Genomic DNA, 230,686 nt, shown 5'->3' with positions numbered 1-230,686 from the left:
AAGGGAGGGCTTGCTAAATCTATTCGAATCGCGACATTAGATGATGCTGAGAAAGAGATGCAACAAGCTGAAAAACAAGGTATTCGGTTTATCGGTATAGGGGAACCAGATTATCCACCATTCCTCAAAGTAGTAGAAGCATCGCCTCCACTTATTGCTATAAAAGGCGATTGCTCAATTTTTCAAAAACCCTCTGTTGGGATTGTTGGTTCTCGAAATGCCTCTGCAGTTGGCAAAAAATTAACTAGCCAGTTTGCTCATTTTATTGGTAATGCTGGTTTTACAATTGTTTCTGGACTTGCACGTGGAATTGATAGCACTGCTCATCAAGCAAGTTTGCTAACAGGCACAGTTGCAGTCATGGCTGGTGGTATTGATTACATTTATCCTCCTGAAAATAAAAAACTCTATGATGATATTCTTAGTAATGGTGGAGCAATTATTAGTGAGATGCCCATTGGTTGGAAAGCACGTGCTAACGACTTCTCAAGAAGAAATCGTATTATTGCAGCTCTATCGCTTGGTCTTTTAGTGGTAGAAGCAGCCATGCGATCAGGCTCCTTAATTACAGCACGCCAAGCTGTTGATATGGGACGATTGATTTTTGCTATTCCAGGTTCTCCACTTGATCCAAGAGCAATTGGTACTAATAATCTTATCAAAGAAGGTGCTTTGCTGGTTACACATCCCTCTGATATTATAGAAACACTCACACCGTTAACCTCGAAGACGACCGAACCACAACTCAGCTTTTTTGAAGAAACATATTCAATTCAATTTCCACAAGAAAATGCTCATTCACCTAAGAAAATAACTAATGAAACTCCTTTAATTGGAGATGATATAGAACGTGCAGCTGTCCTTTCAGCTCTATCAAGCACTCCAATTGATTTAGATACACTCAGCATTTATTCAGGTGTTTCGTTACAAAAACTCTACCTCTTGCTAATTGAACTCGATCTTGCTGGAAAGCTTATTCGGCACTCTGGTGGTTATGTATCATTGTCGAGTTAGGATCTTCTCCAAGAGCCTCAGCACTATTAATAATACTTTGTCCCTCTTCAGCTACCATATCCAAAAGCAATGCTAAAAGTGGACTATGAGCTTGACGTGCCATCTGGCTCATTTGTTTTGACATATCTGTAATATAGTGGATAATCTTTAAGTGATTTATAAACATAATCTTTTATCCTTGAGCATTCTCCCCACCTCTCAATAGACGTTATCTTAGTATTTTGCCGTATACTTTTTATATTAGCTGTGGAAAATAAGTTATACGATTTCTTTTATAGGGTGTATTTTTAATAATAACAATCAAAAGTTGTATAATGTAGTTTTTTTTATGTGCTCTTGACCAATTGTCATTAGCTATTCATTTGAAAGAAGTTTATAAAGAGAATTTTGTTTCAACATTCGGATAAAATTATGGATATTGTTATCGTTGAATCTCCAGCAAAAGCAAAAACAATCAATAAGTATCTTGGATCTCAATACAAAGTCATAGCATCATTTGGGCATGTACGTGATTTATCTGCAAAAGATGGCTCTGTTCTTCCTGATAAAGATTTTGCTATGAAGTGGGATATTAATACTGCTTCTGCAAAACGTTTGAATGAAATAGCAAAAGCAGTCAAAGATGCTGATAGCCTTATCTTAGCAACCGACCCTGACCGTGAAGGAGAAGCTATTTCATGGCACATCCTTGATGTTCTAAAACAAAAAAAAGTTTTAAATGATCAACTTGTTAAGCGAGTTGTTTTTAATGCAATCACAAAAAAATCCGTTCTTGATGCCATGAAGAATCCACGTGATATTGATATATCACTTGTAGACGCCTACCTTGCACGTCGAGCTCTCGATTACTTGGTTGGATTTACTCTCTCTCCTGTTTTATGGCGCAAATTACCTGGCGCTCGTTCTGCTGGTCGTGTTCAATCAGTTGCCCTACGTATCATTTGCAATCGCGAATCAGAGATAGAGCAATTCGTTAAAGAAGACTACTGGTCAATTACAACGTACTTGAAAACACTCCGAAATGACATTTTTCATGCGCGGTTAACAGAATTTAACCATAAAAAACTTGGTAAGCTTGATATTCAATCCCAAGAACAAGCTGATCAAATCCTCTTTATGTTGGAAAGAGCAAATTATCGCACATTAAGTATTGAAGCTAAGCCTATAAAAAGGAACCCTTCTCCACCATTTACAACATCTACATTACAACAAGCTGCTTCTTCAAAATTAGGTTTTTCAGCTTCTCGCACAATGCAAGTTGCTCAAAAGCTTTATGAAGGTGTTGAAATCAATGGTGAAACAGCAGGACTTATCACTTATATGCGTACTGATGGAGTACAAATGGTTTCAGAAGCTATTGATGCAGCAAGAAAAGCGATTATTGATTCTTTTGGAAAGCACTATGTTCCTGAAAAACCGCGTTTTTATTCAACAAAAGCTAAGAATGCACAAGAAGCACATGAAGCTATTCGTCCTACAGACTTTACACGTCATCCTAATCAAGTGTGCAATGTTCTCGATAGTGATCAAGCAAAGCTCTATGAATTAATATGGAAACGCGCTATTGCCAGCCAAATGTGTTCTGCTGAAATTGAACGTACAACTGTCGAAATTGAAGCATTGCAAGAAGAAAATCATGCCCATTTGCGTGCGACAGGTTCTGTTATTCGTTTTGATGGCTTCATTTCTGCTTATACGGATCCAAAAGAAGAAGAAAATAGTGAGGAGGATGAAACAGGACGTCTTCCGCAGATTAATGTTGGAGAATCACTTACAAAAGAAAAAGTTGAATCGATACAACATACAACAGAACCACCTCCTCGTTATTCCGAATCGGCATTAATTAAAAAGCTTGAAGAATTAGGAATTGGCAGACCTTCAACTTATGCATCTATATTAAGCACACTTTGCGATCGTGGGTATATCATAACTGATAAACGCAAACTTATTCCTGATGTTAAAGGACGTATAGTTACGGCCTTTCTTGAAAATTTTTTTAATCGCTATGTAGAATGTGGTTTTACAGCAGCTCTTGAAGAAAAATTAGACCTTATATCGGATGGAAAACTTTCCTGGAAAGATGTTTTACGCGACTTTTGGGATGAATTTAATGCATCTATTACGAGTATCCAAGAACTGCGTATAATGAATGTTCTTGATGTTTTAAACATAGCGTTAGCCCCTCTTGCTTTCCCTACACGTGAAGATGGAAGCGATTGCCGCTCTTGCCCCCTTTGTACAAACGGCCAATTGTCATTAAAATTAGGGCGTTATGGCGCATTCGTTGGTTGTTCTAATTATCCTGAGTGTAAATATACATGCCAATTGGGTTCAGATACAGAAGAACAAAGTAAAGCCATGCACAATGATGAACCTATTATGCTTGGTATTGATCCTGAAACAGGGAAAGATATTTCTCTTCGTAATGGCCGCTTTGGTCCGTATATTCAACTTGGCGAAGGTAAAGAAATTAAGCGTGCAAGTTTGCCTAAAGGATGGCAAATAGAAAATATTGATTTTGATAAAGCCTTAGCTTTACTATCTCTACCTCGTGAAGTTGGAACTCATCCTGAAACAGGAAAAATAATTACAGCCGCAATTGGACGATATGGTCCTTATCTTGCTCATGATGGACAATACACAAATCTTTTTAGTATAGATGAAGTTTTTGATATTGGCATTAATCGTGCCGTTACAATACTTGCTGCAAAAAAAGACAGTGCAACCAATAAACGTAGAATAACGCCTGCTGCGCTAGCAACATTAGGAGATCACCCAAAAGGTGGAGCAATTACTATACGTGATGGGCGTTACGGTCCATATGTTAACTGGAATAAAATTAATGTTACCTTACCAAAAGATAAAGATCCAGCTACAATCACACTTGCAGAAGCGTTAGAACTTATATCAACTAAAACATCAATTAAAAAAACAGCACAAAAAGCTACTTCAAAAAAGAAGGCAACATCTAAAAAGACTTCACCCCGCAAAAAGAAGGCATAAATTTTGGCTAAAAGTGAGAAAAAAATAAAATATTTTCAATCATCTAATATTAAGCAGCTACCTAGTAAATCAGAAATTCTATCCTTTATCACTAATAATCCTAGCCAATCGAGTAAACAAAAAGTTGCTAAAGCTTTTAACTTGAGCAGTGCTTCTCATATGTGGTTAAAAGATATATTGCGTGACTTAAAAGATAATTATGCAATACCACAAAAACGTAAAAATTTAATCATCAAAAAGGCATTACCATCGATTACTTTGGCCAAAGTTAGTGCTCTTGATAAAGACGGTAATTTTATTGCAGAACCTCTTGAATGGCCCAATGATCCAAAGCCTAATATTCGGGTCTCTTCTTCTCATCACATAAAAGGAGTAAGCATTGGTATTGGGGATCACGTTCTTATAAAAATTTTTCGAAAAACAGTTTTGCAAAATTCCCCCTATACAGGACGAATCATCCGCAAGATTGATAAGAAAAAAAGAAACATGCTTGGTATAGCGAGAAAATTAGAAAATGGCGGATGGCAGCTTGATCCCATAGAACGTAAAAATAATGAACTTATTATTGATATGGCTACGAACATAGATATAAAAGCTGGTGATCTGATCGAAGTTGAAATTAAAGACAGTACTAACTACAGCTTCAAGCAAGCAAAAGTAAGAAATATTTTAGGACACATTGATAATGAAAAAGATCTTTCAATGATTGCCCTTATATCGAAAGAAATTCCTTATATTTTTCCTTCAGATGTCCTTGAGCAAGCCGAAAATGTAGAACCTGATAATACAATTAATCGCGAAGATTGGCGACAATTATCATTTGTTACAATTGATCCTCCAGATGCAAAAGACCATGATGACGCAGTTTATGCAATAAAAGATGAAAGCCCTACCAATAGCGGAGGCTGGATTATCGTTGTCGCAATTGCAGATGTTTCTTGCTACATAAAAACAGGAAGTATTCTAGACCAGGAAGCTTTAAAACGAGGAAACTCTGTTTATTTTCCTGATCGTGTTGTACCAATGCTCCCAGAACGTATTTCTAATGATCGATGTTCATTGCATGAAGGAAAAGATAGACCCGCACTAGCTGTTCGTATGATTTTTGATGCGAATGGAAATAAACGTAAACATAGTTTCCATCGTATTGTAATGCGTACAGCAGCCAAATTATCCTATCAAGAAGTACAATGTGCAATTGAAGGAAATACGAATAAAAAAACAGCTCCCTTGCTTGAAAACATTTTACAACCATTATGGGATGCATATTCCTGCCTTAAAATTGCACGCAATCGTCGACAACCATTAGAATTAGAAATACCAGAAAAAAAGATTATTCTTGATCAAAATGGATATATTAAAGATGTTGTGGTTTTATCTCACCTAGAAGCACATCATTTAATTGAAGAGTTCATGATACAAGCTAATGTTGCAGCTGCTGAAACATTAAAAGAATATCACCAACCTCTCATCTATCGTATTCATGATAAGCCATCTCTTGCAAAACAGGAAATGCTCCAGAACTTTCTTCAAAGTCTCGGAATATCACTTGCTCGAGGAGCTGAACTTACATCAGCACAGCTTAATAATATCCTTATAAAAGTTATGAATACACAACAACAGGAATTAGTAAATCAGATTATTTTACGCTCGCAATCTCAAGCCGAATATAATCTTGAAAATATAGGCCACTTTGGTTTAAATCTACCTAACTATACACATTTTACTTCACCAATTCGCCGTTACGCTGATTTAATTATTCATCGAGCACTTATAAAAGCTCTGCAACTAGGTAATGATGCACTCACAGATGAACAAGAGCAAAATCTTGCAAAAATCGCCAATCAGATTTCTTTATACGAACGTCGTGCAATGATAGCAGAACGAGAAACTGTTGATCGGCTTGTCGCCCATTATTTAGCTAATAAAATCGGAAATTCATTTGCAGCCCGTATTTCAGGAGTTACAAAAGCAGGTCTCTTTATCGCACTTGATAAATTAAACGCAGATGGTTTTGTGCCTCTTTCTACACTTAAAAGTGATTATTACTATTTTGACGAAGTACAGCATGCCCTTATAGGAAAACGTAGCCATAAATGTTATCAACTTGGAGATGCAGTCGAAGTAAAGATTTTAGAAGTACAACCTTTTGCTGGTGCTTTATGTTTTGAAATGTTAACAAAACCTCGCCTGATAACTTTCTCACCTATCTCCTATCACAAAAATAAATCTATAGCGAAAAAACGCAATTATATTTTTGATAAAAGAAGATAACACTCAATAAAGCATTCAAAAATTAAAATTATATTTCGACATACAAAGATTGAAAGCTATAATAAACCCATAACAATATTTAATTTTAAAAACCCAATTGATTGTTGATGACATCAATATAAAGGTGTTTTAAGCTCATTACTACACGAACAGTGATTTAAGAAAAATCTTTATTTCAAAATCTTTTTTAAAATGTAAGAAGCGCTATATAGCTAATATTTTAAAAGTAAGAGATTATTTAAAAACCTCTTGTCATTGTATTATTAGTCATTGTATTATTATTATTTGATGCATACTGTTTTTTTAGCTATGTATAATAGCTTGATATGATTCTTTTTTGATTCAGAAAAGGTCAAAAAGGCTTTTATATCAAATATATTAAAGAATATGCAACATATAGACTTGTCTAACTTTTCTACCTTTTGTCATCTAAAAATCTACACAATTATCGCACAAACTATGTGCTATGCTGTGAATGCTATTTTTTTTAATTGCAATTTTCTTTTTCTATTTTCAACTAAATTTATTACTAATCATATGATCTAAATAATTTATAATTAAACTTCCCTCATGATAAACAAAACCTTCAACTTTCCAAATAGCTCTTTGCGTGCAATTATTGCCTCGATTACTACCATTGGTGCTGTCGGTATAGCATTAGGAATGGGAACACAACTTATTTCGTTGCTAATGACTGAAAAAGGATTTTCAAATAGTATCATCGGTTATAGTGGAGGCATCGGTGGAATTGCCACAATTATTGCCGCTGCTCTAACTGCTCAAATCGCCTTATATTTCGGTGTTGTCGAATCGATATTACTTATGATGGTTATTGGTTCTCTGAGTTTTTTAGGATTCTATTTCTTTGAATCGATATGGATGTGGTTTATTTTGCGATTTACACTGCATTTCGCCATGACAATTATATTTATTCTATCAGAGTTTTGGATTAATAATGCATCTCCACCTCACAGACGCAGTTTAGTAATTTCTATCTATGCCATTACTTTAGGTCTGGGATTTATTTTAGGCCCAATGCTTCTGGAAAAAATAGGAACACAAGACTTTACACCCTTTGGTAGCGGCTGCCTTCTTATTATAATTGCTATCATACCCCTTCTTTCTGCCTGGAAATTAAGCCCCAAATTTCAGAGTAAGGAAAATATAGCATTTTTTTCACATATTTTACGTGTCCCCACCTCAACAATGGCAGCACTTATTTATGGTGCTATACAAATGGGAACGCTAACACTTATAACACCTTTTAGCTTATCAATTGGATATAATAAAAATGAAACCATACATTTTATGGAAATTCTTGCTCTTGGTAATATCCTACTTTTAATACCTATCAGCCTCATAAGTGATTATTTAAAAGATAAACGCTATTCCCTTATGGGTTGCGCTATTTTAGGATTGATTGGAACCCTTATTATACCACAGATAGCAGAGCATAAACTGATTTTGATGATTGATCTTTTTTTTCTTGGTGGTATACCTGCAGGTCTTTATACAATTGGACTTGCACAACTTGGTGAATGCCTTAAAGGACAAGAGCTTGCTGCAGCTAATTCTGCTTTTATTTTTTGCTATGGAATTGGTATATTGATTGGACCAGCTATTATTGGTCAAACAATGGATATTTTAAAACCATTTGGTTTTTCTTTGGCAATTGCCTGTTTTTTTAGCTTATATATTATTTTAGTGCTTATCCAATTAATGAGAAAATTAAACAACTCTTGACTTTTTGTAGAACATCCGTAGTGTCATATGTAAAATGTAATTGCATCAAAAATAAATTTTGATAGCGAAATAGTATTATTTTACTATAATAGGACTCTTATTATGGCTAAGGCAGCAACCATTAAGATTAAGCTTTTGTCAACTGCAGATACGGGCTTTTTCTATGTAACAAAGAAAAATAGCCGCACAATGACAGATAAAATGAGTAAACGTAAATATGATCCAATTGTTAAAAAGCATGTTGAGTTTAAAGAAACAAAAATTAAATAATTAGTCTTTTGTTTAAATTATTTAAATTGAGAATGCTATTATAAATAGAAACACAGAGTGTGTTGTAATGTTTTTATAATTTAAAGCTTTTTTATAAAAGCTCTTTTGTTGTTAGCCCTTAATAAAAAGGGAGAGCAAGTGTAATTGCATTCTTTTAAGATAAGTGTCTAGCTTTTCTAGCTGAAATTTTGACATTTATTTTTTGCAAAGTAACTCATTGCTCACACTGATAATAAAGAGCGATATATTACTAAGTGCATTTTATCAAAATTATATTAAACAATCTTTATTGATACAAACCTAAGTGCTCATAAATAATTATATTACCTTATGATCATTAGTGTAAGTGCTAACTTAAAATATATAGATAAAGCATAACAAATCCTTTTTAAAATGAAAAAGTTAGTACAAATTACCAATGTCTTATCCTAGCTCATACTATAAACGTATTGTTATAATTTCTAGCTCATGACAATAAATAACTCTCCTTCTAATCCGAATAGTTTTAGCAAAAAACTTATTATCTTCAGTATCATTATAATAATTATTGTTCTTATCAATGGAACAATTTATTCGAAATGTATTGCGGCATCTCCCCCCAACATAATTTCTATTTCACAAAAATCTCTAAAAGGTAACGCATTGGTCATTGATGGTGATTCAATCAAGATTTCTAATGTCGTAATTCGACTTGCAGGAATCGATGCTCCTGAGCTTAATCAATTTTGCGGCATACAAAAAAAACGCTATGCATGTGGCTTCCAAGCCAAAAAAGAATTAGAAGAACTGATAGCTCACCAATCTGTTACATGTTATTGGTCTAAAAAAGACAAATATCATCGTATTATTGCTATATGTGGAACCAAAAAAATTAATAATATTAATGCAGCAATGGTACGTAATGGTTGGGCTATCAGTTTTTATAACTACCGTAAAGAAGAACAAAAAGCCAAAAAAGAAAAAAAAGGAATATGGCAGTCAACTTTTCAAAAACCGCAAGAATGGCGTAAAGCTCATCCTCGCATAAAAAAATAAAGTAATTTCTTTACTCCATAAAAATATCTTTCTAATTTCTCATTTATCATGAACAAACAACAATGTAATCATATTATCAAATTAGAAAAAGATATTCATTCTTGTCGTGTTTGTATCAAACATCCGCATTATCTTCCTCCCCTTCCCCATGAACCAAGACCTATTGTCTATTTATCGAATACTGCGTCTATTGCAATTGCAGGCCAAGCACCGGGATTGCGTGTGCATGAAAGTTTTATCCCTTTTAATGATCGTTCTGGCGTAAAATTACGTAATTGGCTGGGCGTAACCAGTGATGAATTTTACAATAGATCCCTATTTGCTATTGTTCCTATGGGATTTTGTTTTCCTGGCTATGACCAGAATAAATCCGATTTGCCACCAAGAAGTGAATGTAGAGAAATATGGCATGAAAAAGTATTTCAAGCTATGCCACAAATAAAACTTGTTCTTGCTATTGGAAGTTATGCACACAAATGGCATATCACAAACCTACAACATAAAACTGTCTCGGAAACCGTCAGTGATTGGAAAAATATCTTATCCATACGTCAACCCCGAGGATATAATGTTATGCCTTTACCCCATCCGTCATGGCGAAATACTTTTTGGTTAAAAAAACACCCATGGTTTAATGATGAGCTTATTGTATATCTCCGCTGTTTAGTACGTCAATTCTTATGAATTTGGTATTATATCAATTTTTTATCAAACTAGCTGACTTTAACAAAGTTTATAGTGCCACGTGAACAATATAAGAGATTATCAATGTCAAATATAATGGATTAATCACGATAGTTTTTACTATAAGATTGAACCACTATGCATAACAGCAGCAATCTTTATCTGATGTGTTGTAGCACTCAATATCCCACTGAAATTGTTAATAAAAACTCTACTTAGTTAAAATGCTATTATTATAACTAATTGAAATAACATCTAATTTTAAATATAAATTCACTAAAAGAAGATTTTAAATTTATAACCTATAAGATAATATCTGGTTGCATTAGAAGCCACTAGTAAAGCCAATATACCTAGAATATACTGTAATGATTAGTAATCACTAAAGATTCCAACTTACACGTTCTAAATTTAGATATTATGAAAATTTGTAATTCATTCGTGATATGCTTTTTTCAACTGAAAAATACCAATAAAAAATGTGAAACCAGCTAATTAAAATGAAAGAGCGATAATATGAGATATCCATCTTTTAAAATTACACGATCAAAATACCTCTTGATGCGAAAAAATGAATGATTTTAGGAAGCTTAAATTTTATAGTTGGATAAAGTTTTTTTAATATTTATGATCATACTTTCACTTTTTAATATTAAATTTTTCTACTCAGACATTCCCATTTGCGCGTGAACTAAGACGGCTGCTTTAACAACACCAGCTGCTATAGCTGCACCTGTTCCTTCACCAAGACACATTTCTAAATCCAAAAGTGGTTTTTTCCCAATTTTTTCTAAAAGTTTACGATGAGCTGCTTCAGAAGAAACATGCCCAACGAGTGTATGATCAAGAGAGCTTGGATTCATTTTATACAGCACTGCTGCTGCTGCTGTTGCTACAAATCCATCTAAAATAACTGGAATTTTTTCCATTCTTGCAGCTAAAATAGCTCCTACCATAGCAGCAATCTCACGCCCTCCTAAGCGGCGCATAATTTCAAAAGGATCATTAAAATAATTCTTGTGTAAAGAGATTGCTGTTTTTACAGCCATGACCTTGCGCTGATAAAATTCTCCGACAGCCCCCATACCAGATCCTACCCATTCCTCAGCTTCTCCACCAAATAAAGCAAGACATAAAGCTGAAGCTATAGTCGTATTGCCAATTCCCATTTCCCCAATACACAAGAGATCTGTTCCTCCGGCAATTGCTTCCATTCCAAATGCCATTGTTGCGGCTGCACTACGCTCATCCATTGCAGCGTCTTTTGTAATATTCATTGTTGGATATTCTAATGCCAAATCATATATTTTCAATCCAAGATCATAAGCTACACAAATCTGATTGATAGCAGCACAACCTGTTGTAAAATTTTGTACCATCTGTTGTGTCATAGATTGCGGAAACGGCGTAATACCCTCATCAGTAACCCCATGATTTCCAGAAAAAACAGCAACTAGAGGCTTCATTATAATTGGTTTTTCTTCGCCCCTCCATCCCGCATACCACACTGCAATATCTTCCAATTTTCCTAGTGCGCCTTTTGTTTTCAATAATTGTGCATGCCGTTTTTTTGCTAGAGTCATTGTAAATTCATCAGCAACAGGTAAATTTATTAACAAAGCACGAAAATCATCAAATGGCCTAGCAATCATGAAAATACCTTTTCGAATCTACAATATATAATTAGAATTTTCTTTTATAGATAAGATATAAATAATTTATTGTTTTTTTTCATGCTACAAATGTAAGATGCACCGCTTAATAAGTATTTAGGATGATAAGAGAGCGAATATTGAAAATCTCTTTAAAGGGAACATATTAAACTGATATCTTGCTGTATATAATTATTTCAGCAAACTTTCATATCTTTTTAAATTTTTAACAGAGCTTAACTCTAATTAATTAAGATATTTATTTTATCTCTTCCTGGAATTACTACAATTTTTTAATAATTACTCATAAATTACAATTTATTATACAATATTAAAATTTTTATCAAATTATCTTAACTGATAGCGGCAAAAGCTTCTTTTAAAATATGTACATTGGCATCCGTCTTTGTTGCATTATGTGATAATATTTGCCGCCATCGTCGCACACCATCACGTCCTTGAAATAAACCAAGCATATGACGTGTAATGTGAGAAAGACGCCCTCCTGAAGCTATATGTTTGGCAGTATACTCACACATAGCATTAATAAGATCATAATCACTAAGATTATTCTGCGGTTCACCATATATTTCAGAATCAATAAGGCACAGCCAAATGGGATTATGATAAACTTGTCGTCCAACCATAGCGGCATCACATGATCTTAAGTGCTCTTTTATTTCACTAATTGATTTTATCCCACCATTTAATCCAATAAAATTTTTTTCATATTTACGCTTTAAATTATAAACCCTTTTATAATTAAGTGGTGGAATATCACGGTTTTCTTTTGGACTTAATCCTTTTAACCACGCTTTACGCGCATGTACCCATAGCGCATCACAGCCTGCATTCCATACACGATCAGCTAAAAAGTCTAAAGCCAATTCTTCATCCTGATCATCTACACCAATACGGCATTTAACAGTCACAGCTATAGTAACAGTTCGTTTCATCGCTTCTACAGCCTGCGCTACAACATCAGGATGCAACATTAAACAAGCACCAAATATACCTGCTTGAACACGATCTGATGGACAACCAACATTTAAGTTAATTTCGTCATAACCAAAGTCTTCGGCAATACGTGCAGCTTCTGCTAATTTTTTTGGGTCTGATCCTCCTAATTGTAATGCAATTGGATGTTCTTCATCACTGAAAGCCAATAATTTTTTACGGATGCCATGAATCACAGTATCAGCTACGAACATTTCAGTATAAAGTAGCGCCTTTTTCGTCAAAAGACGATAAAAAAATCTGCAATGCCGATCTGTCCAACCTAACATTGGCGCCACAGCAAATTTTACCAATGGTGGAGAATGATAAAATGTTATAGGAGTATTATTCATATATTTCTATTATTATCCTATTCAGCAAACAAATAACTGCCTCGTCCTATCTCCTCATATAGATATTTTATTCTCTCTCATTTTTGAGAAAATAAAAATGCATTCTATATTTACAAATCTTTTAATTATCTAAATTCTTTCTAATAATTAACAAAAAAATACAACTGTTTATTTGATTATCTGCCTTTTTTTCTAAAATAATTTTTGAATCTGTATACATTAGTATTTCTATTTTTTCTAATTAATCAGATAATATAGCTTAAATAGTAAAATTAATATTATGACTCAAAATATTTTATGAAATATATAATATTAAAAATACCTCTAATTTATAAGATTTTGTAAGTAAAAATTGAGAATACTATTTTAATATAATTAATCTAACTTTTTTTAAAACATCTATAACTTGATATATCTAATAACGTGATATAATTGTATTTATATAAAGAGCATAACCATACCAATACCACTTGTGCATGTGCTTCCTAGCACAATAGGAAAAACCGTAAAATACAAAAATAAAAACCGTCATTATGCTGATGAAAAGACTGAAATACTTTAAATATCTCTAATAAGGTAATAGAAAATTAGTATGAATGAGAATTCTAACTAATTAGCTACCAAAGTAAACTACTGTTAACACTGGCATAAAGAATTAAAGCTTACAGTGTTATTCAAATTACCGTTAAAGCTGCAAAATTAATTCAATGCAACTTTACCATACACTTTTTGAAAAAGAAAACCAGAAACTCCAAAGCTTGAATAGTTTTCCATGGAAAATCAATTTTCAGCTATCTGAAAAATCTCTTGAGCAATGAATTCACACATTTTATTTTTTTGATATCCTTCTCATTTCAGAACATCTCTAGGTAATCTTATCAAAGATCATAAATTAATAGAAATCAAATACCCAAGCTAGTAATTCATCTATACTTTTTTATAAATAAATAGCAAAACTAAATCTAAATATACTTTTCAAATCCAATCTTTAAATGATACTTAGAGTATGGAAATAGTGTAATTTTTTTTGAGCTTTAAGCTTATACTTCACTTATCAATTATCACTTTAGGTATCAAAATTTATCTCATTTAACGTTATGATAAATAAACTGAACGTATCAATAAAAATATCGAAGTATTTTTAGAAAAAACAGACAAAATATGAAAAAAATTTAATCAAATTCTCTTAACATTATGCAAATGTTTCCTAAGCTTCGCTCCATTTACATAACCTAAAAATAGAACAGGTGCGGGTAATGAAATAATATTTGATAATAAATGATAGATATATAACGACACGTGAGTATGCACGACCTTTTAATGTACCCAAAACAATGCTTCATAATTAGGTTCTGCAAAGGGTATTTCCAGGACCATATAGGTTAGATAGAATGATGAAATGGAAAAAGAAATCCTAGCATTCACTCCAAAGAAAAATATAGAGCAAATAAGAACAAATTAAGTAAAACCGTATCGATCGCAAAGGATAGCCTAAAAATGGCCCTAAAAATAGAAATTAAAAGAAAATCTATATATTTCAATATGTTAAAGATCAAAATGGTGCCCCCAGAGAGACTCGAACTCCCGACCCCCTGATTACAAATCAGGTGCTCTACCAACTGAGCTATAAGGGCATGCTATATTGGAAATAGCATAAACTCACAAAAAGGCAAATAAAAAATGATGAGTGTGGTTTATATGTTATAAAATATATATACCTAAGCCAAATTATTTGGATGTTTTATTGATTAATATATTTGTATTGATAAACAAATTTTATATATAAGCTTACTATTTATAATTCGGAAGAGACTAATTTATCAGAAAGATATTTTTCTAACCAATGTATATCATAATTACCATTAGCAATATCTTGATTGTCAATAAGATCACAAAATAAAGGTAATGTAGTTTTAATACCATCAACCACAAACTCACTTAAAGCACGCCGTAAACGCATCATACATTCCAAACGTGTACGACCATGAACAATCAGTTTTCCGATTAAGCTATCGTAATAGGGAGGAATACGATAACCTGAATAAGCACCTGAATCAACACGAACTCCTAATCCCCCAGGTGTATGAAAATGGGTAATAAGTCCTGGAGATGGTATAAAATTAATGGGGTCTTCAGCATTAATACGGCATTCAATGGCATGACCAGAAAAATGGACATCTTTTTGGGTAACTGAAAGCCCTAAACCAGATGCAATATGAATTTGTTCATGAACCAAATCTATACCTGTAATTGCTTCAGTTACAGGATGCTCAACTTGTAAACGGGTATTCATCTCAATAAAATAGAATTCACCATTTTCGTAAAGAAATTCAATGGTACCCGCTCCACGATATCGGAGCTTCGCACAGGCATTTGCAACAATATTACCAATTTTTTTCCGCTCAGTTTCATTAAGTACAGGTGAATTCGCTTCTTCCCATACTTTTTGGTGGCGCCGTTGAAGTGAACAATCACGTTCTCCTAAGTGTATAGCATTACCAGCTCCATCACCTATGACCTGAATTTCAATATGACGTGGTTTTTCTAGATATTTTTCAATATAAACTGAATCATCATTAAAAGCAGCGTTAGCTTCTGAACGTGCTGTTTTGAGAGCTGTTAAAAGTTTTTGTTCAGAATGAACAACTTTCATACCGCGCCCACCACCGCCTGCAGAAGCTTTAATAATAACTGGATAGCCAATTTCATTAGCAATGCGTAGAGCTTCTTTTTCTTCAACTATAGCCTCATTAGAGCCTGGTACGACCGGGATACCAAGGTTCTTAGCAGTTTTTTTAGCTTCTATTTTATCACCCATAATACGAATATGCGCTGCTGTTGGACCGATAAATGTAATATTATGAGCTTCCAATACATCTGCAAACTTTGCATTTTCAGAGAGAAATCCATAACCTGGATGAACAGCGTCCGCTCCTGTAATTTCACAGGCCGAAATAATTTGATAAATATTTAAATAAGAATCGCGAGACTGTGGAGGACCAATACATACACTTTCATCAGCAAGTCGAACATGCATAGCATCAGCATCAGCAGTTGAATGAATAGCTACGGTTTTAATTCCAAGTTCTTTACACGCTCGCAGAATGCGAAGAGCAATTTCTCCTCGATTAGCAATGAGGATTTTTTGAATCATAGCTATCCCTCCGCTTTATTCAACTATAATAAGTGGTTCGTCAAATTCAACTGGTTGACCATCTTTAACTAAAATAGCAGTAACAGTACCTGCATGCGGCGATGAAATTTGATTCATAGTTTTCATTGCTTCAATAATCAGTAAGGTTTGACCTTTAGAAACATTTTGCCCTACTTTTACAAAAGGTTGTGTACCTGGTGCAGGAGCAAGATATGCTGTACCAACCATTGGAGATAGTACTTCATTTTTTGATTTCTCTTGTTTTGTAGAATCTTCAGTTGTTGCAAATGAAGAAGAAACTACTGTAGAGCCAGAAATAGGTGCATAAACTGTTTGCTCAGAAGAAGATGTGTTTTGGCGCGCTACACAAATTCGAAACCCATCTTTTTCAATTTCAATATTGGTCAAATTTGTATCATTCAAAATTTCAGCAAGGTCGCGGATAATTGCTGTATCAATCCCAGTATATTGGTTAATATCTGTTTTTTTTGTTGCCATTTTATTCCTAACTCCTTGACCGATAAAATTGCTAGTCCTTACTATCCTTATGACTAAATATCTTTTAAATTTTAATGAAACTTCCCCTAATTATTATGTGCACATTGTAATTAAATTAATCTGCGATACAAATCCACATTTATAAATCTGTTAACAAAAAAATCAAAGAATCAATATATTGATGTATTTCTCAACAATCTAATTGAGAAAAGAAAAGTTTATTGTGCATTTTCTATTGCTGCTTGCAAAATATTTTTTTCCACAGCTCCAATAAATATTTTATCTCCAATAATATAAGCGGGAGTACCAGTGATATTCAAGGCAGAAGCAATTTGAATATTCTCTTGAAAGAATTTCTGTAAGTTTGAGTTTTGCATTGCATTACGTAGTTCTTTTTCATTTGCTCCTAAAGAAACTGCTATTTTTATAGCCTTAGCTTCATTTGCACGACCTTGGCTCATTAAAAGTTTTTTATGAAACTGAAAATATTTCTCTGGAAAGAGTTTTCTAAAAACATAAGCAATAATATGTGTTTCTATGGAATCAGGCCCTAAAATTGGTAAATCTTTGATAACTATTCGTAGATCTGAGTATTCTTGTGTTAGGCTTATTAAATCTGAATAGGAACGTTTACAATACCTACAATTGTAATCAAAAAATTCAACAAGCACTATTTTGCCATTTGGATTTCCTAAAACCGCATCATAAGGAGATTGAAAAATTTCCTTTTCTAATAACTTAATAATTTCAGCTTGTTTTTGCACTTCCTGTTGACGATGCTGCTCAAATTTTTCTTGAAGGATAAGTTGCATTTCAATCATAATCTCCGGATTATTAAGTAGATAGTCTCTTATAATCTGTCGAATATAATCATCATTGATGTTTTTTGTGCTTTTCTCACTAAGCTTCGATAAAAAAGCAGGATCTTCCAGAAGTTGTATTTTAAGATTTTCTATAGTCAGATGATTTGATATTTGTTCTTTTGTTTGCGCATATGATAAAAATGAGTACGTAAAAACACTCAATACGATTGTTATTAAAAAAAAATTCATAAATGGTAATTTAAAATATTGCGCTCGATCGATCATTTATCTGTCTTTTTATTTGGCTTAAGTGTTTATAAACTTATATGATCAAGTATCATATTTATGCAACAAACCATTTAAATTATAATATATAATTTAGCAAATTATGAAGATAGCCTGTTTTTTATTATCTAATATATAGAATATTTTCATGCATATTTTTTTATTAAAAGAAATATGCCAATATTTGATATAAAACACTTATCTTAATCACTCAAATATTGACACCATTAACTCCTGTAAAGTCAACTTAATATGAAAGAAAAGACAATGAAAGCCACCACGCATTATGATCTATTTATTATTGGTGGCGGAATAAATGGATGCGGGGTAGCCAGAGATGCAGCTGGTCGTGGGTTTAGTGTTGGATTAGCTGAAATGAATGATCTTGCATCAGGTACATCGAGTGCATCAACAAAGCTTATTCATGGTGGTCTTCGTTATCTTGAACACTATGAATTCAAATTAGTTCGTAAAGCATTGAAAGAACGCGAAATTATTTGGCGTATGGCTCCACACATTGTACATCCTTTACGCTTTATCCTACCTTATCATAAAAAATTACGGTCTTCTTGGATATTACGTTTAGGGCTTTTTATTTATGATTATCTTGGTGGTTGGAATCAAATATTTCAGCGTACCAAAATGATTGATTTTTCAAAAAATTTTTGTACCTCTCTTAAAAAAAAATATCATAAGGGTTTTGAATATTCTGATGCAATAGTAGATGATGCTCGCTTGGTCATTGCTAATGCACGAGATGCAAAAAAATGGGGGGCTGATATAAAAGTACGAACAGAAGTTCTATCCTTAACAATAGAAGAGAACAAATGGCTTATTACTCTTCATGATAAATTAAGTGATAAAAAATATTGCGTTACAGCTTCTTATGTTGCAAATATGGTTGGCCCTTGGATTAATCATGTTTTAGAGAATGTTTTAAATTCTATAGAACTTCCACCTATACGGCTTGTTAAAGGATCCCATATTTTGGTTCCAAAACTTGACACGCATAATCGCGCTTATATTTTACAAAATAGCGATAATCGTGTTATTTTCGCTATTCCATATCAGGAAGAATTCACATTAATCGGAACGACAGATTGTGATTATCAAGGTAATCCTACTGATGTATCTATTAGTGATGAAGAAATCGATTATATTTGTGCAGTAGCGAATGAATATTTCACGCAACCGATATTGCGTGATAACATTATATGGAGCTATTCGGGTGTTCGTCCTCTTTATGATGATGGTACCTCAATAGCTCAAGAAATAACACGTGATTATGTCCTAAAAGAAATAGGAGGAGAAAATACACCCAAAATTCTTAATCTGTATGGTGGAAAAATAACGACTTATCGCGTATTAGCTGAAGATGTAATGAAATTTATTGAAAAAGCGCTTGGTTCTAAGAAAGGACCATGGACAATGAATTCTGTACTCCCTGGAGGTGATTTTCCATATAATAGATTAGATCTGATTGAAAAGAGAATTTCTGTCTTACTTCCAGATTTAGATGCTTTTACTTGCCGTAGGCTTGCTCGTTCCTATGGCTTAGAGACATTTATAATATTTGCGAATGGGAATGTGGATAAAGGAAAATATTTTGGACATGGGCTTTATGAAATAGAAGTGAAATGGTTAATGGAAAAAGAATGGGCAAAAACATGTGAAGATATATTATGGCGCCGTTCAAAACTTGGCCTTTTTTTTACTAAACAAGAAACTGACGCTCTTGCTAACTATATAAAAAGTGAAAAAGAAAATGGATAAAACATATCTCTCTTTAAATTATACAAAATTTGATATCTGAATTTTTATTAGTTTATAAAAAATTATAATAATAATATATATATCAAAAATACTTAATAATAATTAATTATACTTTTTTATATAAATTAAATATTATAAAGCAATGTACAAGAAATATTTAATCTAAGTAAGCCAGTTCATAATTATATGTTAATCACCATTAATGTCTTATATTAGTTAACAAATAAGTCTGAGCGCTTAAGGCTATTTCCACTATTACATCAAATATCTCTAATCAGCAAGAATCTTAAAATGAGCAATCTATTCACTTACAAAGAATAATTCTCAAATCAAATACAAATCATATCAGCGCCATAATCATCCTCAGTTTTTGATCTCTTCCTAATTTAAAATACATATATCTTAAGAGAATAACAGAAATTGCTAAATATTAACATGCATATGAACTATATAATTATCTGAATTTTAAATGTATATAATATCCAAAAAGTAATAAAAAAATATTTATATTCAAAATATTATAAATTATAAATATAAATATATTATTGTAATAATAAAAATATTAAATTTATTTAATAAGTTTTTTAATAATTATTATAATATAATTTAAAGATTAAATAAAAGGGGATTTATTATGTATAAAATTGATTATAATAGCTATCGTACTGTAAAGGGCTTTAATCGTCGAGTTCGTTTTCTAGTAATGCATTACACTGCAGCCAACTTTAAATCATCTGTTACAACTCTTACAGGACCTTCAGTCAGTGCCCATTATCTTGTTCCTGATCCTTCAGAACAGACGTACACGGATGCAGGTTTTAAAGATGTGCGCATTTTTAATCTGGTCGATGAAAATGAGCGTTCATGGCATGCTGGTGTTAGTTCATGGGCTGGACGTAACAATCTAAATGATACAGCTATTGGAATTGAAACAGTCAATCTAGCAACCGATGATAACGGAAAATTTACATTTCCACCTTTTCATCCAAAGCAAATTGATGCAATTAAAGAACTTTCATTTAACATTCTTCAACGTTATCCAGATATTTCACCAACTAATGTTGTTGGCCATAGTGATATTGCTCCTGGAAGAAAAATGGATCCAGGTGCCGCTTTTCCGTGGAAAGAACTTTATGATTCAGGTATAGGAGCATGGTATGATGTAGCACAAAAAAATGATTATCAAAAAGAATTTGCTAAAGATCCTTCATTATTTGTAAAAGCAAAAACAGAAGTCATAGCTAAACTGAAAAAGTATGGATATGATACTTCAACTGCAAATACTGAAAGTGGGTATAAAAATTTGATTATGGCGTTTCAGCTTCATTTTCGTCAAAAAAATTATGATGGAATTTTGGATACTGAAACCGCAGCAATTATTTATGCATTGGTAGAAAAATATTTCCCATCAAAATAATTTAACTTATTTAATTAAAATATGCGAGATTACTATAGAAGATTTTTTTCTTCATAGAATTGCTAGTTTCACTAACTAAAGGCTAAGTAGTTTATATTTTTTTGAGTATTACAGCTATCTATATTGCTTATAGTTTATAATTTAGAATAGATAAAAGGAAAAGTGAAGAGCTTTTGCTAATCCTTTTATCTTTGATAAGCATAAAGAATTTCATTTAACCTTAGAATAAATTTTTTAAAAAGGGGAAAAACGAATATATTTTTAGTTTTTAAATCTATGAAATAGTTAATACATAAACTTTAGTTAGATTTCACGATCAAGTTAAATTAGAATTTTTGCAGTATTAATGATTTCATGTAAGATTTAATAAATTTTTTCTCAAATTTTTATAATTAAAGAATCAAATAAAAATATCTTTAAACATAATAAAGGTAATAATATTTTTTATTAAATTTCTCTTATAGAATTATTTTTTCAACAATATCAACTCCTGCTTCTCATTTTTGTTTAATGAAATCTTTTTTCTTCCCTATCAAATTATTTAATAATAAGCACAAGAAATCCATGTGCCTTTCCTTAGTGGCATTATCTAATTTAATCCATTTATAAAACTATTTATAAAGCACCAAATTATCATACATTTTAGTTTTTATTTTGAACTGCAGTATTATTTTTCAAAGAGATGTGGATTCTCAAAAGCAAGATTCTGCCGTGCCTTTTGTAATTGTTGAATAATATCATCAATTTTAGATGAAGAATAAGACGTTTCCTGATTATTAGTTAATGAATGTTGTTTCTCTTCACCTTCATAAAAATACTGAATTTGTGATTGAATCGTTCGTATTTCTTGGAATAAAAGGCGACTAGTTTCTTTAAAACTATTATTAAGTGAAAAAATTTGATCGGAAATTGATATTAAAATTTGTTTAAAAAAATGCTCGCTTTCTTGACGTTTGCGGTATTCTAAAACAAGAGCATAACTTATTTCATCTAATTGCTGTTTAGTAGAATCAATTTTATGCAATAAATCCGGCGCTCCATTTATATTAGCTTTTTTTATTTTCAAAAGCATAGCATAAATATTTAATAGTCTAACTGCAGAATAAGATAAATAATCAACTAATGTAAGTGTCTTAGTATAGTATTTTTGTTGAACCATTATAAATCTACCTAGTGATTAGTTGTATACATTTATTCCACTATTCATTTTAAATCCTATAGAATCATTCTAAAAAAAGTGCTAAAAAAATCTCTTTTCTAATTTACTGATATTAAATTATTATATTTGATTTTTTATATTTAATAATTAGTTAATGGAGATAAGAGATGTATAGGCGCATAAAGAATAAAATCTGCTGTTCTCTTTAAAATATTGTGACCATCAGCAAGAATGGCCTCACGAGGTGACAATTCCGTACCTTGCATAATTGTTGAAGCTAAAGATCCTTCTCGAGATAGAGCCATTAATGTTGGTGAAGATGCAAATACATTATGCGCACCACCATCAATATTAGATAAATCAAGAATAGCTATTCCGTTCTTCCGTAATATTTCAATATTTGAACCATCTCCTACACGAGGATGTCCACCTGTAAGGCGCCCTGAAATAGCAAGAGCTTTGTCCTTACGAGATACCAAAATAGCTGTTGGTTGAGGTAATATTTTAATATCATTAAGTTGACGCTCAAATACATCAAAGTCAATATCAGGCGCTGCCATTAAAAAACTCGTAATACGATGAATTAGCTTGTATTTTCCTTGTAATGCTAAAGTTCTAAACGCTTCCATCGTAACGAAATTACCCATAGAGTGTGCAATAATTGAAACCTTATCAGCATCTGTTTCACTGATAGTCATCAGAAGCTCTATCAGTCCATCACGTGCAAAATTGGCGCTATCACGATCATAAATATAAAGAGGTATTGCACCAGCCGAAGGCCATGAATAATGTACATTAACAACATTCAAAGAATAATCGTAAGCAAACTGAGCTGTACGGAATGTACCATCTGCAAAATTGTTATTGTAGCCATGAATAAAAAGAAAAATTTCTTTTTTTCCTTTTGTTTTTTTTGCTAACGCAATATTTAATTGCTGTTTAAACTGTTCTTTATTATCATATTTTTGCAAAGCAACTGCTGCAAAATATTTATCATGACTAGGCTTATAAGCATTTGTCTCAACCATACCTTTCACATGTTGTTGAGGAATTCCTATATCAACACGATTGTAATACACTTTATTTGATCGTTCTGCTCCATAAGGTTGAGAATAATTATCCTGCATCATACGACTTGTAGCAACGTAAACTGGAATAACAGCTTTTGGAAGAATTTGTTTTTCAACTTTTCGCTGTGTAGCAACCATAGAAGGTGTTGCATGTATTCCATGCCAAAGTACAGCACGCGACCCACCACACGCAACCAAAAAAATAACACAAATAAAAAGTACTAAATGCTTTAACAGTAATACATTTTTCACTGCAATACTACCTAATCTTATCAGATAAACAAGAACTCATATTTCCTACCTATAATAATAGCACAAGATACAGTTTCTAATAACCTGCAACAAAGCAATTAATTATATAAGACATTAGAAATAAAAATGTACAAAATTTGCATCTTAATGCTCACTATTACAGCTTTTATCTGCACTTTACACATCAATCACAAAAAATATAAATGGTGCGGTCGAGAAGACTCGAACTTCCACGAGTTGCCCCACAGCGACCTCAACGCTGCGCGTCTACCAATTCCGCCACGACCGCACACGGTATAAGCAAAATACATTATCTCCGCATTTAACAAATCATACAATAGGGTACAAGTTTATTTTTATATTCTCATAATTTATTTTATTTCACGCTACTTCACATTTAATAATATAAATCCTTTAATAATATAAATCCTTAAAGTGCACATTTTACAGATTACCATAATTAGCGTATTAATGACATAAAACTATCTTGTGCCATTTGATTACTTTGATAATATCCATGAAAGCCTGTTGTAATAGTCGTAGCATCTTGCTTTCGTATCCCTCTCATACCCATACACATATGCTCAGCCTCAATCATTACAGCAATACCACGAGGCTTTAGATGTGTCTTTAAAGCATCAACTATTTGAGCTGTCATGTTTTCTTGTGTTTGTAAACGACGAGAAAAAACATCTACAACACGTGCAATTTTTGAAAGTCCAACAACTTTTTTATCAGGGAGATAAGCAATATGAGCTCTACCAATAATCGGAAGCATATGATGTTCACAATGTGAATAAAAAGAAATATTCTTCAATATAATTGGCTCATTATATCCTGAAACTTCCTCAAAAACTGTATCCAAAATTTCTTTAACTGATTCGTTATAACCAGCAAAAAGCTCACGATATGCTTTAGCAACACGACTTGGAGTATTTAATAGCCCTTCTCGGTTTGGATCTTCTCCTATCCAGAATAATAATGTATGAATCGCCGCCTCCACTTCTTCCATACTAGGCTTTTTTTGCTCAGAGAGAAATAGATTAGTTGCTCCTCCTTTCATGATATCACACATTAAAAAAACTCCAACTTAATTATGCAGTAAGATATTTATTATTTTTTATATAATCTTTATATACATGAATTAAAAGCTTAAACAGCAATAACTCTCAAAAATCAGATAATAGCTTATGATTGACAATATCTATAGCAATAAAATACTTGAACATGCTGCGCATATAAGCAAAATCGGTCGTCTTAACAATCCAGATGCAACATCAAAAAAGTGTGCACGCTTTTGTGGATCAACTGTTACCGTAGACCTAAAAGTAGAAAATAGCACTATCATAGATTTTGCTCATGAGATATGCGCATGTGTACTTGGGCAAGCTTCATCTTCTATTCTTGCATGTCATATCATTGGTCAAAAAACGCAAGACCTTAAAATACTACATAAAATTATTCAGCATATGCTAACAAAGAATGGCCCTCCCCCTTCAGCTCCATTTGAAGCATTTGCTTGTTTAAAACCTATTAAAGACTATCAAACACGCCATGCATCGATAATGCTTACTTTTGATGCAGTTATAGATTGTATTAAACAAATTGAAGATAAAATGAATGGCTAAACAACAAATAAAAACAAATAAAACATACACAAGAAACTACACAGGACCTTGGCAGAAAACACCTGGACGATTACTTGGTATCGGGCTAATACGTTTCTATCAAATAACTCTGTCTAGCTTTATAGGCATGCATTGTCGTCACAGACCAACTTGTTCAGAATATGCCTACGAAGCAATTGCACGCCATGGTCTATGGGCAGGCGCATGGCTGGGATTTTTTCGTCTTATACGTTGTTGTCCGTTTGGAACAAATGGCTTCGATCCAGTACCAACCTCTATTGAAAATTCCTATAAACCTTGGCACTACTGGAAAATTTCTATCAAACGTAATAAATAGTCTTTCTTTTTTAATGCGTTATGCATAAAAAGGGTTGATAAGAAATTAGCCTATTGGCTTTTATTGATTATTGCTAAATGTTCACGAAACCATCTGCAATCGTTAGCAGAATTGGATTAAAAGGGTTCTTTATGTCTTGCTCTATTTTTCTTTCTTTTCCTGATGGCTCAAAGCGCGATTATCCAAGCGAAACAACAGGTTTAGAATTAGCTGAATCTATTTCTAAGTCACTTGCAAAAAAAGCAGTTGCTTATAGTCTTGATGGAGCTCTTAAAGACCTTTCAGATCCATTAGAACAATCTGGACAAGTAGAAATCATCACTCGCGATGATCCACGTGCACTTGAATTGATACGCCATGATTGCGCACATGTTTTAGCTGAAGCAGTACAAGAGCTTTTTCCTGAAACACAAGTTACAATCGGCCCAGTTATTGAAAACGGTTTTTATTATGATTTTGCACGTAAACAACCTTTTACATTAGATGATCTTACTACCATTGAAAAGAAAATGCATGAAATTATTCAACGCAATAAACCTTTCAGAAAAGAAGTTTGGTCTCGTGAAAAAGCTAAGAAGATTTTTTCTGAAAAAAATGAACTCTATAAAATTGAGCTTATTGATTCTATCCCTGATGATCAAGATTTGAAAGTCTATTATCAAGGCGACTGGTTTGATCTTTGCCGTGGTCCACATATGCAATCTACTGGTCAAATTGGTAATGCATTTAAATTGATGAAAGTTGCAGGTGCTTATTGGCGTGGTGATTCCAATAATCCTATGTTAACAAGAATTTATGGTACAGCATTTACTAATGAAAATGACTTAAAAGCCTATCTTCATATGCTAGAAGAAGCGGAAAAACGGGATCATCGCCGCTTAGGACGAGAAATGGATTTATTTCATTTTCAAGAAGAAAGCCCAGGAATGATTTTTTGGCACCCAAAAGGTTGGAAAATGTTCCAAAATTTGATCAGTTACATGCGTCGTCGCCTTGACAATCATAAATATGCTGAAGTTCAAGCGCCACAAGTTCTTGATAAGTCACTTTGGGAAATATCAGGTCACTGGGAATGGTATAAAGAAAATATGTTCAAAACAATCCCAGCTGCTGATGACTGGAATAATGAACATATTTATGCTCTTAAACCAATGAATTGCCCTGGCCATGTACAGATCTTTAAACACGGTTTAAAATCCTATCGTGATTTGCCCATTAGACTAGCTGAATTTGGCCTTGTTCATCGTTATGAGCCTTCAGGTTCTTTACATGGACTTATGCGGGTACGTAGCTTCACACAAGATGATGCACATATTTTTTGTACTGAAGAACAATTAGCTGATGAATGTCTTAGTATCAATGATTTGATTTTATCAACCTACGCAGATTTTGGTTTTAAAGAAATCAGTCTTAAGCTCTCAACACGCCCAGAAAAACGTGTTGGCTCAGATGAATTATGGGACCATGCTGAAAGTATCATGACATCTGTTCTTAAAACTATTGAGAAAAAATTTTCAGGACGTGTTAAAATAAGCATTCTTCCTGGTGAAGGTGCATTTTATGGACCAAAATTTGAATATACACTGACAGATGCTATTGGCCGCGAGTGGCAATGTGGAACAACACAAGTAGACTTTAATTTACCTGAGCGCTTTGGAGCATTTTATATTGATAAGGATTCAGAAAAACGCCAACCCGTTATGATCCACCGAGCTATTTTTGGATCAATGGAGCGTTTTCTTGGTATATTAATTGAGAACTTTTCTGGCCATATACCATTTTGGCTTGCTCCTCAACAGATTGTTGTGGCAACGATTACATCCGATGCGAATGAGTATGCAAAAAAAATAACAGAAAAACTCAAGGCTATTGGTCTTTTAGCAACTTTAGATGCCCGCAATGAGAAAATTAACTACAAAATACGCGAACACTTTTTACAAAAAATTCCTGTAATTTTGGTATGTGGTAAACGTGAAGCTGAAACAAATAGCGTCAATATGCGCCGCTTAGGAAGTGTAGAGCAAACCTTTTTACCTATAGAAAAAGTGTTTCAACAATTGCTGGATGAAGCAACACCACCAGATTTACGTTCTTAATTAACTCCTGATATCATAAAAATACTATATAACAGATTATTATTATCGGGCTTTGTCAAGAATACGTTTACACTCAATTAAATTAAATAGCACTTCCTGTAGCAATACTTTATCAGTTTTATCTCGATAATTATTTATAGCGCCAATAGGTGCTTCTCCTTCATTCTTCATAAACCCCAAAAGCCCAAATGCTATCTTTTTTGACTTAGTAGGCACAGATTCAGATTCCTGTTCTGCACATTTTTTTTCTATTAAAATATTCATAGCTTCAAGATCACCATTGCCAAGAGCAACAATAAAAGGAGTTCCCTTCTCTTTTAAAATACGTTGTACACCTTTTATAGTATAACCTTGTCCATAAAGTAATTGTTTTATACCATTGAGTAAATCGATATCATTAGGGCGATAATAACGACGTCCGCCTCCACGCTTCAGTGGTTTAATCTGACTAAACCGTGTTTCCCAGAATCTTAATACATGCTGCGGGATCCCCAATAGATCAGCTACTTCACTAATTGTGCGAAAAGCATCGGGGCTTTTATCCATTTTATAAGACCTCACCTAAAATTATATCAATGTTTTACAATTACTGATCAATTTAATATTCTTATTGAGATTGATCACAATATGAAATCTCTTTAGTAAGAGACTCTTTGCTTAAAATATAAGACTCTTTAAAAAAGAACAAACATCTTAATATTGTCTATTTAATATAAAATTACTTTTTCTTCGCACGATGCGTATCTAAAATTCTTTTCTTAAGCACATTTGCAGCCTTGAATGTTACCACACGCCGTGGTGGAATGGATGCTTCGACACCTGTTTTTGGATTGCGTCCAACTCGTTCACTTTTATCACGAACTTGAAAAGTTGCAAAAGAAGATAATTTAACCATTTCACCTTTGACAAGTGAATTGCATATTTCACCCAAGACTAACTCAACTAAATCGGCTGATTCAGTGTGTGACAAGCCCACTTTTCTACAAACCGCGCCAGCCAAATCTGCACGTGTTACTGTCTTACTTGTCATTATTCACCTATTTAAATATTAAAAATTACAAAAAACTTATACGTTTTATTTAAATGTGGTCAAGCCGCTATAGCTTACCAGCGGATGAGAATCGCTCCCCATGTAAAACCTCCACCCATAGCCTCTAGCATAATAAGATCTCCTTTTTTAATTCTCCCATCTTGAATAGCAGTCGCTAAAGCTAACGGTACCGATGCCGCAGATGTATTACCATGCTGATCAATAGTAATAACAATCCGATCTTTCGTAATCCCTAGCTTTCTAGCTGATGCTTCAATAATACGTTTATTAGCTTGATGAGGCACAAACCAATCTAATTGAGAAGGCTTCATCTCAACTGCCGCAAAACAATCATCAACTACATCAGTTATCATACTAACTGCATGTTTAAAAACTTCTCGTCCATCCATGCGTAAATAACCTGTTGTTTGTGTTGTTGAAGGACCACCATCAACATATAGCTTATCTGCATAAGCACCGTCAGAGCGTAATTTGGCCGATAATATACCAGAATCAGCAAAAGTACCTTCAAATTCTTGTGCTTCTAAAATAGCTGCACCTGAACCATCGCCAAATAAAACACATGTCGTACGATCTTTCCAATCTAAAATTCGAGAAAATGTGTCAGATCCAATCACCAAAATCCTCTTTGCTACTCCACAACGTAAATAAGCATCTCCTGTTACCAACGCAAAAATAAAACCAGAACAAACAGCTTGAACATCAAAAGCAAAGCCATGTTTCATTCCTAAAGCATGCTGAATCTCAACAGCAGAAGCCGGAAAAGTACGATTAGGTGTTGAAGTTGCTAGAATAATACAATCAATATCCTTCACTGTCATACCAGAATTTTTTAGAGCTTCTTGTGCAGCTTTTGTTCCTAAAGAAACAGTAGTTTCATTATTATCAGCAATATAACGTTGACGAATTCCTGTGCGTTGAACAATCCACGAATCAGATGTTTCAACCAACTTTGTAATCTCATCATTCGATAAGCTTTTTTTTGGTAAGGCACTTCCTACACTACACATAACTGATCGAATCATGTCGCCTTAACCTTCTCCTTTACACTGCGAATCTCTATCATACTCCCTCCATCATATTCATCTCAGCTTCCCTTTCATCATCTAAAAGTAATGCTTTACTCTCATGAAAAAGTCGTAAATCTGTTGCTATTTCTTTTAAAAGTCCATTACTTACCATTTCATAACCAACACGAATAGCAGAAGCAAAACCGTTAGCATTAGCACCACCATGGCTTTTTATAACAACACCATTGAGGCCTAAAAGAACACCACCATTAACCCTATCTGGATCCATTTTATGTTTCAATTTACGAAAAGCACTTCGTGATAAAAGATATCCAAAATATGAAAGAATAGAACTACGCATAGCAACATTTAAGGTTTCGGCCATCTGTCGAGCGGTTCCTTCTGCAGCTTTTAAAGCAATATTACCGGAAAATCCCTCAGTGACAACAACATCAACAGTTCCTTTTCCAATATCATTTCCTTCAACAAATCCTTTATATTCTAAACCATCTAATTGTACTTTACGTAAGATCATTCCCGCTTTCTTTATTTCATCCAAGCCTTTAACCTCTTCAACTCCCACATTTAACAACCCAACGCTTGGTTTTTCAATATGATATAAAGCACGGAACATTCCAGCACCCATAACCGCTAAATCAACCAATTGACTAGCAGATGCTCCAATTGTCGCGCCAATATCTAAAACAATACTTTCACTACGAAGAGTTGGCCAAATACCAGCAATACCAGGACGTTCAGCTTCTGCCATCATTTTTAAACAAAAGTAAGACATTGTCATGAGTGCACCAGTATTACCAGCAGAAACACAAGCATCAGCTTTGCCATTTTTTACGGCCTCAATCGCATGCCACATTGACGATTTACCACGCCCATTACGAAGTGCTTGGCTTGGTTTTTCATCCATACGTGTATAACCTTCTGTAGGATAAAAGCATGATGCCGCAACCAAATGAGGGTATTTTTTTAAAATCGGTTCAACAACTTGATCTATCCCATAAAACAAAAAATGAATATTTGGTAAATATTTCTGAGCAATTGCAGCTCCCGCAAGAATAATTTCTGGACCATAATCACCACCCATTACATCCACAGAAATTTTAATCACGCTTGCTTATCCTATATCTTTAAATTTACGTCGCAACTGTTTGCTATTAAACAATTATAAAAATTATCGCTACAATTTCTTTTTAGAAAAGACTGTTTTATACAAGTATACAACAGACAATTTATATGTTTACAACCACTTCCGCTCTTTCAAAATAGAGAATGGTGACGAGTTTTGTTTAATTTTTTCTAAATCTTTAACTGTATCTAGACTAGCCCCTTCTTTACGTGGATATTGATTAATTGATAATTCTAAAAATTCTTCCATGACTGCACCAATATCAATTTTATCTCCATAAAATACTTCTGGTATATCTGGTCCTTCCGCATCTAAAAATAATTCACCCGTACCTTCTGATATTTTAGGTTTAACCAAATTTGAATCTTCAGGAACAAAAACAATATTAATATTCTCATGGATAATATCTTCTAGCAACTCTAATGTAATAACGCATGATTGTATTATACGTGCCTGCAATAAACCTTTTACACGTACTCCACGTTTTTTCCATGGTAAAATACAAAATTCTCCCTCAAACAATTTTACATCAACTAAACCATGATTCTTAGCTAAATATGCACATTCCTGTTGATCTGCACAAATATGAACTTTTATTCCTTTTATAGGTAATGAGCGCACTGATACTGGATAAGTGAAAGCTAATTCCATTCGAGAAACACTTGAAACAGTCATTAGAAACTCCAAGATATAAAAAAGAGTATATTATACTGCGTTTTCTATTTGACCAGATTATATTTATGATTTTTTTCTTTTCTAAAGAAACTCTATATGGCATTATAATAGTAAAAGTTATCGTAAGATATGGTGAATAATAATTAAATCAAAAATTTAAGAAAGACTTGAGATCACCTTTTCATCATATATTACTAAGTGTAAAATGGAGATATCATTGTTTCAAATACCTCACATAGTAATCACTAAACGTAAATTACTGATTGGCCTCTCAATAGTAAGCATAATGGGAATCACAGGCTGTAATCCACTTAGTTATTTAAACTCAAGTCAAATATATAACTCTATCAATTCAAGCCAAATATATAAAGAAGGTTATATTCTTGATCAAAGTGCTCTTGATTCTATTTCTGTTGGTTCAAGTCAAGAGCAAGTTCTTTTAGCTTTAGGATCTCCCTCTCTGAAAACGCAATATAATAATGAAGTTTTCTATTATATTTCACAAACTCGATACCGAAAAATGCAGTTTATGAAAACCAAAATTACTGATCGTAAAGTTTTGGCAATTTATTTTAACAAAGATCGTCAAGTTACAAAAATAGCCAATTATGGTTTACAGGATGGGAGAATTTTTGATTTCATCACACAAACAACACCAACCGGTGGTAATGATCAACCGTTTTTGATTCAACTTATCAAAGGCGCTCCAGATCCTGCCGACGATCCGGTTGTTAACCATTAGTTTTTACATATTCAATTAAAATCCCAATATTATTGGGATTTTTTTATAACTTTATTGACACATTTCCTTTGCTATACTGTCAAGAACTGCATTTACAAGCCTTGGTTCATTACTTTCAAAAAAAGCTTTGGCTATATCAACGTATTCATTCATAATAACAGCAACAGGCACATCTTTGCGGTTGATTAACTCCCATAAGCCAGCACGCAAAATTGCCCTTAATGTAGAATCAAGGCGTGAAAGCGCCCATTCTTCAGAAAGTTGTTGATGAAGCATAGGATCAAGCTGCTTTTGGTCTTTTACAACTCCAACAACAATAGAGCGGAACCATTGAAAATCAGCATCAAGATACTGACTGCCATCAATATCTTTTCCTAAACGATAAGCCTTATATTCAGCTATTACTTCCATCACACCAATACCGACTATATCCATTTGATAAAGCGCTTGTACAGCAGCGAGTCTTGCTGCCCCTCGTTTATTAGCTAAAATTAAAGAATCTTTGCTTTTTATATCATCCATATTTAATGATTATCTCCAAATTTTTTCTTTAGAGCAATCATACATAAAGCGGCTTTAGCAGCAAAACCACCTTTATTTTTTTCATCATTTCTCACACGTTCCCATGCTTGCAATTCATTTTCAACGGTCAAAATGCCATTGCCAATAGCAAGTTGTTGATAAACGGTTAAATCCATTAATGCGCGACAAGAATTATCAGCCACAATTTCAAAATGATATGTTTCTCCCCGAATAATACAACCAAGAGCTATATAACCATCGTAGTATATTTCATTATTTTTTTCAGCCAGAGTTATTGCACAAGGAATTTCTAATGCTCCTGGAACCGTTACAATATCATAACTCACTTCAGCTTGTTGCAAAACACTAACCGCACCTGCAAGGAGAGAATCAGAAATTTCATCATAAAAACGCGCTTCAACAATCAGAACATGCAACTTTTTATGTGTATTTTTTGTCATATGGATCCTATCAGAAAAATAAAATAATTTTACGCCTTATTCATTTTAAAATCTGAAAGTCTAGCTACATAACGAGCCAATTGATCAACTTCCAAGTTCACCTGATCCCCAACTTTAGCTTGTCCCCACGTTGTCATCTCAAGCGTATGACGGATAATCAAAACATCAAAAATATTATTTTCAATATAATTAACAGTCAATGATGTTCCATTAAGTGCAATAGAACCTTTTTCTGCAATAAATGGAGCTAATTTCATTGGAGCCTGCAGATGAAAACGAGTCGCATCACCTTCATTTTTTTTCTCAATAATTTCAGCTAAACCATCGATATGGCCAAAAACTAAATGTCCTCCCATTTCGTCACCCAGTCGTAGTGAGCGCTCTAAATTAATAAAAGTTCCTTTTGTCCATTGTGTAAGATTAGTTAAACACAGTGCTTCTTCCCATGCTTCAACAGTAAAACAATGAGCAACTGTGGGCTTTAATGTGCGCTCAACAACTGTCAAACAAATACCTGAACACGCAATTGATGCACCTATCTCTAAACTCTCCAAATCATAATGAGTAGAAATATTTAAACGTATTCCCTGTTTTAAAGGTTGAATATCTTCAACGCAACCAATATCCGTTATGATCCCTGTGAACATAATATCTTACGTCTCCATTTATACAAACGATCATCCCCCAGCATTCTCATTTCAATTTCGTTAAACTCTGAAAGATAAGATTGAAAATGAGGAGCCTTAATTCGATCTTTCCCTAAAATAATCGGTGCATAAAAACATATTAAACAATCTACACAACCAGCATCTAAAAATATTTCTCCTGTCTTTGCTCCTCCCTCAAGTAAAACACTATTGATTTTACGCTGATAAAGCAGTTGTAAAATAGTAAAAGGTGATATCAAATTATTGTTAGTATCCACTGAACATATGGTTACACCATATTGTTCTAAAGCTGTCTTTTTTCTTTTTTTCGAAAGGACTGTACCACAAATAACCCATGTAGGTATATTGGCTGCTGTTTGAACGACTTTCGCATCAAGAGGAATGCGTAAATCCTTATCCAAAATAACACGTATAGGTGAACGCATTTCAAGTCCTGGCAAACGACAATCTAATTGTGGATCATCTGCTAATATAGTGCCAATACCAACCATAATCACGTTATTTTGAGCACGCAAAATATGAGTTTGTGCACGAGAAATTTCTCCACTAATCCCTACACTACTTTGCCCTTTTTTGCCTATGCCATTATCTGCGGAAATAGCCATTTTTAAAGTGACTTCACAGCGCTGCAACTTCTTTACACATAAATAAGCACTTAATGTTTCAAAAGCCTCTTCAGCTAAAACCCCTTCAACAACTTCAATACCTGCTGCACGTAAAAGAGTAATACCACAACCATAAACTCGCTGATCGGGATCAGAAAGAGCAATGACAACTCGAGTAATACCTGCATTAATAAGTGCATTAACACATGGTGAAGTTTTTCCATAGTGTGAACATGGCTCTAAAGTAACATAAGCGGTCGCACCATAGGCCAAAGGACCAGCCATAAGTAAAGCTTGCACTTCAGCATGAGGCCTTCCTTGAAGAGCAGTTACACCATAACCAACAATAGAGGCGCCTGTCTCTTTATTTTGTACAATTAATGCACCAACAGAAGGATTTTCACCCGTAAGACCAACGTGACGTTCTGCTAAACGAATAGCAGCAGCCATAAATCGCTTATCTTGTGCTGCTTTATTCATCAAAACAAGATTCTATATCCGTTGCGCCTTTTGATAGTTCATCTATCACATTATGAAAATCAATCGCATTACGGAAATCACGATATACAGAAGCAAAACGAATATAAGCAATATCATCGATACCTTTTAAAGATTCCATTACAAGATGACCAATTTTTTCTGAAGGAATCTCAGGCTCTCCTAAACTCTCAAGCTGTCTCACGATACCGGAAATCGCCTGTTCAATATGCTCAGGATCAATATCACGTTTACGTATTGCTATATTAACCGACCGCATTAATTTATCACGATCGAACAACTCACTCCGACCACTTTTTTTGAGAACAAAAAGTTCACGCAGCTGGACACGTTCAAAAGTTGTAAAACGACCACCACAAACAGAACACACACGTCGACGACGAATGACTGTTGCCTCTTCCGCAGGACGTGAATCTTTAACCTGCGTATTTTCACATTGGCAATAAGGGCACCGCATATTTTCTACACCTCAACAAGACATCAAATAAGAATAAAGAGGAAATTCACTTGTCATATCATGCACCTTCTTTTTGACAGCTATTTCAACTGAAGTATTCTCTCCATCGCTTCGCGCCAAACTAAGACCATCAAGAACCTCTGTAATAAAATTTCCAATTTGAGTGAATTCACTTTCTGTAAAACCACGTGTTGTTGCAGCAGGTGTACCCAAACGAATTCCTGAAGTTATTGATGGCTTCTTGGGATCAAAGGGAATACTATTTTTGTTGCAAATAATATTAGCACGCCCCAAAGCTTGTTCCGCACCCTTTCCTGTTATATTTTTAGAACGCAAATCGACTAAAAATAAATGATTGTCTGTACCACCAGAAACAATATTAAAACCATTATTTTTTAAGCTTTCTGCTAAAGTTTTAGCATTAACAACTACATTAGCAATATAATCTTTAAAAGTAGGTTGCAAAGCCTCTCCCAATGCAACAGCCTTAGCTGCAATGACATGCATTAAAGGACCACCTTGAAGACCGGGGAAAACTGCCATGTTAATTTTTCGGGCTAAAGCTTCATCATTTGTCAATATCATACCACCACGGGGACCACGTAATGATTTATGCGTTGTTGTAGTGACGACATGAGCATATGGTACAGGTGAAGGGTGAGCATTTCCAGCAACTAAACCTGCAATATGAGCCATATCAACCATCAAATATGCTCCAATTTCATCCGCAATTTCACGAAACCATTTCCAATTCCACGAGCGTGAATAGGCTGTGCCACCTGCTAAAATAAGCTTTGGTTTATGCTCTTTTGCTAAGCGCTCTATTTCTTCCATATCTAGAAGCTGGTCTTCTTGACGCACACCATAAGAAACAACATTAAACCATTTGCCTGACATATTAACAGGCGAACCATGGGTGAGATGGCCACCAGAATTCAAATCCAACCCCATAAATGTATCACCAGGCTGAAGCAAAGCTAAAAATACAGCTTGATTCATTTGGCTACCAGAATTAGGCTGCACATTTACAAAAGCTGCACCAAAAAGCTTTTTTGCTCGCTCAATTGCCAATTCTTCAACCAAATCAACAAAATGACAACCACCATAATAACGCTTTCCTGGATAACCTTCTGCATACTTATTGGTTAAAATAGATCCCTGAGCTTCAAGAACTGCCCTTGAAACAATATTTTCTGAGGCGATTAATTCAATCTCAGAGCATTGACGTCCAAGCTCGCCACTAATTGCATCAAAAACTACAGAATCAGCAACTTGTAAACTATCATTAAAAAAACACTTACGCAGATCATTTGCTTGCTTGGTCATAAAACATGTCCTAAATTAAAGTAATGGAAGGTAACACAGCAAATCTTATAGACAAAATCTTTTAAAAATTTAAGTTCAAAAACTGTAAATACAGTAAGGTTCAGCTTATATTTTTTTAAAAGCAATAAAATTCTATCTTCATAAGAAATAAATAACGCAAAAATTACATGTTAAAACTTATATATGTAATACTATTATACTCTTTTCAAACAAGAAAAATAATAAACTTATAGTTCAAGATATCCAGTCATTTAATTGGATAGGATATTATTAAAGTGGGACCACAGAAAAAATTAAATTCAAGGATAATAGATGGCAACAAAAATTTTTATTGATGGTGAACATGGAACAACCGGACTGCAAATACAAAAACGATTGGCAAAACGTTCTGATCTAGAATTGCTATCTATCCCTCACGAAGATCGCCATAACCTTGATTCTCGAAAAGACTATCTTAATCAAGCTGACATTGTTATTTTATGTCTTCCAGATAAAGCCGCACGGGAAACAATTAAACTCCTTAAAAACAATAAAAAAATTAGAATTATTGACAGCTCAACAGCACACCGCACTGCTGCAGATTGGGTCTATGGCTTTCCTGAAATGACAAAAGGACAAAAAAAACGTATCCAAGAAGCACACTATGTTGCAAATCCTGGATGTTATCCAACCGGTGCAATTAGTTTGATTCGACCATTACGTGAAGCAGGCTTAATAGACTCTAATTACCCAATATCAATTAATGCTATATCTGGCTATACAGGTGGTGGTAGACAATTAATTGCTCAAATGGAAAATCAATCCAGAAAAGATTCTCTGGAAGAAAACTATTTTATTTATGGTCTGAATCTTAATCATAAACATATTCCCGAAATCAAAACTCATGGACAAATTAGCCAAACACCTGTTTTCGTGCCAAGCGTTGGTCGTTTTCCCCAAGGAATGATTGTTAATATCCCCCTACATCGCAATTTATTTACAAAATCAGCTAACTGTTCTGATCTTCGTGAAATTTTTTATATCCATTATAACGAACAAAATATAATATCTATTGCATCACAAGAAGAAACCGAAACACTGACTAAACTAAATCCAGAATCCTTAGCACATAAAGATAGTATGAAACTTTTTGTTTTTGGCAATGATAATGACGGTATTTTCAATCTTTGCTCTATATTAGATAATTTGGGAAAAGGAGCATCCGCATCGGCTGTTCAAAATCTTGATTTAATGCTCTCAGGCTGAAATGTTGTTTAAAAAATTCTTATTTAACAACAAGATATGCCCCCTTTGTAGCTCGCCAATGAACAACTGAAAAGCATAATACTGCTAACGCAACACTTTGATGAATAAGCCCCCAACTAATTGGCACTTCATTTAACAATGTAATGATACCCAAAAATGCCTGAACAACTATGATAATAAATAACAACAATGCACGACGAGCATGCATTGAACGAGGATTTTTTTTGCTTACATACAAAACATGAACAATCGCTATAATAAACAAAAAATACGCAAAAACACGATGTATAAATTGCACTGTTAAAGGATTTTCAAATAAACTGAGCCAAACGGGATTATAGTTCAGTAATCCGTCAGGTATAATCTGGCCATCCATTAATGGCCATGTATTATAAACCTTGCCTGCATGAAGACCTGCAACTAAAGCACCAAAATAAATCTCAACTAAAATGCAAAAAACAAACCAACCTGCGAAACGTTGCACAGCTTGATCTGCCGGTTGTTCTGAATATTCTGTGAGACCTCGAGATAAATAAGTAACAAAAATAATTACAAAGCATGCCGTTATTAGATGAAGTGCTAAACGATATTGACTAACGCTTGTTAAATTACTTGTCCCCAAACCAGAAGCTACCATCCACCAGCCAATCACACCTTGAACAGCAATAAGAACCGGTACGGATACAAGCTGAAGAAAAATATTTTTTTCAATACGCTTAGTTGCCCAAAACCAAATTAAACCCAATAAAGCTACAAGGCCAACCAAACGACCAAGAAAACGGTGTCCCCATTCCCACCAGAAAATCACTTTAAATGCATTTAAAGTCATATCATGATTGAGTATTTTATACTGCGCTATCTGTTGATATTTCAAGAACTCTTCTTGCCATTGTTCTATAGTAATCGGTGGAATTACACCATAAATCGGCTTCCATTCAGTTATTGATAATCCGGATCCCGTCAAACGGGTAGCTCCGCCTATTAAAACAATCGCTAAACAAAGCAGTAAAACAGCATAAAGCCATATCTGTATTTGTTTTCTATTTTGTTTTTGTAGTGGCGTCAAAGCTATCTCATTCAACCTTTTTATTGTCATTTTCGATTATCTCCAGTTCATCTACAACTACAAATTTGCAAAATTTAAATATTAAGCTTTAGTTATTACGACATATTTATTCATCAATGCACAAAAAACCAAAGTCTTGCTATTAAGATATAATTACCGCTGTTTTGGCACATTACAACTCTGCATTGACACGATAAACCTTTTTTGGAAATTTATATACCATCTGCGCTATCCAATTATGTTTATAAAGTGGAACACCACAAACATAATAATCTGTCCATTCTACAATTTCTTCAAGTCCATATTGAGGCTCGATAGTCATCTCTAAAATAATAAAATCATAATCTTTTTTAAATTCTTGTAATATAATAGGAATAGCATTTGAAAATTTTTTTGCACGCTCAGCACTTGTTATTCCACGTGGAAAAATATCAATCCCTGTATCATAATCATGATAAATAACATCATGCAATTGCGCACATCCTGTTAAGACATCGCTCAATCCTGAACGTGGGCCAATCACTTTTTCTATTTGTTTCCCAGAAATATCTACCAACAAGATTGTTTTATGTTCCTTGATAAGATGAAGAGATAATTTTGCTGCTATTCGTGCGGCTTCTGGTCCGATTATTGAAACAACTGTCGAAACACGTGATTTCAGGAAAATTGATAATTCCTCTATTGTACTCAAAGTTTCAGAATTTCTTTTTGTCTTGAATAAGGAGATACTACTATTACATTTAAAACTTTCTTTCTCTGAGTGCTTTTTTTTTGCTCCAGAATATTTTTGCAATAATAGCCCTCCTCCCAAAGCGATTAAGCTTGCAAATATAATAACAAAAATATTTCTGCTATAAAAATCGATAAAAGAAATTGAGGTTACTTCTATTGGAGCTATCACGTGAATCTTTATATTCTGTAATGAAAGAGTATCCTTACTTATTTCTTGGCTTTGTATATCTATCGCTGCGTTTATTTTATTTTCTAACTTATTTAACATCTGATTTAAGGATTGAGACTGATCCTCCACAAAAGTACTAATTTTCTCTCTTAACTGTGTTTCAACACTCTCTGCAATGATCTCATCTAAACGAGTTTGCTCAACAATCTGCGAAATTTTACTTTCTAACTGACTAGAAAGTTCCTCTATTTCTGCAATCATTGCCTTAATTTGAGGGTGTCCCCAACCTAATTGAATAACCATATGAGCTTTTTGTGTATTCAAGAGATCAAGTTTAGCCTCTAGAGCCATAACAGTAGAATTATCTGCTATAAATGATAAGGATAATAAAGATTGTCCTTGTTGACGCATCATTTTAATAGTTGAATTTAAACTTTTTAAACGAATACGTCTCAAAATTGTATCCGTTAACTGTGTGTAAAGGCTATTAAACTCGACCTGTTTGGCTTCATGATAAATGATAGAAGCAATAGATGAACGAAATGTTTGAAAAATATGGAAAAGTGCACTTTTATCATATTTTTCATCTCGCTTCATGATCTTCTCAGAAAAGTTAGAAAACCAAGTTTCTAAGCCTTGTCGAGCATCTTCGATAGTTTTTGCTTCAAAAGAAAGATCAATAAAATCACCTTTGCGTAATAATTGGATATTTTTATAAAAATTTTTCACGTATGAATCATAAGAAATTGCCCTGTCAGAACTTGAATAATTTAGAAGAAGAGGTTGCGAAAAAAGTAATGCGATAATATTATTTTTTTTATCAGTCGATAATGGTACCCCACTAGAATCGGATAACATAAATGTTAATGTTGCTTGATAAGTTTTTGGATAAACAAAATAATATAACAAAATTGACAATACACAGTGTATTGTCACTAACAAAGCAATTAGAGCTTTTCGCGGCATTATGCGTGCTAACAATTTTTTATCGCACTTAAAATTCATTTTTATTTTAACCAAAAAAATACATTACTTTTTTTATTTAAGAGAAAGTAGTAACTATCCCCTTAACTAAAGATTATATTATTGAGAGATAAGAAAATATAAAAATAAATTTTTTTATTTACGATAACTTTAGTACATATTTTATTTTATATAGTTCAATCGTTTTTTTGCTTCAGCAGTAAGTACTGCTTTAATAGTAATAGAGCCATCATCATTGCTTTTTTGTTCTATTTGACTAGAGTTCTTATAGAACCAATCAATAATCCTCATTTCATTAGGCTTTAAAATCACCTCAACACTCTGTATGTCCCCAAAAATTTTCTTTTCAATAAGGGCTAACAATTGATCCAACCCTTTACCAGTAAGGGCTGACATCATTAGTGCAGAATTTAACATTTTTTTTGAGTTTGTCTGTAAAACACCCAATGCGTGGTGATCTAACATATCAATTTTATTCCAAATTTCCACGATATGATCTATGTTATTAATATCAATCCCAAGACTTGAAAGTATTTCAAAAACATCTTGAGCGTGAGCATGATGATCAGGATCGGACACATCTCTTACATGGAGAATTAAATCAGCTTCTATCACCTCTTCAAGGGTTGCTCTAAAAGCTGCAATTAAATGTGTTGGTAAATTAGATATAAAACCCACAGTATCAGATAAAAGAACTGTTTGCCCGTGAGGTAAAACAATTTTACGTAAAGTAGGATCAAGAGTTGCAAACAGCATATTCTTTGCCAGCACATTAGAATTACTTAAACGGTTAAAAAGTGTTGATTTTCCCGCATTTGTATAGCCCACCAAAGCAATGACAGGATGAGGTATCTTTTTCCTTTTAGCTCTATGAAGAGCGCGTGTTTTAACAACGGTTTCTAATTCGCGACGAATACTGATAATTTTTTTCTGCAAAATACGTCTATCTGCTTCAATTTGAGTTTCACCAGGACCACCTAAAAAGCCACTACCACCACGTTGCCTCTCTAAATGTGTCCAACTACGAACAAGCCTACTTTTTTGGTAAGATAAATGCGCCAATTCTACTTGTAGAACCCCTTCCTTTGTTCGTGCCCGATCACCAAAAATTTCAAGAATCAAAGCTGTTCTATCAATAACCTTACAATTCCATAATTTTTCCAAATTACGCTGCTGCACTGGCGTTAAAAAATGATCAACAATTGAAAGCATAATTTGATGCTCATTTATATAATGAGCAAATTCATTTACCTTACCTATTCTAAATAAAGTTGAAGAACATGGTGTAGCAATATTGATAATTTCATAATGAACAACATTCAACTTAATAGCACGCGCTAATCCTAACGCCTCTCTTACTCGAGAATCTACTGAGCGTTCATTGGAAGTCTTTTGCTGCTTGTATCCGTAAGAATAGATCGGTACAAAAATAGCAACACGCATCGGCTCCTCAATCTGTGAAATAAACTTTCCAGATTTCTCATTTTTACCTATCATGATAATTTAAATATTATAAAAAGGATAAAAGATATACAATTTATTTATTATCTTCGTTTTCGACAAGCTGTACAGATTGCCCTGGCATAATTGTAGAAATAGCATGTTTATAGACTAACTGCTCATGCCCATCACGGCGTAGAAGAATACAAAAGCTGTCAAATGATGCGACAATACCTGTCAGTTTAACACCATTCACAAGAAAAATTGTAAGAGAAATTTTTTGCTTACAAATTGTATTTAAAAAAATATCTTGCAGGTGTTGTGATTGTTCTGCCATTATTTTTACACCTTTTGTTGTGAAATGCATAAATATTTATCACAATATTTTTTAATATATATCGACTGAAAGTACTAACTTGTCAATGTATTCGTACTAAAAATTTTTATAAGATATCATTTTATATTAATATGACTTATGAGCATAACAATTAGTAAAGTTCAATACAAAGAAAGTATGATCACTTCTTAGTACTTACTGTACATTAATCAATATTATTTCAAGGTTCACTTTTTATTTTTCGATAAAATATGATGTTTTTTAATTAAAGAATAACAACCATATTTATTTTATAAAGAATAAACGATTAATCTATCTAATTCAGAAATATAGTAATTTTATAAAATAAACTTGTATTCAAACGCATTTTAAACGCAATTTTTAACATCAAGCCTTCTTATACAAGAAACCAAACTAATGTGACTTAGAAATTTATCCTCACCATATTTAAATACAATTTCTATTAAATCGCTCCCATAAAATGCACTACATTCGTAATATTTTCTATCAATTTGAGTTATCTATAGATAATTCCGTGATAGTTACAATTTTATTATGATATTGTTTTTAATATATTTTTTGTTCTTTTTGAGCACAAAGCAAAAGCTGCGTTAACTTTATCTTGATAAGTTTTTAAATTTTTCTTTAAACATATTCCTTTCTAAACAATTAACGGTTAGTATATAGAATTATCTGGATAAGGGCGTATTCCTTTTCCATCTGTAAGAGTATGAGGCGAGTATGGCACGCAGAACCAAATTGCAAACATTTGAAATCGAAGTCGAAGAAGCTCTTGAAAAAGCAATGAACTTTGATTTTGATAACACAGAGATAGAAGAAATAATATCAAGTGACTCTGACAATCTAATTAATGTAGATGATTTGATTCAAAAAATTGCAACTTCAGAAGAAGAAATCCTTTCTGAAAATGAAACTTCAGTTCTCACCTCATCTAATATTCATGATAGTGCTGTTGTTGATGAATCAGTTGCTGAATTACTTTTTGGCCAAAAACCGATTCATGAACTTTCAGGTGGAACTGTACGTGATACACTATTACCCACACACCCTCTCCCTGCTAATGATGATATAACACTACCTTTCAATTTCAAATCACTAAAACAAAATGCTGTTTCTCGAATTTATTGGAGCACAACAGCTCTCAGCGCTCTATGGGTAACAGGAGGTGCTTTTATTGCTCATAAACTAGCTCCTTCTGGATTAAATTCTTTAGCAAATATCATTGCCTTCGTTACATCTCCCCTTGGATTAGCTGTAGCGGCAGGAACTACAATTCCTATCCTTATGTCTTGGGGAGGAGCCCAACTAATAAAACGTTCAAATGAATTGCGTAATATTGCCATTCTTATGACCAATGCTGCACAACGCCTTAGCGAACCACAGAATATCTCTGAAAAACAAGCAATTGCTATAGGTCAAACCATTCGTAAAGAAGTGGCTGCAATGAATGAAGGAATCGAACGCACCCTCGGTCGTGCTGTTGAACTCGAAGCTATCATTCAAAGCGAAGTTCATAATCTTGAACGGGCCTATTCTGAAAATGAATCACGTATTTATACCTTAATTAAAGAATTAAATAATGAACGTACAGCAATCTTAAACCATGCTGATCGCGTACAAACAGTAATCAAAGGAACACAAGAACAACTGAGTGATGAATTTGATTTAGCTACTTCCAAAATTGCCACCAATGTCGAGAAACTTGCGCAAACTCTTACTCAAACATTACAAAAACAAGGGGAAGATCTTGTTAAAAAGCTCTCTTACGCAGGTGACGATGTAACAAACCAGCTCTTTGAAAAATTTAATGAAACAACATTACAAGTTCAGCAGAAAAATACAGAATTTTTTCATGTATTAGGGAAGACCTTTGATACTTTTGCAGAGCGTTTTGATAATAATGAAAAACAATTAGAAAAAACTTTCGATGAAACAGCTGCTAAAGCTGAAATGCACATTGCTAAACTTTCAACACATATCCAAACTGCAACTGATCAAACTTTATCCAAAGTTGATGAGAAATTTAAAACATTAGATGCAGCGATTATTGACCGTAATAATCAATCATTACAAGATTTTGATGAAAAAATTATGCAGCTTGATCAACAAGCATATAAACTCTCTTCTAAATTTGATAATATCACCTCAGAAGCAATTGAAGCGTTTGGAAATCGTCTGCTAAATGTTGACCTATCTCTAAAAAAACACAGCGATACCATTATCGAATCCTTCGTTGCACGCAGTAAAGAATTAGAAAATAATGCTGAAAAGCTTAATAACTTTTTGGAAGCTCATGCCTCTCAAATCAACGTAAATCTTAAAGAAATAACTACTGATATTACTAATGTATTTACAAACGGACATGATCAGATTTCTTCTGCAGTTAATGCAAGCAAAAAAGTTTTGCAAGAAGAAATCAAAAATGTTGATAATGCAATTATTGAGATAATAAATGAACGCTCACAAGACTTCAAAACACAAATCGCCAATCAAAGAGATGTAATGGCAATTATGCTCGATAGCGAGAAAAATAAAATTGCTGATACATTAAAAGATCAAATTGATGTATTAACAAAAAATGTTTCAGACGTTGAAAAGATGCTAAGTCAGAATATTCAAATCGTTGATCAACATGCTAAAGATCATGCTACTAACATAGTTCAATGTACAGAAAAACTACAAGAATCCATCACACAAAGCTGTGAAACAACTAAGAATGCTGTAGAAGAACAAATTAAAAATATTGATATACGTGCCGATGCTCTTCGTGATTCCTTAGCTATTAATAGTTTTTCTCTTAATGAAATTCTTGCAGATCAAGCACGTGTACTCGAGCAACGTATGGAAACAATTCACAATCTCATCGCTAAAAGCGATATACATGTTGATATGGCATTAAAACAACAAGCAGACTTAGTTGAAAATGCAATTATTAATAGTAATAACGCCGTCACAGAAACTGTTCAAAACCATATAAAAAATCTTGAAGGACATACTGATCTCCTTAAGAATACTCTTTCTCAGTCAAATGATGTACTCCTTGATACTCTTCAGACACACGTAGGATTATTCGACGAAAATTTGGAAAACCGTGCACGTCAAGTTTTTGAACGCGCCGCTACATTGGAAGAAACGTTATCCGAAAAACTTGAGAAAGTATGCGAAACTATTGACATACAAACATCCACTTTTGAGGAACGATCCGATAGCCTAAAAAGATCTATGGTCCTTAATAATGAACATAGTCAAACAATCCAAAAAGCGCTAGAAGAAAGCGCAGATAATATACGCATCTCATTAGAAAGTTCTGTTGATACAATTACAGGCAGCGTACAAGAAAAGTTCATCAATATTTCTGAAAAATTAGCATCAGCAATGGCTAATGAAACAGAAAAGTCAGAGGCTTCTCTTGTCGCTGCTGGTAATCAATTTATTTCATCTTTTGCAGATGTTGCTATCAAAGCAACAAATATTATCTCAGAATCTAGCAACCGTATTACATCAAATGTTGAACAAACAGTCCATGAAACTAGTGAGAAAATCGTTTCTACCCTAACTGAACAGACAACTCATACTGCAAATGCCTTCGCAACAGTAACTAATAATGCACAAGCACTGATTAATGAAACAATTCACGCTTCAGCAGAAGCAGTTAATCAATTACTCAATGAACGCTCCAATGTTCTTCATCAATCGATGTTAGATTTTGAAAATAATTTAAGTCATCAATTAGCTAATGTAAACAATCGCTTAGAAGAGGCAAAAGATCAAACATCCGAAAAAATTTCAGGACATATGGCACAATTAACAGAATTAACAGGTTATTTGAATCAAGCTGCATACAATGCAACTGAATCCATTGGTAATTTAACACAGCAAATTGGTGAACAGCTTTCTCTTTCAACACAAGAAGCTGAACAAAGAATTTATGCGCAAAATGAATCCTTAGTGAATACTCTTGCACAAAAAAATTCCGAAACTATTCAAACCATGGCTACTGTACAAGAAGATCTTATCAATAATGTTTCAGCTGTGCTCGAACAATTAAATCAGTCCATTTATAATATTCATGAAAATAGTAATATATTGATATCAACGGTTCAAAGTCTTGATGGTCAGTTAAATGAAACTGCAAATAATTTCTTCCATAATACCAATCAAGTAGCAGAATACTTATCAACATCAAATCAAGAGCTCAATAGTAACGTAGAGACTTTACAAGGACTTTCTCAAAATACATTTGAGCAAATTAGTCATATAACAAATAATTTTGGTGAACATGCTAAAACTCTTTCTGAAGCTATTCGCGTTCTTGAACAATCAGAAAACACACTTAATATAACACTCCAAGAAAAGCAAAACGCACTTTCTGTATTAAGTAACGCTCTTGTTTCAAAATCTGATGAAGTTAATCAACTTATAAAACATTACGAAAATGTTCTTAGCTTAACCTTTGAACGTACTGATGAAAATACACGTAATTCAACACATTTAATGCAACGAACACTTCATGAATTGATTAATGAAGCTTCAACACGTTTTTCAGAAGCTGCAGAAAATATACGCTTTTCAGCCAATGAAATTCGCTCAGAATTTTCAAAAATTAATAACGATATTGATGAAAGTATTCAAAAATTACCAGAAAAAGCCAAAGAAACAACACAGACAATTCGACATGCCTTAAGTGAACAAATTACAGCACTAAAAGACCTGACAAATATTATGCAAAATACTGAAAAAGACCAATCAGCACCAACAATACCCGCGTTGTTAACGTCAAATAGTGTAACTCCTGAAGTCAATAAAAAAATAGTACCACCACAACCTGTTATGCAAACAGGGCAAAATAAAACAAAACAAAACAAATGGGTATCAGACCTTTTAGAAAGAGTCTCACGTGAAGAAATATTACGTTCGGAAAAAAATAACAATTTCTCTTCTTCACCAGAACAAAAAAAGTCTGATTCTATGAATGAATCTCTTAACTCATTAGTAAATGGTATTGTTCAATCCATTAATCATAATGCAGCTGTTGAGTTATGGAATCGTTATAAACGTGGACAAAAAAATATCGAAGTTGAACATCTCTATACACCGAATGGAAAAATAATATTTGAAACAATTAGAAAAAAATATCTAAATAATATAGACTTTAGAGATTCAGTTAGTCAGTATATTTCAGATTTTGAAAAATTATTACGTGATATATCTCGCAATTCTGGAGATATCCGTTTAGCCCGCCAATATCTGACATCAGATACTGGGAAGGTTTATACTATGCTTGCTCATGCAAGTGGACGAATTCAATAAAACAAAAAGAAAGGTGAAAAAGAGAAAATTTTTCACCTTTTTTCTTTTCAATTTTATCTATTTTACGTAATTATATTATATCTTTACTGAAAGCTTAATCTATTTAAACTAATAAACACCATAAAACTTTCCGTCAGAAGGATAAAATAATACTACTAATATTAATGAACTTATTAATTAATACACTCTCACAAATTGGTTTAGCACTCTGGAAAAATAACTTATCCTTACACTTTAATATGAAAAAAATCAGAGTCTGTAGTAGATAAAATTGATTATAAATAACAACGCTTCTGTAAATATATACTAACTCGGATATTATAAAAATGTCTAAAAAACAAAATAGCAATACTCGCTTGCAACAAACTGAACTTGAAAGTGCAGCACTTTTTTATCACCAACATCCAAAACCTGGAAAACTAGAGATACAAGCAACAAAGCCCTTAGATAATCAACGTGATCTAGCACTTGCTTATTCTCCGGGTGTTGCTGCACCATGTCTTGCCATTTATAATGATCCACAACTTGCATCTCAATATACTTCTCGTTCTAACTTAGTAGCTGTTATATCAAATGGAACCGCCGTTCTTGGCTTAGGAAATATTGGCCCACTTGCTTCCAAACCGGTTATGGAAGGAAAAGCTGTTTTATTTAAAAAATTTGCAAATATTGATGTTTTTGATATCGAACTTGATGCACCCGATATCACAAAAATGGTAGAAATTGTATCTGGATTAGAACCAACATTTGGTGGAATCAATCTTGAAGACATTAAAGCTCCAGAATGCTTTGAGATTGAAGAGCAACTTCGTGCTAAAATGAATATTCCGGTTTTTCATGATGATCAACATGGAACTGCTATTATCGCTTGTGCTGCCGTATTAAACGCCTTAAGTCTTGTTAACAAAAAAATTGAAAATGTAAAAATAGTTTCCTCAGGTGCTGGCGCAGCTGCCTTGGCCTGTATTAACCTTTTAGTCTGCCTTGGAGCAAAAGTTGAAAATATTTGGCTCAGCGATTTAGATGGTGTCGTATATAAAGGTCGCAAAACACTTATGGATCGTTGGAAAATTAACTACGCACAAAAAACTGATGCGAGAACCCTAGCCGACATCATTGATAATGCAGATATCTTTTTAGGTCTTTCAACAGCTGGAGTTTTGAAACCTGAATATTTAAAAAAAATGGCTCCAAAACCTTTAATTCTAGCGCTTGCCAACCCAACACCGGAAATTATGCCAGAAGAAGCAAGCGCAGTGCGACCTGATGCAATGATCTGCACAGGACGTTCCGATTATCCTAATCAGGTTAATAATGTTATTTGTTTTCCTTATATTTTCCGTGGTGCATTAGATGTTGGTGCAACTGCAATAAATGAAGAAATGAAAATGGCCGCAGTTCATGCGATTGCTGCCCTCGCTCGTGAAGAAACTTCAGACGTTGCAGCATGCGCATATTCAAAAAAACCACCTAGTTTTGGACCAGAATACCTCATTCCTTCGCCTTTCGATCCGCGTTTAATACTACGCATTGCCCCTGCTGTTGCCAAAGCAGCAATGGAATCAGGTGTAGCAGTACGACCCATTGAAGACATGGAAGCCTATCATGATACCCTTAATCGTTTTGTATTCCGTTCTGGTCTTATAATGAAGCCTGTTTTTGCAGCAGCCAAAACAGCAAAATGTAAACGTGTAATCTATGCTGACGGTGAAGACGAACGTGTTCTTCGTACCGCACAAATTGTTCTTGAAGAACAAACAGCTATTCCTCTTCTTATTGGTCGTCCACATGTAGTAGAGACAAGATTAAAACGCTTTGGTTTAAAAATTCGTCCTGGCATAGATTTCGAAATCACAAATCCAGAAAATGATCCACGTTTTCGTGACTATGTTAATTTATTTCTACATTATACAGGCAGACGTGGTGTTTCACCTGAAGTTGCGAAAACAATCGTAAGAACATCAACTACAGCTATTGCAGCTCTTGCAGTTATGCGTGGTGAAGCTGATGCAATGATTTGTGGTCTAGAAGGACGTTTCGAACGTAATCTTGAATTAATTGAACAAATTATTGGACTTGACCCAAATGTTAATCATTTTTCTGCAGTCAGTCTCCTTATCTCTACACGTGGCACTCTCTTTCTAACGGATACTTACGTTAATGAAAATCCTTCTGCAGAAGAAATAGCAGAAATGACAATCCTAGCAGCACAAGAAATTGAAGCATTTGGTATAAAACCAAAAGTAGCTTTATTATCACATTCAAATTTTGGTTCTAAAAATACAGCAAGCGCACGCAAAATGCGTCGTGCTACCGAAATCCTTGCTGAATTATATCCAAATTTGGAAGCAGATGGTGAAATGCACGGTGATGCTGCACTGTCCAAAATTCTTCGTGACCGTGTTTTTCCTGCTTCACGCCTTACAAGCGAAGCTAATTTGCTAGTCTTTCCAACACTTGATGCAGCTAATATCACGCTTAATATCGCCAAAAATTTAACAAATGCACTGCATGTAGGTCCTATTTTGATTGGAGCTGCACGTCCCGCACACATTCTAACACCTTCAGTAACTTCACGTGGTGTTGTCAACATGACAGCTCTTGCAGTCCTTGCTGCAAATAGAAAAAATCTTACAATAAAACAAATGAAAACAAAAAATCCTCACGTAAATAAAACTTAAAAGTCTCTTATAGGAATACTTTAAAGACCAAGCTAAATTTATTGTAAATTCATTTTCAATATTGAAAAGACAATTGTATTTTGGATTAAGTCTTTTTTTTTAAGTTAAAAAAGGCTAGATAGAATCGTAATTGAAGTTTTTGATAAAGCTACTAACATAATAAGGAATCATACATTGTCTTCTACTTTTGACAAAGTCGCTGATATTATTGCAGAAATTAGTGAAATTGATCGCAGCATGATTACACCCGAAAGCCATACAATTGATGATTTAGGAATTGATAGTCTTGATTTTCTTGATATTGTTTTTGCCATTGATAAAGCCTTTGGAATTAAAATCCCACTAGAACAGTGGACACAAGAAATCAACGAGGGTTCAATTGCAACTGAAGAGTACTTTGTTCTTAAAAACCTTTGCACAAAAATTGATGAACTCATTGCTTTAAAACAAGCTGACTAATTTTTTTGCTATGCAGAATCATGCTGTATTCATTACTGGTATAGGTATTATAAGCTCTTTAGGTGAAGGGATTGTTCATCATTGGAATCAATTAAATAACCCCACAATTAAACCGAATCTTGATTGTATAACTTTTGCACCCTATGTTGTTCACCAATTGACAGAAGTTGATTGGAATCTGCAAATCCCAAAACGAAGTGACCAACGGCAAATGGGAATATGGCAACGCCTTGGTACTTATGCAGCTGGTCTTGCTCTTGATGATGCAGGTATGAAAAATGATCAACAGTTAACATCAACAATGGATATGATCGTAGCAGCGAGTGGAGGAGAACGTGATATTACTGTCGATACACAAATTCTTGCAAAAGCACGTACAATCACTCACTATGAGCCTATGTTAAATTTAACCCTTTCGACTGAACTTCGGCCGACTTTATTTTTAGCGCAACTATCAAATCTTCTAGCTGGAAATATTTCTATTGTTCATAAAATAACTGGATCTTCTCGTACCTTTATGGGTGAAGAAGGAAGTGGACTTTCTGCTATTCAAATTGCTGCTGCACGTATTCGCTCAGGACAAAGCACACACGTACTGGTAGGTAGCTCCTATAATGCACAGAGCTATGATATGCTTTTAGCTCATGAGCTTGGAGGGCTCTTAACACGTGGTGAATGGGCACCAGTTTGGTCCCGTAAAAATTGCCCTGGTGGTGGATTAATTACTGGCTCTGGTGGTGTTTTTCTTGTTCTTGAAAATGGTGAACACGCCCAAAAACGTAATGCACGCGTTTATGCTGAAATTAGTCAAATTATCACGAATCAAACAAATAGAACAAAAAATTCCCTTAAAGACACAATTACTACAATGTTAAAAACAGTAAAAGCTGAATCTTCTTTTACAATTTCAGCTGCCTCAGGTTGTCATGATGTAACAAGAACAGAACAAAGTGCTCTTGACAATGCTAATATATTTTACCGTGGTATTACGACATTATTTGGCTATATGCGAGAAGCACAATTTCCTTTAGCGCTTGCATTAGCGGCTATTGCTGTTAGAAAAAAACGTAGCTTTCCATCCCTAAGTTCTCATGAAAAGTTATTTTCTGAAGAAATACGTGAAGCATTTATCACAACCATTGGTATAAAAAGAGCTGAAGGTATAGTACGCCTCACTGCTGCATAAAAGAAAGTTTCTATGATGAAATATAACGATCATCTCGGACGTCCGCTTGTAGCGATCACTGGAGCAGGAATTGTAACATCATTGGGACAAGGGAAACAGGAAAATTGGAACAAATTAATTAATGGTGTTAGCGGCATCCATAAAATTACACGTTTTCCTGTTGAAGGATTAAATACACATATTGCAGGAACAATTGATTTTCTTGAAGAAAGTACAATCAGCGCTATAGCTCTTTCCGAAAGACTAGCGCATCTTGCTGCAAAAGAAGCTTTAGAACAAGCAAAACTTGATAAAGAAGATTTTAATGGACCATTGTTTTTGGCTGCCCCTCCAGTTGAACTTGAATGGAAAGCGCGCTTCGCTCTTGATAAAGAAGTAATATCTAATGATGAACCCACTTATGCGCATCTTCTTAAAGTTTGTAGCCAAAAACCTCATCATGCGCTTTTTGAAACTACTCAATTTGGGACAATTGCAGAAAAAATTCAAGAAAGATTCGGAACAAAAGGGCTTCCCATTACACTTTCAACTGCCTGTGCATCTGGTGCAACAGCTATCCAGTTAGGTGTTGAAGCAATTCGACGAGGTGAAACAGATCGTTCCCTCACAATTGCCACTGATGGTTCAGTTTCAGCGGAATCCCTTATCCGTTTTTCACTATTATCTGCTCTTTCTACCAAAAATGATCCAGCAGAAAAAGCAGCAAAACCGTTTAGCCGCGATAGAGATGGTTTTGTGATGGCAGAAGGATCAGGTGCTCTTGTCCTTGAGTCTGTTCAAAGTGCTTTAGCTCGTAAAGTGGAAATTCTAGGAATTTTGGCAGGCTGTGGAGAAACAGCCGATGATTTTCATCGTACGCGTTCAAAGCCCGATGCCTCACCTGCAATTGGAGCAGTCCGTAAATCTTTAGCTGATGCAAAAATAACTATCAATGAGATTGATTACATCAACGCGCATGGAACCTCTACACCCGAAAATGAAAAGATGGAATATCTAGCATTATCAACAGTTTTTGGTGATATTTTAAAGAATATTCCAGTCTCTTCTAATAAATCAATGATTGGTCATACATTAACTGCTGCAGGAGCCATAGAAGCTGTTTTTTCACTTCTAACCATCCAAACAGGTATACTTCCCCCTACAATTAATTATGATGATCCTGATCCTACAATTCCTTTAGATGTCGTTCCTAATCATAAGCGTAAAGCTTGCATCAATGCAATTTTATCCAACTCATTTGGTTTTGGAGGTCAAAATACTAGCCTTGTTATTACAGCGTATAAAGGATAATTATTTAAATCGATCTGAAAACTATCAATCTTTATAGACATTCAAAGAGAATAACGATGCGTGCACTGCAACTAATTAATGAGCGCCAACTTAAAATTACTAATATTACTCCACCACCACCACCAAATCCGGGTGAAGTCACAGTACGTATAAAGGCCGTTGCTCTTAACCATATTGATGTATGGGGATGGCGCGGTATGGCCTTCGCGAAAAGAAAAATGCCGCTTGTTATAGGTGCAGAAGCTTCTGGTGAAATTGCTCAATTAGGAGATGGCATTGAAAATTTTCAAATTGGGCAACTCGTTTCAATTTACGGAGCTCATACTTGTGGTCTATGCCAAGCCTGCTGCGAAGGGCGCGATAATCTTTGCGATCATGTAAAAGGTGTATATGGTTTTCATCTTGATGGATTTGCATGTGAATTTGTCAATCTGCCAGCGCATTTATTAGTGCCAGTTCCTTTAGAATGTGATGAAATAAAAGCAGCTGTTGCCCCTATTACCTTTGGAACCGTAGAGCATATGCTGTTTGATAACGCGAAATTACAAGTTGGAGAAACAATTCTAATACATGCGGGTGGTTCTGGTATTGGATCAGCAGCTATTCAGATTGCAAAAAACACGGGATGTACAGTCATTACTACAGTGGGTTCAGACAACAAAATTGAAAAAGCACAATCTCTCGGAGCAGATCACGTTATTAATTACCGTAAAGAACGTTTCGAAGGTATTGTTCGTAAATTAACTCAAAAAAAAGGTGTTGATGTTGTTTTTGAGCATGTAGGCGCCGATACATGGGCAGGTTCTATGCTGAGCATGAAACGTGGGGCACGTTTGGTAACTTGTGGTTCAACTTCTGGTATTTCAACATCTATGAATTTAATGCAATTGTTTCAACAACAACTGAAAATATTTGGTTCATTTGGTTGTCGTATGGAAAATATGACAAACGCCATGCAGAAAATGGCGCAAGGAATTGTATATCCTGTCATTGATACAATTATTAACTTTGATAAAATCGACATAGCTTTAAAACGCATGGAAAGCCGTGATGTTTTTGGAAAAATCATCCTAATGATCAATTAATTATGATAAAGTATTATATTAAAATTTTAATGTATCGTATTAAAATTAATACAAAAAATTATTTTAATTTTCTGTGGGCATACCTATTAACCGGTTTTTTAACCATTCTACGATATCTTCCTGCTAATATTGGTTTTTCTTTTTTTTCCTGGTTAGCAAAAACATTTGGTCCTCTTGTACCTCGTCATAAAATTGTACTTTCTAATCTTAAAGCTGCGTATCCAGAAAAAACAGAACAAGAATTGCGCACAATTGCAATAGAAATGTGGAAAAATATGGGACGGCTTCTAGCCGAATATGTTTTTCTTGATAAAATTTTTGATTTCGATCCTAATGCTGATAAGCCAGGATTGGTTGAAGTTAATGGCATTGAAATATTTCAACGGCTAAAGAACGAAAAAAAACCATATATTTTTTTCACAGCCCATACTGGAAATTTTGAGCTCCTTCCTATATGCGCTCAAAGTTTTGATCTTAATGTCACAGTATTATTTAGGCCCCCCAACAATCCCTATATTGCAAAACAAGTTCTTAAAGCTCGCAGAGCCTCTATGGGACATCTTGTACCATCCAAAGCTGGCGCAGTCTGGATACTGGCAGCTAAATTAGCAAAAGGTGAAAATATCGGTGTTCTCGTCGATCAAAAATTCCGTCGAGGTATTCCTGGAACATTTTTTAATCGACCAGTTAAAACAAATCCTTTAATTATAAAACTCGCTCGGCAATATAATTGTGATATTTATCCGGCACGTTGTATCCGACTCACTGAAGGACGTTATCGTCTAGATTTATATGAACGTGTAGACTTACCTCTTGATGAAAAAAACGAAGTTAATATAGCTGCTGCCACACAAAAATTAAATGATATTGTTGAAGCTTGGGTACGTGAATATCCTGAACAATGGATGTGGTTTCATAGACGTTGGGATCTATAATTATACCAGATAAAGGGACATTAATGCTAGCATCAAAAGATATTAATGACCTTATTTCAATTGTAACAGCATTACGAAATCGTGAGAGTGGTTGCGCTTGGAACATAAAACAAACTTTTGAATCTATTATACCTTATATGCTTGAAGAAACTTACGAAGTTATTGATGCCATTGAACGAGGTAATCGAACAGATCTTTGTGAAGAACTCGGCGATCTTCTTTTACAGGTAGTGTATCAGGCTATAATTGCTACAGAAGAAAAAAGTTTTACTTTTGAAGATGTTGTTTATGCAATTACGGCAAAAATGATTCGCCGTCATCCTCATGTTTTTGGAAATGCAGAGCAAAGAAGCCGTGGTTTTGTAGAAGGAATGTGGGAATATATCAAGAAAATGGAAAAAGCTGAACAGACAAAACAATATGGAGAAATAAGTATACCAGATAATCAACTAACAAGTTATCTTATCCAAATAAAATCAGCTCAACCAGCAGATCAAGAAGCACTCGCATTACAAAACATAGCTGCTAAAGTTGGTTTTGAGTGGTATGAGAGTGATCAAATTTTTGCAAAAATCAAAGAAGAACTCAATGAGCTCAAAGAAGCAATAAAAATCGAAAAAAAATCCGATATAGAAATAGAATTTGGTGATCTTTATTTCACGCTATTGAATCTCGCACGTCACTTGAATATCGATCCACAAAAAGCACTTAAAAAAACTAATATAAAATTTCGAAATCGCTTTGCGAATATTGAAGAAAATCTATCAGCTCAATCTAAAATGCTAACCGATGTATCTTTACAAGAAATAGAAGATCTTTGGAATAAAGCCCAAAATGAATAATAAAAAAATTATTTATAATAGTTTAATAGATATAATTAGAAATATTATATAACCATCTGTTATTTAACTAAATTTATTGTATATTTCATTTATCTTATTTTGTGAAACAGGACGAATCTCTACGGACTCACCGCATCCACAGGCCGAAACTTGATTAGGATTATTAAATATAAAACCTGAGCGCAGTGTTGTTACCTCATAGTCCATCTGCGTTCCTAATAAAAATAATACTGCATTGTGTGCAATAAAAACACGAGCACCATTAACTTCAACAACATCAGCATCATGAATCTCTTCTGTTACAAGAGTTATTGTATATTCCATACCCGCACACCCACCTTTCTTGACACCAACAAGAATACCGTATGCATTTTTTGTTTCCATAATAGCTTTAACGCGATTTATGGCAGCTTCTGTCAAATTTACTACTGAAAAACGGCTCATCGTTTATTCTTCTTTCACTGAACAAAGATTTTAGCTGCGATAATGTCATTTTTTAATATTAAAACAAACGTCGGATTAAACAGATAAAATTATGTATACATCTCTTTAGATTTTTATGACTACTCCTTTTACAATCTCTTTAAAGTAGTTAAAAAGTCCCTTTTATTCTATTTAATCTATAACTGTGTCAATATAATTATAATTGATTTATCCTCAAAGCAGATTCTCAGCATACACAGAAATATGAATGAGAATTCCTTTCTCTTCCATCAATGCCGCAGTTAAAAATCTATCCACTTTTTCTATCATTAGACTATAATAATCCTTAAGCTATGCATACAGCAGCTGCTAAAAATTAGTAAATAAATAAAAAACTTGGTGACCTGATTACTTATACCAAATAAATTATAAACCCTGGATCAAATAAATTATAAACCCTGGATTATAAAATCTTTCTTTCATCATCTTAGTGTTTTTTTCTTGTTACAAAAGAGTACTCTGATAGATTTGATGTTGTTTTTTTCTTGCCTTTAAAGAAACAGTTGTTTAGTCGTGCTAAATAGTTCGGAGCGTAGCGCAGCTTGGTAGCGCACTTGACTGGGGGTCAAGGGGTCGTGGGTTCAAATCCCGCCGCTCCGACCATCCTTTAAAATCAAGAAAAAGGATCTTTTCCTAAAGAAAAAATTTCTCCAATTTTCATATATAATTTCAAAAATCCATTTTACTTTTTCAATTATTTATGACCATTTTTTACATAAAGAGTCTTTAGAGTTTCTTTTCAAGGCATCATAAAAAAACGCGAGAATTTTATCCCGCGTTACTCAAATAACTTTAAACTATAATTGTTCTTTTGCCTTAAGTTTTAAATTTTCTGTACATGTATTTTGATTATTACTATTTTTAGTAGCAGATGGCGATGTTTGCACAACTATTTTTCTTGGTTTTAATTCAGCTGGCATTTCTCTTTTAAGTTGAATATGGAGAAGACCGTCACTCAGTTCAGCTCCAATAACTTTAACATGATCAGCTAAATGAAAACGACGTTCAAAAGCACGTGAAGCGATTCCTCGATAAAGAAATTCACGTCCTGCACCGTCATTTTCTGGGATTTTCTCACCCTTAATGGTTAGCTGATTACAATGTATTTCAATATCGATTTCATTTTGTGAAAAACCAGCAACAGCCATAGAAATTCTATAAGAATCCTCACTTAAACGCTCAATATTATATGGTGGATAAGAAGAAATATCATCCAATTGTGTCCTGGAATCAAACCAATTAAGAAGATGGTCAAAACCTACTGTTGAACGATAAAACGGTGAAAAGTCTACTTGACGCATAAGCTTGCCCTCCTTTAGAGCGACTATAATTGATCCTTCAAGTCTCCAAATGGCAGATATATTTGCAGACCAACAGTCCCATCAAGGCGACTGTAATGTTTATTTGGGAATAAATCTTTTTTATTTCAACTCTTTTGTATTTTAATTTGCAAAAATACAATAAATAACTGTTTTTTAACTCTTCATCAGCATTACAAGTAGCAATTTTTTTATTTTGCATCAACTTGTGCACATATATCAACAAAGGATGCCTAATTGAAAACACCTCTTTATTCTCCAGAGTATAATTCTTCTCTGTCTAATACGTGTAGTAGCTATTTCAAAATAGCTAATGGTTGTCAGATTCGTTTTGCAATAACAAATTCTGCAACAGAAAAAGCTAAAGGAACGGTTGTTATTCTCAAAAACTATGCAGATACTTTAGAAGAATATTTTTTACCAATGAATGAAATCTCTCAACGCGGCTTTTATACCACAATATTTGATTGGTTTGATCAAGAAAAAAAACAATTTAATAAACAGAAATGGTATCGACATAATTATTTTAATATTAATAATTATATCAATAATTTATATGAATTTCTTAAAATAATTATTTATCCTAATTATCCTCCACCTTACTACATGCTTACTTATGGTATGGGGGGAGTAATAGCACTTAACGGGCTAAGCTTTATCAATCATCAATTTAACAGAATGCTTTGCGTTTCTCCTCTTTTTGCTCCGTTAGGCAATAAAACAAATAGTTTTCAACATAAATTAACACAATTTTTTTCTGATATAGGCCTTGGCTTTTTACCTGTCAAAGATGAAAAAAAATTAAAACAGGAAAATACACAATCTAATCTTTCTTCTCATCCAACCACATCCCAATGGTTATCCTCAACACTCAATGCAATCGACGCAATGAAAACAAATATACTTCATGGGAAGTTACAAATTCCAACACTGTTTATCCTTGCTAATCAAAATAATATTGCGAATAATATTGAAGTGCGGCAATTATGTCGATCAACACGTTTAACAGACAGTATTACAATTATAGGAGCTGAGCTTGATACTATTATGCATGAAGAATACTATTGTAAACAATTTTGGGCTGCATTTGACTCTTTTATTTCCAACAGCGACCAGGAATATAAAATTTTTCAATAAATACATAGTTTTCATACTATCAAAGGTGTTACCTTATCATATAAACTTTCAATATAGAATAAGTTTTTAATATTAGCAGCTCTTAAAACTGATAGAATAATGAAATGTATATAATCAATATAATAAGAATCATAAGAAGTGAAAAGAAATAAAGCCTGCAATTAAGTGAGCTGAAAACTTCTAACTATCTGTTTCTTAAACAAAATTATGTATAGAATGAATTTAAAAATTAAAAATAATAATGCGAATTCTGGAGAATAGCTAAGAAATTAACCATTTCGCCATTCATTTTGATTATAAGTATTTTATAGCTTTTTCTATAAATGCTCTCATTGTATAAATCAATATGATAAATTCTGATAAATAAAGCAACTGGACATAATGATGAAACGAATCTTGCTTGCAGAAGATGATAATGATATGCGTCGCTTTCTAGCAAAAGCACTCGAACGTGCAGGCTACGAAGTTACTGATTTCGATAATGGCGTTAGCGCATATGAATGTTTACAAGAAGAGCCATTTTCTCTTCTACTTACCGATATTGTAATGCCAGAAATGGATGGAATTGAATTAGCACGACGCGCAACTGAAATTGATCCTGATTTACGAGTAATGTTCATTACAGGCTTTGCAGCAGTTGCATTAAATTCAAATCATGATGCTCCTCCTGATGCTAAAGTGCTGTCTAAGCCATTTCATTTACGTGAATTGGTTAATGAAATCGAAAAAATACTTATAGCTGCTTGAAAAAGGTGTTTTAAATTATTCGTAATTTTATTATAAAAATTCAATCGAGCATTAACATTTATAGTTTTATATGTAATGCTACCATTATATAATGGGCGTGTAGCTCAGCGGGAGAGCACTACGTTGACATCGTAGGGGTCACAGGTTCAATCCCTGTCACGCCCACCAGGCATGTTTTCTTTTAGCATAAGATATTGATTTTATACATGTTTTTTTAAGGTGCGGGATAAAAAAATAAAGGTTAGGGAATAGGATTTTATATTTTCCTTTATCAGCACTAAAAATCGAAACTTATTTTCAAGATGATTTTTGGTTTGTTTCAAGCGTCAAAAGCACCGAGGTTTTTCCCTTTGTGATTCGATCTTTTGTGCACCTTTCCACCCACAGACGTGAACACCTTGTTTGTTGTGCTTTAAGATTTGCCTTGCCAAATTTGGACTGATAACCGTAATATCGTTTCTCTCCAAATATATTGGAGACCAACCAATACAAGAAGCGTATTCATTTATCGCGCACCCACTCAGAGAGATCAGCACGCACATTGGCATCACTTTTCTTATTAACTTCATTTTCTATTTCCAGCCGTGTTATTGCTCTCTTGACAATGCTCTCTCTTTGTTTTTGCCGTTCAGTCTTTTTTCCCAAACGAAAAGCCCTAAACAAGGCTACAAAAAAAGCGGTTAAAACCGCTATCACCGCCACAAAATATCTTTTGGTGCAAAAGATCATAAACGTTGCTCTCGTAAGCGCTTAACAATAAGCGCTAACCCTACACAGGATGCAAAAACCATAATCATTGCTAAAGCCCATTGTATAGGAGCACTCCCAGCTAATAATTCCCCACATCCCGAAAAACAAGCTATGATAGGAGCAAGAATTTCTGCTTTGAAAAACCCTGTAGACTCTAGCTTTTCAACTGGCTGATAATTAGACGAAACATACGCACTCTTAGCCCATAATCCTGCCTCTGCTGCACGACGGTGTACAAGACCTTTTAAACGCTTGCCTCCCGCTTTAGTCCATTTCTGCAATTCAATGGGCACAGATTCATAATCGCCTTTATTAAGCTTCTTAAGTAAGGTAGAGTTTTGAAAAGCCGTTATCCCTATATTATAACAAAAAGAAACAAGAGCTCCAAACTGCTCATCACTTAAGTCGACATAAACCGCTTTTTCAACTGCTTGCTCATATTGACGCAAATCGGTCAAAAGAATCGTTTCTGCTTTTCTTTCCGTAATAACCATGCCTTCAAAAACTATTGGCTTACCGGCTTTTTTCGTATGTCCATATCCTATGGTCCAAATGCCAGAAGCATCTCTATAAGCCTTTAAGCGTAGCCCTTCCCATTTCTTTAAATAATTGAGACAATTTTTACTGATTTTTCGTGCCATCGTTCAATTCCATTCTATAAATATACCTTGATTAATACGGCGCCATCGCCACCATCGCCATGAGAAGAAGATGTAGCATCTTTTCCGGGAAAATAACCGCCGCCGCCGCCACACCAGCCTATATTGCGATTACCGCCATTACCACCCTTACCACCCCACATGCTATATCCCCCTTCACCATCACCGCTGCCGCCACCACCACCACCGCCACCATAAACGCTGTTACCGCCATTACCACCAAAGCCATTAGCTGCTCTGCCATCCTTACCATCATTACCACGACCACCTGCAACACCACCGCCACCGCCGCCATAAACGCTGTTACCGCCATTACCGCCATTACCACCCAAACCGCCAGGACTACTCCAGTCACCAGAGTCATCATGTCCCCCTTTACCACCATTACCGCCATAACCGCCATCACCGCCGCAGCCATAAATACTGTCGCCACCGGTACCGCCACGACCGCCGCTGCCACCTCCTCTGTCTTTACCACCAGTACAACCATCACCTCCTTTTCCACCACGACCACCATCGGATAAAAAATTGTCTCCACCACAACCGCCATTACCACCAAAGCCTTTACCGCCATAAACGCCTTTACCGCCACTACCGCCATTACCGCCAAGAAAACCATCACCACCATCACCAAGTTCAGCATTTTCACCGTCAAATCCACCTGTTTGATGAGGTTGTAATGAGGCTCCACCAAGAGCTATAATAAATTGACCAACTTTTGTTTCTCTGCCACCATGATCACCATCAGTTCTTCCTCCTCTTCCAATTTTCACTGAACTCTCGCCAAGAAACTTTTTCCTTGTTCTTACGTATGTACAACAACCACCAGCACCACCAATGCCAACCTTAAAACGTTCACTTTTCCCAGCATTCCCGCCACCCCAAGCCCATATTTCAAGTTCTGTCTCATCAGTGATACCTTCCGGCCAAGGAATGTCTCCGCTTTCTGTCATGAGGATTTCGACAGGTTTGCTCATCCCGTTACAACTACAACTCCCACCACCGCTGCTATTGCTGCTATGTGCTTGAATCGAAGCGAGGAGATGAACCGGTGAGATTAGACCACCATCTGTTTTGGTGCCATTAATCCAGTCTTGTTGTTCAAGAGATTGAATGAGATCAACTTTTTCCTGCACCTTATCCGCTGTCTCTTTCGCTTTATCAGCCGTCTCTTTCACAGTACTGATAGAAGCTTGTGCATTTTCGGCTGTACTTTGTGCAGTAGTAGCAACAGTTTGTGCATCCACAGCTTTAGTTTCTGCATCCTTTGCTATACTTAATACACCGTCTGCGGCTTCTTTCGCTTCATTAGCTACTTCCTTTGCAGCTATAGCTGTCTTTTGCGCTGTATCTGCCACCTCTTTCACAGTACTGATGGCAGACTGCGCATTTTCGGCTGTACTTTGCGCAGTAGTAGCAACAGCTTGTGCTTCTGAAGCATGAACTTCTGCTTTCTCCGCTCTATTGAAAGCGCTCTCAGCAGTTTCCTTTGCTTCACCTGCAATACTCGCACATCCTTGAGCCGTAGTTTGTGCATCTACAGCTTTAGTTTCTGCATTCTTCGCTATACTTAATGCGCTCTCCGCATCCTTTTTTGCTTCATGAGCTGTGTAAACCCCACATTCCGCTGTCTCTTTAGCATCATGAATGCCTTCTTTAATCGCCTCAATCTCTGCTATCTGTATGCGCTCTTCAGCCGTTAAGATAAAATGCTTCTCTCCTTCTCGCATATTGTCCATATTAAAAGCATCTTTGGCTACTTTTTTGGGGTCATAGACCGACTTCGACATCCCAAGAGATTTCGATAACGAAAAGTAATGGATGGTATTTTTCAGATCAACAGGAGAAATAGGATAATTGATCCCCTCATCGCCGGCATGCCACTTTTCTATCGTGGGACCAAAAGAACTAAGCCACTGCAACTTTAATCTTTCTTCCTCAGACAAAATCTTTTTTGTAGGGCCCTCACTCATATTTTCCATCGAAAACGCACTGAGCCTTAGATTGTCCGGATCATAAAGGGAAGCTTTCATATCACCAATCTCTAAAGAGGAGGGTGTGACCCAACCAGCCCCAGATAAAAGTGTCTCTTCACCAGGATAACCACTGGCTTCAATATCATAAACTGTGGCTTTATCTTTGTAAGCAAGGGCCCCAATATCTCTCTTGGCAACAGCATCATCAGCCTTTTTGCCTTGAGCAGCGGTTGCAAAATAGTTTACAGAATAAGCTGCTGCACTGCCTACTGAAACAGGCGCAAGAGCCTTAGTGTCTGAAAGACCTTCTTTAACTTCTTCTTTGGTTGCTGGATCAAGCGTAAATGTATGCGTATGATAGGGAAGAGGCATGGCATTCAATTCCTTAAATTCATTTTTGAGGGGTTGTGGAAGGGGAACACTGCAAGCGTAACTCATCGATCATTTTTTGCAGAGTTTCCAGGCGTTCATCGGTTGCTTTTTGCTGCTCCATAAAAGCACTTAAAAGATCATGCTGAACATCATTTTTGATCAGAGCGATGATCTTATTTAACGGTGCATGAACCACTCTATGACTGGCATAAAAAAGAACGCGGATTTGCTCCGCGTCAGTAATATCATCAATAGCAGATGGATTATTAAACATTCAAAAACTTCATGATTTTATGGCATAAACAACCGTTGCATTCACAGGACGGGTTTCTGTCTCACCTGTCGAAGAAAGACTGACCTTATGCGTATGTTCACCAGCAGAATCTGTCGCACTTCTTCTGTAGGTAGTCCTATAAGCTGGATTTCTTGCACCAACATTAGGTCCCCCTTCCATAATGGAATAATAATCAAAGCTGTGTTTATGTCCGCCTGATTTTTCAATAGTGCAAGTGTGGGTATGCGATTTGATGCTATCTTTCTGCATCTCAGCAAATGTTCTTTTGTTATCTAAGCCACGACCATCATCAAAGCCACGCAAAAACATTCCTCTAAAATCAGGGACTTTAAAGGTTTCATCACCGTCTTTCCCCCATTGAACCCCTATCGCTTTGAATAAGTCTGGATAATCTTTACTTTTATAAACAGCACCATTACAGAGAAGCCAACCACTTGGGAGGTCTTGCATAGCAAATGTCGCAATAAAACCAGCAGGAAAGCTTTTTACCTGGGGCGGTGTTTTGGGTGTAGGATTGATTAAATACCAGCCATCAAGATCTTTTTTTGAAGCATCCTCACTATACACAATTTCATAAATACCGCTCGTTTGTAATTCACCCCCTTCTAAGGAAACAACACCAGCATCCGTTGCTTTATAAACAGGCTTTTCTCCTATGTTATTAACCGTGAGTGTTGTCGGACCAATATTGCTATCACAAGCCTTAAAACGCAGAATAAGATCATTTTTATACGTCGTTATTGGAGAAACGGTCGTCAGCATAATGGATGTTGTCTTTTCCTGATCATTCACATTAAAAACCGAATGAAGAGACCCCCCATTATCGGCAAGATATTCACGCACACGCTGCATCATCGCTCGTGCACTGTCGTTAACAGAACTTGGTGGCTGACCTTCTGCCCAATTAATCAGATCATCTGAGTGTGCATTGGCATCAGCTGTAAGCGACCAATCATAAATATCAGACATAAGACGCCCCTCCTCTCTTTAATAATTCTTCTCGTAAGCGCTTGTCTCTTTGCTGGACAGAGAAAGCAGCAGGCTGCCGCCTTGAGGGATCAATTAACGGCGTTAAATCTATAGGAGGACGAGTGCCAAACTGCGCTCCCCCTGTCATGCTTGGGTGCTGCTGTGCGTGCTGCTCTTCCTTACTGTATAGCTCTGCACTCTGTTTCATTAAGTCAGCGAGTTTCATTAAACCGTTTTTAAAAGAAGGTGTGTTCTTCATCAGGGATTGATCACCCTCAATCGCTTTTTGAAACCTCTCAATTCCTTGTGAAGCTCTTTCTTGTTGTGAGTGTGTCATCATATTTGGACCAGCACCCGTTTTGTTATAAAGCTGATAAACATGATTCATAAAATCACTTGCCGTGTTTTTCATCTGTCCACCATTCAATGTTACTGCCTGCTGGCCTAAGAGCTGACTTGCTGGCAATGTGGGATTTTTGATCAACCGCGCAGCCCCTGCTGGACCTTGTTGATGGGCTAAATAAAGCTCTGCCTCGGAAGGAACTCTCCCCAAAGCCGTTTGCAAATAACGCGTATTATCCTTCGTCAATCGCGCCATAGCATCCGTTGCTTCAAAGGGATCAAACTTATTCTTTAAGCGATACTGCTCGGCTGTTGAATCTAAAAATTGATACAACCCTCCTGCACTACTGTTCTTATTTTGTGCAGTGGGGTTACCGTTACTTTCTATCATGGCCACCCGCTGAAGAAAGCTTTCCGGTAAACCATACTTCTGCGCTGCCTGAGAAATGGCATGCTTAACGTTAGGATGAATCATTCATTTGCAATCCTTCTAACAGCAGTACCATTCAAAAGAAGACCAATAAGACTGATGAATTTTGTATAATCTTCCTTCCTTATTAAGCGTTTCTTTTCTGCTTCATGAAACGTCTTAAGAAGTGTAACCGCTTTCTGCCTTGATAATCCAATATTTCCGTTCTCACGCGCTGTTATAAGAGCTGCAATATCTCTCTCTGTATCTTTATGGATCTTTCGCGTTATGCTTGCCCATGGGCCTGTTAAAAGCTTCATTACTGCCTTCAATGGATTGAGATTCTTTGTATTCTTATCGTTTTGCGCTGCTCTTTCTCCTACTTCTCCTATATGTTTTGGCAGTTGTGCAAAAAGCTTTGATCTCTCCATCTCTGGTCTCAACATTTTCATCAGTTGATCTGCTTTATCCTTACCATAAGTATACTGTAGTGTTTCTTGACCGTTTTGCGTACCAAACAAACTCAGTAAACTATTCTCTGGATTATTGGCATTTTTTGATGCGGTCTCTATCTGTTCGCGAACACCTTTTCTAAAGGCATCTCGTTCCAATGAACCCATCCCTGCAAGCTGGCTTTTAATCATATCCAAATCAATATTCTTCTTGAGCGCTTCTTTCCCTTTACTTAAAGCGTCACTGATCTTGTGATCATCATAATAAATTTTCCTCGCTTGAGCATACTCTGGAGATGCGCTATCTAAAACGCTAAGAAGACGTTGCTTAATCTTTATCAAATCTCGAGCATATCCATTTTCCCCTTTGAGCTGAGCAGAGTTAATCTTATCATCCAGTGCTTCTTTTGCCTTGATTAAAAGTTGCATATCCGACTGTTGGTGTCCATTTCTTGCGAGAACCTTTGAATCCAAATCATTAAGCACTCTTACCAGTGCTTTTTCGGAGGCGTCTTGGAATGCAGGAGTTTTTTGCAAAATCCGTAATTCCTCTTGAGCAGTCTTAGCAATTGGCATTGCCTTTGCCTTCTCATACAGTGGATCAGCCTTTGCCTTCGCTCGGCTAATAATCTCCTGTTGTAAATCATTTGTATTGACTTTTGGACCAAGCACCCTTGTTATTCCGTCGTCAATCCGTCGATAAGTTTCATTTTGCCTGGCTCCTAAACGGTTTCTTACAATGGAATAGGCATCATGATCTTTTTGGGCAGCCTCAAAAGCCCGTGCAGCAAGACCATCATGAAGATCAATGATCATTGAGTCAGGACCACGCCGTTTTAATGTCTCTTCAAGGGTACCCATAACATCATCCCCTAAAGAATGACTTACTTCCTTTAGTGCTTTAGGGCTTATTCCATGGGTTACGGGTTTTGTTTTCCCAACCAATTCACCTAAACTACGGAGTGCAACAGAAGGTAATTCTTTGAAAGAAGAAGGTATAGCTTTTGAGATTCCACTGGCAACAACGGGTGTTACCCCCCCTAGCACTCCTCCAACGGCTGTTGTGCGTATCGTATCTTCAAAACCTTCCCCTTCACCACTTCCTGCTATAGCACCATAGATGGCTCCGTTTTTTATTGCACGTCCCCACCTAAATTTTGCAGCCTCTTTGCGTGCTGCTGCTTTCCTTGCGGCAAGAGCTGCTGCTTTTGCGGCTGCTTGTCCTGCACCTTCCGCCAAGGCCGATTGAGCAGCCCTTTCTCCTGCTGCAAGAGCGCTGCTTGTTATTTTTGCTCCTTGATTCCCCACTGCTCTTTCTGCTGCACGCTTTGCAACTCGTTTTGACCCATCTAATAAAGCTTTACCAGTTAGTTGTCCTGCCTTTGCAGCTGATCCAGCTCTCCAAAGAGCAGGGATAGAACGAACAGCTGCACTTGCTCCTGCCGGTATGCGCGCAATAAGTCCTGGACCGAACATGGACGCTACAGCACCCGCTACATTCCCTGCAATATAAGCTATAGGATGATCTCTATTGGCTGCTTTTTGATAGTCACGCCATCTCTTCGCCACTTCATCATATTTTTTGGCTGCTTCCTTATCACCCGCCCAATATTTTACAGGACCTGCTGCTAACGCTCCTGCTACTTCATCATCATAGCCTAAAGTCGCTCCGTGAACAGCTCCCCATCCAAAAGCACCTGCGGCAGTCGGCTTCAACGCATCTTTTTCTGTTGCCTTTTTATTCTCTGGAATAGAACCATTAAGCCTTTCTTTATTCTTCGAAAAAAGCTCTTGAAGTTGTTCGGGGGTATAGTCACTGATATGCCCAATGACTTTTGTATTTTTACGATGAATAAGAGGGGGGAGCTCAGCCATTGTTTTGTTTCTCCTTAATGTGGCCATCACTATCAACAAACATCATCCCTTCCGGCAATGCTTCGAAATATTTGTTGAATTGATTATCGGATCCTTCACTCTTCTCATCATTTTGCTGATCAGGCGTAATCCCATAGGCTTCTTGAATAAGCTCAGCTGTTAGCTCTCCATTGCCAAAAAGAAGCATCTTCGTTGCCTTATTCGACTTCTTATAAGTATCAATAATTGTTTGAAGAGATTTTTTCATTTGCTCTGCTGAAAGATCCATCTCTAATGCTGCAATCGAATTTTGTAGTGCTTGAAATTCAGTATTCGACAAATTCCCAAAACCCGATGCTCCATTCGGAGCCAAAGCTTTCATTTTGCGTAAGGTATCAATCCCAATATTCGCTTTAATAGTATTAATCATATGCTTAAATCGGGCTGACTTTGTTCCTGGAAGTTTTGCCCACCAATGGCCAATTCCCCCAACAGTCCCTGGATTTTCATCAAGGATCTTTATTAAGTCTTCCGACGTTTCGATGAGCTGTCCTGCCTTATATGTCATCTCTGCAAATTGCAGTTGTCTTTTTTGTTCCGCTAATTTTTCATCGCGCTTTTCTTTGATTAATTGGCGTTCCGCAGCACTTCCTGTAATCGGCATAGCCCGAAAACCATTGGGTGCAGTTTCATCTGGAACATACATATAACCAGATTCAGGTTTTGATATCGTATGACCAGAACCGGCTCCAAATCCAAAACTTGAATGCTGTGCTCCCTGTACCGGAATGATTTTCCCCGAGCTTGAAACCTGGAAAGGCACATTCTCGGGAAGTCCATACTCTGCCTTTTCCTCTGCCGTGAGTGTTCTATACCCTTCCTCAGGACTTAAGGTATTTTCAATCATTTTCTGCGCAAGATCAGGATATTGCAAAAAGGCTTTGGCATCTTCAGCGCTATATCCCTTTGAGCGTAAAAAATCTAAAGTCTGCTGACGTTGTGCGCGTTCATGATTCCCCTGTCGCAAAGCAATCCCTGCATTGGAAAAACTTTCTTCTGGTGTTTGTCCTTGTGAAAGACCAGAGAAAAAATCCATTAAATGCTCTGAAAACTCCGATTTCTTAAAGCGATCCCAAAAGTTACTCCCCTTTTCACCTTCATCCTTTGCTGTCCGGCCATCAAAAACATTCTTGTCTTGTAAAGCTCGTTCCTCTGTCAAAGTGCGAAAAAATTCCTCATTATTGAGTGGAGTGTCCTTATTCTGTAAGTCTTCTTGTGTAGGTTTTCTGTTGATCTCAGAAATATAATCCATCACATTTTTATACTGTGCCTGTTCTTCGTTCTCATCGGCTTTATCAATGCTCGAAACAAATGCAGGTTGAGGGCTCAATGAGACACCTTGTTTCGGAAAATTCTGTCTCTCGTCTTCTAGGAACTTATAATTCGAATAATCAGGAAGTGGAGGTGTTTGCTGCTTTAAATCATCCGTTGACATAATCAATGCTGTTGGATTTTTTGTGTTCGATTCCCCGAATACCGTATTAACACCTCGGATCAATGCACTAAGATCGGCTTTTTGCGAATGATCAGATTTTTCAGAATCTGTGATAACCGCAGACGATGAATCTGGAAGCGTAGGCTTTTTGAGAAAATACCGTGGCGGTTGAGGAATGCCCTCATGCATCAAAGGATAAAAAATTTTTGGATCAAAAAATTTTGAGAAAGAAAAAGATTCTTTTTTTTGCTCCATCACAAAAACCTTTCCATGGTAAAGCCAAGCTTGTCATAATCAACATGCAAAAAGCCTGTAGCAGTGTTCAAAAAAACGGCCTCAGGATTTGTTTGGAGAACCTCTTGCGCGATGACACCACGATAGCGCTCGGGATGACCCTTGTAGTTATAATCATAGAGCTTATGACCATTTTTCTGTCCCACTGCGACAATGTTTTCTTTTGCCCGCACATCACTAAGCCCAGCCCAGCCCCCAAGAATGCTTCCAGCGTTTCCAAGAATTTTCCAAGGATTTGGTTTTTGCTGTGTAAGCGATGTTTGTGTTCCATAGCCTCCAGCAGCAGCGCCTCCAGCTGAAAGCAACTTACTTAAATGGTCCCAATCAAGATTATTCTGTTGTTCCCATTTTTGTCGTTCCGCATCTATCTTCTGTTGATTATTGGCATCAATCAAATTTCCTCCCGTCAAAGCATTCATATTGGACTGACCTTTTCCTTGAAAAAAGTTATTCGCCCCAGCCAACTGATTTTGGTTCGCTTGATCGATTAAACCATTGGCATTCATCATATGACTAACATCTTGGTTATATTGCTGCGATAACGCTTGAGTTGCCATGCCCCCTAATTCATTTGCAAGAACACCTGTATGGGCACCCGAACCATAACGACCAGCACCCGCCAAGGAACTGTTAATGGAATTCGTCGCTTTGTTTAACGCGTTTTGAAGCGCATCATTAAAGTAAGGGTTATTCCCTATTTGTTGGCCAGAAGCCATCTCACTTAAGTTTTTACTGGTTGAATTTTGTCCCGTCGCCAATCCATTCAAATAACTATTCTCATAGTTTTGAGCAGTATTGTTAAGCCCATTGATCGCATTCTTTGTTTGATCACTGAGACCTGCAACACGCTCACCGTCATAAACAGCCTTTCCACTGCCTTTATTATAGAAATTCATGGCATCCTGAGCGGCTTGCTCAAAAATCCCTTGTGCCCATTGAGGGGGGGCACTTGTTTGTGTCGTTGTCTGAGTAGGCTTGGTACTTTTCCCCATGTTAAAGCTGCTTTCTATATTCTAAAAGATTAACGACGTAGCCATGCGATTGAAGAGATTTTTTCCATCCACGCCGGCCTATGATAAGAAGCTCTTTCGCTCCCTTTTCCTTATAATAAGCTTCAATCTGAGGAATAACCTGACTTAAGTGTTTTCCGCCTTTTCCGCTCAGCGTGACAATAACGGCCCGCAGGGTTCCTGTGATGAGTTTCTGTAATTCTGTTGTGACATGAGCCATAAAATTTTCATGCGCATCAACGATAATCCAAAGAACTTTATCGCCATTCAAAATATCATTTAAAATAGTCTCTGGAGCGTAATCCTCAGCAAACCTCTTGTTAAAGCTAGCAATGGATTTTAAGACAGGATCCAAATAGGGTGCCATCTGGTCCGCACTCCATTTTTCCGTATTATAAATCTTAAAGTTCATCTTATGCCTGCGGGTTTAAGCGTCACATCAAAACCCGTCATATGAGTCCATTGGGTCCCTTCTGGGATTCTAAGCCGCAAAGCGTGATAACGGGCCCGAGACCGAAGAGTGTACATTCCATTATTATAGGCCGCATAGCGTTCTTTAGCCCAGTTTAATTTATTTCTCTTATCAATGATAAATGCAGAGCCAACACTTAAACGACCTTTTATTGTGTCCGCTTGAACAAAGGCTTCCGTCATTAAATTGATCTGTCTTCCTGTGTCTCCTACCGTTTGTGAAGCAATCACTGCTTCCATCGGGGCACCCGCAAAAAGCCCAAATCTATTGTCTTCAGTAAAAGCTCCCAACACCGGTGCGCCATTTTGCCACATCTTACTATCAAGGGAAGCGGGTAAATCTATAAGGCGCTCTGAAACTTCGTCTAAACCTTCTAAGGTATACCCCGCTGCAAAGAGAGGAAATAAAAGAAGATCCTGCCCCTTAATGACACTCCAGATTTGGAGCAGCCAGTCATAAACATAGATACTGCTTCCTGTAATATCATCATGAAGAGAGAAATAAACCCGTGAATAGATAGGATCAATACACGCTTTCATCTCATCAAGAGCAAAATTACTGTAGAGCGTAAAAACGGTTTTATCCACTTTACCAAAACCAATAGGAACCATTTCTCCTGTACTGTTGATCTGGTAAAAACCATCATCAGAAATAAAAAAAGTATTGTTGCCACGGCTTGCAATAGCCGTACTGCTTTTCGCACCCATTTTATCTTTTATCTTGGCAAAGCTGAAGATAATTTTAGAGCCGGGAACAAATGTTGCATGATAGATAGCCGAGCGCATAAAAATAAGCGGATTGGTCGCTTCCGTTGAGCCTTGAACATATTCCCCATCGGGAAAATCTTGATAGTCGCAATTCTTTTCACCAACAGTCCACCATTCAGCATCATTCAATCCAGACCACTGAACACGGTTGGGCTTATCGGTCAGCTTCATCAAGCAAACAAAATCGCCCCATACACGGACAAGACCTGCGCGTGGAGGATTGCCGCCTAAATCATCAAACTTTTCATCCATTTTCAGCGCAAGCTTTTGAGGAACATCGTTGCTATTAACAGCAATGATATGCTCTCCAAAAGAAGCAAAAGACCATGGCGCGTTTTCATTCGCGTGATATTCAGTCCCTGGCTTGCTGATATCTTTCCAGCCACGCGTACTATTGTTATACTCATACAGCTTTGTCGGTGAACCTATGATAATCCGCACACCATTTAAGGACCGTAGAGCATAAACACCCAAGATAACATCAGGAAAAGGATCCGATGCGGGTGCAACCATTGGAAAGGGAATATAGGACTGAGGAGCAGGCAAAACATTTACGATCTCATTCGAATAGCCACTATTAATAAAGGCAATGTCTGGCCGAAATTCAGCAATAGGGATAAAAGTCATCAAAAATCTGTGTGTTGTATCTGAAATAAGTTTTTACGTCGTGAAGTCTCGATGGTCAGGGCTTCTAATTGTTCCTGAAACATCGCAAAAGCCGCTGCAGCCATTTGTGGTTCTTTGAGTATATTCGTATAGAGTTCATACTTTGCACGCGTTTTGATAAGCTCATACGCTTCCAAAAACCAGATTGAATCCTCTTGCATAGTCTCAATCTCTTTTATTCTCATAGGACTAAGAATAAGCCGTATGGAATAAGAAGCATCCGGGATTGGAGACAAGACAAGCTTTTGTTCAAAATAGGCATAACGTGTCGGAATCCCACGATCCCATTCACTCTCAGAGCTTTCAAGAATGATCGGGTCTATCCGCAAAAGCTTGAACTTATGGGAAGGCTTATCATAGAGATAAACATCAACAATCTGAACAGCCTCTGCAATAAAGGGATTGACCTCCCTTCCATAACGATTTTTGCCCCTTAAAGTCGTAAAAACAATTTCACGGCTTTCATTAAAATAAAACGGAAAACGTTCACAAAACCGAAGTGCTGAAAAGATCGCCTTCTGTACTTGATCTATATATTCATCGGTTTGATCATCTATTTCATCTTGAATGTCCTTTAACATCTGAATGAAATTTTTATTACGCGGAACAAAGGCACCTTTCTCTTCAATCGGACCACTTGTCTGTATCGTTATTGCCATCATCAATGCTTTCAAGAATTTCGGGGGACGAAAGGAGCAAACGTCCCCCTTTGTTTAACGATTAGTGTAAAACTCAACAATGACTTCAGCCTCCCCTTGGGTGCTTTTCTTGTCTCGTGTGACATAAATCGTGTTCTCAAATTCTAACGGAACGTTTCGCACAGTGAGAGGCAAATCAAGCTCTTCAACTCCAGAGGTCGCCAGTGTTGCTGTGCCATAATCACTGTTATTTGGTTGTTTTCCAAACTGTGCCGTTGCACCATTAAAATCGGTCAGCGTATAAACACTGATGCTCTTAATGAAAGCATCTCGAGGCAAAATACCAACTTTCGTTGTAAGTCCACGATCCGTATGTTGAATCCGAGTCCGAAAAAAACTAACTTGTTGTGTATGGATATTCCGACCTTGTAAAGCGATCGGCATTCCATCATCCGTTGTCTCACCAACATCAAAAGATGACCGTGCGAGGGAGTGTTTCTTTTCCATAATTTAATCCTCTTTATGGGCTCAATATTTTTATATTTCTTCAGAAAAAGACGGGAGAACTATCGTACCAAAATCTTGCCCTCCTTGCTTAGAATGAGGCAAAGTGTAACGTGACTTTTTCATCCCAATAATGGTTTTGGCAGCAACGCCAAATTCACGTTCATAGTCAAACAATTTCTCTACAAGATGATAACGCGTTTTTCCTTTACTATGACCATAAGCCATAATCACACTTTGTGCCCCGAGCAAAACAGCGCGACGAACAGAAAGAACAGGCTCTTGCGTTTTTGAATGAACACCATGAGGAACATGTTCAGACTCCCGTAAAATAACACCGTTATACATGCCCAGTGAGCCATCAAAAATGGGGTTTTTAGCGCGGCTTCCACTATAAACCGCTTTGGTAATGTCAAGCCACTGGCCAGCATCTGTATTCGTGCGCAATTGAGTCACCTGTTTTGGGTGAAGATATACCACATAGACACTTTCTCCATTGACACGCACCGGTCTAATTTTAGGATTAGCCAGTTTCGCACGTTCCACAGCATCATCGATAAGAGATAATGTAAACTTATCGTCTATTGTGAGTTCTTCATCAGCCTTTTTCTTCCCTGGGCGAATAACGCGCAATTTACTGGGCTCCAATGGTGCATTAAAACCATAATGCACTGGTTCTATCGTTGTTGTCCGACCCTCAAACTTCATCCACGGAGCTGTATATCCAGCAGCTTGGATAAAGAACATCATACTCAGTCGATCAGCATACCAATCAACAAGTCCAGTCTTTGCTTCTGCACGCAAATTAAACGGAACACGTTGTTGATCAATTGTTCCTTCATATTTAACACGTGCAGCATGAGAAAGCTCATTGAGCCGCACTGTTTCATTCATAAATTGAAGCGCCTCTTCATTTCCTTCCAGCGTTTGCCCTTCGGTAACACCAGCTCCCATAAGCTGAACACGCAGTCCACTCGTGACTGAATCACCCGCTGTTTTATTCAAACCTTCCAAAACTTGGATGACATTATTTTTATCTTTTCCCATAAGAGGAGCTATTGGTGTTGCTTTTGAGCTTTCTGCGTTAAGCAGCTTAGCCCAAATCTGAACAGCTAAGGGACTATTAATGTTTACGTTTGTTGTTGCCATTTCAAAAAATGCCTTTCTTGGTTTTTAAATGAGCCTTGCGGCATAACCAAGCAACCACTTGGTTATCTCTTCTGCACCACTGCGCATCTCTTCACATCCTGTCCATGATGTGTTCAAATTTTTCTTGATTCTTCTCAACCCATGCAGCTAACTCAGCTTCCGACATGGAAGAGAGTGTTCTTATATCAACACCGCCTAAGGGAACCTGCCCACCACGCGCGGCTAAGGTCCGTGCTGCTGTGTTACGCTCTTGGAGAGCTTCAACTTCATTCTTGTTCTGAGGGCCACTATAGCCAAAAGCTTTTGCCTTTTGCACAAGCACCTCGATGGGGTTGACACCTGCTTTTTGGCACTGCTGACAGATTTGACGCAATTCAGCACCAATTTGCTGTTCTCTCAGTGCAGGATCTTTCCATTGCGGATAAAGACCTGTTTGCGCTTTTAATGAATTATCGGCAATCTCATAGAGATAATTTGTGATATTGTCTAAATCTGGATATTTGTCTTGAACCTGGGCCTTGGCTTCTTCAAAATAAGCCCCTAATTGCTGCCTTTCATAGTGCTCTTGATTTATACGCTCCTGCTCCTCTTTCATAAAAGAAAACTCATTCAGCAATTTCTGTTGTTCTTGCACTTTATGGCTAAGCCAGGCGATATGCGCTTTAGGATCATCTTCTAAAGTCGGGACATTCTTATCATACTGTTGAGCAATTTCTTCCTGCATAGCAGCATATTGCTGCGCAATCTCAACAGCAAGCTCACGCGCTTCTTCAGCACTTTGCTCTGCCTTTTGGCGGGCTTGTCTCTCCTGCTCTATCGCTTCATAATCATACGGTTTCTGAGGCTGTTCATCGACCACCTGTTCAGAATTCTCATGCGATTCAATCGTGTCAATCACTTGCTCAGGTTCAACAAGCTCAACAGAATAATCATTGGCTTGTGCATCGTAAATCGCTTGTTCTTCTGGCGTCAATTGTTCTTCCATCTTTTGTTCCTTTAATATATTGTTGCTCTTCTCGTTGCAGCCCGATACTGTTCTGACTGCGCTTGTAATGCTTTACGCTCTAAATCACGCTGTGCTAGCACATTCTTGGCTCTTTGAAGCTCAAGCTGCATCCGCGCTTGCTCCTGCTTCAAGAAAAGCTCAATATTTTTCTGCTGTAAGGCAGCTTGTTTCTGCTGTGCATCAAGGTGATAGAGAGTGCTTTTTGCCTGTGCTTCCTGCTGTAGAGCTGCAATCTTTGCTTGTTGCTCTGGGCTGAACTGTGGCCCCTGGCTTTGTTGCATCATCTGCTGTTGCTGCTGTTGTTCCTGTGCCTGCTGCGCCTTGGCCGTTAAACTCGCCACAAGCGTAGCGGGTAACGGTGAAAGCTTCAGAAGATCGGGGATCATCTCCGGTGTTAAAAAACCACCAAGCAACGGTAACATCTGAGTAATCGCTGCAAAAGTTTTCTCTTTTTCATTCGGACTGGTCGGAGAGTCATCAACAATAATATCATATTCAAGACTTGTCACAGCTTCACGCGTTAACGGAACATACTGAGCGTTCTCAGGACCAGAAATCCGCACTAAACGACCATCAGAAAGATAATTCTGGATCAAATAAAGAATAATTTTTCCTTGCCTGCAGCGGTAAAGCTTGAGATTATCAAATAAACTGGCAAGCAAATTCAAGGTGGATTGTCGGCGGGTATTTTCCAGGACATTCGCTTGATTGACCTCCCTGGTCCCTATAAACTCGGCAGATAATCCTGTGACATGCGTGATAGCCTCGCGCGATTCATTAAATAACTGGAAAAAACCAGCAGGAAACTGCGCACTGGGCTTCGGCTGTAATTTTCCACTGGTCAAAGCTCCATTTTTCAACCATGTGATCGCATCCGTGCGCGACCAACTGTCCAAAGCCTGACGTTCATCGTCAAAAGCATCGCGTTCAGCCATCAAACCGCCTTTGGATTGGCTGTTGAGGATATACATCACCTGACTAAAATATTTATTAGACCATTTTTGCGGATCTTTCGCAGGACGAACAATCCCGTAAAACTGGTTCTTAAGCTTATCCAATGTGCCTGTAATACATTCCCACCCCAGCTGTCCGTCAGGCGCTAAAGGCCGATCCGGCTTTGCTAAAAGGCGACGACCAAGAAAAGCGCGCTTAACAATTTTCTTCTGAAAGCGAGCCCCTTGGAGTTCAGACAGAACAGTCTGAAGCTCTTCAAACTCTTTTTGACTATAATCCCGCATCTGACCCGTTTGGGGATCCGGTGCCTTATAATAAGTCTCATACTCAAACCAACGACATTCAACAAGGGTCACAAACCGCCTGTCTGAAAAGGATGAGCCTTCAATATGAGGATCACCATAGGCATCAAGCGATACAGGGGAATCTTCAGAACCCATGGCTCCCTCTACAGACCAGTCCGCATTCAGATCTTCCAAAGCCATATCGGGAAAAAGATTCTTAGCATCCTCAATGGATTTGCGATCCACATACCACAAGCGCTGCGCATCAACCAAATTGGATCTCACAGCATTCGCATCCCAAACCATTTTTAGCGGATCTAAACGCCTAACTGTGGGCACACCTTCCGGATTTGTTTCATAATCCAAACGTGTATCCGTCCATCCCATGCCACAAATGATCATATCTTGAAAAGCATCGGAATCTGCATATTCAGCTTCCGCTTCATCTCGAAACCATTCCGCTGCTCCCGTTAGCAATTCATTGGGGATTGCAGCACCAACTTGCCGCGGTTGAAACTGTACTTCTCGCTTATTATTCCGCTCCGCTCCAACAATCGCATTCACCAAAGGCGCTATCCGATTAAATGTCATCACAGGACGCCGTTGCGTTCTTAAAACCGCAAGATCTTCCTCTGCCCACTGACGACCATTGTAAAAATCAAAGTCTTCACGCGCTTGTTCCCGCCATTCATTAACAGGCTTAATATCTTCAGCATACCAAGACTTTAAGCGTCGATAGAGTGCATAGTCGTCAAGATATGCTTTCTTTTTATCGTTCTCTAAAAGGCCATCCATGAGGCTGTTTCTCTTTCTATAGCGTAATAACGATTGTGCTGTGTCTTCATTCGTGGCGCTTCATAGGTGATGCACATCAAGCCAAAAGCATCGGCTCCATGGCTCGACCAATCATGCTCGGCTCCTAAACCAATGCCACGTTTGTCATCCCACTTTTCGTGATACCAACTTAAAGCCTTGCGGCCTCCAACCGTTGTCTCTTCATGAAACCAAATAGACGGTAAAAGACGACGCACCGCCTCTATCCGCATTTTAACAGCACCGGCTCCTTGATTAGGAATAACCTGCGTTTCAAAACCTGCATCATTCAAGGCACTCTCAAAACTCACATGATGCACGCGATCCTTGGTGGCACCATCATGCGGCAAAATCATCAGCGCCTTCTCATAGCCATTCTGACGCAACCATCCGATATGCTCCGATAACGGCTGTCCCTGTGCTTCATAATAATCAAGCACTCTGATCTCTTTACCAACAAACTGTGCTATCCAAATCGCCGTGGCATCTGCCTTCGCTCCCGTCCCACCAATATCCCAAAAGGCACGGAGCTGCATTAGAGGATCACGAGCAACACGCCCGATCCGACCCTCTTGCTCGGCTGCCAACATTTCCTTTTGGAAATAAGCTCCCTGAACCGCTTTTAAATAACCACCTTCCCAAATATGTTTATAAGTCTCAGGACGATTCCTAAGATCATCAAGCCGCGCTTCATTCAATATCTGCGGAAACTTCGGATTGTCTGACCAATTGATCTCAACACCCTTAATTGCTTCATTCTCTGAAAAGCGAAACCGCCTTTCAACCGGTGCAGTGTCTCTTAAGGGGTTCCATGTCACCCATAACTCTGCACGCCATCCCTCACCTTCTTCACGTAAAGTCGGTATAAGAGTCTGCCACGCTGTCTCAGTTACCGGTTCTGCCTCATCAACCCAACAGAGCAAAATCCGACCCATCGATTTGATACTGGCTATATTCCGGTCTAGTCCTGAAAACTGGAAAGATATTCGACCATCCTTCGACTTAATCGAGGACTCCCCAACCTGATAATAATCCTTTAAAAAATCATGCGCTTCAACAGCACGCTTAATTTCCTCCAAGGAACTCTCTGCTAGCGAATTCTGAAATTGACGCGCACAAAGGATCGTCCCAGAAATGCCTCCCATACCAAATTGATAGCCTTTCAAAGCAGCCATCAAAGCAAAGGATCTTGTCTTCCCTGATCCTCGTCCGCCCCATGCCGCACGCACCGCTGCTCTTCCTGAAAAAATCGGTATGAGCTTGGGGACAATCTTAATCTGTCTTATGGTCATCAACCAAAGGCGCTATTTCTACACGCCCTATCATTTTAATCGCTCCACCATTCTCTCCGGTAACCTGTAACGGTAAAACCTTACCAAGCAACGCTAAATAAGCCGCTGGGCAGCTGACAGCTTGCTTTTCTAAATAAGAGACCAAACCATCATTTCCTATTTTATTGCCCGCATTCTCAGCAGCCTTAATCACAGCTTCTTTCAAAAGACGCGTTATTTTATTCGGAACACCTTTAACGCGACCACTTCCTGCCTTCGGAGGAATACGCTTCTTAAGTGGCGCTTGAGGAGGCTGAGTGGTATTTTCTGATGTCATTAAATACACCCTCTAAATAACAAAAAACCCCGCATTTGCAGGGCATACAGAAGAAATACAACATAATTTTAGATACAAGTCGACTAAGTACAGTGACATCATTAAATATGATTTCCTATACCATGTCAACAAAAAAAAATCTAAATATTGTGCTTTTTTATTTCCATCACCTAAATCTAGTGTCTTTAACACCAAATAAGACGTCGTTGTATCATCTAAACGAATCTATTACACAGCAACATAAAATTTGTTGTGCTTATAAAACGAAGGGGGGAGACTTCAGTGTTATCTTTCAAAAAAGCAACTTTATTAGTCATAGTAATCAGTGGATTTTTTCTTTCCTCTTGTGAACAAGAATCAGACTTAAATGAGGACCGCATTCCAAATAACCTAGCCGATGCAGTCGATATGTTTGACGTTGGTCCTCAAAATTTATATGATCTTCCAAATGAAGTCCTTAAGAAATTTAATATTAATCGATACAATCTATGTAAAATGTTAAAAAAGCAACATGAACAGTACTATGGTTATGATAAATTCAAACATGTTGATTGTAATAGTTATCAGTGAAGAGTAAAAGCACTGAAAATCATATAACTAAATAACGACTTCCTCTCTTTAGAAACAAATGAAACGTCATTACATCATTTGAACGAATCCATTACACAACTGAAAACTAACAAATGGGGGTGTTCATGTTATTTTTCAAAAAAGAAGTTTTATGCAGCATTAAAGAGATACTTAAACCAATTTTATCTTTACCACTCTTGACTATAATTGGCTTTGTGGTGATAGGTTTTAATCCCTTCGAATTAGACGACAAGCAACTAGACAAATTAGTTTTACCAACAGCTGTAGCATTTATATCGTATGTTATTATACTAGTCACGCGAGCAGAAACAAAAGATGAAGAAGACAAAGAAGACGAAAATATTGACAACACATCTAATATATTTTCGCTCTTGCTCCTCCAAGTTCTAACAGGGATATGGGCGGCTGTGATATCAGTTGTTGTATTTTATCCTGTCACATTAATAGCCATCGTAGGAATATTAATTTTTTTTGCTATAATAGAAAATTTAGATATAATTATACCAATTGTAGCGAGTATAGCATTGATATTAATTAGTCTTATAGCGTTTATAGCATTGATCAAATTTATTTGGACAATGGTCTAACGATCAAAATATTTGCTGAAAGATTTTCCTCAACCTTTATATATATTTTTTCTATGTCCAACAGCCAAGACTAACACGACAAGCTCTTTATCATAAAGATCACAGAGTATCCTGTAATCTCCTACACGATACCTCCATAAACCTGATAATTGGCCTCTTAAGGGCTTACCTATTGCACGTACATCTTCAAGAGAAGCAACATGCTGATCTAAAAAATCAACAATCCTCTGTGCTTCTTTTTTATCGCATTTTTTTAAAAAACTGAGAGCTTTTTTTTCATATCTAATCGTCCAAGCCAAGCTCTTTCCTCACCTCTTCAGAGCTATAAAAAGTAGCCTCTCCTCTTTGAATGCGCTCTCTTACTTGTGAAGCTAAATAGTAATCTTCTGCTTCCTCTATTCCACGTTCAATAATTTCACGCAAATAAAAAGATTTTGTACGTCCTGTCTTAGAAGCTAAATTATTCAAACGTGTTTCAAGATCACTTGGTAAACGAATAGATATTGTCATAACGCAATCCTCATATTTGTATTCACTGTAATACAAATACAACGTATTGTACAGAAAAACATTTTACGTCATGCTACAAAAAACTTCATAAAACATTTAACATTTAGTTTTTCTGACAAAATATTTCTGAAGCGCATTCAGAATAATCCGCAATGAAAATACAAGATATGGTAATTCTTTATCTTCCATCACAAGATATTGTAATGCTGCATAAAGATTAAGCTGTCGATAGAAGCCTTGTGTTTCTCTTATGACCTCTTGTACATTTGAAAATTGCTCTGTTACCAACTGAACCCATTTATCCCTTTCCTTCTCATCAGAAGAGGAAGGCATTTCATCATAAACAGCATTAGGCAATCCTTTTGCACAGAGGTAATTGTTTTTGATTTGTAGATACTTTTGCGCCGCGTCATATTGCTCTTGAGTAAGCTCATCTTTCAAATAAAGCCGCCCTATGTAAGTACTTGAAAGTGGATTCTTTGCTTCTTGTTTTGTCAAACCAAAATGCTTAGCACGCATTTCAATCGCTAATTGATCAGCAGCAACAAATGGCTTTTTAGCCCGAGAAATACGTCCATTAGGTTCTCGGAGCTTTCCCAATATTTTTGGTCTTCCTCTTTGTCTCATGATCAACCTGTTGATTAAAATGGCATATCATCATTGAAAGAAGTCTTTGGCATTTCTGAAGGCTTTTGAAAGCTCTGTTCCCATGGCTTTGCTTGCTCTTGCATGGATTTTTCATGATCATCATCTTTAATACTCTCAAGCAACTTTAACTCGCCTTTGTATTGAGGCAGGACAATCTCTGTTGAGGAATGATCTTGTCCATTTTTATCTTGCCATTTACGTGTCTGAAGCTGTCCTTCAAGATAAACTTTACTTCCTTTCCTGAGATATTGAAGTGCAATTTTTGCTAAATGTGGATTAAAAATCACCACAGAATGCCATTCAGTTTTTTCTATTTTTTGATGGGTCTTTTTATCTGTATAGCTCTGAGAAGTTGCCAACCGAAAATTGACTATTTCTGCTCCAGAATTCATTGTTTTGCTTTCGGGATTAGCACCAAGGCGTCCGATTAATGTCACTTTATTGAGCATGTTTTTCCTGACCTTAAACTTGTATTTTATAGACATAAGATCTTAACATGATTTGCTTATTTTTTCAATTATTTCAATAATATATTATTATAATTTAACATATTAAATTATGTTTTACATGACTAATTAATAAATAATCGATTGACATAAATGCATGGTGTATCGTATCAAGTAACAAAGGGGTAATATATGGCAATCGTTAGTTTTAAGCATAAAGGGTTGAAGTTATTCTTCGAAAGAGGAATTGTTAAAGGAATACAACCTGCACACGCGAAAAAATTAGCAAATATTTTGGTAATTTTAGATACAATATCCGCACCCGAACAAGTAACGATTAAGTCGTATCGTTTACATGAACTTACTGGCGTTTTAAAAGGTTATTGGTCTATGCGTGTAAATGCAAATTGGCGTGTTACTTTTCGTTTTATTGGAACAGATGTTGAACTTGTTGATTATCAAGACTATCACTGATTTTGAGGTATTATGATGATGTACAATCCTCCACACCCTGGTGGCATTTTGAAAGAAGAATTGCTTGATACATTAGGATTAACAATAACAGAAGCAGCAAATCATCTCGGCATTGCACGTTTAACTTTATCCCGTGTCCTAAACGGTCATGCAGCCATCAGTATTAACCTTGCTTTACGATTAGAAAAGGCTGGTTTGAACGATGCCGAATTTTGGCTTAAATTACAACAAAAGCATGATCTCTGGCAAGCACGGCAGAACACTCCACTCCCTAATATTTTATCCTTAGAACAAGCAGGACATCTTTAGAATTTCTAATTCTAAAATAAATTAATAATTCTTTGAACAGCGTTAGCTATAGCGCCTGTTTCTTTAGTAGCATTACAAATTTTCAGAAATATTTCTTTCCAGTTTTTGCCAGAACGCTTAACTTGGTTTATTACAACCTTTTGTAAAATAGGTTTAAGCGACCTCAGCACTGTCAAATTTCTTTTGAAATGCTTTTCTTTTTTTTAGATTTCTTAAATTCTTGATGAAGAGCTTTCTCTATCTCCTGATCCATTTTTTTCAACATTGGTTCATCATCTTGATCGTCCATCACCATCTTTACAGAATGTTTTTTGATGTTTTTGTTCACCTCCTCTATGAGAGGCTCGATATTCAGAATATTCCGTGGCACATTGCCCCCATAGATCCAGGCTTTTACCTGCGCTTTGGTACTGAAATCAGCATTTTCTGGTATGGTGTAATACTGGCCACCATCAAACTTTTCACACTCTCTCGTGCCATCTTCATATTCGTAAAGATTGTAAAAATATTCTGCCGCTCCATCCCCCCACGGCACATGACCAATTGCCGTTGCTACAAATTTCTTCTGCATCGGCTGTTGACGGTTTGTTAAGAACAACTGTTTTAAATTTAAAATCTGCATCTTTTTTCCTATTTTTGCGTCATGCTCTGTTTGATTCAAATTTGACCACACAGCGCTTTTTATGTTGCCAACGTGGAATTCATCAAAAAACTATCAAATCTCTTTCTACGGTACATTTCTATCGATTTAAACACATGTCCAATCACAAAACGATCACCACTTTTCACTATTTTGTTGAAACCTTCTCTCCAAATCCATTCAAAACATTTTCAGCTTCTATCCTTTCAACAAGCCTGAGAGGACTTGCTTTTTCTCTTTCACAGCTCTTCATAACGGCTTTACGAACTAAATTAGCTTTGGATAAAAGCTCGTTTTCTAAAGCATGGCACAACTTTACAAGCTCACGAGTGCTAGGAAAAAACGTATCCGATAAACCATCAATTTCACCGCATAAAATCCGCTTAACCGTTCTCATCAGCGACCAAGATGAAACCGTTTCTAAAGCCATGCCATAAGCAAGCGCTATACCGTCATAATCTGAGCGCTGTGGAATTTTCAAACCACAGGAAAGCATGCGAAGAGCCTTAGAGATATCCTCTTTATCAGCTTTCACCGCAAACAGCTCTTGAAGCCGATCATAAGCCTCTAAAGCAATCGTTTCTTGCTGTTTGGTCAACTGGGTACCATCCACTAAGCTCAAGGGGAAACCCGGCGCTATCATGCTGTGAACTTGATTCAAAGTATCCTCGAGCGCCGATATCAAGGACACTGTCTGCAATCCGTTCCCCAACGCTTTTTTGGCCTTGAGAGCGTTGTTGTTCATAGTTCTTCCTTTCCTCTAATTTTTCGATCACCCGACGAACCCAATTACGCCAAGTTGCTTGCCAATCATGCTTGGTAGCGTCCTTTCCTGTCTTCGCATTCCAATAATCTCGAAATTTTGCTTCCTCGATGTTCACACGCTCTGGAGGTAAACCCTCTTCGATGGCAAACTCGTAATCAGGTTTGAAATCCTCAGGCAGTCGACAGCCTCGATTAGCTTGCGCTCGTTTTGCTTTTTGGGAAATGTTCTCTTGCTCGTGAATGGGAGGTTGGTTCTCTACATCCGTTGCGATTTGCTCTGATTGGCTTTCGCAATCACGAACCTCTGTTGGCTCTTCAACCAAATCGATAGGTTCTAAACTTTCAGAACAAATTTCTTTTTTTGATAATACGATAGTATTAGTTTTTTTATTATAACTGTTATTGTTATTGTTATTGTACCCTCTTGAAGAATCTTCAAGACATCTTGAAGAATCTTGAAGACCTCTTGAAGAATCTTGAGGCTTTCTTGAAGAATCTTCTTGATGTTTATTTTTCCTAGTGCTTGCAGCTTTTGCAGCTCTTTCTGCAAACTTATTTAAAGTTTCATCTGAATTGTTTAATTCTTCTTCAACATCTGAAATCCACAAACGACCATTTTCTAAGCAAATGACATGTCCAGATCTAAATAAATAATCTAACGCCTTTTCAAATCTTTTTACTGAACAACACGTAAAATGAGATAATATTTGTGCATCGTGTACAAGAGGCTCTCTAGTATGCAACATTTGTAATCGCAATCGCATATAAACATTGCCTTCAATCGCAGGTAAATAAGCAAGATCAAGTAGCCACTTGCCTGCAAAAAGCCTCGTCCAAGGTAATTTACTGGACATGTATTTCCCCTTCTTTCCTTAAATATAAAATTGCCAAAGCATCTGCTTCATTATCATCACAAGGCGCATGTCCTTTGGAACACATTGCCTCTATCATCTCTTCTTTCGAAGCATTTCCTTTTCCTGTTGTTGCCTTCTTTATCGTACCAACAGGGATACCTTCATACGGGATCTGATAATACTCACACCATGCTGTTAAGGTTGCTAACAAGCCACCGTAAACATGTGCGGCATCCGTCCCTATATGACGACGGACTTCTTCAAAATACACCGCATCAATTCTCCCTGCTATCAGCTTAATTTCATTAAGCCATTGCTTAAAACGCAAATAACGCATCCCACCCCCTTCAAAACGACGGGGCTGGAAATTCATAACACCACTGATAATGTGACCATCAGCACCACAAATCGCCCAACCGGTCTTTGTTCCTAGGTCAAAACAGAGAATCGTGTTAGTCATTTGAAATTCCATTAAACATTATTTTTATAAAGCCATTCGACGATTATTATTTTTTGAAATGAGGGGGAAAAATGTTAACGATATTTGAATTCTTTTCTACACTTTCTCTCACTATAGCTGCTATTCATGCTGGTATTTCAATTTGGATAGGATACAAAAAAGCAAAAGAACAAGCTCTAGGACCTAAATTACAAATTAGTTGTAAAAGAACGCTAACAAATATACCTTGCCATCTAAATGAAAAAATCACATTCAAAATAAATTTAACCACCTATAATCCTACAAAACAAGAAATTAAGATAAATAATATCTGGCTAGATTCCAAAAGTCCGTTTCAATTTGTCAAAGCCTTCTATCCCAATCCAAATTCCAGAGTTACTAAAGAACCAGGCATCAATATCCCTGTAAAACCTAAACACATCAACTTAATACATCCTGAATTCAAATCGGAACCAGAGTGCATATTTGATCTGTTTAATGTAGAGAGTGAGGAACAACTTACAATTTCACTGACCATTCAAGCTATGCAATCAGAGATAGTAAATCCTATAAATATTATTTTAGAACATACGTCCTCTAACTATCCCTATAAAACACTTAAAATTTTTCATTGCATTGGCTTTTTTCGTTTTTCAGAGAGGCAAAGATTGAATTTTTGGGCTAAGTTCAACGATGAACCTGCTAATATATAATTCCATCATTCACGATAAATAAAAGAGCTATACACTAAAAAATAAGCATTAAGATCTAAGGCTTTTATTAATCTCTATTATTGTACCAGTGAAAAAATACAATAACATTCAAAATAATAACCGATATGGATAGTAATGATATTGCCAAACCGTAATCCATCTTTATTTCCTTTCTTTATATTAAGATTGCTGTATATCTTTTTTGGATTTTGTCATTGGATGATTATCCCCCTCAAGACTATAACGTGCTTATATTATGTGTGGCGCCATATCGCGTGTATGAACGCAATTACACATATAAACTTTTTCATTATCGCGAAAATCTGCATAATCACCTACATCGGCATTGCCATAAATCTTGGCATCACCACGTATCGTAGCATGACCATAGACTAAAGCTTTGTCATAAACTTTCGCTTGATCGAAAATCTCTGCATGATCATAAACCTTAGCCCGACCGTAAACACGCACTAAGTCATAAACTTTAGCATTCCCATATACACCAGCTTTACCGTAAACCTCGGCTTCCCCCATAACTAAGGCTTTCTCATAAACCTCGGCTTGACCGTAAACAAGTGCACCAGCCACCTTCGCATTACCGTAAATCTTGGCTTGGCCGTAGACATAGGCACCACCAGAAATCTCTGCACAATCATAAACCTGCGCATTGCCAAAAACTTTAGCGCTTTCTGTAACACGTGCATCTCCAGAAATCTTGGCATTTCCAAAAACAAAACCAGCTCCAAAAGAATAATAGCCATCACAACTATCTGCACTTACCCAACAATTGCCTTCATGGCTTAAATTACCTTCATGCTCTATAAAACCACCTAAATCCCCTACTTTCACATCACCAAAATCTCTTAATGCACGGATACCAAAAAGCGCTATTGTATTATGCAAAGACTTTTCATCTGGATAAACAATCGTCCTCCCACTCACAAACTCATATTTCTGTTTTACTGACATTATCATGCTCCCCTAAAGCCTTTGCATATCGTTGCACTCACACTCATCTCTGCAACCAGAAATATCATCACAAAATGTCGGTGGATGGGATGAGCTTTCTTGAATTAATGCCTGTAATCGTTCAGGATAAAAAAAATCATCTGGACGTAGATCAATATTATTTTTACGAGCATAGTTTAAAAGCATCACCTGATATTTAGCCGGAATGATTCCGCCTTTACCTTCCCGTTTTTCAAGAGAATAAGCCCATTTTCTAACCACAATAACATTACGATTAATAATGTTTGCAACCTTATGATATCCACCAAGGTATGTAATTATAAGTTTCGCTGTTTCTGTATATGCTTTTATCATAACCAATAAATACGATATAAGGAACATTTAGTCAATACGATAAACGTATTTTTATGTTTTTTAATATTGTAAGGTTTTTAAAAATGATAAATAATTTAAGTATGGTCAAACAAAGAGAGCTAAAAATTTGGATAAAGCAAGAGCTCGATAAAATGGGCCGCGGCAGTCAAGCAAAACTTGCGGCCCATCTCGGAGTACGCAGACCAGCTATATCTAATATTGTCAATCTTGATCCCAATAAGGAAATGAGAGACGTTAAAGCTGATGAGCTTGTTAAAATTATGGACTTTTTTAAAGATTCTTCACCTGTTTCCGGATTTTGTTCTGATGACTTTCTTTATTTATATTCTCAAGCAAATGATTCTGAAAAAAAGATTGTCGAGGATCTTTTAAAATCTTTGCTCGCAGCACGAAATCTATAAAAGCTATTTTTTCACTTTCAGTTAACTTATTTAGCATTACAGTTAGCTGCTTGTTTCTCTCACGGTCCAACATAAATTCCCCACTTAAATTTTAAGATAATAAATAATCATGTGGATTATAGATACATTAAAATACGTTTATCGTAATTTTTTTCTTGACATTTAATTACGATAAACGTATTTTACTTTTATTAACACAAACAACAGCCGAGAGGCATTAGAGGGGGTAAGTTATGAAAAAGCCGATTTTTATTAATCCAAATGAAATTCTTTTAGCAATGTGCAGTAATGAAAATGAAAACACTGCACATTCTGGACCTTTTTATGATGAAACAGAAGTATTGAACTTTTTATCTGACATCGATGATGTGGAAAAAATTATTCGCATCGAGCTCTCAACAAATCGATGGGAAGATATTTCTGAAGAAATTGCTGAAGCATATTTAGATCAAAGCAGCTGGATGCTTGATGAAGAAAGCGATATTCCTTCTTTTGTAGAATACAGCGATGCCTATGAAGCTTTTAAAAAAGATCTCGAAGATCAAAAAATTGATGATGAGATCTATGGCACTTATGAAGAGCAACACCGTCTCAGACTCTCTGATGTGATTTAAAGAGGAATCTTTAACATGACACATTCTCCTTTAAGCCTTATATCGCAAAAATATGGCTTCTCAGAACAAGAGTTTCGTAAAACCATTGTTAAAACCTGTATCAGCCATAACTTCTCTGATGAAGAGTTTGCTGCTTTTATTTCCGTCGCTAATACTTATGGACTCAATCCACTCACAAAAGAGATTTACGCTCTTCCTAAAAGAGGTGGCGGTATTATTCCTGTTGTCTCTATTGACGGATGGATCAAGATTATCAAATCAAATCCTAAATTTGATGGGATGACCTTTCAAGATCAACTTGACAAGGATGGTCAACTGATCGCCATCAAATGTGCTATTCGTTTGAAAGAAATTAAAGATCCTATTGAGGTCACTGAATATCTTAACGAATGCAAACAAAAAACAGAACCATGGCAGAAATATCCTGCACGTATGTTGCGTCATAAAGCGGTCATTCAATGTGCCCGTTATGCTTTCGGATTTTCTGGTATTTATGATGAAGATGAAGCGGAACGGATTAATCAGGGCGCCCCTTCACAAAGGCAGCCTGTCTCCGATGAAATGATCATGGAAATCCAAAGCCTCATGCATGAAACACAAACAGACGAAACGAAAGTTTTGAGCTTTGCAAATGTCAGAAATATAACAGATCTTTCTCTTCAAGAAGGACAGACTGTTTTGCATCTCTTACAGAAAAAAAGAGAAAAACAAACCCCTCAAGAACAACAGCCGGTTGAAATTGTCTATGACTATGATGACACCTACAGTCAAGACAGTGTTCATCACCCAGAGCAACGGGCGGTGTGAAATGAGGCAAAGAACTGCAGAATGGTTTCAAGCACGTTTAGGGAAGGTCACCTCTTCAAATATTTACAACGTCCTTAGTCGAACTACTAAAAACTTGCCCACAAGCAAATATGAAGAATACAAAATCAAACTCATGACAGAACGTTTAGTCGGTGAAATAAGCCAATCTTATACAACAGCAGCGATGCAATGGGGGATTGAGCATGAAGAGAATGCATTGAAAGAATATGCCTTCATTTACGATACAGAGGTCACCCAATGTGGTTTCATTCAACATCCTACAATTCAAATGGCCGGAGCAAGTCCTGATGGGCTCATTGGTGAGAACGGATTAGTTGAAATTAAATGCCCCCAGTCTGTAAACCACCTTCGTTTCTGGATGACAGAAACAATCAAACCAGAATATTTAGCACAAATGCACTTTCAAATGGCTTGTACAGGACGTCAGTGGTGTGATTTTGTGAGCTATGATCCTCGGTTTGCAGGACAATCGGCTCACTTACGTCTTAAGGTTCAGCGTATTCATCGCAATGATGAACAGATAGAAACCATCAATCAAGCGGTTGAAACTTTTTTAGAAGAAATCGAACAGGACATACAACAGATTACAGCTCAAGCTGCTTAAAGTTAGGGGGTGCTCTCTCCTCCCAGCACCCCCACCCTTTCCTAAAAACTTTTAAATACAAGCGTGCTTCATGCCACGGGTAAGCTGCATCTCAATGTAAGGAGAAAAAACATGGCACATCGCCTTCCTACCATAACACAACCAGCTATTGCTCGTGCTTTAAGAGAAGCTAAAAAACAAGGATGCGAATTAATAGAAATCAAACCTACTGGAGAACTCCTCATCTATCTCAAATCCGATATCCCAATTCCAAACTCAGCAATACATCCCGATAAATTCTGGAATCTTTCAAACGATGACCACGATTTTGATATCGTCTTATAAGTCCTCTCCATGCCCAAACAACGTCCTCCTCACCTTGTCAAAGAAATCACACGCCATGGTAAAATCATATGGTATGTACGTATTGGTCATGGACAACGTGTGAGAATCTATGGAACTTATGGAACACAAGAATTTATTGATAACTACAAAAATGCAATTGCTCAATTGCAAGGGCTTATACTTCCTAAATCAAAACCTGGTAAACTTGTTGAAGGATCATTTGCATGGCTTCTTAAACAATATTTAAATAGCGTTAATTGGTACAGTTTAGCCAAAACTACACAAAGGCAAAAAGAACTCATTCTAATGAAAGTTTGTGATTCTGTAGGAAGTATCCCATACAAAGCAATTAACAAAAAACATATCATAGCAGGAGTCGAACGACGTAAAGAAACACCAGCAAGTGCTAGAAATTTTCTGAAAGCACTCAATGGGCTTTTTACGTGGGCAATGGAGCAAAACCTTTTAGACGATAACCCAACTTCAAATATCAAAAGGCCCCCGCTCAAAAATAAAGATGGATTTCCTGTTTGGACAGAAGAGGATATAGAGAAATATTATAAGCAATGGCCTCATGGTACACATGAACGCGTTTGGATTGATGTTCTTCTCTATACAGGCTTGAGACGAGGTGATGCTATTCGCATTGGGTGGAAAGATGTAAAGGAAAGCGTTATACATTTAAAGACGGAGAAAAGTAAATTTCAAACAGATGTCTTTCTCCCTATTTTACCAGAATTAGCTGCAACACTTAAAACCGGTCCTATCGGAGATGAAACATTCATTTGCGGCAAAGGTAATAAGAAATTAACCAAAGAAAGCTTTGGTAATCTATTTAGAGAAGCTTGTAATAAAGCCAATATAAAAAAATCAGCTCATGGCTTAAGAAAATTAGCGGCAACACGTGCTGCCAATTCAGGTGCAACAGTCTCACAACTCAAAGCAATTTTTGGCTGGACAAATGATAACATGGCCTCTCTTTATACAAAAAGTGCTGATCGTAAAAAACTCGCAATAGAAGCTATCAAAAAGCTCCAAAAAAGTTAGGGATAATGCTCAAAAAAATGTAATAAAATCAACAACCACAAAATCCCTTACTTTTACAATAAGTATTTGATTTTAATCAATTTTATACCGCCTGTCACGCCCACCAGATTCTTTTATTAACATATGAAAAAAGATGCAGAAATTAGAGTTTTATACTTTCTTCTAACAAGATATCGTGAAGCGATACCTTTTTTGAATTGTTTTTCCGTTTTTATAAGTTCTTGAACTTTTATAGCTTAATCTTTTTTTAAATAAAAAAACTAAAATCAAAATTAAGATGTAGAATTTTCAAACTTATCTATAATCTGTTATGTTTTTCTATCTTTACTTTTTCAATTGATTTTTTAAACTTTTCTATGTCTTTTTATTAAAAAAGAATTAATTGTTATAAACATAAAAATAACTTTTCAAGACAATAAGTATAAAATTCTTAGAAAAGATTACCCTCTCTTCTTAAAATAGCAACGTTATCTTAAAATCACATTACCCAATAATTTTTTTATATTTGAAAGTAATCCCCTCAACTATAGATCATTATATGTAAATCGCACTGCTTTGGATTTTAAACCTTCTTTTCTTTTTGAGAGATTTTTCTTTTCTTTAAATTATAAAGTTTAAGTGCATAAAAACAAATAACAAGGGAAGAAAGCCAAATAGCACCTATAATCAACACTGATCTCGTATTATCAAAAAACCATAATAAAACAAAAATAAAGATCATAAATAAAGTAGCAAAAATTGATCCTATTGGCCAAAATGGCATTGGAAATTTTAGATCAAGGCGTTCTTCTGAAGACATTTTAAACCGCATAAAAATTTGCGAAAGCAAAATCATCTTCCAAACAAAAACTGTCGCAAATGTCGCCATTGCTGCAATGAGAAAAAAAAGGTGACTATGATAATAATAATTAAGAATAACACCAAAAAGAAATACACTAAATATGAGTAAAATAACAAAAATCGGTACACCATTTTTTGATAAATACTGGAATTTCTTAAATGCATAACCTTCCTGAGACAAACCATGTATCATGCGGACTGCACCATACATTTCACTATTAATTGCAGAAACCACGGCTGTAATAACAACAATATTAAGAATATGGGCTGCTGACGAAATACCGAACCTTTCAAAAATTGTAACAAAAGGACTACTCATAAGGGGAATTTCATTCCAAGGATAAAGTGACATTAAAACTGCTAAAGTCATAACATAAAAAAGCAAAATTCGAATTGGAATAGAATTAATTGCTCTCGAGATTGTTTTATTAGGATCCTGTACTTCCATTGCTGCCATTCCAATAATCTCTACGCCACCAAAAGCAAAAACAACAACACTAAAGCAAGCTAAAAAACCAAACAAACCATTTGGAAATACTCCACCATTTTGCCATAAATTATGAATCCCAATAGTGGAGAATGTATTTGTATTCGAATCAAAAAAAATAATTGCTATGCCTAAAATAATCATAGTGATAATGGCGATAATTTTGATGGAAGAAAGCCAAAATTCTAGCTCACCATATACTTTCACTGCTGTTAGGTTAACACCGGTAATGATAAGTGTAATGCTCAATGTCCATATCCAAGGAGCAACGTCAGGATACCAAAAATTCATATAAGTTGCAAAAGCCGTAATATCAGCTAAACCAACAAGTACTACCTCAAAAACATATGTCCACCCTGTTAAAAAACCAGCTAATGGCGATATATAAGTTGTAGCGTAACGAGCAAAAGAACCAGGCAGCGGATTATGAATAATCATCTCACCTAAAGCACGCATAACTATAAAAATAGCTAAACCAGAAATACAATAAGCAATTAAAACACTTGGACCAGCAAGATTAATCGCCTGCGCAGATCCATAAAAAAGCCCTGTCCCAATAGCAGAACCAAGAGCTAAAAATATAACCTGACGCTGATTTATACCGCGTTTAAGATTATTTGTTGTCATTTCTATCCTTCATCAAATATCATTCCAGCCTTTACAGAACAAAATTGGCAGATTAATAAGAATCAAAACTGATTGAAATGTGAAAAAACTCTAAAATATCTGAAAAACTTGAATTTTTATTTTCTTTAGTTCCATAAAAAAATACAATTCATAACGGCTAAGATGCATAATCTCATCTCGTATGGCAATACAACGTATACCGTTTACAACAAAAAAACTGCACTCTTCCTTCCCCTTCAGCTTTGAGGAAATATGGATAAATTATGTTACGATAATACACATTGCCCTCTTGCTTAAGCTAAGTAGCTCCTAAATTTATCAAAAAAAATTTCGATGAGCAAGTATCATTAAAAAAACGTATCTCTAGTCTTTCTCTATTATAGCGTCCTGATCATAGTTCAAAATTAATTGCTTATTACTAATGGTGGAAAATTGTTTTTGTGAAAATCGATAACAAGTATCCTTCGCTCACAAATGCACCTGCTTTTCCAAGATCTGAAGCCATATGTGTCTTGTTCTAGAATCTTAATATGTGCATGTAAATGCTTCATCACAGATTGTAATAAGGAGCTTAAAAGGAATACGGTATTCAATTCCTTGTGCTGCAAAAAATGCCTTAATATCAATAATAGCCAAGCTTCTCATTTTTCACCAACAACTAACGAGCACCGTAACAAGCCATTGCAACATGATCTTCTTGATTTGCCAAAGTTGGTGTCGAAGCAACCGAAGCAGGATATGCCATTTGTGCATTTCTAGACAATAAAGTAGCAGCAAAGTAGCAGCTACCATCTAAGCAATCATAAGAACAATACGTCTTTGAAAAATTGCTCCTATTTCACATAAAAAAGCGTAATCTACTCAGCAGCAAATGCTATAAGCTTAACATGAAAATTCCACCGGATACAATATTACCATACCTTATTAGCATACCTATAAATTAATGGATTATTTGTAACTGCATTTGTTTCAATAATTAGTGTTTGTGCTGCTGCCATCAGAATATCAAAACACGCACCCATAATTTGTGCTTGATAACGTATACAACAAGGATCTTGGACACAATTATCTTAACACAAATGTGCCGCCCGAATTTCTGAATTTTCTACAAGATTTTCCAATGTTTATGACACAACAATTTGTCCATAATGGCCACTCAAAATATGAATATAAGGATGAAATAATGTCGTTGAACTCATAGCAACATCTGTTGTTAATGCGCCTGAAAAAAATCCGCCATACAGTTTTAATAACATGGAAAAGACCTGCAAAAGCAAACACTGTCGATGTTTTAATATCATTGAGCAGAGCTAATTCTTCTTTCATTTCTAAAAAAATGAGGAATAATCCTTCTTTTTCTAAATCAGCCTTCTCGCTCATACGAATACTTTGAAAAAATGCCTTTCCTTCTCCTATTACCACAGCAGCCATATGAGAAAAAGAAGCCAAACTAACTGATGCGCTCATTGAGCCTTTTCGGAAATGACAGGAATAAGTTCATTTGCAAGCATGTTCTCTAGTAAATACCTCATTCCAGATGAACATCTGAACCCACTCATCCTAGAAAAATAAGCTTCAGGCTCATCATTAATCGTACAAAATTTTCAGGAGTAAGCACCCCTACTCTATAACAATGTGATAAAATATGATTCTTTATAAAATGAACATATTATCTATATCAATTTTAATCGAAGCTAATTCGCAAAATCCAGTATTAATTCCATAAACTGATTCACTGCTAGCAGCAACTTCAGCAATATGTGCTGCTTCTTTTTAAGACCCAAATGTATATCATGATAAAGCTTGTTCGTTTTACCATCTTAATAAACAACAGTTTCAAGGTCATCCAAAGTAACTTTACCTGGATTCAATACTTAAAACAGTCTTTATAAGAAATATGAAGCAAAGTGTGAAATTTGGTGCACCCGACAGAATTCGAATCTGTGACCTCTGCCTTCGGAGGGCAGCGCTCTATCCAACTGAGCTACGGGTGCTTAAAGATAGCGATAAAATTGTTATATTCCTTTAGCTGATCATACTCTCAGCTTCAATAATGAATTACTCCTTTTTAAAACTTAATAAAGAATATATGCTTATTTTTGATAGAATTATATTATTTTTTAATGCTATTTTGGATACATTTCCGTCTATTTTAATAAATTACTTTCCACATAAGCTTCTTTCTTTTACCAAAACAATCCTTATATAAATTTTCTAAATTCTAAAAAATTTAAAAATAAGTTGCGAATATCAGGACAATTCTTAATGACTACACTACCAAGCCGCTTTCATTTCATTTCTGCCGAAACTGAAGAAGCTATTAAAGCTACCAATAAATTAATATCTATTTATGGTCACTCTTCTCTTGAAGAAGCTGATGTCATTGTTGCACTTGGTGGAGATGGAACAATGTTGCAAACAGTACGAGATGCCATGAATACCAACAAACCTATTTATGGTATGAATCGAGGCTCAGTAGGGTTTCTAATGAATGAGTTTCATGAAAAAAAATTACCAAACCGTATTGCTGCTGCACATAAAAAAGAAATTCATCCCTTACGCATGATCGCAAATGCACAACCTCAAGGACATATCGAAGCACTTGCAATCAATGAAGTGTCCTTATTTCGTCAATCATATCAGGCCGCTAAAATTCGTATCAGCATTGATAACCAAGTCCGCATGGAAGAATTGACTTGCGATGGTATTCTTGTTGCTACACCAGCAGGTTCAACCGCATATAACTTATCAGCACAAGGACCTATTTTACCTCTTATGGCACCCCTTATGGTCCTTACTCCCGTTAGCCCTTTTCGTCCTCGAGGTTGGCGTGGAGCCTTACTTCCAAATACTGCCACAATATGCTTTGATATGCTTGAATATGACAAACGTCCCGTCAATGCAGCTGCTGACAACGTTGAAATGAAATCTGTCTATTCAGTTATTATTTCATCAGCAACAGAAATAACAGTCTCCATCCTTTTTGATCCTAACCATTCTTGGGATGAACGCATCTTATCAGAACAATTTCGTTATTAATTTTTTTATCATTCTTTTTGCGGATATTATAGTAGTTACAGTTGACTTTTTTTAAAATGCACCTTAACCCGTCTTCAAGAGGATGGAATGTTTACTTGGCCGATATCCTAAAAAAATCGTTAAAATTGCAGAGTAATCAGCAAAAAGAAAGAATGATACTAGCTTTGGACAGTTTCGATAATTTGGGCCTTTCAAAAAAGGTTATTAAAGCTATAAAATCAGCAGGATATACGATCCCAACACCTATTCAAAGTGGGACAATTCCCCATATTCTTCAAAAAAGAGATATTTTAGGGATTGCTCAGACAGGTACTGGTAAAACAGCTTCCTTTGTTCTCCCCATGCTGACCTTACTTGAAAAAGGGCGTGCAAGAGCAAGAATTCCTCGTACCCTCATATTAGAACCAACACGAGAGCTTGCTACCCAAGTTCAAGAAAATTTTGATAAATATGGTGTTAATCATAATTTAAATGTTGCACTGTTAATCGGTGGTGTGTCTTTCGAACACCAAGATCGTAAACTTGAACGAGGTGCGGATGTTTTGATAGCAACACCAGGACGTCTGCTGGATCATTTTGAGCATGGTAAATTACTCCTGTTAGGTATTGAAATTCTAGTCATTGATGAAGCTGATCGCATGCTAGATATGGGTTTTATCCCTAACATTGAACGCATTTGCAAATTGACTCCTTTTACACGTCAAACCTTGTTCTTTTCAGCAACAATGGCACCAGAAATTACAAAATTAACAAAGCAATTTTTACATTCCCCCGTATATGTCGAAATTGCAAAAGCATCTTCAACAGCAAAAAAAATCACTCAACGACTTGTTAAATCTGGAAGTAAACCATGGGATAAAAGAGCGATTTTAAGAGAACTTATTCACAACGAAGGCGACGAACTTAAAAACGCTATCATTTTCTGTAATCGAAAAAAAGATATTTCTGAACTTGTCCGATCTCTTATTAAACATAACTTCAGCGTAGGCGCACTTCATGGTGATATGGACCAACATTCACGCACAAGCACATTAGCTAATTTCAAAGACAATAAACTTACACTTCTTGTTGCTTCTGATGTTGCGTCTCGTGGACTTGATATCCCAGCAGTTAGCCATGTTTTCAACTATGATGTACCGACACATGCAGAAGATTATATTCATCGTATCGGTCGCACAGGACGAGCAAAACGTAGTGGTAAAGCTTTCACGATTGTCACAAAAGCCGATGAAAAATATATTAGTGCTATTGAAGAAATAAGCCAAGAAAAAATTGAGTGGCTCAATGGTGATCTTTCTACTTTAATAGATTATGATGAAACAAATGGCACTGTTGCACAGACAAAAGTTACAAAGTTACAACAGAAAACTGCTCAAAAAAAGCATAAAACTCAAACAAAAAAAATACTAGAAAAAGAAAAACTAGCTTACGTTGAAACTAAAGATAATAAAGAGGAAGCATCAAGCCAATGTCATAAAAAAAACAAAACTCCTATTCCAATCGGATTTGGCGATGATATTCCAGCTTTTATGCTTATAAAAAAACATACTTAAACTCTCTAATTTTATTACTAAGAAATAATAGCGAGTGCTTTACTGGGCTTAAAGTTTTCCACTGCCTACCGTGAGCAGCCTTTTTACTATCTTTTCACGCCCTAAAAGGGGCAAAAATTTTCCCATTTCAGGCCCATGTGTCATCCCCGTAAGAGCTTGACGTAACGGCATAAACAAAGTTTTTCCTTTACGACCCGTTTTTTCTTGCAATGCCGTCGTCCAAATTTTCCAGCTTTCATCACTCAATACCCCCTCAGGTAACGAATGAACAGATTGTTGCGCATAAGCACGATCTTCAGGCAAAGTTATATCAAAGCTCTCATCAGTATGAATAATTTTCCACCATAAGACTGCATCACTCACCTTAGTAATATTGTTTCTTACCGTATTCCAAAAATGTTCTGCTTGTTCTCCATAAATAGAAAATTTTTCAAGTCGTGTTCTAATGTCTTCATAAGTCAATTCATGAACAAAATGCCTATTCAGTACAAGAAGATCAACCACATCAAATTTTGCTGCTGATTTTGATATATCTTGGAGATCAAAATGATTTAAAAGAGCAACTTGATTAGGGTATGCTTGTACATTTTGCGATGTCCCAAGTAATACTGCAAGACATTGGACAGCCATAGATTCAAAGCCATCTTCGCGCAAAGAACGAACGGAAAGATCACTATTCCGTTTTGAAAGCCCTTCTCCTGAAGCTGTCGTTAATAAATTAATATGACCAAAAATTGGAGGCACTGCATCGAGAGCCTCAAAAAGAGCAATCTGCGCACCAGTATTGGTAATGTGGTCACTTCCACGAATAATATGTGTAATAGCCATATCTATATCATCAATGACAGAAGGTAGAGTATAAAGATAGCTTCCATCTTCACGAATTAAGATAGGATCTGACATAGAAGCCAAATCAATCGTCTGCCTACCTTTTATCATATCATTCCAATGAACTTCTGTTCGTTTAGTTTGAAACGGATTATTTTCAAAATTAGGTAAAAGAAAACGCCAATGAGGCCTACGACCTTGATTCTCAAAGAATTTTTTATCTTCTAATGACAATTTTAATGCGTCACGATTATAAACAGGAGGTAATTTGCGTGAAAGTTGTATTTTACGACGCCGATCCAATTCCTCTGCCGTTTCATAACAGGGATAAAGAAGGCCACGTTGTTTTAAAATTTCTGCAACTTCGTCATATCGATTAAAACGTTTAGACTGATAATAAACTTCATCTGGTTGAATATTAAGCCATTCGAGATCAACCATAAGAGCGTCAATGTATTCTTGTTTGGAGCGCTCAACATCTGTATCATCATAACGTAAAATAAATATACCATTACACGCTTTCGCATACAACCAATTAAATAATGCAATACGAGTATTGCCTATATGAATATAACCTGTTGGAGATGGGGCAAAACGAACTTTTATCATCAAAATAATGCTCAACTTTTATCGCGAAAATGATTGGTAATAGGATAACGACGATCGCGTCCGAAGTTTTTATAACTAATTTTCACACCTGGTGCAGATTGTCGCCTTTTATACTCAGCTAAATAAAGCAAATGTTCAACTTTCTCAACTGTTTGCCGTGAATGTCCACGTTTAACAATATCACAGACACTCATGTCATCTTCCACAAGAGATTGCAAGATATCATCTAAAATAGGATAAGGAGGAAGAAAATCCTCATCTTTTTGATTTTCCCGGAGTTCTGCAGAAGGTGCTTTCTCTATAATACTAGATGGAATAATAATTCCTTTTGGTCCCAATAAATTCTGCAAGTAATTTTTATTACGCCACTTAGCTAATTTATAAACCTGCATTTTATAAATATCTTTAATGGGATTAAAACCACCATTCATATCGCCATAAAGTGTCGCATACCCAACAGCCATTTCCGATTTATTACCTGTTGTTATTACCATAGAATCAAATTTATTTGAAAGGGCCATTAAAACGCTTCCACGTATACGACTTTGAAGATTTTCTTCTGTAGCATCAGTTTGCAACCCCGAAAAAATAGGGGCCATTATGCTCAAAAAACTCTCAACAGGTTTAAAAATGGGTATTACCTCATAACGACACCCCAAAAGACGCGCACAATGTTTAGCATCCTTTAATGATTCCTGTGATGTATAACAATAAGGCATCATCACAGCACAAACCCTTTCAGCTCCAAGAGCATCTACCGCAATTGCAGCACAAAGTGCTGAGTCAATTCCTCCTGAAAAACCAAGAAGAACATCTTTAAAACGGTTTTTATTGACGTAATCCTTTAATCCTAAAACGCAGGCATGGTAATCAGCAGCTATCCCATCTAAAAGCTCTTCATTTGGACCAGAAATACATTGCCACCCAATAGATTTTCTTTGCCAATGACTCAAAGCAATATGATTTTCAAAGTGCTTCATTTGAAACACCATTTGACCATGCTCATCAAGTGCAAAAGAGCCTCCATCAAATACTAATTCATCTTGGCCGCCTACTTGATTAGCATAAATAATTGGTACATACGATTGAACAGCTTGTGCGCGAACAATGTCTAAACGTTTTTGTGTTTTATTACGGTGATAAGGAGAGCCATTAGGAACGAGAATAATTTCAGCTCCTTTATAGCTAAGCTCAGCACAAATAGAAGGATCGTTCCAAATATCTTCACAAATCACAACTCCTAACGTCATCCCACGATAAACAATAGGTTCAGGACGTGGACCAGGAGAAAATACGCGCTTTTCATCAAATTCACAATAATTAGGTAAATCACACTTAAAGCGTTCCGCAATCACCTGTCCATCATCAAGAAGCATGATACCATTATAAAGGTCATTATCACGTTTTAACGGGATACCAATAATAATTCCCGGCCCCTCTTTCGTAAGCTGCGCTAACTTTTTAACAGCATCTTCACATGCTTTTGTAAAAGCAGATTTAAGAACAAGATCTTCAGGGGGGTAAGCACTTATGAAAAGCTCAGTCAACAAAACAAGATCAGCATCCTGTTCGTAAGCTTTTTGATATGCCATTTCTGCAAGAGCGAGATTTCCTTCAATATCACCAATAATGGGATTTAATTGAGCAATTACAATCCGCAAATCATCTTTTATAAGTTTTTGTGCCATTGCATCAATTTAGTGTGATCATCAATTAGTTTCAATCATCAAAGCATTTTTTATCAAAAGTGCTGAATTCCATAAAAATTAGAAATAAATAACAAGATAGGATTGTTATCTAAACCTTCTTTCCAACAATTAACGAATCAATATCACAGCTTTCTTCAGGAGTTCAGCAACAGGAAAAGTTAATTCAGTGATTGATTCGCATCCAATCTTGGATTATAATGGATACGATAGTAATCAGAAAGGTCTTTTTCTGAAAGAGTATTCGCATTATCTGAACATTTAGTTACATTGGTTTCTATCATTACAGAATAGTATTTGGGTGAGTGCCTTCATTCTTAATGAACTGAAAAAAATTTCCAGCTTCTTTTAAAACATGATCAAAAGAATGCGTTTATAACCATTAGCCATAATCGTATTGCCATGCATTGGATCATAAAACTAAACAATACTATGATTCTTACTTTGAACCGCACGAATTAATTTAGGAAGATAATCCTAAACTCTATCATAACTACAACGAACAATAAGGGTAAGCTAACCGGGTTTACAGAATTGAGAATATCAATTAATTTTAAAAGCTCGTCAGAATTAATAGAAGGATCATATTTTAATCCAATAAAATTTTTAATACTATGAAATATTCTACATGTATATGACCAAGCTGGCACGTACGATCGCTAATCTCTATAACTTATAGACAAATGCTACGTACTAATCATTAGAGGTTGTATCGGTTGTGTTAAATTCTCTTCACACCCATTAATGATATCTCCTTTATAAAATGATAGCTCCTCTGCACCTTTTCTTTCATATCAGAAAAGCGTGGCTTCTCAAATTGGCTAGCAACATAACCAATTTTAATAACTAGCTTTAAGCTGCCAAAGATTAAAATAATTGCCATTTGTAAAAATAAATATTATCAGTCTTATATTCAACAAAGCTTTCTGTATTATCACTTCCCTTGCAATAAAAAAACTTGGCCTTCCGCAACCGCTGCTAATTCATGCTTTAAACTGCGCATTTCATCAGTAAAAAACAAAAGAGGCTATTTGTCCAATTCCTTTTCAATTTCCGTAATGCAGATTTACCGGAGTAAGTTGGCACTTGTTTAATTGGTTTTTATCTTCAAGATTCGCACCAATTTTTCATCGTCACATTCTCTCTAAAGCTTACCTAATCAGTCTACAGTATGCAAAGCTTTGTGTAATTCTCTTTATTTAACTTTCCAATTTTTTTCCATTTTTATATATATAACTTGGTTTATACATCGTCACTAGCTCTTCTGCTGCTGTTGGATGAATTGCCATAGTTTCATCAAATATATCTTTCGTCAGCTTTCCCTTTAGTGCTATTCCAATAAGCTGCGCCATTTCACCAGCACCTTCTCCTAAAATATGTGCACCAACAACAATACGACTCTCGCCATCAACAACTAATTTCATAAACATCTTTTCTGAATTACCAGAAAGAGTATTACGCAAAGAACGAAATTGCGTACGATAAATTTCAACATACTTATAACAACGTACGGCATATTCTTCTGAAAGACCAACCGTCCCAATTTCTGGCTGCGAAAAAACAGCTGTCGCAATTAAATTATAATCCGGTATAGTTGGAATTTCCTCAAAAGCAGTTTTAATAAAACACATTGCTTCGTGGATAGCAACAGGTGTTAACTGAACATGACCAGTGACATCACCAACAGCCCAAATATGAGATACACTTGTTGTCATTTTTTCATCAACAACAACGGCTCCATTTTCATTAAGCTTAACACCTATTTTCTGGAGCCCTAAATCCTTTGTATTTGGCACACGTCCTGTAGCCAACATAACTTGATCAGTACTAATAATTTGCCCATTTGATAAAACAACGTTATAGCGATTGTTTTTGGCTTCAACCTGAGCAACTGTAGCCCCATAGATAATAGAAATGCCCTTTTCAATCATCGCATCACTTAGTAATCGCCGCAAATCATAATCAAAATTACGAAGAATTAAATCACCACGATGAACTAATGTTGTTTTCACACCTAATTCGTGAAAAATACTAGCAAATTCAAGACCAATATAACCGCCACCAACAATGACTATTGATTTTGGTAACTTTTCAAGATCAAAAATCTCATTAGAAGTAAGACATAATTCACTGCCTTTTATTGCAGAATTTGGAACAATCATTGCTCCTGTCGCGATCAAAATCTTTTCTGCTTTCACTCGCTCGCCTGTTGCAGAAAGCTCTAATGTATGCTCATCAATAAAAACAGCGCGACTTTTATAAATTTGAACATTGTTATTTTTTAATCCCCTACAATAAAGCTCTTCTAACCTCGATATTTCTTTATTTTTGGCTTCAATCAATTTACTCCAGTTAAAAACTGGATCAACACATTCCCACCCAAAACCAATGCTATCCTTAAATTCGCGTGTATATTGCGAAGCATAAACAAACAATTTTTTAGGAACACAACCGCGAATAACACAAGTCCCCCCTACACGATGCTCTTCTGCTATAGCGACACGCTTACCAAGCTGCCCAGCAAGACGAGCAGCACGTACTCCACCTGATCCCCCTCCAATAACGAACAAATCAAAAAGCATTACATAGCATCCCTTCCCGTACATTTTTACTGTACAGGTATTGCTTCTTGTCATCAAATAAAAATTTTTTCTTTTTTCTGAAAATAATTTTTTTGTATAAAGATAATACTTTCAGTGTGCTCTCTTTTCTTTAAAGTAATAATCTAACTACTGCCTTTAAATAAAATGCTTATGAAATTATTATGTTGGAGATTTTGCAGAAGTAGACTCCATAGGAGTAATAGAATTATTTAAGTTAAGTGTTTGAGACATTTCTTTTTCTACATTTTTTATAAGATTTTGCATTATAGTAGAACACCAAGCATCAAATACAGAATAAGCATCGCGTGCAACATCCGGAACTTTCATCAAAAATTTTTTACCAACATCAGAACTATAAAATGCTGAAATTTTATCAAGTTCTTCCTCACTAAAATGCTTTGCATATACATGAGCAACTTCTTTTTCCAAATCAGCACGTCGTTTAGCTAAAGCAAGTGCTTGTTTATCAACAATCGTAGCAATATTTTTTTCTAAGTTTGGATCAGTACTTATTAATTTTTCTTTAATATCACGTGCTGCCATTGGCAAAAAACTATCAAACTGATCAGTTGCACGAATAGCATTAATCACATTTTGGGCTGAATTTAAATGTTTCTCACTCACATCTTGTGCATAAGTTATCCCAATATTCACAATCAACATAGCAACTGCACTAAGCAATATTATAAATTTTTGAAAAAAAACTGTTGTTTTCATTATAATGACGACTCCGTAAAATATCATAGCTTAAATTTATTATTTTAAATTTCTAACAACTCTTTAGTTACTAGATGACTCTAAAACTTTTATTGTACTATCTGCCATAGCTATAATTGCACGAGAAGCAAAACCTAAAAAAAGACCATGTTCAACAACACCAGGGACTCTCAATAACGCATCTGATAATACTTTTGGATTTAAAATAGATCCTAAAAATGCATCAAAAATAAAATGACCACCATCAGTCTCAAAAGGGATATCTCCATTCATACGTACCCTAATTTCTCCTGAAAGTCCTAAATCATTCACTACCTTTTCAATTGCTTTACACGTAGCATTCATTCCAAATGGATTAACTTCTATTGGCACCCCACAGGCACCAAGCGTTTTTACCATCTTTGTTTCATCAGCAATAATAAGCATCTCGTCAGATACAGATGCTACAATTTTCTCATGCAACAATGCCCCACCTCTTCCTTTAATCAAGGTCATCTTAGGATCAATCTCATCAGCTCCATCAATACAAAGATCAAGCTCAGATACTTCATCTAAAGTAGTGATAGGCACTCCAAACTGACGACATAACTGCTCAGAATAATATGAAGTAGCAACACCAGTTATCCTTAAACCATCTGCAATGCGCTCACCAAGAAGACGAATAAATTCATTTACTGTGGAACCAGTGCCTATACCAAGACGCATATTATTTTGTACAGATTCAAGTGCCTTAGCAGCCGCTATTTTTTTTAATTTTTGGATATCCATATATTATCCTTTCTTCCTATCAATCAGCAATATTCATTATGAATTATAAAAAACGATTTATTGCTCTAATCAGCTATAACTTTATTTGTTATCTTATTGAAAATAATATTGATTACATAGAATACAGTAATTAACTATTTTGTTTTTTTAATAAAAGACCTATAATTTATAAAATAATTATTTGAAAATCGTAATACAAAGTGCATTCCTGCAAACTTATAAAGCAAATAAGGATCAAAAAAAATACTTACTTTTAAAAAATGATTACTAAATATTGATTCTTTCTAATTAGTTTAGAAATTAATGGAATGGTGTAGTAAGATGTGGTAATTATTTTCCTCATGTTATCGGATCTTTAACATTAAGGATAAAGAAGATTAGCCGACACTTAATCAAAGCAATATATTAAAGTATCATTTCTTGTATTAGTCGTATCTAGTACTACAAAAATAGGACAATAGAATACTATGAAAGGTCACCCACAAGTTATAGAGCAGCTCAATAAAGCCCTTTCTCTTGAGCTTAGTGCTGTTAATCAATATTTGTTGCATTCTTCTCTTATAGAAAACTGGGGCTATATCAAATTAGCCAAAATAGAACATAAAGAATCTATAGAAGAAATGGAACATGTAGATAAACTCGTTAAACGTATTACTTTTCTTGAAGGACATCCAAATATTCAATCTTCTGGGCCATTACGTATTGGAAAAACCCTCAAAAATATTTTAGAATGTGATCTTGCAAGTGAATATGAAGCTCGAGAATTTTATTTAAAATCACGTGAAATTTGTGCTAAGCTTTCTGATCATATCTCAAAGAAGTTATTTGATGAATTGCTTGAAGACGAGGAGAATCACATTGATTTTCTTGAAACTCAGCTTCAGCTTTTTAACACAATGGGAGAAGAGAAATATAGTCAGCTCAATGCGAGTTCTACTGAATGTGAATGCTAAAAAACCATTGTCTTATCTGTGAAAAGGCTATTATAAATTTATTATAGAGGCTGTAAATTAGCTAATCTTTATAAGCTTTTTCTATGAATATTCCATGGTCTATGAAAACCTGCAGAAGACCAAAGAGTGTTTTTATTTTTAGTAAGTATAACACTCCCTCGCGATAATAATTGTTGAGGTGTAAATATTATTGCGTTTGTTGTATCGCATGCTCGATTACTTGTTGCATGTTTTCTAATTATAATATCTGCTTTTACACAGTGATCTGTTTCTCCATATAAGATAGCAATTTTAAATCCATTTTCTAATAAAGTTGTACAGATGTTATCATCGCAAGTAAATTGTCCTTTGAGAGATGGACCAATCTTTGTTGGTTTAATAGTTTTATTGATGCGAAACGATTTTTCCCATAGAGATATCGTAAACTTAGAAGGATGATAACGATCAATATATAATATATCGTCATTGAGAACACCCACAATTTTCATATTATCTGCTATGATTAACTGTACAGGTGACTGTATCATACAAACTAAAATACCTCCTAAAATAAAGAAACCAAAAAAGAATCTAATAGCTGTTTTTAAAAAAGCGAGCCCAACTAAACCGATACTTAATAAAATCAATGCAGATAACGGCATAAATCCAGGATTTAAAACAGGAGAAATAGCTTTTACAGCATAAGCAATTTTTATCATAAGGCTCGTACCAAATCCCATAACCTGTAATGGCCACCATTCAAGGCCTAAAAACACTGAAAAAACTGAGAGTAGTCCAAATGGAATGATGAAAATTAATACAATAGGGAAAGCTAAAACATTGCTGATAATACCTAAAAGAGCTACATTAGAAAAATGATAAGCTGCGTAAATCCCACTTGCAGAACCAGCAATCAATGAGGATATGCAAGTCGAAACAACTGATAAAAAGACAAAACGAAGTACCCTTCCTCCAACATAAGAAGGGGCTGTATTTCCTTTGTAAGAAAAATGCCCCTCACTCCACCAAGCAAAAGCAGCAATCAAAGCCGCAGTTGCAGAAAATGACATTTGAAAGCTAGGCCCTAATATCTCATGCGGACTTATAGCTACAGTTACTAAACCAGCAATAACAAAATTACGCATTGTTATAGCAGAATGGTTACATAATATAGCAGTTAACATAACAGCAACCATTAAAAAACTTCTTTGTGCTGCAATATTTGAACCAGATAATATCAAATAAAAAGCTGTAACTATTAATGCAGCAATGGCAGCAATTTTTTTAACTGAGTAATAAGATGAAAAGACTGGAAAAAATGCAAAAAAGCTCCGTACAATAACAAAAACCACGCCACTCAGTAAAGCCATATGCAAACCTGATATTGATAAGATATGTGCCAATCCAGCTATACGTAATGCTTCATTAGTATTATTTGAAATCCCCCCTCTCTGTCCTGTTATTAAAGCAGCAGAAACTCTTCCTTCTTCCCCACCAATTGCTTTACTAACTTTTTCAGTCATTTGTATGCGTAAATTTTCAATTTTTTGTAAAACTTTTCCTAACATCGTATTAGACTGAAAAACTGATATCTTTTTTGGTTTTCCTAAATAAAATCCTTGAGCACCAATTCTTTTAAAATAATTATGAAAACTAAAATCATAACTTCCTGGACGTATTGCTCCAGATAAAGCACGAAGCTTTACTTTTCCATATAAGCCGTCTCCAGGAGTTAACCCATATGGTAAAGACTTTGCGACTAAATGCACTCGATTGAGCTTATAGGGTAAAGTAGGTCGTTCTGTCTTCAAAACATCTACTTTTAAACGAAATCCCCCTTTTCCTACAGACTTAATAGAAACAATTCGTCCTGTTAGCATGGTTATAACATCGCAGCTCAACATTGGCGTAGACATACGCCATGTTTCTATTTTTGCTGCCAAAGCGCCTAATACAATACAAAATAGAAATCCAGTTATAATCCATATTTTCTGATAACACCGTAAAACATATAACATGCCAAGGAATATAGTAATCAATACAACAAATTGTTTCCAACTTGGTTCTTGCTCTAAACTGAAATAAAAAATAATACCCGTACAAAAAAATACCAAAATTAATGAGAAAAGTAGTCCAAAAGAAATTTCCTTGTTTATGCAATCTATCAGCCATTTCCATAAAAAAACTACTTTTTCCTTTAAAAAAGAAAATAGAGAATCCTCTTTCCCATTATAGGTAGCATTGCTTGCACCATCAATAACAGACCGATCACCCTTCTGTATCAAAATAAGACGTTTGCTCTGTGAGAAAAGACCTTTTGATAGATCATCTTCAACTTTATTTTGATCTAACATCCGCAAATCCCCACTTTACTTGCAACGCGGCTATTGCACACCCTAATACCTATGTTAACATAGTTCTTCAATAAAATATCATAAATAACATCTCAATTTTAGAGGATAAGATCTGTGTCTGTTATTACCCGTTTTGCACCATCACCTACAGGCTTCCTTCATATTGGTAGCGCTCGTACCGCACTTTTTAATTGGCTTTATGCGAAACATACTGGAGGAAAAATGCTTTTACGTATTGAAGATACAGATCGAGAGCGTTCAACAGAAGCTGCAGTTAAAGCTATCATAGAGGGTCTGCACTGGATGGGACTTCACTATGAAGGAGATCCCATTTCGCAATTCAAACGAGCAGAGCGTCACCGTCAAGTCGCTGAACAACTCGTAAAAAATGGCAAAGCTTATTATTGCTATGCAACACCTGAAGAATTAGCTGAAATGCGAGAAAATGCCTTTGCAAAAGGCTTACCACCACGCTACGATGGGCGCTGGCGTGACCGTGATATTGCTGAAGCCCCCAAAGGAATTAAACCTGTTATTCGAATTAAAGCTCCACAAGATGGAGAAACGATTTTGCACGATCGTGTGCAAGGTGATATTCGCTTTCCTAATAAAGATCTAGACGATTTTATCATTTTACGTTCTGATGGTTCTCCAACTTATATGCACGCCGTTGTTGTTGATGATCATGATATGGGGATAACACATATTATCCGCGGTAATGACCATCTTACAAATGCAGCTCGACAAGCAATTATCTTCAATGCAATGGGATGGGATATTCCTATTATGGCCCATATTCCGCTCATCCATGGTGAAAACGGTGCAAAATTATCAAAAAGGCATGGCGCACTAGGTATTGATGCTTATCGAAAAATGGGGTATCTCCCCGCTGCCTTGCTCAATTACCTTATTCGTCTAGGTTGGAGCCATGGTAATGACGAAATTATTTCAATAGAAGATATGATTGCTTGGTTTGATATTGATGATATCAATAAAAGTGCTGCCCGTTTTGATTTCAAAAAATTAGATGCCATCAACGGACATTATATGCGTCTAAGTAATGATGAAAATCTATGTGATGCTGCTCTTAATATTTTACAGGAAAATGCAAATGAATTAAAAATAACAAAACAAATTGATGAAAAATGTCGTGCTCAATTTCTAGCTGCAATACCAACTCTAAAAGAACGTTCAAAAACATTACTTGAACTTATTAATGACGCATCATTTATCTTCGCACAACGACCGTTACCTCTTGATGAACAAGCAAAAACACTCTTAAATGAAAATGGTCGGACTATTTTAAAAGGAATTTATCCTGTCCTAACATCGTGCCCAAATTGGGATGCAAACACTTTGAACAAAACCATCCGACATTATGCACAAATACAAGAACTTAAATTTGGAGCTGTTGTTCAACCACTTCGAGCGGCTCTCACAGGACGCGTAACATCACCAGGAATTTTTGATATGCTTATCTTATTAGGAAAAGATGAGTCTCTTAACCGCATCAACGACCAAATTACCTGAACAGCATATTAATGAATATATATAAAACTAGCAAAATTAAAGTATAATTCTCTTAATGAAAAATAAAATTGTTTTTTAATTTAAAAAATTGAAATAAATATTTAAAAAAAACTATACTAAACAATATTTTAGATTGCCTAAACAAAATTTTAGAGTCAATATATTCTTAATATAAGTAGGAAAAGCTTTAACTATAAATTGCCATAGCGAATAAAACAGCATATTAATTTTAAAAAATGGCAGCACTGAAAGGAAATATTTAATGTCCGAAAATAAAGCATGTATGACTGTCAATGGTAAAAAAATAGAATTACCTATCCGTAAAGGTACTATTGGCCCTGATGTCATCGAGATTACCTCTCTTTATAAAGAAACTGACACCTTTACTTATGATCCTGGCTTTACCTCAACTGCCTCTTGTGAGTCAAAAATCACGTATATCGATGGTGACAAAGGAATCTTACTTTATCGTGGTTATTCTATTGATCAGCTCGCTGAAAAAGGAGACTTTCTCGAAAGCTGCTATCTTTTGCTTTATGGAGAATTACCAACCAAACAAGAAAAAATTGATTTTGATCAGCGTATTATGCAACACACAATGGTACATGAACAATTTGCAAGATTTTTCCATGGCTTTCGTCGTGATTCTCATCCTATGGCTGTTATGGTTGCTTGCCTTGGAGCGATGTCTGCATTCTATCATGATTCCATTGACATTACAGATTCCCAGCAGAGAATGATTGCTTCTATTCGTCTTATTTCCAAAGTGCCAACTCTTGCTGCGATGGCATATAAATATAGTATTGGGCAACCATTTGTTTATCCGCGTAACGATCTAAGTTACGCTGCAAATTTCCTTCACATGTGCTTTTCCGTTCCTTGCGAAGAATATAAAATTAATCCAGTGCTTGCTCGAGCTATGGACCGAATTTTCACCCTTCATGCAGATCATGAACAAAATGCATCTACATCAACAGTACGTCTTGCTGGTTCATCAGGAGCTAATCCATTTGCGTGTATAGCAGCAGGTGTAGCATGTCTTTGGGGACCAGCGCACGGTGGTGCTAATGAAACGTGTCTAAAAATGCTGCAAGAAATAGGCACTGTTGAAAAAATTCCTGAGTTTATTGCACGTGCAAAAGATAAAAATGATCGTTTCCGTCTTATGGGTTTTGGTCACCGTGTCTATAAAAATTATGATCCACGTGCGAAAATCATGCAGCAAACCTGCCATGAAGTCTTAAAAGAACTCAATATTCAAGATGATCCACTTCTTGATATTGCTATGGAACTTGAAAAAATTGCTCTAAATGATGAATACTTTATTGAAAAAAAGCTTTATCCTAATGTTGATTTTTATTCTGGTATTACATTAAAAGCTTTAGGATTCCCAACTGAAATGTTTACTGTTCTCTTTGCGTTAGCGCGCAGTGTTGGCTGGGTTGCACAATGGAAAGAAATGATTGAAGACCCAGCACAAAAAATTGGCCGTCCACGCCAACTGTATACAGGTCCTGCAGCACGCGAATATATCCCGATAAATAACCGTACGAATTCAAAAAAATAAAAAATCAATCAATAAAGCCTTAATTTATTGGGGCTTTATTTTTTTGTATTTTCTTCAAATTACCACTCTCATTTTTAATGGCTCTTTCTATTTTTTAAAACATAGAGACGTCATATGAAGTTTAAGATTTAAAATAAGGTTTTATTATATTACGTCTAACTCTTACTTAGCAACGGCTTAAATTGCGTGCCAATAAACCAAAAGTCTTTGAAAAGATGCAATGTCAACATGTCAATAACAAAACAGCAATACAAACTGCTTCAAGCCATGGAGAGTTTTAATTACCTTATTAAAAAATGATTGTTGCGCTAGTAAATCTATTCTATCATTGCTTTTTATCTATGTTTCACTACTCACAAACTTATTTATCGTATTTTCTATGCTTTTTACATGTTTCTTGCTAAATTTGAGCTGACAGAATTAAAAGCATGTTATCATGACATAATAGAATATGTTCTCAGCCATTCTCAAAATATCAAGCTATCGCATCATTAATGAAAACAAATTGAATAATTTAAAATAATTCTTGTATAAAGATAATGAAAATACAATTCATATTTTACTTACTGTGAACTTTTTCCTGTGCGTATATTATACGCTCCTAATATAATAAAAACTTGTTATGATTATAACAAAAATAAATACCAATAAATTTTTGTATTGCTCTTCATAAAGCTTACAGATTATAAAATATGTAATAGCGTAGTATCTTTTTGTGCACCTCATAGGAGAGGATAATGAAATTATTGGCTGCGGCCTTCATAATAAGTGCAACACTATTTTCCCAGTTAGCTCATGCTAAAACGTTGAAAATTGCAACTGAAGGTTCCTATCCTCCATTCAGTTATATTGACTCAAATAATAAACTTCATGGTTTTGATATTGATATAACTCATGCACTTTGCAAAAAAATGAAAATTGAATGCGTCATCACCATTCAAGATTTTGATGGAATTATTCTCGGTCTTCTTGCTCAAAAATATGATGCTATTATTGCGTCCCTATCCCCAACACAAGAGCGGCTAAAAAAAATTGACTTCACAGATGCTTATTACAGCACAGAATTAGCTGTAATTGTTCTTAAAGACTCACAAATTAAAGAAATCTCAGCAGAAGCATTTAAAGGAAAAAATCTTGGTGTACAATTAAACACAACACAAGCTATATACGCGGAAAACCATTATGCATCTAAAGGAGTCAACATTAAATTTTATCCCACAACAAAAGAAGTAATACGCGATTTGTTAAGTAATCGCCTTGATATTGTTATTCTTGATAAATTACAAATATTAGATTGGTTTAAAAACAAAGGAAAGGATTGTTGCCACTTTTTAGGAAGTATTAAAGGAACTCAACTTCCTATTGCAATTGCTATACGCCAAAACAACGACGATCTTAAAAACCAGTTCAATAAAGCCATAAAAGCAATTCGTGATGATGGAACATATGATAAAATTACTAAAAAATACTTCCCAAGTGATACTTATTAAATATAAAATTAATTACAAATTGAGCAAATGATTTACATTTTCAGCAAGTAACTACTCAAATCTTTATTAGGAGAATGGAGATGATTGACAGTTTATCATTGCTATCATTTAGCAATGGTGGGTGGGGTGTGGTAATACTTACAAGTGCAGGAATGACATTATCATTAGCTCTGTGCTGCCTAATTTTAGGACTTCCTTTAGGGCTTATGAATGCAATAATGATTCAATCCAATATCAAAATACTTAAAGTTACAGCGACTTTATTTTCATCGGTATTTCGCGGGCTACCAGAAATTTTAACATTGTTTTTTGTTTATTATGGCTTACAAAACTTTATTCAAGCTATATTTGATTTCTTAAATATTGACATAATATTTAGTATTAATGCTTTTATTGCTGGTATTATTGCATTCAGTGTGGTTTTTGCAGCTTTTTCTTGTGAAGTTTGGCTTGCGGCATTTAATATATTTGATAAAAGCCAATATGAAGCAGCTCAAGTTTTAGGTCTCTCATGCTCGACAACGTTTTTCCGGGTTGTTTTTCCTCAACTTCTCCGCAATGCTTTACCAGGACTTTCTAACAATTGGCTTACTCTGCTTAAAGATACATCTCTTGTTTCGACTATTTCACTTCTTGATCTCATGCGACAAACTAATTTAGCTGCTACAGCAACTAATGAGCCTATTCTGTTTTATCTTGTAGCATGCTTACTCTATCTATTGTTTTCAGCAGTTTCTTCCACAATTTTACATTATCTAGATAACATGCACTCAAGTAGGATATAAAAGGTACTGATCTAATGATTCCTGAATGGCTCTATTTTCTTTTTAATCCTGCACTTTTAAGCCGTTATAGCTTAAAATTATTTGATGGCTTTATTGTTACTTTGAAACTTGTTTCTATTTCTTGTTCAATAGGACTTCTTCTTGGTATATTAGTTACATTCATACGTGTATCTAACAATAAACCCTTACAATATTTGGCACGTGCTTATATCTACTTTTTTCGCAGTTCTCCTTTATTGGCACAGCTCTTTCTTTTTTACTATGGACTTGGATCATTGAGCAGCTTCTGGCAACAAATTGGTTTATGGTGGTTTTTTCAAAATGCTTGGTATTGCTGTCTTTTTATTTTTTCGCTTAATTCTTCTGCCTATCAAGCTGAGATCTTTAGAGGAAGCTTGCTAGCAGTAGCAACAGAACAACGAGAAGCATCAAAAGCTTTAGGACTGAATCGCTCTACAACATTTTTCAAAATTATTTTTCCACAAGCAATGGTAGCAGCATTACGCCCCTTAGGAAATGAATTTATTTTAATGACCAAATCTAGTGCTATTGCTTCACTCGTAACTGTCTATGATTTAATGGGTACAACTAAACTAATCTACTCACGTACTTTTGATTTTCAAGTTTACGTTTGGGCTGCTATTATTTATCTTATTATCGTCGAGTTTATTCATCGAGTTATTATTCTAATTGAACACTATCTAACCCGATATTTACGATAGATAAAAATAATTATAAAAATTCTTCACCCTAATCAAGATATTAAATTAATTGATTTATTCATCAATTGAGAGAATAAAAAATGAATCTAGAAAATAAAAATAATCATCCTATTGATAATGCAAAAAGCTTAATTATCTCTATCCGCCACTTAAATAAATGGTATGGGGACTTTCAGGTACTATGCGACATCAATTTAGATATACAAACTGGCGAACGTATTGTTATTTGTGGCCCTTCAGGATCAGGAAAATCAACTTTAATTCGTTGTATTAATCAACTAGAACAAGCACAAGAGGGCTCAATCTTAGTTCACAATGTTGATATTAATAAAGCTCCCATACAACAGCAAAAAAGTGTTTTACGCACAATAGGAATGCTTTTTCAAAACTTTAATTTATTTCCCCATATGACTGTTATACAAAATTGTATCTTAGCACCTATAGCAGTTCAAAGACTTTCTAAACAACAGGCAACAGAAAAAGCAATCCATTATCTTACGCAAGTTGGCGTTGAAAAACATTGTAATAAGTATCCTTTACAACTATCTGGTGGACAAAAACAGCGTGTAGCTATAGCACGTGCTCTTTGTATGGAACCTCAAATAATGCTTTTCGATGAACCGACATCAGCACTTGATCCAGAAAGCGTTGGAGAAGTCTTAGAGGTTATGGCGCAACTAGCAAATACCGGAATAACAATGCTTTGTGTTACCCATGAAATGGGTTTCGCTCGCAAAGTTTCAGAAAGGATACTCTTTTTAGAAAACGGAAAAATTATCGAAGACACAATATCAAGCACATTTTTTACTAATCCTAAAAGCCAACGTGCTCGTGATTTTCTGGCTAAAATCAAACACTAACCATAAACATTATGGTATCAACAATTTTAAACGTTCTGTTTTTTCCTTAAGAAAGCGTATAATGGTTTGAGCAGCAATGTCTCCTGATGGCATTTTTGTTTTCATTTTCGTCTCTATTATATCAAAAGAGTCAAATTGTACACGTCGTAATAAATGGTTATGTAAGAGTTGTTCTATCTGCCTTGCTAACATACCAGGTCGCAAAAACTCATTAAAATATTCCGAAACAACAGGCTTATCAGCAATAATATTTGGAAGAGCAGAACTCCATAGTAATACTTTTGAAAAAAAAAATAATTTAGAAAAATAATCAAGTTTATAGCAAAGAACCATTGGAATTCTTGCCAGTGCTAATTCAAGTGAAACTGTTCCTAACGCCGCAAGTGCAACGTCAGCTTCTGCAAAAGCAGACCATTTTGCATCTTCACCAACAACAATCTCAACCTCATTTTTCCAATCTTGAGCTAAAATACGAATCTCATTTACTAACTGTGGTAAAGTTGGTAAAATAATATGTAAATGAGGAATGCGTTGTTTGGCAATTTCTATTGCTTGTCCAAAAATAGGCATCAAATTGCGTATCTCTGAATTTCGTGATCCTGGCAAAACAACAACTGTAGGTTGTAATATTTGTTCATTACATAAATGTTTTTTTTTCGATTGAACAGCTAAGAGTGGTGGGTAGGTTAAAAGACGATGCCCAACATAAGTTGTAGCTGGCCCATTCAAATCTTTTATAATCTTTTCTTCAAAAGGAAAAATTGCCAATACATGATCAATAAATTTACGCATAATTTTAGCACGTTCTGGCCGCCATGCCCAAACAGTTGGAGCAACATATTGAATGATGGGAATAGAAGGCGCTAAAATGCGTACTCTTTTTGCAACACGATGAGTAAAATCAGGACTGTCAATAATAATTAAACAATCAGGTTGTTCCTGTGCAATGAACTTAGATAAATTACGAATATGCATCAATAGTAATGGCAGTTTCTTTAACACTGCTCCTAAACCTATTAAAGCAATATCATTAAAGTTAAAAAAGCTTTTCAAGCCTAATGCTTCTAAATATCTGCCTCCAACACCAATCAAATGAATATTGCATCTTGTCTGTTTAGATAAAGAAGAAATTAAGTCTGCTCCAAGCAAATCACCAGATTCTTCACCTGCAATAACAGCAATTTTTAAAGAACTATTATTCATTATCCGTTGTCCTAAATGTTTCTATAAACAAAGAACGTTTGTTGGCTTCTTCTATCGTTTTTTCCAAAGATAATATCAAACTTTTCTTTGCTTCCACTGCAATGCCAGACAATCCACTTTTGGCAGCATTAATTACTGTTGTAGGTCCAATTGATGGCAAATCCACCCGGTGATCTTGTTGTGGTTTTACACATTTCACAAGAACACCACCTTGCGGCAAAATTTGCTTCTTTTCCCGCATTTCCTGGACTCGCTTTAACATATTATCAGTTCCTTCTGAATCTTCTACTGCAACCACTCGACCATCAATAGCTACAGCTGCTTGTCCAATATCTAATCGACCTAAAATCCTTGCTGCTTCAACCGCCAAAAGAATATCAGCATTCTGTTTGGGAGTAGCACGTCGCACTGTTAAATTAAATTCTATTGGAGCAAGCAAATCTGGTACAATTTCATGAGCACCAATAACACAAAAACCACGATCCTCCAGAATACGTATAAAGGTTCTTAATAATGTATCATCTCCACTTCTCAATGCCTTAAACAACTTTGATAAAGCCGATAAAGTTGTCCAATCGGGTCGCAATTGCAAAAGAGATGGACGCTTTTTCACACCACCTGCCAAAATAACATTGCGAATTTCAGTCGCTTTTAAAATTTTAAATAATCGTGCTAATTCTACAATTGATAGTTCACAATACTCATAACTATAAAGTGCTACATCGGCTTCACCACGCAAAAGAACAAGAAAAGGATTTTGTCCACGTTTTTCAAGTTCTTGAGCAACTACTGTAGGTAAAACACCGTTTCCAGCAATGATGGCAGTTCTACCGGAAAGACAACTTCTAACATTAGAAAAAGGCACTTTTAGTCCTTATTTGAATTTATTATATTATCTTCAAATCTAGGTGTACAATAAAAACGTTTTCCTTTTTCTTGAATAAAATTAATTACATCAATTACAGATTGCGAAGTAGAATAAGAAGAAAAAACATCATTAACACGTTCTTTAAACGGTTTATTACGATCAAAAAGCATAAAGACTGCATGACGTAAAGCATGAATCTCTTTACGTGCAAGACCAGCACGCTTCATACCAATAATATTTAGTCCGGCAAGTTTTGCTTGTACACCAACAGCTGTTCCATAAGGAATCAAATCTCCAACCAATGCAGACACACCACCAATAAATGCATGATGTCCAATACGAACAAACTGATGAACAGCAGCACCACCACCAATAATAACATAATCACCAACCGTAACATGGCCGCCAATCATTGCATTATTTGCAAATGTCACATGATTCCCTACACAACAATCATGTGCAACATGAGCATAAGAAAAGAATTGACAATTATCACCAACAACCGTTGTTCCTAAGCTTGAATCCGAACCTCTATGCATCGTAACGCCTTCGCGAATCATACAGTTTTTACCAATAAAAAGAGTTGTACGCCCCCCTTTATGTTTATTATTCTGCGGATCTGCACCCAAAACTGCATGAGGAAATATCTTACTATTTGCACCTATCACTGTCTCGCCCATTATTACAACATGACTCATTAGATGACATCCATCATCAATAACAGCTTTTGGACCAATATGACAAAACGGCCCTATTGATACATTTTTACCAAGTTGTGCTCCTTTTTCTACAAAAGCAGTTGGATGGATTTTTGTATCAGACATTCCAAAATTCCTAATTTACTTTGATTCAACAATCATCGCAGAAATTTCTGCTTCAGCAACGCGAATATCTTCTACTTTTGCAATACATAAAAAACGTCTAATATTTGACCGCTTTTTTAATAGTTGGACATGAATTTTCAGTTGATCACCGGGTATAACCGGTTTACGAAATTTCGCATTATCAACAGTCATAAGATAGACTAAACCTAATTCCGTACTATTTAAACTCAAAAGTGAAATCGCTCCTGCTGTTTGTGCCATAGCTTCTAAAATCAAAACACCAGGCATAACTGGTTTTTCAGGAAAGTGTCCCATAAAATGTGGTTCATTAATTGTTACATTTTTAATACCAATAGCTCCTTGATCACCATCAATTTCGACTATACGATCAATCAATAAAAATGGATAACGATGTGGTAATATTGATAGCAATTTATCAATATCTATAGCCCCTAAACTTTTAGTCTCTTCAGTATCGGTCATATCACCGTTTCTCCCTTTTTACTTTCCCGATACTACGTAATGCTGCTACTTCGCGAAACCACTGTTTAAATGGTCGGGCCGGACTACCTCCCCACTTTTCTCCATCTGGAATATCATTCATAACACCACTACCAGCAGCAATCTGAACACATTCACCTATTGTGATATGATCCGCAATTCCAACACTTCCCCCGAGCTGAGACATATCTCCTATAAATGTGCTTCCAGCAATTCCGCATTGAGCAGCAATAAGACAATAACGACCAATCTTTACATTATGAGCAATCTGCACCAAATTATCAATTTTGCTCCCCTCACCAATGATTGTATCATCAAATGTACCACGATCAATCGTCGTGTTTGCACCAATTTCTACACCATCTTGAATTATCACACGACCAAGATGTGGAATTTTTTCAACGCCAACTGCACTTCTAACATAACCAAAACCATCTTGCCCAATACAAACACCAGGATAAATATAAACTCTATCACCTATTAAAGAATATTGAACCGTTACCTTAGGAGCAATATAGCAATCACGTCCGATACGACAATTTTCTCCAATAACAGCTGTTGATGAAATAAGAGTACCTGAACCAATTTCAACGTTTCTACCAATAACAGCTCCCGCTTCAATACACACATCATTTCCAAGCTTAGCACTTGAATGAATATGAGCATCTGGTGAAATTCCTTTTTGACCGAACCAAGGCATTGGTCTAACAGAAGCAGGAAATAAAACACGCCCCACTTGAGCAAAATCACGTTGCGGCGTAGATGTCACCAAAATTGCAATAGTTTCAGGCACTTTAAAAGCAATATCACTCGTACAAAAAACAGCAACCGCAGAACTCCCTAATAAAGCATCAGAAAGCTTTTGATTCTCTATAAAGACAAGAGAACCCTCCCTAGCACTCTCAACAGAAGAAAGAGTATTTATAACTGCATTAGAAAACTCTGGATTAAGAAGCTTTGCACCCGTCAACTTTACTAGGTCAGCAACCGTTAACCGCCGAGACGGCGTAAAAAAAAATGTATCCGCCATCAAAACACTTTCTCTCCCAGTTTAATGTAATTCCCCTTAAAGTTTACCCTCCTGGAGAAAATCCAAATTAAAACTTGGTAGAAATACCAAAGTTCAGACTTTGCACATTATCGCCTTCTTGCTTAGTTAATGGCCAAGCATAATCAAAACGAAGCGGACCAAATGGAGATTCCCACATTAAACTAACCCCCGCAGATGTACGCCATGAACTATGGATATTTGTAACTGGTGTCTCATTTGTCAGAACAGGCTTATAATTATTGCCATAAAGTGTTGCAGCATCTAAAAATACAGCACCACGGAATCCTAAACTATCGGGCACAATAGGTATAGGAAACTGCACTTCAGCAGTTCCATTCATATATGTTGTACCCCCTAAGAAATACACTTCACCCCGCTCAGAAATCTGGCGAGGCCCTATCCCATTATACTTAAAACCTCGAATCATATCATTGTTGCTTTTAAACATATCAAAAATACGAAGACCATTATCACCTATTCCATATATATAACCCGCACCAACAGAAAATAAACCAACAACATCCATTCGATCAGAGAGTGTTTTGTACATCATTGCCTTACCAGTTGTCTTCAGGAACTGCGCATCTCCACCAAGCCCTGCATACTCCTGAAGAAGGCGTGCATATATACCATCATGAGGATTTCTCATATCATCGATAGAATTATAAGTTAAACCATAACTAATAGATGAACGATGCCAAGGACTATGCTTAGCAGCTTGAACGATTGCACCAGAATATTTTTGGTACAATTCTCTTATAACTTCATCATCAGTTAAATCATATTGTGCACCAAAATCATATTCTTCTTGCACATAAGAATAAGCTAAATTAGCAGATAATTGATCATTAATTGGTAACCCAAATCGAAGCGAGCCACCTGTTTGCCGTACATCATATGCTTTATCAGCACGATAAGTACTGCGAAAAATATCAAGACCAGCAGATGAACGATAACCTAAGAAATGGGGATCAACAAACGATAAATTATAATTACGGGACTTTTCTTGACCAGCCCCTAACCCCAAACGTACATATTGGCCACGCCCTCCGAGATTACGCTCAGTAACAGATACTTCAAGTGACACACCTGGACTTGTACCACCTGTCGTATACCCTCCAGAGAAAGAAAGATCTCCTGTTGGAACTTCTACTACATCTATAACCAACGTAACCTGATCAGATTGATCCGTCGGAACCATTGAAATATTAACTGCTTTAAAAAAGCCCAGAGATTCTAGTCGACGTTTTGCACGTTGCACCAACGTTTGATTGTAAGCATCACCTTCATTTAAATCAAGTTCACGCCGAATAATATAATCACGTGTCTTTTCATTACCACGTATCTCAATTCGTTGAACATAGGCTCGAGGGCCTTGCTCAATGTTGTAAACAATTGAAATTGTATGATTCTTAAAATTACGGTTTCCCCTTGGATCAACCTTAGCAAAGGCATATCCAGAGTCAGCAACTTTATTATTAATAAGTGTTACAGACTGCTCAATATGCTCCACATTATAAACATCACCTGTACGAGTCTTTATAATCTTTTTTAGAGACTCAGTATCAACCCCTTCAATATCGCTCTCAATCTGAATATCACCAATTTTATAGCATGCCCCTTCATCAAGAATGAAATGAATTTTATAGGCATTATTGCTTTCATCATAAACTGCCTTAGATGAAACAACACGAAAATCAGCATAACCACGACTATAATAAAATCGGCGGAGAGCCTCTTCATCAGCAGCTAGACGATCTTCTGTATAAACATCACCCTTCAATAATAATGAGAATATCCCTGAAGGCTTCGTTAAAATCACATCACGCAAACGACGCACTCCAAATGTCTTATTCCCTTGAAACGTAATATCGGCAATTTTTGTTCTCTGGCCTTCAACAATATTGAAAACCACATTTACACGTCCTTTACCTAAATTAATAGTTTGAACTGTAACAGAAACATTATTGCGACCAACAGTCCTATATGCTTCACGAATCACTTTTATATCAGCTGAAAGCTTATCAGAACTGAAAGTTTCATTTTGTTTCAGAGCAATAAAACGCTTAAGATCAGGATCTTTAAATGTTTTATTTCCTTGAAAGAGTACCTGATTAACAGTCTCATATTCCTTAACAGCTACCACAAGCTTATTGCCTACCTGATTTATTTTAATGTCATAAAATAATCCTAGCTCAAAAAGGCGTTTTACTTCAGCATCAATATCACCTTCAGAAAAATTTCTTCCAGCTTTAATTTTCATATTATCTCTAATAGTCTGAGCACCTACATACTTGTTACCACGAACTTCAATAGAATGAACAATTGATGCCTGTGTTTCCTCAACAGTTGCAATTGACATAACAGCTGCTGCTGGAACAACTGCAACTATAGCTAGCACCAATGCAGATGTTGCGTTTAAAAATCTTGAACTCGCAGTCATTAGCCTCTTCACCTTAATACTCTTTTATTTCTAGACACATAGCCCAATAAATTAAGCTACAACAACTTTTATTAGGAACTATTTAGCACTTAAATTACTATCCATAGCCTACTACGCCACAACATTTTGTGAATATAGTAAACAACTTCTTAATCTTCATTATTCCTCAATTTGTAAAATATTTTCCATAACTAATAGCCAAACCACAAAAATAATCATTCAATAGTGCAAAAACCGTAAACACGATGACAGTAAAAAATCCTATACGAAAAGCAATTTCCTGAATTTTAGCTGGAACTGGCTTACCAACTATAGCTTCAATAATATAAAACAATAAATGTCCACCATCAAGCGGTGGAATAGGAAAAAAATTAATAATGCCAATACAAATTGAAAAAAAAGCTGTAAAATACAACATAGAGGAAAAGCCTGTTTCACTAATTTTCCAAGCAATCTGTACAGTTTTAGAAGGACCACTTAATTGGCAATGATCTTCTTGCCCACCGATTAAGCGACTAAAAAAAGAAATTGTTTGGATAATAATCAATATTGTACGCCTTAATGATTCTTTTATTGATTCTATCCAATTATAGTGAATATGTTTCTTATAAACTGGATCTAAACGCTCAGGATTATCGCCAACAACAGGAGCTCTTACACCAATCATACCGACCTGAACCTGATTGCCAAATCCATCATCCCGCTTGATTACTTGAGGTGTAATTATTACAGTTAAAATTTGCCCCATACGATCTATTTTAAATTCTATAGGATCTCGACCGTGCAAAGCTACATAAGCTACTAAATCTCCAAAACTTTCAATCTGTTTACCATCCATTTCAACAAAACGATCACCTGGTATTAAACCAGCTTGAATAGCAGGAGAATCTTTTTCTAGATAACCAACAACGGGTTCAACAACTACACGGCCATAAAAAAAGAAAAAAAATGTTAAAACAACAATAGTAAATAAAACATTAAATAAGGGTCCTGCAAAAACCGTCATCGCTCTTTTCCAAGCATGAGCAGCCATAAATGAACCAGGTGTAGATGAAGATGATTTTGATGATGATATTATTTCGTTACTATCTTCAATAAATTTTACATATCCCCCTAAGAAAAAAAAACCTAAACGCCACCGTGTACCCCTTTTATCTGTATAATTCAGCAATTCTGGTCCAAATCCAATCGAAAAAACAGATGCCTGAATACCACACCATCTTCCAATAAGATAATGTCCCATCTCATGTACAAAAACAATAATTAAAATGGTAAAAACAACATATAAGCCTCTTAAAAAGAGATCACTTACATTAAGTATATGACTTAAAAACTCCAAAGTATCATTTTCCAATAAAATCATATAAAAAAGATTAACGGTATATTCATATTAAATATAAATGAGCCAATTATATAAAAAAGGCAAGTAGCACTAATTAACCCATCCATACGGTCCATAAACCCTCCATGTCCAGGTAATAAAAAACCAGAATCTTTAACAGAGAATCGCCTTTTAAACCATGATTGCCCTAAATCACCTATTTGTGAAATAATGGATAACACTAAAGCAAGAGAGAATATAAAATAATCCACTGCACCGATACCAAAAACATAAATCACAATCACTATGCCACTAGAAAGCCCAGCAAGTGTTCCGACAATTGCCCCTGACCATGTTTTATTAGGAGAAAATCGTGGTGCTAACTTAGGACCGCCAAACGCACGACCACCGAAATACGCAGCAATATCTGTGCTCCATACTACTGTAAATAAAAAAATCACTCTCCAAAAACCCAATGTACTAAAATCTCGTAAAAAAGACAAAGCCCCTACTGGAAAAGATGCGTATATAAATCCTCCAAAAATCCAACCAGCATTTCCAATAGATGGAAGAGCTAACAATACTGCTAGAATCATTAAAACACTGAAAAGTAATAAATCAGGCGCACCGCCAATCAATAAGCAACCAAAAAGAAAATAAAAAACACTAGCTAATATTTTTTGTAAGAGGCTCCACTTCTCTTCAGTGATATCAATCCACTCATAAAGAATAAAACCACCTATTCCCCACGTAAACAAAGAAAAGAAAGTCCCGCCATACCATGTTAGATACAAAGTAATAGCGCCCAAAACAATGGCTGTCAGAATGCGAGACATAAGATTAGACAAAACAACCTCCAAACGATAAAACAAGAAGAATCAAATGAAGAAATAATATCCAAAATTTGCTACGCAATATTTTATACTCGCACTTTTCTAAGATTTACTAATAATTATAATAAAACTCGATAAAAAATAGCACTTACAAAACCAATCATCGTTTATAATTGCTTCAAAATTTTATCTATTAAAATTGAAATAAAATACAGTTTAGATATGTTACTCAATGTAAAAAATTAAAAAACTTCTGTTTATTACTGATACAAATAATTAAGCTTGAGATTTATATTCTGTTCATATTCAGATATTTTATTATCACAATCATAAATAACTTACTCAAAAGTTGAAAGATTATGCGAGATAATATATTTTTACCTTTTTTTATCTGAAGCAAATGGCAGTATAAGTAAGAATGTGATATCCTTATCTAATGCTAAAAAATCTAAATTTGCATAATTTCAGTCTCTTTCAAAACCAAAATTTTATCAATCTCAGCTATGGTTTCATCCGTAAGCTTTTGAACTTTCTCAGACAAACTACGCGCTTCATCTTGTCCAATTTCTCCTTCCTTTTCTAACTTCTTTAAGTTATCCATACCATCACGACGAACATGGCGAGCTGCAATACGGGCTTGCTCAGTGTATTGATATGCAATTTTTACCAATTCTTTTCGGCGTTCTTCATTTAATTCAGGTAAAGGAATACGCAAATTCATGCCATCAGTAATAGGATTTAAACCAAGACCAGAATCACGAATAGCACGCTCAACAGCCCCAATCATCGTTTTATCCCATACAGAGACTGATAGCATCCGTGATTCTGGAACAGAAATATTAGCAACTTGATTTATTGGGACAACAGAACCATAAGCCTCAACCGTCACATGTTCCAATAAACTAGCTGATGCTCGCCCAGTGCGCAAACTACCTAACTCATGTTTAAAAGATGAAATAGCACCCTCCATGCGACGTTTCAGATCATCCATAATTAGTGTTATATCCATATTTATGTTTCCCTTCATTGTATCCTGAAAATGACTTTCATTCTGATACTATCGTAAATTGTCCCTCTCCATTCAATACCTTAGCTAAACCACCCTTTTCATGAATAGAATATACAATAATGGGTACATTATTTTCACGTGCTAAAGTCACAGCTGTTGTATCCATAACAGATAACCCCCATTGCAAAATCTCAATATGCGTTAATTGATCAAAACGCTTAGCCATAGGGTCTACTTTAGGATCTGCAGAGTAAATGCCATCTACTTGTGTTCCCTTCAATAACACATCCGCACCTATTTCTGCTGCACGTAAAGTAGCTGCAGAATCAGTGGTAAAAAATGGATTACCTGTACCACCAGCAAAAATAACAACTTTTCCTTGATTCATATAGCTTATCGCTTTGCGCTGCGAAAAACTTTCGCAAATTTGCGGCATAGCAATCGCCGATAATACAACTGATTCAATCCTTAATTTGGTCAATGATGTCCGTAATGCCAAAGAATTAATAGCAGTTGCAAGCATTCCCATATGATCACCAGTTACACGATCCCCACCACGTGAAGCAACAGCAACCCCACGAAAAATATTACCTCCACCTATTACAATAGCAACCTCTACACCCATTGCTCGCACTTCAGCGATATCAGTAGCAATACGATCTACAACTGAAACATCAATGCCAAAACTTTGCCCTCCCATAAGTGCTTCACCAGACACTTTCAATAGGACACGTTTATATCGAAGAGCTAATGTCATTGATAATCTCCCAAAAAGCATTTGTACTTTTTGTCTTCGATACACTAAGGGCATCACCTTGTCACGCAATACCCCTGGAATAATTACAATTTATATTAATATTATTGTGTTATAATTTGAAATTTCTATCAAATAATTCAAAAAAATAACTAGCTCTTTGCTACAGCTGCAACCTCTGCAGCAAAATCAGACTCTTCTTTCTCTACACCTTCACCCAAAGCAAAACGGATAAAACCCGTGATTTTCACTGGTGCACCAATCGATTTCTCTGCATTTTTCAAAGCAGCTTCAACAGTAATATCAGGATTCATAACAAAAGATTGAGAAAGCAAAACAACTTCTTCATAAAATTTGCGCATGCGTCCTTCCACCATTTTTTCAATGATATTTTCAGGCTTTCCAGATTGACGTGCTTGATCTGAAAAAATGGATTTTTCGCGCTCAATAGTACTAGCATCAATATCTTGCGCCGTTAATGCTAACGGGTTAGTTGCAGCAATATGCATAGCAACTTGACGACCAAAAGCATCAGCAGCTTCTTTATTCCCAGAAGTCTCAATAGCAACTAAAACACCAAGTTTACCAAGACCATCAGCAACAGCATTATGCATATAGGAAGCAACAATACCATCGGTAACAGATAATTTAGCTGAACGACGAAATGTCATATTCTCACCAATTGTACCAATTGCATCCTTAATAACTGTCTCTACAGTCTCTTTAGAACCTGGATAAACAGATGCAGAAACAGACTCAGCATCCCCCTTCGTATCTAAAGCAGCAATTGCCACATTGCGAACTATTTCTTGAAATGCATCGTTACGAGCGACAAAATCTGTTTCAGAATTAACTTCAACTAAAACAGCACTAAAACCTTTTGATACAACGCCAATCAATCCCTCAGCTGCCGTACGGCCAGCCTTTTTGTCTGCTTTAGCTATTCCTTTTTTACGAAGCCAATCAACTGCAGCCTTCATATCACCATTGCTTTCTGCTAAAGCTGCTTTACAGTCCATCATACCAGCACCTGATAATTCTCGAAGTTCTTTCACTTGTGCAGCGGTAATACTCATATTTTCCTCTTTAATTTTATAATAATGAAAGCACGTATAGAAAAATCCCGTGCACGTTCAAAACCTTTTCTATACAAAAAAAGCGCTTTAACAGAAGTTTTCAAATTATTTTTCAGTAATAGCAACTGAATCTTTTACAATCGGTTCTACAGGCGCATCTAAAGCAGGCTCTATGGGCGCATCAACTTGAGCTCCTAAATCGACTCCCATTGTACTTTGCTGACGAGCAATACCATCAAGAGCAGCACGCGCAATAAGATCACAATAAAAAGCAACTGCACGCGAAGCATCATCATTACCTGGAATTGGATAATCAATGTTATCTGGATTGCAGTTAGTATCAATAACAGCAACAACTGGAATGCCTAAACGCTTCGCTTCTTGGATAGCAATATTCTCTTTATTTGTATCAATGATAAACATAAGATCTGGAACAGATCCCATATCTTTAATACCACCAAGCGCACGATTAAGTCTTTCACGATCACGTTCGAGATTTAAACGTTCTTTTTTAGTAAAACCCTGGATCTCAGAAGAAAGAGTTTTATCCAGCTTTCGTAAACGATGTATCGAATTAGAAATTGTTTTCCAATTTGTTAGCATACCACCAAGCCAACGTGCATTAACATAGTATTGCGCAGAACGACTAGCTGCATCAGAAATAATATCAGATGCCTGCCGTTTAGTACCAACAAATAAAACACGCCCTCCACGTGCAACCGTATCTGAAACAATCTTAAGCGCTTGATGTAAAAGCGGAACAGTCTGAGAGAGATCAATAATATGAATATTATTACGCTGACCATAAATGTAAGGAGCCATCTTTGGATTCCAGCGATGCGTCTGGTGACCAAAATGCACACCTGCTTCTAAAAGCTGGCGCATAGTAAAATCTGGTAATGCCATAATTTTATCCTTTCCGGTTTGACCTCCGCGGAAAAAGTAAGCAAGCCTACTACCGGTGGACATTTGCTAGAATCACTCTATCAACACCCAAAAATCCGCGTGTGGAATGATATCACCATAATAACATTTGATTTTTTTTCAAGTTATTTTCTTTACATTATTCAATGTTTGCAGTTATCCAGATTATTTTGCTTATTGAGAAATTCAAGACTCTTCAATTTTGAACGTATTGAAAAATCTCCATAATCTATAAACAAATCACGCATCACACCATTTTCATACAAATGGAAACTCTCACGATAAATCGGTAAACCATCTTTATTTTTTGTATCATCGAAATGAGAAATTATGACATGCCAATAGCCGCTCTCATCTAATTTTTTCAATTCCTTTATCTCAGAATCAGATATTGATTTTTTCTTTTCCCCAATGACAACACTTGTTTTTATCACTTTATCGGCTCCATTATCTCCATCAAATAGAGTTGCATGATAAAAACGATGACCAGCATTTGCTTGTCGAATAATATTTTTCAGGTTTGTAATTGGAAAATCAGCTTTCGCAAGCTTATAAACATTTTCTTTTGGTTTCTTTACTTTAACTAAAGTTTCATCTTTAGTACGCTCAGCAACTCCTTCGATGCTCTTTTCAATATTTTGTTCCATTATCTTTTTTATGTCAAAGCGGAATATGCTGCCATCACCTGCTTCATAAGCCTTTATCTCCTGATTCATTAAGCGGACTGGCATACCTTCCATATAAACGCGAATAATAAAACTGGCACGTATTGTATACCCCTGACATGCAGAACCCGTGATCTCATGAACCATGCGCCCAAATATTCCTACGGCCGCCATTTCCCGAGAAGCATTATCTAACTGAAAATCATAAACTGCCCGATGAGGAACCAAAAAAACAGATTCTTCAGCTCTTACAGAACATAAATAAATAATATAAAAACATATTATAAACAAAAACTTAATCATTCTTAACTTCCAACCTCATCTCATACCCATCAGATAATCAAAAACAAGAAAGGCTCATACCTTAATTAACGACAGCATTTTCATTAAATTAAAAATTATGTAACAATCTATTATATATTATGGAGCTAAAATATGACCGAAACAATCGAAAAGCGTTTAGAAGAATTCAACATTATCATTCCTGAAGCATTACAACCTGTTGCAAATTATATAACAGTATCACAAAATGGTAATCAGCTTTTTATATCTGGTCAGCTGCCACTTGCTAATGGAAAACCAGTAGCGATTGGAAAAGTTGGCGCAACTGTCAACATTGAACAAGCTCAAAAATCAGCACAAGTGTGCGCTATCAATATCCTTGCACAAATAAAAAAAGCCCTTGGTAATTTAAATAAAATAAAAAAAGTAATTAAAATCAACGTCTTTATCGCAGCAGATTCCAACTTTACTGATATCTCTCTTGTTGCTAATGGAGCTTCTGATTTATTTGTAAACATCCTGGGTGAAGCTGGAAAACATGCTCGCTCTGCTATTGGGGTTGCTGTTCTTCCTATGAATGTCCCAGTAGAAGTTGAAGCCATTATAGAAATCTAATATCTTAAACAAAAATAAAAAAATTAATTCATATTCTATCAAATTGTCACATTCCTTCTTTTGTTTTAAAATCTAAACATTGTAACTAATGCTCTTTCTGGATTAAAAATGCTATAAAAGGAAATGCTTCATGCAACAAGTTTATGATAATAATAATATTTTTGCTCGATTAATTCGTAATGAAATTCCATCTATTAGAGTTTATGAAAATAAAGATGTTATTGCATTTATGGATATCATGCCTCAAGCGCAAGGTCATACGCTAGTTATTCCTAGAAAAAGCTGTAGAAATTTATTGGATGCAGATCCTAAAATATTATTTCCAGTTATTAAAGCCGTTCAAAAAATTACTAAGGCAGTAAAAAAAGCCTTTGAAGCAGATGGAGTAACAGTTATGCAATTTAACGAAGCAGCTAGTAAACAAACAGTTTTCCATCTTCATTTCCATATTATACCCCGTATGGCAGGAGTAGAGCTCAATGCCCATACTGATACAATAACTCCCACAAAAGTACTTGAAGAAAATGCAAAAAAAATCCGAGCAGCTCTTTTAACACATCCCTAAATTATAGAAGTTCTTCTGATACGTTTTTGACAGAAATAAATGAAATGCTATCAACTTTTCCTATTAAAAAAACAAACATACTAGAAGGTGAAGCTTTAGCTGCAACTTCCCTTCTCCTCTATCTAATTTGGAGATAATTATACTGATTGTATTACCATTTCATAGTTTACCAAATAAAATTTCATCAGTTATTATAAAATCAGCCATGTTAAAATTGGCTTTTCGATTCATCAATTGTGTCTTAAACTGAAAAATAGATTTTTGCATAATCTAACTGATAATTATGCAATATATTCTAATAAATTCAACAGCTTATTATATTATATTTGAGTTATAAGCATTAGTTATCATGATTTAAATATACAACAATCAAATTTCCTTATTATTCTAGTCTGTCAACTAACTATAATATACTATCTACAACAAAATATTAAATAATTTTGGATGAGCTTTCTTGAGCTCATCTAATAATACGACTGTGTAAAATTTTGATCAATGATATTTAAAAAAACAAATATGATATAATTTAGATCTTTAAATTTATTGAATAATATGATATCTAACGGTAAAAGTCTGTTTATTGCTTCCTCAATTTTTTTACCTTTTTTATCATGTATATAATATAAGATTGGTATTCTATTTTTTATATCATTATAATCTTATTATTTAGCACACTTCCCTATTTTTTATGAATTTCAAAACAGCTATTGTAATGTGATTGCACATAGAATAAAAGCCTTCCCTAGCTGCTAGATTCTTTATACTTAGATTAAAGTGGGTATAAAAACTCATAAAATGGTGCTTATAAATAAATTAGTAATATCATTCGTTTAAATTTATATAAAATCAAATAAACTAAAATGAAAATATTAATAAAAATTTCTTAGCATAAATAGGATGTTATTTAAGTGTATATCAACTGGCGAAAAATTGTACATTGCTATAAAAAAGTAGGAATTTCACTTACTGTTTTAGTCATTTCTCACTCTTGGGCAGTAGCCACTCCTAAAGAAGCTTATCCCGATAAATATGCAGCTATTGTTATAGATGCAAATACAGGAAAAACATTATTTCAAGCTAATGCAGCTTTGAAGCGTTATCCTGCTTCTTTAACAAAAATGATGACAGTATACATGATCTTTGAGGCTATAAAAAACGGTCGTATAACACCAAATACACCCATTCCTATTTCTAATTATGCAGCAACACGCCCACCAACAAAAATTGGTATTAAGGCAGGACAAACAATTTCTATAGAAGCTGCTACTAAAGCCCTTATTACAAAATCAGCAAATGATGTAGCTGCTGCTATTGGTGAATATCTTGGTGGAAGTGAACAAAAATTTGCTCAAATGATGACAATAAAAGCGCGCAAACTTGGCATGAAAAATACTCGTTTTGCCAATGCTTCAGGCCTCCCCGATACACGTAATTATTCTACAGCACAAGACATGGCTACTTTAGCATTAGCCTTACGCAAACATTTTCCGGAACAATACAAGCTATTTAAAACAACACATTTTACATTTCGTGGACAGACAATTAATAACCACAATACACTAATCAAAACAATAAAAGGTGTTGATGGAATTAAAACAGGCTATACGCAAATGTCAGGTTCTAATTTAGCAACATCAATGCGTATCGATGGACGTTCTATTGTTGCTGTCGTTATGGGAGGAAAGTCATCTACCACACGTAACATTCATATGGCTAACTTATTGAAGCAGTACTTACCAAAAGCAAGTCGTATAGAGACTAATAAAAATTTGGTAGCTACTACCCACTATAAATTACCCACTGTATCTGCAACACCTATACCTATTATAAAAGATAATTTAATTAATTCTGATGATGAAATTTCTAGCCTTTTAACAGCACTTGCAGAACAATCTAATGATCCTAATACAGCTGTAGCCGCTGTAAATCAAGTTATTATACCAATTCCTAATCCTCACAAAACTAAAACTGTCAAAATGAATAAAGTTATTTCTGCTTCTTTATCTAGCAACAGTGGATGGGCTGTGCAAATAGGCTCTCTTCCTAGTGAAAAGCAAGCTAAGCTTATGCTTGCAAAAGCAACAAATGCCGCTCATTCTACTCTACAACATGCATCTCCACATATGCAACCCTTTGAAAAAGATGGACGTCATTATTATCGCGCTCGATTTATTGGCTTTCCATCAAAAAAAGCTGCACTTAATACTTGTACTGCTTTAAAGAAAGCAAATTTTAACTGCTATACTGTAGCTTATTAAAAATTTTGAATTCTACGTTAAGGATAGTGCTATGACACATAATGCTACTACCCCATCTAAAAAAGAAAAGCTTTTAAAACAACCCTCTCTTCTTTCATTACGATCTCTTCATGAAGCTGCAACGAAACTAGCTAATTTAAAACATAACTCAACTACATTGAATACTCATTCTCTTGTCAGCCTTTTCATTTGCCAAACGACTCGAAATCGTCGCTTAGCAATGCCTTCTGTACACATCCACTTACGTGTTGCAAGTAAAACTGGCAGTGTACCTGTTAAACTCCGCTTAGGAGCAACAAATAAATAAATAACTATAACCAAATTTCAGAAAAATATTTTATAAATAATATTGAATATCTGTGATTTTGAAAATTTGAATAATCATTGTCTTAAAATCTATAAAGATTATGCTAAAAATCCTCATTTATGGCTCAATACCTTTTATTACCAGTTTTAAATAATATTATTCTTAAAAGAAAAGTTGAAAATATTATATTTCCTTAATCTATTAAAGCTAATTGTATTTTTTATTATCAGAAAAGAAAATCCTATAAAGACTAACAACCATATGCAGTATTATTTTTAAATAACTTAAAAACTTTCTTCACCAGTACATTACTGCTTAAGTAAAGCACATATATTATTGAATTTCTTGACTAGATTGATGCCTACCCTACGCACTAAATCATTTAACAAGATAAAACATTCAGCGCAAGACCACCCTTGCTTGTTTCTTTATAACGCTCACTCATATCATGTCCCGTCTGACGCATTGTTTCAATACAAGTATCAAGAGAAACAAAATGGCTTCCATTGCCATGTAAAGCAAGAGAAGAAGCTGTTACAGCTTTAACAGCACCCATTGCATTACGCTCAATACAAGGAACCTGAACAAGACCAGAAACTGGATCACACGTCATACCTAAATGATGCTCAAGAGCAATCTCAGCTGCATTTTCAATCTGCGCTGGCGTGCCACCCAATGCAGCTGTCAATCCCGCTGCCGCCATAGCAGACGCCGCTCCAACTTCACCCTGACAGCCAACCTCAGCACCAGAGATAGAAGCATTATGCTTAATGATACCACCTATAGCTGCTGCTGTTAACAAAAAATTATGTATTCCCTCTCTATCTGCACCATCATGAAATTGAGTATAATAGTGTAAAACAGCGGATACAACACCAGCTGCACCATTTGTTGGAGCTGTAACAATACGACCACCAGCAGCATTCTCTTCATTCACTGCCATAGCATATACAGAAAGCCAATCATTTGCTAAAAGCGGTTTATTGCAATTTTTTTTCTGGTCCTCCAATAGCTTATCATGAAGTTTTTTAGCTCGCCTTTGGATACGTAATCCACCTGGTAATTCACCTTCTTGTAAAAGCCCCCTATTAATACAATTTATCATAGCGTAAAAAATCTCATCAAGTGCAATATTAAAGGCAGCACGCTCCATTTTTGTTTCTTCATTTATACGCTTCATTTCAGCAATTGAAAAACCTGAAGTTTTTGCCATTGATAACATTTTATCGGCCGAATCAAAGGGATATGGCACCTGTGATATTTTTAATTTTGTATTATAATCTGCACGATTTAATTCATCTTCGGTTACAACAAAACCACCACCAATAGAATAATAAACCTGCCGTAAAAGAACATTTCCTTGGGCATTAAGCCCTTCAAATGCAAGACCATTAGCATGTCCAGATAAAACCTTTTTTCTCTCAAAAATGAGATCACTTTCTAAGTCAAAGCGATAAACAGGATGGCCTTCGGGCCACACTTTTTTTTCACGTTTAACTTGTTCAAAAAGTAATTCCATACAATCAAGATCAACAGTAGAAGCTTTTTTCCCTAAAAGTCCTAATACAATAGCCCTATCGGTAGCATGACCTATTCCTGTAAAGGCTAATGAACCATGAAGATAAACCCGAATATGAGAAATCTTAAGATGAGATAGCTGAGAAAGATTTCTTACAATAATCTCTTGCAAAAACATATTAGCAGCTAACATTGGACCCATTGTATGAGAACTAGAAGGACCAATGCCAATCTTAAAAATTTCAAAGACAGATAAAAACACCGCTCACCTCAAAATCAAACGCGGATCTTGAGTACACGTTTTTCATTCAAACTAAATTGTAAAGTAAACAAGAAAAATAACAGCCACAAACATGAACGTAGCACGTCTTGCTACCGTCCAACAATCCTTTTCTACAGCGTTTTCCATATCTAATCCTTAAGGAGTAAATAATAACCCAAAACAACCCCACATCTCACTATATGAAATATAGTAAAATAAGCGTTAATACGCAATATTAAAATAAAATATAAAATGAGAAGTCTCATAAAACATTTTGTATCATGTTTTATTCTATACTCAAACAAATAAACAATGCCTACTAACACGACTGAACAAAACGCACAAAATTTTTGATCGGTTCACGCTCAGTCTCAAAATTATTCTCTGGAGCATTTGAATCACGATAACCAAGAGCCATACCACAAATAAGACGCTGTTCGGAAGGTACTGACAAAAGTGCACATAATTGCTTATGATAATCAGCAAACGCAGCTTGGGGACACGTATCTAATCCAAAGCCACGTGCAACTAACATAATGGTTTGCATAAACATACCCAAATCAAGCCAACTGCCAATCTCCATGTCTTGATCCATCATAAATAAAAGTCCAACAGGCGCACCAAAAAATGAAAAATTCCGTGCTTGTTGGTGAATTATCTTTTCCTGCTCATCTTTTTGAATTCCAAGACTTTTATAAAGATCCAAACCAATTTTTCTACGTCGAGAAAGATAAGGCTCACGCCATTGGCGTGGATAATATTGATATTCACGCTCCCCTTTTACACCCGATAATACCAGTTGTGAAAGTTCCTCTCCGACTTTCTGCAATGCTTCCCCTGTCAAAACAATCACTTTCCAAGGTTGAAGATTTGTTCCAGATGGAGCCCGTGCCGCAAATGTTAATATTTGCTCGATTACTTCTTGCTTAACAGGTTGATCAATGAAAGCTCGAATTGATTTTCGTGATAAAACGGATTGAAAAACATCAACAATAGAATCCTTCATTGTTTTTACTTTCTCTTATATGAAAGATAATTTAAATACCGTTCTTCTTTTTTCCTTAATGAAACAAAATGAAAAACTCTTACACTCCTAATTTAATATCTCCAATCACTGAATAAGGCAAGCTTGTCAAGCACATACTTTACCTGCTAACCCTATCTCTTTTTTTCTGACCTGTTATAGCTTTCTCTCACCAACATTATATAAAAACATGATACAATCAATAGATCCTATATTTTAAAAATCATTTTTAGAAACTACACTTTAATGCGTGCTTCAATTGCCTTTTCTTTATAAAAGAGAAAAACTCGCCAAACTTTAACAAAAAATATCAAGGGGAAAATAGCAATGCAGATATCATAATGCATATAAATATCCAATAAAGTATAAAATAACTTTTATTATTACAGCACTCAACCGCATAACATGTTCTTATCATAACATCACAAAGAACTCATTAAGACTACAGTAGTTTAAAATTATCAATAAAACCAATGATATATATTTCTAGAAATCTTATTTTATTTAACAATTGAAATTATTAATTGCAAAAAAATATGCTTGTGTAGAAAAAAATAAAGCACAAGGCAAAATATATTGTACCAAACATAAACAGAAATATGGTATCTCTTGAGCGCTTATTATTTACATTATTTTGCGTAAAATCCCATCATAAAGTATGATGATTAAAATTACTCAGCCCAATTTTGAGTTTAGTGCTTCTCAATCCAATTTTTGATATTTAGTGTTTTAATTTTACACGTGATTTCTTCTTATATCAGTGTAAACACTAAAACACACACCTTCAATTTGAGATAGAATTCTACTAAAATTCTAATCAAATTTATAAAACTGCAAACTAACGATTAACGCCTAATTCAGCTAAACTCTCAAAAAAAGTCTCTTCGATACATTCTAAATCATGCAACAAATCATCAATATCACGCCGCATCTGCTGCAAATCGATACGTTTTTTATTGATATCTGCAATTAATGCTTTAAGTTTTTTTTCATTATCAGGTGGTTTTCTATCTATTACTAATATATTAGATATCTCAGATAAGGAAAAATTAACCCTTCTGGCCTGTAATATTTGCTTCAATTTATAACGGTCCATTTGTGTATACAACCGCTTATACCCATGCCGAACAGGCATAAGTAGTCCTTCTTCTTCATAATAACGCAGAGTCCGAGCAGTTATTGAAAATTCTCGCGTTAAATCATTAATTGAATAATATCCTTGCATGGCTAATATCTGTTCAATAAATCAACTACATTGTTACCTAAAATGTATACGTTCTTTATCAAATCTTAGTTAGGATTTTCTTATTGTTTTCTTTTGAAAGATGAAAAATATAAACTAAAGCAAACTCTCTAAAAAGAGTAGCTTTTTATCCGATAATCTGCTCTTTTCATCTTATTTCTTGAAAGATAATAGTTAATTACATCTATTTTATAGATCTCTCAATTTTCAATATACCCAAATAAATTTCTCTTCTTAATTACCTAAATATCGCAAACTTATAGTAAAATAATAAAAATACCGAATACTATAATTAAAAATCTTATTTGCATCAAAATTTCTTAAATCTAAGATTACCTTATAAAATTTACAAAAACACACTTATCAGAAATGCTATTCTGAATCTTAAAGCCTAAAAAACGCCTAATTTTCTTCAGGTGCTTCACGTCATTTTTTAGCATTATTAATCATTCTACAACATTACTAGCTGTCATATTTGTTAACATAGCTTTCGCAGCTTCGCCATCACTGGATTTTCGGCGCTCATTCATAATCAAATCATCACGAACAGTAGCAATACGACGAATTTGGGCAATCGCACCACCTGTACCTGCAGGTATAAGCCGACCAACAATAACATTTTCCTTAAGTCCTTGCAGAGTATCAATTTTTCCTGAAACTGCTGCTTCAGTGAGCACACGCGTTGTTTCCTGAAATGATGCTGCTGAAATAAAAGAGGGTGTCTGAAGAGACGCTTTTGTAATTCCAAGAAGTATAGGATTACCTGCTGCAGGTTTTTTACCTTCCGCAATTAGATTATCATTGATTTCATCTAGCTCAATGCGATCAACATGATCACCTGAAATATAACCAGAATCACCAGATTCCGTAATTTCAACTTTTTGCAGCATTTGGCGAACAATCACTTCAATGTGCTTATCATTAATCAAAACACCCTGTAAACGGTAAACTTCCTGAATCTCATTAACAAGATAAGACGCCAAAGCTTCAACACCTTTAATTGCTAAAATATCATGAGGCGCTGGATTACCATCAAGGATATAATCACCTTTCTCAATCTGATCACCCTCTTGCAAATGAAATAATTTACCCTTCGGAATTAAATATTCTATTGGCTCAAGGGATTCATCATGTGGTTCAATGATAATACGGCGTTTATTTTTATAACCACGACCAAATCGAATTGTACCACTAATTTCAGCAATAATAGCATGATCTTTTGGACGACGTGCTTCAAAAAGCTCAGCGACACGTGGCAAACCACCCGTAATATCTTTAGTTTTAGCGCTTTCCATTGGTAGGCGTGCAATAACATCGCCTGCCTTAACATAAGAACCCGGCTCAACAGAAAGAATTGTCTCTACCGACATCATATAACGGGCTTCACCACCTTTATACAATTTAGCAATAGCCTCATTTTTCTTATCTGTATAAATGATAATCGCTGGTTTTAGCTCAGCACCACGTGGGTTAGCACGCCAATCAATAACCAAACGCTTAGTAATACCTGTAGATTCATCAGCTGTTTCAGTAACTGATAAACCATCAACCATATCTTCAAAACCTATATAACCATCAACTTCAGTCAGAACTGGCCGTGTATAAGGATCCCACTCTGCTATACGTTGACCGCATTTTACAACATCACCATCATCAACGAAAATGCGTGCACCATAACTAATACGATGCACAACACGTTCTTTGCCAGCCTCATCCTTAATTATAATAGCCATATTGCGCCCCATAACCACCAAATGGCCTTCAGAATTCCGAACTACGTTACGATTGCGAATTTCTATTGTTCCCTCATAAGACGCTTCAAAATAAGATGAATCAACAACCTGTGCTGTTCCACCTAAATGGAAAGTACGCATTGTAAGTTGAGTTCCTGGCTCACCAATTGATTGAGCTGCAATAACACCAACTGCTTCCCCCTGATTAACTAATGTTCCACGTGCTAAATCACGACCATAGCACTTAGCACAAACACCAAGACGCGTTTCACATGTCAAAGCAGAACGTATTTGGACAGACTGAATTCCTGCCTCTTCAATCTTAGCAACATCAGATTCTTCGATCATTGCACCACCTTCAAGAATAACTTCACCAGAAACCGGATGCAAAATATCAAGAAGTGCCGTACGACCAAGAATTCTCTGACCAAGAGAAGCAACAATTTGTCCTGAATCAACAATTGGCTGCATAGTAAGACCTTTTACAGTACCACAATCAACCGCTGAAATAATAGCATCCTGAGCAACATCAACAAGACGCCGCGTTAAATAACCAGAGTTAGCAGTCTTTAATGCAGTATCAGCAAGCCCTTTACGTGCACCGTGAGTTGAATTGAAGTATTCATTAACAGTCAAGCCTTCTTTAAAATTAGAAATAATTGGTGTTTCAATAATTTCACCCGATGGCTTTGCCATCAAACCACGCATCCCAGCCAACTGCCTCATCTGATTAGCAGAACCACGAGCACCAGAATGCGACATCATATAAATTGAATTCATCTGACGTTTACGACCTGTTTTAGGATCAAATGCAACTGCCTGAATACGCTTCATCATCTCATCAGCAACACGATCTGTACATTTACCCCAAGCATCAACGACTTTGTTATATTTCTCACTTTGGGTAATTAAGCCATCACTATATTGTTGCTCATATTCCTTAGCAAGAGCTTCCGTTTCTGCTACTAAACGAGATTTACTATCAGGAATAACCATATCGTCTTTACCAAATGAAATTCCAGCACGACAAGCATGAGAAAAACCAAGCTGCATAATACGATCACAGAAAATCACTGTTTCTTTTTGCCCACAGTGTCTATAAACTTGGTCAATCATTTTAGAAATATTCTTTTTAGTCATTTCTTGATTAACAATATCAAATGAAATATTCGGATTCTTTGGTAAAAGTTCACCAATAATTAAACGACCAGGCGTTGTATCATAGAGTTTGGAAACAATTTCACCATCTTTATTAAGATCCTTAAAACGGCCTTTAATTTTCGTATGCAAAGTGACAATTTTATTTTCTAAAGCATGATGCAACTCACCCATATCTGCAAAAGCCATTCCTTCACCCGGTTCTTTTTCAGAAACAATTGAAAGGTAGTAAAGACCAAGAACCATATCCTGTGATGGAACAATAATTGGTGCACCATTAGCTGGATGAAGAATATTATTGGTTGACATCATCAAAACACGAGCTTCAAGCTGTGCTTCAAGAGAGAGAGGGACGTGAACAGCCATCTGATCACCGTCAAAATCCGCGTTAAATGCTGTACACACTAACGGATGAAGTTGTATAGCCTTCCCTTCAATCAAGATAGGTTCAAAAGCCTGAATTCCTAAGCGGTGAAGCGTCGGTGCGCGATTCAGTAACACAGGATGTTCACGAATAACCTCATCTAAGATATCCCAAACTTCTGGATGTTCTTTTTCAACAAGCTTCTTGGCTTGCTTGACAGTAGATGAATAACCCTTTGCATCAAGTCGCGCGTAAATAAAAGGCTTAAATAACTCGAGAGCCATTTTTTTCGGAAGACCACATTGATGTAATTTCAATTCAGGACCCGTTACGATAACAGAGCGACCTGAATAATCAACACGCTTCCCAAGTAAATTCTGACGGAAACGTCCTTGCTTACCTTTTAGCATATCTGAAAGGGATTTTAATGGACGCTTATTTGCTCCAGTAATCACACGCCCGCGACGACCATTATCAAATAATGCATCAACGGCTTCTTGCACCATACGCTTCTCATTGCGGACAATAATTCCAGGGGCACGTAACTCAATTAACCGCTTTAAACGGTTATTCCGGTTAATAACACGTCGATAAAGATCATTCAAATCTGATGTCGCAAAACGACCACCATCTAATGGAACTAATGGACGCAAATCCGGTGGGATGACTGGAATAGTCTTCATAATCATCCACTCCGGTTTATTGCCAGATTCAAGAAAATTCTCAACGATCTTAAGTCGTTTAATCAGTTTTGCCTGTTTTAATTCTGAAGTTGTTTCAGCTAATTCAGTACGTAAATCATTTGCAATTTTATCCAACTCCAGCCCTGCGAGAAGCTCATAAATAGCCTCTGCACCTATCATAGCTGAAAATTGGTCCTCCCCAAATTCATCAACAGCAAGCATATATTCTTCTTCTGATAGAAGCTGATGTAACTTAAGAGAGGTCAATCCTGGTTCTGTAACAATATAATTCTCAAAATAAAGAACTCTTTCGATATCTTTTAAAGTCAAATCTAAAAGAGTAGAAATACGACCAGGTAATGACTTAAGGAACCAAATGTGAACTACTGGAGCTGCAAGCTCAATATGCCCCATACGTTCACGACGTACCCGTGAAAGAGTGACTTCTACACCACATTTTTCACAGATAATACCCTTATATTTCATACGTTTATATTTACCACATAAACATTCGTAATCTTTAATAGGACCGAATATACGTGCACAAAAAAGACCATCACGCTCTGGTTTAAATGTCCGGTAGTTGATAGTCTCTGGCTTTTTAATTTCACCATATGACCAAGACAGAATCTTCTCAGGACTCGCAATTGAAATACGAATAGAGTCAAATGTCTGCACTGGTGCCTGAGGATTGAAAAGATTCATGACCTCGTGGTTCATGCTGTTCTCCTTCAAAGATTCTAAAACTAGCCACAATAGCTTTTTTCTTTGTTAAAGCTTTATTTAAGACCTGTTTTCATTTTTTAAATATTTTTCCATCTAATAGAAATTTCTCTATTATAATTTTATAAAAAATCAGAGCACACTACTTTAATATGCTTCCTCAAAATTAACCTTCTGAATCAGATAATTCTCGTTGCGCAATAAGTTCACGCGCATCATCAAGCTCTACATTAAGACCAAGAGAACGCATCTCCTTAACTAATACATTAAAGCTTTCAGGAATACCTGCCTCAAATGTATCATCACCACGAACAACGGCTTCATAAACTTTTGTTCGACCAGCCACATCATCCGATTTAACCGTTAACATCTCTTGCAAAGTATACGCAGCACCATAAGCTTCAAGCGCCCAAACCTCCATCTCACCAAAACGCTGACCACCGAATTGAGCTTTACCTCCTAACGGTTGCTGTGTAACAAGTGAATAAGGTCCAATTGAACGCGCATGTATCTTATCATCAACAAGGTGATGCAATTTAAGCATATAAATATACCCTACAGTCACTGGACGATCAAAAGCCTCTCCAGTACGACCATCATAAAGCGTCACTTGTCCTGAACTATCTAAGCCTGCATCTTCCAACATCATATTGATATCAGCTTCATGAGCTCCATCAAAAACAGGCGTCGCAATCGAAACACCATTCTTCATCTGAAGTGCTAACTTAAAAATACTTTCATTATCATAATGGCGAACTGGTTCATTCCGGTCATCATCAGGGATAAGATTTTCAATACGTTGACGCAAAGGCAATATATCTCCGGTTTCCTGATAAAGCTCTATTAAATCACCAATTTTTTTACCCATACCTGCACACGCCCACCCAAGGTGTGTTTCAAGAATTTGACCAACATTCATACGACTCGGCACCCCCAAAGGATTCAAGACAATATCAGCATGCGTTCCATCCTCAAGAAATGGCATATCTTCTACTGGAAGAATACGTGACACAACACCTTTGTTACCGTGACGCCCTGCCATTTTATCACCTGGTTGAATTTTGCGCTTCACTGCAACAAAAACTTTCACAATTTTCATAACACCAGGAGGCATTTCATCGCCTCTTTGAACTTTTTCAACCTTATCCATAAAACGACGTTGCAGTGCTTTTTTTGATTCATCATACTGCTTATGTAAAGCTTCAATTTCATTCTGAAGCTTCTCATCTTCAACAGCAAACTGCCACCACTGATACCGTGGATACTGCTCCATCACTGTACTATCAAGAGTCTTCCCTTTAGGAAAACCTTTTGGACCTTCTATCACAACCTTGCCTGTTAATATATCTGCGAGACGAGCATAAACACTTCGATCCAAAATTGATTGCTCGTCATCACGATCTTTAGCCAAACGCTCAATTTCTTCACGTTCAATTGCCATTGCACGCTCATCTTTTTCTACACCATGGCGATTAAAAACACGAACCTCTACAACAGTACCAAAAGTTCCAGGAGGCATTCGCATAGAAGTATCACGAACATCCGAAGCTTTTTCACCAAAAATCGCGCGTAAAAGCTTTTCTTCCGGCGTCATTGGACTTTCGCCCTTTGGTGTAATTTTGCCGACTAAAATATCACCAGGATGGACTTCTGCACCAATATAAACAATACCAGCTTCATCAAGATTTCTTAATGCTTCTTCTGCAACATTAGGAATATCTCGGGTAATTTCTTCTGGCCCAAGCTTTGTATCGCGTGCTGCAACCTCAAACTCTTCAATATGAATCGAAGTAAATACATCATCAGCAACAATACGCTCAGAAAGTAAAATAGAATCTTCATAATTATAACCATTCCAAGGCATAAACGCCACAAGAACATTTCTCCCAAGAGCTAAATCACCAAGATCTGTAGATGAACCATCTGCAATAATATCGCCTTTTTCTATCCGATCTCCTACACGTACGAGAGGACGCTGATTAATACAGGTAGACTGATTGGAACGCTGAAATTTCTGTAAACGATAGATATCAACACCAGACTTTGAAGGATCTAAATCCTCTGTTGCACGAATAACAATACGCATTGCGTCAACTTGATCAACAATACCACCACGTTTTGCACCAATAGCAGCACCTGAATCACAAGCAACTATCGCTTCCATACCTGTGCCAACAAGAGGCGCTTCTGCACGTAAAAGCGGAACTGCTTGACGCTGCATATTAGATCCCATCAATGCACGATTTGCATCATCATTTTCCAAAAATGGAATAAGTGCAGCAGCTACAGAAACCAACTGTTTTGGTGAAACATCCATCAAATCTATGTGATCACGCGGTGCCATTAAAACTTCACCAGCATGACGACAGACAACAAATTCTTCTGTAAAACGTCCTTCTGTATCCAATGAAGAATTTGCCTGAGCCACATAGTGTTTTGATTCTTCCATAGCAGAAAGATAGATGACTTCTTTCGTCACCTTACCATCAATAATTTTGCGATATGGACTTTCAATAAAACCATACTTATTAACTCGAGCGAATGTTGCTAAAGAATTAATCAGACCAATATTTGGCCCTTCCGGTGTTTCAATCGGACAAATACGACCATAATGCGTAGGATGCACATCACGCACTTCAAAACCTGCCCGCTCACGAGTTAAACCACCTGGACCAAGAGCAGAAAGACGACGCTTATGAGTAATCTCTGACAATGGATTAGTTTGATCCATAAATTGCGATAATTGTGAGGATCCAAAAAACTCGCGAACTGCAGCAGCAGCTGGCTTTGCATTAATCAAATCCTGTGGCATAATCGTATCAATTTCAACCAACGACATACGCTCTTTTATTGCGCGTTCCATACGAAGTAAACCAATCCGATATTGATTTTCCATCAATTCTCCAACCGACCGAACACGACGATTGCCAAGATTATCAATATCATCAATCTCACCACGACCATCACGCAATTCAACTAACATCTTAACAACGGCAAGAATATCTTCTTGGCGCAAAACGCGAACTGTATCTGGACAATCAAGGCCCATACGCAAATTCATTTTAACGCGCCCAACAGCTGAGAGATCATAACGCTCTGGATCAAAAAACAATGAATGAAACATAGCCTCTGCTGTGTTAATTGTTGGCGGTTCACCTGGACGCATTACTCGATAAATATCAAATAGAGCATCCTGCCGGCTTTCATTTTTATCTATTTTTAAGGTATTACGAATGTACGCACCAATATTCATATGATCAATATCAAGAATATTAATCTGATCAGCACCAACATCAGACAAAATCTTTAATGTTTTTTCGTCAATTTCATCTCCAGCTTCAAGATAAATCTCACCTGTTTGATAATTTACGATATCTTCTGCAAGGTAGGCCCCCAACAAATCATCTTCACTAATTTCAATTGCTTTTAGACCTTTTTCTTCTAAAAGCTTTGCAGCACGAACTGTTAGTTTTTTACCAGCTTCAGCTACAACTTCACCGCTATCTGCATCAACAAGATCAGAAACGAGTTTCATGCCCTTAAAACGATCAACTGAATAGGAAATACGCCACCCATTCTTGGTACGTTCATAAGAAATTTTATTATAAAATGTCGATAAAATATCTGATGCATCCATACCCAATGCCATTAAAAGACTGGTCACTGGAATCTTGCGCCGCCGATCAATACGAACATAGACAATATCTTTAGCATCAAACTCAATATCAAGCCACGAACCACGATAAGGAATCACACGAGCCGCAAAAAGAAATTTACCTGATGAATGGGTCTTCCCTTTATCATGATCAAAAAAGACACCAGGAGAACGATGCATCTGCGAAACAATAACACGTTCTGTACCATTAATAACAAATGTACCATTATGGGTCATTAAAGGCATATCACCCATATAGACACCTTGCTCTTTAATATCCTTAATATCTTTTGAACCAGTATCTTCATCAACATCAAAGACAATTAAACGCAATATCACCTTTAATGGTGCTGCATATGTCAAATCACGTTGATGACATTCTTCTACATCAAATTTAGGTGAATCAAATTCGTAACGAACAAATTCAAGCATAGCTGTACCGGAAAAATCCGAAATAGGAAACACCGATTTAAAAACAGCCTGCAAACCTTCATCTAAACGCCCACCCTCCGGTTCCTCAATCATAAGAAATTGATCATATGAAGCTTTCTGAACTTCAATAAGATTTGGCATTTCTGCTACTTCAGGAATCTTACCAAAAAATTTGCGCACACGTCTACGACCATTAAATTGGGACATCATCGCTAAAGTCTGAGCCATTGTTGCTCCTCGATCTTTACTGCTCAAGGTAGACTAAACCTTGATAGCTCCATGTCATCAGCCTGCATATATACAGACCAGCTCATTTGATACCCTTTTAAGTATCACTTACATTTTATATACCTAAACAACCAATTTTCTATTTAATTTGACTTTACTATTAGGTTGTTTACAATAATTCCTTCCCTTACAGCTACTAAACTGTAAGGAAAAGGTTTTTCTCGATTAAGCCCCTTTTCTTGAAGGGGAGTGAAATTGATACACATTAATACTTATCAATAAAATAAACTTACTTAAGTTCAACTTTAGCGCCAGCAGCTTCAAGTTGAGCCTTAATTTTTTCTGCCTCATCCTTAGAAGCACCTTCTTTAATAGGCTTAGGCACTCCCTCAACCAAGTCCTTTGCTTCTTTAAGTCCAAGCCCCGTAAGAGCACGAACTTCTTTAATAACATTAATCTTTTGAGCACCGCCATCAGTGAGAATAACATCAAATTCTGTTTTCTCTTCGACAGCTGGAGCAGCAGCACCAACAGCAGCAACAGCCACAGGAGCAGCAGCGGAAACACCCCATTTTTCTTCAAGTAATTTCGAAAGCTCTGCAGCCTCCAAAACAGTAAGGTTAGAAAGATCTTCTACGATCTTTGCTAGATCAGCCATTTTAAAATTCCTTCACTTAAAAGATTTGAATTATTGTTTAGAATTTACCAAAAAAACAGAAAAACATTAAGAACCTCTGTAAACTTGGATTACAAAAAAAACAGCACAGCTGCTTTATCCTCCCCGAGCATATGCACCAATAACACGCGCAACCTGACCTGCAGGTGCATTAACAACCTGAACAATACGGATCGCAGGAGTAGAAACCATACCCAGAATTTTTGCCCGCAATTCGTTCAATGAAGGCAATGAAGCCAAAGACTTTATAGCATCAACACTTAAAGTTGTTGCACCCATTGAACCACCAAGGATAACAAATTGATCATTAGCCTTAGCAAAATCAACAGTAACTTTCGACGCTGTAATTGGATCTTCTGAATAAGCAATAAGCGTTTGTCCAGTGAATAGACCCATCATTGCTTCAGATTTTGTACCCTGAAGAGCGATTTTAGCAAGACGGTTTTTGGCGACTTTAATAGCACCACCTGCTTCATTCATTTTTGAACGAAGATCGTTCATTTGTGAAACAGTCAAACCGGAATAATGTGCAACAACAACAGAACCTGACTCTTGAAAAGTCTTGTTAAGCCATGTAACAAATTTTCCTTTTTCCGCTTTATTCACTATTTTTCTCCATTTAACAGGTTTACTAAAATAAGCCTGTTGGTTACCTTTGATAGCATGAAATTCTTCTATGCTAACGACGAGGATCCTGCCCCCTTCTTCACGCACAAACGATCAAAGGCAATCCTGGCTCAAACCTTTTAAGTTTATCAACTTCAAAGCTCTTACCCCAATCTCATGCAGGCTTTTTCTAATTAAGATACCTAAACAAAGTATCACCTACAATCTCGGACAGGACATTCCGGAATTTCTCCCGGTATGACCTGAGCTCAATAAAGCTCAGATAACTGAATGCCAACAAAAACTGACAACTAAAATATAATCTCAGCCATCAGATACACAAAAAATTACAAGTTTCATATTGACTCTGCACGAACTGTTGCAGGATCAACCTTTATCCCAATACCCATCGTTGAAGAAACTGCAATTCGTTTAATATATTCACCCTTTGCACCTTGTGGCTTAGCTTTAGCAACTGCACCAACAAAAGCTATAACATTTTCCACTATTTTCTCAATTCCCAAAGAAGCCTTACCGATACCAGCATGCACTATACCAGATTTTTCAACACGAAATTCAACAGCACCACCTTTAGAAGCCTTAACAGCATTAGCAACATCAATTGTTACAGTACCAACTTTTGGGTTTGGCATCAAACTCCGTGGGCCAAGAATTTTACCAAGACGACCAACAAGAGGCATCATATCGGGTGTTGCAATACACCTATCAAAATTAATCGTTCCGCTATTAACAATTTCAAATAAATCTTCAGCCCCCACAATATCTGCACCAGCAGCTTTAGCTTCTTCAGCCTTAACACCACGTGCAAAAACAGCAACACGAACATTTCGTCCCGTCTCATTAGGCAAATGAGCAACTCCCCGAATCATCTGATCTGCATGACGAGGATCAACACCTAAATTCATTGAAATCTCAATTGTTTCATCAAATTTAGCAACAGCACGTTCTTTGACCATTGAAATAGCATCTGTTAAAGCATAAAGCTTATTAAAATCAACGCCCTCACGAATTTTATGTATTCTCTTTGCTATCTTTACCATAATACTAGCCTAATACCTCTAAGCCCATAGAGCGAGCAGAACCTTCAACCATGCGCATTGCCGCTTCGATATCATTTGCGTTAAGATCTTTCATCTTTGCCTCCGCAATCGAATGAATCTTATCACGAGAAATCGTTCCTACAAACACCTTACCTGGCTCTTTCGAACCACATTTTAAATTTGCTGCCTTTTTCAAAAAAAAGGATACCGGAGGAGTCTTCAACAAAAACGTAAAAGACTTATCTTGATAATAAGTAATAACTACTGGAATCGGCGCACCTTTTTCCATTTCCTGCGTCGCTGCATTAAACGCCTTACAAAACTCCATAATGTTAATACCACGCTGCCCAAGAGCAGGACCTATTGGAGGTGATGGAGTAGCCGCTCCTGCAGGAATCTGTAATTTCAACTGACCTACACTTTTTTTTGCCATAATACCCTGCCTCTAAATTTATACTGGTAAATTGGCTGCTTCAAATTATGCCAAAAACCCACTGCAGTTTGATAGTCTGGATCATTAAGCCGGCAAAGCTATAAATCACCTTCCATCTTAATCTATTTTCAAAGTGATCAAAAAACCACTTTAATCCCAATCAAAGCTTTTCAACCTGATCAAACTCCAAATCAACAGGCGTAGGACGCCCAAAAATTAATACTTCAACCTTAAGGCGAGAACGCTCTTCTTCAACCTCTTGAACAATACCATTAAAAGAAACAAAAGGTCCATCTGCTACTCGAACTTGCTCACCCACTTCAAATGACATAGAAGATTTTGGAGACTCAACTCCCTCTTTAACTTGTTTAAGAATTTGCTCAGCTTCGCGATCAGAAATAGGAACAGGACGCGCATCTGAACCTAAAAATCCCGTCACTTTAGGAGTATTCTTAATGAGATGATAAACCTCATCCGTCAACTCAGCACAAACAAGAATATAACCAGGAAAGAATTTGCGCTCGGAATCAACCTTACGACCACGACGAATTTCAACAACACGCTCAGTCGGAACAAAAACCTTTTTAAATAAATGATCAAGCCCTTTTTGCTTTGCCTCTTTATCAATAGCTTCCGCTACCTTTTTTTCAAAGTTTGAATACACTTGAACAATATACCAACGAGCAGCCACAGTCATACTTCCTTGCACTATCAACTAAAAAGATACTTTAGAAGATCAATACCCTGCCATACACCAAAATTTACCGTCTGATCCACAACAAAAAAGAAAACTGAAGCCAACGCCGTTACTATCAATACCATAACAGTAGAAATCACTGTTTCACGACGTGTAGGCCATTTTACTTTAGCTGTTTCTGCACGAACTTGTTTCAAAAAGGTAATAGGATTGATTTTAGATGCCATTAATCACACTACATTCTTTCTAAACTTATTGCAAACTACACAATAAAAAACATGACAAAAATGCAAAAAATTACAACCATCCTTATACAATCTCATCATCTTTCATTCAATACAGATTCATGCACAAAAAAACAAGCCCTATATAAAAAAAAGAAAATAAACGTAATCAATCTATTCTCTCTCTAACTATAATTCAAATCACAATTCACGGCAGGGGCAGCAGGATTTGAACCCGCGACCTGCGGTTTTGGAGACCGCCGCTCTACCAACTGAGCTATACCCCTAATCTTTTAGAAAACACCTTAAATACATTTTAAGTAATTTATTTCAGCTATTCAATAATTTTAGATACGATACCAGCTCCAACGGTGCGCCCCCCCTCTCGGATAGCAAAACGAAGCTTCTCTTCCATTGCAATTGGCACAATCAAAGAAACATCCATAGCAACATTATCACCTGGCATAACCATTTCCGTTCCTTCAGGGAGTGTAACTATACCGGTAACATCTGTTGTACGAAAATAAAATTGCGGGCGATAATTCGTGAAAAATGGTGTATGACGACCCCCTTCATCTTTCGTTAAAATATAGGCCTCAGCTTTAAACTTAGTATGAGGCGTAACAGAACCAGGCTTCGCAAGTACTTGACCACGCTCAATCCCCTCACGATCAACACCACGAAGCAAAGCTCCAATATTATCACCAGCCTGACCTTGATCTAAAAGCTTGCGGAACATTTCAACCCCGGTAACTGTCGTCTTAGATGTAGGACGTATACCAATAATCTCTATTTCCTCACCAACTTTAATAACACCACGTTCAACACGACCCGTAACAACCGTTCCTCGACCAGAAATAGAAAAAACATCCTCTATAGGCATCAAAAACGGCTGATCAACTGGACGCTCAGGCGTTGGTATATACTTATCAACTTCACTCATCAAAAGACGAACAGAATCTTCACCTATGCTCTTATTAGAATCCTCAAGCGCTGCTAAAGCCGAGCCTTTAACTATGGGAATATCATCGCCAGGAAAATCATATTTCGATAAAAGCTCGCGAACTTCAAGCTCCACAAGTTCTAAAAGCTCGCTATCATCAACCTGATCAACCTTATTGAGAAAAACAACAATCGCTGGAACACCAACCTGACGCGCCAACAAAATATGCTCACGCGTTTGAGGCATAGGTCCATCTGCTGCAGAAACAACTAATATGGCCCCATCCATTTGCGCCGCTCCTGTAATCATGTTCTTAACATAATCTGCATGACCAGGACAATCAACATGAGCATAGTGACGACTCTCCGTTTCATACTCAACATGCGCAGTAGATATCGTTATACCACGCGCCCGCTCTTCAGGCGCCGCATCAATTTGGTCATATGCTTTAAATTCACCAAAATACTTCGTAATCGCTGCCGTCAATGAGGTCTTCCCATGATCAACATGACCAATCGTTCCTATATTAACATGCGGCTTCGTACGTTCAAATTTGCTCTTTGCCATCGCTGTCAATCTCTCGTCTTAAATTAGTTAGCACAAAAAAGGATCTCAAAACCAAATCAAACCGGCCCAATACCTCAGTCCGGCATAACAACTATAAAACGAAAATATTCGTCTCTATTTTATAATGGAAAAATACTTCCACCATTTTACTCAATCGCCAGTTTATATTTGGAGCGGGTAGCGGGAATCGAACCCGCGTATTCAGCTTGGAAGGCTGCTGCTCTACCATTGAGCTATACCCGCAATATATCAGCTCTATTTGATGAATGGTGAAGGGGGTTGGATTCGAACCAACGTAGCATACGCAACGGATTTACAGTCCGTCCCCTTTAACCACTCGGGCACCCCTCCATTACATCGGCAGAGCTGGGCGATAAAGCATCACTACAACCAATCTCTTTCTACTAAGTTCAGACTGGCTGAGGGTTGGTTATGGCGTTTAGTATTGTATCTGTCAACAAAATAAATATGGTTCTTTACAAATTTCCTACTAAATAATTTAAAATTTTATATTTTTTCTATATACAAATGCATTATAAGTGCAATATGAAAAAAAATATACCTCAAGACTCTCATTACGCTCGTCTTCGTCGTCGATATCGCGATATAAAAGGCTCTTTTTTTCAATCTTCAACATATGTAAAACAACCATTTATCCCATTACAAAAAGCACAAATTTACCTTTATGGTATTCATCCAGTTCATGCAGCATTGAAGAATCCTCGAAGAATTTTGAGACATCTGTATGCTACACCAAATGCGTTAAAACGTCTTAATATAAACGAATCGGATATACCGTGTCCTATAACATCATGCTCACCTAAAAAACTGGAAACATTTGTAGGAAGCGAAGCCGTTCATCAAGGAATTGTATTAGAAACTGAACCTCTAAAATCACATTCTTTATCGGAATTGACAAATACCAATCTTATCATTGTCATGGACCAAATTACTGATCCACATAACGTTGGCGCTATTATGCGCTCTGCAGTAGCCTTTAAAGCTGGAGCAATCATTACTACTAATCGCCATTCGCCACAAGAAAGTAGCGTACTTGCCAAAGCAGCCTCTGGAGCTTTAGAGCTCATTGAATACATCACAGTACATAATCTTTCTAAAGCACTTAAAGAGCTTCAACAAATGAACTTTATTAGTTTTGGACTTGATTCAGAAGGTGAATTTCCTTTAGAGACGGCGTTAACAGGAAATAAAATCTCTCTTATCCTAGGAGCAGAAGGTAAAGGGCTACGTCAAAAAACACGCGAAAATGTTTACTCATTAGTACGCCTGGATCTGCCTGGAGATATTAAGTCATTAAACGTTTCAAATGCGGCAGCAATTGCGCTCTACGCAGCTCACAAATATCTTAGACGATAATTTTTATTTTACTATAGTAAATTGAGATGAGAATTTCACTTAGAGCAAACAGCAATAATTGTAGCTGCTGCATTAAATTCAGCCTTTTTATAAGCACGACGTGCTATTGTTTCCTCATCTTTTCCCCATTGTTCCATTGTCCAATCTTCATCTAAATGCGCCATAGCCCAAGCATCATCTGTACAAATTTTCCTCTCAGCCACAGCAAAAGCAATAAGAGCTGATCCTGTTAAAGTAGTCATCGCATGAAGCGCAGCCAGCGTATAAGGAGACTCTATCTTGCGTAAATAATTGCTCACCGCTTGAATAGACTCAGGTGGTTGTTCAACATGCATAAGCCCTTCCACTAAGTTAAAATGTGTCCCTAATTTTTCTTCTGCCCAATCAAGTAAAAAATCCCATTTTTCAGATTGTCGTTTCACTAGTTCTTTTGGTGTTTGTGCTCGATAAAAAATCATATCACATGAAACAAAACGCAACAAATGTTCAAAAATAATTTGCATATTATCAATTATACCGTCAATAACAGTATTAACCAAACGCGTCATCGGCATTTTTACTGGATCAATCACCGCTTTTTGTACAATAAATTCTTGCGCTACTAATGTAGCAAGCGTTTCTACCGGTACAAAAAAATCACGTTTCGCAGGTGTCTTTAATAGTCTCCCATCTAGTAAAATAAAAAATTTTTCCTCTTTACAGATAACATTTACTTTTTCATAAAACCGCTTAGGCAATGACCGACATAATAACTTCTGAGGATGATGAAGAGATTTACCTTCATTCAATAAAATATCAACATCACCTAAAATTTCACGCATTTCGTTCTACCTTTAATATTTTCAATAAGCCTAACTAAAGTTTCTAGAATAAAATTTGCAATCATTAGCTACAAAAAATACTGTACAACAATTTTCAAACATATCAACTATAGTCATTCCAACTAATACTAAAGTATTATGCACATTTAACTATCAACAATCTTATACTACAATCTCTGAATGATAATCTTAACATCAGCTCATAATCTCTTATAATCATTGATTTATAACTCAATATTCTTAAATATTTTTCATATAACAGCGAATGCTAAAATACTTTCTGATAAAGGTGCTATCAAATTACACAACCTTTTGGATTTCTTAATAAGCTATGCATAGTATTGATCATATAATACTCTGCAGAAAATATAACTTTTTGGACTATCGTAATTTTGTATAATCAAACGTAAATCTATCTTCAAAATAAGTGCAGCCATAAACCTAGAGATTACTATAAAACCTTTATTTCACAAGAAACATAAACATTTATTGAGATGTTTATGCAATATTACAACCTGAGTTTTAAAAACGAAAAAACCAGTTTTAATATCTATGTCCAAGTAGTTATTTTTCAAAGTAAAATTATGATGCAACACAGAAATATCTACAAATGAAATAACTATTTTTGTACAAAAGATTCACCAAATATTACTTATGGCTATAATACCATCATCTAATAATGAAGCAAGGAAGGATTAATTTTAAAAAGCAATGCAATTTTAATCAACAACATAATACTCAAACACTATACTATATCAGTTATAGAGGTGTTTTATTAGCATATTTAGTATTTAAGCTACATATGCTTTTGATGCTTTTATAAGTACCTGCTTTAATTTTAATAAGATAGATCACCCATTTAAGAGGTGATTTAAAAAAAATCTCCTAGCTAATATTTTGATCCTATTACTGATTACAGAGCTCTCAAACGATTTTTATTTATACGTCAATTATTCTTGTAACGTGCAAATAACTTCTTTATTTGTTTTAAAATAGACTAGGTTTCAATAAGATAACGTTTCTCTTTCTTAAATTTTCATTCAAAATAAAAATGATATATTATCATTATCAATCAATTAATTAATTAATTATTAATCTTGAAAAAACAAAGTACAGTGTTTTTTCTATTATTCTGTGCCACCATCGATTTCGTTAAAAGCAAAAAGATTAAAACTTTGCAGCATATGAGGTGGTAAAGGTGCAGTAATATCTAATATACCTCCTGAAGGATGAGGTATACGAATACGACGTGCATGAAGATGAAGCCGATTTTGCATTCCTCCTGGCAATGCCCAATTACTATCAGAAAAAAAATATTTTGAATCGCCAATAATCGGATGGTTCATATAAGCAGCATGCACACGTAATTGATGTGTTCTACCTGTATAGGGCTCCATTTCAAGCCAAGAAAGGGCTTTTCCTCGTGTATCCAAAACACGATAATAAGACACTGCATGATTGGAATCTGGTTGTCTACGTTCACAAACACGCATTTTATCACCTTGTTCAGTTATTTCTCTGACCATCCATGTCGAAATTTTATCTTGTTTTTTTCTAGGTACTCCCCGTACCAAGGCCCAATAAGTTTTCTTTGTTTCTCGTGTTCTAAAAGCAGCAGTCAAAGCCTGTGCCGCTCCTCTTGACCGTGCCACAACAAGAACTCCCGATGTCTCACGATCAATGCGATGAACCAATCGTGGTTTTTCACCTTTTTTATTGCGCCATACTTCAAGCATACTATCAACATGACGCGTCAAACCAGAACCGCCTTGTACAGCTAAACCTGCCGGTTTATTAAAAACAAAAATTTTTGAATCTTCGTAAAGGAGCATATCTTTTAAGATTACTTCATCGTCCTGTCCACAAATGATTTTATTGATTACAGGAACACTATTTTCTTTATCTATAAGTAAAGGGGGCACACGGATAGATTGACCGACAACAAGACGCACATCATTTTTAACACGTCCACCATCAACCCGTATCTGTCCAGAACGTAGAAGCTTTTGCAAATATCCAAACCCAACATCTGGATAATATACCTTAAACCAGCGATCTAAACGCATTCCACTTTCATCTGCCTCAACCTTTTTTATTTTTACACCCACCATAACAATTCTCTTGCTATAAAATTTGTTATTAACATTCTCATCCTACTGTATATAAACACAAAAAAACGATCTTATAAATTGATGCTATCACGCTGCATTACAATCCGTATCCAAAATTGCATTCTCCTACTGCATAAATTTTATTAGTTCAAAGACTAATCACTAATATTAGAGAATCAAAAACCTGATCATGAGAATTGGAGATAATCATCTGTGTCTTTATTTAAAATTTATGCTCGTGTTCTTTCTTATCTCAACAAAGAAAAAAATGCATCCATTTTAATCTGTTCAGCTAATGTTACTTTAGCTATAATTACAATTATAGAACCTATTTTATTTGGACAGGTTATTGATGCAATTGCAGATAAATCGGGCATTGTTTCTACCCTTACAATGTGGGTAGGCTTTGGTGTTTTTAATATTATTTCTTATGTACTCGTAGCGCGTAGTGCTGACCGCTTAGCACATAGATGTCGCTTAACTGTTTTAATAGAATCTTTCGAACGTATCATTGCTATGCCATTAATCTGGCATCAGCAACGTGGAACTTCTAATGCTTTTCATACATTACTACGTGCAATAGATTCTATGTCAACCATATGGCTTGACTTTATGCGTCAACATCTCTCAACTCTTGTTGCATTATTTGTTCTCGTGCCAATAGCTTTTAAAATGAATTGGCGTCTTTCAATAGTTTTGCTTGTCCTCGCTATTATCTATGTATTAATTGCACGCTTAGTGATGCAAAAAACAAAAGATGGACAAGCAGCAGTAGAACGCTACCACCATGATCTTTTTAAACATGTCAGTGATTCAATTTCCAATGTTGCCATTGTACAAAGCTATAATCGAATAATAGAAGAAACCTGCGCGCTTCATCAACACGCAGATAATCTTCTTAAAGCCCAGAATCCTGTTTTAAATTGGTGGGCTCTCGCTAGTGGATTAAATCGAATGGCTTCAACAATTTCCATAGTATGTGTCCTTCTTTTAGGTGCTTTTTTTGTAACAAAAGGCCAAGTGCGAGTAGGAGAAGTTATTGCTTTTGTTGGATTCGCTCAATTAATGATTAATCGTCTTGATCAAATTAGCAATTTCATCAATTTAGCTATATCTTCACAGGCAAAACTAAAAGACTTTTTTGAAATGGAAGACTCTACTGTTCATATCAATACACCAGAAAATCTTCCTTCTATTCAAAATGTTAAAGGTGTCATTCAATTTCATCATGTATCCTATAAATTTCTCAATTCTTCTCAAGGTGTTTTTGATATTTCATTTAAAGTTAAAGCAGGACAAACCGTTGCAATTGTCGGGCCAACAGGTGCTGGAAAGACAACATTAATTAATTTGTTACAACGCGTATACGATCCCACATTTGGACACATCAGTATTGATGGAATAGATATACGAACAATTAATCGTGAATCTTTGCGTAAATCTTTAGCAACAGTCTTTCAAGATTCTGGTCTTTTCAACCGTAGTATTCGCAATAACATTTCAATAGGCAAAGCAACCGCAACAGATGAAGAACTTTATGAAGCGGCAAAGATAGCTGCTGCTCATGACTTTATTCTAAGAAAAAACGATTGTTATGATACACTAGTGGGTGAGCGAGGTTCACAGTTATCAGGTGGAGAAAGACAACGATTAGCAATCGCACGTGCTATCTTAAAAAATGCACCCATCCTTATTTTGGATGAAGCAACAAGTGCTCTCGATGTTGAAACAGAAGCTCGTGTTAAAAATGCTATCGATTGTGTAAGTCAAAACCGCACTACCTTTATTATAGCACACCGTCTTTCAACAATCCGCAATGCTGATCTTATATTATTTTTAGATCATGGACGTTTAATTGAAAAAGGTAGCTTTCAAGAACTGATCAGCAAAGGGGGGCGCTTCTATAAATTATTACAAACTAGCGGTTTAATGATTGATCAAGAAACAACAAAAACAGAAAATGAAAACATAGTGCCATTACACAAAGCTATTGCATCATAAAATTGTTTCTTTCTGTGCCTTTAAATAAAAATTTAATTTAACTATATCCAATTTAAGCTTTCTTAAAAACTGCAACATAAAACAAGAATAAAAACTACCCTTTAAGAAAAGCCTTTAACGCCGTAATCGCTTCCTCAGCTTTATCTCCTTTGGAACCACCAGCCTGTGCCATATCAGGGCGTCCGCCACCACCCTGACCACCAAGAACAACGGAAATAATGCGCACTAAATCAACAGCATTTAACGTATTTATTAAATCATCAGTAACCCCAACAACAGCGCTTCCTTTGCCATCTTCCGAAACACTAATAAAAGCAACCACTCCAGATTTAATTTGCTTTTTTCCAGAATCCACCAATGTTTTAAGATCTCGTACTGCAATGTTTCTAAGAACACCGCCCATAAAAGAAATGCCATTAATATCAATAGTTGTAATTTCCCCTTTTCTACCCTGTAAAGCCTTACCATTTAGAACAACATTCTTACGTGTATTATTCAACTCTTTTTCAAATTTACGACGATCATCAAACAAATTCCTTACACGTTCCTCCAAATTAGCAGGAGAAACTTTTAAAAAACTAGCAATTTCATAAATTCGCTTATCTTGTTGACTCAGATAAAGGCGCGCAGCTGTACCCGTTAAAGCCTCAATACGACGAACTCCAGAAGCCACAGAACTTTCAGCAACAATATAAATTAAACCAATATCACCTGTTCTCTGTACGTGAGTACCCCCACAAAGCTCAATTGACCAATGCTTTTTGAATGCTATTGGCTCACATCTCTCTCCCATAGAAACAACACGAACTTCATCGCCATATTTTTCACCAAACAATGCCATTGCCCCTTCAAAAATTGCATCATCCAGCGCCATCAAGCGGGTTGTGACCTGACTATTTTGCAACACAATATCATTTGCCAAGTCTTCTACTCTTTTTAGTTCTTCTGATGAAATTGGCTTTGGATGAGAAAAATCAAAACGCAACCGACTAGGAGATACTAAAGATCCCTTCTGTGCAACATGAGGTCCTAATATACGACGCAAAGCTTCATGCAATAAATGGGTAGCAGAATGATTGGCACGAATTTTTCTACGACGCTCAGAATCAACAGTAAGTTCTACACAATCAGATATCTTTGCTTGACCAGATTTTACTTCTCCAATGTGAATAAAAACACCATCACCCCTTCTCTGGGTATCACGCACTTCGAAAACAAAAGACTCACCAGAAATAACACCACTATCACCTATCTGCCCGCCAGACTCAGCATAAAAAGGCGTCTGATTGACAACAAGCATGGCATCTTGCCCTGAAGAAATATGATCAACAATTTCACCATCACAAATAAGAGCCGTAATAACGCCTTCAGCTTTTTCTGTTTCATAACCTAAAAATTCTGTAGTTCCTACCTGATCACGAATAGAAAACCATATTGTTTCTGTTATTGATACGCCAGAACCAGACCAATTGGCGCGGTTTTCCGCTTTCTGAAGCTCCATTGCTTTTTCAAAAGCTTCGATATCAACAGATATTCCACGACGTCGAAGAGCATCTTGCGTCAAATCAAGTGGAAAACCATATGTATCATAAAGTTTAAAGGCAACCTCACCATCAAAATGATCGCCTTCCTTAAGATCAGTGCTTGCTTCATTTAATAAACTAAGTCCTCGTTCAAGAGTTTTATGAAAACGGGTTTCTTCCAACTTTAAGATTTCTGAAATTAAGGACTCAGCACGCACTAACTCGGGATAAGCTTGCCCCATTTCGCGAATTAAAACAGGCAAAAGTCGCTCCATTAATAACTCTTTAGCACCAAGAAAATGAGCATGACGCATAGCACGACGCATAATACGACGCAAAACATATCCCCGACCTTCATTGGAAGGAAGGACACCATCAGAAATCAAAAACGCCGAAGAACGGAGATGATCAGCAATAACACGATGGCTAGCAATAAACTCACCCGTTGCATTTACTCCTGTTATCTCTTGTGAAGCATGAATTAATTTACAAAAAAGATCAATATCATAATTATCATGAACACCTTGCAAAACAGCTGCAATGCGCTCTAATCCCATACCAGTATCAATAGAAGGACAAGGTAATTCAATTCGCTCTTCTTTATTAACTTGCTCATATTGCATAAAAACAAGATTCCAAATTTCAATAAAGCGATCACCATCCTCATCAGCACTTCCCGGAGGCCCCCCAAAAATTTCACCGCCATGATCATAAAAAATCTCTGAACAAGGACCACAGGGACCTGTATCCCCCATCGACCAAAAATTATCATTGGTCGCAATACGGATAATTTTTTCGTTTGGAAGTCCCGAAATTTTACGCCACAATTCAGCTGCAATATCATCAGTATGATAAACTGTAACCAATAATTTATCTTTCGAGAGACAAAACTCTTTGGTTAAAAGATTCCACGCAAAAAAAATTGCTTCTTCTTTAAAATAATCACCAAAAGAAAAGTTCCCAAGCATTTCAAAAAAAGTATGATGACGTGCTGTATAACCAACATTATCAAGATCATTATGCTTTCCACCCGCACGGACACATTTTTGTGCTGTTGTTGCCCTTTTATAAGGGCATTGTTCAAATCCAGTAAAAACGTTTTTAAACTGAACCATTCCTGCATTTGTAAACATCAATGTAGGGTCATTACGTGGAACCAGCGGACTCGAAGAAAGAATTTCATGTCCATTACGACGAAAGTAATCCAGAAAAGTTGACCGGATATTATTAACACTATTCATATTTACACCTGTAGAATAAAGCAAAAAATCGCAAAAAACAAATGACTATCTAATACAGCAATTCTCTGCTACCTTTAAAGCTTTAATCAAGATAGAAATATTCTCACAGAAAAATAAAAGTAAACGATCTTCTACTTCAAAATTCTAACAAATAAAAACAGAATAAACTTTAAATAAAGAAACCCTATTCAAACTAATATTGTATCAGATTGATTCATCACCCTCTGTACTTTCTAATCCAGAATTTTCTAGCAATTCAATTGCGATTAAACCAGCATTTTGTCGTAAAGCTGTTTCAATCTCAGCAGCTATTTCTGCATGTTCACGTAAAAACTGCTTTGCATTTTCACGCCCCTGCCCTAAACGTTGAGAATTATAAGAGAACCATGAACCAGATTTTTCTACAAGACCAACTTTAACACCTAAATCTACCAATTCCCCCAATTTAGAAATGCCCTCACCATAAATAATATCAAATTCAACTTGCTTGAATGGAGGTGCTAACTTATTTTTTACAACTTTAACACGAGTCTGACTTCCAATAATTGTGTCACGATCTTTAATAGCCCCAATGCGACGAATATCCAAACGAACGGAAGCATAAAACTTTAAAGCATTTCCACCTGTTGTTGTTTCAGGAGAACCAAACATTACACCAATTTTCATACGAATTTGATTGATAAAAATAACCATACAGTTAGAGCGAAAAATCGATGCTGTTAATTTTCGTAATGCCTGACTCATTAACCTAGCTTGTAATCCAGGTAAAGCATCTCCCATTTCACCATCAATTTCTGCACGTGGTGTCAAAGCTGCCACTGAATCAACAACAAGCACATCAACTGCACCAGAGCGAACAAGTGTTTCTGTAATTTCCAATGCCTGTTCACCAGTATCTGGCTGAGAAATAAAGAGATTTTCTAAATCAACACCGAGTTTACGTGCATAAATAGGATCAAGAGCGTGTTCTGCATCAATAAAAGCACAAATCCCACCATTTTTCTGCGCCTCAGCAATAGAATGAAGAGCCAGTGTTGTTTTCCCAGAACTTTCTGGTCCATAAATCTCAATAATGCGCCCTTTGGGTAGTCCGCCTATCCCCAAAGCAATATCCAAAGATAACGAACCAGTTGAAACTGTCTCAATTTCAACAACCTGCTCTTTCTGCCCAAGACGCATAATTGAGCCTTTACCAAACGAACGTTCAATCTGTGAAAGAGCAGATTCTAGAGCTTTTGTTTTATCCACAATTATATCCTTAGTGAGTTATAACAAATTTAATATACAATATGTACTTGTACTATATACTGTACTCTTCACCTAATTAAAGCCTCTAATTTGGATGTTCACAGACTATTTCTTTTTATTCTTCGTTGTTTCAACAGTACCAGATTCTCTCCACTTAAAAGAAACTACGTTTTCTTTTAACAATATGACTAAATACAAAAAACTATCAAAAGTATACTCCTATTCTCTCTGAAATCTTATTTTTAATTAACTCGTTTTTGTCGTAACTTCTTCCACCACTCAAGACGCTTCGTAATTTCGCGCTCAAAACCACGTTGTTGTGGTTGGTAATAAATCTGACGCCCAAGTTCTTCAGGAAAATATTCCTGCCCTGAAAAAGCATCTTGTTCATCATGGTCATAACGATAACCATGCCCATATCCCTCTTCTTTCATAAATTTTGTGGGAGCATTAAGAATGTGCTTAGGAGGAGATAAAGAACCGTTTTTGCGAGCACTATGCATTGCCGCTTTATAAGCAAGATAAGTTGCATTTGATTTTGGTGCAGTTGCAATATAAAGACATGCTTGCACAAGAGCTAATTCCCCTTCAGGCGATCCTAGATAACTATAAGCATCTTTTGCTGCATTACAAATTACAAGAGCTTGTGGATCTGCTAAACCAATATCTTCAATAGCTATACGAACCAACCTACGCCCAATATATAAAGGATCTTCACCTGCATCAAACATACGTGCAAGATAATAAAGTGCAGCATCAGGATCAGAACCACGAACTGATTTATGCAATGCTGAAATAAGATTATAATGACTATCTCGTCCTTTATCGTAAATCGGAGCTCGACGCTGAATAACAGCTTGCAGAGTTTTGGCATTAAACACTTCTTCTGACTGTGCAACACGCCAAATCTCTTCTGCTAATGTTAAAGCTGCTCTTGCATCACCGTCAGACATCCTTATCAAAATTTCTCTAGCTTGATCATCTAAAGGCAGTAATCTTCCCTCCATTTTTTCAGCACGCTTCAAAAGTATGTCCAAACTTTCATTATCATGTGTGTGAAAAGTTAAAATACGTGCACGTGAAAGAAGAGCAGCATTAAGTTCAAATGAAGGATTTTCAGTTGTTGCTCCTACAAGAATTATAGTTCCATCTTCCATAAAAGGTAAAAAACTATCCTGTTGAGCACGATTAAAGCGATGAATTTCATCGATAAATAATAATGTCTGACATCCAGACATCAAACGAGCTCGAGCTACTTCAAAAATTTTCTTTAGTTCGGATATTCCAGTAAAAATAGCAGAAACTTGTTCAAAAGCAAAATTTGTTTCAAGTGCCAATAAACGTGCTATCGTCGTTTTACCTGTACCTGGCGGTCCCCAAAAAATCATGGAACTAAATGAACCAGATGCAACCATACGTGAAAGAAAACCTTCCGCTCCAATTAAATGGTTTTGTCCTACCACTTCATGAAGAGAGCGGGGACGCATCCTTTCTGCAAGGGGGCGATTTTGATTAACACAAGCATCAAAAGATAAAGTAAAAAAATCTTTATTCAAATAAAATCCTCAGCGAATCAATTGACGAATATGTACACCATTGCGCTCATATTCTAGTTCCCAAATATGTGAGTGTTTTTGCGTAAGCACTTTTTTCAATTGACTCACAGTTTGAATTTTATGGCCATTAACAGTATGCAAAATATCTCCAGGACGAAAAATACCCGCAGCGTTACCTAGTTGGTCAACATTGGTAATTATTACACCTTTCGCAGTGACAGGAAGATGAAATCGTCGACTATTGTACTGCGTTAAATCTAATACTTCAGCACCAGAAAGAGGGTTTTCTCCTACAATTTTTTCAGATTTTACAAACGCAGACTCTGGTGTTGATAATACAGTTATTTCTGTTTTAAAAATTTTTCCATCCCGTAAATATTCTAAAACAAGGCTCTGCCCAATCCTAGTTGTCATCAAACGATATCCAAGACTATCTGGACTCTCAATTTGCACCCCTTGCACACTCAAAATAACATCACCTACTTTTAAACCAGCTTTCTCAGCGGGACTACCTTTGGTAATCTCAATAATGAGAGCACCATATGAATGTTCTAAGCCTAAACCATCTGCAATATCAGGTGTAATACCTTGAAAAGATGCCCCAATATAAGGCGGCACAAAAAACTTTCCACCACGCTTAACTGTATCAAGAACGACTTTAATAAGATTAGCTGGAATAGCAAAACCAATCCCGACAGAACCACCTGAACGTGAATAAATAGCCGTATTAATCCCTATTAATTGGCCTTTCATATCAATTAAAGCCCCACCAGAATTACCTGGATTAATAGCAGCATCTGTTTGAATGAAAAAATCAAAATCAGAAACACCTATACGCGTACGCGCTTGTGCTGAAACAATACCGCTTGTAACTGTCTGACCAACGCCAAAAGGATTACCAATTGCTAGAACAAGATCTCCAACTTCCACTGTATCAGAATCCCCCAAAGGGAGAACAGGAAATTGAGAACCTTTCGAATTAATTTCAAGTACTGCAATATCAGTCGTTTCATCCTTTAATATAACTGTACTTTCAAATTCCCGACCGTCAGAAAAAGCAACTTTAATTTCGCTAGCATCCTTAATGACATGGTAACTAGTAACGATCAAACCACGTGTATCAACAATCACCCCAGATCCTAATGATGCCTGAGTACGCAAGGACCGCTTACCTTGATAACGACCAAAAAATTGTTCAAAAAATGGATCTCCCTCAAAAGGCGAACGCACTCTAACTTTCCGTGCAGCATAAATATTCACAACAGATGGAACAGTTTTTTTAACTAAAGGAGCAAATGAAAAAGTAATATCTGATTGTTTTTGTGGAATTTGAGCATTCGCATAACGGAACGTTATTTGTGCCATAATCACAAAAAAAATCCCCATTAAAATAGAATATTTCATTATTAGCTCCTTCATAAACTAAAGGCTTACTTCATAAGATAAGAAGCCCTCCTACTTACCTTAAAAATTGATAATCATCACTAAATAACTGATGAGTTAGGCACAAAAAACTTATCTAAACAACAAACAATATATAAATTAAACAACTCAACGAATAGAGATCGCTCCTCTCCTTTTTATATACTGGAAAAAATTAGCCCTACAATTTTATTTAAAAACCGCTCTTAAAATTTAATAAAAAAAAACCGCCTTTAAAAGACGGTTTTTAAAAAACTAATAAAAAATTGCTCCTTTTATGAAGTAGCTTCCTCTTTAACAGCTGTTGCCTCCATACGTGCATGATCGACAGCGCCCTTTGCATCAACATCGCGATCAACAAACTCAATAACAGCCATAGGAGCATTATCACCAGTACGAAAACCTGCCTTCATAATACGCAAATAACCACCTTTACGTGATACATAACGTGCAGCTAACGTATCAAACAATTTTGCAACATGTTTCGCATCGCGAAGAGCTGAAATTGCTTGCCGACGTGCATGCAAATCTCCACGCTTACCAAGCGTAACTAATTTTTCAACAATAGGACGAATTTCTTTAGCCTTTGGAAGCGTCGTCACAATCTGCTCGTGCTCAATAAGCGAAGCCGCCATATTTGCAAACATTGCTTTACGATGACTAGCCGTTCGGTTCAGCTTGCGACCTGATTTACTGTGGCGCATAAGCCTTCTCCTTCAATTTTAATTTAATACTGATCTTCATAACGTTTAGCAAGATCATCAATGTTTTCAGGAGGCCACGCAGGAATTTCCATTCCAAGATGGAGCCCCATACATGCGAGAACTTCCTTAATTTCATTCAATGATTTCCGTCCAAAATTTGGTGTCCGAAGCATTTCAGCTTCCGTTTTTTGGATAAGATCACCAATATAAACAATATTATCATTTTTAAGACAATTTGCTGAACGCACTGAAAGTTCTAATTCGTCTACCTTTTTGAGCAAGGCCGGATTAAAAGAAAGCTCAGAATCCGGCTCTTCAATCAATTCTTTTTGTGGTTCTTCAAAATTAACAAATACCAATAACTGATCCTGAAGAATACGCGCTGCAAAAGCAATTGCATCTTCACCGTTAACAGCACCATTAGTTTCAATTGTTAATGTCAATTTATCATAATCCAGAATTTGTCCTTCACGTGTATTCTCTACTTTATAAGATACTTTACGAACTGGTGAATAAAGGCTATCAACAGGAATAAGACCTATTGGTGCATCATCAATACAATTTCGTTCCGCTGGAACATAACCCTTCCCTGTATTGACAATAAGTTCCATGCGAACTTCTGCGTCTTCATCCAATGTGCAAATAACATGCTCCGGATTAAGGATTGCCATATCTCCAATTGTTTGTATATCCCCAGCTTTAACTACACCAGGCCCTTCTTTACAGAGAATAACCCGCTTAGGTCCCTCCTCTTCCATACGTATAGCAATCTCTTTGATATTTAAAATAATATCTGTAACATCTTCACGAACACCTGGAATTGACGAGAATTCATGTAAAATACTATCAATTTGTACAGCAGTAACTGCAGCGCCACGAAGTGATGACAGCAACACACGACGCAATGCATTTCCTAATGTCAGACCAAAACCACGTTCAAGAGGCTCCGCAACTACACTTACAATATTTGGATCATTATGCGCATGAAACTCCACTTTATTGGGTTTAATTAATTCCTGCCAGTTTTTCTGGATCATATTTTTATTCCTGTTCTTTAGTTCCGTTACCATTCAATCGCAACGGCCAGTGTGAACATCGGAGAAATCTCCGACAATGAAAAACAATACCCAAATTAAACACGTCGTCTTTTACGCGGACGACATCCATTATGAGGGATTGGTGTCACATCACGAATGGAAGTAATTAAAAAGCCAACAGATTGCAATGCACGTAAAGCGGATTCACGACCTGCTCCAGGACCACAAACTTCAACTTCCAATGAACGCATACCATGTTCTTGGGCTTTTTTAGCACAATCCTCTGCTGCAACCTGTGCAGCAAAAGGCGTAGATTTACGTGATCCCTTAAATCCTTGAGCTCCAGCAGATGACCATGCAATTGTATGTCCCTGAGAATCAGTAATAGTAATCATCGTATTATTAAATGTTGAATTGATATGTACAACACCTGATGAAACATTTTTACGCTCGCGACGGCGAACACGCGTGGCTTCTTTGGCCATAGTTTTCCTTTCAATGATCTCTCTACTGCCGTAACACCAGCAGCTCCACCTTATTCATTTTTGTTTTAAAGTTCAACAAAAACAAAATATCCAAAACAAAACCTTCACAATCAACTAAAGCAATTAAAGATTTTTACTTCTTCTTACCAGCAATTGCTTTAGCAGGACCTTTACGTGTACGTGCATTTGTATGCGTACGCTGCCCACGAACAGGTAAAGAGCGACGATGACGTAAACCACGATAACAGCCAAGATCCATCAAACGCTTCACACTCATCGCAACTTCGCGACGGAGATCCCCTTCAACTTGATAACTTTGGTCTATTGTCTCACGAATCTGTAAAACTTCCGCATCCGAAAGCTCATGTACACGACGCTCTAGAGGAATACCAACTCTCTCGATAATTTCCTGAGCAAATTTTTGTCCAATCCCATAGATATATTGAAGTGCAATAACTACACGCTTATTTGTCGGGATATTGACGCCAGCAATACGGGCCACGCCTATTCTCCTTGAGTATGTTAACAGTTTACCATAAAATACTTGAAGCATTTTATAGAAAAAAATGGCTTCGGTTTAAACATGTTCCGAATCCCGTTATTCCTACTGAAATGAATCAAATTGATTTCTGATAGATTTCATTATAAAAGTCAACTCTTTTCAATTTATTTTTGATAGAGTCCTTCATTTAAAAAGCTCTTTAATTGCGCGTGATACATCAGAAACATCAACCATTCCATCAACTGTTTTGAGCAATCCAATATCCGAATAAAACTTTGATACAGGAGCTGTTTTTTCGCGATATTCCACTAATCGTTTTGCAAAAGCACCAGGATTATCATCTGAACGAGCCTGCTCACCAGAAACAACTGTTTCCTGTACACGCTTTTTTATACGCTCAATCAACGCGTCTTCATCAACAATAAGCTCAATAACCGCATCAAGTTGTTCATTTTTTGATTTTAAAATTCGCTGCAATGCCTCTGCTTGTGCCACGGTCCGCGGATATCCATCCAATATAAAACCACCTGCGCAATCACTTTCACTAATACGCTCTGATACAATTTGATTAACAATATTATCAGGTACCAAAGAACCAGATTCCATTATCGCTTTAGCTATTTTACCAACTTCTGTTTCTTTCATAATAACTGCACGCAGCATATCACCCGTGGACAACTGAGGAATATTATATTCATCTGTAAGTATTTTAGCTTGCGTACCTTTGCCAGCTCCAGGAGGACCTAAAAGAATCACTCTCATCGTTTTCTTCTGCCTCCACGAAGTTTTGATTTTTTAATCAACCCTTTATATTGATGTGCAACAAGGCTCCCCTGAATTTGAGCAACTGTATCAAGTGTAACAGTAACAACAATGAGTAAAGACGTACCACCAAGATAAAAAGGAATATGCAATGTTGATATAATAAACTCAGGAAGTAAACAAATCAGAATAATATAAACAGCTCCAACAACAGTAATACGCGTTAAAACATAATCAATATACTCAGCTGTACGCTCACCAGGGCGAATCCCTGGAATAAAACCAGAATGCCTTTTTAATTGTTCTGCTGTATCACTCGAACTAAATACAATAGCTGTATAGAAAAAGCAAAAAAACGCCATCAAAGCAGCGTAAACAATCATATAAAGTGGTTGTCCATGACCAAGAAAAAAAGAAATAGTTTGGACCCATTGTGGCATTTTATCAGAAAAATTATTAATGGTTGCAGGTAACAATAATAAAGATGAAGCAAAAATTGGAGGGATAACACCAGCAGTATTTAACTTCAAAGGAAAATGAGACATATCACCTTGAAACATCTGGTTTCCAACTTGACGCTTCGGATACTGAATAATAATCCTCCTTTGTGCACGCTCTACAAAAACAATAACACCAATAATCAAAACAGCAATAACAACAATTCCGATTAATAAAAAAGTTGATAAATCAGCCTGACTATGAGCAGTTAAAAGCTGAGCAAAAGTAGAAGGGAAATTTGCTACAATACCTGTAAAAATAATTAGGGAAACTCCATTACCAATGCCACGTGACGTAATCTGTTCACCAAGCCACATTAAGAATATTGTTCCACCAACTAATGAAATAACCGCCGAAACACGAAATATTATACCTGGTTCTATAACTATTTGAAGACCCGTTCCTATACCAGTTTCAAGCGCAACTGCAATACCAAAAGCTTGTAAAATTGCCAATATAACTGTCATATAACGAGTATATTGATTGATAATCTTACGACCTAATTCTCCCTCTTTTTTGAGCGCTTCTAATGAAGGAACAATCGATGTTAACAACTGTACAATAATTGACGCTGATATATAAGGCATTATACCTAACGCAAAAATTGCCATACGTCCCACAGCACCCCCAGCAAACATATTAAACAGCCCTAATACACCAGATGCGTGATGTTCAAATGTTTGTCGTAAAACATCAATATTAATGCCAGGCAAAGAAATATAAGTACCAAAACGATATACAAGAAGCGCAGCCAAAGTAAACCAAATACGTTTTTTTAATTCAGTTGCACGCGAAAAAGCGCCAAAATTCATATTGGAAACCAATTGCTCTGCAGCTGATGCCATAAATTTTCTCCAGTTTATAGGCTAAATTTTTAACTTAAATAAGCATATTTTTTTAAGACTCAATATTCTTTATGAATAATCAATAAAAGAGAGGTGCACACTCCGCAGCATTATTTATGCCATAATAATAATCATTGAGTAGCCTTGCAAAAATTAACCTGACCACCAACCTCTTCAATTTTTTTACGAGCCATTTCAGAAGCGCCAGAAACATTAAATGTAATCTTAGCTTTTAACTCTCCATCGGAAAGAAGACGCACGCCATCTTTTACCCGACGAATGATACCAGCTTCTTTTAATGTAACAACATCAACTGATTTCTTAATATCCAATTTACCTACATCAACTGCTAATTGAATACGACCTAACGAAACCTCATTGTAAGCTTTAGAAAACAAATTCTTAAATCCGCGCTTCGGTAAACGGCGATAAATAGGCATTTGCCCTCCTTCAAAACCATTAAGAGAGACACCAGAACGTGACTTCTGACCTTTAACACCACAACCACCAGTTTTACCAGTACCAGAACCAATACCACGCCCAATACGTTTACGGCTCTTTCTTGCGCCCCCACGATCACGTAATTCATTGAGCTTCATTTTATATACTCCTGCAACTTTTAATTTTCATCTATAACTCGAACAAGATGCTGAATTTTAGCAATCATACCTCGCACACAAGGCGTATCTTCTAAAATACGACGGCGATGCATTTTATTTAATCCAAGCCCCTTTAACGTTGCACACTGCACCTGCGGCTTCCGAATCGAACTTCTAATTTGCTCTACTGTTATAGTCTTGCTAATCTGAGATTTTTTTTGAATCATTTTTAATTCCCTTTTCAACAAGCCTAGATACTATTCTTCTGAACCAATCAAATTTTGACGGCGCGCCTGCAACACTGAATACTTAATGCCTCGCTGTGCCGCGATATTTTTAGGATGTACCTGGTGCTTTAATGCATCAAAAGTTGCGCGCACCATATTATAGGGATTTGACGAACCTAATGATTTTGCAACAATATCTTGCATACCAAGTGTCTCAAAAATGGCACGCATTGGCCCACCAGCAATAATACCAGTACCAGCAGAAGCCGCACGCAACAAAACATAACCAGCCCCATGACGACCTTCAACATCATGATGTAATGTACGCCCAGACCGAAGCGGTACATAAATCATTTCACGTTTTGCAGACTCTGTAGCCTTACGAACCGCCTCAGGCACTTCACGCGCTTTACCATGACCAAAACCAACACGCCCTTTTTGATCTCCAACAACAACAAGAGCAGCAAAACCAAAACGCCGACCACCCTTCACAACTTTAGAAACACGATTAATATGAACAAGCCTATCAATAAACTCACTATTACGCTCATCCCGATCACTACGCTCTTTTTGTGCCATTCCTCATTCCTTTTTCTTTTCCGGAAGCACGCTAACAAAGTCTTAGCACGAAACCAAAGGAACTCACACGAAATATCCTAAAGATCTCCTTACTAAACTTTCTAAGCAATATACTTTAAAAGTTTAAACCACCCTCACGGGCAGCTTCAGCCAAAGCCTTTATTCTACCATGATAAACATATGGTCCACGATCAAAAACAACTTCCTCAACACCAACTTTTTTCGCACGCTCAGCAATTAACTTACCAACGACAAAAGCAGCTTCTTTATCAGCACCACTTTTTAAAGAGTTTTTCAAATTCTTTTCAAGAGTACATGCAGAAACAAGAGTACGTCCACTTTTATCATCAATAATTTGAGCATAAATATTCTGATTTGAGCGATAAACACTAAGCCGCAGACGACCATTAGCAACCGCTTTAATTTGACGACGAACACGTTGGGCTCTACGTTGGATAATTCCCTTAGAAGAAACCATGTCATGAAATCCTTATTTCTTTTTACCTTCTTTACGAACAATATGCTCATCTGCATACTTAACACCTTTACCCTTATAAGGCTCAGGTGCACGATATTCGCGAATTTCTGCTGCTACTTGTCCAACTTTCTGTTTATCAATTCCGAAAACAATAATTTCTGTCGGCTTAGGAACTGTTACGGTAACATCAGATGGTACTTTATAAATAACATCATGAGAAAAACCTAATGATAACTGAATATCTTTCCCCTGCAAAGCAGCACGATAACCAACACCATTAATTTCAAGTTTTTTTTCAAAACCATCTTTTACACCACAAAAAATATTTTCAATCATCGAACGCGACATACCCCATTTAGAGCGAGCACCCTTTGATTGATCACGTGGCTCTACTAATACAACATTCCCCTCAAGCTTAACTAAAACTTCATCATTAACGACATAACTCAACTCACCTTTCGGACCTTTCGCCTTAACCAACTGACCATCAACGATAGCAGTAATTCCAGAAGGAACCGAAATGGGTTTTTTTCCAATACGAGACATTGTTCTAACCTGTTTTTCTTCTATTTCCCTAAAATTAATTAGAAAACACGACAGAGAAGTTCTCCACCAACATTTTGTTTACGCGCCTCATGATCGGCCATCACCCCATTGGGAGTCGATAAAATTGAAATACCAAGACCATTTGCCACTGGAGGAATAGCTTTAGCAGAAACATAAACACGACGACCTGGCTTTGAAATACGCGAAATTTCACGAATAACAGTTGAACCTTCAAAATATTTTAACTCAATTTCAATTGAAGATTTTCCATTACCGGAATCAACTTGATTATACCCGCGAATATAGCCTTCTAATTTTAGAACATCAAGAACCCCTGCACGAAGTTTAGACGCAGGAGTGATGACCTTTCCTTTTTTACGACCAAGCGCATTCCGGATACGAGTCAACATATCACCAAGAGGATCTGACATAGACATCTAATAAACTCCTCTTACCAGCTAGACTTAACAATTCCGGGAATATATCCTAAAGATCCAAGATTACGTAATGCAATCCGTGACATCTTCAACTTACGATAATAAGCACGCGGACGACCCGAAACTTCACAACGGTTACGAATACGAACTTTCGCAGAATTACGAGGCAATCCCGCCAGCTGAATAGAAGCTTTAAAGCGCTCTTCAAGCAAAATTTCCTGATTCATCACTATTGCTTTTAAACGCGCACGACGTGCAGCATAACGCTTTACCATCCTTTCACGACGTTTATTTTTTTCAACGGCACTCACTTTGGCCATAATTTCACCTCACTATATTTGCCGTTACGAACGAAATGGAAAATTAAAAGCACGCAATAACTCACGCGCTTCATCATCCGTTTTCGCTGTCGTACAAACAATAATATCCATACCCCAAATCTGATCAACTTTATCGTAGTTAATTTCTGGAAATACAATATGCTCTTTAATACCCATAGCAAAATTGCCACGACTATCAAAACTCTTTGGATTCAAACCACGAAAATCACGAATCCGTGGAAGCGCAATTGTAACAAGACGATCTAAAAACTCAAACATACGATCTTTACGTAGTGTTACTTTAGCTCCAAGCGGCATCCCTTCACGTACTTTAAAGGTTGCAATAGAATTGCGTGCGTAGGTAACAACAGCTTTTTGACCTGTTATCAATGCCAAATCTCCAGCTGCAATAGATGGTTTTTTTGAATCAGCTGTCGCCTCACCAATCCCCATATTAATCACAATCTTATCAACACGGGGGATTTGCATTTCATTTTTATAATTAAACTTTTCTTGAAGTATTTTACGAACTACTTCAAAATAATGCGTCTTCATACGCGGCTTTTGTTTTTTCTCAGCCATTAATTGTTTCTCCTGAACGCTTGGCAAAACGAACCTTATCACCATTCGCATTCAAACGGAAACCTACACGAGTAGGCTTACCATCTCTAGGATCAGAAAGCGCCAAATTAGATAAATGAATAGGAGCTTCCTTAGAAATAATCCCAGCTTCTTGTTTCTGCGTTTGACGCTGATGACGTTTAACGAGATTAAGCCCAAAAACAAGAGCATTATTTTCCTTCGGATTCACCTTGATGACTTCACCTTTACACCCTTTATCCTTACCGGACAAGACAATTACTTTATCACCTTTTCGAATCTTTTGCATAACATTCACTCCTTACAACACTTCAGGAGCAAGAGAAATGATCTTCATATGGTTTTTACCACGAAGTTCTCGGGGAACCGGTCCAAAAATACGCGTACCAATCGGTTCTTTCTTATTATCAACTAAAACAGCCGCATTTCTATCAAAACGAATTACGCTACCATCCACGCGACGAATATCTTTGGCAGTACGAACCACTACAGCTTTCATCACATCTCCTTTTTTTACACGTCCACGAGGAATAGCGTCCTTAACCGAAACAACAATGATGTCGCCAACCAAAGCATACTTCCGCTTTGAACCGCCTAACACTTTGATGCACATGACACGACGCGCACCAGAATTATCTGCAACATCGAGATTTGTTTGCATCTGAATCATGAATGGTCACCTTTTCTTAAACATCCACCTCCGGATGTGTCTTTGATACACCCGAACTCGCTCGCTAAATAATAATGAAGCTTTTGTTTCAAAATCCATCTATGGATATAAACCAAGATTACATTTAAAAACAATTCACCTAATTAACTACGCTACACTATCTTTAACAACAATCCAACGCTTATCTTTCGAGATTGGTTTAGATTCTTGAATAAAAATCCGATCTCCAATTTTGAACTGATTATTTTCATCATGCGCTTTATACTTTTTAGATTGCCGAACCGTCTTTTGGAGCAACGGATGAGAATAACGACGCTCCACCTTGACAATAACAGTTTTATCACTCTTATCACTAACAACAACACCTTGCAAAATGCGTTTAGGCATCTTTTAACTTCCTTAATCTTTATTTTCGTTCATTTTCTGACGAAGAAATGTTTTAATACGTGCAATGTCGCGACGAACTTGTTTAACACGTGCAGTCTTCTCCAACTGACCTGTCGCTTTCTGAAAACGCAGATTAAACTGCTCTTTTTTCAAGCTGGCCAATTCATCTTTCATTTGATTGAGCGTTTGCGCTCGTAATTCTGCAGCTTTCATCGCTTAACCTCTTTATTCAGCAATACGCTGTACGAAACGAGTTTTAACAGGAAGTTTTGCTGCACCTAACCTAAGTGCTTCACGCGCTACATCCTCAGGAACCCCATCAAGTTCAAACATAACACGTCCAGGTGCAACGCGTGCTGCCCAATAATCAACACTTCCCTTACCTTTACCCATACGAACCTCCGTTGGTTTAGATGTAACAGGAACATCCGGAAAAATACGAATCCATACACGACCAGAACGCTTCATATAACGTGTAATTGCACGACGCGCCGCCTCAATTTGACGAGCAGTAATACGCTCTGGCTCAATAGCTTTCAAACCGTAAGCACCGAAATTCAAGCCTGTTCCACCCTTCGAAGAACCGTGAATACGACCCTTAAATTGTTTACGGAACTTTGTGCGCTTTGGCTGCAACATTGCTCTCTACTCCAAAATTTCTAACTCAACCACAAAAATTAAACATTTTCGCGGCGACGATTCAATAAAGAATTCGAATGATCACCCTCCGTAGCACGACGCTCCGAAGCCATTGGATCATGTTCAAGAATTTCACCCTTAAAAACCCAAACTTTAACACCACAAATACCATAAGCAGTTTTAGCTTCTGCTGTACCATAATCAACATCAGCCCGCAATGTATGAAGTGGAACACGACCTTCACGGTACCATTCCATACGAGCAATTTCAGCTCCTCCAAGACGACCAGAGCAATTAATACGAATCCCCTCAGCCCCAAGACGCATAGCGGATTGAACGGCACGCTTCATTGCACGCCGAAAAGCAACACGACGTTCGAGCTGCTGAGCAATGGACTGAGCAATAATTGTAGCATCAATCTCTGGTTTACGAATTTCAACAATATTCAGCGAAGTTTCAGCATCAGTCATCTCTGAAAGTTTGCGACGCAGCTTTTCAATATCAGCACCTCTTTTACCAATTATCAGACCAGGACGCGCCGAATGAACAGTTATACGACACTTTTTATGAGGACGCTCAATAACAACCTTAGAAATGGCCGCTTGCTTTAATTCTTCAATTATATATAAGCGAATTTTTACATCTTCATGAAGAAGACGCCCATATTCACCACTATCAGCATACCACCGTGAATCCCAGGTCCGATTAATTCCAAGACGAAGTCCTATTGGATTGATCTTCTGTCCCATTATACAACTCCCCCTTTTTCTATAGCTTCACGCACAATAATAGTGAGATGAGAAAATGGGCGTTTTACTCGACTAGCCCGACCACGCCCTCGAACATGAAAACGCTTCATTACAATAGATTTACCAACATATGCTTCTGCAACGATCAAGGAATCAATATCAAGATCATGATTATTCTCTGCATTAGCAATTGCTGATTCAAGAGTACTCCTAACAGTACTAGCAATACGCTTACGTGAAAACGTCAAATCAGCTAACGCCATATCAACTTTTTTGCCACGAATCATTGCAGCAACCAAATTAAGCTTCTGCGGACTTACACGAATTGTTCGGGCGACAGCTTTCGCCTCAGTATCTTTAAGTTGGCGTGGAGCCTTAGCTTTGCCCATTCCTACTTCCTCTTCGCTTTTTTATCTGCACCATGCCCATAATAGGTTCGGGTGGGAGCGAATTCACCAAATTTGTGCCCAACCATCTCTTCAGAAACAGAAACAGGGATATGTTTATTGCCGTTGTAAACACCAAAAGTCAAACCAACAAATTGTGGCAAAATAGTAGAACGACGACTCCACATTTTAATAACCTCATTACGCCCACTAGCGCGAACTTTTTCTGCTTTCTTAAGAAGATAGCCGTCAACAAACGGACCTTTCCAAACTGAACGAACCACTTTAGACTACCTTTCCTATTTCTTACGCTGATGACGCGAACGCATAATAAACTTGTCAGTAGCTCTATTGGAGCGTGTACGCCTACCTTTCGTAGGCTTACCCCAAGGAGATACTGGGTGACGACCACCTGATGTACGACCCTCACCTCCACCATGCGGGTGATCAACTGGATTCATAGCAACACCACGAACATGCGGACGCTTACCTCGCCAGCGTGATCGACCAGCCTTACCATCACTAATATTCCCATGATCAGGATTTGAAACAGCACCAACCGTTGCAAAACAATTACCTGAAATCAAACGTTGCTCACCAGAATTAAGACGAAGAATAGCCATTCCTTCATCTCTCCCAACCAATTGCACATAAGCCCCTGCTGAACGCGCAATTTGACCGCCCTTTCCAGGCTTCATTTCAACGTTATGTACAATAGTACCAATAGGCATATTACTAAGAGGCATTGCATTGCCTAACTTAACATCAACATTTGAACCAGCAATAACAGAATCACCAACATCAAGACGCTGTGGCGCAAGAATATAACTTAATTGCCCATCTTCATAACGAATCAGCGCTATAAAAGCCGTACGATTTGGATCGTATTCCAAACGCTCAACTTTTGCAAACATATCACGCTTGATACGCTTAAAATCAACAAGCCTATAACTACGCTTATGACCACCGCCTTGAAAACGGGCAGTAATTCTACCACGATTATTGCGTCCACCTTTTGACGACAAACCTTCTGTTAGTTTTTTTATGGGCTTACCTTTATAAAGATCAGAACGATCTACGATAACGAGCTGACGCTGTCCGGGCGTAGTCGAATTAAAGTGCTTAAGTGCCATTATTCTTATCTCCGAACCTTTTATAAACCTGCTGAAAAATCAATTGATTGATCTTTAACGAGTGTTACAATTGCTTTTTTGATATCACTCTGCCGACCAACAATACCTTTGAAACGCTTCATTTTACCCTTACAGACTATTGTATTTACTGCCTTAACCTTTACATTAAAAAGTGCCTCAATAGCAGTTTTAATTTCAGGTTTTGTTGCTTTCTGAGCAACATTAAAAACAACTTGATTATACTCAGAAAGCATAGTCGACTTCTCAGTAATAACTGGACTTAAAATTATATCATAATGGCGAAGGTCCGTCATTTGAAACGCTCCTCAAGTGTCTCAACAGCTTCTTTTGACAAAACAAGCTTGCCGCGACGCAAAATATCGTAAACATTAATCCCCTGAACTGGCAAAACATCAATATTAGGAATATTAGATGCTGCACGAAAAAAATTCATATCAACTTCTTTTCCACCAATTAACAAAGCATTATTGAAACCAAGTTTAGAAAAATTCTCATTCAGCGCTTTTGTTTTTGCATCCCGAATACTAAGCTTATCAACGACAATCAAACTATCTGTTTTTAATTTGGCTGATAAAGCTAAACGTAACCCAAGAGCACGAACTTTTTTAGGAAGACTATGCGCATGACTCCGCATCACCGGACCATGCGCTTTACCACCGCCTCGGAATTGTGGCGCCCGAGCAGAAGAATGACGAGCGCGCCCAGTTCCTTTTTGTTTAAACATTTTCGCTCCTGTTCGCGATACATCAGACCGTCCCTGTGACTGATGTGTTCCTTTTTGACGACGTGCTAGCTGCCAACGAATAACACGTTGTAAAATATCCTCACGAGGAGTAAGGCCAAAAATATTTTCAGAAACTTTCAATTTACCGGCTTCTTTACCATCAAGAGTTTTTACCACAAGATCCATTATTCAATTCCCTCAGTTTCAGAAACTTCTGCCATTAAGGGAATTACTCCCATTTCTTTTTTAACAAGCTGACGAACACCAGCAGGTTTTGGCGCATTATCAGGAAGAGGCTTCTTTATAGCATCTCGCACTAAAATCCAAGACCCTTTAGAACCAGAAACAGAACCACGCACTAAAATTAAACCACGATCAACATCCGTAGAAACGACTTCGATATTTTGAGTTGTTACACGCACTCGCCCCATGTGACCAGCCATTTTTTTGCCTTTAAACACTTTTCCAGGATCTTGACATTGACCTGTTGAGCCATGAGCACGATGTGTAATCGAATTGCCATGTGAAGCACGATGCCCACCAAAATTATGCCGCTTCATAACACCAGCAAACCCTTTACCAATACTTATACCTGTTACATCAACCCTTTGACCTGGCACAAAATGTTCCACTGTAATTTCAGTACCAACATCAAGTAAATTATCAGGACTAACACGGAATTCTGCTATTTTAGCTTTTGGCTCAACTACAGCTTTAGCAAAATGCCCACGAAGAGCTTGGGACGTATTTTTGATTTTAGCAAGCCCCACACCTAATTGAACAGCAGTATAACCATTCTTTTCAACTGTACGTTGAGCAACAACCTGACATTTATCTAAACGAAGCACGGTTACTGGAACATGCTCACCAGCATCATTATAAATACGGGTCATGCCTAACTTCTGTGCTATTACACCTGAACGCATTGGGGATGTTCCTTCTGTCTTCAAACCTCAGAGCTTGATTTCAACATCTACACCAGCAGAAAGATCAAGCTTCATGAGAGCATCTACCGTCTGTGGTGTCGGATCAACAATATCAAGAAGACGTTTATGTGTACGCATTTCAAACTGCTCACGACTCTTCTTGTCAATGTGTGGACCACGATTAACCGTAAACTTCTCAATCCGCGTTGGAAGCGGAATAGGACCACGGACATTAGCACCAGTGCGCTTAGCGGTTGATACAATCTCACGCGTCGATGCATCAAGAATCCGATGATCAAATGCCTTTAAACGAATACGGATATTCTGGCCATTCATACTCTTTTTTCCCTAACATATGAAATGCCTTTAATAATCAAAGACATTTCTTAATGATTATTTCAGCTATTCAATAATTTTAGATACGATACCAGCTCCAACGGTGCGCCCCCCCTCTCGGATAGCAAAACGAAGCTTCTCTTCCATTGCAATTGGCACAATCAAAGAAACATCCATAGCAACATTATCACCTGGCATAACCATTTCCGTTCCTTCAGGGAGTGTAACTATACCGGTAACATCTGTTGTACGAAAATAAAATTGCGGGCGATAATTCGTGAAAAATGGTGTATGACGACCCCCTTCATCTTTCGTTAAAATATAGGCCTCAGCTTTAAACTTAGTATGAGGCGTAACAGAACCAGGCTTCGCAAGTACTTGACCACGCTCAATCCCCTCACGATCAACACCACGAAGCAAAGCTCCAATATTATCACCAGCCTGACCTTGATCTAAAAGCTTGCGGAACATTTCAACCCCGGTAACTGTCGTCTTAGATGTAGGACGTATACCAATAATCTCTATTTCCTCACCAACTTTAATAACACCACGTTCAACACGACCCGTAACAACCGTTCCTCGACCAGAAATAGAAAAAACATCCTCTATAGGCATCAAAAACGGCTGATCAACTGGACGCTCAGGCGTTGGTATATACTTATCAACTTCACTCATCAAAAGACGAACAGAATCTTCACCTATGCTCTTATTAGAATCCTCAAGCGCTGCTAAAGCCGAGCCTTTAACTATGGGAATATCATCGCCAGGAAAATCATATTTCGATAAAAGCTCGCGAACTTCAAGCTCCACAAGTTCTAAAAGCTCGCTATCATCAACCTGATCAACCTTATTGAGAAAAACAACAATCGCTGGAACACCAACCTGACGCGCCAACAAAATATGCTCACGCGTTTGAGGCATAGGTCCATCTGCTGCAGAAACAACTAATATGGCCCCATCCATTTGCGCCGCTCCTGTAATCATGTTCTTAACATAATCTGCATGACCAGGACAATCAACATGAGCATAGTGACGACTCTCCGTTTCATACTCAACATGCGCAGTAGATATCGTTATACCACGCGCCCGCTCTTCAGGCGCCGCATCAATTTGGTCATATGCTTTAAATTCACCAAAATACTTCGTAATCGCTGCCGTCAATGAGGTCTTCCCATGATCAACATGACCAATCGTTCCTATATTAACATGCGGCTTCGTACGTTCAAATTTGCTCTTTGCCATTTGAGCTCTCCATTTTCTGTTCAAATTATGAACTAAGTTTAAAATTAATATACGATCATAAATTACGTATATTGATTATGCATATTTCTTTTGAATCTCCTGTGCTACAGCTAAAGGAACAGGCTCATAATGATCAAATTGCATTGTATATTGAGCTCGTCCCTGACTCATCGACCGAAGTGTATTTACATACCCAAACATATTCGCCAAAGGAACCATCGCATTCACAACTGTCGCAACACCACGAGCCTCAGTACCTGAAATTTGACCTCGACGAGAATTTAAGTCACCAATCACATCACCAACATAATCCTCCGGCGTCACAACCTCCACCTTCATAATCGGCTCAAGCAGCTGAGCACCAGCTTTTTGTGCACCTTCCCGAAATGCTGCACGAGCAGCAATCTCAAAAGCTAAAACAGAAGAATCAACATCATGATAGCCACCATCAATCAAAGTAGCTTTTACACCAAGCATAGGAAACCCTGCGAGAGGACCTGATCCCATAACACTTTCAATACCTTTTTGGACACCTGGAATGTATTCTTTAGGAACAGCACCACCAACAATTTTTGACTCAAAAATGAAATCATCACCATCATGAGGCTCAAAAATAATTTTCACACGAGCAAATTGCCCAGAACCCCCAGACTGCTTCTTATGGGTATAATCAATTTCAGCAACTTTTGTTATCGATTCACGATAAGCCACTTGAGGCTGCCCGACATTCGCTTCAACTTTAAATTCACGCCGCATACGATCAACAATGATATCAAGATGAAGCTCACCCATTCCAGCAATAATCGTCTGACCAGATTCTTCATCCGTTTTAACACGAAATGAAGGATCCTCCGCAGCCAAACGATTAAGAGCAAGACCCATTTTTTCTTGATCCGCCTTTGTTTTCGGCTCAATAGCAATTTCAATAACAGGTTCCGGAAATTCCATCCGCTCCAAAATAACAGGCTTCAAAGGATCACAAAGAGTATCACCCGTTGTTGTCTCCTTAAGACCAGCAAGAGCAACAATATCACCCGCAAAAGCTTCTTCAATATCCTCACGAGAATTAGAATGCATCTGAAGCATACGCCCCAAACGCTCTTTCTTTTTTTTCACAGTATTTTCAAGAGAAATACCTTTTTGAATTTTACCAGAATAAATACGACAAAAAGTCAACGATCCAACAAACGGATCATTCATAATTTTAAAAGCAAGCATAGAAAGCGGCGCTTCATCTGAAGACTCACGAGTTACTTCAGCTTCAGTTTTAACATCAACACCACTAATAGCTGGAACATCAACCGGAGAAGGAAGATAAGAAATCACAGCATCTAAAAGAGGTTGAATACCTTTATTTTTAAAAGCCGTACCACAAAGAACTGGATGAAACTGAACTTCAATTGTCCCTTTACGAATAAGAGCAACAAGCTGCTCATTACTCGGCATAACCCCCTCCAAATAAGCCTCCGTAGCCATCTCATCAACCTCAACAGCCATCTCAATCAATTTTTCGCGATATTCTTCTGCCTTCTCCCTTAATCCATCAGGTATCTCACCCACTGTAGCCGAAGCCCCAATAGAACCATTCCATGTCAATGCCTTCATCTCGATAAGATCAACAACACCTTCAAAATCATTTTCGGCACCAATCGGTAACTGCACAACAAGCGCCTTAGCACCTAATCGCGAAGCAACCATTTCTACACTACGATAAAAATCGGCCCCAACCTTATCCATTTTATTAACAAAAACCATACGAGGCACATGATATTTCTCAGCTTGCCTCCAAACAGTTTCTGTTTGAGGCTCTACACCAGCATTCGCATCCAACAATGCTATTGCACCATCAAGAACACGCAAAGAGCGCTCAACCTCAATTGTAAAATCAACGTGACCAGGCGTATCAATGATATTAAAGCGTCGCTTTCGACCATCACGACCTTCCCAAAAAGTAGTTGTCGCAGCAGATGTAATCGTAATACCACGCTCCTGCTCCTGCTCCATCCAATCCATTGTAGAAGCACCATCATGCGTTTCACCGATCTTGTGATTCTTACCGGTATAAAATAAAATACGCTCAGTCATCGTGGTTTTACCGGCATCAATATGCGCCATAATACCAAAATTACGATAATCCTCAATTTTATATTCGCGAGCCATTCTTTTTTTGCCTTAGATCTTTTTCAAACATACCTACCAGCGATAATGAGAAAACGCACGATTAGCCTCAGCCATACGATGAACATCTTCTCGCTTTTTCACCGCAGAACCACGATTATTAGCAGCATCAACCAACTCACCAGAAAGGCGATCAATCATTGTTGTTTCATTACGCCCACGCGCTGCTGCAATCAACCAACGAATAGCTAAAGCCTGCCGACGATCAGGACGAACATCAATTGGAACTTGATAAGTAGCACCCCCAACACGACGTGAACGAACTTCAATATGTGGAGCTACATTTTCCAACGCCTGATGAAACAAAACCACAGGATCTGTCTTAACCTTATTCTCAACAGAATCAAGAGCACCATAAACAATACGTTCAGCTACTGATTTTTTACCATCAAACATAATGGCATTCATAAATTTTGTAATAACCAAATCACCAAATTTGGGATCTGGATTAATTTCACGTTTCTCTGCTCTATGGCGACGGGACATTGGCTTTGTCTCTCAAATATTTATTTCGGACGCTTTGCGCCATATTTAGAACGACGCTGTTTACGATTTTTAACACCCTGAGTGTCAAGCAAACCACGAACAATGTGATACCGAACTCCTGGCAAATCCTTTACACGACCACCACGAATCATCACAACAGAGTGCTCTTGAAGATTATGTCCCTCTCCGGGAATATAACCAATTACTTCAAATCCATTTGTCAAACGAACTTTAGCAACTTTCCGAAGAGCAGAATTTGGCTTCTTCGGTGTCGTTGTATATACACGAGTACAAACACCACGCTTTTGCGGATTTGCCTGAAGGGCAGGAACCTTATTGCGTTTAACCGGCACTACACGTGGCTTTCTAATCAACTGATTTACGGTAGGCATGCAACCTTCCTTTTTAACAATCTGCGTTCGTCGTTCCCATTTGGGCTTTCTCTATATTTACTCCAATAATATTCAGAATAAATATATGTTCATAATACAAAATCGGGCATGACTGTACAAACAGCTTACCCGACTACCAGCATAGGAGGCCACAACCTCTTGCATTAGCATTTGTTTTTAGATCTTACAAACTTCTATTAAGATGGATATAAATCACCTTAATTCTCAATGCGCTTTCGTACTGATCATAGTAGCTTTTAATAGCGAGAACATATACATTCGTCAAGTACCAAACATCAGAAAAGTTTGTAAAAGTAAAAATTCAAAAAAGCTAATACATAAAATAATAAACCCATACAATAAAAATGGCTCCAATATTAAAAATGGCTCCAATACATTGGGGGTAATTGCATAATATCTAATAGAACAACTTGCTAATTACAGATCTGATACTTAAAATTAATAGCATGAAAATAGCAACATGGAATATAGCCGGTATAAAAGCGAGACATGAAACATTATGTAAATGGCTACAACAGAATCAACCTGATGTAGTTTGCTTACAAGAAATTAAAAGTATTGATGAGAATTTTCCGCGTAATACAATTGAAGATTTAGGCTATCATGTAGAAACGCATGGACAAAAAAGCTTTAATGGCGTTGCAATTCTTTCTAAAAAAATACCTGATGAAATTACTCGTCGATTACCAGGTGATCATAATGATAAGCAAGCACGTTATATTGAAGCTGTTTATTCAACAAATAAAGGAAGCATTCGTGTTGCTTCCCTCTATCTTCCAAATGGCAATCCCATCAATAGTGAGAAATACTTTTATAAAATAGAATGGATGAAAAGATTGTACACACATGCAAAATCATTACTTGCATATGAAGAACCTTTAATCCTTGCCGGTGATTATAATGTTATTCCGACCTCATTAGATGCAAAAAATCCGCAAGAATGGAATAATGATGCTTTATTCCTTCCACAAATAAGAGAAATATTTCAGTGTATTACTCATTTAGGTTTTTATGATGCTATCCGAAATGTAACAGACATCCCATCATTTAGTTTTTGGGATTTTCAAGCTAATGCATGGAAAAAAAATAACGGTATACGCATTGACCATTTATTATTATCACCAGAGGCTGCAGATCAGCTGATTTGTGCATATAGCCAAACAGAGGTAAGAGGATACCAAAAACCGTCAGACCACATTCCCGTTTGGGTCGAGCTCAACTGTGATTAATTAAGATATAATGGGATATATAAAAAAAAATCCCACCTAAAATAATAAATATGCTACATCACATACTGAAATATATCCTGAATACAGTAACAAGAATAAAGAATATTATAAAAATGGAGGAAATAATGAGAAAATCATTTTTAATATTTATTGCAGCAATTTTTATGGGGTTAACAAGCATTGCTCACGCTACAAATGATACACTTGAGAAAATTAAAAGAACAGGAGAAATCACTTTAGGTGTTCGCGAATCATCAGGTCTAGCCTATGCGCTTGGCAATGGTAAATATACAGGCTTCCATACTGAAATGGCAGAACATATCATTAATGATATCTCAAAAAAAATTGGTCAACCAATTAAAATTAATTATCTTCCCATTACATCACAAAATCGAATCCCTCTACTGAAAAATGGTACTTATGATTTTGAATGTGGATCGACAACAAATGATTCTGCTCGCAATAAAGAAGCTGCCTTTGCATACACAACCTATGTTGAAACGGTTAGAATCGCTGTAAAGAAAAATTCTGGCATTAAATCTATTGATGATTTAAATGGTAAAAAAGTCGCAACAACTACTGGCACAACAGCTGTGCAGCTCATCCGTAAAAATAAACGTCAAAAAAACATTCATTTTCAAGTTGTGAACGGTAAAGACCACGGGGAGAGTTTCTTATTACTAGAATCTGGTCGAGCTGATGCATTTGTCATGGATATATCGATTCTCTCTGCAAATATCGCTAAATCAAAAAATCCATCTGATTATGTAATTCTTGACACTACACTTTCCGTTGAACCTATCGCTTGTATGCTCCGCTTAAATGACAAAAACTTTGAACAAGTCATTAATGATAGTATCGTACGCCAAATTAATGATGAATCACTCGCGAAACTTTATAATAAATGGTTTATGGAACCAATTCCCCCTACAAATACTATCGTCAATCTTCCTCTGTCTAAAGAAACTCAATATGCTTGGGAGCACCCAAATAATAAACCACGGGAAGCTTATATAGAAAATAATCTATAAAATCATTACAAGAGAATAACCATACTCCTTACAAATTAGGTATAGTCATATTCTGAATTTTTCAATACACTTAGTCTATATCAATATAGCTGATTTATTCTCTCTATTTAGCAGCTGATTAACTTGAGGAAAATCAATTAATGGACTTTTCGTTCCTTTGCACAGATGATCTTAATCATACACTGGTAGCCGGATGTCTCGGAACTCCTGGCATAAGTCATACCTATTTGGATACACTCCTCGATGGTTTTAAAAATACGGCCATATTATCTATCTATTCATTGATACTGGCTATATTTGTGGGCGTTATTATAGGAATGATACGTACCTTGCCTAAAACTTCCATCATTAATAATTTTTTACGTGCTATTGGTACTTTTTGGGTAGAAATTATGCGTAATATTCCTTTACTTGTTCAAGTGTTTCTATGGTATTTTGTCGTGCCTAAAATTTATCCACCTGCAATAAATTTTTCACCCATTTTATTAATAATCTGTGCTTTAGGTTTTTTTACATCTGCGCGTATCGCAGAACAAGTTCGCTCTGGTATTGAATCTATTCCTTCTGGACAGCGTTATGCTGCAATGGCCATGGGATTTAATACTTATCAGAGTTATCGTTACATCATATTACCACGTGCTATTCGCACAATCATGCCACCACTCACTTCAGAAGCAATGGGCATTGTAAAAAATTCATCTATAGCGTTCGCTGTTTCTATTAATGAACTAATGCAATTTCAATATCAAACAATTGAAGAAGTAAGTCATGTTTATGAAAACTATCTACTTGTTACAATCCTTTATATTATCATATCCCTTGTCATATTTGTCCTTATGACAATAATTGAGAGAATGATTAGAATTCCCTCTTTTCAAACAGAGGGATGTTAAATATGATAGTAGAATTTATAAATACCTATTCTCCTTTTAATTTCTCAGAATTTGATTTTTCGTTTTTTACTTTCGATATATTCTATTCTTATATTTTATCAGGCTTGCTTTTTAGCGTTTTTCTAACGATTTTCACAACCGTATTTGGTCTCATCTTTGGCATATTATTGGCAATGATGCGTCTTTCTTCCTTTAAACTGCTTTCTACAATTGCTACAATTTACATTACTGCCATGCGATCAATACCGCTTGTAATGGTTATTTTATGGTTTTTTGTTCTTTTGCCTTTTATAATAGGTACATCAATCGGTGCCAATAAATCAGCATTAATTACTTTTACCGCATTTGAAGCTGCTTATTTTGCTGAAATTATGCGCGCTGGTATACTTTCAATTTCGCAAGGACAAAAACATGCAGGTCAAGCTCTCGGAATGACATATTGGCAAAATATGAGCATTGTGATTCTTCCCCAAGCCTTCAGAAATATGCTACCAGTCTTTTTAACACAAATCATTATCCTGTTTCAGGACACAACACTTGTCTATGCAATCAGTGGCAATAGCCTTTTGAATGGATTTGATATTGTTTCTAACAATTTCGGTGTAAAACAAGAAGCTTATGTTTTAGCAGCAATTTTCTATTTTGTGATCTGTTTTACATTATCGCAAATAGTTTCATTCTTGCAGAAAAAAATATCCATTATTCGCTAACAGGGGAGAAAATAATGTCTACTCATATGATCGAAATAAAAAATGTTTCTAACTGGTATGGCGAAGTTAACATTCTTAAAAACTGTACAACCAATATCGATAAAGGAGAAGTAGTTGTAGTTTGTGGACCGTCAGGATCAGGTAAATCAACCCTCATAAAAACCATTAATGCTCTAGTACCTTTTCAAAAAGGTGAAATTTGGATTAATGGTATACCAGTTCATTCAAAAAAAACCAATTTATCCAAATTGCGTAGCCACGTAGGAATGGTATTTCAACACTTTGAGCTTTTCCCACATTTATCCGTAACGGAAAATTTAACTATTGCACAAATTAAAGTTTTAAAACGCAGTAAAAAAGAAGCGCTTGAGCGTGGCTTATTATATCTTGAACGCGTTGGACTCACCGAACACAAAGATAAATACCCTGGTCAACTTTCCGGAGGGCAACAGCAACGGGTTGCTATTGCACGCTCTTTAACTATGGACCCACTTGTCATGCTCTTTGATGAACCAACTTCTGCTTTAGATCCAGAAATGGTAGGCGAAGTATTAGATGTCATGATAGGCTTAGCAGAAGAAGGCATGACAATGATTTGTGTTACTCACGAAATGAACTTCGCTCAAAAAGTATCAAAGCGTATAATTTTTATGGATCAAGGAATGATACTCGAAGACTGTTCGTCTGAAGACTTTTTTTCCAACCCACAAGCTAGAATGCCAAGAACTCAAGAATTTTTATCGAAAATCCTTCATTATTAATCATTACATTGTAATTCAGATTATATATAACCTAAATTTTAATTGCATGTCCTTAAGAATTGTTGTTTTTCAATAAAATCAACAATTCTTAATGCTGTTGTGTATTATATTTAATTTTACCTAAAAGTAAAAAAGTGAATTCTTAAATAGAAAAGATCAATATCGATTTTACGCATTGATTATTTAATAAATCTCAATCAATATTATTCTATACGGTTTCTTTCCTCAAATATTATATTTCCCAAAATAGTCTGAGTAAAAAACTTCTTTTTTCAATTACATATCGAAATTACCATACTTCTTATATAAAATTTTCTTTTCCTATTAATTTTTGCCTAAACAGTATCTAGATATTTACTAATTTATGAAGCCTCACTTAATCATAAATTGAGCAACCGACGTACATGCATAAATCACCCAAAATACCATCTCAAATATTTTTTTAACCTTCAAAAATAAATATAAAATCTGAATTAAATCAGCCGTTCTAAAGCAACAGATACTTTCTTTTTTGCATCATATAGCTCTGTAATTCTTTTACGTTCAATCTCAATAATTTCCTGTTTTGCATTTGCTATAAATTTTGGATTATTTAATTTAATTAATATCTTCTCAATATCTCGTTCAATTTTATCCATATCCTTTTTCAAACGAGCGCGTTCAGCATCTAAATTAATCAACTGTCCCAATGGTAAACAAAAAGTTGCCTCTCCTAAAATTATTTGGGCTGACATGGCAGGAGACTGATCAGAAAAATGAATCTCTCCAATACGTGCTAATCTTTTAAGAATAGTCTCATAACGGTGTACACGCTCTTGAATTACTTGCCCTCCTTCTAAAATTACGAGAGGTGCCAGTGCACTTACTGGAACATTCATTTCAGCACGCACAGAACGAATACCACTAACTACATCAATAATCCAACTAATATCATTTGCAGCTTCTTCATCTTTAAATGTTACTTGTGGCCATTGCATTAATGCTAACATATTCTCACGCTTCATATCTTGCATTGCCGTAAGAGACCATAACTCCTCTGTTACATGAGGCATAAAAGGATGGAGAAGTTTATAAACTTCATCAAGGACCCAAGCTGTACATGCTTGTGCTTCCTTTTTAGAATCTTCATTTGAACCTTGAAATACAGGTTTAAGAAGTTCAAGATACCAATCGCATAATGCATTCCAAATGAAACGATAAAGTGCGTGAGCAGCATCATTAAATTTATAGTTTTCAATACCCTTAGTAACTACCGAAACAGTTTTGGATAATTCTGTTAAAATCCAACGGTTAATCGTAAGTTTCGTTTTTTCTGGTTTGAAAGATAAATCATGCCTAACACCATTCATTTCAGCAAATCGAGTGGCATTCCACAATTTCGTAACAAAATTACGATAGCCTGCAACACGTGAGGGATCAAGCTTTACATCACGACCTTGCGCCGCCATAATAGCTAAAGTAAAGCGTAGCGCATCTGCACCATATTGATCAATGAGTTCTAACGGATCAACAATATTTCCTTTGGATTTTGACATCTTTGCGCCATACTGATCCCGCACGAGAGCATGTACATAAACAGTTGGGAAAGGTACTTCTCCCATAAAGTGCATACCCATCATCATCATACGAGCAACCCAGAAAAAGATAATATCAAATCCAGTAACCGATAAAGATGTTGGATAAAAAGTTGTTAACTCAATTGTTTTATCAGGCCAACCTAACGTTGAGAAAGGCCAAAGAGCAGATGAAAACCAAGTATCTAAAACATCCTGGTCACGTGTTAATTGAACTGTTTTACCGTAATAAGACGAAGCAGAATCTAAAGCCTCTCTTTCATTTTTTTCAACAAAAATCATACCATCAGGACCATACCAAGCAGGTATCTGATGTCCCCACCATAATTGACGAGAAATACACCAAGGCTGAATATTCTGCATCCAATTAAAATAAGTTTTTTCCCAACTAGCTGGAATAAATTTCGTTTTCCCTTGGCGAACAGCTTCTATCGCTGGCTTTGCTAATTCCGCAGCATTGACATACCACTGATCTGTTAAAAGTGGTTCAATGGGTACTCCACTGCGATCACCGTGAGGAACAACATGAGGGTGATCATTAAAAGTTACACAATAGCCTCTTTCTTCCATCAAAGAAACAATTCGATTTCGTGCAACAAAACGATCAACTTTATCTAAATGCTCCACCAACGCCTTCAATTCATCAGATAAGACTAAACCATCAAAAAATGCCTCATTATCACGCAAAAAAATCTCAGCCTTTTGCGTCAAAATATTAATTAAGCCTAAATTGTGCCGCTGTCCTACTTCAAAATCATTAAAATCATGCGCTGGTGTGATTTTTACAGCCCCACTCCCCTCATCAGGATTGGCATAAGAATCACCAACAATTAACAATTTGCGACCAACAAGTGGTAAGATAGCATTTTTTCCTATGAGACCTTTATAACGATCATCTTCAGAATTAACCGCAACACCCGTATCTCCTAGCATTGTTTCAGGGCGTGTTGTTGCAACTGTTATAAAAGTTGTAGAATCATTCGGATCAAAAACTTTTCCCTCAAGTGGATACCTAAAATACCACAAATAACCTTTGACTTCTTTCAGTTCAACTTCAAGATCCGAAATAGCCGTCAACAATTTTGGATCCCAATTGACTAAACGCTTGTCCTTATATATCAACCCTTGCTTGTAAAGCGTAACAAAAACTTCACGAACAGCCTGAGATAAACCCTCATCCATTGTGAATCGCTCACGTGACCAATCGCACGAAACGCCAAGACGTTTGAGTTGATTAGTAATAATTCCTCCGGCTTCATGACGCCATTTCCAAACGCGTTCAATAAATTTTTCTCTTCCCATTTCTTGACGCGCTGGCTCTTGACATTCTGCAAGTTGGCGCTCAACAACCATTTGCGTTGCAATCCCTGCATGATCCATACCCGGTTGCCACAGCACATTTTTGCCTTGCATCCGTTGAAAACGCACTATAATATCCTGAATTGTCGTATTTAATGCATGCCCCATATGAAGTGAGCCTGTGACATTCGGCGGTGGCAACATAACGCAAAAAGATTCTGCGTCTGGCTCTAAATCGACCTTTGTTTTAAAAGCTCCACACTTTTCCCATTCTTTTGCAATTCGTGGCTCCACAGAAGCAGCATTGTAGTTTTTTTCTAGCATCTTATCCACTTAATTCATAATACCGCTGAAAAAACAATTTATGGTCAAAAAACTAGCTACACCACATGCAAAACACTATTTATCTAAATAGCTTTATAAAACCATGTTCGAACTCTAACAACCAAATTAAATAGCAGATTATATAACGAATTTAAAAGCTCTTAAGATAAATTCTTAACAGTTTTGACAATTTCTTCACGTAGGATTTTTTCAAGTAAAATAGGCAATTGACATTGCAACCACTCCGCTATAGCAGGACGCAATACATCTCTTGCAACCTTTTCAGCAGAGGAAACAACATACGCAGATAATTCTACACAATCAGAAGATGGATTTCTTTTCTGTGATACAAATGTCTCATCATATTGTTTTACTTTATGAACAGAATCTTGTTCTTCAGAAGAAAGACTCATCCCTTGCATATCCATCTTATTTTCCAATTTTGTATCATTTTTTAAAGAAGAAACTCTATCTTCGGCAGAAAAACCAATACGATCAGCTAAAGCCTTCATCGCATCATCAACAGATAAAGTCGCATCATAAACACCTTCTGACGGTGTTACTGAACTCTTTGCAGAAGCATTTGCTGCAATAGATTCACTTGAGAAATTATCAGACTGAACTGAATTTTCTTCAATTATTTCACGGATAGATGTCAAAATCTCATCCATACTTGGCTCATGTAACGCATTTGAACTCTGTACCATACTTTAAAACCTCTCGAAACGCAAAAACAAACTAAACTACCATCTACTGTAGCAAAAGAACGATAAAATCAACACATCTCTTTGTCTGAAATATGATACTACACACAACTTTTTTTCAACATGATACAAATTTAGGCAAAAAATATTTTCAATATCAATAATTAATTTATAATATACCCATTTATGCAAATTAAAATTATTTTAGTGTTTAAAAACCACTAATTATATCCTCGATTTTCAGTGAACATATTTAATCGTTTTCAAACCCAAATAACTTGCAGTCAATTTACCAACAGAATATTGAACACTATAACTTGCAACAACAACATCACATTCTGCTGCTATTAGCGCAATCTGAGCATTAATCAACTGCGTCTGAGAGTTTAAAACATCCAATGTAGTTGCCTGCCCTACACGATTTTCTTGAATACGACCTTTAAAAGCAATGTCAGCAGCACGAACACTCTCACGATAAGCTGCAACAGATGCACGAGCACCTTCTAACTGAAACCAAGCAGAAGTAAGTGCTTGTTTTACATTGCTTTGAGCTAAATCAAGCTGAAAATGGGCTTGCCTAAATTGTTCCTTTGCCTGGCGAATCTGCGCAGATGTACGTCCTCCTTCAAAAATTGGAAAACTAAGTGAAAGCCCTACGGATTGAGAAACTCCATCCTCTCCAGGCCCTCTATAAATCCGATTATAAGATGTTGTCGCAGACAAATCAACTTTAGGAAGCAATGCTCCTTCTTTTGCTTTGACATTATAAAAACTAGAATCAATTAAATATCTTGCATAAAGAATCGCGGGGTGCATAGCGATACTAATTTGATAACCGGAATCAAGATTCATTGGTAATTCTTTTGCCATCAATGGGCGTTCTAATTTTTCAGGATCAGCACCAATTACTTGCCGATAAATTGCTTCCGCTGATTTTACATTAGCATGAGCAACACTAAGCTCAGAAACGGCAACAGAACGAGCTGCTTGTGCTTGAGCAAAATCAATACGCCCCCCTTCCCCTACCTCAAGTTTTGCTTTATCTGAACGAACTTGCTCTTCAAGGGCAATCAAATTTTTTCGACGCAGATCAGCAATACGACGCGCTTTGTACACATTAGTGTATGCTGTCACAACTTCAAGAAACATATTCTGCTCAGCATTACGAAAATATTCATGCTGCGCTTGCATTTTTAATTTAGCTGAAAAAAACGTATTTTGCGTAATAAAACCATCAAATAACCTTTGATTTAGCCTTATTCCTATAAACCCAGAGGTACTATAAGGAGCTATAACAGCTTTATTTCGACCATAGCTCCCAATTCCTTCAATTTGTGGAAAAAAACCTGAACCTGCAACAACCACATCATCTTTTGATATGCGCACAGCCGCACGCTCACTATTCAATTTAGCATTATGCAGATAAGCTTTAGCAAAAGCATCCATCAATGTATCAGCATAAGCCAATTCAGAGATAAAAATGCAAAAAATCAGGAACAAACATACTTGAAATTTCTTGTTTATTTTAAACACAACATAAATCCTAAACTAATCATACTATTCTTTATATCTATTTATAAAAATCAGCATTAAAATACAAAATCAGGCAACCTTAAAAATTCAGGTAAGGGTTTCACAGAAAGATTAAAACTACGACAGACCGAAATAGTACTCTCTTTTCTTACATAGATTCGTGCAATACCAGCATTGCCATGTCCTTCAACCACAACAAGACGTCCATCTTCTCGCATCTGATCAAAAATACCATCAGGAATGAAATCGACGGCACCTTCAATAAAAATTACATCATAAGGTCCTTTAATAGGATATCCTTTCTCTAAGGTCCCATGAACAACCGCTACATTATTATAGTGATTACGCTCCAAAATTTTGGCAGCCTGTTCTGCAAGCATCTTATTGCCTTCTAATGCAATAACGGATTTCGCAAGTTTTGAAAGCAATGCAGCACAATAACCGCTATTTGCACCAATATCCAAAACAACATCCGATGATTTTATAGTTGCCAATTGTAATAATTTTGCTAAAGATGCAGGTCTCATTAAATAACGTACAGGCAAATTACTCTGCGCTGGAAATACAACAATATCAGCATCACGATAACTTAAATTTCTAATATTTTCTGGAACAAAATCTTCACGTGGTACTGTTAAAAACGCTTTGAGAACCAACAAATCTGTCACATCTACTGTACGAATTTGATTATCAACCATTTTACGGCGAAGCTCTAAAAAATCTATGATCATCACTAAATTTCTCTCCCATACGCAATAAAAGCTCCAAAAAAGCAGCAACAGTTTTAAGATGTGAATATCTGCTACTAATAATGGTGCGATAAAAAGCATGCTATAGTCAATAATTAAGATCCCAATTTCGCCAATTTTAATGTACACTGTATTCTACTAGATACGAAAGCAACTCATTTGAGATTTTGAGAATTATCAATCAAATTAACTGGAGGCCTCGCCCGGAATCGAACCGGGATACAAGGATTTGCAGTCCTCTGCGTAACCATTCTGCCACGAGGCCTCATTAAAATGTAAAGATCGTCAATAAGGGAAGGCAAAGCATCCGTCAAGGCAAAGAAACTTTTTCTAACCTTTTTATTCATTCATATCATATTGTAATTTGAAGATTTAAAAAATTAAAGTAATTTTTCTCTTTGCAAATCAATATTGCTTTGCTATAGGCTTTGTAAATTAGGTGATTATACACTGTTCCCCGGTAGCTCAGTGGTAGAGCAACCGGCTGTTAACCGGTTGGTCGCTGGTTCGAATCCGGCCCGGGGAGCCAGATTGTTTTTTTACTGAAATAACTTATTGATTTTCCACATATTTTTTAAAGTGAGGGATTCATAAATGTAATGTGAGGGAATAGGATTTAATATTTTCTCTAAAATGCATTGCGAATCGGTATTTCTTTTGAATTTTTTATAGCTACTATAATCTGCAATCTTCGTAATTTTACCTTTTAGATATGTTGCCAACTTGCACGTATGAGCATCCTGTTTATTATGCTTGAAGATTTGTCTTGCTAAACTTGAATTGATGACAATAAAGTCTTTTCGCTCTAGGTGAATAAAGAACTATCCGATACAAAAATCACATTCATTATATCCTACATCCGTTAAGTAGGATCAGCATACACATCGGAATCACTTTTCTTTTAATTTTATTTTCTATTTTCAATCGTGTTAGTGCCCTCTTTAGTAGGTTTCTTTATTCATTTTTTCTGTTTAACCTTCTTCCTAAAATAAAAAGCTCTTACTAAAATCATAAAAAAATAGTGAAAACTGTCATCACCAATAGTAAGCATAATCGGACTTAAAGGCCTCTATAACATATAAAGTAAGCTGATTTCACATTAATACACCTATAGTAGCGTATTCGTCTCGCTTACTACATCAACTTTAAAACGCAATGATCTCACATATTTTGGTTTTTTGTGTTTTCATCGAGTTTTTTTACTTTTTGATTGTGCAATTTTATCGATGCTATTTAAGATTTTTTCCGATCTTTAAATCCTCTTAAATGATGTTTTTTACTACCTTCTCGCTTGTAAATTTTCGGTTCAGCTAGTTTCTCAGGTAATGATGCAAACTGCAAAGGAATCTCTTTTCGTGTTAATTTCATACGAATCAAGCGCTCTATAGACCACAAACGTACCTGCTCTATTTTTTCATCAAAAAGTGTAATAGCATCACCAGATGCACCATTTCGTCCGGTACGACCAATGCGATGCACATAGCTTTCAGCATTATCTGGCAAATCATAATTAATAACATGGCTGATTCCCGGAATATCAATACCACGTGCAGCAATATCAGTTGCAACCAAAACTCTTACCAGTCCTTCACGAAAATCTTTTAACGCACGCTGCCGAGCATTTTGTGATTTATTTCCATGGATTGTCGCAACAGAATATCCTGTTTTTACTAAACTACGCGCAACAGAATCAGCCCCATGCTTAGTACGTATAAACACAATAACTGAAGCCAAAGCAGGATTTGTTAAAAGTTTACTCAAAACACTCTTTTTTTCACTTGTAGAAACACAATACAGCACTTGAGTAATCTCCGCAGCAGTGGTTCCTTGAGAACCAACTTCTATTTTTACTGGCTTCTTAAGTAAATTATCTGCAAGCACATTAACTTCTTTTGACATTGTCGCAGAAAAAAGTGCCGTTTGACATTTCTTATGCAAAAAGTTTGCAATTTGTCGCACATCATTAATAAAACCCATATCTAACATACGATCAGCCTCATCTAGAATAAAAAAACGAGACTTAGACAGATCAACATATTTACTACGGATAAGATCTATTAAACGTCCAGGTGTTGCAACCAAAATATCCACACCCTTTGCCATCCGTCTAATTTGTGTCAAACGCGACATTCCCCCTAAAATCAAACAAGTTGAAAGATGGGTTCCTTTTGCAACAGCACTAATTGCTTCTTCAATCTGAACAGCAAGTTCACGCGTAGGAACCAAAATTAAGGCTCGCGCAGTTTTAGGGTGACGCTTATCACCTAAAGTTAAAATTCGGTTCAAAATGGGTAAACTGAATGCCAATGTTTTTCCAGAACCAGTTTGTGCAATCCCTAAAATATCATGCCCTTTTAATATTACTGGGATAGCTCGCTCCTGAATAAGCTTAGGTTTATGCATACCAGCAATAAACAGGTTTTTAACTAAAAGAGAGGACAAACCTAATTCTGCAAAAACATTTTCTTTACTTATACTCAAAATAAAATTTTCCCTAGCTCGATAATTATCAATAAATTACAAGCTAAATCTTAGTATTAAAAAACATACAATAGAGTCCTAATTTTAATTTAGTGGACCAATGCTTGAAATAAAATAAACCGCCAGACACCACACATGGGAATCTTACTCCCAAATAAGATGTACAAAACCTCTTTGTGTAAAAAACTAATTCATCAATACAAACGCTTTAATAGGCAATATCATCGGATTAAAATAAAAAGCAAGTACCTTGCAAAATTATTTATTTTTCTATTACTGTTTCCTTCGGCATATTCATTCCCTTAAAATCAGGATAAATCTCCAGAAAAATTGTATTTTGTATAGTCTTCTGTCCCCCATAAACTAAAAACCATTTATCATTATCAAAAATCGCTAAGGTTTTATATTTTATGATACGATCCTTTGTCTCAACCACAGTTGGAATCAAAGCATAAAAAATATCATTATTAATTTGCTTATAGTCTATTTCTGTTTCATCTAAATGATAAGCATCAGTAGGCAAATTTTCAAACTGAACATGCAGTTGCTCAAGAAAATTATTACGTAAACTATCCTCTGTTGTGTTTAACCGGCGCGCCATTTCTCTATAAAGCCGATCAGGCATATGAGCAGAAATAATAGAAAAATCTCTATTTTTCATGGCCTTATTAATATCAATGACCAAATTTGAAAGCGCAGTTTTTTGCGTTACTGTTGGCTCAGCGACTACATTATATGTTCCAATACCTAATAATAAAAATACACTCAGCATAAAATAAAAAATGGATTTCACTTTCTATATTCCTTTATTCAAAAAAATTTCAAATTACAAAACTAAATAATTCTATAATCATCTGTAACATAACGATATTTCTAATAAAATTATTTAATTTATCTTTATAAGGTATGGAAATTAATATGTTTTTTTAATAAAAATCAACACAGAATAAAAACTTATAACTAATTTCGTAAGGCACTAAAAGTGTATAATCTCGTCATTAAAATAATAATTTGAGCTCAAAACTATATTGCTAAAAGCTAAAAATAAAATATTGCTCTACCCCCTGAAAAGGCGAGTTTTGTTTTTTAATGCCTAAAAAATATTTACAATCAAAATTACTATTAAAAATAATTAGAAGATTTTTCTCTTCACGAAAAATACTTTTCAGAGCGTCAATCAACAAAAACTATCTCAAAAACAATACCTCCACAATTCAGGATTTCAATCATTGTCAAAACAATTCGATTTTTAAGAACTATAATAGTACAATATGTAAGAACTGCTTCAATATCTCACAATTTAATTATACTCATTTCAGCTACAATAGTCTCATCTACAAACGTATCAACATTTCCTAATTTGATATGTTTCCCATTATTAAAAATAAAAAAAACCACCTTTCAACTTCCTGTAGTTTAATAAAAAGATACTCTGCTTGCCAATCACATTAACAAAATAAATTACTTACATCACTAATCAACCACTTCTTCCTACAGATACAAGTATCAAATCTGATTTGTTTTTCTCACTGGAATTTTAATTTTATTGCAAAGCAACTTAACATCAAACTATCGTTTGCAATCTATCAAGAATTATAAGAAACAAAATAGCACCACAAACTTTATATAACTGTATATAATAACTATTAAATCTCTATATTTTAAACAAATATTTGCATCATATTTTTGACTAAAAAATTATTTCACTGAAACAGCATTTTCAAAAAATTATGTAAAACCATTATAGCTTTAGTTATATTATAAACAAATCCACTCATAGCATGAATTGTTTTCTTTTATCACAAGCATCATACAGATTTTAGCCATAAAAATTATAAATTTTCTGTCAAAAATTTTATTAAAAGCTGAATACCTCACCTGTTTATTATTAATCCTTGATTCAATAGAAGATATAGCTTATGAGAAATTGTCCGCGGACGTGATGAAATCGGTAAACATAGCAGACTTAAAATCTGCCGGCCTAAGGCCTTGCGGGTTCAAGTCCCGCCGTCCGCACCAGGGCATCTGAATTTTCCCTTATTTTTCAACGGCTTATTAAAAATCATAAAAAATTAAACCACCTTTTGAACCACCTTTTACAACTCCATTATAACGCCATCAGACGGCACCACGATGATGCTAAAATGCGAATCATTGTTACTTTTTGAGGTACCTTTTTAGCATTTTGATCTCCTCCTCATCTTTTAGAACAATTATACTGAATCTCTTTCAGTTTTTTTGGCTTCAATATAACGATCAATTTCAACAAGATCCCATTTTAAATAACGTCCTTCTTGTATAGACTTAGGAAAAGCTCCAATTTTCACAAGCTCTCTAATGTAGGTCATTGACATTCCGAGATAAATTGAGAGATCTTGTATATTAACAAGTCGTTGCAAGCGCATCGACAGTAAAGCTTGTTCGAATAAACTTATTTTTTCTATTGAGGCAGTTAATTTTTCTTCGTTCATTTGAAATTTTCCTTATTATCGACGTGTTGAGAATAATGATAATGGGTGGGGGTGCTGGGAGGAGAAAGCACCCCCCTAACTTTAAGCAGCTTGAGCTGTAATCTGTTTTATCTCTTGTTCGATTTCTTCTAAAAAAGTTTCAACCGCTTGATTGATGGATTCTATCTGTTCATCATTGCGATGAATACGCTGAACCTTAAGACGTAAGTGAGCGGATTGTTCTGCAAACCGCGGATCATAGCTCACAAAATCACACCACTGACGTCCTGTACAAGCCATTTGAAAGTGCATTTGTGCTAAATATTCTGGTTTGATTGTTTCTGTCATCCAGAAACGAAGGTGGTTTGCAGACTGGGGACATTTAATTTCAACTAATCCATTCTCACCAATGAGCCCATCAGGACTTGCTCCGGCCATTTGAATTGTAGGATGTTGAATGAAACCACATTGAGTGACCTCTGTATCGTAAATGAAGGCATATTCTTTCAATGCATTCTCTTCATGTTCAATCCCCCATTGCATCGCTGCTGTTGTATAAGATTGGCTTATTTCACCGACTAAACGTTCTGTCATGAGTTTGATTTTGTATTCTTCATATTTGCTTGTGGGCAAGTTTTTAGTAGTTCGACTAAGGACGTTGTAAATATTTGAAGAGGTGACCTTCCCTAAACGTGCTTGAAACCATTCTGCAGTTCTTTGCCTCATTTCACACCGCCCGTTGCTCTGGGTGATGAACACTGTCTTGACTGTAGGTGTCATCATAGTCATAGACAATTTCAACCGGCTGTTGTTCTTGAGGAGTTTGTTTTTCTCTTTTTTTCTGTAAGAGATGCAAAACAGTCTGTCCTTCTTGAAGAGAAAGATCTGTTATATTTCTGACATTTGCAAAGCTCAAAACTTTCGTTTCGTCTGTTTGTGTTTCATGCATGAGGCTTTGGATTTCCATGATCATTTCATCGGAGACAGGCTGCCTTTGTGAACGGGCGCCCTGATTAATCCGTTCCGCTTCATCTTCGTCATAAATACCGGAAAATCCGAAAGCATAACGAGCACATTGGATGACCGCTTTATGACGCAACATACGTGCAGGATATTTCTGCCATGGGTCAGTTTTTTGTTTACATTCGTTAAGATATTCAGTGACCTCAATAGGATCTTTAATTTCTTTCAAACGAATAGCACATTTGATGGCGATCAGATTTCCGTCCTTATCGAGTTGATCTTGAAAGGTCATTCCGTCAAATTTAGGATTTGATTTGATGATCTTGATCCATCCATCAATAGAGACAACAGGAATAATACCGCCACCTCTTTTAGGAAGAGCGTAAATCTCTTTTGTGAGTGGATTGAGTCCATAAGTATTAGCGACGGAAATAAAAGCAGCAAATTCTTCATCAGAGAAGTTATGACTGATACAGGTTTTAACAATGGTTTTACGAAACTCTTGTTCTGAGAAGCCATATTTTTGCGATATAAGGCTTAAAGGAGAATGTGTCATGTTAAAGATTCCTCTTTAAATCACATCAGAGAGTCTGAGACGGTGTTGCTCTTCATAAGTGCCATAGATCTCATCATCAATTTTTTGATCTTCGAGATCTTTTTTAAAAGCTTCATAGGCATCGCTGTATTCTACAAAAGGAGGAATATCGCTATCTTCATCAAGCATCCAGCTGCTTTGATCTAAATATTCTTCAGCAATTTCTTCGGAAATATCTTCCCATCGATTTGTTGAGAGCTCGATGCGAATAATTCTTTCCACATCATCGATGTCAGATAAAAAGTTCAATACTTCTGTTTCATCATAAAAAGGTCCAGAACGTGCAGTGTTTTCGTTTTCATTACTGCACATTGCTAAAAGAATTTCATTTGGATTAATAAAAATCGGCTTTTTCATATCTACCCCCTCTAATGCCTTGCGACTGTTGTTTGTGTGTGTTTGTAGCTTTTATTAATTAATATAATTATAATTATAATTATAAAATATCAAGTAAAAAATTATAAAAAGTTATACTTTAATAAAAACCATTATAACATTTTGCAAAAGTAGAAAGGGAAAATGCCTTTTAGCGTAACTGATAATTAGCGATAAGATCGAATCATTTTACTGTAAGAGCTTGTTGGTAAGGTAGCAAAAATTTCCCCAATCCATGTAATTTTAGCATTTTTAATGGGAGGCGCATTCCAAGAAAGCAAATCTATTTCGCCATTCATACCTCTACTAATCTGTTTTATATATCTTTTATTATCATGTGTGAGAATAACCGCTTCTTTTCCAAAGAAGTATTCTATCGTTTTGATTTGACGCCGTCTTGCAATAACCATGTCTCCATTTTTATAAACAGGAAGCATAGAATCTCCTTTAACTTCAAAGGCAATCATATCATCAGGTAAAACAAAGGGAATTTCTATTTGTTCAAGACCATCTTCAGGGATTTGTTCAAAACTTGGGTCTATTTGCGTTCCTGCTCCTATATATCCCATAAGAGGAACGAAAGTTGTTAAATGGTTATCTCCCTTTAATTCTTTATATAGTTCTAGAATGGCATCACGATTAGAGCCGCGGGGATCAGAATCTTTTAACCATTTAGATACTGAAGCTTGTGTTACGTTTAACCGCCTAGCTACATCTTCTTGCGTTAAGTTAAATTCGGTCAAAATCTTTTTTAATGTGCTTATGATATTAGATTTATTACTCATACTTCTGCTTACCTTATTTTTTTATCGTTGATAAAGATAAATTTCCTTGACTGTATATAACTATAATTATATGAATAAAATAAGACAAAGCTGTTATTGGAGCTTGTAAATGGATCAACGAGAAGATTTTAAGAATTTGACTAAGTCAATACGAAACAAATTTAATTGGACACAATCAGGGATGGCTAAAATGCTTGGTGTAACTCAAGCCGCTGTTTGCAAATGGGAAAAAAGAGGATCTATCTCTGTAATAAATTATTTAAAGCTGCAAAAATTGAAAGGAAGCTCTGATGCGACTTCTGTTTTTAACGAAATAACAAAGCCTCAAGATTCCTCTCCACTCTCATTTTGTGATGATATTTCTGGTTGCAGAGATGAGTGTGAGTGCAACGATATGCAAAGGCTTTAGGGAGCATGATAATACAATTACACTATGAAGAAAGGAAATAAAGATGGATTCCAATTTGGCAGCGGTGCTTACGCTTTTTATAATCAATGTAATCATGTTTTTGGGTTGTTTGCGCTTTCGTAAAACGATGAAAACGTTCGAAAAAGAGACAGATAAAATAATGGAAGACATAATACGTGAACAAGAAGATTTAATTCAAAAACAAAAAGATTTAATTGAAAAATATTCCTAAGCCCTATGCCTACTTTTACGGTTTCTACATAGATAATAACGAGCACCAACAGCAGCATTCACACTCTTAAAGAAGAAAAATCATGAGCAACAGAATATTGAAGAAACTCTACACGCAGCTTTGTAGATTAATAGGTTGTCATACGAAAATCGAGGATGGAGATAATCAATGAGCCAAAATGTAATAATGGAAATATTAAACACCTTAGTCACACTATCTAGCATATTATTACTATTCTCTTTTATTATTCAGCAACAACAAAGGTTCTTAAAAACTCTCACGAAAACAACTAAGGAACAAGAAGCACTGATTAAAATATTGCAACAATACATGCGATTAATGGAAGCCATTTGCGATAATTTTTCTGGTTGCAGAGATGAGTGTGAGTGCAAGGATATACAACGGCTTTAGGGGAGCATGATAATACAATTCACTATAAAGAAAGAAAATAAAGATGGATTACGGTTTATCAGCAATGATTGTGTTTTTTATGGCTAATGTAATCGTGTTTTTTGTTGATTTTTATGTCTTTCATAAAGAAATGCAAAGCTCATCTTATACTTTTTGCATTTTAGAAGATTTAACAAAAGAAATGCATTTTCCAGATGGCAGCACAATTGTTTTTAGCGATTCTGATTGGGATTTTTCTCTTGATGAAAATGATAATTTAATAGCTAAAAGTGCTTTAGGACCATCATTGTCTATAAAGGCATATAGTAATGCGTACGGTTTCAAAAAGCATTTCATAGATAGTTTACAGAAATACATGCGATGTGGTGAACACGCAATATAAGCACGTTATAGTCTTGAGGGGAGATAATCGTGGTTTTTAAAGCCCATAAGAATGATATTGATAAACCGCGTGTTGATCTTATTCCACCACTGACATTGCTTGATATTGGTCGTGTTTTGGAATTTGGAGCCAATAAGTATGGGGCTAATAATTGGCGTTCTGGTATGAATTGGAGCCGTTTGTATGGAGCTGCTTTACGTCATTTATTAGCTTGGTTTGGTGGAGAAGATAAAGATCTTGAAAGCGGATTGCCACACTTGGCTCATGCAGCTTGCTGTCTTCTTTTTCTCATGGAATACGAAACTCAACAGATTGGTTGTGATAATCGACCAAAAGGAAGGATGAAGTATCATGATTGACGCCATTTTATGCCTTGATCTAGGCACCAAGACTGGTTGGGCGCTCTGCGGTGCAGGTGGTCATATAATAAGCGATACAGAAGATTTTCAATCACGCCGCTTTGAAGGCGGTGGAATGCGTTATTTGCGTTTTAAGCAGTGGCTTTCTGAACTAAATAGGTAAGTTGATGGAATTGAAGCGGTGTACTTTGAAGAGGTGAGGCGTCATGTTGGTACGGATGCAGCACATGTTTATGGCGGCTTTTTAGCAACGTTAACGGCGTGGTGCGAACATTACCGGATCCCGTATAAGGGCATTCCTGTTGGTACGATAAAGAAAGCAACAACAGGGAAAGGAAATGCTTCGAAAAAAGAGATGATAGAGGCAATGCGTTCCAAAGGGCACTGTCCTTGTGATGATAATGAGGCAGATGCTTTGGCAATTGTATATTTAGTTCGAGAAAAGGAGATCAGTGATGTCCATTAGTAGAGTTCCTTGCGTAAGATTTTATTCCACTCAGTTTTTAAAAGAGCTCATGGGTTTGCAAGCAACGGAGAAAGGTGTTTACACAACATTAATGTTGCTTATGACAGAAAAGCAAGCGCCTCTTTTAAATAATGCTGCTTATTTAGCAGGCTGGTGTGGCTGTTCAGTAAGAAAGTTTCAAAAGGCATTAGATGTTTTAATAAGCACGGGTCATATCACGCGTTTAGAGAATAGCGATTTATGGCATGGATCAGCGGCATTTAATCAAGAGTATAATAAATTTTCAGAGCGAGCTTCAAAAGCAGCGATAGCAAGATGGCATAAGCACAAAAGAGGAGAAATGCATGTCAACTAAGTTGCCATGGACGAGGCTGTTTTCATCACAATGGATTGTAGATGTTAGTGGCATGAGTATAGTAGAAAAAGGTCTTTATATGACTCTTGTCTTATACATGTGCGAAGAGCGCCGACCTATTGTTGAAGATGCTCCTAAATTAGCACGGTGGGCTGGTTGTTCAGTTAGAGTTCTAAAAAATACATTAGATATCTTGTTACGTGATGAGAAGATCATACGTTTAGAAGATGGTCGTTTATGGAGTTTAAAAGTTGAAGAAGAACTTAACAACTGTAATGAGAATTTAGATAAAGCTTCGGAAAAGGCTTCAAAAGCAGCAAAAGCTAGGTGGGATAAAAATAGAGATAAAAGTAATAATGATGCACGTGCAATGCGTGAGCAATGCACAAGCAATGCATATGCAATGCTTAATGATGCCATTAACAATAACAATAACAATAACAATAACAGTTATAATAAAAAAACTAATACTATCGTATTATCAAAAAAAGAACTTGGTTCTGAAAGTTTAGAACCTATCGATTTGATTGAAGAGCCAACAGAGGTTGATGCTGTTAAGAACCAACCAAATCAAATCGCAACCTCATCAGACAACCAACCTCCCATTCACGAGCAAGAGAACATTTCCCAAAAAGCAAAACGAGCGCAAGCTAATCGAGGCTGTCGACTGCCTGAGGATTTTGAGCCTGATTACGAGTTTGCCATTGCAGAGGGCTTACCTCCAGAGCGTGTGAACATCGAGAAAGCAAAATTTCGAGATTACTGGAATGCGAAGACAGGAAAGGACGCTACCAAGCATGATTGGCAAGCAACCTGGCGTAATTGGGTTCGTAGAGCGATCGAAAAATTAGAGGAAAGGAAGAACTATGAACAACAACGCTCTCAAGGCCAAAAAAGCGTTGGGGAACGGATTGCAGACAGTGTCCTTGATATCGGCGCTCGAGGATACTTTGAATCAAGTTCACAGCATGATAGCGCCGGGTTTCCCCTTGAGCTTAGTGGATGGTACCCAGTTGACCAAACAGCAAGAAACGATTGCTTTAGAGGCTTATGATCGGCTTCAAGAGCTGTTTGCGGTGAAAGCTGATAAAGAGGATATCTCTAAGGCTCTTCGCATGCTTTCCTGTGGTTTGAAAATTCCACAGCGCTCAGATTATGAGGTATAGCGCTTGCTTATGGCATGGCTTTAGAAACGGTTTCATCTTGGTCGCTGATGAGAACGGTTAAGCGGATTTTATGCGGTGAAATTGATGGTTTATCGGATACGTTTTTTCCTAGCACTCGTGAGCTTGTAAAGTTGTGCCATGCTTTAGAAAACGAGCTTTTATCCAAAGCTAATTTAGTTCGTAAAGCCGTTATGAAGAGCTGTGAAAGAGAAAAAGCAAGTCCTCTCAGGCTTGTTGAAAGGATAGAAGCTGAAAATGTTTTGAATGGATTTGGAGAGAAGGTTTCAGCAAAATAGTGAAAAGTGGTGATCGTTTTGTGATTGTATATGTATTTAAATCGACAGAAACATACCATAGAAAGAGATCTGATAGTTTTTTGATGAAATTCCGCATTAGCAACATAAAAAGCGCTGTGTGGTCAAATTTGAATCAAACAGAGTGTGACGTAAAAATAGGAAAAAAGATGCAGATTTTAAATTTAAAACAGTTGTTCTTAACAAACCGTCAACAGCCGATGCAGAAGAAATTTGTAGCAACGGCAATTGGTCATGTGCCGTGGGGGGATGGAGCGGCAGAATATTTTTACAATCTTTACGAATATGAAGATGGCACGAGAGAGTGTGAAAAGTTTGATGGTGGCCAGTATTACACCATACCAGAAAATGCTGATTTCAGTACCAAAGCGCAGGTAAAAGCCTGGATCTATGGGGGCAATGTGCCACGGAATATTCTGAATATCGAGCCTCTCATAGAGGAGGTGAACAAAAACATCAAAAAACATTCTGTAAAGATGGTGATGGACGATCAAGATGATGAACCAATGTTGAAAAAAATGGATCAGGAGATAGAGAAAGCTCTTCATCAAGAATTTAAGAAATCTAAAAAAAAGAAAAGCATTTCAAAAGAAATTTGACAGTGCTGAGGTCGCTTAAACCTATTTTACAAAAGGTTGTAATAAACCAAGTTAAGCGTTCTGGCAAAAACTGGAAAGAAATATTTCTGAAAATTTGTAATGCTACTAAAGAAACAGGCGCTATAGCTAACGCTGTTCAAAGAATTATTAATTTATTTTAGAATTAGAAATTCTAAAGATGTCCTGCTTGTTCTAAGGATAAAATATTAGGGAGTGGAGTGTTCTGCCGTGCTTGCCAGAGATCATGCTTTTGTTGTAATTTAAGCCAAAATTCGGCATCGTTCAAACCAGCCTTTTCTAATCGTAAAGCAAGGTTAATACTGATGGCTGCATGACCGTTTAGGACACGGGATAAAGTTAAACGTGCAATGCCGAGATGATTTGCTGCTTCTGTTATTGTTAATCCTAATGTATCAAGCAATTCTTCTTTCAAAATGCCACCAGGGTGTGGAGGATTGTACATCATCATAATACCTCAAAATCAGTGATAGTCTTGATAATCAACAAGTTCAACATCTGTTCCAATAAAACGAAAAGTAACACGCCAATTTGCATTTACACGCATAGACCAATAACCTTTTAAAACGCCAGTAAGTTCATGTAAACGATACGACTTAATCGTTACTTGTTCGGGTGCGGATATTGTATCTAAAATTACCAAAATATTTGCTAATTTTTTCGCGTGTGCAGGTTGTATTCCTTTAACAATTCCTCTTTCGAAGAATAACTTCAACCCTTTATGCTTAAAACTAACGATTGCCATATATTACCCCTTTGTTACTTGATACGATACACCATGCATTTATGTCAATCGATTATTTATTAATTAGTCATGTAAAACATAATTTAATATGTTAAATTATAATAATATATTATTGAAATAATTGAAAAAATAAGCAAATCATGTTAAGATCTTATGTCTATAAAATACAAGTTTAAGGTCAGGAAAAACATGCTCAATAAAGTGACATTAATCGGACGCCTTGGTGCTAATCCCGAAAGCAAAACAATGAATTCTGGAGCAGAAATAGTCAATTTTCGGTTGGCAACCTCTCAGAGCTATACAGATAAAAAGACCCATCAAAAAATAGAAAAAACTGAATGGCATTCTGTGGTGATTTTTAATCCACATTTAGCAAAAATTGCTCTTCAGTATCTCAGGAAAGGAAGTAAAGTTTATCTTGAAGGACAGCTTCAGACACGCAAATGGCAAGATAAAAATGGACAAGATCATTCCACAATAGAGATTGTCCTGCCTCAATACAGAGGTGAGTTGAAGTTGCTTGATGTAAAGAACAATCAACTTGCATCCCATACCTCTTCACCTATCACTTCCGAAAGTTATGCCGCCACTTCAAGAGCTGCTGATTATAGTACAGCTCTTAGTGATAGCATGCCATTTTGATTGATAAAATATGACAAAGAGAAAAAAACGTGCAAAACGTGGACGTCCACGACTTAAGAGACGTCTAAGAGAACCAAATGGACGTATCTTAAGAAAAAAATCCATGGATAAATCGGCAATTAAAATGCGTGCCAAACGCTTTGGCTTAACCATAGAACAAGCAAAAAATCCGATTTCAAGTACTTACGTAGGTCGGCTTTATTTACAAGGTGAAATCAATCAAGATCAATATGATGCTGCGCAAAAATATCTTGAAGTGAGAAACAATTACCTCTGTGCAAAAGGATTGCCTAATGCTGTTTATGATGACTTTACTCCTGCATCAGATGAGGCGGCACAAAAACAGTGGGTCGAAAGAGCAACTGATTGTTATGAAAAGACGAAAGAGGCGATAAAAGAAGCACAACGCCTTTATAGACAGCATAACCTTTACGCTGCGCTACAATATCTTGTGATAGAAGATCAATCACTACCACATCTTATCGGTTCGCTGTATATTGCTCTGAATGCACTTTGTAAACATTTTACACAAAACCACTAAATTTCAAGCAGCATTTTGAACATTAATAGTGATCTCTTTTCCAAGAACAATGAGAGCGGTTTCTAAAGCATCTAATTTTGTTGCGTGGTTTAAATCCAACAATCTGTCAATTTGTATTGGGTGAAGTTGTAAAAGACGTATGAGATCAGCTTTGCGTAAGTCTTTTTCAATCATAGCGTTATGTATTGCAATTTTTAAAGTGGCCAATGAAGATACTTCAACAAAAGGATAAGCAGTATCATGAGCTCCAAAAGGAACGACTTCACGATCTCGGAAACGTCCCATAATGACTGTTAAAAGTGCGTTTTTAGCATTTTCTAAAGCTTCTTTTTCGTCGTTACCATAGGTAATAAATTCCTGAAAGTCTTTGCAAAGGACAAGAAGAGTATCATTATCATCTTTGATAAATTTAAGTGCATATTTCATTTACATCTCCATATTCAGACCTACTTCAATTCAAGATCTTTAAGAATCTTTTGAACTAATCCTGTTCCTAATTCTTTCCGCGCACCATGCATAGGTAAAACGGATTTTTTAGAACCACGCTTTACAAGCAAATGACCGCCTTTCCCTGAAGTAAAACTGCAACCATGTTTTGTAAGATATCTTTTTAATTCATGACTGTTCATAAATATAATATAACATCTAAAATGTTTAAATACAACAAATATGTTATTATTTATAGAAAATTAAAGAGCGACTTTTAAAATACTAAATTTTGATCAAAAAATAAAAAAACACAAGATCATGATTTTTTTGTTGACATGACATAAAAAGTCGTATTTAATGACGTCACGGCACTAGTTGAATTGTGTCTAAAATTCAAAAATATCCCCAAAAATTCAGTAAAATATCAAGCTTTTAATATGGCTAGAAGGCCCTGTTTTCTTGGTAATTTGGGCTAATCTATTTTTCAAAGAATAAAAATTAATATTTGACATCATTATGTCATTAATTAATTGCCTCAAAAGGAGCGAAAATGAAAGCTGTCATCACTAAGCCAATGTGTGTTATTGGCGACAATAAAAGCACTATTCGCTTTGAACCATCAACACCCAATAATCCATTTGTTGAAGTTTCCAATCATGTCTATGCTCGACTTAAACGAGCAAACGCCGCAAAACCTTTTGTTGGAGTCAAGACAACAATAAAACCTGAAAAGGTAATTGAACAGACTAAGCTAATAGAAAAAGAAGTTGTACAGACACCTTCTGAACCAGATGTAGAAGAAACTTCACTTCAACAGACCGAAACACCTAAAGCTTCCAAATCATCAACATCTCCTGCCCAAAAGCTTAAAAGTTGAAATTAATCATCCATCAAAAATGGTATCTTCAACAAGTAAAAGATACTTTTACCAATCTTCAAGCACCACGCCTTAATTGGGCTTTGCGTAATGCTGTAAACACCTCTGCAAAACAAGTCGAACGCTTTGCTGAAAAACAAATTGCTGACATTACATCCGCCCAATCAAAGCGTATCAAAAAAGGTGTTTATATTAAAGAAAAGGCTACAGCAAAGCTTCTCGAGACAGATATCATTGGTTCTGGAACACCGATACCTCTTAAATTTTTCCAAGCAAAAGAAACAAAACACGGTGTGACTTACACAATGTTTGGAAAAAAAGAAATCTTGCCTCATGGTTTTATCAAGGGTGGGGGTTTTCCAAAGCGTGTTGAATTAAAAAAGCTGAAAGGTAATGTCTTTCAAAGAGTGGATGGAGATAAATTTCCCATTGCAAAACAAGACGGCCCCTCAATTGCTGCGGTGATGTCCAAGCCAGAAATTGCAGATGCTATTGTAAAAAAAGCCAATGAAAGACTAATCAAAAACATACAGTACCAACTTGCTCGTCAAGAATATGCCGCCAATAAGAAAGCTAAATAATGTTCTTAAGCTATATCAACACACTACTCACTTTAATTGTAATTTTTAAAGAAAATTATCGCTTGTACTTTGGTTTTTTTCAGAAAAAAATAAATAAAATCAATGCAAAAGGTACTTTCTAGCGGGTTAGGTCTGTTGCGGGGCGGAACAGCGCGAACTATCGCTAGCGACAGAATTTTTAAATTGACTGTACATTGTACACTTAACTCATTGATAAATAATGATTTCAATATGTACACTGTACAGTATGTGAAACGTTTTCTTAGCAAGAAGTAATTTTTGTTACTTGACAATTCTATAGTAATAGGTATCTTCGAATTAGGTGCCTAACAAACACCTTAGAACCATAAGCGGATTGGTTGCCGAAATAATCAGTCTTCTATACATTAAAGACTTTGACTCATTATATGCTACATGCGTATAATAATATCTGTCGGGTGTGGCTATGCCATATAATACCCTTTTGGGAAAAGCATAGCGACGGACTTATGGCCGTGTTTGTTAGCGCCCGGCACTCTTTTTGAGTGTCATTAACAAACGTCTAACCATAAGGAATTCATTATGAATACTCTTATAGAAATTAAAGAACGGATTATTGATCGGGAAACTGTTCAAACCGTCAATGCCCGTGAATTACACGTATTTTTGGGAATTACATCAAAATTTGCAGACTGGATTAAAAATCGCATTAAAGAATGCAAATTTCGAGAAAATATAGACTTTATAGGTTTTTCTAAAAATTTAGAAAAAGGTGGGCGTCCAAGCATGGAGTATTACCTCACCTTAGACATGGCTAAACACCTTTCGATGATAGAGCGTAATGACAAAGGGCACCAAGCTAGAGAATACTTCATCGAATGTGAAAAGATTGCAAAGCAAGTAGCAACACCACAGATCGATTATTCAAGCCCAGAAGCAATGATTGGATTCTTGAATCATCTACAAAATCAAATTGAGCAGAAAGATCATGTTATTGCAGAATTAACTCCCAAGGCAGAAGCTTTGGAAGGCTTAAAACGTTCTGATGGGCTGTTCGGTCTTATTGTTTTTTATTCACGAGTGATTGTTCAAGGAGCTTTTTGAGATCTTCTGAATTCATTGCCAGTAGGTGATTTAATGTAACGGTAGTGCGGACAGAATCTTCTAAACGAGCAAGAATTTCACCCGTAAGGCTACGATGATTTGCTTCAGCAAGCTCTTCCAATTGATTTTTCAGTTCAATTGGAATGAGAAATTTAAATTGCACACGATCTTTTTTTGTCATGCACCTAAAATATACCTAAAATACACTTGACACAAGGTACCTTTATGGTACTAAATATGTGCATATGGAGGTAAAATGAAAACGATCCAATATAAAATAAATATGCCACATACATTAAAGGAGTGGTTGTTTAATCGGGCGACTGAGAATGATCGCTCTCTTTCATCTGAAATAATTAACATTCTCAAAAAAGAAAAAGCGCTAGAGCATAAGTCCGCAAAAACTCTCTCTAACGCTTTACATCTAACTAACCTGAAAGAGGTCAATTACAATGAATAATAGCACATACTTACCTATCAATAAAGACAAATTAATCAAATTACGAGAAGTCGAAAACGAGCCTCGTGTTCGCGATGTGGACTTAGCAGAAAAATTAGGGTTTGTTCGTACACGTGACGTTAGAAAATTAATTACAAGAAATATGCAAGAAATAGAACGGTTTGGGAGGTGCGCCACTGTGGCGCACGTAATAAAGGGCAATAACGTAACAGAATATTGGCTTAACGAAGAGCAGGCGTTATTGATTGCGACATTATCGAATACAGAAAAATCTTCTCAAGTTCGTTATATGCTTATTAAGTTATTTGTTGCATGGCGTAGGGGCGAGATAAAGCAATCCTATGTTCAATCGATCGACTACTCCAGTCCAGCAGTAATGCTTGGTGTCTTAACGCATTTAAAAGATGAAAACGAGCGGAAAGACACTATCATTGCTAAATTAGAACCAAAGGCAAAAGCACTTGATGGCTTAAAACGCTCTGATGGTTTATTCGGTTTGATAGAAGCTGCAAAGATGTTGGAAGTACGACCAAAGGATTTAACTAATTACCTACGTAAGAATGACTGGGTGTATCGACGGGCTCCGAGTGGTCCTTTGTTACCTTATCAGGATAAGATAAAGAAAGGTTTTATGGATTGCCCTGCTATCACCATTCAAAGACCGGATGGAACAGATAAGGTGCTTCCTTCAACAAAAATTACACCAAAAGGATTAGCTTGTTTGAGAGAACAAATCTTTGGGGGTGTACAATGAAAGTAGATACAAACTTCTTATGCGATTTGTGGATAGAGTTGGCTCAATTTTCCAATCATCAAAGCGTTGGAGATGAGGATTGTAACACGCTGGTGCAGGTCATGGGCGTGGTGGAAAAAGCTTTGATTTTAGAACTTCAAGATGAAGTGCCCAATTTTACAAAGATTCTGGCAGTTCTTACAGATTTTGGAGCTTCAGAGTTTCCCATGGCTATGAATCCTTTTTTGAAAGCTTACGAACCAAATTTGGAGAGCCCCATTAAAAAAGTTGCTTAAGTAAAACACATCTCCCCTCCCCGTTCTCAACAATGGGGAGGTGGTTTAAAGATCAAGTTTTGAATGGGAGCCCAGACGCACTAAAATCAATCGATCTTGATCAATCAAGCGATAAATCAACACTAAGTCAGGTCGAATATGGCAATCCCGATAATTGCTCCAATTCCCAGTTAATGCATGGTCATGATATCGAGGTTCTAAAGGTTGATCATTTGCTAATGCTGCAATGATTTGGCGCAAATCAGTATCTAAAAGATGCCGATACCGTCCTTTCATTTCACGCTTGAAATCACGTTTGAAGATAGTGGTACGTTCAATCGTCCGCATAGAGATCGTCAAATAATTCGTCTACGGAATGAAACTTTTTTAAGTTACCTTCCTCTAGTTCTGCAAAAGCCGCTATAGTTTTCGCATTAGGTTGAAACAAGAAGGACGGAATAGCTTTATCTTGTGCAATACGTGTCATCAACACTCTCACAACATCACTTACTGATAAACCTGAAGCTTGAATAACTTGACTAGCAACATTTTGAATTTCTTCTGGTACACGCGCTTGAACCATACGACTGGCAGCCATAATGATTTCTCCTCTCTCAACTGTATTTCAATGTAATACAATTGAAGTACAATTTCAACTGTAAAGCATTGTTTTTTAGAATGGAAAGGTAGTTTTGTTTAGCAAACGCTTGCTTTTTTTAAGACTTTCACCTGTTAAAGCCCACGTTTGCGGCGGTCTTTTGTTACATATTTAAAGAAGGACGGTGGTAAAACATCTTTAGCTGGCTTTAGATGTGCAAGTTCTTCATCTGTCAATGGTGGAGAACCACGGCTTCCAAATCTTCTTTTGTGTAGCCACAGCTTATTTTAAAGTTTTTTTTGAAAACCAATAATTCTCGTGTGACTTGGAGCGTATCCGTTTGCATACCGGAATGTATGCCCGATTATACCTGATTGTCAATCATTCGTAACACCGTAAACTCTTACTTCTTATAGCAGAGAAGTAAAGCTAGGAGAAATTATGAATAAGAAATCTCGAAAAGGTCTATCAGTTCGTGCGTTTGCGAAAAAGATGCGTGTTTCACCTAATGCGGTGATTTCTCGTTTTAAAACAGGTAAATTTGATGCGGCTCTTTTTGAAGATGGTTCTGTCAATGAAGCCGTTGCAACAGCCATTTGGAATGAGAATCCAACAAAGCGCCCACCCCCATTTTTAGCGCCTGATGGTCAACCGCGGACAAAGATCAAACAAGCCTCCACAGATGGAGCTAATGAATACAAAATTAAACTGGAGCGAATGCAAGTTGCACTTGAAAGCGAAAAGATTGCCCTTGAACGTTTACGCGAAACAACTGTTGATCGAGAAGAAATGAAAAAGGCAGCGCGTGAATTTGGAAGAGCACACCGTGATGCCATGTTGAATTTTCCTCATCGTTTTGGTGCAAGCATTGCTGCACAAGTTGGATGTGATGCAGCCAGCCTTATTGGTGCCATTGATTATACTATGAGAACCGCTTTGCTTGAGGCTGTTAATATTCCAGTGCCTTTTCATGATCCTCATTCTCCAGAGTTAGAAAACTTGCAAGAAACGAATAATGGATGAAAATGCAGTCGAAGAATTTTTCGCCAATGCCAATGACGCACGACAGCCGGATCCACCGTACACGGTTTCGCAATGGGCAGATAAAAATCGATACCTTAGCACCGTAGCAAGCGCCGAGCCTGGGCTTTGGAGAACTATACGTACCGTTCTATCAAACTTATGTAAATGTGATCATTTCTGATTAAATATACTGTTGATTTCCTGCTTCTTTGAGGCTGGTTTCACCAAAGTCATAAGACATTGGCCAGGGCCTTCCTCTCCACAGGCTGACACGGTGGAACTCACCGCCAAGTTTTTTAAATTAATTGCGGCATTAATGTCTCTATCATGGTGTATACCACAATGAGAACATCTCCACTCACGTATGCTAAGAGGTAACTTTTCAGCCTTACATCCGCAATGATGGCAGATCTTACTGCTCGCATACCAACGATCTGCAATAACAATCTGTCGACCATAACGTACTGCTTTATATTCCAATTGACGGCGAAACTCGAAAAAACTTTGATCTGCAAAAGAACGCGATAAATGCCGGTTTTTCAACAAACCTTTTACATGAAGATCTTCCAGACAAAACGTCCCAAAACGCTGAATTAAATCTGTTGTAACCTTATGCAAATGATCTGTTCTGATATTGCTTATCCGTGCATGAAGCTTAGCGAGTTTTTGTTGCTCCTTATAACGATTACTCGAGCCTTTTCGCTTACGACTTAGCCTTCGAGACAAGCGCCGTAAACGATTTAGCAAAGCCTTATAAGGTTTAACACCTCCTATGGTCTCTCCTGTCGAAAGCGTTGCAAGTGCATTGATGCCTAAATCAATACCAACAATAACTTGGTTCTCGTTCAGTGGCTTTTGATTATCTGTTTCAACACTAAGACTTACAAACCACCGATCCGCTTTACGGCTAATGGTTGCTGACAAGATCTTTCCTTGAAATCGCAATTGTTCTCGCAGACGAACCCAACCAAGTTTGGGAATTCTTATCTTGGAACCTTGCAACTGTATTTGATCATTGGTTAAAGTAAAACGATCGTGCACTCCTTTCTTTCTAAAAGTGGGATATCGGCTTCTCCCTGAAAAGAAATTTTTAAAAGCCACACCCAATTGAATAATTGCCATTTGTGGAGCATTTTTAGTAACTTCCATCATCCATGGAAATTGTTCTCGTTTTAGAGAATTGAATTGTCTACGTAGACCATAGTCATTAGGCTTTGGTAAATTATTATCTTGCTTCCATGCTTCATATTGCTGCTGCCATTCTTTCAGTGCCCAATTATAAGCAAAGCGTGCACAACCACTAGCTCGAGCCATATAGCTTCGCTGTTTATTGTTTAAGTCTAGAGCTATTTTGTGAGCAACAATCATTGCGAGGCCTCTACAGCTTGACGAACATTCTCTAATAACCGTTGATTTTTTCTCGAACGACTTCCATAAAGACGAGCACTAAAGACAGTAATAATTTCTAAAACATCTTTGGCTAAATCTTCTTCAAAACTGCTTTCTTCCCCCTGATTAAGAATGACAACCTCAACTTGTTTGGCTTCACAAATGGCGAAGACCAATTCTGCACCAAAGCGCAATAAACGATCTTTATGTGTAATCACCAAACGACCAATTTCATTTTCAATGAGAGCATCCAATAAACGTTTAAGACCTTTTTTACGATAGTTCATTCCGGATCCTAAATCAGAAATGAGTTCATAAGTCCAACCTTGGCTTGCACAATAAAGCTCGAGAACCTGTTTTTGTCGCTCTAAATCGTCTTTTTGATCATGGCTCGATACACGTGCATAAGCAATGGTTTTTCTTTGTGACAGTTCTCTCGAATGAAAAAGCTCAGGTCTCAGCTTGGATAGGTCATAACGCCGGTGTCCTCCTACTGTATGCTCAGAAACAATCTTGCCTTCACCTTCCCAACGACGTAAAGTACTAATCGAAACACCTAAAACTTGAGCTGCTTTACCTATCCCAACAAATCTATCCATAATGCATATTATTACATAGATATAAGTAGATTACAAGTCAGCTGTTAAAGCCCAAAGAAGACCCGATGAAACACGACAAATCACAGGGATTGATTTCCATCTTTGTAAAATTGGCAATCCTTCTCATGATTTAATGATCGATTTAGTCACCACTGAAAACGGCTATCCTACCGCCGATATTCAAGCCCAAACATCCTATTCCATGAAAGGTGCAAAAACCGGATGGGCAAAAGCACGCTATGATGTCCCCTTATTAATCCCCGATGATCGTCTGACCGCTTTTGTCATTAAAACTGATGATGGTGACCATTCTGTCTCACTGGCCAAACTTGGTGATTTTGATGCAGAGAGCCAAAGATATGTCTCAAGCCATCCCTATGTGACGGGTCCGCGCTTTTCTTCTGTCAACGCACAAAGCTGGACCGCACATCAAGATGAAGCCTTAGCATTTCGAGTGTTAGCAGCCCGCTACACACAAACAGAAAAAACCGTTCCTTTAGGTGAGTTTGATCTTGTTGACTGCTCTGATTTGCAAATACGTGCAGCCATTGAATTGCCTTCAAGTGAGTGTTCTGTCATCTTTGAAATTGAACGCAACAACGGCACAGTTTATCAACTACTGCCCTTTCAATTGCTTAATCTTACTGAATATATCAGTGAAAAAGTTCACCTCCGCGCTATTCTCAAAGGCACAGAAAAGCTTTCACCCGTGTTATTTGCTCCTGTTCAATTGATTGCAGGAAAAGTTCATAAAGAAGCAACCTATATCACCAGGGCTTTTGCCTTTGGTGAAAAATCGAGGCTTACCAGCTATATCAAAACCTTTTTGCCTGGTGGTTCATCCTTTACACTGGAGATGCAACTGGATGATGGTTCTTTTAGCCCTTTGGAACTAGATGAAACAGAACAGCTATCGGAACCTCTTTGGACAGAGCGCAAATTTATCAGTGATGATAAATCAGCACAACAAGCGCGCCTCAAACTCACACTCACTGGTGGACCTGCCGCACGATCTATGGTGTGTGATTTCGGCGCTGGCATATTATGATGGGAGAACAGACATGACCAAAACCAAAAAACTCGACATGGAACTGCCAAAAGAAGGACGCTTTATCAGTTCTGAATTCCCAATCTTGCGGGAAAACTTGACCAAAATTGATCAAGCCATTGCTGACGTTGAGGGAAAGATAGACGAAAAAGCGCCTTTAAAACATACGCATAGCATAGGTGATGTCACAGATCTTGAAACAGCCCTCAGAGGCAAGATGGCAGCTGATAAAACCTTCTCATTCGCTGATTTAAGCGATATCGAGGGTGCACAAGATGCGGCTAACAATTATGTGCTCTACAAATCAAGCAATAATAATTTTACCTTTGGTAGTGCAATATCATTGTTAGGTGCGCATCAACATAAAACAGAAGATATCGTAGGACTTGACGACTTTAGAGCCAAAATCAATGAAGATCTCACAAGCTATGGGCGTTTAGCACAAGCCAATGAATGGCAAAATGATAACAAATTTAACAACAAAGTGACTATGAGTGGTGATGTGGAACTCACTGGCAATTCCTCGCTTAGCCTCACCCATAACGGTGAAGTGGTTACAAGTTTAAGCACAACGGAAAGCAAGCTTAAAGGACCGCTTAAAGTCGATGGTGAAGCTGTTTATACGAAAAGTGAAATTGATAAATTGATAGCTTTATTCACCAAAAAAACTGTTGAAATCCTCATGACAGAAAGCGGTACCACTCCATTGCCTGAGGGTGTCACTGATGACACAGTAATTGAAATATGGGCATGGGGTGGTGGTGGAGGTGGTGGATGTGATGGTGGAAATGGAAAGGCTGGCGGTGGGGGTGGAGGTGCTCGATGTGCGCATGTTAGAATTAGAGGATTAGACCTTAAAAAATCGACAATAGCTCAGGTTGGTCGTGGAGGCAGTGGTGGTGTCGCCGACAATCGTGGCGATGGAGGTCTTGGTGGAGCGACCTTTATCAAAGGAATTATTCGTGCAGAGGGTGGTCAACAGGGTCGTCATGGTAATTGTAGTGAAACAACGACAGCTATACCTCCATACCGGGATGAAATTTTTGACGGTGGTAGAGGTGGCTGTGGCGGTGGCCACTTGGGTAGTAATCATGGAAATGATGGTGAAAACAGTATTTATGGCGGCGGCGGAGGTGGAGGCGGTGGCAGAAAGAACTCAAGAAGCGGTAATGGTGGCGATTATGGAGCTAACAGAGGCGGTAATGGTGGCGACTTATGGCGCTAACGGAGGCGGTGGAGGTGGAGGCTATTTTCGTGGAAAGGATGGGGGTACAATCGGTGGCGATGGCGGAGATGGAGCTATCTTGTTGAAATTTTTTATATAGGAGCACTTCATGGAATATGCAATTGTTGAAAATGGTGTGGTAACAAATATTATCGTCGCATCAGAAGATTATGTTCACGACTTTGATGGTGAAGCAATTCGGTCAAAGGAAGCACAAATTGGCTGGATTTACAAAGACGGGCAATTTTTCCCGACCGCTGTTGATGAAAGCACAAAACAGCTCTCATCTACTGAAATGGCAGAAACAGACGCACCTGTAGAGCCTGTAAAAGAACCGCAAGAAAAAATTTAAATAGGATAATGTTCTGTTTCATAAGCTTCAATTAACAAAACAAGAGTTTTCATTCTATCAAATTCTGGAGTATTCTCTTTAGGTTGATTGTCAAACATCGCAGACACAATTTCTAAAGCTTCTTGGTAAGCTCTTTCTGTACAAATTGGTTTGATATTCATTTCTTAAATTCTTTTAGTTCTACAGTATTCCATTAACAATATTTAACTGTAACATTTTTGTTGACAATTGTCACTTAATACATTACATTTTACTTAAAATAAAGTTATTGAGTTTGCTATGATCAAAACATTTAAAAATAAAGACCTACAATCTCTTTGGGAAACAGGAAAAAGTAAGATTGATAGCAGGCTTCAACAGCGTATTATTCGCCGTCTTGATACTCTTGATGCGGCTTCTCAAGTTAGTGATGTCAATGTACCAGGTTATAATTTTCATATGCTTAAAGGCTTTACTCCAACTCGCTACACAATTCATATCAACGGTCCTTGGTGTATCACTTTTGAATTTAAAGACAGACACGTTTACCATGTTGATCTAGAGCAATATCATTGAAGGTTTTAAGATTAATTGTAAAGGAAACTATCCATGACTACACGTAATCCTAATCGTTGTCCTACTCATCCAGGAGAAATTTTAGCTGAATCTTTGGAGCATTTAGATACAAGCAAAACCGAAATTGCTCGGATTCTTCAAATATCACGTCAACATCTACATGGCATCCTTAAAGGAGAACGTCCAGTCACAGCCGTAACAGCGGCTCGCATTGGTAAATTGTTAGGAAACGGACCTGCCCTCTGGTTACAGCTTCAAGCCAATTATGATACATGGCATGCCTTGAGGGACATTGATGTATCTTCAATTCCAACATTAACAGCTAATAAAGTGGATATACAAATGGAACAGAGTCATTAAACCTCCCCGCTTTTGAAACGAGGAGATAAAATTATATTGTAGGTCTAAGCTACTTTTACAATCGGGTTTGCTAAAACACGCTTAGCTTCTTCAACAAGCGTTTTGTAATGTTTGCTCTCTTCTGCTAATGTAAAGGCTTTCACAAGATGCATGTGAAGCGGTCCATAAATGTAAACAGCTTTTTCAGTAGCTCCCATCTCATCCCAGTTGCTTGGAAAATCAAAGCGTGTATCACGGTCATTATCAATTAACTGGTTTTTTAAATCGTAGAAAGCTCTAACAAGTGCTTTTTTAAATGCACGCACCATATCATTGTTACGCATATAAGTCATGAGTAAGGTTGCTTGTGGTTCATTAAGGATAGCAACTTCTCTCTTTTGACCACCTTTACCATCTCTTTTACTCACTTGGATTTCAAATCCGAGTGAACCAAATTCCTCAAAATCCTTACGATTATTGCGTACTAACTGTATAACTGTTTTATGGGTATTCCCCACACCCTTGGACATACACACGAAGACCCTGGACAAAATTTCTTATGATGGGCAACGATCTTTCGGGATACTGTTGAACCGATTAGTTACGAGGTGTTTTAAGCCTGCCAATCAGACTATAGCTGTTCACAGAAACTGTCAATTATTTTTTGAAAAATCCTAAAAGTAATAACACTCCACAAAGAATGCCGGGTGCTGAAAAACACGGCAACAAGCCCGTCGTTATGCCTTTCCCCCGAAAGGGTATTGTATAGCGTAACCACACCCGACAAAGCTATTATATGCGTGTAGCATATAATGAGTCAAAGCTTTTAAATTACGGAAGATCAGTTATTTCGGTAACCAATCCGCTTGTTGTTTTAAGGTGTTTTTCAAGCACCTTTGTATGAATCTAACGATTTTGAATATTTTGTCAAGTCGTTCTCAAAAGCGGCTTTTTACCTCTCATTTTTCACATTCACTTCATTAGCCACTATTTTAAAGGAGTATAAAGTATGGCAACAGGTTTTCTACACGGTGTTGAAGTTGTCGAGGTTGACGACGGCACCCGACCCCTTCGCGCGGTACAATCGGCCGTTATCGGAATTGTTGGCACAGCACCCGATGCTGATGACCGAGCATTTCCCCTTAACACACCCGTTTTGGTAACGGGTTCTCTTTCACAAGCAGCTAAACTGGATAAAACAGGCAAGCGTCAAGGCACCTTACCTAATGCCCTTGATCTCATTTTTAAGCAAGTGGGTGCCATTGTTGTTGTCGTGCGTGTGAACGAGGGTGACAATGAAAATGCAACACTCACCAATGTTCTGGGCGGTGTGAACGCAAATGGCGCTTATGAAGGTGTTCATGCTTTCATTGGAGCACAATCTGTTGTGGGACAAACACCACGTATTCTCATCGCTCCAGGCTTTACACACAAACGCCCTATAAGTCTTAGCAAGATTGATGTGATAAACCAAGGAAACGGTTACACTCAAGCAACCGTTAAAATCGAAGGCGGTGCAGAAGCAGAAGCAATCTTGAAAGATAGAAAAGTAACTTCTGTTGTCATTAAGGACAGTGGCTTTGATTATCAAACCACCCCAAATGTGACGATTGAAGGAGATGGTACTGGAGCGACAGCCAAAGCCGAAATCAGTACAACCTCTAATCCAGTAGCGGCAGAACTCATTGGCATTGCTGAACGCCTACGCGCTATTGTGGTGCTTGATGCACCAAACACGACAGATGAAGCAGCCCTTAGTGCAGCAAAGGATTTTGATTCAAAGCGCGCCATTATCGTTGACCCTTTTGTAAAGCTGAATCGTGATGGAAAAATCTTAGAACAGCCAGCAAGCGCAGCGATTGCTGGTGTCATTGCTAAAACTGATTTCACACATGGCTTTTGGCATTCACCTTCAAACAAAGTAATCAATGGCATTGTAGGAATTTCCCGCCCGATTGATTTTTCCATTGGTGATAGATCCAGCCGTGCCAACCTTCTTAACGAACAAAACATCACAACAATTATCCGCGAAAACGGTTATCGTCTTTGGGGAAATCGCACTCTTTCAAACGATACAAAATTTGCTTTCTTATCGGTAGTGAGAACTGCGGATATGATCAATGATGCTATTTTGCGCGGGCATCTATGGGCGGTTGATCGTAACATCAAAAGGACATACCTCAACGATGTAAGTGAAAGCGTCAACGCTTATTTACGTGATTTAAAAGCGCAAGGCGCCATTCTTGGTGGGCGCTGTACACCAGATCTAGAGCTTAACACAACAAGCGCCATTCAAGACGGCCGAGTCTATTTCAATGTTGAATTCACCCCAACCACACCAGCAGAACACATCACGTTCCGCTCACAAATCATCAATGATTACCTAGAGGAGATTTTTTAATGGCCATACCCGTTTTACCAAGAGTTTTGAAATATTTTAACATTTTTGTCGACGGCATTCCCTATCAAGCAAAATGTGAAAGCGTCACCCTGCCAAACTTAAGCTTGATTGTAGACAACTATCGTGGCGGTGGCATGGATAGCACCATTGAAGTTGATCTTGGTCTTGAAACACTTACACTTACCATGACCATTTCTGATTGTTCTCCAGAATTAATGACACTGTTAGGACGCACAGACGTTGACATCTCATTGCGCAGTTCAATGCAAGCACAAGGCACGCCCGCAGAAGGTGTTATCATTACCATGAGAGGGCTTTGCAAAGGCTTTGAAATGGCAGAATGGCAACCAGGAAGCAAAGCAACATCGACAGCTACCTTCACATTGCAGTATTTTAAATATGTCCAGAAGGACGTTGAAATTGTTGAGATAGACGTTCTCAACTTGATTAGAAAATTCAATGGTATCAATCAATTAGCAGACCATAAAGAAAACTTAGGATTATAAAAAATGACTATACAAAAAAGTATTACACACAAATTACTTATTCCTGTGACCTTTGAAGGAAAAGAACACACCGAAATTACCTTACAACGTCCCAAAACAAAAGATGTGCAAGCCATTGATAAGAAAGAAGGTATTGAACAAACAATTGCTATGATTGCACGCCTTTCCGGATGGCCACATGAAGCGATTGAAGAACTGGATATTAATGACTTGTCGAGCATTGGAGAGATTTTGGAGTCTTTTATCAAGCGGCGGGACACCTCGACTGGGAAACCGCCGCTAAACTCATAGCCGATATCGCCATTGTGTTCCATTGGTCACTTTCAGACATGATGGAAATGGAACTGCAAGAACTAATATTCTGGCGAAAACAAGCAGCAGAAAGGTATAAAACAAAATGAATGAAAAAGTTGCCGATGCAAAGGTTAAGCTGTCCCTTGAAGACAAACTCACCACACCTCTTAAACATCTTCAAAAAAAATTCGATACATTGTCAAAAACACTCTCACATAGATTGAGTATTCCGCGCTTTTCTGCTGCTGTAAAAAACATGACAACGAGCCTTCATGGCGTTCAAAGTGCTCTTGGTACAGCTGCAAACCGTGCTTCAGTCTTTACTGGTGCTTTAGGGCTTGCAGGTGGTGGTCTTGTGGCCAGTCTAACTGCTGTTACTATGAAAACCATGCATATGGGCGATAGTCTACACCATGCATCACGCCATTTAGGGATGAGTGTTACATCGCTTCAATTATGGGGTGATGCGGCCGATAATTCAGGATATTCTGCCGAACTCTTTCAACAATCCCTAGCCACTTTAAATAGGCGTTCAGCACAAGCATATGCTGGACAAAAAAGAGGTATTATGGGCTTTGAGGCACTTGGTATTTCGGTCAAAAACGCTTCTGGAAAACTCAAATCAAACTCTGTCTTACTGGAAGAAATTACCGACAAGATGAGTAAGATGAAAAATCAAGCGCAAAGACAGCACATTGCTGCTCTGCTGTTTGGTGGTGACGGCAAGGAAATGGCAGCCATGCTTGCGCAAGGGATGGAGCCAATCAAAGAACTGTTTGCAAAAGCACAAAAAGGAAAATGGCTAATAGGAGCCGACGTCGCACGCTATGCAGCAGATTTAAGTGATAAGCTTGGTGCCTTTAAGAAAAAAATAGGTGGTATCGCGAGCTTTATTGGAGCACGCTTCATGCCAGTGCTCAATGATATGATTGACGGTTTTTCAAAGTTGATTGATGAAAACCGTGACCTCATCCAAACAACAGTTGCTGGATGGGCTAAAAGCGTAAAAAAAGTCTTTAATGATTTGCTTAACCCTACCTCTAATTTGAGAAAAAGTATCAGTGATCTTACAAAGAGAATTAAAGGCTGGTTTCGCTGGCTAGAGCCTTTGATTGGTGAAATAACCGTCTTTAAGGTAGGTCTTGTAGCCATTGGTTCATTCATTTTTGGACCACTCATTGCCGCATTAGCCGCAGCGGGAGCAGCGTTCGTCACGCTTGGCTATGCAATCATGACAACACCTATCGGCTGGATACTTGGTGGTATTACAGCTCTTGTTGCTGCTGGATATCTGCTCTACAAAAACTGGAATAAAATCAATGGCTGGCTGCTTACATCACTAGCCATAATGAGTGCAGTTTTTATCAGGCTTGCTTTCGCTTTTTCAGGACCGGTGCTTTCAGCCTTCACTTCTGTTGGTTCTAAAATTACCGGCCTAGCTGTCAATCTTGGAAAATCCCTACTCTCAAAAATAATCGTAGCAGATAAAGCTTTTATTAGATTTTCTGCAACTCTTGGAAGATCACTCCTCTCAACAATCGTAACTGTTTGCTCTGCAGTCGCTCGTCTTGCTTTAACTTTTGTAGGCTCACTGATTTCGGCAATAACTGCTGTTTCTTCTGCTTTTATATCGCTTGGTATCACAATCATGACTACACCCATAGGCTGGATAATGACTAGCATTGCAGCCCTTATTGGAATTGGATATCTGCTCTACAAAAACTGGGATACAGTTATAAACTTCATAAGCAAGTTATTGGATTCTTTTGCTAGCTTATGCAGTAACGTTTTTGATCAACTCTTCACTCTTTTTAAAAACTTTTCACCACTCACTTGGATAGCAAAAGAAATTAATGAACTCATTAAATGGTTGCTTGGCGTCGATTTAATGGAGGCAGGAGCCAACCTGATTAACGGTCTTTTGGAAGGTATCAAAAGAAAATGGAATGATCTGTATAACGAATTTGGCAATATGATGAATGGACTAACCAGTTGGATGCCAAACTGGATGAAAGAAAAGCTAGGCTTTAATGTTTCAATCAACAAAACTTCAACTCAAACTATTAAAACCTTTACCGATGAAACCAATGCTCGTGCAAAAAGAATGCTTGATACAGCAATGGTCCCCTATTCTCCATCTGGAAGAAGCAAAAGCAGTTCCAATACAGGCGTAGTTGAAACAGGACAAATGCAGGCTAAAACTGTAAAGGTTGAATCTTTCAAGGTTCCAGAACCAATCACAGTTCATAAGCCGGTAGAAGTAGACGCCCGCGTGATGATTTCAAATTTAAATATTTCCGTTCCCAATGGTTTAAAAGACGAAATCCGCGCCGCCGTAAATCAAGCCCTTGAACACTATGCCAAACAACAGCGCTTGGCTATAGCTTCTAGTCTTTCGGATTAATCATCATGATGTTAGCTTTAGGTGGTTTTATCTTTTCCATTGAAACAGCAGCCTATCAAGTCCTCGATATGACCTATGACATTCCATGGGTTGAACAAGGTCGGTTGGGACGTAAAGCAGCGCTTCAATTGCCAGCTGCTGCAAATGCTGCGTTTTCTTTAAAAGGTATCGTTTATCCAGATTTCAAAGGCGGTCATGGACAAATAGAACATTTACGGCAAATGGCGCATAACGGTCCTCACATCCTTGTGACCGGTCAAGGCACAATTTTAGGTAAGTTTGTCATCCTTTCCGTAGAGGAAAAACAAAGTGTTTTTCATTATAATGGCACACCCAAAAAACAAGAATTTACGATAAAGTTGAGAGAATATGGTGAAGACCTATGAGGGACCTTTATATGACTAAAGATGGCGATATGGTGGATGCCATTTGCTGGAAATACTATGCCAAAGGTCAACAAGCGCTTGCTGTTGAACGCGTCTACGCGGCTAATTTTGGTCTTGCAGACTATGGGCCAATTTTAAAAGCAGGTATCACTATACTCCTACCATCCCTCCCCTATCCTAAAGCCACACCTGTGATCAGAATTTGGGGCAACAAACAATGAAACCTTTTTGCACAGTGATGGCAAATGGGGAGGATATTACACGCATACTTATGGACTATGTTTTGTCGATTGAAATTACCGATGAAGCAGAAGACAAAAGCGATCGCATCACCATAGAGCTTGATGATCGTGCGCGTGAGTGCGATAATGGCTTTCTTGACATACCTCTCATTGGAACAATCATTTCTATAACTCTTGGTTATGAAGGCGGTAAAAACCGTGATATGGGAGCCTATCTAATTGATGAAATCTCTGTAAGCAGCCCACCACAAACCTTAAGTGTTACAGGTCGCGCCGCCTCCATGAACACATCTTATAGAACACCTAAAAGCCAATCCTATCACCAGCAAACTTTAGGCAACATTATTCAAGAGATAGCACAGCGCAATGGCTATACACCAAAAGTTGATCCTGCTCTTGCAAAAATTGTTGTGCGTCACATTGATCAAACAACAGAAAGCGATATGGCTTTTGCCACACGCCTTGCAGAAGAATATGATGCAGTAGCAAAGCCTGTTGATGGTAAATTAGTGCTTGCCAAACGAGGTGAAGGCAAAGCTATAACCGGTGAAACCATCCCTGTTGTTATCATCCATGAGAAACATTGTACCTCTTGGGATTTTAAATACAGTTCACGGGATGAAGCCGGTATGGCCAATGGCTTAAAGACAGATGCGGGGGACGATCAAAAGGCTGCTGCCAACGCACGAGAAGCCGAAGAAATCGATGAAGGAGAAGATGTTATTCATATGGATGAAAATGACGCCGACGGTTTGCCTGAAGCAGAGACAGCAGCAGAAACACCTGAAAAGCAAGAACAAGAAGAAGAGAAAAAAGGAGGTGTCCTTGCAACCTATCACGATATCCGCACTGGTGAAAAAAAGGAAGTCAAGGTTGGTAAAGAACCTTTTCATGAACTCAAATATACCTACCATAACCAATCAGAAGCTGTTGCGGCCATTGCTGCTTATCGCAATAAATCATCTCGTGGAAAATCTTCTTTTTCCTGTGATATCGGCGGTAATCCCTTTGTACAAGCAGAAGCAAAACTTATTCAAGAGCCTCCTTTTCGTCCCTATATTCCAGCAGAATGGCGTATCAAAAGTGTTAAACATAAACTTGATAAGACAGGAGGCTACACAACAAAAATAGACTGCGAACTTTTTGATAAAGCACAAGAAGATACCGCTAGAAACGTTGCAAACACAAAACCAGACAAGGATGATATCCTTGATCCAAACGCTCAACCAGACGCATGTGATGAAAGCGATGGCGTCATCCATATGGATGAGGAAGACACATGAATAAAGCTATCTTATCTAATGATGATAAAAAGCATATTCCTATCCGAAAAAGAAATCCAATTTTTATTTTACTATCCCTAAAAACACAGCCAAACAACGTTCAATCTCTAGCATTTCCTTTTCTTTAAGAGAGCCAAAAATGGAACTCATTTTATCACACCTTACAGTCATAATCTTATCAATCATTACTTGCGAAGGTTTTTGTAAGCCATTTTTGGTGTTTGGCTGAATCGTAATGCGGAGTAATGGTGCATCAACAAGTGTACTTGTAATTGGTAAAACCGTCATGCTGGTATGTTCACTAAATTGATTAGCTTGAATAATCAATGCAGGTCTTGGTTTACCAAAATCACCTTGTATCGCTATTGTTACCAGAGAACCACGCATCATTCTGTCCAACCATCAACATCCATTAAAGATTGATCCATAAACAACTGTATAGATGTATCAGCTTTATCCATTTTTGCTACTAAGCGACATTGGCGACGACACTCTTCTGCAAAATTTGGCTGGCGTGTATCTGGTACCCAAATTTGCATTAAGCGCAATCCTGCTTTTCTTTGTGCGTTGCGATGTTTTTGAACACGTTCATTAACATGCATTGTACCCATAATAAAATCTCCTTTTGTTTCATGTAACGTATAACACAGAATAAAGTTACATGAAACGAGATTTTTAATAAAATGCAATAATTACAATTTTTAAGATATCACTTAACCTCACCTTATGTGGAGCTTTTCTATAAAGAAAAACACGCCGTTCCCCATCTTTAAGGTAGGCTTTAACAGGAAAATAGCAAACTCAGATTAAACGTGTGGGATGGGTCGTTCAAGAGGTTTTACAGTCAAGCGAAGCCCCATAGTACGCAGCAAAACATTTAAATTACGGAGCTCTGGATTACCATTTTCTGAAAGTGTCCGGTAAAGTTGTGTTGGATTCAGATTGGCTGCTTTAGCGACAGCTTGAACACCACCATAAGCTTTGGCCATTTGGCGTAGAGTTACAAGCAGTTCACCCTGATCACCATCTGCTAGGATGGCATCAAGGGTAGCTGCTGCCAACTCAGGGTCTTCATGAAATATTTCTGCCATCGCATCATCATGGTTACGGTCTTTCATTCTTGCACTCCTTTAATCTTCACGGTTTTGCCAATCACACCAGCAAGCACATGCGCGAGTGATATCAGTGTCTTGTGTTTTTTTGCTACCACCGCATAATAACAATAATACGGTTTTTCCAGATTGGGCATAATAAACTCGGTAACCAGGACCAATATTAATACGCAGTTCATAGACACCATCACGAAGCGGCTTGAAGTCACCAAAGTTTCCTTGCTCTAAACGATTAAGACGGCGAATAATTGCAGTTTTAGCCTGCACATCACGCAGCTTTCGCAGCCAATCAGATATCAAGTCTTTGCCATCAGAGGTAAGGTAGTGACGTATTTCAAACATAATATATATTCGTTTATAAACGAATATATGTCAAGAAGGAAAGAATTTTATTTTTAGATTTTCACTCAGCCTCACCTTGTGTGGGGCTTTTTTATGGAGAGGCATATGCGAAAAATATCATCAGAAGGACTTGCACTTATCAAACAATGGGAAGGTTTGCGTTTGAACGCCTATAAAGACGCCATTGGTGTGTGGACAATCGGTTATGGACACACCAACGCTGCTGGAGAACCTTTTGTTTACGAAGGCATGACAATCACTGAAAAGCAAGCAGAAAAACTTCTTTGCCGAGACTTAAGACAATTTGAGAATGCCGTTGAACGCGCTGTTATAGTTTCCTTAACAAATGAACAATTCGCGGCATTAGTGTCCTTTTGCTATAATATAGGAACAGTAGCTTTTTGCAATTCTACACTGTTAAAAAAGCTTAACAAAGGTGAATATGAAGCGGTGCCATCCGAATTACAGAAATGGATAAAAGCAGGAGGAAAACGTTTGAACGGTCTCGTACACCGACGTGCAGCAGAAGCAGGCTTATGGGCAAAAGGCGCTTATGTTTCTTCTCATTATCAAACAGCAGAAGCGCAAGAACCAACAAAAATTTTAAAAGCAGAAGTTCTTGCTCCTATTATAGGTGCTGTTTCAGGACTTGCGGAATTGTTAGAAGGAAGCGGTCCTGTACAATATGCTTTAGCAACGATTATAGTTTTTGCGTCCTGTCTTGGATTAGTATTGGTTGCTAAGCGCTTACGAGAGCAAGGTTTATGATCTTGTGGGGAAAAAGATCTTTTGTGATGGTGATGGCGGTTTTAACCGCCTTTTTTGTAGCCTTAGTGAAGGCTTTTCGTTTGGGCAAAAAGACTGAACGGCAAAAACAAACAGAGACTATTGTCAAGAGAGCAATAACACGGCTGGAAATAGAAAATGAAGTTAATAAGAAAAGTGATGCCGATGTGCGTGCTGATCTCTCTGAGTGGGTGCGCGACAAATAAATATGTTTCTTCTTGTGTTGGTTGGTTCCCTATTTATTTAAGCCGGCAAGATCTGAACAGCATCAGTTCGCATTTAGCAAGAGAGATCTTAAAGCATAACAAGCAAGGT

Annotated in this window: 234 protein-coding genes, 11 tRNA genes and 6 pseudogenes (1 of these 251 cut by a window edge); 93 read left to right on the top strand and 158 right to left on the bottom strand. The window is 36.6% G+C overall.

What is annotated here, in order from left to right:
- On the top strand, positions 1-1,014 hold the 3' portion of the coding sequence (dprA, locus tag ACJTDF_RS02915; RefSeq protein WP_407966207.1) for a DNA-processing protein DprA. Its footprint begins 168 nt before the window's first position; the window shows 1,014 of its 1,182 coding nt (coding positions 169-1,182); the start codon falls outside the window, past its left edge; its stop codon occupies positions 1,012-1,014.
- On the opposite strand, the gene ACJTDF_RS02910 is transcribed toward dprA, so the two are convergent.
- Positions 974-1,180 carry a hypothetical protein gene (locus ACJTDF_RS02910; RefSeq protein ID WP_407966064.1) on the bottom strand — a complete coding sequence of 69 codons (207 nt, stop codon included), beginning with the start codon at positions 1,178-1,180 and terminating at the stop codon, positions 974-976. The genes dprA and ACJTDF_RS02910 overlap by 41 nt on opposite strands.
- A 245-nt stretch (positions 1,181-1,425) precedes the next feature.
- Between ACJTDF_RS02910 and topA the strand changes: the two genes are divergently transcribed.
- The 6 genes from topA to ACJTDF_RS02880 all read left to right on the top strand — a co-directional run bounded on the left by topA (position 1,426) and on the right by ACJTDF_RS02880 (position 10,023).
- A complete protein-coding gene (gene topA, locus ACJTDF_RS02905) occupies positions 1,426-4,017 on the top strand; it encodes a type I DNA topoisomerase (RefSeq protein WP_407966063.1) in 2,592 nt (863 codons plus the stop codon).
- Positions 4,018-4,020: 3 nt separating this feature from the next.
- A complete protein-coding gene (gene rnr / locus ACJTDF_RS02900) occupies positions 4,021-6,291 on the top strand; it encodes a ribonuclease R (protein ID WP_407966062.1) in 2,271 nt (756 codons plus the stop codon).
- Between the two features lie 570 nt (positions 6,292-6,861).
- Positions 6,862-8,034: an MFS transporter gene (locus ACJTDF_RS02895; RefSeq protein WP_407966061.1), complete on the top strand. Its 1,173-nt coding sequence runs from the start codon at positions 6,862-6,864 to the stop codon at positions 8,032-8,034.
- 102 nt (positions 8,035-8,136) lie between these two features.
- The gene (gene rpmG / locus ACJTDF_RS02890; protein WP_005767215.1) at positions 8,137-8,304 is read left to right on the top strand and encodes a 50S ribosomal protein L33; all 168 of its coding nucleotides are present in this window, start codon (positions 8,137-8,139) and stop codon (positions 8,302-8,304) included.
- A 468-nt stretch (positions 8,305-8,772) separates the two neighbouring features.
- Positions 8,773-9,339: a thermonuclease family protein gene (locus ACJTDF_RS02885; RefSeq protein WP_407966060.1), complete on the top strand. Its 567-nt coding sequence runs from the start codon at positions 8,773-8,775 to the stop codon at positions 9,337-9,339.
- Positions 9,340-9,387: 48 nt separating this feature from the next.
- Positions 9,388-10,023 carry a uracil-DNA glycosylase family protein gene (locus ACJTDF_RS02880; protein ID WP_407966059.1) on the top strand — a complete coding sequence of 212 codons (636 nt, stop codon included), beginning with the start codon at positions 9,388-9,390 and terminating at the stop codon, positions 10,021-10,023.
- 662 nt (positions 10,024-10,685) lie between these two features.
- Here the strand turns inward: ACJTDF_RS02880 and cobT are convergent.
- The 6 genes from cobT to ACJTDF_RS02850 form a co-directional block, all read right to left on the bottom strand.
- The gene (cobT, locus tag ACJTDF_RS02875) at positions 10,686-11,675 is read right to left on the bottom strand and encodes a nicotinate-nucleotide--dimethylbenzimidazole phosphoribosyltransferase (RefSeq protein ID WP_407966058.1); all 990 of its coding nucleotides are present in this window, start codon (positions 11,673-11,675) and stop codon (positions 10,686-10,688) included.
- Positions 11,676-12,028: 353 nt separating this feature from the next.
- Positions 12,029-13,009, bottom strand: coding sequence for a tRNA dihydrouridine(20/20a) synthase DusA (gene dusA, locus ACJTDF_RS02870; RefSeq protein ID WP_407966206.1), 981 nt, complete (start codon positions 13,007-13,009; stop codon positions 12,029-12,031).
- A gap of 1,573 nt (positions 13,010-14,582) precedes the next feature.
- Positions 14,583-14,658 (bottom strand) — tRNA-Thr (locus ACJTDF_RS02865).
- 161 nt (positions 14,659-14,819) lie between these two features.
- Positions 14,820-16,178 carry an acetyl-CoA carboxylase biotin carboxylase subunit gene (gene accC, locus ACJTDF_RS02860; protein WP_407966057.1) on the bottom strand — a complete coding sequence of 453 codons (1,359 nt, stop codon included), beginning with the start codon at positions 16,176-16,178 and terminating at the stop codon, positions 14,820-14,822.
- A 15-nt stretch (positions 16,179-16,193) separates the two neighbouring features.
- Positions 16,194-16,676, bottom strand: a complete 483-nt coding sequence (accB, locus tag ACJTDF_RS02855) for an acetyl-CoA carboxylase biotin carboxyl carrier protein (protein WP_407966056.1) — start codon at positions 16,674-16,676, stop codon at positions 16,194-16,196.
- A 218-nt stretch (positions 16,677-16,894) separates the two neighbouring features.
- Positions 16,895-17,764 carry a DsbA family protein gene (locus tag ACJTDF_RS02850; protein WP_407966055.1) on the bottom strand — a complete coding sequence of 290 codons (870 nt, stop codon included), beginning with the start codon at positions 17,762-17,764 and terminating at the stop codon, positions 16,895-16,897.
- A 267-nt stretch (positions 17,765-18,031) separates the two neighbouring features.
- On the opposite strand from ACJTDF_RS02850, the gene glpD reads away from it, so the two are divergent.
- Both glpD and ACJTDF_RS02840 read left to right on the top strand, forming a co-directional pair.
- Positions 18,032-19,537 (top strand): glycerol-3-phosphate dehydrogenase, encoded by a 1,506-nt coding sequence (gene glpD, locus ACJTDF_RS02845; protein ID WP_407966054.1) that lies wholly within the window; start codon positions 18,032-18,034, stop codon positions 19,535-19,537.
- Positions 19,538-20,171: 634 nt separating this feature from the next.
- Positions 20,172-20,954: an N-acetylmuramoyl-L-alanine amidase gene (locus ACJTDF_RS02840; RefSeq protein ID WP_407966053.1), complete on the top strand. Its 783-nt coding sequence runs from the start codon at positions 20,172-20,174 to the stop codon at positions 20,952-20,954.
- Positions 20,955-21,621: 667 nt separating this feature from the next.
- On the opposite strand, the gene ACJTDF_RS02835 is transcribed toward ACJTDF_RS02840, so the two are convergent.
- From ACJTDF_RS02835 to folE, 4 genes are all read right to left on the bottom strand, one after another.
- Positions 21,622-22,113: a hypothetical protein gene (locus tag ACJTDF_RS02835; RefSeq protein WP_407966052.1), complete on the bottom strand. Its 492-nt coding sequence runs from the start codon at positions 22,111-22,113 to the stop codon at positions 21,622-21,624.
- A gap of 140 nt (positions 22,114-22,253) precedes the next feature.
- Positions 22,254-23,435 (bottom strand): alpha/beta hydrolase, encoded by a 1,182-nt coding sequence (locus ACJTDF_RS02830; protein ID WP_407966051.1) that lies wholly within the window; start codon positions 23,433-23,435, stop codon positions 22,254-22,256.
- Positions 23,436-23,639: 204 nt separating this feature from the next.
- Positions 23,640-23,724: transfer RNA gene (locus ACJTDF_RS02825), tRNA-Leu, on the bottom strand.
- Between the two features lie 171 nt (positions 23,725-23,895).
- Complete coding sequence (gene folE, locus ACJTDF_RS02820; protein WP_407966050.1) at positions 23,896-24,510, bottom strand: GTP cyclohydrolase I FolE; 615 nt, start codon at positions 24,508-24,510, stop codon at positions 23,896-23,898.
- A gap of 115 nt (positions 24,511-24,625) precedes the next feature.
- Here folE and ACJTDF_RS02815 point away from each other — a divergent pair, with 115 nt between their 5' ends.
- The 3 genes from ACJTDF_RS02815 (at position 24,626) to thrS (ending at position 27,496) form a co-directional block, all read left to right on the top strand.
- Positions 24,626-25,063 (top strand): iron-sulfur cluster assembly scaffold protein, encoded by a 438-nt coding sequence (locus tag ACJTDF_RS02815; RefSeq protein ID WP_407966049.1) that lies wholly within the window; start codon positions 24,626-24,628, stop codon positions 25,061-25,063.
- Complete coding sequence (yidD, locus tag ACJTDF_RS02810) at positions 25,056-25,400, top strand: membrane protein insertion efficiency factor YidD (protein ID WP_407966048.1); 345 nt, start codon at positions 25,056-25,058, stop codon at positions 25,398-25,400. Before ACJTDF_RS02815 ends, yidD begins: the two co-directional genes overlap by 8 nt.
- Positions 25,401-25,531: 131 nt before the next feature.
- Positions 25,532-27,496, top strand: a complete 1,965-nt coding sequence (gene thrS, locus ACJTDF_RS02805; RefSeq protein WP_407966047.1) for a threonine--tRNA ligase — start codon at positions 25,532-25,534, stop codon at positions 27,494-27,496.
- 42 nt (positions 27,497-27,538) lie between these two features.
- Here thrS and ACJTDF_RS02800 read toward each other — a convergent pair whose 3' ends face one another.
- From ACJTDF_RS02800 to ACJTDF_RS02780, 5 genes are all read right to left on the bottom strand, one after another.
- Positions 27,539-28,042 (bottom strand): MerR family transcriptional regulator, encoded by a 504-nt coding sequence (locus tag ACJTDF_RS02800; RefSeq protein ID WP_407966046.1) that lies wholly within the window; start codon positions 28,040-28,042, stop codon positions 27,539-27,541.
- Between the two features lie 172 nt (positions 28,043-28,214).
- Positions 28,215-28,526 carry an integration host factor subunit alpha gene (locus ACJTDF_RS02795; RefSeq protein WP_078680200.1) on the bottom strand — a complete coding sequence of 104 codons (312 nt, stop codon included), beginning with the start codon at positions 28,524-28,526 and terminating at the stop codon, positions 28,215-28,217.
- Positions 28,527-28,600: 74 nt separating this feature from the next.
- Positions 28,601-29,572, bottom strand: a complete 972-nt coding sequence (locus ACJTDF_RS02790) for a beta-ketoacyl-ACP synthase III (protein ID WP_407966045.1) — start codon at positions 29,570-29,572, stop codon at positions 28,601-28,603.
- A gap of 37 nt (positions 29,573-29,609) precedes the next feature.
- Positions 29,610-30,683 carry a phosphate acyltransferase PlsX gene (plsX, locus tag ACJTDF_RS02785; protein ID WP_407966044.1) on the bottom strand — a complete coding sequence of 358 codons (1,074 nt, stop codon included), beginning with the start codon at positions 30,681-30,683 and terminating at the stop codon, positions 29,610-29,612.
- Between the two features lie 129 nt (positions 30,684-30,812).
- Entirely contained in the window at positions 30,813-31,376 is a 564-nt protein-coding gene (locus tag ACJTDF_RS02780; RefSeq protein ID WP_407966043.1) for a DUF177 domain-containing protein, read from the bottom strand.
- A 226-nt stretch (positions 31,377-31,602) separates the two neighbouring features.
- Between ACJTDF_RS02780 and ACJTDF_RS02775 the strand changes: the two genes are divergently transcribed.
- A complete protein-coding gene (locus ACJTDF_RS02775) occupies positions 31,603-32,118 on the top strand; it encodes an outer membrane protein assembly factor BamE (RefSeq protein WP_407966205.1) in 516 nt (171 codons plus the stop codon).
- Positions 32,119-32,169: 51 nt separating this feature from the next.
- On the opposite strand, the gene nusB is transcribed toward ACJTDF_RS02775, so the two are convergent.
- Genes nusB through glyA form a run of 6 tightly spaced genes read right to left on the bottom strand, consistent with a single transcriptional unit; the run spans position 32,170 to position 36,655 of the window.
- The gene (gene nusB / locus ACJTDF_RS02770; RefSeq protein WP_407966042.1) at positions 32,170-32,640 is read right to left on the bottom strand and encodes a transcription antitermination factor NusB; all 471 of its coding nucleotides are present in this window, start codon (positions 32,638-32,640) and stop codon (positions 32,170-32,172) included.
- Positions 32,641-32,642: 2 nt separating this feature from the next.
- Positions 32,643-33,101: a 6,7-dimethyl-8-ribityllumazine synthase gene (locus ACJTDF_RS02765; protein WP_407966041.1), complete on the bottom strand. Its 459-nt coding sequence runs from the start codon at positions 33,099-33,101 to the stop codon at positions 32,643-32,645.
- Positions 33,102-33,130: 29 nt separating this feature from the next.
- Complete coding sequence (locus ACJTDF_RS02760) at positions 33,131-33,748, bottom strand: riboflavin synthase (RefSeq protein WP_407966040.1); 618 nt, start codon at positions 33,746-33,748, stop codon at positions 33,131-33,133.
- Positions 33,730-34,854: a bifunctional diaminohydroxyphosphoribosylaminopyrimidine deaminase/5-amino-6-(5-phosphoribosylamino)uracil reductase RibD gene (gene ribD, locus ACJTDF_RS02755; protein WP_407966204.1), complete on the bottom strand. Its 1,125-nt coding sequence runs from the start codon at positions 34,852-34,854 to the stop codon at positions 33,730-33,732. The genes ACJTDF_RS02760 and ribD overlap by 19 nt, the downstream gene beginning before the upstream one ends.
- The gene (gene nrdR / locus ACJTDF_RS02750; RefSeq protein WP_407966039.1) at positions 34,847-35,329 is read right to left on the bottom strand and encodes a transcriptional regulator NrdR; all 483 of its coding nucleotides are present in this window, start codon (positions 35,327-35,329) and stop codon (positions 34,847-34,849) included. The genes ribD and nrdR overlap by 8 nt, the downstream gene beginning before the upstream one ends.
- 12 nt (positions 35,330-35,341) lie before the next feature.
- Complete coding sequence (glyA, locus tag ACJTDF_RS02745) at positions 35,342-36,655, bottom strand: serine hydroxymethyltransferase (RefSeq protein WP_407966038.1); 1,314 nt, start codon at positions 36,653-36,655, stop codon at positions 35,342-35,344.
- Positions 36,656-36,967: 312 nt separating this feature from the next.
- Here glyA and argC point away from each other — a divergent pair, with 312 nt between their 5' ends.
- On the top strand, positions 36,968-37,900 hold the full coding sequence (gene argC, locus ACJTDF_RS02740; RefSeq protein ID WP_407966037.1) for an N-acetyl-gamma-glutamyl-phosphate reductase: 933 nt from the start codon (positions 36,968-36,970) through the stop codon (positions 37,898-37,900).
- 19 nt (positions 37,901-37,919) lie between these two features.
- Here argC and ACJTDF_RS02735 read toward each other — a convergent pair whose 3' ends face one another.
- The 4 genes from ACJTDF_RS02735 to hfq form a co-directional block, all read right to left on the bottom strand.
- The gene (locus ACJTDF_RS02735; RefSeq protein ID WP_407966036.1) at positions 37,920-38,996 is read right to left on the bottom strand and encodes a COX15/CtaA family protein; all 1,077 of its coding nucleotides are present in this window, start codon (positions 38,994-38,996) and stop codon (positions 37,920-37,922) included.
- Positions 38,997-39,138: 142 nt separating this feature from the next.
- Positions 39,139-40,872 (bottom strand): hypothetical protein, encoded by a 1,734-nt coding sequence (locus ACJTDF_RS02730; RefSeq protein ID WP_407966035.1) that lies wholly within the window; start codon positions 40,870-40,872, stop codon positions 39,139-39,141.
- A 141-nt stretch (positions 40,873-41,013) separates the two neighbouring features.
- Complete coding sequence (hflX, locus tag ACJTDF_RS02725; protein ID WP_407966034.1) at positions 41,014-42,348, bottom strand: GTPase HflX; 1,335 nt, start codon at positions 42,346-42,348, stop codon at positions 41,014-41,016.
- 40 nt (positions 42,349-42,388) lie between these two features.
- Positions 42,389-42,628 (bottom strand): RNA chaperone Hfq, encoded by a 240-nt coding sequence (gene hfq / locus ACJTDF_RS02720; protein WP_407966033.1) that lies wholly within the window; start codon positions 42,626-42,628, stop codon positions 42,389-42,391.
- 741 nt (positions 42,629-43,369) lie between these two features.
- Between hfq and ACJTDF_RS02715 the strand changes: the two genes are divergently transcribed.
- The 8 genes from ACJTDF_RS02715 (at position 43,370) to mazG (ending at position 56,437) form a co-directional block, all read left to right on the top strand.
- On the top strand, positions 43,370-47,959 hold the full coding sequence (locus tag ACJTDF_RS02715; RefSeq protein WP_407966032.1) for a hypothetical protein: 4,590 nt from the start codon (positions 43,370-43,372) through the stop codon (positions 47,957-47,959).
- A 326-nt stretch (positions 47,960-48,285) separates the two neighbouring features.
- A complete protein-coding gene (locus ACJTDF_RS02710; RefSeq protein ID WP_407966031.1) occupies positions 48,286-50,640 on the top strand; it encodes an NADP-dependent malic enzyme in 2,355 nt (784 codons plus the stop codon).
- Positions 50,641-50,814: 174 nt separating this feature from the next.
- A complete protein-coding gene (locus ACJTDF_RS02705; RefSeq protein WP_407966030.1) occupies positions 50,815-51,099 on the top strand; it encodes an acyl carrier protein in 285 nt (94 codons plus the stop codon).
- Between the two features lie 10 nt (positions 51,100-51,109).
- Positions 51,110-52,285: a beta-ketoacyl-ACP synthase gene (locus tag ACJTDF_RS02700; protein ID WP_407966029.1), complete on the top strand. Its 1,176-nt coding sequence runs from the start codon at positions 51,110-51,112 to the stop codon at positions 52,283-52,285.
- Between the two features lie 15 nt (positions 52,286-52,300).
- Positions 52,301-53,575 carry a beta-ketoacyl-ACP synthase gene (locus tag ACJTDF_RS02695; protein WP_407966203.1) on the top strand — a complete coding sequence of 425 codons (1,275 nt, stop codon included), beginning with the start codon at positions 52,301-52,303 and terminating at the stop codon, positions 53,573-53,575.
- A 56-nt stretch (positions 53,576-53,631) separates the two neighbouring features.
- Positions 53,632-54,660 carry a zinc-binding dehydrogenase gene (locus tag ACJTDF_RS02690; protein ID WP_407966028.1) on the top strand — a complete coding sequence of 343 codons (1,029 nt, stop codon included), beginning with the start codon at positions 53,632-53,634 and terminating at the stop codon, positions 54,658-54,660.
- A gap of 5 nt (positions 54,661-54,665) precedes the next feature.
- The gene (locus ACJTDF_RS02685; RefSeq protein WP_407966202.1) at positions 54,666-55,595 is read left to right on the top strand and encodes a lipid A biosynthesis lauroyl acyltransferase; all 930 of its coding nucleotides are present in this window, start codon (positions 54,666-54,668) and stop codon (positions 55,593-55,595) included.
- Positions 55,596-55,618: 23 nt separating this feature from the next.
- Complete coding sequence (gene mazG, locus ACJTDF_RS02680; RefSeq protein WP_407966027.1) at positions 55,619-56,437, top strand: nucleoside triphosphate pyrophosphohydrolase; 819 nt, start codon at positions 55,619-55,621, stop codon at positions 56,435-56,437.
- Positions 56,438-56,500: 63 nt separating this feature from the next.
- On the opposite strand, the gene ACJTDF_RS02675 is transcribed toward mazG, so the two are convergent.
- Entirely contained in the window at positions 56,501-56,881 is a 381-nt protein-coding gene (locus tag ACJTDF_RS02675; protein ID WP_407966026.1) for an iron-sulfur cluster assembly accessory protein, read from the bottom strand.
- Positions 56,882-57,446: 565 nt separating this feature from the next.
- On the opposite strand from ACJTDF_RS02675, the gene ACJTDF_RS02670 reads away from it, so the two are divergent.
- Positions 57,447-57,523 (top strand) — tRNA-Pro (locus ACJTDF_RS02670).
- Positions 57,524-57,717: 194 nt separating this feature from the next.
- On the opposite strand, the gene ACJTDF_RS02665 is transcribed toward ACJTDF_RS02670, so the two are convergent.
- A complete protein-coding gene (locus ACJTDF_RS02665) occupies positions 57,718-58,221 on the bottom strand; it encodes an Hsp20 family protein (RefSeq protein ID WP_407966025.1) in 504 nt (167 codons plus the stop codon).
- A gap of 255 nt (positions 58,222-58,476) precedes the next feature.
- Here ACJTDF_RS02665 and ACJTDF_RS02660 point away from each other — a divergent pair, with 255 nt between their 5' ends.
- The 3 genes from ACJTDF_RS02660 (at position 58,477) to ACJTDF_RS02650 (ending at position 60,291) form a co-directional block, all read left to right on the top strand.
- Positions 58,477-59,376, top strand: a complete 900-nt coding sequence (locus ACJTDF_RS02660) for a serine aminopeptidase domain-containing protein (protein ID WP_407966024.1) — start codon at positions 58,477-58,479, stop codon at positions 59,374-59,376.
- Positions 59,377-59,760: 384 nt separating this feature from the next.
- Positions 59,761-60,123, top strand: a complete 363-nt coding sequence (cpdR, locus tag ACJTDF_RS02655; RefSeq protein WP_078680930.1) for a cell cycle two-component system response regulator CpdR — start codon at positions 59,761-59,763, stop codon at positions 60,121-60,123.
- A 93-nt stretch (positions 60,124-60,216) separates the two neighbouring features.
- Positions 60,217-60,291, top strand: a tRNA-Val gene (locus tag ACJTDF_RS02650).
- A 333-nt stretch (positions 60,292-60,624) separates the two neighbouring features.
- Here ACJTDF_RS02650 and ACJTDF_RS02645 read toward each other — a convergent pair.
- The 18 genes from ACJTDF_RS02645 to ACJTDF_RS02560 all read right to left on the bottom strand — a co-directional run bounded on the left by ACJTDF_RS02645 (position 60,625) and on the right by ACJTDF_RS02560 (position 79,861).
- Positions 60,625-60,852 (bottom strand): hypothetical protein, encoded by a 228-nt coding sequence (locus ACJTDF_RS02645; RefSeq protein ID WP_407966023.1) that lies wholly within the window; start codon positions 60,850-60,852, stop codon positions 60,625-60,627.
- Entirely contained in the window at positions 60,849-61,514 is a 666-nt protein-coding gene (locus ACJTDF_RS02640; RefSeq protein WP_407966022.1) for a lysozyme, read from the bottom strand. The genes ACJTDF_RS02645 and ACJTDF_RS02640 overlap by 4 nt, the downstream gene beginning before the upstream one ends.
- Before the next feature lie 14 nt (positions 61,515-61,528).
- Positions 61,529-63,880 (bottom strand): hypothetical protein, encoded by a 2,352-nt coding sequence (locus ACJTDF_RS02635; protein WP_407966021.1) that lies wholly within the window; start codon positions 63,878-63,880, stop codon positions 61,529-61,531.
- A gap of 19 nt (positions 63,881-63,899) precedes the next feature.
- Complete coding sequence (locus tag ACJTDF_RS02630; protein ID WP_407966020.1) at positions 63,900-64,154, bottom strand: hypothetical protein; 255 nt, start codon at positions 64,152-64,154, stop codon at positions 63,900-63,902.
- Positions 64,155-64,163: 9 nt separating this feature from the next.
- On the bottom strand, positions 64,164-65,144 hold the full coding sequence (locus tag ACJTDF_RS02625) for a phage tail protein (RefSeq protein ID WP_407966019.1): 981 nt from the start codon (positions 65,142-65,144) through the stop codon (positions 64,164-64,166).
- Positions 65,137-65,877, bottom strand: a complete 741-nt coding sequence (locus tag ACJTDF_RS02620; protein WP_407966018.1) for a transglycosylase SLT domain-containing protein — start codon at positions 65,875-65,877, stop codon at positions 65,137-65,139. The genes ACJTDF_RS02625 and ACJTDF_RS02620 overlap by 8 nt, the downstream gene beginning before the upstream one ends.
- An 80-nt stretch (positions 65,878-65,957) precedes the next feature.
- A complete protein-coding gene (locus ACJTDF_RS02615) occupies positions 65,958-68,222 on the bottom strand; it encodes a hypothetical protein (RefSeq protein ID WP_407966017.1) in 2,265 nt (754 codons plus the stop codon).
- On the bottom strand, positions 68,215-69,951 hold the full coding sequence (locus tag ACJTDF_RS02610; protein ID WP_407966016.1) for a hypothetical protein: 1,737 nt from the start codon (positions 69,949-69,951) through the stop codon (positions 68,215-68,217). The genes ACJTDF_RS02615 and ACJTDF_RS02610 overlap by 8 nt, the downstream gene beginning before the upstream one ends.
- On the bottom strand, positions 69,951-70,982 hold the full coding sequence (locus ACJTDF_RS02605; RefSeq protein WP_407966015.1) for a tail fiber domain-containing protein: 1,032 nt from the start codon (positions 70,980-70,982) through the stop codon (positions 69,951-69,953). Before ACJTDF_RS02605 ends, ACJTDF_RS02610 begins: the two co-directional genes overlap by 1 nt.
- A 1-nt stretch (position 70,983) precedes the next feature.
- Positions 70,984-71,367 carry a hypothetical protein gene (locus tag ACJTDF_RS02600; protein ID WP_407966014.1) on the bottom strand — a complete coding sequence of 128 codons (384 nt, stop codon included), beginning with the start codon at positions 71,365-71,367 and terminating at the stop codon, positions 70,984-70,986.
- A 41-nt stretch (positions 71,368-71,408) separates the two neighbouring features.
- Entirely contained in the window at positions 71,409-72,866 is a 1,458-nt protein-coding gene (locus tag ACJTDF_RS02595; RefSeq protein ID WP_407966013.1) for a hypothetical protein, read from the bottom strand.
- Positions 72,866-73,564 carry a hypothetical protein gene (locus ACJTDF_RS02590; RefSeq protein WP_407966012.1) on the bottom strand — a complete coding sequence of 233 codons (699 nt, stop codon included), beginning with the start codon at positions 73,562-73,564 and terminating at the stop codon, positions 72,866-72,868. Before ACJTDF_RS02590 ends, ACJTDF_RS02595 begins: the two co-directional genes overlap by 1 nt.
- 54 nt (positions 73,565-73,618) lie before the next feature.
- Positions 73,619-74,050, bottom strand: coding sequence for a hypothetical protein (locus ACJTDF_RS02585; RefSeq protein ID WP_407966011.1), 432 nt, complete (start codon positions 74,048-74,050; stop codon positions 73,619-73,621).
- 30 nt (positions 74,051-74,080) lie between these two features.
- A complete protein-coding gene (locus tag ACJTDF_RS02580; RefSeq protein ID WP_407966010.1) occupies positions 74,081-75,196 on the bottom strand; it encodes a N4-gp56 family major capsid protein in 1,116 nt (371 codons plus the stop codon).
- A gap of 91 nt (positions 75,197-75,287) precedes the next feature.
- Complete coding sequence (locus ACJTDF_RS02575) at positions 75,288-76,181, bottom strand: hypothetical protein (protein ID WP_407966009.1); 894 nt, start codon at positions 76,179-76,181, stop codon at positions 75,288-75,290.
- Positions 76,182-76,192: 11 nt separating this feature from the next.
- Entirely contained in the window at positions 76,193-78,235 is a 2,043-nt protein-coding gene (locus ACJTDF_RS02570) for a portal protein (RefSeq protein WP_407966008.1), read from the bottom strand.
- Positions 78,220-79,545, bottom strand: a complete 1,326-nt coding sequence (locus ACJTDF_RS02565; RefSeq protein WP_407966007.1) for a PBSX family phage terminase large subunit — start codon at positions 79,543-79,545, stop codon at positions 78,220-78,222. The genes ACJTDF_RS02570 and ACJTDF_RS02565 overlap by 16 nt, the downstream gene beginning before the upstream one ends.
- Positions 79,526-79,861 (bottom strand): hypothetical protein, encoded by a 336-nt coding sequence (locus ACJTDF_RS02560; protein ID WP_407966006.1) that lies wholly within the window; start codon positions 79,859-79,861, stop codon positions 79,526-79,528. The genes ACJTDF_RS02565 and ACJTDF_RS02560 overlap by 20 nt, the downstream gene beginning before the upstream one ends.
- 282 nt (positions 79,862-80,143) lie before the next feature.
- Between ACJTDF_RS02560 and ACJTDF_RS02555 the strand changes: the two genes are divergently transcribed.
- Positions 80,144-80,431 (top strand): hypothetical protein, encoded by a 288-nt coding sequence (locus ACJTDF_RS02555; RefSeq protein ID WP_407966005.1) that lies wholly within the window; start codon positions 80,144-80,146, stop codon positions 80,429-80,431.
- Positions 80,432-80,556: 125 nt separating this feature from the next.
- The gene (locus ACJTDF_RS02550) at positions 80,557-81,039 is read left to right on the top strand and encodes a hypothetical protein (RefSeq protein WP_407966004.1); all 483 of its coding nucleotides are present in this window, start codon (positions 80,557-80,559) and stop codon (positions 81,037-81,039) included.
- Positions 81,040-81,068: 29 nt separating this feature from the next.
- Here ACJTDF_RS02550 and ACJTDF_RS02545 read toward each other — a convergent pair whose 3' ends face one another.
- The 4 genes from ACJTDF_RS02545 to ssb (ACJTDF_RS02530) form a co-directional block, all read right to left on the bottom strand.
- Positions 81,069-81,338, bottom strand: a complete 270-nt coding sequence (locus ACJTDF_RS02545) for a type II toxin-antitoxin system RelE family toxin (RefSeq protein WP_407966003.1) — start codon at positions 81,336-81,338, stop codon at positions 81,069-81,071.
- The gene (locus ACJTDF_RS02540) at positions 81,322-81,549 is read right to left on the bottom strand and encodes a DUF6290 family protein (protein ID WP_078680157.1); all 228 of its coding nucleotides are present in this window, start codon (positions 81,547-81,549) and stop codon (positions 81,322-81,324) included. The genes ACJTDF_RS02545 and ACJTDF_RS02540 overlap by 17 nt, the downstream gene beginning before the upstream one ends.
- Before the next feature lie 96 nt (positions 81,550-81,645).
- Positions 81,646-82,176 carry a hypothetical protein gene (locus ACJTDF_RS02535; protein ID WP_407966002.1) on the bottom strand — a complete coding sequence of 177 codons (531 nt, stop codon included), beginning with the start codon at positions 82,174-82,176 and terminating at the stop codon, positions 81,646-81,648.
- Between the two features lie 14 nt (positions 82,177-82,190).
- Positions 82,191-82,646 (bottom strand): single-stranded DNA-binding protein, encoded by a 456-nt coding sequence (gene ssb, locus ACJTDF_RS02530; RefSeq protein ID WP_407966001.1) that lies wholly within the window; start codon positions 82,644-82,646, stop codon positions 82,191-82,193.
- A gap of 189 nt (positions 82,647-82,835) precedes the next feature.
- On the opposite strand from ssb (ACJTDF_RS02530), the gene ACJTDF_RS02525 reads away from it, so the two are divergent.
- Positions 82,836-83,117 carry a type II toxin-antitoxin system RelE/ParE family toxin gene (locus tag ACJTDF_RS02525; protein ID WP_249677308.1) on the top strand — a complete coding sequence of 94 codons (282 nt, stop codon included), beginning with the start codon at positions 82,836-82,838 and terminating at the stop codon, positions 83,115-83,117.
- Between the two features lie 15 nt (positions 83,118-83,132).
- Complete coding sequence (locus ACJTDF_RS02520; protein WP_407965899.1) at positions 83,133-83,426, top strand: HigA family addiction module antitoxin; 294 nt, start codon at positions 83,133-83,135, stop codon at positions 83,424-83,426.
- A gap of 172 nt (positions 83,427-83,598) precedes the next feature.
- Here the strand turns inward: ACJTDF_RS02520 and ACJTDF_RS02515 are convergent, their stop codons facing one another.
- From ACJTDF_RS02515 to ACJTDF_RS02500, 4 genes are all read right to left on the bottom strand, one after another.
- Positions 83,599-84,048, bottom strand: coding sequence for a hypothetical protein (locus tag ACJTDF_RS02515; RefSeq protein ID WP_407966201.1), 450 nt, complete (start codon positions 84,046-84,048; stop codon positions 83,599-83,601).
- Positions 84,049-84,214: 166 nt separating this feature from the next.
- Positions 84,215-84,664 (bottom strand): hypothetical protein, encoded by a 450-nt coding sequence (locus tag ACJTDF_RS02510; RefSeq protein ID WP_407966000.1) that lies wholly within the window; start codon positions 84,662-84,664, stop codon positions 84,215-84,217.
- Positions 84,624-85,685, bottom strand: coding sequence for a hypothetical protein (locus ACJTDF_RS02505; protein WP_407965999.1), 1,062 nt, complete (start codon positions 85,683-85,685; stop codon positions 84,624-84,626). The genes ACJTDF_RS02510 and ACJTDF_RS02505 overlap by 41 nt, the downstream gene beginning before the upstream one ends.
- Positions 85,675-86,145, bottom strand: coding sequence for a crossover junction endodeoxyribonuclease RuvC (locus ACJTDF_RS02500; protein ID WP_407965998.1), 471 nt, complete (start codon positions 86,143-86,145; stop codon positions 85,675-85,677). Before ACJTDF_RS02500 ends, ACJTDF_RS02505 begins: the two co-directional genes overlap by 11 nt.
- A gap of 71 nt (positions 86,146-86,216) precedes the next feature.
- On the opposite strand from ACJTDF_RS02500, the gene ACJTDF_RS02495 reads away from it, so the two are divergent.
- On the top strand, positions 86,217-86,837 hold the full coding sequence (locus tag ACJTDF_RS02495) for a hypothetical protein (RefSeq protein ID WP_407965997.1): 621 nt from the start codon (positions 86,217-86,219) through the stop codon (positions 86,835-86,837).
- Between the two features lie 249 nt (positions 86,838-87,086).
- Here the strand turns inward: ACJTDF_RS02495 and ACJTDF_RS02490 are convergent, their stop codons facing one another.
- Positions 87,087-87,806, bottom strand: a complete 720-nt coding sequence (locus ACJTDF_RS02490; protein ID WP_407965996.1) for a hypothetical protein — start codon at positions 87,804-87,806, stop codon at positions 87,087-87,089.
- Between the two features lie 12 nt (positions 87,807-87,818).
- Positions 87,819-88,160: a hypothetical protein gene (locus ACJTDF_RS02485; RefSeq protein WP_407965995.1), complete on the bottom strand. Its 342-nt coding sequence runs from the start codon at positions 88,158-88,160 to the stop codon at positions 87,819-87,821.
- Between the two features lie 83 nt (positions 88,161-88,243).
- Here ACJTDF_RS02485 and ACJTDF_RS02480 point away from each other — a divergent pair, with 83 nt between their 5' ends.
- The 6 genes from ACJTDF_RS02480 (at position 88,244) to ACJTDF_RS02455 (ending at position 91,999) form a co-directional block, all read left to right on the top strand.
- A complete protein-coding gene (locus ACJTDF_RS02480; RefSeq protein WP_407965994.1) occupies positions 88,244-88,582 on the top strand; it encodes a helix-turn-helix domain-containing protein in 339 nt (112 codons plus the stop codon).
- Between the two features lie 233 nt (positions 88,583-88,815).
- Positions 88,816-89,196: a hypothetical protein gene (locus tag ACJTDF_RS02475; RefSeq protein WP_407965993.1), complete on the top strand. Its 381-nt coding sequence runs from the start codon at positions 88,816-88,818 to the stop codon at positions 89,194-89,196.
- A 15-nt stretch (positions 89,197-89,211) separates the two neighbouring features.
- The gene (locus tag ACJTDF_RS02470; RefSeq protein WP_407965992.1) at positions 89,212-90,003 is read left to right on the top strand and encodes a recombinase RecT; all 792 of its coding nucleotides are present in this window, start codon (positions 89,212-89,214) and stop codon (positions 90,001-90,003) included.
- 1 nt (position 90,004) lies between these two features.
- Entirely contained in the window at positions 90,005-90,628 is a 624-nt protein-coding gene (locus ACJTDF_RS02465; RefSeq protein WP_407965991.1) for a lambda exonuclease family protein, read from the top strand.
- A 111-nt stretch (positions 90,629-90,739) separates the two neighbouring features.
- Positions 90,740-90,952 (top strand): hypothetical protein, encoded by a 213-nt coding sequence (locus ACJTDF_RS02460; protein WP_407965990.1) that lies wholly within the window; start codon positions 90,740-90,742, stop codon positions 90,950-90,952.
- Between the two features lie 9 nt (positions 90,953-90,961).
- Positions 90,962-91,999 carry a tyrosine-type recombinase/integrase gene (locus ACJTDF_RS02455; protein ID WP_407965989.1) on the top strand — a complete coding sequence of 346 codons (1,038 nt, stop codon included), beginning with the start codon at positions 90,962-90,964 and terminating at the stop codon, positions 91,997-91,999.
- Between the two features lie 562 nt (positions 92,000-92,561).
- Here ACJTDF_RS02455 and ACJTDF_RS02450 read toward each other — a convergent pair.
- The 3 genes and pseudogenes from ACJTDF_RS02450 to ACJTDF_RS02440 form a co-directional block, all read right to left on the bottom strand.
- A complete protein-coding gene (locus ACJTDF_RS02450) occupies positions 92,562-93,953 on the bottom strand; it encodes an amino acid permease (protein WP_407965988.1) in 1,392 nt (463 codons plus the stop codon).
- A 418-nt stretch (positions 93,954-94,371) separates the two neighbouring features.
- Positions 94,372-95,824 (bottom strand): annotated as a pseudogene (locus tag ACJTDF_RS02445) (aromatic amino acid lyase).
- Between the two features lie 46 nt (positions 95,825-95,870).
- Positions 95,871-95,947: transfer RNA gene (locus ACJTDF_RS02440), tRNA-Arg, on the bottom strand.
- 271 nt (positions 95,948-96,218) lie between these two features.
- Here ACJTDF_RS02440 and ACJTDF_RS02435 point away from each other — a divergent pair.
- Entirely contained in the window at positions 96,219-96,992 is a 774-nt protein-coding gene (locus ACJTDF_RS02435; RefSeq protein ID WP_407965987.1) for an NAD kinase, read from the top strand.
- A gap of 152 nt (positions 96,993-97,144) precedes the next feature.
- Complete coding sequence (locus tag ACJTDF_RS02430) at positions 97,145-98,545, top strand: DEAD/DEAH box helicase (protein ID WP_407965986.1); 1,401 nt, start codon at positions 97,145-97,147, stop codon at positions 98,543-98,545.
- A 48-nt stretch (positions 98,546-98,593) separates the two neighbouring features.
- Here ACJTDF_RS02430 and gltX (ACJTDF_RS02425) read toward each other — a convergent pair whose 3' ends face one another.
- The 6 genes from gltX (ACJTDF_RS02425) to rpiA all read right to left on the bottom strand — a co-directional run bounded on the left by gltX (ACJTDF_RS02425) (position 98,594) and on the right by rpiA (position 105,776).
- The gene (gene gltX, locus ACJTDF_RS02425; protein WP_407965985.1) at positions 98,594-99,982 is read right to left on the bottom strand and encodes a glutamate--tRNA ligase; all 1,389 of its coding nucleotides are present in this window, start codon (positions 99,980-99,982) and stop codon (positions 98,594-98,596) included.
- Between the two features lie 11 nt (positions 99,983-99,993).
- On the bottom strand, positions 99,994-101,670 hold the full coding sequence (locus ACJTDF_RS02420; protein ID WP_407965984.1) for an NAD+ synthase: 1,677 nt from the start codon (positions 101,668-101,670) through the stop codon (positions 99,994-99,996).
- A gap of 739 nt (positions 101,671-102,409) precedes the next feature.
- Complete coding sequence (locus ACJTDF_RS02415) at positions 102,410-102,571, bottom strand: hypothetical protein (RefSeq protein WP_407965983.1); 162 nt, start codon at positions 102,569-102,571, stop codon at positions 102,410-102,412.
- A gap of 316 nt (positions 102,572-102,887) precedes the next feature.
- Positions 102,888-104,270, bottom strand: coding sequence for a glutathione-disulfide reductase (gene gorA / locus ACJTDF_RS02410; protein WP_407966200.1), 1,383 nt, complete (start codon positions 104,268-104,270; stop codon positions 102,888-102,890).
- A 180-nt stretch (positions 104,271-104,450) separates the two neighbouring features.
- The gene (locus ACJTDF_RS02405) at positions 104,451-105,008 is read right to left on the bottom strand and encodes a DUF2059 domain-containing protein (protein ID WP_407965982.1); all 558 of its coding nucleotides are present in this window, start codon (positions 105,006-105,008) and stop codon (positions 104,451-104,453) included.
- A gap of 63 nt (positions 105,009-105,071) precedes the next feature.
- Positions 105,072-105,776: a ribose-5-phosphate isomerase RpiA gene (gene rpiA, locus ACJTDF_RS02400; RefSeq protein ID WP_407965981.1), complete on the bottom strand. Its 705-nt coding sequence runs from the start codon at positions 105,774-105,776 to the stop codon at positions 105,072-105,074.
- Between the two features lie 467 nt (positions 105,777-106,243).
- Here rpiA and bfr point away from each other — a divergent pair, with 467 nt between their 5' ends.
- The gene (gene bfr / locus ACJTDF_RS02395) at positions 106,244-106,729 is read left to right on the top strand and encodes a bacterioferritin (RefSeq protein ID WP_407965980.1); all 486 of its coding nucleotides are present in this window, start codon (positions 106,244-106,246) and stop codon (positions 106,727-106,729) included.
- Positions 106,730-106,797: 68 nt separating this feature from the next.
- On the opposite strand, the gene ACJTDF_RS02390 is transcribed toward bfr, so the two are convergent.
- The gene (locus tag ACJTDF_RS02390) at positions 106,798-109,062 is read right to left on the bottom strand and encodes a ComEC/Rec2 family competence protein (RefSeq protein ID WP_407965979.1); all 2,265 of its coding nucleotides are present in this window, start codon (positions 109,060-109,062) and stop codon (positions 106,798-106,800) included.
- A gap of 114 nt (positions 109,063-109,176) precedes the next feature.
- On the opposite strand from ACJTDF_RS02390, the gene gltX (ACJTDF_RS02385) reads away from it, so the two are divergent.
- The 6 genes and pseudogenes from gltX (ACJTDF_RS02385) (at position 109,177) to ACJTDF_RS02360 (ending at position 116,016) form a co-directional block, all read left to right on the top strand.
- Positions 109,177-110,592, top strand: coding sequence for a glutamate--tRNA ligase (gltX, locus tag ACJTDF_RS02385; RefSeq protein ID WP_407965978.1), 1,416 nt, complete (start codon positions 109,177-109,179; stop codon positions 110,590-110,592).
- A gap of 262 nt (positions 110,593-110,854) precedes the next feature.
- Positions 110,855-112,159, top strand: a complete 1,305-nt coding sequence (gene gltA, locus ACJTDF_RS02380; protein ID WP_407965977.1) for a citrate synthase — start codon at positions 110,855-110,857, stop codon at positions 112,157-112,159.
- Positions 112,160-112,896: 737 nt separating this feature from the next.
- On the top strand, positions 112,897-113,649 hold the full coding sequence (locus ACJTDF_RS02375; RefSeq protein WP_407965976.1) for a transporter substrate-binding domain-containing protein: 753 nt from the start codon (positions 112,897-112,899) through the stop codon (positions 113,647-113,649).
- A gap of 80 nt (positions 113,650-113,729) precedes the next feature.
- Positions 113,730-114,444: pseudogene (locus tag ACJTDF_RS02370) on the top strand (ABC transporter permease).
- A 4-nt stretch (positions 114,445-114,448) separates the two neighbouring features.
- Positions 114,449-115,156: an ABC transporter permease gene (locus ACJTDF_RS02365; RefSeq protein ID WP_407965975.1), complete on the top strand. Its 708-nt coding sequence runs from the start codon at positions 114,449-114,451 to the stop codon at positions 115,154-115,156.
- A gap of 80 nt (positions 115,157-115,236) precedes the next feature.
- Positions 115,237-116,016 carry an amino acid ABC transporter ATP-binding protein gene (locus tag ACJTDF_RS02360; protein ID WP_407965974.1) on the top strand — a complete coding sequence of 260 codons (780 nt, stop codon included), beginning with the start codon at positions 115,237-115,239 and terminating at the stop codon, positions 116,014-116,016.
- A gap of 9 nt (positions 116,017-116,025) precedes the next feature.
- Here ACJTDF_RS02360 and lpxB read toward each other — a convergent pair whose 3' ends face one another.
- The 13 genes from lpxB to ACJTDF_RS02295 all read right to left on the bottom strand — a co-directional run bounded on the left by lpxB (position 116,026) and on the right by ACJTDF_RS02295 (position 129,791).
- Positions 116,026-117,219, bottom strand: coding sequence for a lipid-A-disaccharide synthase (gene lpxB, locus ACJTDF_RS02355; RefSeq protein ID WP_407965973.1), 1,194 nt, complete (start codon positions 117,217-117,219; stop codon positions 116,026-116,028).
- On the bottom strand, positions 117,212-118,084 hold the full coding sequence (locus ACJTDF_RS02350; protein ID WP_407965972.1) for an LpxI family protein: 873 nt from the start codon (positions 118,082-118,084) through the stop codon (positions 117,212-117,214). The genes lpxB and ACJTDF_RS02350 overlap by 8 nt, the downstream gene beginning before the upstream one ends.
- A 2-nt stretch (positions 118,085-118,086) precedes the next feature.
- Positions 118,087-118,911, bottom strand: a complete 825-nt coding sequence (gene lpxA, locus ACJTDF_RS02345; RefSeq protein WP_407965971.1) for an acyl-ACP--UDP-N-acetylglucosamine O-acyltransferase — start codon at positions 118,909-118,911, stop codon at positions 118,087-118,089.
- 15 nt (positions 118,912-118,926) lie between these two features.
- A complete protein-coding gene (gene fabZ / locus ACJTDF_RS02340; protein WP_407965970.1) occupies positions 118,927-119,394 on the bottom strand; it encodes a 3-hydroxyacyl-ACP dehydratase FabZ in 468 nt (155 codons plus the stop codon).
- 1 nt (position 119,395) lies between these two features.
- Positions 119,396-120,442 (bottom strand): UDP-3-O-(3-hydroxymyristoyl)glucosamine N-acyltransferase, encoded by a 1,047-nt coding sequence (gene lpxD, locus ACJTDF_RS02335; RefSeq protein WP_407965969.1) that lies wholly within the window; start codon positions 120,440-120,442, stop codon positions 119,396-119,398.
- 67 nt (positions 120,443-120,509) lie between these two features.
- Positions 120,510-122,906, bottom strand: a complete 2,397-nt coding sequence (gene bamA, locus ACJTDF_RS02330; RefSeq protein WP_407965968.1) for an outer membrane protein assembly factor BamA — start codon at positions 122,904-122,906, stop codon at positions 120,510-120,512.
- A gap of 166 nt (positions 122,907-123,072) precedes the next feature.
- The gene (rseP, locus tag ACJTDF_RS02325; RefSeq protein WP_407966199.1) at positions 123,073-124,245 is read right to left on the bottom strand and encodes an RIP metalloprotease RseP; all 1,173 of its coding nucleotides are present in this window, start codon (positions 124,243-124,245) and stop codon (positions 123,073-123,075) included.
- A 20-nt stretch (positions 124,246-124,265) separates the two neighbouring features.
- Positions 124,266-125,075 (bottom strand): phosphatidate cytidylyltransferase, encoded by an 810-nt coding sequence (locus tag ACJTDF_RS02320; protein ID WP_407965967.1) that lies wholly within the window; start codon positions 125,073-125,075, stop codon positions 124,266-124,268.
- A 433-nt stretch (positions 125,076-125,508) separates the two neighbouring features.
- Positions 125,509-126,069, bottom strand: coding sequence for a ribosome recycling factor (gene frr / locus ACJTDF_RS02315; protein ID WP_407965966.1), 561 nt, complete (start codon positions 126,067-126,069; stop codon positions 125,509-125,511).
- A gap of 37 nt (positions 126,070-126,106) precedes the next feature.
- Positions 126,107-126,826 (bottom strand): UMP kinase, encoded by a 720-nt coding sequence (gene pyrH, locus ACJTDF_RS02310; protein WP_407965965.1) that lies wholly within the window; start codon positions 126,824-126,826, stop codon positions 126,107-126,109.
- Between the two features lie 149 nt (positions 126,827-126,975).
- Positions 126,976-127,899 (bottom strand): translation elongation factor Ts, encoded by a 924-nt coding sequence (tsf, locus tag ACJTDF_RS02305; protein WP_407965964.1) that lies wholly within the window; start codon positions 127,897-127,899, stop codon positions 126,976-126,978.
- Positions 127,900-128,004: 105 nt separating this feature from the next.
- Entirely contained in the window at positions 128,005-128,805 is an 801-nt protein-coding gene (rpsB, locus tag ACJTDF_RS02300) for a 30S ribosomal protein S2 (RefSeq protein WP_407966198.1), read from the bottom strand.
- Positions 128,806-128,966: 161 nt separating this feature from the next.
- Positions 128,967-129,791 (bottom strand): EipB family protein, encoded by an 825-nt coding sequence (locus ACJTDF_RS02295; protein WP_407965963.1) that lies wholly within the window; start codon positions 129,789-129,791, stop codon positions 128,967-128,969.
- Positions 129,792-129,923: 132 nt separating this feature from the next.
- Here ACJTDF_RS02295 and ACJTDF_RS02290 point away from each other — a divergent pair, with 132 nt between their 5' ends.
- The 4 genes from ACJTDF_RS02290 to ACJTDF_RS02275 all read left to right on the top strand — a co-directional run bounded on the left by ACJTDF_RS02290 (position 129,924) and on the right by ACJTDF_RS02275 (position 133,515).
- Positions 129,924-130,385, top strand: coding sequence for a RidA family protein (locus ACJTDF_RS02290; protein WP_407965962.1), 462 nt, complete (start codon positions 129,924-129,926; stop codon positions 130,383-130,385).
- Positions 130,386-130,515: 130 nt separating this feature from the next.
- Positions 130,516-130,950, top strand: a complete 435-nt coding sequence (locus ACJTDF_RS02285; protein WP_407965961.1) for an HIT family protein — start codon at positions 130,516-130,518, stop codon at positions 130,948-130,950.
- 908 nt (positions 130,951-131,858) lie between these two features.
- Entirely contained in the window at positions 131,859-133,208 is a 1,350-nt protein-coding gene (locus ACJTDF_RS02280) for a D-alanyl-D-alanine carboxypeptidase (RefSeq protein WP_407965960.1), read from the top strand.
- Positions 133,209-133,239: 31 nt separating this feature from the next.
- Entirely contained in the window at positions 133,240-133,515 is a 276-nt protein-coding gene (locus ACJTDF_RS02275) for a hypothetical protein (protein WP_407965959.1), read from the top strand.
- Between the two features lie 382 nt (positions 133,516-133,897).
- On the opposite strand, the gene ACJTDF_RS02270 is transcribed toward ACJTDF_RS02275, so the two are convergent.
- The 15 genes from ACJTDF_RS02270 to ACJTDF_RS02200 all read right to left on the bottom strand — a co-directional run bounded on the left by ACJTDF_RS02270 (position 133,898) and on the right by ACJTDF_RS02200 (position 152,096).
- Positions 133,898-135,295, bottom strand: a complete 1,398-nt coding sequence (locus ACJTDF_RS02270) for an L-serine ammonia-lyase (RefSeq protein WP_407965958.1) — start codon at positions 135,293-135,295, stop codon at positions 133,898-133,900.
- 319 nt (positions 135,296-135,614) lie between these two features.
- Complete coding sequence (locus ACJTDF_RS02265; RefSeq protein ID WP_407965957.1) at positions 135,615-136,301, bottom strand: nitroreductase; 687 nt, start codon at positions 136,299-136,301, stop codon at positions 135,615-135,617.
- A gap of 856 nt (positions 136,302-137,157) precedes the next feature.
- Complete coding sequence (locus tag ACJTDF_RS02260; RefSeq protein ID WP_407965956.1) at positions 137,158-137,544, bottom strand: MerR family transcriptional regulator; 387 nt, start codon at positions 137,542-137,544, stop codon at positions 137,158-137,160.
- A gap of 464 nt (positions 137,545-138,008) precedes the next feature.
- On the bottom strand, positions 138,009-142,220 hold the full coding sequence (gene rpoC / locus ACJTDF_RS02255; protein WP_407965955.1) for a DNA-directed RNA polymerase subunit beta': 4,212 nt from the start codon (positions 142,218-142,220) through the stop codon (positions 138,009-138,011).
- Positions 142,221-142,389: 169 nt separating this feature from the next.
- Positions 142,390-146,538 (bottom strand): DNA-directed RNA polymerase subunit beta, encoded by a 4,149-nt coding sequence (gene rpoB / locus ACJTDF_RS02250; protein WP_407965954.1) that lies wholly within the window; start codon positions 146,536-146,538, stop codon positions 142,390-142,392.
- A gap of 289 nt (positions 146,539-146,827) precedes the next feature.
- Positions 146,828-147,196, bottom strand: coding sequence for a 50S ribosomal protein L7/L12 (gene rplL / locus ACJTDF_RS02245; RefSeq protein WP_249676266.1), 369 nt, complete (start codon positions 147,194-147,196; stop codon positions 146,828-146,830).
- Between the two features lie 114 nt (positions 147,197-147,310).
- Positions 147,311-147,820 (bottom strand): 50S ribosomal protein L10, encoded by a 510-nt coding sequence (gene rplJ / locus ACJTDF_RS02240; RefSeq protein ID WP_407965953.1) that lies wholly within the window; start codon positions 147,818-147,820, stop codon positions 147,311-147,313.
- A 356-nt stretch (positions 147,821-148,176) separates the two neighbouring features.
- Positions 148,177-148,881: a 50S ribosomal protein L1 gene (rplA, locus tag ACJTDF_RS02235; protein ID WP_407965952.1), complete on the bottom strand. Its 705-nt coding sequence runs from the start codon at positions 148,879-148,881 to the stop codon at positions 148,177-148,179.
- Positions 148,882-148,885: 4 nt separating this feature from the next.
- Positions 148,886-149,314: a 50S ribosomal protein L11 gene (gene rplK / locus ACJTDF_RS02230; RefSeq protein WP_407965951.1), complete on the bottom strand. Its 429-nt coding sequence runs from the start codon at positions 149,312-149,314 to the stop codon at positions 148,886-148,888.
- Between the two features lie 160 nt (positions 149,315-149,474).
- Entirely contained in the window at positions 149,475-150,005 is a 531-nt protein-coding gene (gene nusG, locus ACJTDF_RS02225) for a transcription termination/antitermination protein NusG (RefSeq protein ID WP_407966197.1), read from the bottom strand.
- A 20-nt stretch (positions 150,006-150,025) separates the two neighbouring features.
- A complete protein-coding gene (gene secE, locus ACJTDF_RS02220; RefSeq protein ID WP_078680104.1) occupies positions 150,026-150,238 on the bottom strand; it encodes a preprotein translocase subunit SecE in 213 nt (70 codons plus the stop codon).
- 211 nt (positions 150,239-150,449) lie between these two features.
- A tRNA-Trp gene (locus ACJTDF_RS02215) sits at positions 150,450-150,522 on the bottom strand.
- Positions 150,523-150,569: 47 nt separating this feature from the next.
- A complete protein-coding gene (gene tuf / locus ACJTDF_RS02210; RefSeq protein WP_249676279.1) occupies positions 150,570-151,745 on the bottom strand; it encodes an elongation factor Tu in 1,176 nt (391 codons plus the stop codon).
- A gap of 169 nt (positions 151,746-151,914) precedes the next feature.
- Positions 151,915-151,988, bottom strand: a tRNA-Gly gene (locus ACJTDF_RS02205).
- A 24-nt stretch (positions 151,989-152,012) separates the two neighbouring features.
- Positions 152,013-152,096, bottom strand: a tRNA-Tyr gene (locus ACJTDF_RS02200).
- A 195-nt stretch (positions 152,097-152,291) separates the two neighbouring features.
- Between ACJTDF_RS02200 and rlmB the strand changes: the two genes are divergently transcribed.
- Positions 152,292-153,122, top strand: a complete 831-nt coding sequence (gene rlmB, locus ACJTDF_RS02195) for a 23S rRNA (guanosine(2251)-2'-O)-methyltransferase RlmB (RefSeq protein WP_407965950.1) — start codon at positions 152,292-152,294, stop codon at positions 153,120-153,122.
- Positions 153,123-153,157: 35 nt separating this feature from the next.
- On the opposite strand, the gene ACJTDF_RS02190 is transcribed toward rlmB, so the two are convergent.
- Positions 153,158-153,943 (bottom strand): ATP12 family chaperone protein, encoded by a 786-nt coding sequence (locus tag ACJTDF_RS02190; RefSeq protein ID WP_407965949.1) that lies wholly within the window; start codon positions 153,941-153,943, stop codon positions 153,158-153,160.
- A 1,127-nt stretch (positions 153,944-155,070) separates the two neighbouring features.
- Complete coding sequence (locus tag ACJTDF_RS02185) at positions 155,071-156,054, bottom strand: RluA family pseudouridine synthase (protein WP_407965948.1); 984 nt, start codon at positions 156,052-156,054, stop codon at positions 155,071-155,073.
- A gap of 213 nt (positions 156,055-156,267) precedes the next feature.
- On the opposite strand from ACJTDF_RS02185, the gene ACJTDF_RS02180 reads away from it, so the two are divergent.
- Positions 156,268-158,055: a glucan ABC transporter ATP-binding protein/ permease gene (locus tag ACJTDF_RS02180; RefSeq protein ID WP_407965947.1), complete on the top strand. Its 1,788-nt coding sequence runs from the start codon at positions 156,268-156,270 to the stop codon at positions 158,053-158,055.
- A gap of 94 nt (positions 158,056-158,149) precedes the next feature.
- Here the strand turns inward: ACJTDF_RS02180 and alaS are convergent, their stop codons facing one another.
- From alaS to rpsL, 35 genes are all read right to left on the bottom strand, one after another.
- Positions 158,150-160,819: an alanine--tRNA ligase gene (alaS, locus tag ACJTDF_RS02175; RefSeq protein ID WP_407965946.1), complete on the bottom strand. Its 2,670-nt coding sequence runs from the start codon at positions 160,817-160,819 to the stop codon at positions 158,150-158,152.
- A 204-nt stretch (positions 160,820-161,023) separates the two neighbouring features.
- On the bottom strand, positions 161,024-162,067 hold the full coding sequence (gene recA / locus ACJTDF_RS02170) for a recombinase RecA (RefSeq protein ID WP_407965945.1): 1,044 nt from the start codon (positions 162,065-162,067) through the stop codon (positions 161,024-161,026).
- A 242-nt stretch (positions 162,068-162,309) separates the two neighbouring features.
- The gene (locus ACJTDF_RS02165) at positions 162,310-163,623 is read right to left on the bottom strand and encodes a replication-associated recombination protein A (RefSeq protein WP_407965944.1); all 1,314 of its coding nucleotides are present in this window, start codon (positions 163,621-163,623) and stop codon (positions 162,310-162,312) included.
- Between the two features lie 9 nt (positions 163,624-163,632).
- Positions 163,633-165,027: a DegQ family serine endoprotease gene (locus ACJTDF_RS02160; protein ID WP_407965943.1), complete on the bottom strand. Its 1,395-nt coding sequence runs from the start codon at positions 165,025-165,027 to the stop codon at positions 163,633-163,635.
- 293 nt (positions 165,028-165,320) lie between these two features.
- Positions 165,321-165,749 (bottom strand): 50S ribosomal protein L17, encoded by a 429-nt coding sequence (gene rplQ, locus ACJTDF_RS02155; RefSeq protein ID WP_407965942.1) that lies wholly within the window; start codon positions 165,747-165,749, stop codon positions 165,321-165,323.
- A 23-nt stretch (positions 165,750-165,772) separates the two neighbouring features.
- Positions 165,773-166,786, bottom strand: a complete 1,014-nt coding sequence (locus ACJTDF_RS02150; protein WP_407965941.1) for a DNA-directed RNA polymerase subunit alpha — start codon at positions 166,784-166,786, stop codon at positions 165,773-165,775.
- A gap of 95 nt (positions 166,787-166,881) precedes the next feature.
- Positions 166,882-167,271: a 30S ribosomal protein S11 gene (rpsK, locus tag ACJTDF_RS02145; protein ID WP_407965940.1), complete on the bottom strand. Its 390-nt coding sequence runs from the start codon at positions 167,269-167,271 to the stop codon at positions 166,882-166,884.
- Positions 167,272-167,404: 133 nt separating this feature from the next.
- On the bottom strand, positions 167,405-167,773 hold the full coding sequence (gene rpsM / locus ACJTDF_RS02140) for a 30S ribosomal protein S13 (protein WP_078680093.1): 369 nt from the start codon (positions 167,771-167,773) through the stop codon (positions 167,405-167,407).
- A gap of 183 nt (positions 167,774-167,956) precedes the next feature.
- On the bottom strand, positions 167,957-168,535 hold the full coding sequence (locus ACJTDF_RS02135) for an adenylate kinase (RefSeq protein ID WP_407965939.1): 579 nt from the start codon (positions 168,533-168,535) through the stop codon (positions 167,957-167,959).
- Positions 168,532-169,878, bottom strand: a complete 1,347-nt coding sequence (gene secY / locus ACJTDF_RS02130; protein ID WP_407965938.1) for a preprotein translocase subunit SecY — start codon at positions 169,876-169,878, stop codon at positions 168,532-168,534. The genes ACJTDF_RS02135 and secY overlap by 4 nt, the downstream gene beginning before the upstream one ends.
- A gap of 131 nt (positions 169,879-170,009) precedes the next feature.
- On the bottom strand, positions 170,010-170,477 hold the full coding sequence (rplO, locus tag ACJTDF_RS02125) for a 50S ribosomal protein L15 (RefSeq protein ID WP_407965937.1): 468 nt from the start codon (positions 170,475-170,477) through the stop codon (positions 170,010-170,012).
- Positions 170,478-170,497: 20 nt separating this feature from the next.
- On the bottom strand, positions 170,498-170,704 hold the full coding sequence (gene rpmD, locus ACJTDF_RS02120; RefSeq protein WP_407965936.1) for a 50S ribosomal protein L30: 207 nt from the start codon (positions 170,702-170,704) through the stop codon (positions 170,498-170,500).
- 30 nt (positions 170,705-170,734) lie between these two features.
- Entirely contained in the window at positions 170,735-171,283 is a 549-nt protein-coding gene (gene rpsE / locus ACJTDF_RS02115; protein WP_078680090.1) for a 30S ribosomal protein S5, read from the bottom strand.
- Between the two features lie 115 nt (positions 171,284-171,398).
- Complete coding sequence (rplR, locus tag ACJTDF_RS02110; protein ID WP_407965935.1) at positions 171,399-171,761, bottom strand: 50S ribosomal protein L18; 363 nt, start codon at positions 171,759-171,761, stop codon at positions 171,399-171,401.
- A gap of 12 nt (positions 171,762-171,773) precedes the next feature.
- Positions 171,774-172,307: a 50S ribosomal protein L6 gene (gene rplF / locus ACJTDF_RS02105; protein ID WP_407965934.1), complete on the bottom strand. Its 534-nt coding sequence runs from the start codon at positions 172,305-172,307 to the stop codon at positions 171,774-171,776.
- Between the two features lie 38 nt (positions 172,308-172,345).
- A complete protein-coding gene (gene rpsH, locus ACJTDF_RS02100) occupies positions 172,346-172,744 on the bottom strand; it encodes a 30S ribosomal protein S8 (RefSeq protein WP_407965933.1) in 399 nt (132 codons plus the stop codon).
- Positions 172,745-172,758: 14 nt separating this feature from the next.
- The gene (gene rpsN, locus ACJTDF_RS02095) at positions 172,759-173,064 is read right to left on the bottom strand and encodes a 30S ribosomal protein S14 (RefSeq protein ID WP_078680086.1); all 306 of its coding nucleotides are present in this window, start codon (positions 173,062-173,064) and stop codon (positions 172,759-172,761) included.
- Positions 173,065-173,088: 24 nt separating this feature from the next.
- Positions 173,089-173,646: a 50S ribosomal protein L5 gene (gene rplE / locus ACJTDF_RS02090; protein WP_407965932.1), complete on the bottom strand. Its 558-nt coding sequence runs from the start codon at positions 173,644-173,646 to the stop codon at positions 173,089-173,091.
- Positions 173,639-173,953 carry a 50S ribosomal protein L24 gene (gene rplX, locus ACJTDF_RS02085; RefSeq protein ID WP_407965931.1) on the bottom strand — a complete coding sequence of 105 codons (315 nt, stop codon included), beginning with the start codon at positions 173,951-173,953 and terminating at the stop codon, positions 173,639-173,641. The genes rplE and rplX overlap by 8 nt, the downstream gene beginning before the upstream one ends.
- Before the next feature lie 12 nt (positions 173,954-173,965).
- On the bottom strand, positions 173,966-174,334 hold the full coding sequence (gene rplN / locus ACJTDF_RS02080) for a 50S ribosomal protein L14 (RefSeq protein ID WP_013545242.1): 369 nt from the start codon (positions 174,332-174,334) through the stop codon (positions 173,966-173,968).
- 147 nt (positions 174,335-174,481) lie between these two features.
- The gene (gene rpsQ, locus ACJTDF_RS02075; protein WP_078680083.1) at positions 174,482-174,721 is read right to left on the bottom strand and encodes a 30S ribosomal protein S17; all 240 of its coding nucleotides are present in this window, start codon (positions 174,719-174,721) and stop codon (positions 174,482-174,484) included.
- Between the two features lie 12 nt (positions 174,722-174,733).
- Positions 174,734-174,934, bottom strand: coding sequence for a 50S ribosomal protein L29 (rpmC, locus tag ACJTDF_RS02070; RefSeq protein WP_407965930.1), 201 nt, complete (start codon positions 174,932-174,934; stop codon positions 174,734-174,736).
- Between the two features lie 12 nt (positions 174,935-174,946).
- Positions 174,947-175,360, bottom strand: a complete 414-nt coding sequence (gene rplP / locus ACJTDF_RS02065) for a 50S ribosomal protein L16 (RefSeq protein ID WP_407965929.1) — start codon at positions 175,358-175,360, stop codon at positions 174,947-174,949.
- Positions 175,361-175,398: 38 nt separating this feature from the next.
- A complete protein-coding gene (gene rpsC, locus ACJTDF_RS02060) occupies positions 175,399-176,109 on the bottom strand; it encodes a 30S ribosomal protein S3 (protein ID WP_407965928.1) in 711 nt (236 codons plus the stop codon).
- The gene (gene rplV / locus ACJTDF_RS02055; protein WP_407965927.1) at positions 176,109-176,498 is read right to left on the bottom strand and encodes a 50S ribosomal protein L22; all 390 of its coding nucleotides are present in this window, start codon (positions 176,496-176,498) and stop codon (positions 176,109-176,111) included. The genes rpsC and rplV overlap by 1 nt, the downstream gene beginning before the upstream one ends.
- A 2-nt stretch (positions 176,499-176,500) precedes the next feature.
- The gene (rpsS, locus tag ACJTDF_RS02050) at positions 176,501-176,779 is read right to left on the bottom strand and encodes a 30S ribosomal protein S19 (protein WP_035006078.1); all 279 of its coding nucleotides are present in this window, start codon (positions 176,777-176,779) and stop codon (positions 176,501-176,503) included.
- A gap of 15 nt (positions 176,780-176,794) precedes the next feature.
- Positions 176,795-177,628, bottom strand: a complete 834-nt coding sequence (gene rplB, locus ACJTDF_RS02045; RefSeq protein WP_407965926.1) for a 50S ribosomal protein L2 — start codon at positions 177,626-177,628, stop codon at positions 176,795-176,797.
- 20 nt (positions 177,629-177,648) lie between these two features.
- The gene (locus tag ACJTDF_RS02040; protein WP_407965925.1) at positions 177,649-177,942 is read right to left on the bottom strand and encodes a 50S ribosomal protein L23; all 294 of its coding nucleotides are present in this window, start codon (positions 177,940-177,942) and stop codon (positions 177,649-177,651) included.
- A complete protein-coding gene (gene rplD / locus ACJTDF_RS02035; protein WP_407965924.1) occupies positions 177,939-178,559 on the bottom strand; it encodes a 50S ribosomal protein L4 in 621 nt (206 codons plus the stop codon). The genes ACJTDF_RS02040 and rplD overlap by 4 nt, the downstream gene beginning before the upstream one ends.
- A complete protein-coding gene (gene rplC / locus ACJTDF_RS02030; RefSeq protein WP_407965923.1) occupies positions 178,559-179,299 on the bottom strand; it encodes a 50S ribosomal protein L3 in 741 nt (246 codons plus the stop codon). Before rplC ends, rplD begins: the two co-directional genes overlap by 1 nt.
- Before the next feature lie 27 nt (positions 179,300-179,326).
- The gene (rpsJ, locus tag ACJTDF_RS02025; protein ID WP_007477064.1) at positions 179,327-179,635 is read right to left on the bottom strand and encodes a 30S ribosomal protein S10; all 309 of its coding nucleotides are present in this window, start codon (positions 179,633-179,635) and stop codon (positions 179,327-179,329) included.
- Between the two features lie 66 nt (positions 179,636-179,701).
- Positions 179,702-180,877: an elongation factor Tu gene (gene tuf / locus ACJTDF_RS02020; protein WP_249676279.1), complete on the bottom strand. Its 1,176-nt coding sequence runs from the start codon at positions 180,875-180,877 to the stop codon at positions 179,702-179,704.
- A gap of 75 nt (positions 180,878-180,952) precedes the next feature.
- A complete protein-coding gene (gene fusA, locus ACJTDF_RS02015; RefSeq protein ID WP_407965922.1) occupies positions 180,953-183,037 on the bottom strand; it encodes an elongation factor G in 2,085 nt (694 codons plus the stop codon).
- Between the two features lie 33 nt (positions 183,038-183,070).
- Positions 183,071-183,541 (bottom strand): 30S ribosomal protein S7, encoded by a 471-nt coding sequence (gene rpsG, locus ACJTDF_RS02010; RefSeq protein WP_407965921.1) that lies wholly within the window; start codon positions 183,539-183,541, stop codon positions 183,071-183,073.
- 20 nt (positions 183,542-183,561) lie between these two features.
- Complete coding sequence (gene rpsL, locus ACJTDF_RS02005) at positions 183,562-183,933, bottom strand: 30S ribosomal protein S12 (RefSeq protein WP_035006089.1); 372 nt, start codon at positions 183,931-183,933, stop codon at positions 183,562-183,564.
- Positions 183,934-184,400: 467 nt separating this feature from the next.
- Here rpsL and xth point away from each other — a divergent pair, with 467 nt between their 5' ends.
- From xth to ACJTDF_RS01980, 5 genes are all read left to right on the top strand, one after another.
- Positions 184,401-185,183 carry an exodeoxyribonuclease III gene (gene xth / locus ACJTDF_RS02000; protein ID WP_407965920.1) on the top strand — a complete coding sequence of 261 codons (783 nt, stop codon included), beginning with the start codon at positions 184,401-184,403 and terminating at the stop codon, positions 185,181-185,183.
- Between the two features lie 125 nt (positions 185,184-185,308).
- A complete protein-coding gene (locus ACJTDF_RS01995; protein ID WP_407965919.1) occupies positions 185,309-186,214 on the top strand; it encodes a transporter substrate-binding domain-containing protein in 906 nt (301 codons plus the stop codon).
- Between the two features lie 140 nt (positions 186,215-186,354).
- Positions 186,355-187,107: an amino acid ABC transporter permease gene (locus ACJTDF_RS01990; RefSeq protein WP_407965918.1), complete on the top strand. Its 753-nt coding sequence runs from the start codon at positions 186,355-186,357 to the stop codon at positions 187,105-187,107.
- Positions 187,108-187,109: 2 nt separating this feature from the next.
- A complete protein-coding gene (locus ACJTDF_RS01985; protein ID WP_407965917.1) occupies positions 187,110-187,817 on the top strand; it encodes an amino acid ABC transporter permease in 708 nt (235 codons plus the stop codon).
- Positions 187,818-187,831: 14 nt separating this feature from the next.
- Positions 187,832-188,578 (top strand): amino acid ABC transporter ATP-binding protein, encoded by a 747-nt coding sequence (locus ACJTDF_RS01980; RefSeq protein ID WP_407965916.1) that lies wholly within the window; start codon positions 187,832-187,834, stop codon positions 188,576-188,578.
- 473 nt (positions 188,579-189,051) lie between these two features.
- Here the strand turns inward: ACJTDF_RS01980 and ACJTDF_RS01975 are convergent, their stop codons facing one another.
- The 5 genes from ACJTDF_RS01975 to ACJTDF_RS01955 form a co-directional block, all read right to left on the bottom strand.
- A complete protein-coding gene (locus ACJTDF_RS01975) occupies positions 189,052-191,775 on the bottom strand; it encodes a valine--tRNA ligase (RefSeq protein ID WP_407965915.1) in 2,724 nt (907 codons plus the stop codon).
- 161 nt (positions 191,776-191,936) lie between these two features.
- Entirely contained in the window at positions 191,937-192,482 is a 546-nt protein-coding gene (locus ACJTDF_RS01970) for a DUF2497 domain-containing protein (RefSeq protein ID WP_407965914.1), read from the bottom strand.
- Positions 192,483-192,719: 237 nt separating this feature from the next.
- Positions 192,720-194,012, bottom strand: a complete 1,293-nt coding sequence (locus tag ACJTDF_RS01965; RefSeq protein ID WP_407965913.1) for a TolC family outer membrane protein — start codon at positions 194,010-194,012, stop codon at positions 192,720-192,722.
- A 56-nt stretch (positions 194,013-194,068) separates the two neighbouring features.
- Complete coding sequence (locus ACJTDF_RS01960) at positions 194,069-194,743, bottom strand: protein-L-isoaspartate O-methyltransferase family protein (protein WP_407966196.1); 675 nt, start codon at positions 194,741-194,743, stop codon at positions 194,069-194,071.
- A 209-nt stretch (positions 194,744-194,952) separates the two neighbouring features.
- A tRNA-Cys gene (locus ACJTDF_RS01955) sits at positions 194,953-195,026 on the bottom strand.
- Between the two features lie 189 nt (positions 195,027-195,215).
- Here ACJTDF_RS01955 and ACJTDF_RS01950 point away from each other — a divergent pair.
- Positions 195,216-195,290, top strand: a tRNA-Asn gene (locus tag ACJTDF_RS01950).
- Positions 195,291-195,994: 704 nt separating this feature from the next.
- Here the strand turns inward: ACJTDF_RS01950 and ACJTDF_RS01945 are convergent.
- Entirely contained in the window at positions 195,995-197,242 is a 1,248-nt protein-coding gene (locus ACJTDF_RS01945) for a DEAD/DEAH box helicase (protein ID WP_407965912.1), read from the bottom strand.
- A 262-nt stretch (positions 197,243-197,504) separates the two neighbouring features.
- Positions 197,505-198,035 carry a hypothetical protein gene (locus tag ACJTDF_RS01940; protein ID WP_407965911.1) on the bottom strand — a complete coding sequence of 177 codons (531 nt, stop codon included), beginning with the start codon at positions 198,033-198,035 and terminating at the stop codon, positions 197,505-197,507.
- A 1,140-nt stretch (positions 198,036-199,175) separates the two neighbouring features.
- On the opposite strand from ACJTDF_RS01940, the gene ACJTDF_RS01935 reads away from it, so the two are divergent.
- Positions 199,176-199,261, top strand: a tRNA-Leu gene (locus ACJTDF_RS01935).
- A 194-nt stretch (positions 199,262-199,455) separates the two neighbouring features.
- Here the strand turns inward: ACJTDF_RS01935 and ACJTDF_RS01930 are convergent.
- From ACJTDF_RS01930 to ACJTDF_RS01910, 5 genes are all read right to left on the bottom strand, one after another.
- A complete protein-coding gene (locus tag ACJTDF_RS01930) occupies positions 199,456-199,713 on the bottom strand; it encodes a helix-turn-helix transcriptional regulator (protein WP_407965910.1) in 258 nt (85 codons plus the stop codon).
- Positions 199,714-199,794: 81 nt separating this feature from the next.
- Positions 199,795-200,418: a lambda exonuclease family protein gene (locus ACJTDF_RS01925; RefSeq protein ID WP_407965909.1), complete on the bottom strand. Its 624-nt coding sequence runs from the start codon at positions 200,416-200,418 to the stop codon at positions 199,795-199,797.
- A gap of 1 nt (position 200,419) precedes the next feature.
- Positions 200,420-201,211 carry a phage recombination protein Bet gene (bet, locus tag ACJTDF_RS01920; protein ID WP_407965908.1) on the bottom strand — a complete coding sequence of 264 codons (792 nt, stop codon included), beginning with the start codon at positions 201,209-201,211 and terminating at the stop codon, positions 200,420-200,422.
- 15 nt (positions 201,212-201,226) lie between these two features.
- The gene (locus ACJTDF_RS01915; protein WP_249678004.1) at positions 201,227-201,607 is read right to left on the bottom strand and encodes a hypothetical protein; all 381 of its coding nucleotides are present in this window, start codon (positions 201,605-201,607) and stop codon (positions 201,227-201,229) included.
- A 185-nt stretch (positions 201,608-201,792) separates the two neighbouring features.
- Positions 201,793-202,410: a helix-turn-helix transcriptional regulator gene (locus ACJTDF_RS01910; protein WP_407965907.1), complete on the bottom strand. Its 618-nt coding sequence runs from the start codon at positions 202,408-202,410 to the stop codon at positions 201,793-201,795.
- Between the two features lie 109 nt (positions 202,411-202,519).
- Between ACJTDF_RS01910 and ACJTDF_RS01905 the strand changes: the two genes are divergently transcribed.
- From ACJTDF_RS01905 to ACJTDF_RS01865, 9 genes and pseudogenes are all read left to right on the top strand, one after another.
- Positions 202,520-202,819 carry a helix-turn-helix transcriptional regulator gene (locus ACJTDF_RS01905; RefSeq protein ID WP_407965906.1) on the top strand — a complete coding sequence of 100 codons (300 nt, stop codon included), beginning with the start codon at positions 202,520-202,522 and terminating at the stop codon, positions 202,817-202,819.
- Positions 202,820-202,862: 43 nt separating this feature from the next.
- Entirely contained in the window at positions 202,863-203,051 is a 189-nt protein-coding gene (locus ACJTDF_RS01900; protein WP_407965905.1) for a hypothetical protein, read from the top strand.
- A gap of 454 nt (positions 203,052-203,505) precedes the next feature.
- Complete coding sequence (locus tag ACJTDF_RS01895; protein ID WP_407965904.1) at positions 203,506-203,844, top strand: hypothetical protein; 339 nt, start codon at positions 203,506-203,508, stop codon at positions 203,842-203,844.
- Between the two features lie 29 nt (positions 203,845-203,873).
- The gene (locus ACJTDF_RS01890; RefSeq protein WP_407965903.1) at positions 203,874-204,203 is read left to right on the top strand and encodes a dATP/dGTP diphosphohydrolase domain-containing protein; all 330 of its coding nucleotides are present in this window, start codon (positions 203,874-203,876) and stop codon (positions 204,201-204,203) included.
- Positions 204,196-204,669: pseudogene (locus ACJTDF_RS01885) on the top strand (crossover junction endodeoxyribonuclease RuvC). The gene ACJTDF_RS01890 and the pseudogene ACJTDF_RS01885 overlap by 8 nt, the downstream one beginning before the upstream one ends.
- Positions 204,659-205,024: a DUF1376 domain-containing protein gene (locus tag ACJTDF_RS01880; protein ID WP_407965902.1), complete on the top strand. Its 366-nt coding sequence runs from the start codon at positions 204,659-204,661 to the stop codon at positions 205,022-205,024. The pseudogene ACJTDF_RS01885 and the gene ACJTDF_RS01880 overlap by 11 nt, the downstream one beginning before the upstream one ends.
- Positions 205,014-206,078 carry a DUF1376 domain-containing protein gene (locus tag ACJTDF_RS01875; RefSeq protein WP_407965901.1) on the top strand — a complete coding sequence of 355 codons (1,065 nt, stop codon included), beginning with the start codon at positions 205,014-205,016 and terminating at the stop codon, positions 206,076-206,078. The genes ACJTDF_RS01880 and ACJTDF_RS01875 overlap by 11 nt, the downstream gene beginning before the upstream one ends.
- A gap of 126 nt (positions 206,079-206,204) precedes the next feature.
- Entirely contained in the window at positions 206,205-206,486 is a 282-nt protein-coding gene (locus tag ACJTDF_RS01870; RefSeq protein WP_407965900.1) for a hypothetical protein, read from the top strand.
- A 167-nt stretch (positions 206,487-206,653) separates the two neighbouring features.
- Positions 206,654-206,974, top strand: a pseudogene (locus ACJTDF_RS01865) (hypothetical protein); the annotation flags it as partial.
- A gap of 301 nt (positions 206,975-207,275) precedes the next feature.
- On the opposite strand, the gene ACJTDF_RS01860 reads toward ACJTDF_RS01865, so the two are convergent.
- The gene (locus ACJTDF_RS01860) at positions 207,276-207,569 is read right to left on the bottom strand and encodes a HigA family addiction module antitoxin (RefSeq protein ID WP_407965899.1); all 294 of its coding nucleotides are present in this window, start codon (positions 207,567-207,569) and stop codon (positions 207,276-207,278) included.
- Positions 207,570-207,584: 15 nt separating this feature from the next.
- The gene (locus ACJTDF_RS01855; protein ID WP_249677308.1) at positions 207,585-207,866 is read right to left on the bottom strand and encodes a type II toxin-antitoxin system RelE/ParE family toxin; all 282 of its coding nucleotides are present in this window, start codon (positions 207,864-207,866) and stop codon (positions 207,585-207,587) included.
- A gap of 189 nt (positions 207,867-208,055) precedes the next feature.
- Here ACJTDF_RS01855 and ssb (ACJTDF_RS01850) point away from each other — a divergent pair, with 189 nt between their 5' ends.
- Both ssb (ACJTDF_RS01850) and ACJTDF_RS01845 read left to right on the top strand, forming a co-directional pair.
- Positions 208,056-208,508 carry a single-stranded DNA-binding protein gene (gene ssb / locus ACJTDF_RS01850; protein ID WP_407965898.1) on the top strand — a complete coding sequence of 151 codons (453 nt, stop codon included), beginning with the start codon at positions 208,056-208,058 and terminating at the stop codon, positions 208,506-208,508.
- Positions 208,509-208,518: 10 nt separating this feature from the next.
- Positions 208,519-209,049, top strand: coding sequence for a hypothetical protein (locus ACJTDF_RS01845; protein ID WP_407965897.1), 531 nt, complete (start codon positions 208,519-208,521; stop codon positions 209,047-209,049).
- A gap of 3 nt (positions 209,050-209,052) precedes the next feature.
- Here ACJTDF_RS01845 and ACJTDF_RS01840 read toward each other — a convergent pair whose 3' ends face one another.
- Together ACJTDF_RS01840 and ACJTDF_RS01835 are read right to left on the bottom strand one after the other, a co-directional pair.
- Positions 209,053-209,475, bottom strand: a complete 423-nt coding sequence (locus tag ACJTDF_RS01840) for a type II toxin-antitoxin system HicB family antitoxin (RefSeq protein ID WP_078680044.1) — start codon at positions 209,473-209,475, stop codon at positions 209,053-209,055.
- Between the two features lie 20 nt (positions 209,476-209,495).
- The gene (locus tag ACJTDF_RS01835) at positions 209,496-209,678 is read right to left on the bottom strand and encodes a type II toxin-antitoxin system HicA family toxin (RefSeq protein WP_407965896.1); all 183 of its coding nucleotides are present in this window, start codon (positions 209,676-209,678) and stop codon (positions 209,496-209,498) included.
- Positions 209,679-210,028: 350 nt separating this feature from the next.
- On the opposite strand from ACJTDF_RS01835, the gene ACJTDF_RS01830 reads away from it, so the two are divergent.
- The 3 genes and pseudogenes from ACJTDF_RS01830 to ACJTDF_RS01820 all read left to right on the top strand — a co-directional run.
- A complete protein-coding gene (locus ACJTDF_RS01830) occupies positions 210,029-210,355 on the top strand; it encodes a hypothetical protein (RefSeq protein WP_407965895.1) in 327 nt (108 codons plus the stop codon).
- Entirely contained in the window at positions 210,352-210,936 is a 585-nt protein-coding gene (locus tag ACJTDF_RS01825) for a hypothetical protein (protein WP_407965894.1), read from the top strand. Before ACJTDF_RS01830 ends, ACJTDF_RS01825 begins: the two co-directional genes overlap by 4 nt.
- A gap of 561 nt (positions 210,937-211,497) precedes the next feature.
- Positions 211,498-211,980 (top strand): annotated as a pseudogene (locus ACJTDF_RS01820) (antA/AntB antirepressor family protein); the annotation flags it as partial.
- Here the strand turns inward: ACJTDF_RS01820 and ACJTDF_RS01815 are convergent.
- Positions 211,976-212,200, bottom strand: a complete 225-nt coding sequence (locus tag ACJTDF_RS01815) for an Arc family DNA-binding protein (protein WP_015856236.1) — start codon at positions 212,198-212,200, stop codon at positions 211,976-211,978. The pseudogene ACJTDF_RS01820 and the gene ACJTDF_RS01815 overlap by 5 nt on opposite strands.
- A 75-nt stretch (positions 212,201-212,275) precedes the next feature.
- Here ACJTDF_RS01815 and ACJTDF_RS01810 point away from each other — a divergent pair, with 75 nt between their 5' ends.
- Genes ACJTDF_RS01810 through ACJTDF_RS01800 form a run of 3 tightly spaced genes read left to right on the top strand, consistent with a single transcriptional unit; the run spans position 212,276 to position 213,508 of the window.
- Complete coding sequence (locus tag ACJTDF_RS01810) at positions 212,276-212,479, top strand: Arc family DNA-binding protein (protein ID WP_004859798.1); 204 nt, start codon at positions 212,276-212,278, stop codon at positions 212,477-212,479.
- Entirely contained in the window at positions 212,472-213,233 is a 762-nt protein-coding gene (locus tag ACJTDF_RS01805; protein ID WP_407965893.1) for a phage antirepressor KilAC domain-containing protein, read from the top strand. Before ACJTDF_RS01810 ends, ACJTDF_RS01805 begins: the two co-directional genes overlap by 8 nt.
- Positions 213,230-213,508, top strand: coding sequence for a hypothetical protein (locus ACJTDF_RS01800; RefSeq protein ID WP_407965892.1), 279 nt, complete (start codon positions 213,230-213,232; stop codon positions 213,506-213,508). Before ACJTDF_RS01805 ends, ACJTDF_RS01800 begins: the two co-directional genes overlap by 4 nt.
- Positions 213,509-213,553: 45 nt before the next feature.
- Here ACJTDF_RS01800 and ACJTDF_RS01795 read toward each other — a convergent pair whose 3' ends face one another.
- Both ACJTDF_RS01795 and ACJTDF_RS01790 read right to left on the bottom strand, forming a co-directional pair.
- Complete coding sequence (locus ACJTDF_RS01795; protein WP_407965891.1) at positions 213,554-213,835, bottom strand: type II toxin-antitoxin system YafQ family toxin; 282 nt, start codon at positions 213,833-213,835, stop codon at positions 213,554-213,556.
- Positions 213,822-214,085 carry a type II toxin-antitoxin system RelB/DinJ family antitoxin gene (locus tag ACJTDF_RS01790; protein WP_078680035.1) on the bottom strand — a complete coding sequence of 88 codons (264 nt, stop codon included), beginning with the start codon at positions 214,083-214,085 and terminating at the stop codon, positions 213,822-213,824. Before ACJTDF_RS01790 ends, ACJTDF_RS01795 begins: the two co-directional genes overlap by 14 nt.
- Before the next feature lie 441 nt (positions 214,086-214,526).
- On the opposite strand from ACJTDF_RS01790, the gene ACJTDF_RS01785 reads away from it, so the two are divergent.
- The gene (locus tag ACJTDF_RS01785) at positions 214,527-215,108 is read left to right on the top strand and encodes a hypothetical protein (RefSeq protein ID WP_407965890.1); all 582 of its coding nucleotides are present in this window, start codon (positions 214,527-214,529) and stop codon (positions 215,106-215,108) included.
- 171 nt (positions 215,109-215,279) lie between these two features.
- Here the strand turns inward: ACJTDF_RS01785 and ACJTDF_RS01780 are convergent, their stop codons facing one another.
- Positions 215,280-216,476 (bottom strand): RNA-guided endonuclease InsQ/TnpB family protein, encoded by a 1,197-nt coding sequence (locus ACJTDF_RS01780; RefSeq protein ID WP_407965889.1) that lies wholly within the window; start codon positions 216,474-216,476, stop codon positions 215,280-215,282.
- Entirely contained in the window at positions 216,473-217,096 is a 624-nt protein-coding gene (locus tag ACJTDF_RS01775; RefSeq protein ID WP_407965888.1) for an IS607 family transposase, read from the bottom strand. The genes ACJTDF_RS01780 and ACJTDF_RS01775 overlap by 4 nt, the downstream gene beginning before the upstream one ends.
- 61 nt (positions 217,097-217,157) lie before the next feature.
- Between ACJTDF_RS01775 and ACJTDF_RS01770 the strand changes: the two are divergent.
- The 4 genes and pseudogenes from ACJTDF_RS01770 to ACJTDF_RS01755 all read left to right on the top strand — a co-directional run.
- A pseudogene (locus ACJTDF_RS01770) lies at positions 217,158-218,144 on the top strand (DUF4815 domain-containing protein); the annotation flags it as partial.
- A gap of 13 nt (positions 218,145-218,157) precedes the next feature.
- On the top strand, positions 218,158-219,369 hold the full coding sequence (locus ACJTDF_RS01765; RefSeq protein ID WP_407965887.1) for a Bgr_08870 family protein: 1,212 nt from the start codon (positions 218,158-218,160) through the stop codon (positions 219,367-219,369).
- Entirely contained in the window at positions 219,326-219,469 is a 144-nt protein-coding gene (locus tag ACJTDF_RS01760) for a hypothetical protein (RefSeq protein WP_407965886.1), read from the top strand. The genes ACJTDF_RS01765 and ACJTDF_RS01760 overlap by 44 nt, the downstream gene beginning before the upstream one ends.
- Before the next feature lie 9 nt (positions 219,470-219,478).
- Positions 219,479-219,721 (top strand): hypothetical protein, encoded by a 243-nt coding sequence (locus ACJTDF_RS01755; RefSeq protein WP_407965885.1) that lies wholly within the window; start codon positions 219,479-219,481, stop codon positions 219,719-219,721.
- Here the strand turns inward: ACJTDF_RS01755 and ACJTDF_RS01750 are convergent.
- Positions 219,718-219,882, bottom strand: coding sequence for a hypothetical protein (locus tag ACJTDF_RS01750; RefSeq protein ID WP_407965884.1), 165 nt, complete (start codon positions 219,880-219,882; stop codon positions 219,718-219,720). The two genes, ACJTDF_RS01755 and ACJTDF_RS01750, sit on opposite strands and share 4 nt — an antisense overlap.
- A gap of 118 nt (positions 219,883-220,000) precedes the next feature.
- Between ACJTDF_RS01750 and ACJTDF_RS01745 the strand changes: the two genes are divergently transcribed.
- Positions 220,001-220,276 (top strand): type II toxin-antitoxin system RelE/ParE family toxin, encoded by a 276-nt coding sequence (locus ACJTDF_RS01745; protein ID WP_407965883.1) that lies wholly within the window; start codon positions 220,001-220,003, stop codon positions 220,274-220,276.
- A gap of 33 nt (positions 220,277-220,309) precedes the next feature.
- A complete protein-coding gene (locus tag ACJTDF_RS01740) occupies positions 220,310-220,636 on the top strand; it encodes a HigA family addiction module antitoxin (protein WP_208431508.1) in 327 nt (108 codons plus the stop codon).
- A 44-nt stretch (positions 220,637-220,680) separates the two neighbouring features.
- Here ACJTDF_RS01740 and ACJTDF_RS01735 read toward each other — a convergent pair whose 3' ends face one another.
- A complete protein-coding gene (locus ACJTDF_RS01735; RefSeq protein WP_407965882.1) occupies positions 220,681-221,145 on the bottom strand; it encodes a Rha family transcriptional regulator in 465 nt (154 codons plus the stop codon).
- A gap of 479 nt (positions 221,146-221,624) precedes the next feature.
- Here ACJTDF_RS01735 and ACJTDF_RS01730 point away from each other — a divergent pair, with 479 nt between their 5' ends.
- Genes ACJTDF_RS01730 through ACJTDF_RS01695 form a run of 8 tightly spaced genes read left to right on the top strand, consistent with a single transcriptional unit; the run spans position 221,625 to position 228,131 of the window.
- Positions 221,625-223,016 carry a phage tail sheath subtilisin-like domain-containing protein gene (locus tag ACJTDF_RS01730; RefSeq protein WP_407965881.1) on the top strand — a complete coding sequence of 464 codons (1,392 nt, stop codon included), beginning with the start codon at positions 221,625-221,627 and terminating at the stop codon, positions 223,014-223,016.
- On the top strand, positions 223,016-223,522 hold the full coding sequence (locus ACJTDF_RS01725; RefSeq protein ID WP_407965880.1) for a phage major tail tube protein: 507 nt from the start codon (positions 223,016-223,018) through the stop codon (positions 223,520-223,522). Before ACJTDF_RS01730 ends, ACJTDF_RS01725 begins: the two co-directional genes overlap by 1 nt.
- A 3-nt stretch (positions 223,523-223,525) precedes the next feature.
- A complete protein-coding gene (locus tag ACJTDF_RS01720) occupies positions 223,526-223,813 on the top strand; it encodes a phage tail assembly protein (protein ID WP_249677653.1) in 288 nt (95 codons plus the stop codon).
- Between the two features lie 38 nt (positions 223,814-223,851).
- Positions 223,852-223,923 (top strand): GpE family phage tail protein, encoded by a 72-nt coding sequence (locus ACJTDF_RS01715; protein ID WP_339373813.1) that lies wholly within the window; start codon positions 223,852-223,854, stop codon positions 223,921-223,923.
- Positions 223,920-226,220 (top strand): phage tail tape measure protein, encoded by a 2,301-nt coding sequence (locus tag ACJTDF_RS01710; protein ID WP_407965879.1) that lies wholly within the window; start codon positions 223,920-223,922, stop codon positions 226,218-226,220. The genes ACJTDF_RS01715 and ACJTDF_RS01710 overlap by 4 nt, the downstream gene beginning before the upstream one ends.
- A gap of 5 nt (positions 226,221-226,225) precedes the next feature.
- Positions 226,226-226,606, top strand: a complete 381-nt coding sequence (locus tag ACJTDF_RS01705) for a phage tail protein (RefSeq protein ID WP_407965878.1) — start codon at positions 226,226-226,228, stop codon at positions 226,604-226,606.
- On the top strand, positions 226,603-226,827 hold the full coding sequence (locus ACJTDF_RS01700) for a tail protein X (protein WP_407965877.1): 225 nt from the start codon (positions 226,603-226,605) through the stop codon (positions 226,825-226,827). Before ACJTDF_RS01705 ends, ACJTDF_RS01700 begins: the two co-directional genes overlap by 4 nt.
- On the top strand, positions 226,824-228,131 hold the full coding sequence (locus ACJTDF_RS01695; protein WP_407965876.1) for a contractile injection system protein, VgrG/Pvc8 family: 1,308 nt from the start codon (positions 226,824-226,826) through the stop codon (positions 228,129-228,131). Before ACJTDF_RS01700 ends, ACJTDF_RS01695 begins: the two co-directional genes overlap by 4 nt.
- A gap of 63 nt (positions 228,132-228,194) precedes the next feature.
- On the opposite strand, the gene ACJTDF_RS01690 is transcribed toward ACJTDF_RS01695, so the two are convergent.
- From ACJTDF_RS01690 to ACJTDF_RS01675, 4 genes are all read right to left on the bottom strand, one after another.
- Positions 228,195-228,518 carry a type II toxin-antitoxin system PemK/MazF family toxin gene (locus tag ACJTDF_RS01690; protein ID WP_249677692.1) on the bottom strand — a complete coding sequence of 108 codons (324 nt, stop codon included), beginning with the start codon at positions 228,516-228,518 and terminating at the stop codon, positions 228,195-228,197.
- The gene (locus ACJTDF_RS01685) at positions 228,518-228,742 is read right to left on the bottom strand and encodes an antitoxin MazE family protein (protein ID WP_249677663.1); all 225 of its coding nucleotides are present in this window, start codon (positions 228,740-228,742) and stop codon (positions 228,518-228,520) included. Before ACJTDF_RS01685 ends, ACJTDF_RS01690 begins: the two co-directional genes overlap by 1 nt.
- Positions 228,743-228,937: 195 nt before the next feature.
- Complete coding sequence (locus tag ACJTDF_RS01680) at positions 228,938-229,249, bottom strand: DNA-binding protein (protein ID WP_407965875.1); 312 nt, start codon at positions 229,247-229,249, stop codon at positions 228,938-228,940.
- A 12-nt stretch (positions 229,250-229,261) separates the two neighbouring features.
- A complete protein-coding gene (locus ACJTDF_RS01675) occupies positions 229,262-229,585 on the bottom strand; it encodes a type II toxin-antitoxin system RelE/ParE family toxin (RefSeq protein WP_407965874.1) in 324 nt (107 codons plus the stop codon).
- Between the two features lie 105 nt (positions 229,586-229,690).
- Between ACJTDF_RS01675 and ACJTDF_RS01670 the strand changes: the two genes are divergently transcribed.
- Positions 229,691-230,353 carry a lysozyme gene (locus ACJTDF_RS01670; protein WP_407965873.1) on the top strand — a complete coding sequence of 221 codons (663 nt, stop codon included), beginning with the start codon at positions 229,691-229,693 and terminating at the stop codon, positions 230,351-230,353.
- Positions 230,350-230,577, top strand: a complete 228-nt coding sequence (locus tag ACJTDF_RS01665) for a hypothetical protein (protein ID WP_407965872.1) — start codon at positions 230,350-230,352, stop codon at positions 230,575-230,577. Before ACJTDF_RS01670 ends, ACJTDF_RS01665 begins: the two co-directional genes overlap by 4 nt.
- Positions 230,578-230,686: the final 109 nt, after the last annotated feature.

It is taken from the genome of Bartonella bennetti, assembly GCF_045945445.1.
Taxonomy (GTDB): Bacteria; Pseudomonadota; Alphaproteobacteria; order Rhizobiales; family Rhizobiaceae; genus Bartonella.
The sequence above is the reverse complement of the archived record's forward strand: the minus strand, read 5'-3'. Positions and strand labels throughout refer to the sequence as shown.

Coding starts and splice junctions, on each gene's coding strand:
- ACJTDF_RS02910 (WP_407966064.1), bottom strand. CDS start 1,180: ATGTTTATAAATCACTTAAAGATTATCCACTATATTACAGATATGTCA.
- topA (WP_407966063.1), top strand. CDS start 1,426: ATGGATATTGTTATCGTTGAATCTCCAGCAAAAGCAAAAACAATCAAT.
- ACJTDF_RS02895 (WP_407966061.1), top strand. CDS start 6,862: ATGATAAACAAAACCTTCAACTTTCCAAATAGCTCTTTGCGTGCAATT.
- rpmG (WP_005767215.1), top strand. CDS start 8,137: ATGGCTAAGGCAGCAACCATTAAGATTAAGCTTTTGTCAACTGCAGAT.
- ACJTDF_RS02885 (WP_407966060.1), top strand. CDS start 8,773: ATGACAATAAATAACTCTCCTTCTAATCCGAATAGTTTTAGCAAAAAA.
- ACJTDF_RS02880 (WP_407966059.1), top strand. CDS start 9,388: ATGAACAAACAACAATGTAATCATATTATCAAATTAGAAAAAGATATT.
- cobT (WP_407966058.1), bottom strand. CDS start 11,675: ATGATTGCTAGGCCATTTGATGATTTTCGTGCTTTGTTAATAAATTTA.
- accC (WP_407966057.1), bottom strand. CDS start 16,178: ATGATTCAAAAAATCCTCATTGCTAATCGAGGAGAAATTGCTCTTCGC.
- accB (WP_407966056.1), bottom strand. CDS start 16,676: ATGGCAACAAAAAAAACAGATATTAACCAATATACTGGGATTGATACA.
- ACJTDF_RS02850 (WP_407966055.1), bottom strand. CDS start 17,764: ATGATCGATCGAGCGCAATATTTTAAATTACCATTTATGAATTTTTTT.
- glpD (WP_407966054.1), top strand. CDS start 18,032: ATGAAAGCCACCACGCATTATGATCTATTTATTATTGGTGGCGGAATA.
- ACJTDF_RS02840 (WP_407966053.1), top strand. CDS start 20,172: ATGTATAAAATTGATTATAATAGCTATCGTACTGTAAAGGGCTTTAAT.
- ACJTDF_RS02835 (WP_407966052.1), bottom strand. CDS start 22,113: ATGGTTCAACAAAAATACTATACTAAGACACTTACATTAGTTGATTAT.
- folE (WP_407966050.1), bottom strand. CDS start 24,510: ATGTGTGATATCATGAAAGGAGGAGCAACTAATCTATTTCTCTCTGAG.
- ACJTDF_RS02815 (WP_407966049.1), top strand. CDS start 24,626: ATGATTGACAATATCTATAGCAATAAAATACTTGAACATGCTGCGCAT.
- yidD (WP_407966048.1), top strand. CDS start 25,056: ATGGCTAAACAACAAATAAAAACAAATAAAACATACACAAGAAACTAC.
- thrS (WP_407966047.1), top strand. CDS start 25,532: ATGTCTTGCTCTATTTTTCTTTCTTTTCCTGATGGCTCAAAGCGCGAT.
- ACJTDF_RS02800 (WP_407966046.1), bottom strand. CDS start 28,042: ATGGATAAAAGCCCCGATGCTTTTCGCACAATTAGTGAAGTAGCTGAT.
- ACJTDF_RS02795 (WP_078680200.1), bottom strand. CDS start 28,526: ATGACAAGTAAGACAGTAACACGTGCAGATTTGGCTGGCGCGGTTTGT.
- ACJTDF_RS02790 (WP_407966045.1), bottom strand. CDS start 29,572: ATGATTCGATCAGTTATGTGTAGTGTAGGAAGTGCCTTACCAAAAAAA.
- ACJTDF_RS02780 (WP_407966043.1), bottom strand. CDS start 31,376: ATGACTGTTTCAAGTGTTTCTCGAATGGAATTAGCTTTCACTTATCCA.
- nusB (WP_407966042.1), bottom strand. CDS start 32,640: ATGGATGATATAAAAAGCAAAGATTCTTTAATTTTAGCTAATAAACGA.
- ACJTDF_RS02765 (WP_407966041.1), bottom strand. CDS start 33,101: ATGACAAAAAATACACATAAAAAGTTGCATGTTCTGATTGTTGAAGCG.
- ACJTDF_RS02760 (WP_407966040.1), bottom strand. CDS start 33,748: ATGTTCACAGGGATCATAACGGATATTGGTTGCGTTGAAGATATTCAA.
- ribD (WP_407966204.1), bottom strand. CDS start 34,854: ATGAATAAAGCAGCACAAGATAAGCGATTTATGGCTGCTGCTATTCGT.
- nrdR (WP_407966039.1), bottom strand. CDS start 35,329: ATGCGGTGCCCTTATTGCCAATGTGAAAATACGCAGGTTAAAGATTCA.
- glyA (WP_407966038.1), bottom strand. CDS start 36,655: ATGACCAAGCAAGCAAATGATCTGCGTAAGTGTTTTTTTAATGATAGT.
- argC (WP_407966037.1), top strand. CDS start 36,968: ATGGCAACAAAAATTTTTATTGATGGTGAACATGGAACAACCGGACTG.
- ACJTDF_RS02735 (WP_407966036.1), bottom strand. CDS start 38,996: ATGACAATAAAAAGGTTGAATGAGATAGCTTTGACGCCACTACAAAAA.
- ACJTDF_RS02730 (WP_407966035.1), bottom strand. CDS start 40,872: ATGAATTTTAAGTGCGATAAAAAATTGTTAGCACGCATAATGCCGCGA.
- hflX (WP_407966034.1), bottom strand. CDS start 42,348: ATGATAGGTAAAAATGAGAAATCTGGAAAGTTTATTTCACAGATTGAG.
- hfq (WP_407966033.1), bottom strand. CDS start 42,628: ATGGCAGAACAATCACAACACCTGCAAGATATTTTTTTAAATACAATT.
- ACJTDF_RS02715 (WP_407966032.1), top strand. CDS start 43,370: ATGGCACGCAGAACCAAATTGCAAACATTTGAAATCGAAGTCGAAGAA.
- ACJTDF_RS02710 (WP_407966031.1), top strand. CDS start 48,286: ATGTCTAAAAAACAAAATAGCAATACTCGCTTGCAACAAACTGAACTT.
- ACJTDF_RS02700 (WP_407966029.1), top strand. CDS start 51,110: ATGCAGAATCATGCTGTATTCATTACTGGTATAGGTATTATAAGCTCT.
- ACJTDF_RS02695 (WP_407966203.1), top strand. CDS start 52,301: ATGAAATATAACGATCATCTCGGACGTCCGCTTGTAGCGATCACTGGA.
- ACJTDF_RS02690 (WP_407966028.1), top strand. CDS start 53,632: ATGCGTGCACTGCAACTAATTAATGAGCGCCAACTTAAAATTACTAAT.
- mazG (WP_407966027.1), top strand. CDS start 55,619: ATGCTAGCATCAAAAGATATTAATGACCTTATTTCAATTGTAACAGCA.
- ACJTDF_RS02675 (WP_407966026.1), bottom strand. CDS start 56,881: ATGAGCCGTTTTTCAGTAGTAAATTTGACAGAAGCTGCCATAAATCGC.
- ACJTDF_RS02665 (WP_407966025.1), bottom strand. CDS start 58,221: ATGCGTCAAGTAGACTTTTCACCGTTTTATCGTTCAACAGTAGGTTTT.
- cpdR (WP_078680930.1), top strand. CDS start 59,761: ATGAAACGAATCTTGCTTGCAGAAGATGATAATGATATGCGTCGCTTT.
- ACJTDF_RS02645 (WP_407966023.1), bottom strand. CDS start 60,852: ATGATCTTTTGCACCAAAAGATATTTTGTGGCGGTGATAGCGGTTTTA.
- ACJTDF_RS02640 (WP_407966022.1), bottom strand. CDS start 61,514: ATGGCACGAAAAATCAGTAAAAATTGTCTCAATTATTTAAAGAAATGG.
- ACJTDF_RS02635 (WP_407966021.1), bottom strand. CDS start 63,880: ATGCCTCTTCCCTATCATACGCATACATTTACGCTTGATCCAGCAACC.
- ACJTDF_RS02630 (WP_407966020.1), bottom strand. CDS start 64,154: ATGTTTAATAATCCATCTGCTATTGATGATATTACTGACGCGGAGCAA.
- ACJTDF_RS02625 (WP_407966019.1), bottom strand. CDS start 65,144: ATGTCTGATATTTATGATTGGTCGCTTACAGCTGATGCCAATGCACAC.
- ACJTDF_RS02620 (WP_407966018.1), bottom strand. CDS start 65,877: ATGATAGAAAGTAACGGTAACCCCACTGCACAAAATAAGAACAGTAGT.
- ACJTDF_RS02615 (WP_407966017.1), bottom strand. CDS start 68,222: ATGGCTGAGCTCCCCCCTCTTATTCATCGTAAAAATACAAAAGTCATT.
- ACJTDF_RS02610 (WP_407966016.1), bottom strand. CDS start 69,951: ATGGAGCAAAAAAAAGAATCTTTTTCTTTCTCAAAATTTTTTGATCCA.
- ACJTDF_RS02605 (WP_407966015.1), bottom strand. CDS start 70,982: ATGGGGAAAAGTACCAAGCCTACTCAGACAACGACACAAACAAGTGCC.
- ACJTDF_RS02600 (WP_407966014.1), bottom strand. CDS start 71,367: ATGGCACCCTATTTGGATCCTGTCTTAAAATCCATTGCTAGCTTTAAC.
- ACJTDF_RS02595 (WP_407966013.1), bottom strand. CDS start 72,866: ATGACTTTTATCCCTATTGCTGAATTTCGGCCAGACATTGCCTTTATT.
- ACJTDF_RS02590 (WP_407966012.1), bottom strand. CDS start 73,564: ATGGCAATAACGATACAGACAAGTGGTCCGATTGAAGAGAAAGGTGCC.
- ACJTDF_RS02585 (WP_407966011.1), bottom strand. CDS start 74,050: ATGGAAAAGAAACACTCCCTCGCACGGTCATCTTTTGATGTTGGTGAG.
- ACJTDF_RS02580 (WP_407966010.1), bottom strand. CDS start 75,196: ATGGCAACAACAAACGTAAACATTAATAGTCCCTTAGCTGTTCAGATT.
- ACJTDF_RS02575 (WP_407966009.1), bottom strand. CDS start 76,181: ATGGAAGAACAATTGACGCCAGAAGAACAAGCGATTTACGATGCACAA.
- ACJTDF_RS02570 (WP_407966008.1), bottom strand. CDS start 78,235: ATGGATGGCCTTTTAGAGAACGATAAAAAGAAAGCATATCTTGACGAC.
- ACJTDF_RS02565 (WP_407966007.1), bottom strand. CDS start 79,545: ATGACCATAAGACAGATTAAGATTGTCCCCAAGCTCATACCGATTTTT.
- ACJTDF_RS02560 (WP_407966006.1), bottom strand. CDS start 79,861: ATGACATCAGAAAATACCACTCAGCCTCCTCAAGCGCCACTTAAGAAG.
- ACJTDF_RS02550 (WP_407966004.1), top strand. CDS start 80,557: ATGTTATTTTTCAAAAAAGAAGTTTTATGCAGCATTAAAGAGATACTT.
- ACJTDF_RS02540 (WP_078680157.1), bottom strand. CDS start 81,549: ATGACAATATCTATTCGTTTACCAAGTGATCTTGAAACACGTTTGAAT.
- ACJTDF_RS02535 (WP_407966002.1), bottom strand. CDS start 82,176: ATGAGACAAAGAGGAAGACCAAAAATATTGGGAAAGCTCCGAGAACCT.
- ssb (WP_407966001.1), bottom strand. CDS start 82,646: ATGCTCAATAAAGTGACATTAATCGGACGCCTTGGTGCTAATCCCGAA.
- ACJTDF_RS02525 (WP_249677308.1), top strand. CDS start 82,836: ATGGCAATCGTTAGTTTTAAGCATAAAGGGTTGAAGTTATTCTTCGAA.
- ACJTDF_RS02520 (WP_407965899.1), top strand. CDS start 83,133: ATGATGTACAATCCTCCACACCCTGGTGGCATTTTGAAAGAAGAATTG.
- ACJTDF_RS02515 (WP_407966201.1), bottom strand. CDS start 84,048: ATGCAGATTTTAAATTTAAAACAGTTGTTCTTAACAAACCGTCAACAG.
- ACJTDF_RS02505 (WP_407965999.1), bottom strand. CDS start 85,685: ATGTCCAGTAAATTACCTTGGACGAGGCTTTTTGCAGGCAAGTGGCTA.
- ACJTDF_RS02500 (WP_407965998.1), bottom strand. CDS start 86,145: ATGACTAACACGATTCTCTGTTTTGACCTAGGAACAAAGACCGGTTGG.
- ACJTDF_RS02495 (WP_407965997.1), top strand. CDS start 86,217: ATGTTAACGATATTTGAATTCTTTTCTACACTTTCTCTCACTATAGCT.
- ACJTDF_RS02490 (WP_407965996.1), bottom strand. CDS start 87,806: ATGTCAGTAAAACAGAAATATGAGTTTGTGAGTGGGAGGACGATTGTT.
- ACJTDF_RS02485 (WP_407965995.1), bottom strand. CDS start 88,160: ATGATAAAAGCATATACAGAAACAGCGAAACTTATAATTACATACCTT.
- ACJTDF_RS02480 (WP_407965994.1), top strand. CDS start 88,244: ATGATAAATAATTTAAGTATGGTCAAACAAAGAGAGCTAAAAATTTGG.
- ACJTDF_RS02475 (WP_407965993.1), top strand. CDS start 88,816: ATGAAAAAGCCGATTTTTATTAATCCAAATGAAATTCTTTTAGCAATG.
- ACJTDF_RS02470 (WP_407965992.1), top strand. CDS start 89,212: ATGACACATTCTCCTTTAAGCCTTATATCGCAAAAATATGGCTTCTCA.
- ACJTDF_RS02465 (WP_407965991.1), top strand. CDS start 90,005: ATGAGGCAAAGAACTGCAGAATGGTTTCAAGCACGTTTAGGGAAGGTC.
- ACJTDF_RS02460 (WP_407965990.1), top strand. CDS start 90,740: ATGGCACATCGCCTTCCTACCATAACACAACCAGCTATTGCTCGTGCT.
- ACJTDF_RS02455 (WP_407965989.1), top strand. CDS start 90,962: ATGCCCAAACAACGTCCTCCTCACCTTGTCAAAGAAATCACACGCCAT.
- ACJTDF_RS02450 (WP_407965988.1), bottom strand. CDS start 93,953: ATGACAACAAATAATCTTAAACGCGGTATAAATCAGCGTCAGGTTATA.
- ACJTDF_RS02435 (WP_407965987.1), top strand. CDS start 96,219: ATGACTACACTACCAAGCCGCTTTCATTTCATTTCTGCCGAAACTGAA.
- ACJTDF_RS02430 (WP_407965986.1), top strand. CDS start 97,145: ATGATACTAGCTTTGGACAGTTTCGATAATTTGGGCCTTTCAAAAAAG.
- gltX (WP_407965985.1), bottom strand. CDS start 99,982: ATGATAAAAGTTCGTTTTGCCCCATCTCCAACAGGTTATATTCATATA.
- ACJTDF_RS02420 (WP_407965984.1), bottom strand. CDS start 101,670: ATGGCACAAAAACTTATAAAAGATGATTTGCGGATTGTAATTGCTCAA.
- ACJTDF_RS02415 (WP_407965983.1), bottom strand. CDS start 102,571: ATGGCAATTATTTTAATCTTTGGCAGCTTAAAGCTAGTTATTAAAATT.
- gorA (WP_407966200.1), bottom strand. CDS start 104,270: ATGCTTTTTGATTTGTTCGTTATTGGAGGGGGATCAGGTGGAGTACGT.
- ACJTDF_RS02405 (WP_407965982.1), bottom strand. CDS start 105,008: ATGAAAACAACAGTTTTTTTTCAAAAATTTATAATATTGCTTAGTGCA.
- rpiA (WP_407965981.1), bottom strand. CDS start 105,776: ATGGATATCCAAAAATTAAAAAAAATAGCGGCTGCTAAGGCACTTGAA.
- bfr (WP_407965980.1), top strand. CDS start 106,244: ATGAAAGGTCACCCACAAGTTATAGAGCAGCTCAATAAAGCCCTTTCT.
- ACJTDF_RS02390 (WP_407965979.1), bottom strand. CDS start 109,062: ATGTTAGATCAAAATAAAGTTGAAGATGATCTATCAAAAGGTCTTTTC.
- gltA (WP_407965977.1), top strand. CDS start 110,855: ATGTCCGAAAATAAAGCATGTATGACTGTCAATGGTAAAAAAATAGAA.
- ACJTDF_RS02375 (WP_407965976.1), top strand. CDS start 112,897: ATGAAATTATTGGCTGCGGCCTTCATAATAAGTGCAACACTATTTTCC.
- ACJTDF_RS02365 (WP_407965975.1), top strand. CDS start 114,449: ATGATTCCTGAATGGCTCTATTTTCTTTTTAATCCTGCACTTTTAAGC.
- ACJTDF_RS02360 (WP_407965974.1), top strand. CDS start 115,237: ATGAATCTAGAAAATAAAAATAATCATCCTATTGATAATGCAAAAAGC.
- lpxB (WP_407965973.1), bottom strand. CDS start 117,219: ATGAATAATAGTTCTTTAAAAATTGCTGTTATTGCAGGTGAAGAATCT.
- lpxA (WP_407965971.1), bottom strand. CDS start 118,911: ATGTCTGATACAAAAATCCATCCAACTGCTTTTGTAGAAAAAGGAGCA.
- fabZ (WP_407965970.1), bottom strand. CDS start 119,394: ATGACCGATACTGAAGAGACTAAAAGTTTAGGGGCTATAGATATTGAT.
- lpxD (WP_407965969.1), bottom strand. CDS start 120,442: ATGGCGGATACATTTTTTTTTACGCCGTCTCGGCGGTTAACGGTTGCT.
- bamA (WP_407965968.1), bottom strand. CDS start 122,906: ATGACTGCGAGTTCAAGATTTTTAAACGCAACATCTGCATTGGTGCTA.
- frr (WP_407965966.1), bottom strand. CDS start 126,069: ATGGATATAACACTAATTATGGATGATCTGAAACGTCGCATGGAGGGT.
- pyrH (WP_407965965.1), bottom strand. CDS start 126,826: ATGACATTAGCTCTTCGATATAAACGTGTCCTATTGAAAGTGTCTGGT.
- tsf (WP_407965964.1), bottom strand. CDS start 127,899: ATGAGTATTACCGCTGCACAAGTGAAAGAACTTCGAGAATTATCAGGT.
- rpsB (WP_407966198.1), bottom strand. CDS start 128,805: ATGGCATTACCAGATTTTACTATGCGCCAGCTTTTAGAAGCAGGTGTG.
- ACJTDF_RS02295 (WP_407965963.1), bottom strand. CDS start 129,791: ATGATTAAGTTTTTGTTTATAATATGTTTTTATATTATTTATTTATGT.
- ACJTDF_RS02290 (WP_407965962.1), top strand. CDS start 129,924: ATGACCGAAACAATCGAAAAGCGTTTAGAAGAATTCAACATTATCATT.
- ACJTDF_RS02285 (WP_407965961.1), top strand. CDS start 130,516: ATGCAACAAGTTTATGATAATAATAATATTTTTGCTCGATTAATTCGT.
- ACJTDF_RS02275 (WP_407965959.1), top strand. CDS start 133,240: ATGACACATAATGCTACTACCCCATCTAAAAAAGAAAAGCTTTTAAAA.
- ACJTDF_RS02265 (WP_407965957.1), bottom strand. CDS start 136,301: ATGAAGGATTCTATTGTTGATGTTTTTCAATCCGTTTTATCACGAAAA.
- ACJTDF_RS02260 (WP_407965956.1), bottom strand. CDS start 137,544: ATGCAAGGATATTATTCAATTAATGATTTAACGCGAGAATTTTCAATA.
- rpoC (WP_407965955.1), bottom strand. CDS start 142,220: ATGAACCACGAGGTCATGAATCTTTTCAATCCTCAGGCACCAGTGCAG.
- rpoB (WP_407965954.1), bottom strand. CDS start 146,538: ATGGCTCAGACTTTAGCGATGATGTCCCAATTTAATGGTCGTAGACGT.
- rplL (WP_249676266.1), bottom strand. CDS start 147,196: ATGGCTGATCTAGCAAAGATCGTAGAAGATCTTTCTAACCTTACTGTT.
- rplA (WP_407965952.1), bottom strand. CDS start 148,881: ATGGTAAAGATAGCAAAGAGAATACATAAAATTCGTGAGGGCGTTGAT.
- rplK (WP_407965951.1), bottom strand. CDS start 149,314: ATGGCAAAAAAAAGTGTAGGTCAGTTGAAATTACAGATTCCTGCAGGA.
- secE (WP_078680104.1), bottom strand. CDS start 150,238: ATGGCATCTAAAATCAATCCTATTACCTTTTTGAAACAAGTTCGTGCA.
- tuf (WP_249676279.1), bottom strand. CDS start 151,745: ATGGCAAAGAGCAAATTTGAACGTACGAAGCCGCATGTTAATATAGGA.
- rlmB (WP_407965950.1), top strand. CDS start 152,292: ATGAAAAAAAATATACCTCAAGACTCTCATTACGCTCGTCTTCGTCGT.
- ACJTDF_RS02190 (WP_407965949.1), bottom strand. CDS start 153,943: ATGCGTGAAATTTTAGGTGATGTTGATATTTTATTGAATGAAGGTAAA.
- ACJTDF_RS02185 (WP_407965948.1), bottom strand. CDS start 156,054: ATGGTGGGTGTAAAAATAAAAAAGGTTGAGGCAGATGAAAGTGGAATG.
- alaS (WP_407965946.1), bottom strand. CDS start 160,819: ATGAATAGTGTTAATAATATCCGGTCAACTTTTCTGGATTACTTTCGT.
- ACJTDF_RS02160 (WP_407965943.1), bottom strand. CDS start 165,027: ATGAAATATTCTATTTTAATGGGGATTTTTTTTGTGATTATGGCACAA.
- rplQ (WP_407965942.1), bottom strand. CDS start 165,749: ATGCGCCACAGTAAATCAGGTCGCAAGCTGAACCGAACGGCTAGTCAT.
- ACJTDF_RS02150 (WP_407965941.1), bottom strand. CDS start 166,786: ATGATCCAGAAAAACTGGCAGGAATTAATTAAACCCAATAAAGTGGAG.
- rpsK (WP_407965940.1), bottom strand. CDS start 167,271: ATGGCCAAAGAAGCCACGCGTGTTCGCCGTCGCGAGCGTAAAAATGTT.
- ACJTDF_RS02135 (WP_407965939.1), bottom strand. CDS start 168,535: ATGAGAGTGATTCTTTTAGGTCCTCCTGGAGCTGGCAAAGGTACGCAA.
- secY (WP_407965938.1), bottom strand. CDS start 169,878: ATGGCATCAGCTGCAGAGCAATTGGTTTCCAATATGAATTTTGGCGCT.
- rplO (WP_407965937.1), bottom strand. CDS start 170,477: ATGAAGCTCAATGAATTACGTGATCGTGGGGGCGCAAGAAAGAGCCGT.
- rpmD (WP_407965936.1), bottom strand. CDS start 170,704: ATGATTCAAAAAAAATCTCAGATTAGCAAGACTATAACAGTAGAGCAA.
- rpsE (WP_078680090.1), bottom strand. CDS start 171,283: ATGGCACAAAAAGAGCGTAGTGATCGGGATGAGCGTAATAGTGAGTTT.
- rplR (WP_407965935.1), bottom strand. CDS start 171,761: ATGGTTTCTTCTAAGGGAATTATCCAACGTAGAGCCCAACGTGTTCGT.
- rplF (WP_407965934.1), bottom strand. CDS start 172,307: ATGTCTCGTATTGGAAAAAAACCCATTTCGGTTCCTTCTGGAATTACT.
- rpsH (WP_407965933.1), bottom strand. CDS start 172,744: ATGTCTATGTCAGATCCTCTTGGTGATATGTTGACTCGTATCCGGAAT.
- rpsN (WP_078680086.1), bottom strand. CDS start 173,064: ATGGCCAAAGTGAGTGCCGTTGAAAAAAATAAACGTCGTGAAAGGATG.
- rplE (WP_407965932.1), bottom strand. CDS start 173,646: ATGGCTGAGAAAAAACAAAAGCCGCGTATGAAGACGCATTATTTTGAA.
- rplX (WP_407965931.1), bottom strand. CDS start 173,953: ATGCAAAAGATTCGAAAAGGTGATAAAGTAATTGTCTTGTCCGGTAAG.
- rplN (WP_013545242.1), bottom strand. CDS start 174,334: ATGATTCAGATGCAAACAAATCTCGATGTTGCAGATAATTCTGGTGCG.
- rpsQ (WP_078680083.1), bottom strand. CDS start 174,721: ATGCCTAAACGCATTTTGCAAGGTGTTGTTGTTAGTGATAAGAGTGAT.
- rpmC (WP_407965930.1), bottom strand. CDS start 174,934: ATGAAAGCTGCAGAATTACGAGCGCAAACGCTCAATCAAATGAAAGAT.
- rplP (WP_407965929.1), bottom strand. CDS start 175,360: ATGTTGCAGCCAAAGCGCACAAAGTTCCGTAAACAATTTAAGGGTCGT.
- rpsC (WP_407965928.1), bottom strand. CDS start 176,109: ATGGGACAGAAGATCAATCCAATAGGACTTCGTCTTGGAATTAATCGG.
- rplV (WP_407965927.1), bottom strand. CDS start 176,498: ATGGGCAAAGCTAAGGCTCCACGCCAACTTAAAGATACTGAGGCGAAA.
- rplB (WP_407965926.1), bottom strand. CDS start 177,628: ATGGCACTTAAGCACTTTAATTCGACTACGCCCGGACAGCGTCAGCTC.
- ACJTDF_RS02040 (WP_407965925.1), bottom strand. CDS start 177,942: ATGACGGACCTTCGCCATTATGATATAATTTTAAGTCCAGTTATTACT.
- rplD (WP_407965924.1), bottom strand. CDS start 178,559: ATGGATCTTGTGGTAAAAACTCTTGATGGTAAAGAAGCCGGTAAATTG.
- rplC (WP_407965923.1), bottom strand. CDS start 179,299: ATGCGTTCAGGTGTAATAGCACAGAAGTTAGGCATGACCCGTATTTAT.
- rpsJ (WP_007477064.1), bottom strand. CDS start 179,635: ATGAATGGCCAGAATATCCGTATTCGTTTAAAGGCATTTGATCATCGG.
- tuf (WP_249676279.1), bottom strand. CDS start 180,877: ATGGCAAAGAGCAAATTTGAACGTACGAAGCCGCATGTTAATATAGGA.
- fusA (WP_407965922.1), bottom strand. CDS start 183,037: ATGGCTCGCGAATATAAAATTGAGGATTATCGTAATTTTGGTATTATG.
- rpsG (WP_407965921.1), bottom strand. CDS start 183,541: ATGTCCCGTCGCCATAGAGCAGAGAAACGTGAAATTAATCCAGATCCC.
- rpsL (WP_035006089.1), bottom strand. CDS start 183,933: ATGCCTACCGTAAATCAGTTGATTAGAAAGCCACGTGTAGTGCCGGTT.
- xth (WP_407965920.1), top strand. CDS start 184,401: ATGAAAATAGCAACATGGAATATAGCCGGTATAAAAGCGAGACATGAA.
- ACJTDF_RS01995 (WP_407965919.1), top strand. CDS start 185,309: ATGAGAAAATCATTTTTAATATTTATTGCAGCAATTTTTATGGGGTTA.
- ACJTDF_RS01990 (WP_407965918.1), top strand. CDS start 186,355: ATGGACTTTTCGTTCCTTTGCACAGATGATCTTAATCATACACTGGTA.
- ACJTDF_RS01985 (WP_407965917.1), top strand. CDS start 187,110: ATGATAGTAGAATTTATAAATACCTATTCTCCTTTTAATTTCTCAGAA.
- ACJTDF_RS01980 (WP_407965916.1), top strand. CDS start 187,832: ATGTCTACTCATATGATCGAAATAAAAAATGTTTCTAACTGGTATGGC.
- ACJTDF_RS01975 (WP_407965915.1), bottom strand. CDS start 191,775: ATGCTAGAAAAAAACTACAATGCTGCTTCTGTGGAGCCACGAATTGCA.
- ACJTDF_RS01970 (WP_407965914.1), bottom strand. CDS start 192,482: ATGGTACAGAGTTCAAATGCGTTACATGAGCCAAGTATGGATGAGATT.
- ACJTDF_RS01960 (WP_407966196.1), bottom strand. CDS start 194,743: ATGATCATAGATTTTTTAGAGCTTCGCCGTAAAATGGTTGATAATCAA.
- ACJTDF_RS01930 (WP_407965910.1), bottom strand. CDS start 199,713: ATGAACGAAGAAAAATTAACTGCCTCAATAGAAAAAATAAGTTTATTC.
- ACJTDF_RS01925 (WP_407965909.1), bottom strand. CDS start 200,418: ATGAGGCAAAGAACTGCAGAATGGTTTCAAGCACGTTTAGGGAAGGTC.
- bet (WP_407965908.1), bottom strand. CDS start 201,211: ATGACACATTCTCCTTTAAGCCTTATATCGCAAAAATATGGCTTCTCA.
- ACJTDF_RS01915 (WP_249678004.1), bottom strand. CDS start 201,607: ATGAAAAAGCCGATTTTTATTAATCCAAATGAAATTCTTTTAGCAATG.
- ACJTDF_RS01910 (WP_407965907.1), bottom strand. CDS start 202,410: ATGAGTAATAAATCTAATATCATAAGCACATTAAAAAAGATTTTGACC.
- ACJTDF_RS01905 (WP_407965906.1), top strand. CDS start 202,520: ATGGATCAACGAGAAGATTTTAAGAATTTGACTAAGTCAATACGAAAC.
- ACJTDF_RS01900 (WP_407965905.1), top strand. CDS start 202,863: ATGGATTCCAATTTGGCAGCGGTGCTTACGCTTTTTATAATCAATGTA.
- ACJTDF_RS01895 (WP_407965904.1), top strand. CDS start 203,506: ATGGATTACGGTTTATCAGCAATGATTGTGTTTTTTATGGCTAATGTA.
- ACJTDF_RS01880 (WP_407965902.1), top strand. CDS start 204,659: ATGTCCATTAGTAGAGTTCCTTGCGTAAGATTTTATTCCACTCAGTTT.
- ACJTDF_RS01875 (WP_407965901.1), top strand. CDS start 205,014: ATGTCAACTAAGTTGCCATGGACGAGGCTGTTTTCATCACAATGGATT.
- ACJTDF_RS01870 (WP_407965900.1), top strand. CDS start 206,205: ATGGCTTTAGAAACGGTTTCATCTTGGTCGCTGATGAGAACGGTTAAG.
- ACJTDF_RS01860 (WP_407965899.1), bottom strand. CDS start 207,569: ATGATGTACAATCCTCCACACCCTGGTGGCATTTTGAAAGAAGAATTG.
- ACJTDF_RS01855 (WP_249677308.1), bottom strand. CDS start 207,866: ATGGCAATCGTTAGTTTTAAGCATAAAGGGTTGAAGTTATTCTTCGAA.
- ssb (WP_407965898.1), top strand. CDS start 208,056: ATGCTCAATAAAGTGACATTAATCGGACGCCTTGGTGCTAATCCCGAA.
- ACJTDF_RS01845 (WP_407965897.1), top strand. CDS start 208,519: ATGACAAAGAGAAAAAAACGTGCAAAACGTGGACGTCCACGACTTAAG.
- ACJTDF_RS01840 (WP_078680044.1), bottom strand. CDS start 209,475: ATGAAATATGCACTTAAATTTATCAAAGATGATAATGATACTCTTCTT.
- ACJTDF_RS01835 (WP_407965896.1), bottom strand. CDS start 209,678: ATGAACAGTCATGAATTAAAAAGATATCTTACAAAACATGGTTGCAGT.
- ACJTDF_RS01830 (WP_407965895.1), top strand. CDS start 210,029: ATGAAAGCTGTCATCACTAAGCCAATGTGTGTTATTGGCGACAATAAA.
- ACJTDF_RS01815 (WP_015856236.1), bottom strand. CDS start 212,200: ATGACAAAAAAAGATCGTGTGCAATTTAAATTTCTCATTCCAATTGAA.
- ACJTDF_RS01810 (WP_004859798.1), top strand. CDS start 212,276: ATGAAAACGATCCAATATAAAATAAATATGCCACATACATTAAAGGAG.
- ACJTDF_RS01805 (WP_407965893.1), top strand. CDS start 212,472: ATGAATAATAGCACATACTTACCTATCAATAAAGACAAATTAATCAAA.
- ACJTDF_RS01800 (WP_407965892.1), top strand. CDS start 213,230: ATGAAAGTAGATACAAACTTCTTATGCGATTTGTGGATAGAGTTGGCT.
- ACJTDF_RS01795 (WP_407965891.1), bottom strand. CDS start 213,835: ATGCGGACGATTGAACGTACCACTATCTTCAAACGTGATTTCAAGCGT.
- ACJTDF_RS01790 (WP_078680035.1), bottom strand. CDS start 214,085: ATGGCTGCCAGTCGTATGGTTCAAGCGCGTGTACCAGAAGAAATTCAA.
- ACJTDF_RS01785 (WP_407965890.1), top strand. CDS start 214,527: ATGAATAAGAAATCTCGAAAAGGTCTATCAGTTCGTGCGTTTGCGAAA.
- ACJTDF_RS01780 (WP_407965889.1), bottom strand. CDS start 216,476: ATGATTGTTGCTCACAAAATAGCTCTAGACTTAAACAATAAACAGCGA.
- ACJTDF_RS01775 (WP_407965888.1), bottom strand. CDS start 217,096: ATGGATAGATTTGTTGGGATAGGTAAAGCAGCTCAAGTTTTAGGTGTT.
- ACJTDF_RS01765 (WP_407965887.1), top strand. CDS start 218,158: ATGACCAAAACCAAAAAACTCGACATGGAACTGCCAAAAGAAGGACGC.
- ACJTDF_RS01760 (WP_407965886.1), top strand. CDS start 219,326: ATGGAGCTAACAGAGGCGGTAATGGTGGCGACTTATGGCGCTAACGGA.
- ACJTDF_RS01755 (WP_407965885.1), top strand. CDS start 219,479: ATGGAATATGCAATTGTTGAAAATGGTGTGGTAACAAATATTATCGTC.
- ACJTDF_RS01750 (WP_407965884.1), bottom strand. CDS start 219,882: ATGAATATCAAACCAATTTGTACAGAAAGAGCTTACCAAGAAGCTTTA.
- ACJTDF_RS01745 (WP_407965883.1), top strand. CDS start 220,001: ATGATCAAAACATTTAAAAATAAAGACCTACAATCTCTTTGGGAAACA.
- ACJTDF_RS01740 (WP_208431508.1), top strand. CDS start 220,310: ATGACTACACGTAATCCTAATCGTTGTCCTACTCATCCAGGAGAAATT.
- ACJTDF_RS01735 (WP_407965882.1), bottom strand. CDS start 221,145: ATGTCCAAGGGTGTGGGGAATACCCATAAAACAGTTATACAGTTAGTA.
- ACJTDF_RS01730 (WP_407965881.1), top strand. CDS start 221,625: ATGGCAACAGGTTTTCTACACGGTGTTGAAGTTGTCGAGGTTGACGAC.
- ACJTDF_RS01725 (WP_407965880.1), top strand. CDS start 223,016: ATGGCCATACCCGTTTTACCAAGAGTTTTGAAATATTTTAACATTTTT.
- ACJTDF_RS01720 (WP_249677653.1), top strand. CDS start 223,526: ATGACTATACAAAAAAGTATTACACACAAATTACTTATTCCTGTGACC.
- ACJTDF_RS01710 (WP_407965879.1), top strand. CDS start 223,920: ATGAATGAAAAAGTTGCCGATGCAAAGGTTAAGCTGTCCCTTGAAGAC.
- ACJTDF_RS01705 (WP_407965878.1), top strand. CDS start 226,226: ATGATGTTAGCTTTAGGTGGTTTTATCTTTTCCATTGAAACAGCAGCC.
- ACJTDF_RS01700 (WP_407965877.1), top strand. CDS start 226,603: ATGAGGGACCTTTATATGACTAAAGATGGCGATATGGTGGATGCCATT.
- ACJTDF_RS01695 (WP_407965876.1), top strand. CDS start 226,824: ATGAAACCTTTTTGCACAGTGATGGCAAATGGGGAGGATATTACACGC.
- ACJTDF_RS01690 (WP_249677692.1), bottom strand. CDS start 228,518: ATGCGTGGTTCTCTGGTAACAATAGCGATACAAGGTGATTTTGGTAAA.
- ACJTDF_RS01685 (WP_249677663.1), bottom strand. CDS start 228,742: ATGGGTACAATGCATGTTAATGAACGTGTTCAAAAACATCGCAACGCA.
- ACJTDF_RS01680 (WP_407965875.1), bottom strand. CDS start 229,249: ATGAAAGACCGTAACCATGATGATGCGATGGCAGAAATATTTCATGAA.
- ACJTDF_RS01675 (WP_407965874.1), bottom strand. CDS start 229,585: ATGTTTGAAATACGTCACTACCTTACCTCTGATGGCAAAGACTTGATA.
- ACJTDF_RS01670 (WP_407965873.1), top strand. CDS start 229,691: ATGCGAAAAATATCATCAGAAGGACTTGCACTTATCAAACAATGGGAA.
- ACJTDF_RS01665 (WP_407965872.1), top strand. CDS start 230,350: ATGATCTTGTGGGGAAAAAGATCTTTTGTGATGGTGATGGCGGTTTTA.